Raw genomic sequence first — 228,665 nt, 5'->3', positions numbered from 1 at the left:
CCTTCGAATTTGTAGCGTTTTGGCTGGCTCTGGATCAGCTTGATCAGGGTCAGCGGGTCGACCGGCGTCTGCGCAGCGAACTCGACGCGACCGCCTTGCGGGCCGCCATCGACTTTCTTGATGCCCAGTTGCTCAGCCTGCAGCTTCAATGCAGTGATGCGGATCAGGTTCTTGGTCGGTTCCGGCAACAGGCCGAAACGATCGATCATCTCCACCTGCAAATCCTTGAGGCCGTCCTCATCGGTGGCCGAGGCAATGCGCTTGTAGAGGATCAGGCGGGCGTGGACATCCGGCAGGTAGTCTTCCGGAATCAGCGCCGGTACCCGCAGGTTGACTTCAGGACCACCGCCGAGCGGTTGATCGAGGTTCGGCTGCTCGCCCTTGCGGATCGACTTCACCGCGCGCTCGAGCATTTCCATGTACAGCGTGAAGCCGACCGCCTGGATCTGCCCGCTCTGACCGTCACCGAGCAGCTCGCCGGCACCACGGATTTCCAGGTCGTTGGTGGCGAGCACGAAGCCCGCGCCGAGGTCCTGGGTGTTGGCGATCGCTTCCAGGCGCTTTTCCGCGTCCGGCGTGATTTGCTGGCGCGGTGGCGTCAGCAGGTAGGCATAGGCCTGGTGGTGACTGCGTCCGACCCGGCCGCGCAGCTGGTGCAACTGGGCCAGGCCGAACTTGTCGGCACGCTCGATGATGATGGTGTTGGCGCTCGGTACGTCGATGCCGGTCTCGATGATGGTCGAGGCGATCAGCACGTTGAAGCGCTTGTGGTAGAAGTCGCTCATCACCTGTTCGAGTTCGCGCTCGCGCATCTGCCCGTGACCGATACCGATCCGTGCTTCCGGTACCAGCTCGGCGAGGTCGGCGGCGCATTTCTCGATGGTCTTCACGTCGTTGTGCAGGTAATAGACCTGGCCGCCACGCAGCAACTCACGCAGCAAGGCCTCTTTGACCGTGCTCTTGTTCTGCTCCATGACGAAGGTGCGTACCGACAGGCGGCGGGCTGGCGGGGTGGCGATGATCGACAGGTCGCGCATGCCCGACACCGCCATGTTCAGCGTGCGCGGAATCGGCGTGGCGGTCAGGGTCAGGATGTCGACTTCGCTGCGCAGGGCCTTGAGCTGTTCTTTCTGGCGCACGCCGAAACGGTGTTCTTCGTCGATGATCACAAGGCCGAGGTTTTTGATCTTCACGTCGTCCTGCAGCAGCTTGTGCGTGCCGATGACGATGTCGATCTTGCCTTCGGCCAGATCGGCGACGGCGGCATTCACTTCCTTGGCCGACTTGAAGCGGCTCATCACTTCCACGGTCACCGGCCAGTCGGCGAAACGGTCGCGGAAGCTGTTGTAGTGCTGCTGGGCGAGCAGGGTGGTCGGCACCAGGATCGCCACCTGGCGACCTCCGTGCACCGCGATGAACGCGGCGCGCATCGCCACTTCGGTCTTGCCGAAGCCAACGTCGCCGCACACCAGGCGATCCATGGGCTTGGGCGCGAGCATGTCTTCGCGCACCGCCTCGATGGTGGTCTGCTGGTCCGGGGTTTCTTCGAACGGGAAACCGGCGCTGAAGGTGGCGTAGTCGGCTTTCGGATCGGCGAAAGCGTAGCCTTCGCGAGCGGCGCGGCGTGCATAGATGTCGAGCAACTCGGCGGCCACGTCGCGCACCTGTTCGGCGGCTTTGCGCTTGGCTTTCTGCCAGGTCTCGGAACCGAGGCGGTGCAGCGGGGTCAGGGCATCGTCGCTGCCGGTGTAGCGGGCGATCAGGTGCAGGTTGGCCACCGGTACGTAAAGCTTCGCGCCTTCGGCGTACTCCAGGGCAAGGAATTCGGCGGTCTGGTTGTCGATTTCCAGGGTTGCCAGGCCCAGGTAACGGCCGACACCGTGGTCGATGTGCACCACCGGCGCACCTTCGCGCAGCTCGGTGAGGTTCTTGATGACGGCATCGTTGTTGGCATCGGCGCGCTTTTCGCGGCGACGGCGCTGCATCACGCGCTGGCCGAACAACGGGCTTTCGGCTACCAGAGCCAGGGCTGGATCGTCCAGCACCAGGCCTTCATCCAGCGGCGCGATGGTGATCGCCAGGCGGTCTTTGCCAGCGACGAAATCCGGCCAGCTGTCGACGGTTTTCGGTCGCAGCTTCAGGCGTTCCAGCAGTTCCAGCAGCACCTCGCGACGGCCTGCGGATTCGGCGGTAAACAGCACGCGCCCGGGAAATTCGTCGAGGAAACCGGCCAACGCCGCCAGCGGCTGGGTGGCCTTGGCTTCGATGGCCAGGTTCGGCAGTTCCCGCGCGGGGAAGCGTTCGCGGCCGACGCCGGGCTCCACGTCCTGCTGGCTGGCGACCACCCGTGGCCAGCTTTTCAGGCGGGCAAAGCAATCCTCTACCGGCAGGAACAGTTCGGCGGGCGGCAATAAAGGACGGGACGGGTCGACGCGGCGTTCTTCATAGCGATTGCGCACGTCGTTCCAGAAGTTTTCTGCGGCTTGCTCGATGCCCGGCAGGGAAAACACTTGCGTGTCCTGGGGCAAATAATCGAACAGCGTCGAGGTTTCTTCGAAGAACAGCGGCAGGTAGTACTCGATGCCGGCCGGGGTAATCCCGCTGCTCAGGTCCTGGAAGATCGGGCAGCGGCGGAAGTCGACGTCAAAACGCTCACGGAAGCGCGCCTTGAAACGGGTGACCGCTTCTTTCTGTAGCGGGAACTCCTTGGCCGGCAACAGCTTGACCGAGTCGACTTTGTCGATGGAGCGCTGGTTCTCCGGGTCGAAGGTGCGCAGGGTTTCGATTTCGTCGTCGAACAGGTCGATGCGATACGGCAGCTTGCTGCCCATCGGGAACAGATCGATCAACGAGCCGCGAACGGTGAACTCGCCGTGTTCATACACCGTGTCGACGTAGCGATAACCCGTGGCCTCAAGCCGGGTGCGCATCTGCTCGACGTCGAGTTTCTGGCCGATGTCCAGCACCAGGCTGCTGCCGAGCAGGAATTTGGTCGGTGCCAGGCGATGCAGGGCGGTCGTGATCGGCACCACCAGTACGCCATGACTCAGCTCCGGCAACCGGTACAGGCTGGCGATGCGCTGGGAAATGATGTCCTGGTGCGGCGAGAACAGGTCGTAGGGCAGGGTTTCCCAGTCGGGAAAGTGCAGTACGGGCAAATCCGGGGCGAAGAAACCCAGCTCCTGCTCCAGCCGTTCGGCACTTTGGCTGTCGGCGGTCAGCAGCAGGGTAAAGCGCTTGGCAGCGCTGGCGGCCTCGGCGATGGCCAGGCTCAGGGCGGCACCGGGCAGATTGCCCCAGTGCTGTTTACCTGCCGCGGCAGGGAGAAGCGGTAGACGCAGAACGGGCACGGAAGGTTGAGCTCCAAGCGTTGCGACAAAGTCGGTAATTGTAGCGGCCTACGATGCCGCCTGTCAGTTGCTGACTGCGTCTAAAGCACGGGTTTGGTGAAATGTAGTGGTAAAGACAAAATTCGGCGTTTTTTTGCCGAAAATTATTGAATATGTAGTGGCAAATACAACGAGTGTTACGGAGGGTTACGGATAAGGTAGCGCGACCTCCAAAAAATTGACTGCGCTGAAAGCCCCGGTTTTATTGGGTTTGCGCGAGGCGCAATTTTTTTGAACGACGAATTGTTACGTAAAGCACGACGGGCGCGCATTGCTACGGCTGTCACTCGGCGGCATAATGTAGCCCCTTTTTTCTGCCCCTACATGTGGAAGGTTCCCGTGACTCAGAAGCCCGACCAGTGTCTTGGTGAATGGATCGACCGTGAAGCACTCGCAGAAGCGATGATTCCGCTTATCGGTCAGCTCTACCGCAATAACAACGTGGTGAGCTCGATCTATGGCCGCAGCCTGATCAATCGTTCAGTCATTGCGATTCTCAAAGCTCACCGCTTTGCTCGTCACCGTCAGTCCGACGAAAGCGAGCTGTCCGTCCACGAAACATTCCCGCTGATCAAGGCGATGAGCGAACTCAAGCTCGGCGCCGCCTCGGTGGACCTGGGCAAGCTGGCGGCCAAATTCAAGGCCGAAGGCAATGGCCGTACTGCCGAGCAGTTCGTCCGTGAAGAACTGGCCGACGTGGTTGGCCAGCAAAACGCATCGGCCCGCAAAGGCACCGACGTTGTCCTCTACGGCTTCGGTCGTATCGGCCGTCTGCTGGCGCGCATCCTGATCGAGAAAACCGGTGGCGGCGATGGCCTGCGCCTGCGTGCCATCGTTGTCCGCAAGGGCGCCGAGAACGACCTGGTCAAGCGCGCCAGCCTGCTGCGTCGTGACTCGGTGCATGGTCCGTTCGATGGCACCATCACCATCGATGAAGCCAACAACACCATCACCGCCAACGGCAACCTGATCCAGGTTATCTACGCCAAGAGCCCGACCGAAGTCGACTACACCCAGTACGGCATCGAAAACGCTCTGATCGTCGACAACACCGGTGTATGGCGTGACGCCGACGGTCTGGGCCAGCACCTGGCCTGCCCGGGCGCTGCCCGCGTGATCCTCACCGCACCTGGCAAGGGCGCGCTGAAGAACATCGTGCACGGCATCAACCACGGCGACATCACCCCTGACGACAAGATCATCTCGGCGGCTTCCTGCACCACCAACGCCATCGTGCCGGTGCTCAAGGCAGTCAACGACAAGTACGGCATCGTCAACGGCCACGTCGAAACCGTTCACTCGTTCACCAACGACCAGAACCTGATCGACAACTTCCACAAGGGCAGCCGTCGTGGCCGCGCCGCGCCGCTGAACATGGTGATCACCGAGACCGGTGCCGCCACCGCAGCCGCCAAGGCGCTGCCAGTGCTCAAGGGCAAGCTGACCGGCAACGCGATTCGCGTTCCTACGCCGAACGTGTCGATGGCCATCCTGAACCTGAACCTGGAAAAGGCCACCACTCGCGAAGAGATCAACGAGTACCTGCGCCAGATGGCCATGCACTCGGACCTGCACAAGCAGATCGACTACGTGAGCTCCCAGGAAGTGGTTTCCACCGACTTCGTTGGCTCGCGCCACGCAGGCGTAGTGGACGCTGAAGCGACCATCACCCAGGATAACCGCGTTGTTCTGTACGTCTGGTACGACAACGAGTTCGGTTACAGCTGCCAGGTGGTTCGCGTGATGGAAGACATGGCCGGTGTAAACCCGCCAGCATTCCCGCGCTAAGCCTTAGCCGCACATGAAAACGCCCCGACTCTGGTCGGGGCGTTTTTGTTTGTGTGAATCAACATCAAAAGATCGCAGCCTTCGGCAGCTCCTACAGGATTGAATATGAATGTACCTTTGTAGGAGCTGCCGAAGGCTGCGATCTTTTATCAGGACATCAAAAAAGGTGAGATTGTTCTTGAGCGGATGGAAGGTTTTCTTTCTGGCGCTGATGGGTATGTTGTCTGCCTGCGGCAGCGGCGACTCCCTGGAAAGCTTCAGCGGCCCGACCATGGGCAGCACTTATTCGATCAAGTACGTACGCCATGCCGGCCTTCCGGCGCCGGACGAAGTCCGTGTCCAGGTCGAGCAAATCCTCGCTGATGTGGACCTGCGCATGTCGACCTACCGCAGCGACTCGGACATCGAGCGCTTCAATGCATTACCGGCCAACCGCTGTCAGGCAATGCCGGCGTCGATCCTCGAGCTGGTCCGCGTGGGCGAGCAACTGTCCGTGCAAAGCGACGGTTCCTACGATCTGACGGTGGAGCCGTTGCTGAACCTCTGGGGATTTGGTCCGCAGGCCCGGGAGGAGAAGGTCCCGACCGCCGAGGCGCTCGCTGAAGCCCGCCAGCGCGTCGGTCACCAGCACTTGCGCATCGATGGCGACACGTTGTGCAAGGACGCCGCCGTCGAGGTCGATTTCAACAGCATCGCCGCCGGTTATACGGTGGACACGATTGCCTCAAGGCTCGAGGCGATGGGCATCCACGACTACCTCGCGGAGGCGACAGGCGAGCTCAAGGCGGCCGGCAAGAAACCCGACGGCTCGCCATGGCGCATTGCCCTGGAAGAGCCGCGGGATGATCGGCAGGTGGCCGAGCGCGTCATTGTGGTCGACGGTTATGGCCTTTCAACTTCCGGCGACTACCGGAATTATTTCGAGCAGGGCGGGCAACGTTTTTCCCACACCTTCGATGCCCGCACCGGTGCGCCGGTCTCACACGCCCTGGCGTCCGTCACGGTGATTCATCCTTCAGCGCTGATGGCCGATGGCTTATCGACGCTGTTGCTGATTCTCGGCCCGGAGCGCGGTTGGGACTTCGCGGAAAAACACGATATCGGCGCATTTTTTGTGATTCGTGCCGATACAGGTTTCGTCACACGCAGCAGTCACGCTTTTGAGCGCCTCAATGGCCAAAAAACCGAATGATTTCGGCGATTTGAGCATTGAAAACTGGCGTTGTAGCGCAGGCAAAAGTAGCCTACGACGCGACCAAGGGTTAATGTGCCCGGCGTTGACGCTTCTATAGACTGTGTCCGGGTTCTGCACTGGCCCCAAATTGTTCCTTCATGCCACAGATTGGCGTGATTTAGCCGCAGGTGCCGAGGGTGCCGCGGCCTGTTCTGAGGAGTACGCATGGCTGTCTACAACTACGACGTGGTGGTGTTGGGTTCCGGCCCGGCGGGGGAAGGCGCGGCAATGAACGCCGCCAAGGCAGGGCGCAAGGTGGCGATGGTCGATAGCCGTCGCCAGGTCGGCGGCAACTGCACTCACTTGGGCACCATCCCGTCCAAGGCACTGCGTCACTCGGTGCGGCAGATCATGCAGTTCAACACCAACCCGATGTTCCGGGCCATTGGTGAGCCGCGCTGGTTCTCGTTCCCGGACGTGCTGAAAAGCGCCGAGAAGGTCATCTCCAAGCAAGTCGCTTCGCGTACCGGCTACTACGCCCGCAACCGCGTCGACGTGTTCTTCGGCACCGGCAGCTTCGCCGACGAGCAAACCATCGAAGTGGTCTGCGCCAACGGCGTGGTCGAGAAACTGGTGGCCAAGCACATCATCATCGCCACCGGTTCGCGTCCGTATCGCCCGGCGGACATCGATTTCCACCACCCGCGTATCTACGATAGCGACACCATCCTCAGCCTCGGCCACACCCCGCGCAAACTCATCGTTTACGGCGCAGGCGTGATCGGTTGCGAATACGCCTCGATCTTCAGCGGCCTGGGTGTGCTGGTCGAGCTGGTGGACAACCGTGGCCAGTTGCTGAGCTTCCTGGACTCGGAAATCTCCCAGGCCCTGAGCTATCACTTCAGCAACAACAACATCACGGTTCGCCACAACGAAGAGTATGACCGCGTCGAAGGCGTGGACAACGGCGTGATCCTGCATCTCAAGTCCGGCAAGAAGATCAAGGCCGACGCCTTGCTCTGGTGCAACGGCCGTACCGGCAACACCGATCAGTTGGGTCTGGAAAACATTGGCGTGAAGGTCAACAGCCGTGGCCAGATCGAAGTCGACGAGGCGTATCGCACCTGCGTGCCGAATATCTATGGCGCCGGTGACGTGATCGGCTGGCCGAGCCTGGCCAGTGCCGCCCACGACCAGGGCCGTTCGGCCGCTGGCAGCATTGTCGACAACGGCAGCTGGCGTTTCGTGAATGACGTGCCGACCGGTATCTACACCATTCCGGAGATCAGCTCGATCGGCAAGAACGAGCAGGAGCTGACCCAGGCCAAGGTGCCGTACGAAGTCGGCAAGGCGTTCTTCAAGAGCATGGCGCGGGCGCAGATTGCCGGCGAGCCGCAAGGCATGCTGAAGATCCTGTTCCACCGTGAAACCCTGGAAGTGCTGGGCGTTCACTGCTTCGGTTATCAGGCGTCGGAGATCGTGCACATCGGTCAGGCGATCATGAACCAGCCGGGCGAACAGAACACCCTGAAGTATTTCGTCAACACCACGTTCAACTACCCGACCATGGCCGAAGCCTATCGGGTCGCGGCGTACGACGGCCTCAACCGGCTTTTTTGAGCGGCTCCGGCCGGTGGCCTGAGCCGGCCGGGGAGACCGATTTCAGCAATTCTCGAGCGTGGCGCTGGCCAAACCGGGAAAGTCTGTAATCAGGCTGTCAACGCCGAAGTCGGCGAGTCTGCGCATCAGCGCAGGCTCGTTGACGGTCCACACCGACACATGCAACCCCTGACGCTGCGCCTTTTGCAGGCGTTCCGGCGTACACAGGGTCCAGTTCAGCGCCAGAATCTCACAGCCATAACTGGCCGCGACCTTCAACGGGTCGAGCCAGGCGTACTCGGCCACCAGTCCGCGGGACACGTCCGGCACCAGCTCCAATGCAGCCTTGAGCACTTCACGGGAGCTCGAGGTGATGGTCACCTTGTCCATCAGGCCATGACGCTGGACCATTTCGCGAATCGCCAGCACGGTGGTCGCGGCACGCATCCGTGATGCGCTCTTGACTTCCAGCTGCCAGTGATCGAAGTCGCACTTCTCGAACAGTTCTTCCAGCGTCGGAATCGGGCACGGCTTGATCCAGCCCGGGCCACCCTTGCGTGCGTCATAGGTCACAAGCTCGGCCGCCGTGTGTTCGACGACCTTGCCGCGACGGTCCGTGGTGCGCTTGAGGGTCGGGTCGTGGATGACCATCAACTCGCCGTCCCTGGACAGGTGCAGGTCCAGTTCGCAGCGGCGCACGCCGTGCTTGAGACATTCCTGAAAGCTGGTCAGGGTGTTTTCCGGTGCTTCGCCCTTGGCGCCGCGATGGCCGTAGATGAGGGTCACGGTTCTTCCTTAAATTAATTGCCTGATTCGAGTTGTTCGCGGGCCAGGCGTCGTACCTGGGCCTGCTTCTGCAAGATGTGGCGGGCCAACAGTTGGCGCTGGGCGTCGGTCAGGTGTTCGAACTCGGTGCCGACGTCATAGCCATCGCCCTTGCGGTCGCAATGGGTAACGCGGGCGCGCAGCAGCAGGCCCAGGGCTTGTGGCATCAGCACCAGCTTGACCGACAGGTGGGCGCCGGCGGCGATGGGCGATGGGTGCTGAAAGTCGATACCGCCTTCGGAGATGATCACCGGCTGCGGTTCGCCGATCTGCCCGAGCACGGTGATGGCGATCACCTGGCTCAGCAGATCGATGCGTTTGTTCTGGGATTTCAAGAATGCCGCAATGTTGCGGTCGCGCTCATTGATCTGGCGCAACAGGTGCTGCGACTCGAATTCACTGAGGTGCAGTTCGCTGAGCAAGTTGAAGAGTGGGGAAGCATCCTGCAACACTTCCTGGCCTGTGGCTTCAGAAGCGGACAGGGGCCGAATTTCCAGTGCGATCGTATCCTCGATACGGTAGTATTCGCGGCGATCTTCTTCATCTAATGTCGACATGGCGAACCCATGGTAGCGGCGGTGGTCTGAGTGTAAAGCTGGTTATCGACCCCCGCCACAAGGACGTTCCTTTTCCCTCCGAACAAGCCCCGACATGTTCAGACCTCTCTTCGTATTTATCGGCACGCGTTACACCCGTGCAAAGCGTCGCAATCATTTTGTGTCATTCATTTCCCTGACTTCGATGATCGGGCTCGCCCTTGGCGTGGTCGTGATGATCGTGGTGCTGTCGGTGATGAACGGCTTCGATCATGAGATGCGCACCCGCGTGCTGGGCATGGTGCCCCACGCGACCATCGAGTCCGGCGAACCGATCAGCGATTGGCAAAGCCTGGCGGCCAAGGTCAGGCAGAACCCGCAAGTGACGGCCGTGGCGCCGTTTACGCAAATGCAGGGGTTGCTGACCAATAACGGCAAGGTCTCGAAGGTCCTGCTCAATGCCATCGACCCGGCGCAAGAGCGCCAGGTGTCGATCATCGATCACTTCATGACCCAGGGCAAACTCGACGACCTGGTGCCGGGCGAGTTCGGCATCGTCATCGGCGACAAGGCCGCGGCCAAGCTCGGTGCGGTCATCGGCGACAAGCTGACCTTCGTCGCGCCGGAGGTCACCGTGACCCCGGCCGGGATGTTCCCGCGCATGAAGCGCTTTACCGTGGTCGGCATTTTCCATGTCGGCGCCGGTGAGCTCGATGGCTACCTGGGCGTCACCAACCTGCAGGATCTGGCCCGGCTGCATCGCTGGAAACCGGATCAGGTCCAGGGTCTGCGCCTGAAGTTCGACGACCTGTTCCAGGCGCCGCGCACCGCATGGAGCATCGCCCGCGACCTCGGCGAAGACCGTTTCTACGCCCGCGACTGGACCCGCACCCACGGCAACCTGTACCAGGCGATCCGCATGGAAAAAGCCATGATCGGCCTGTTGCTGCTGCTGATCGTTGCCGTCGCGGCATTCAACATCATTTCCACGCTGGTGATGGTGGTGAACGACAAGAAGGGCGACATCGCGATCCTGCGCACACTGGGCGCCACGCCGGGCACGATCATGCGCACCTTCATGGTGCAGGGTACGGTCATTGGTGTGGTTGGCACGGCCATTGGCGCCGTGGTCGGGATCTTCGCGGCACTGAATGTCAGTGCCGCGATCTCGGCCCTCGAAGGCCTGATCGGCCACAAATTCCTCAACGCCGACGTGTACTTCATCGATTACCTGCCGTCGCAAGTGCAGAGCCAGGACGTTGTCATGGTCTGCGCCGCCGCGTTGATCCTGAGTTTCCTCGCCACCCTGTATCCAGCCTGGCGTGCCGCGCGCACCCAGCCTGCGGAGGCGCTACGTTATGAGTGAGTCGGGCATGAGTGATAAAGCAATCTTGAGCTGCCGCAACCTGGGCAAATCCTACGAGGAAGGTCCGGAGTCGGTAGAGGTCCTGGCCGGGCTGCAACTGGAAATGCATCCGGGCGAGCGTGTGGCGATTGTCGGCAAGTCGGGCTCGGGCAAAAGCACCTTGCTCAACCTGTTGGGCGGCCTCGATACGCCGACCAAGGGCAGCGTCTGGCTCGATGGCGAAGAACTGTCGGCGCTGAGCGAGAAGAAGCGCGGCCTGTTGCGTAACCGAGCCCTGGGTTTCGTGTACCAGTTCCACCACCTGCTGCCGGAATTCACCGCGCTGGAAAACGTCTGCATGCCGCTGCTGATCGGCAAGACCGCGATCCCGCAAGCGCGCCAGCGTGCCACGGCGCTGCTGGAGCGGGTAGGGCTGGGCCACCGGCTGGAACACAAACCGGCCGAATTGTCCGGTGGTGAGCGCCAGCGCGTGGCCATCGCCCGCGCCCTGGTCAACACACCGGGCCTGGTGATGCTCGACGAGCCGACCGGCAACCTCGACGCCCACACCGCCCAGGGCATTCAGGACTTGATGCTGGAACTCAGCACCTCGATGCGCACGGCGTTCCTGGTGGTGACCCACGACATGAACCTGGCCCGCCAGATGGACCGCGTCCTGCACCTGCAGGAAGGTTGCCTCACGCCCATCTGATTGGCTGCAACCCGATGCCCGGAAAGGCGTCGGGTCTTTAATTTTTATACGGTGCCCCAGCGAATGTTCAGACCGTTATCGATCTTTATCGGCACGCGCTATACCCGCGCCAAGCGTCGTAATCGCTTTGTTTCCTTCATCTCGATGACCTCGATGATCGGCCTCGCCCTGGGCGTGCTCGCCATGATCGTGGTGTTGTCGGTGATGAACGGCTTCCAGCGCGAGATGAGCTCGCGCATCCTCGGCATGGTGCCGCATGCCACCATCGTCGGCGTCAACCCGATTGATGACTGGAAGCCCGTGGCAGCGGCCGCGATGAAAAACCCGGAAGTGACGGCAGCGGTGCCGTTCACCGAGATGGAAGGCATGCTGTCCTACAAGGGCACGATGCAGCCCATCCAGGTCAGCGGTGTCGACCCGGCGCTGGAAGGCCAGGTGTCGATCGTCGCCAAGCACATCGTCCAGGGCAGTCTCGAGGCCCTGAAACCGGGCGAATTCGGCGTGGTGATCGGCGAGATCACGGCGCGGCGCTTCCGCCTGAACGTCGGCGACAAGATCACCCTGATCGTGCCGGAAGTCAGCAATGCACCGGGCGGCATTACCCCGCGCATGCAACGGCTGAATGTGGTCGGCGTGTTCAAGGTCGGTGCCGAGCTGGACGGCACCATGGCCCTGATCCACATGGCCGATGCCGCGCAGATGCAGCACTGGGAGCCGGATCAGGTGCAGAGCGTGCGCCTGGCGGTGAAGGACCTGTATGCCGCGCCGCAAGTGTCGAGCGACATCGCCACGGGGTTGGGTGCCGCCTACAGGGCTGACGACTGGACCCACACCCAGGGCAGCCTGTTCAGTGCGATGAAGATGGAAAAAACCATGATCGGCCTGCTGTTGCTGATGATCGTCGCAGTGGCGGCGTTCAACATCATCGCGACCCTGATCATGGTGGTGAACGACAAGGGCGCGGACATCGCGATCCTGCGCACCATCGGTGCCACGCCGCGGCAGATCATGGCGATCTTCATGGTGCAGGGCACGGTGATCGGTATTGTCGGCACCCTGATTGGCGGTGTGCTGGGTGTGATTGCCGCGCTGAACGTCAGCCAGATCGTGGGCTGGATCGAGCGGGTCAGCGGGCAGCACATCTTCAGTTCCGACGTGTATTTCGTCAGCAACCTGCCGTCCGAGCTGCAAGGCGGGGATGTTGTGCTGATCTGTTCTGCAGGGTTTGTATTGAGCTTCCTCGCCACCGTTTACCCGGCGTGGCGTGCGGCGAAGATCGAACCGGCTCATGCATTGCGCTATTCGTAAGCCGTTACACCGCTTTCGCGAGCAAGCCCGCTCCCACATTGGAATGCGTTCCCCTGTGGGAGCGGGCTTGCTCGCGAAGAGGCCGGAACTGCTGGCCTCAAACCTCCCTTGGCAACTCGATCACAAACCGCGTCCACCCATTCTCCGATTCGCAACGAATCTGCCCGCCGTGGGCGCGAATGATTGACTGCGTAATCGCCAACCCCAACCCGGCATGTTCACTGCTGCCTTCGCGACGTGCAGGATCGGCCCGATAAAACCGGTCAAACAGGCGCGGCAATAGATCTTCGGAAATCTGTTGGCCCGTATTTTCAACGGTCAAGCGCAATTCTTTTGGCTGCTCGACAATCCGCAACCGAACCTCGCCATCAACCGGTGTAAACCGCAACGCATTGTCCAGCAGATTGGACAGCGCCCGACGCAACATACTGCGATCACCTTCCATGCACGCATTACCGTCACGGCTCAATGTCACCCGGGCGTCTTCTGCCAGCGGCGCAAAAAACTCCAGCAGCAGATCCGCTTCCTGACCCAGCTCCAATGGCTCGCGCTTGGGCATCAACAGCCCATGGTCCGCCTTGGCCAGATACAGCATGTCGTTGACCAGTTGCGCCATCCATTGCAGCTCCTCGAGGTTGCTGTGCAGGGCTTCGCGGTAGTCCTCGATGGGGCGGGGACGGGTGAGGGTGACCTGGGTGTGGGTCAGCAGGTTCGACAATGGGGTGCGCAATTCATGGGCAATGTCGGCAGAGAACGCGGACAGGCGCTGAAAAGAGTCGTCGAGGCGTCCGAGCATGGCGTTGAAGTTGTGGGCCATTTCCGCCAGTTCCGGTGGCATGTTTTCTTCAGGCAGCCGCATGTTCAGCGATTGCGCGGAAACCCCGCTGGCGACCGCGCTGATGCGCCGCAACGGGCGCAAGCCGCTGCGCGCCGCCCAGGCCCCCAGCAGTGCGGTGGCCAGGGCTGAGAGGCCGACGGTCAGCCAGATCAGATGCTGCATGCGTTGCAGAAAGTGCTGGTGGTGGGTGATGTCCAGCAGCAGGGTCAGTTGCGGTGAATCGGGTTTGTCCGCAACAAGCGGCGCATTCAGCACGCGGTAATCCATGCCTTCATGGCTCACCGTCGACAATCCGGGCTGGCGCGGCAATAGCTGCGGAATATTTGTCGAGCTGTCATACCAGCGCTGACCGTCGCTGCCGGTGATGCGCAGTGACAGATCAGCCTGCCGGCTCAGTTCCTCCGTCAGCTTCACTTCACGGTCACTCGATTGAAAGTCGTGCAGGGCCCGACGCAAGCCCGTCAGCTTGCTGTCCAGCAATTGCTGGTCGAGCTCGACAAAGTGCGCCTCACTGGCGCGGCTGAACAGCACGCCGGCGAACAACGACACCACGGCGGTGCAGGCGGCAAACAACAGCGCCAGGCGGCTGCTCAAGGAGAGACGGCGCATCAGGCAGGGCGCTCCTCAAGCACGTAACCCATGCCGCGCACGGTGTGGATCAGCTTGTTGGGGAATTCATCGTCGATCTTCAGGCGCAGGCGGCGGATCGCTACCTCGATGACATTGGTGTCGCTGTCGAAATTCATGTCCCAGACCTGGGACGCAATCAGCGACTTGGGCAGGACTTCGCCCTGGCGGCGCAGGAGCATTTCCAGCAGGGCGAATTCCTTGGCGGTCAGGTCGATCCGCTGGCCGCTGCGTTCGACCCGGCGACGGATCAGGTCCAGGCGCAAATCGGCCAGTTGCAGGCTGGTCTCCTGAGGCGTGGCGCTCCCGCGACGCAACAGGCTGCGGACCCGAGCCAGCAGTTCAGAGAAGGCAAACGGCTTGACCAGATAGTCGTCTGCGCCCAGTTCGAGGCCGTGAACCCTGTCCTCCACGGCGTCGCGCGCTGTCAGAAAAAGTACCGGCGTGTCCAGGCCGGCGCTGCGCACGGCTTGCAGAATCTGCCAGCCATCGCGGCCGGGCAGCATCACATCGAGAATCAGCAGGGCATACTCGCCGCTGAGGGCCAGTTGCTGGCCGGTGCTGCCGTCGGCCACCAGTTCCGTGTTGAATCCGGCCTCGGCCAGACCCTGACGCAGGTAGTGGCCGGTTTTCGGTTGGTCTTCGACAATCAGCAGTTTCATGGGCGACTCATGGCAAATGGAACGAACGCTTTATACCGTGGGCAGCGTTCATACAGGTCAACCTGACAAAGTTGTAATCTGGCTGTCAGGTTACGGGCAGTGGCAGCAGTTTAGAGTTTTCCTCACGCTGAGCCTTATCTTGTTGGAGTACGACGATGTTTTTACGCAAATCCCTGGCGCAAATCCTGTGTTTGCTGGCGCTGAGCTCATCGGTGTGGGCGGACGGCGGGCATGCCTACGATTTCGGCCAGCCGGCCCCGGCGGCCAAGGCGACCCGCAGTGTCGAAGTGGTCATGGGGGACATGTCCTTCACACCGCAGGCCATCGACATCAAGGCCGGGGAAACCGTGCGCTTCGTGCTGGTCAATAAAGGCCAGTTGCTGCATGAGTTCAACCTCGGGGACGCGGCGATGCACGCCAGGCACCAGCAGGAAATGTTGCAGATGCAACAGGGCGGCATGCTGACGCCAACCGGCATGAAGGCCATGGACCACGGCAACATGGCCGGCATGGATCACGGCAAAATGGATCACGGCATGAAGCATGACGACCCCAACAGCGTGCTGGTGGAGCCGGGCAAGACCGCCGAGCTGACCTGGACCTTCAGCAAGGCCACTAATCTGGAATTTGCCTGCAACATCCCTGGCCACTATCAGGCCGGCATGGTCGGCAAACTGACTGTCAGTCAGTAAGCACTCAAAGGCGGGAGCAAAGGCTGATAGAATCCGCTGATTCTTCAGTCAGGTTTCCGCCATGCATCCCGCAGCCGAACACTCGCCGCTGGGCAAGTCCAGCGAATACATCGCCACCTACACGCCGTCCCTGCTGTTCCCGATCCCGCGCACCGCGAAGTGGGCGGAACTGGGCCTGACGGCTGAAACCCTGCCGTACAAAGGCGTGGACTTCTGGAACTGCTTCGAACTGTCCTGGCTGCTGCCGTCGGGCAAGCCGGTGGTGGCGATCGGCGAATTCAGCATTCCGGCAGACTCGCCGAACATCATCGAGTCGAAATCGTTCAAGCTCTACCTCAACTCCCTGAACCAGACGCCGTTTGCCGACACCGCGAGCCTTGAAGCGACGCTGGCCAAGGACTTGTCGGCGGCTGCCGGCAAGCCGGTGGGCGTGCGCATTCGCAGTCTCAAGGATGTCGAGCGCGAAGGCGTCGTGGCCTTGCCGGGCGTGTGCATCGATGAACTGGATATCAGCGTCAGCAACTACGAGCATCCACGGCCGGAACTGCTGCGTTGCGATGATTCGCGCATTGTCGAGGAGAGCGTGCACAGCCATTTGCTCAAGTCCAACTGCCCGGTCACCAGCCAGCCGGACTGGGGCAGCGTGGCGGTGGAGTACCGTGGTGCGGCGCTGGATCACGCGAGTCTGCTCGAGTACATCGTCAGCTTCCGTCAGCATTCGGACTTCCATGAGCAGTGCGTAGAGCGGATCTTCCTCGACCTGCAGCGGTTGCTGAAACCGGAGAAACTGACGGTGTACGCGCGTTATGTGCGTCGTGGCGGCCTGGATATCAACCCGTATCGCAGCACTGAAGCGGTGCAACTGCCGAACCATCGCCTGGTCCGCCAATAACGTAACCCTGTGGGAGCGAGCCTGCTCGCGAAAGCGTTATGACATTCAACATCAATGATGACTGACACACCGCATTCGCGAGCAGGCTCGCTCCCACAAGGGCTGTATTGCCAGGCGCAGAAACGAAAAAACCCCGCCATCGCCAGCGGGGTTTTTGCATCAGGAGGGTTCAAATTCCCATGTTGGCCAAGGCCTGTCCGATGTTGCGCAGGGTGCCGGCAAGGGTCGGGTGTTCGAGTTCGAAGCGTTCGACGGCGAGGTTGACGTTGTCGGCGATACTGGAATCCTTGGTCTTGGTTTCGAGCTCAAGCTCAAGTTCGATCTGTTGCATCAACACGTGCAGATCTTCCCGTTCTACATCGGACAATGGAGGATTCTGTTCCAATTGCTCGCGCAGGGCATTGAGCTGTTCTTGCAGTTCGCGGGCAGGCATGGCGTTCTTCCTTCTCTCGATTGGCACTGGCATAGACCGCAGCGGTCCGCCAAAGGTCTATGGCTGACCTTTAGATTAATCCACTCCTGTCTAACCTGCATGATCTCGATCAGGGCTTTTCGCCTTTGAACCGGCGCAACTGGATGTCAGCCAGGCAGGTGTCGAGTTCACCGAGGTGATCGATCACCGAATGCACGCCCAGGCCGAACAGTTGCATCGTGGCCTTGCCGCGTTTGATGTCGCGCTCCTGCTGGGTCAAGGCTTGCCATTGCCGGGGCGACAACCCGCACAGCGAACCGCAGGACGCCAGGCCGATGGTCCACAGCCCGGCATTAAGCCCCGCTTGCAGCAGGCGCGGTTCACCGCTCACCAGTACACAGCCGTCGAGTCGGTCGACGTTCAGGCTCATCAGGGCTCGCCAGCAGGCATCCGGGGCGGGCCATGGGCTAATTGTTGCGGGATGTTGCGATGGTTTGATCCATTCCGGCAGCGCAGCCGCCAGGGACTGGCTGAGCTCCGGGGGCAGTTCATCGAGCCAGGCACAGGGGATTTGCTGGCGCTGCAAACTGAGCAGGCTGTCCAGTGCGCCGGGTGTGGACTCGGCGTGCTCGGCCGAGTGGCTGCCGTGGCGATGGGTGTGTGCGCCGAAATCCACCAGGCAGCCACTGAGGCCGAACAATACGGCGGTCAGGCGGGGTGCGGTTTGGGGCAAGGCTTCGGCGAGCGGCATATGGACGTCCCTGAAATAGCCCGAAGGCTAGCGGGCGACGGTGACAGTTGAGTGACATGGATGTGAATCGCTCACAGTTGGCACGATTCCTACGGCGGGATGCGTGCAAAGTGCCTTAAACGGCGTTTACGTCTTATACTTGCCCACTTATTGCCCGGGCCAGGCGCCCGAGCCGGTACAAACCAAGGAGTTTTTTTTCTATGCGCTGGAGCAATCATCTAGCCAGGATTTGTGTATGCGCCAGTGTGATGCTGGTTCCGTTCGTTGCCCAGGCAGCCTCGGAAGATGATCCTTGGGAAAGCGTCAACCGCCCGATCTACCAGTTCAACGACGTGGTCGACACCTATGCGCTGAAGCCCTTGGCCCAGGGCTACCAGTACATAACACCGCAGTTTGTCGAGGACGGCGTTCACAACTTCTTCCGGAACATCGGCGATGTGCGCAACCTCGCCAACGATATCCTGCAGGCCAAGCCTCATGCCGCGGGCGTTGATACCGCACGCATCATTTTCAACACCACCTTCGGCTTGCTGGGCGTGATTGATGTCGGCACCAAAATGGGCCTGCAACGCAATGACGAAGATTTCGGCCAGACGCTGGGTTACTGGGGTGTCGGCAGCGGCCCTTACGTGATGCTGCCACTGCTGGGCCCAAGTACCTTGCGCGATGCACCGTCCAAGTACGTCGACAGCTACACGGGCGCCTATCGCTACGTAAACGACGTTCCCGTGCGTAACTCGTTCTTCGCCCTGGACATCATCGATACGCGTGCCAACCTGCTGTCGAGCGAGAAGCTGATCACTGGCGACAAGTACACCTTCATCCGTAATGCGTACCTGCAGAACCGGGAATTCAAGGTGAAAGACGGTCAGGTCGAAGACGATTTCTGATTTCGACCGGTAAAGTGAAAAAAGGCGACCATCAAGGTCGCCTTTTTTGTTTGCGAAGACTCGAATGCGGATGAAATCGCGCTTTTCACTGTGGTCCCGAGCGGTTTGACGCGTGGGTTCGAACCTTCCATTGGGTTACGGATTTGACTGTTCTTATAACTCTCGGTGATTTGACAAACAAAGACGTCAAGCGACCATCGGCGTGAGCTTGAAACGCCCCGCGGATGGGAGTACCGTCTGCGCCTTAGAAGGGCACCTCTGGTGTACACGTGTGTAGGGCAAATGCCCGAAAGCGGTGCGACAGAGAGGCTAGAAAGCGAATCCAGTAGTGAGTGCCGGGTCAAATTCCCCGCCTGCTACGCCAACCTAATTCTGGCGCCGTTTGCCCACATGCCAAAAACCAGTGCCACGCTGCTGATAATCGATGATGACGAAGTAGTGCGCGCGAGCCTCGCCGCCTATTTGGAAGACAGTGGTTTCAGCGTCTTGCAGGCCAGCAATGGCCAGCAGGGCCTTCAGGTATTCGAGCAAGACAAGCCCGATTTGGTCATCTGCGATCTGCGCATGCCGCAGATGGGCGGACTCGAACTCATCCGCCAGGTCACCGAGCTGTCGCCGCAAACACCGGTGATCGTGGTGTCGGGTGCCGGCGTGATGAACGACGCGGTCGAGGCCCTGCGCCTGGGCGCGGCGGACTACCTGATCAAGCCTCTCGAAGATCTGGCCGTGCTCGAGCACTCTGTGCGCCGGGCCCTGGATCGCGCGCGCCTGCTGCTGGAGAACCAGCGCTACCGCGAGAAGCTGGAGAAGGCCAACCGCGAGCTCGAAGCCAGCCTGAACCTGCTCCAGGAAGACCAGAACGCCGGTCGCCAGGTGCAGATGAACATGCTGCCGGTCAGCCCGTGGACCATCAACGAGTTCAAATTTGCTCACCAGATCATCCCGTCGCTGTACCTGTCGGGTGATTTCGTCGACTACTTTCGCGTCGACGAGCGTCGGGTAGCGTTTTACCTGGCGGACGTTTCCGGGCATGGCGCCTCTTCAGCCTTCGTCACCGTGCTGTTGAAGTTCATGACCACGCGCTTGCTGTTCGAATCCAAGCGCAGCGGCACCTTGCCGGAATTCAAGCCTTCAGAGGTGCTTGGTCATATCAACCGGGGCCTGATCAGTTGTAAGCTGGGTAAACACGTCACAATGGTCGGTGGAGTCATCGACGAGGAGACCGGTTTGTTGACCTATAGCATCGGCGGTCATTTGCCGTTGCCAGTGTTGTACACGCCAGACAGTGTTCGTTATCTGGAAGGGCGTGGCCTGCCGGTGGGCCTCTTCAACGAAGCCACCTATGAAGACCACGTGCTGGAATTGCCACCGACGTTCAGCCTGACGCTGATGTCTGATGGCATTCTGGACCTTTTGCCAGAACCCACACTCAAAGAAAAAGAAGCGGCGTTGCCCCAAAGGGTCAAGGCGGCGGGCGGCACCCTGGATGGGCTGCGGCAGGTTTTTGGATTGGCCACGCTAGGGGAGATGCCGGATGATATCGCCCTGTTGGTGTTGAGCAGGAATCTTTGATGAGTACCGGTAGAATCCAGTTCGCCGAGCAGGACGGCACCTTCGTCCTGAAGTTCGTCGGTGAAGTTCGCCTGACCCTGTGTTCGGCGTTGGATGCGACTATTGAGCGGATCTTCAGCGCGTTGAATTTCAACGCAATCGTGATCGATCTGACCGAAACCCGCAGCATCGACAGCACCACGCTTGGCCTGCTGGCCAAGCTGTCGATCCTGTCGCGGCAGAAAGTCGGCCTGCTGCCGACCGTCGTCACCACCCACGAAGACATCACGCGTCTGTTGCAGTCCATGGGCTTCGAGCAGGTCTTCAACATCGTCGACAAGCCGGTGCCCTGCCCGGAATGCCTGGACGACCTGCCAGACCAGGATCAGTCCGAAGAAGTGGTGCGGATCAAGGTGCTTGAAGCGCACAAGATCCTCATGGGCCTGAACGACACCAATCGTGAAGCCTTCCATGACCTGGTGAATGCGCTGGAGCGGCACTGATCCCTTGAGGTGAAGCTGTCTGGTCTGGCTAAACACAGATTCGCCATTCACCACAATCCACTGTGGGAGCGGGCTTGCTCGCGAAGGCGGCCTCGCATTCGACATTGCAGTGAACGGACTGACGCCTTCGCGAGCAAGCCCGCTCCCACATTGGTTTTGCACTGAGTGCATGATTCGATTTCAACCCACAATCCCTGTGAGTGCGAGATCGCTGACAAAAAAGGGCGAACCCGTGAGGGTTCGCCCTTTTTGCATGACTCCCGCTCAAATCACAGCTTGGCCTGCAACAACGCCTCAAGCTTCTCCTGATCCCGCGCGAACTGACGAATACCTTCAGCCAGCTTCTCGGTCGCCATCGCATCCTCGTTGGACAACCAGCGGAACTGCGATTCGTTGAGGCTCAGGCGTGCTTCACCGGCATGGCCTGGCGCCAGTTTGCGCTCCAGCTTGCCGGTATCCGCTGCCAGCTTGTCGATCAGGTCCGGGCTGATGGTCAGGCGGTCGCAGCCGGCCAGTTGTTCGATCTGGCCCAGATTGCGGAAGCTCGCCCCCATGACCACGGTCTTGTAGTCATTGGCCTTGTAGTAGTTGTAGATGCGCGTCACCGACTGCACGCCCGGATCATCCGCGCCGGTGTAATCGTTGCCGTTGGCTTTCTTGTACCAGTCGTAGATACGGCCCACGAACGGCGAAATCAGGAACACCCCGGCATCGGCACAGGCGGCTGCCTGGGCGAAGGAGAACAGCAGGGTCAGGTTGGTCTGGATGCCTTCCTTTTCCAGGATCTCGGCGGCACGGATGCCTTCCCAGGTGGAGGCGATCTTGATCAGTACGCGGTCGCGGCCAATGCCGGCCTTGTCGTACAGCTCGATCAGGCGATGGGCGCGCTTCAACATGGCATCGCTATCGAACGACAGGCGCGCATCCACTTCGGTGGAAATGCGGCCCGGGATCACTTTCAGGATTTCCTGACCCACGGCCACGCCAAAACGGTCGCTGGCCAGGCCCACATCGCCCTTGCAGTCGTTGACGCTGGCGTTCAGCAGCTCGGCATACGCAGGAATGGCCGCGGCCTTGAGCAGCAGGGAAGGGTTGGTGGTGGCGTCCACCGGTTTAACGCGAGCGATCGCTTCGAAGTCGCCGGTGTCGGCAACCACGGTGGTCATTTGTTTGAGTTGTTCCAGCTTGGAAGTCATGAGCGTGCTCTGTCCTATGGGTCTGATGACATTACCCGAGCGCTGACAGCCACTCAAGGGCGTGTACGTGTATAGACGGCCCCTGCGGCAACAACCTGAAAACGATTGTTTGAAAGGCGGGGCGTGGTATCGATGAATACGATGCCGAAACGCGGCACAGGTTCAAAGCAACTGACCGTCAGCGCCCCGTGGAGGTACGTCCTACTGCGGATTCAACTGGGTAGAGACGGCCATTTTCGCCGGTTTTGCCTGACCGTCGGAGGTCAGGAAGCCGAAATTCCGCTCCCGGTCGTTGCTGCCTGTTTCACTGTTTTTCCACTCGTAAATCGATGTCAGCGGGATGTCGAGCTTCTTGACGTCGGCGATGAAGGTGCTGATTTTGCTGGCCTGGGCTTCAATCCCGCCGTTTGAGCTGAGGGAGGGCACGCCCCATTCAGTGATGACGCCCGGCAGATGGTAGTTCTGCTGAATAAACGCCTGGGCCTTGCTGATCTGCTCGCCGGACATGCCATAGGGGTGATAGGAGATCGCACTCAGGCATCGGGGGTATTCACCGACGATTTTTTTCAGCGCCAAGGCTGACGTCGTGCCGGCACTCGGTGGCCGGGCGAAGCCAAAGCCGATCAGCGGCGTCGATGGCGGTTGGTCCTGCATCGACTTGCACAGGGCGCTCATGAACGGCACAAAAGTCGTGTCGAGCTTTCGGGTTGGCCAGTACTTCGCCAGGTCTGGTTCGTTCCATATTTCAATCGCGACGAGCTGCGCGCCGTATGATTTTTCCAGCCCCTTCACCGAACTGGCGAACGATTCGCCCGCCGCAACGAGTTCGCTGGTGTTGTCGGGCGCGGAGGTCAGCGCCTTGGTCGAGCGTACGGTCATCAGTACCGGCAGATCGGCGGACCTGGCTGCGGCAAAGGCGTCGCTGATCTGCTTTTGATACGCCGGGCCGCCCAGGCTGTTGGTCCACACGCCAAAACGCACGAATCCGAAGCCGGCGGCCTTGATCTGCTCGGCGTCGGTGGGGGAGAAGGTCTGGATCTTCACCTGGACACCGATGGTCTTGTTGGCGGCCAGTACGGGGAACAAGTCACTGGCGTAAACCTGACTGGCTGCACCCAGCATTAACAGGGTTGAGGCGGTGAGCCGTTTGAAACCTACTGCTTTCATGCCTGCACTCCTGGCGGGTAATGACATTTTCCAATCGTTGACGCGTTACTTTCATTTCGATACTTGCGAGGGTGCGAAGTGCGCGAATGTTATTTTTTGTCAGGCAATAAGTTTCGGAAAATCACAGTTATTTTTGGTCCGGTAATTCTGGTTGGGTGGCTTTTGGGGGCTGTGGTACTTAATGCACTTGTATTAACAGGGCGAATCTATTTCTCAGTGCCGCGAGGTCTTGTGGGTTCACTAAAGCCCACTGGCATATTGGCCTATTGATATTACACGGGAAAGTAACCTTGTTCAGAAAGATCCTTGTCGTTTGCGTGGGCAATATCTGCCGAAGTCCGACCGCAGAAACTTTGCTGCGTAACGCGCTGGCCCCTTCAACGATCACTGTCACCTCGGCGGGCCTTGCCGCACGGGTGGGCGAGGCCATGGAACCGTCGGCCCTCCAGGTTCTGGAAGACCATGGACACAGTGCCCAGGGGTTTAAGGCGCGGCAAATTACACCGGACATCGTTAATGAATCAGACCTGATTCTGGTGATGGAAAAAGAGCATGTAAAACAAGTACTGAAGATTGCCTCTCATGCCAGGGGTAAAGTGTTTCTGCTCGGAAAGTGGCAGAGCGAGCGAGAAATACAGGATCCGTATCGTCAAGGAAAGGCCGCTTTTATTCATGCCCATGCATTGATTGAAGATGCTGTTAGCTCATGGGCGCAGCGCCTCGGACATTGATGAATATTCTTCAGATCAGTGAATGGTAAGAACAGACTTATGCAGTTACCGTCAGTAATCGGCACCCGTGACAACGATCAAGACAGCATTGATCTTCTCGGCATATTTGGCTCCCTGGTTGACCAGAAATGGTTGATCGGCGCGCTCACCGGTGCCTTCATGGCGACCGGCGTTGCCTATGCGGTTTTGGCAACGCCCGTGTACCTGGCGAACGCGCTGGTGCAGGTCGAGCCGAAGAAGAACGACATGCTCGGGTTTTCCGATCTCAACAGCATGCTCGGCGGGCAATCGCCGTCGGTGACCGAAATCGGCATCATCAAGTCCCGTGCGGTGATCGGCAAAACGGTCGATGATCTGCGCCTTGATATCGACGTCACCCCCAACACCTTCCCGGTCATCGGCGGTTTTCTCGCCCGACGTTATCGCGGCGAGACCGAGTCCAGTGTCGCGGCGCCGCGTTTCGGCCTGAACAGCTACGCCTGGGGCGGGGAGCGCCTGGAGATCAACCGGCTCAATCTGCCGAAAGAACGGCTGGGCAAGAAACTCACGCTGATTGCCGGTGAACAGCATCGATTCCAGCTGTTCGATGAAAACGACAATCTGCTGGTCGAAGGCGTCGCCGGCGAGGCGTTCAAACAGAACGAAGTAGAGGGGCAGATCGCTCAGCTGTCGGCGAACCCTGGCACCCGCTTCGAAGTGGTGCGCAATCCACGGATCGTGACCATCCAGAGCTACCAGGATGCGCTGGATATTGCCGAGCAAGGCAAGGAGTCGGGGATTATTCGTCTGGCCCTGGCCAGCACCGACGCCGCCGAGGCGGTGAAAATCCTCAACAAGATCGCTTCGTTGTATGTGCAGCAGAACGTCCAACGCACGTCGGCGGAAGCGGCGCAGAGCCTGGCGTTCCTGCAAGGCCAGCTGCCGCAGGTCAAACGCGACCTGGCCAAGGCCAGCGATGCGCTCAACGGTTATCAGACCCGCGGCAAGACGGTCAACATTTCCCTCGAAACCCAATCGGTGCTGGAACAGGTCGTCAGTCTGGACACCCGTATCTCCGAACTGAAAATGCAACAGGCGGAGATGGATCGCAAGTTCACCCGGCAGCATCCGGCGTATCGCGCGCTGATGACCCAGATCGGCGAATTGACCCAGCAGCAGAAGGCGCTGGAGAGCAAGGCCCAGGACCTGCCGGCGACGCAACAGGAACTGCTGAACCTGACCCGCGATGTGGAAGTGGCGTCGCAGATCTACACGCAACTGCTGAACAAATCCCAGGAGCTGGACATCGTCCGCGCAGGGGCGGTGGGCAATGTGCGCTTGATCGACTCCGCGGATGTCGACCTGACCAGCCCGGTCAAACCGAAAAAAGCCTTGATCGTTCTGATTGCAACCTTCCTCGGTGCCTTTTTCGGGGTCGCGCTGGTGTTGCTGCGCAAGTCCCTGAGCCGAGGCCTGGAAGGTCCGGAGGCCATCGAGCAACTCGGCTTGCCGGTGTACGCGTCGATTCCATACAGCGCACTGCAACAGGAAGAAGACAGTAAAAAGGTTCGTGCCAAGGACGGAGCGGACAAGCCGGCGTACCTGTTGGCCCTGCGTAACCCGACGGACCTGTCCATCGAGTCGATCCGCAGTTTGCGCACCTGCCTGCACTTTGCCGGGCTGGACTCGACCAACAACCGGATCATGATTTCCGGCCCGAGCCCACAGGTCGGCAAGACTTTCGTCTCCTCCAACCTGGCGGCGGTCATGGCGCAGAGCGGGCAGCGGGTGGTGCTGATCGATGCCGACATGCGCAAGGGCCATCTGCACAAGACCCTGAACACACCGATCGCCAACGGCTTGTCGGACCTGTTGGTCAAGCGCTGCAGCCTCGAGCAGGCGATCAATAAAGTCGAAGTCGACAACCTGCATTTCATCAGCCGCGGGCAGGTTCCGCCCAATCCTTCCGAGCTGTTGATGCACGCCAACTTTCGTGAGCTGCTGGCGCAACTCAGCGAGCTGTATGACGTGGTGATCATCGACACGCCACCGCTGCTGGCGGTGACGGATGCGGCGATTGTCGGTCGCGAAGCGGGGATCAGCCTGATTGTCACACGCTTCGGGGTGAACCCGGCCAAAGAGATCGAACTGACGATTCGGCGCTTTGCCCAGAACGGCATCGAGTTGAAGGGCGCCGTGTTCAATGGCGTCGAGAAGCGCGCGGCCAGCTACTACGGCAACGGCGGCTACGGCTATTACAACTACGAATACGCGTCCGACAAATCCTGAGTGTCAGCGGTTGTCCTTTCATGTTTGAAGTGGGTGAGTTGTGAAAAAAATACTGCACGTGGCAGAGACGATCAAAGGTGGCGTCGCGACGGTGATCCGCACGATTTCGGCTTCCCCCGAAGGCGACGCGGCCAGCTATGAGCTGGTCTATCTGGTCCCGCAGGATCAGGAAAAGGAACTGCACGGGATTGCCGGGCAACAGATCCGCACCTTCGCCCGGACCGGACGCAATGTGCCGTCGTTGCTGCGCTTCGCCTGGCGACTGACCCAGGTGATGCTCAAGGAAAAACCCGATGTCGTGCATTTGCACAGCACCTTTTCCGGGGTTATCGGGCGTTGCGTGTGCGTGCTGTTGCGACCCTGGCGCAAGCCGAAAGTCGTCTACTGCCCCCATGCCTTTTCGTTCCTGATGGAAAGCTCGCCGACCAAGCAGAAAGCCTACGCGTGGATCGAGCGGGTATTGCAGAAGGTCACCGACGTGATCATCTGCGTCAGCCAGTACGAGCTCGACAAAGCCGCGCGGTTCGGTATTGAGCGCAAGCGCATGAAGCTGATCTACAACGGCATACATCACAAGGATGACGCGCCGAAAGCCAGCAGTCCCGAGCCGATTCATCTGCTCTTCGTCGGCCGTCTCGACTATCAGAAAGGCTTCGACGTGTTGCTCAAGGCTTTCGCCAACGTCCAGCGCAGCGACCTGAAACTGACGGTGGTTGGCAGCGCGGTGAACGAGGATTCGGTCGAGTGCCCGCCAATGGAAGGGGTTGAATACCTGCCGTGGGTGACGCCGAGCGAAGTCCAGGCGCTGTACCGCAAAGCCGATGCGCTGATCGTCCCGAGTCGCTGGGAAGGCTTTGCCATGGTGCCGCTCGAAGGCATGGCCATGGGCTTGCCGGTGATTGCCAGCAACTGCACGTCGCTGCCCGAACTGGTCACCAACGAGGTGTCCGGCTACGTCTTCCCCAGCGGCGACCACCAGGCGCTGGCCGATGTGCTGACGAAAATCCAGAAACCGCGATTGCTCGACCTTGGCAGCGAAGGGCGCAGCATCGTCCGCGAGCGCTTCAGCGCCGCGTTGATGATCCGCCAGACCTATGACCTGTATCGCGCCCCCACTTTTTAAGTAGAACTCAAGCATATGAACGTAACGATTTTGCATGGCTACAGTGCGTCCAACTCCGGTGACGGTCTGCTCGTGGATCTGGCCATTGCCCTGGTGCAGCGAAACTTTGGTGACGACACCTCGATCAGTGTCGTGGCCTCCGATCCAGAGTCCTTCAGTTACTTGCCGCACCCGCGTTTTGATGCGCCGGTCATGGCGGCCAAGGGGCTGGGGCGGGTCAAGCAAGCGGTGTTCCTCAACCAGTCCTACGCTGGTCTCGCGGATCTGTTGAAGAAAACCGATTTGATCGTTGGCGTCGGTGGCGGCTACATGCGCTCCAAAAGCGCCTTCGAACACATCAAGTTGAAACTGGGCCACGCCAAGCAACTGGAAACGGCGATCCTCAGCAAAGTGCCGTCGGTGTACCTACCGCAAAGCATCGGACCGTTCCACGGCGAGAGCAGCAAGATCGTCGAGCATTACGCCAGTGCCGATGCGGTGTTCGTGCGCGACAATCGCTCATCGGCGATTTTCGATGCCTGTGAAAATGTCTACCGCGCACCGGATCTGGCGGTCCAGTCATTGGCCAGCAAAATCCTCATGCAGCCCAAGTTCACCCGTTGCGCCTCATCGCCGGCCACGGTGTGTGTGGTGCTGCGCAAGCCGCCGGAGTGGAGCAAGGAGAAGAAGGTCGCCTACGTGGCCAATCTGAAGGTGCTGCTGCAGCGCTTGAAGAACAAAAGCAAAGTGGTTTGCGCGGTGCAGAGCGCCGTGCGCGGCAACGATGACGGTGCGTTCTATCGCGAACTGGGCATTACCGAAGACCTGCTGCCATTGAAAGCGACCTTGGCCAAATATCAGCCGGACCTGGTGATTTCCGTGCGTCTGCACGGCGCCATCGAGTCGCTGCTGTCCGGCGTCCCGGCCTACCACATCAGCTATGAGCGCAAAGGTTTCGGCGCCTATCAGGACATGGGTGTGGAAGACTGGGTGATCAACGGCGGCGACATTGACGTCGACACCATCATCGACACGGTCTACGCGCCGAATGCGCTGTCGATTTTCGGCAAGCGCCTGACCGATACCTGCCGCGAGATCGAGGCGAAAACCGTGGCCATGGACGACATCATCAAAGGTATCGTTCGATGATATTTCGGCTACTGCTTCGCGGCGGGGCATTGGGCGCGAAGTTTTTGCTGGTGCTGGCGATCACCCATTTCCTCGGTTATGAGGCACTGGGTTTTTATGGCGTGGTGGTCGCTGCCTCGTTGATTGCGTCGAAGTTCTACAGCGTCGGTTTCAGTTCCGAAATCAATCGGCTGATCAGCGTCGGCGGCAGTTCGCGACGGGTCGTCGACAAGGTCCTGCTGCTGTACCTGGCCGTGGGGCTGCTGTTGTCGGTAGCGACGGTGCTGGTCTATTCGCTGTTCCAGACAGTCGAGGCGACGACCGCGCTGATCCTCTGCGTGACCCTGGTTTTGCTCACCGAACACCTGTCGTTCGAAATCAACTCCTTCGTGTTCTCCGCGCAGAAAGCCACGGCCGGCGCGCTGCTGTTTTTCATCAAGACCGGCCTCTGGGCGCTGTTGGCCGTTGGCGGGATGATGCTCGGCTGGGTGTCCGGGATCGCCAGTGTGCTGTGGTTGTGGGTGGCGGCCAACGTGCTGGTGATCGTGGCCGGCTACCTGATCGTGGTGAAGGTGCACGAAGGCCGGGTGAGCGGGACGCTGGCCACGGCAACCGTGTGGAAGGCCGGGCTGCCGTTCTATCTCGGCACAGGCTTGATCGCGTTGAGTCAGTACGCCGAACGCTTTCTGATCGTCGATCTGGAACCCTACGCCAGCCTCGGTAAATACGTGTACGCCTGGTCGGCGGCCAATACCTTGCAGGCGCTGTCCTATGCGGTGGTGGCGGTGGTCGGCATTCCGGTGCTCGCCAAACGTTTTCAGGCTGATCAACAGCCGTTCACGGTCCGGCAACTGTTCGTGAACAAATGGGTCATGCGCTCGCTGCTGGTGTCCGCTGCGGTGGCGGTGCTGATTTATCTGTTCTTCAACGTTGTGCTCGATTACGTCGCCACGAGTGTTCCGCGTCCGGACAATGCGATTCTTGGCGTGCTGATTTTTTCCTTTGCCTTGCGCGCGATTGGCGACATCGTCTGGGGTGGTTTGATTGCCTCGAAGAACAGCCGGGTGTCACTGGCCAGTGCGGCGATCTGCTTGTTGGTTTCGGTGCCGGTCAGCTACGTGCTGATCAAGCACTACTCGATCTACGGCGCTGCCTGGGGCAATGTCTTTGCGATCATCGTGCAGCTCGGCGTGATTGCCGTGTTGACCCGTGTGACCCGGCCGAAAGGGGCTTTGGCATGGGGTTGAAGCTGCCGTGCATCGAGTTTCGCGGCAAGAGACTCGATTCCTCGATTTCGTTCCTGATCCTCTTCACCGGGTTGTTTCTGTCGGTGGCCATGCCGCTGTTGGTCCCCCGTGATCCTGGCCCGGATGCCATGACCTTGTGGTCGTCCTACGCCCGTGCCGACAACTGCAATTTCTGGAACCCGTTCTCGCCGGATCGCTCTTCCTATGAGTGTTCGGCGTTTCTGCTGCGGCCCACCGGGATCAATCTGACCAATGCCTGGGCCTACGGCATGTTCTGCAATTTTTTCCTCACGGCGATTCCCGTGGTGGTCTTCCGGCGCATGCCCCTGACGATTTTCGGCACGCTGTGCCTGTGGGGCATCGTTCGCTCGTTTTTCCTGGAAAACCTGACCAAGGAAATCATCGTGTCGGTGGCGGTGTTGAGCATTTTGCTCAGCTCGTTGACGCGCAAGTATCGCGGCGGATTTTTCTTCTCGGCGGTGATTTACGGCGTGCTGATCCGACCCTACTGGATTCTGTTTTCACTGTCCTGGGTCGGCGTCTGCGTGATGAAGAAGTATGTCTCGCGCTTCACCTTCTTCCTGATGCTGTTCCTGTTCTACCTGGCGGTCGCCATGGCGATCCAGGTGGCACTCGGGTTTCCGGTGTCGTCGATTCGCGCCAGTAACAACGAACTGCGCACGGCGGGTGAGGAGGGCTCCAAGTCGTTGATCGTCTCGTGGCTCAGCGGCAGCGACTTTGTCTCGCAGGCGCTGGACTCGATGATCATCTTCTTCCGGTTGTCGTTCCCGGTGGAGCTGATTCTGCTGTCGGGGCCGGGGCAGGTGATCTTTGTGGCGTTGATGATCATGACCGCGCTGCTGCTGTTCAAAGTCATCACCTCGACCGATTACAAAGGCGCGCCGATCCAGACCAAGCCTAAGGAACTGATCGCGATTCCGCTGGCATTTTTGCTGGTTCAAGGGTTGTTCGAGCCGGACTTCGGCTCCTTTGCCCGGCACTTCTCGATGGTGGTACCGGTGTTGTTCGTGGGCCTGGGCTTGATGTTGCGGGCGAACAAGCCGGTGCAGGTTGAATCAAGAATTCTGAATTGAGGCAGGTGCTTTATGTCGAGCAAGAAAAAGTCCCTGGAGATCGAAACCCTGCGCGGCCTGGCGTGCCTGCTGCTGGTGCTCTATCACGTCATCGGCCCGTTGGGCGGCGGCTTGAAAATAGACCTGGGCTCGCCGTTCCGGGTGATCGCCGACTCCATGGTGTACGTGCGCATGCCGCTGTTCACCTTCATTTCCGGCTACATCTATTCCATCTACAAAATCCGTGGGAATGACTTTTCGGCGTTTTTCTCCGGCAAGGTGCGGCGGCTGATCGTGCCGCTGTTCTGCGTCGGCGTGCCGTTCTCCGTATTGCAGGCGGTGGGCCCGGGCGTGAACAAGGACGTCGGCGTGATCGATGCGTTGTTGTCGTTCTGGGTGCCGATCAACCACTTCTGGTTCTTGCAGGCGGTGTTCATCATTTTCATGTTCGTCGGCCTGCTGGAATGGCGTGGTTTGCTGCGTTCGGCGACGCGCCTGTATCTGCTGTTTGCCTTTGCGGCGGCGCTGTTTTTGTTACCGCCGTTCAAGTTCGATGCGTTCGGCATCAACGGCGCGATCTACCTGCTACCGTTTTTTGTGGCGGGGATGATTGGCCAGGAAAATGTCGATGGGTTGAAGCAACGGTTCAAGGTGATCGGGCCGTTGGTGTTTGTGTTGATCTCGCTGACGCTGCTGTACGTGGCGGCGGTGGATCGTGAGTTGATCGTCGACCGCCGCAGCCTGATCGGTCTGACCGTGGGTTGCGTGTCCTGCATTGCGTTGCTGTCGAGTGACATGCGCTCGAAATGGCTGACCTGGCTCGGCGGGTACTCCTACGCGATCTTCTTGTTCCATGTGTTGTTTGCCGCCACTTCGCGGTTTGTCCTGGGGCGCTTGGGCGTGAAGGACGAAAGCCTTCTGGTGTTCGGTGGCCTGACGTGTGGCTTGCTGGGGCCGGTGGTGCTATCGATGGTGTTCAGTCGATTCAACTTCACCTCCGTGCTGTTCCTGGGGGAGCGTGCGGCGGCGAAAAAACCGCCGGCAAACGTCGCCCCGGTGCCGCAGACCTGATGAGTGTCCGAGTGAAGGAAACGATGCATGTTGGCAGTTGATGACGTCCAGCCAGTTGCGGCGTATGTGGTCGAGGTCGGCGACGCTCGCGAACGGTTCGGCCAGTGGCGCGAAGGGAAGGGTGGGAAGGTCCTGTCCATCTCGGTGATCGGCGACAGCTACAGCGCCGGGCAGGATTTCTATCTGAACAAACTGGTGCAGCGGCTGGCCGGGAAGGCAGGTTTCGCCGGTCCCGCTTATGTCGGCTTCAACCACGGCGCGGCACTGGGCGGCACGCACTTCAAATACACCCGCAGCAGTGAGAAGTACTTCGGCGGTGACTGGCAAGTGTCCGCCCTTGGCCAGGCCAGCCCCGACAGTCGCACCCTTACCGGTCGGCCCGGCGCCTGGCTGGAGATCGATGCCGATCCGACACCGGCCATCAACACGTCTGTCACCCAGGCGAAATTGCTCTACCTCGGCAATGGCGAACCCAATGAGGTTCGCTACCGTTGGGCATCGTCGCAATCCTGGCAGCCATTGACGCTCGCAGGTTCAGGGGTTCAGGAAGTGCCACTGCCAGGTACATCGGCAGCGAAAGACTGGGCGTTTCGGCTGGAAGTGGTGAAAGGCGCGCCAACGCTCTTCGGCCTGTGGATGAGCAACCAACAGGACGGTGTGAGGGTGTCCAAACTGGCGGCGTCCGGCGCGGCGTCCGCTGACTTCTACCACAGCGATGGCCGCTGGCAGGCGCAGTGGAAGACGGTGGTATCGAAGATTCCCGCCGACATCTACCTGATCATGCTGGGCGGTAACGACCAGGGTTTTGGCGTGAAACCCGAGCAGTACCTGAAGAACATTCAGGGCTTGGTGGGGATGGTTCGCGAGATTCAACCGGCGGCGAGCATCAACCTGATCCTGCGTCAGGACACCACACGTTCCAGTGCTTACCCGATGTCGGCCTATGCGCAAGTCCTGGAACCCTGGGCACGCAAGGAACACCTCGGTTACGCCAATCTGCAGTGCGCGTTCGGCGCCGACTTCAAGCGCTATGCCGCCACCATGATCGGCCCGGACAAGATTCATCCGGTTCCGGCTACGGGTGGGCGGGTGATTGCCGATTACTTCTATCGCTGGATTGCTGGCGGACAGGACAGCTGCGATGCGGGCGTGATGTAGGAGCTGCCGCAGGCTGCGATCTTTTGATTTTGTTTTTCAAGATCAAGATCAAAAGATCGCAGCCTGCGGCAGCTCCTACAGGGGGCTGCGGCTATTTTCGAATGTTTCCAGGTGACTCAGCAGCTCTGCGGTTTTAAGCGGCATCAGTTGCGTAGCACAACGGGTCTCCACGTTGATGATGATGGCCGGGTCGTTGCAGCAAATGCGCACCCGGAATCGCCAGTCGCTGAATATCACTTTCAGCCCATCGCGGTCGTCGATTTCCAGCGCCTGCCCGCGGTAAAGCCTTTTCAGGTGAGCGAGGAGGGGATCGGGGTCGAGCATCGGCCGGCGGATGTCTCCGGAAGAGGGAAACATGCCGATTCGTTCCACCAGCAGCGTGGGGCCGAGCCAGGATTCGTTGGCGCTCGGCAACCGCTGATGGCGCGATAACGAGGACATCACGCCGAGGTTGCCCACCTCCATTTCAATGTATGCCGAGAGTTGTGCAATGTTCATGGTTGGCCTGCCTGAATGAAGAGTGGGCGTCGGGGGTTTGAGCCGTCTTAGCGGCCCTTCAAATACACGTTTTCGTAGCAGAAGTTGGTCGCCTGCAGGTAACCCTCGGCGTCGCCGCAATCGAAGCGCAAACCCTTGAACTTGTAGGCCAGCACACAACCGTTCTGCGCCTGTTTCATCAGCGCGTCGGTGATCTGGATTTCCCCGCCTTTCCCCGGCTCGGTGTCGGCGATCAGGTCGAAGATATCCGGCGTCAGAATGTAGCGGCCGATGATCGCCAGGTTCGACGGGGCGTCTTGCGGGGCCGGTTTTTCCACCATGTTGTTGACTCGGTAGATCCCGTCGGAGATCGGCTCGCCGGCAATCACGCCGTACTTGTGGGTCTGGTCGCGGGGGACTTCCTGGATGGCCACGATCGAGCAGCGGAATTTCTTGTACAGCTCGATCATTTGCGTGAGCACGCCATCACCTTCCAGGTTCAGGCACAGGTCATCGGCCAGTACCACGGCGAAGGGTTCGTCGCCGATCAACGGACGGCCACTGAGAATCGCGTGGCCCAGGCCCTTCATTTCCACCTGGCGGGTGTAGGAGAAGGTGCAGGTGTCGATCAGCTCGCGGGTTCCGGCCAGGAACTTCTCTTTCTCGGTGCCGCGAATCTGGTGCTCCAGCTCATAGCTGATGTCGAAGTGGTCTTCCAGCGCGCGCTTGCCCCGCCCGGTGACGATCGCCATGTGTTGCAGGCCGGCGTCCCGTGCTTCTTCGACGGCGTACTCGATCAATGGCTTGTTGACGATCGGCAGCATTTCCTTGGGCATGGCTTTGGTCGCCGGCAAGAAACGAGTGCCGTAGCCGGCAGCGGGGAACAAACATTTACGAATCATAAAAGTATCCTGGACAGTCATGGAACACAGCCAACGGGTGCGCGCAATAACGAGTGATTGCAAGTTTCAATGATTATTGAAGGCTTACTTTAATACCTGAGTCTGGCCACTAGTGGCAAATAGCAATGTGCGGATAACGCGACAATGTTATGAGATGTCGGGTTGATAGTTGTTAGTTATTTTTAGTCGGTATCTGTTGATAGTGGTGAGTGCGTCGGAATGCTAATAAGTAGTCCGCAATACAGTTTGGCCTGAAAAAATATTTATTGCCAGTCGTTGAACTAATTTTGTTTTGGGTTGTTGTCGCTCTTATTTGTGTGGTTCAGCACACAGCTTTAACAAGAGGGGCTTGACACGCAACTTCGCACTTTTCCCACTATGGACCGCGCTATGAAAATTCTGGTAACGGGTGGAGCTGGATATATCGGTTCGCACACCACGCTCGCGCTGCTTGAGGCAGGCTATGAAGTCGTTGTGCTGGATAATCTTTGCAACAGCAGCGACGCGGCATTGCACGCGGTGGAAGCCATTTGCGGCAAGAGTGCGCTGATGATTCGCGGTGATGTGTGCGACCGGGCCTTGCTGGACCGGATTTTCCAGCAGCATGCCATCGATGCCGTCCTGCATTTTGCCGGTCTCAAGGCCGTGGGCGAGAGCGTGCGCAAGCCGCTTGAGTATTACGAGACCAACGTCAGCGGCAGCATAACGCTGTGTCAGGCGATGGCCGCAGCCGGGGTGTTTCGCCTGGTGTTCAGTTCATCGGCCACGGTATACGGTGAGCCGGAGCAGATGCCGATCCGCGAGGATTTCCCCACGGGCAACCCCACCAATCCCTACGGTCAATCCAAGCTGATCGTCGAAAATGTACTGCGCGACCTGAGCCTGGCCGAGCCGCGCTGGAGCATCGCGCTGTTGCGTTACTTCAACCCGATCGGCGCGCATGACAGCGGTCATCTGGGCGAAGACCCCAGTGGCATACCGAACAACCTGGTGCCCTACATCAGCCAGGTGGCGGTGGGCAGCCTGCAGGAGTTGTCGATCTTCGGCAACGATTACCCCACGGTCGACGGTACCGGGGTACGCGACTACATCCACGTCGTGGACCTGGCGGACGGGCATCTCAAGGCCTTGCAATCCATCGCCGGACGCACCGGCATCCATACCTGGAACCTGGGCACGGGCGATGGCTACAGCGTGTTGCAAGTCCTGCGGGCGTTCGAGCAGGCGTGCGGGCAGCCGGTGCCCTATCGGATGATGCCGCGTCGCTCGGGTGATATCGCCGAGAGCTGGGCCGACCCTTCCAAGGCGCAAAAGGAGTTGGGCTGGAAGGCTACGCGCAACTTGCAGGACATGGTCGTTGATACCTGGCGCTGGCAATCGAATCACCCCAAGGGCTACCTGGGATGATGGCGTTTTAGCTCAATGTTATTTCCGGTCAGGTTGTTAGATATCGTCGGGAAAATACACTGGCCATGCCTTTTGCAAGTCCGTAGATATAAACCTGCCGTTCGACTTTTATCAGTTGGGTAAGACTGTGAAAGAACAACGGATCTTGTTCGCACTTTTCGCGGACTTGAACTCTACCACCTCTAACGTAATGCCCGATTTCTATCAGGTTGAATGTTAGAAAGGAGTTGATATGAAGAAAGCGATGGCAATTGCCCTGTTGACGATGTTGAGCAACTGGGCGTCCGCGGTAGAAGCGCCGCTTACAACTGCGACCAATGTATTGGGTAACGTGGCGGCGACTCAAGCCACTGCAGCCAGTACTGCAATGGTCGCCAGTGCTGTAGCGGCGTCCAACAGTGGTGGAAGTGCAAACGGCGGTACCACGGGTACGACAGGTACCACGGGTACAACCGGCACGCACAACTAACTGATACACCTGTTGGTGCAGTACAAGGTCGCCCGATGCAAATCGGGTGACTTTGTTTTTAGATTCGCCCTTGAATAGCGTAGTGCCATTATGACTCGTAGTTTTTCTCTTTTAATGTTGGCAAGCATCGCTTTACAAGGTTGCATGTTTTCCCCCGGCCAATACCTGAGCACCAGTGATATCACACGCCAGGGCGCCAGTGAGAGCAGCCGGGTCGAGCTCATTCCGATCACACCCAAGCTCATCTCCATGAACAGGGCCACGCAAAAGCGTGAGTCCGTGCCGGCGGAATTGCTGGCGGCCCCGGCCGAGTACCGTATCGGCAGCAACGATGTGCTGTACATCACGGTCTGGGATCACCCGGAGCTGACGGCACCCTCCGGCGCGCAACAGCAGATTGACGCCAACGGTCGCTTGGTGCGTGCCGATGGCACGCTCTACTACCCGTTTATCAAAGAGGTCCAGGCGGCGGGTAAAACCGTCCAGCAACTGCGGGCGGACATCGAAGCCAGGCTGTCGGCCTTCATCGCCGAGCCGCAAGTGGATGTCGCCGTGTTGCGTTTTTCCAGCCAGAAAGTCGTGGTGACGGGCGCCGTTTCGAAGGCCGGTCCACAACCGATTTCCACCAACCCGCTCAGTGTGGTCGAGGCCCTCGGTTCCGCCGGTATCGATACGGCGAGCGCCGACTTGTCCGGTCTGTTGCTGACGCGAAACGGGCGGGTCTATACGCTCAATCTCGACACGCTCAATCAATCGGATTCCGAGTTGCAGAACGTCTACCTCAAGGGTGGCGACCAGTTGTATCTGCCGTACAACGACAAAAAGCGCATCTACGTCATGGGTGAGGTCAACCAGCCGCGCGCACTGAGTTTCAAGACCGCCACCATGAACCTGTCCGATGTGCTGGGCTCGGTCGGCGGATTGAGTCAGACCACCTCCAACGGTAATGCCGTGTACGTGATCAGGGGTGTTGAAAACCTCGATGTGGAACCGGCGAAGGTCTACCAGTTGCAAGCCGAATCACCGACCGCCATGGCGCTGGCCACGCACTTTGAAGTACGTCCCCAGGACGTCGTCTACGTAGGTCCTGCCAACGTGACTCGCTGGAATCGCTTCATCAGCCAGTTGGTGCCGTCGGCATCGATTGTCGGTACGGGCGCTTCCGCGGCGAAGAACATGAGTGAAGTCAGCAGCAACAGCAATTAAGGCCGGGTCCGATCGTGAGAACGTTGAAAGTTGGCGTCTGCTTGATAGCGGCCTTGATGTTGTGTGGCTGTAACCCGCTGATGGTCGCTTCGCTGACCAACTTCAAATCGGCGGTGTCAGGGCCGGATGAACTGGACGTGACGGCGGCCCAGGTGGCGGATGTCCGCTATCCCCAGCTCAAGCTGACCACACCGTCCGGTTCCGGCGTGCTGGCGCTGGTGCGTGAGCGCGACGACCTGCAGTTCTGGGTCGCGTCCGGCAAACAGGTTCTGCTCATGCGCGATGGCCTGGCGGTGCGCAGCATCGGCCTTGGCCTGGACGGCGATCTGGACGGGACGCGCCTTGCCGACATCTCGCCCTTCAAGCAAGGCCTCCACAAAGTGCCCGATGGCTTCACCAGCCAGCGCTGGATCGATCTCTACCAGGGCCAGGAAGTCGGGGTGACGCTGAACAGTCGCTTCTCGCGCAAATCCATGGAAACCCTGGAAATCCTCAACAAGGAATACGCCGTGCTGCGTGTCGATGAGCAGATTGACGCGCCGGCCATCGGCCTGCGTGCGACCAATCGTTACTGGGTCGACCCCGTTGACGGTTTCATTGTGCAGAGTGAGCAGCAACTGACCTCGCAACTGCGGGTCAAGATCGTGCAACTGACCCCTGACCGCAGGCATACCCGGTGATGCGGGTCAGGGCTCTATCGGCGTGCCTGCTGTTGCTCACCAGCGTCAGCCATGCGGCGGTCACCGTCACCGGTGACGTGGCCCACCCGGGGCCGGTCGACCTGCCGGCGGGCGGGCGGTTGCTGGACGTGATCAACGTGGCCCAGCCCAATGCCGAGAGTTACTGGTTGGCGGGCGTATTGCTGCGTCAGTCCCTGGTCGAGCAACAGGCCCGGCTCAAGGCCGGGGTGCTGTTCGATCTGGATGTGTTGCAGCGCATGGCCGTGCTTTTCGACAGGCCGAGCCGGGCTGCCCTGGCGGCGCGCTTGGCCGAGCAAGTCCGGCGCATGCCGGTCACCGGGCGCCAGGTGGCGGTTCTGGACCCGGTCGCCGTGGAAGTCGGGTTTGCCCGCAACATCCGACTGAACGACGGCGACCGCCTCATCTACCCGTTGCGGGTCGACGAAGTCGAGGTGCTCGGCGCTGTCGCCGAGTCGTGCCGGTTGACCTATCAGCCACTGCAAGAGGCCCGCGATTACCTGCAGGGTTGCACGCCGCTGGTCGATGCGGACGTCGATTACCTGTGGTTGATCCAGCCCAACGGCGTCACCCGGCGCGTCGGCATTGCGCACTGGAATCGCGAGAGCGGGCAGATACCTGTCGCCGGCAGCAGGATTCTGGTCCCGGTCAAAACCGATGACCTTGATCCGCCTGTCCCTGAACTGAATCAGCAGTTGGCCGAATTGATTGCCACGCAGCTGGCTGAGGTGGTTCGTTGAATTTACGTTTTGCAGCTGTATTGTTATTGCCGTGTGGTCTGGCTTACGCAGAACCACGCATTACCCAGAATGATTTCGGTGGCGCGGGCTTGTTGCAGACGCCGACGGCGCGCATGGCGCCGGCCGGTGAGTTGAGCCTGAATGCCAACCGCACCGACCCCTATAGTCGCTACAGCGTTTCACTTCAACCACTGGAGTGGCTGGAAGGTTCGTTTCGCTACACCGCGATCACCAACCGCCCTTACGGCCCCGAATCGTTGAGCGGCAACCAGAGCTACAAGGACAAGGCGGTCGACCTCAAGGTCCGCCTGTGGGAAGAAACCCATTGGGCGCCCGAGGTGGCCTTGGGCTTCCGGGACATCGGTGGTACAGGCCTGTTCTCCAGTGAGTTCGTGGTGGCCAACAAGCGCTACGACAATTTTGATTTCAGCGCCGGCATTGCCTGGGGTTACCTGGGCAACCGTGGCGACTTCGAAAACCCGCTGGGCTATATCGATGATCGCTTCAAGACCCGGCCCGACAGCGAAGGCACCGGTGATGTCAACACCGGGGCGTATTTTCGCGGCGAGCCTTCATTGTTCGGCGGCGTGAGTTACCAGACGCCCTGGGATCGACTCAGCCTGAAACTCGAATACGAAGGCAACGATTACAAGCACGAGCCGAAGGACAACGTGATCAAGCAGGACTCGCCGATCAACCTTGGCGCGGTGTTCAAGCTGACTGACTCGATCGACGTCAGCGCGGCCTGGGAGCGCGGCAACACGGCGATGTTCGGCGTCACTTTCCACACCAACTTCGCCAGCCGCAAGGCGCCGGCCAAGACGTTCGACCCGCCGGCTGAACCCTTGCCGGCGAAGGCGCCGAGCACCGGGATGGATCAGGTCGACTGGGCCGATGTGTCCCGGCGCCTGCAGCAAAATGCCGGGTACAAGGTCGAGCGCATCAGCCAGCGCGATTCCGAATTGTTCGTGTACGGCGAGCAGCAGCGTTACTTCCATTCGGCCAAGGCCGTAGGCCGCGCGAGCCGGATTCTGGACAACAGCGTCAACGACGATATCGACTGGTTCACCGTGGTGAACAAGCGCTACGGCCTGCCGCTTGAAGAAACCAGCGTGCCTCGGCAAACCTTCCGCGAAGTGATCAACAACGAGGAGCCGCTGCAATCGCTGCATCGCACCACCGAGATCAATCCGGCGATGCCGCACAACGAGAAAACCCTCTACACCGAAGCGATGCAGCCATTCGCTTATGGCGTCGGGCTGGGCTTCAAGCAGAACGTGGGCGGCCCCGATGGCTTGCTCTATCAGTTCAGCGCCGACGCGGACGCCGAGTACCGCTTCAACCGAAACACCTGGTGGAGCGGCTTGCTCAGTGCCAACCTGATCAACAACTTCGACAAGTTCACCTATGACGCACCCAGTGGCTTGCCCCGCGTGCGCACGGACTTGCGCCAGTACATGACCACGTCCGATGTCACCATGCCGTTGTTCCAGGTCAGCCATGCGGAGCAGTTGGACAAGGACCTGTATGGCATGGTGTACGGTGGCTACCTGGAGTCGATGTTTGCCGGCGTCGGGGGCGAGGTGCTGTTCCGTCCGACCGGCGAGCGCTGGTCGGTGGGCGCGGACCTGAACTACGTCCGCCAGCGGGAGTTCGACCAGGGGTTTGGCTTGCGTGATTATTCAGTGGTGACCGGCCACATCACCGGCTACACCGACTTGCCCTACGATACGCTGGCAGCCGTCAGCGTCGGGCGGTACCTGGCGGGTGACTGGGGCGGCACTCTGGATATCTCGCGGGAGTTTTCCAACGGCGTACGGTTTGGCGCCTGGGCAACGATCACCACCGCCACCGGCGCTGAATACGGCGAAGGTAGTTTCGACAAGGGCATCTACCTGTCCATCCCGTTCGATGAACTGATGAGCATGTCGACCATGCGCCGCGCCAACCTCGTCTGGTCGCCACTGACCCGGGATGGCGGTGCACGGCTCAATCGCAGCTTCCAACTGCACTCCATGACCGACAGCCGCGACGACGACATGTTCTATCGCAACTTCGAGAAGATCACTGAGTAACCTGTGGGAGCGAGCTTGCTCGCGAAGGCGTCGGCACATCCAGCATCCATGTTGCCTGACCCGACGCTTTCGCGAGCAGGCTCGCTCCCACAGTGGGTCTATTGGTGACTCGGAAATCTGGCTACACACCCGATTCCTGTGGGAGCGAGCTTGCTCGCGATGGCGTCGGTACATCCAGCATCCATGATGGCTGACCCGACGCTTTCGCGGGCAAGCCACGCTCCCACAGTGGTTACTTGGCGACCCGTAGATCCAGGCACACCGCCAATCCCCTGTGGGAGCGAGCTTGCTCGCGATGGCGTTGGCATATCCAGCATTGATGTTGGCTGACCCGACGCTTTCGCGGGCAAGCCACGCTCCCACAGTGGTTACTTGGCGACCCGTAGATCCAGGCAAACCGCCAATCCCCTGTGGGAGCGAGCTTGCTCGCGAAGGCGTCGGCACATCCAGCATCCATGTTGCCTGACCCGACGCCATCGCGGGCAAGCCATGCTCCCACAGTGGTTACTTGGCACCCCGTAGATCCAGGCACACCGCCAATCCCCTGTGGGAGCGAGCTTGCTCGCGATGGCGTCTGCACATCCAGCATTGATGTTGGCTGACACGACGCCTTCGCGAGCAGGCTCGCTCCCACACGGGGCCTCTGGTGAACCGGAAATCCGGTAGATACCCCAACCCCTGTGGGAGCGAGCTTGCTCGCGATGGCGTCGGCACATCCAGCATTGATGTTGGCTGACCTGACGCTTTCGCGAGCAGGCTCGCTCCCACAAGGGGCTTTTGGTGAACCGGAGGTCCGGGCAACCGCCCAACTCCCGAATCACAGCCACAAAAAAGGGGACTTGCGTCCCCTTGCGGTGTTGCCTTGTGCAGCCCTAGACCATCAGTAGATGTCTTTCGACAACAAGGTGAACGGCGTCTTCACCAGAATCTTCAGGTCCAGCCACAACGACCAGTTGTTGATGTACTTGAGGTCGATCTCGACACGCTTCTGCATCTTGTCGATGGTATCCGTCTCGCCACGGCAACCATTGATTTGCGCCAGGCCGGTAATGCCCGGTTTGATTCGATGACGCGCCATGTAGGCGAGAATTTTCCCGGAGTAATAGTTGTTGTGCGCGATGGCGTGAGGGCGCGGGCCGACCAGTGCCATGTGTCCTTGCAGCACGTTGAACAGTTGCGGCAACTCGTCCAGCGAAGTGCGACGGATAAAGCGTCCGACGGCGGTGATACGCGAGTCGTTACGGCTGGCCTGCTTGACCTCATGATCATCGTGCACCCGCATGGAGCGGAACTTCCACACCTGGATCACCTTGCCGTTCCAGCCATGACGGTCCTGCTTGAAGAACACCGGGCCGGGCGAATTGAGTTTTACGGCCAGTGCAATGAGCAGCAACACCGGGCTCAACAGGATAATGGCCAGCAGGGCCACGCTTTTTTCCGCCAGGCTTTTACTCAGCGCGGCAGTAGGCCGGCTGGTCAGCGGACTTTCATTCAGGTAGATCGCCGGCAAACCGTCCACGACTTTTACCGAGTGATTGAGCAGCGTCAGGCTGTTCAAGTCCGGCACCCAGACCACGTCAACGTTGGCATCCAGCAAATCGACGTACATGGCTTCGATTTGTGCCGCTTCCGACAGGGGCAGCGTGATGTACAAACGACGGATGTCATGGGTCTTGATCAGATCCAGCAGATCTTCCTGGGCGCCGACGATGCGGGGTGCGCCGGGTTCCAGGGAGGGAAGGGTGCCGTTGCTGACCAGGCCCACCAATGGCAGGTTTTCGAGGTCACTCAGCTTGTTCGCCAATCCCAGTGCCAGTTCGCCGGTGCCGACGATCAGGGTTTTATGCTCGCTTTTACGTGACCGCTGGTAGAACTTCGAAAACGCATGCAGCGGCGCATACAGCAACGCCTGTCCGAGGAAACCGTACACCGCCCAACCCAGGATGACTTGTCGAGAAAACAACTCATCGGCCTTGCAGATAAACGCGATGCAGGCCAGCGCCGCCATGGTCATGGACCAGCCCATGAACAGGCGCCCGAGCCCTGACAGATAGTTGTCTCTTTTGCGGTACACACCGCTGAACGTATAAGCCGGAACCGAGGCCAGGACGGCGAGCGTTGCGCACATCCGGTAATAGAACTCGACCGATCCGGTGTGCCTTTCAGCCAGTATGAACAACAGAGAAACTACAAAGCCCTGTGCCAGCGCCCATTGTCCCCAAAAGGTAAGTCCCTTGAGGCCAGTGTTTCGATTGATACCAAAAGTAAGATCCATACCATATCCCCAAAAGACGTCCATTCAGGTTTCGACAGTTGAAATCCGAGTTGTTAAGCAGACTTGTTATTGTTGTTAGAGCGAGTGTCCTGAGGTAACAACGTCGATATGCCGAACTGTCGTCAGTCAATAGACTAAGTTATTGGCGAAGATACTGTCTGACGAGTTCTAACAAGATGGCAAAGTGCCAACTAGCGAAATTTTAGAAAAGATCGAGCGTTAGAAAAGGTCGAATGGAAGAGGGTGAATAATTAGAGTGGTCTTTGGTATTGTAGGAGGGGTGGGGATAAGAGGATTTTGCCAGCGCGGAGGTTGAAACCAAACAGAGTGCTTTTTTTATTGTTGTAGTCGCACTGTTTCTGTTTGTTTTAATTGCTAAAGGTTGAGGTGTTTACGCCACGACTTCCTGGATCAGGCAATAGCCACGATTTCTGACTGCGCGAAACAGTCGTTCACCGTTACTGGCCAATTTGAATTTGTCTTGCAATCGGCTCAGGCACATTTCCAGGCCGCGATACTGCTCCGGCTCCCTACCGATGCTGAGGATCAATTCGTCGCGACTGACGACGCGCTCTTCATGGTGCAGCATCTTCTTTACCAGCGCGGCTTCCAATCCGGTCAGGCTGATCTCGACGCCCTCTTTTGCCAGTACGCTTTGATCCTTGTCGAGTTGCCAGGCTTCGCTGTAAGGAGTGTCGCTCTCGATTGTTCGCGAGATATCGTTGGCTGCCCCGGCAGTTGCCGGCATGCTGTGGAATGGATTCGTCGATTGCGCTGCCAGCCATTCGGATTCCAGAGTGGCCAATAGTCGCTGTGTATCGTGTTCGATACTGCGCGCAACGTTTTTCCTTGAAACGTTGGGGTAGCTGAACTCCATCAGCACGGGAGCGGAAGAGGGCGAAGCAACACCTTCAACAAACATTTGTGCCTGGGAGGTGCCAAACGAGTTGAAACGCTCACTGGACAGGATGGTCTCAAGTTCACGCTGCGACGTAGTGCTGTGGGTCACGACGACAAAGTATTTCCTTGGGAGGGTTGTACTAGTTTCCATGTCTCTCTCCTGAAGTACACACCAAATTTGGCGAAAAAAGATGATCGGCAGGGGAGTAAAGACTCCCTTGGAAGTAATCGAAAGGCAGGGTCTGGGCCCAAAATTGGCCCTCGATAGGTTCCACTCGATCTACAGCTGCAGAATAAACTCTTATTGTTATGGTCCGATGTTGCCTCGGTGATTGAATCGATAAGTGCCGTCAGTATGAAATACAAAAAAAACGATGAAGTCGAGACCTTTGTATCCTTGAGGAGAATCGCCTGTTGAATTGATATTAAAGCGCCATCCCTGCTGTTCGTCAGGGGGTCGAGATCAGCCCCCTCATCAACCGGTACCCATGCCCCCGGATGCTCTGGATGGCGTTTGTGCCGTACATGTCCTTGATTTTTCCACGAAGGCGACTGATCGATTTTTCCAGCGCCCTTGGGTCATAAAAGTTGGTGTTGAGCCCCATGATGTTGGCGATTTGATCGTGGCTTAGTATGTGGTTACTGGTTTGTGCAAAGGCTTCCAGAATCTTCATTTCTGCAAAGGAAATGTCCAGCTTCTTGCTGGTGCCCAGTAGACAAATACGGGTGGGGTCCAATATCAAATTGATATCTCTTTGCCATTCTTCACTGTTGAAGAACTCGCCGAGCAACTCAGAGCTTTCATCGGATAGGGTATTGAACTTGATACAGTAGTCGGCCCCCGCAAGATAGTACTTGATCTTGTTGTAGCTGCCTCGACCCGTGATGACTGCGCAAATGATGGGTTTCAAGTTGCCGGTGCGCAGGTTTTCCACTAGCGCGAGGCTTTCCTCGAGGGCCTGGGGGCTGTCGATGATGATGAAGATGGCGCGGTACGAACCAGAGCGTTCATTGTTCTTGAATGAACTAGTGTAGGCGTTGGCCTCTAGTGCCATATCGGTCCGCACATGCCTTGCGACTAGCGCTCTAAAATGTTCAGCCACGCCACGGGTACGACCCAGAGTGAGAACTCCGGGTTCATCGTTAGTCTGGCGCGGGCTTCTAGTCGCTAAGTTCCCTGTAAGCATCATGCATTGACTCGAATAGGTGCTGACATCGGGATGTTAAAGCACCGGTTCTCATCTGTGACTGACAATTGGTAACATTTACGCCAATTTTAGACGTGGCTCCCGAGTTTTCTAACAATAGTTAAGCTTTTCAAGCTTTTAGTTGATTTTCTCGGCAGGCTGAACTAGTGAAATAGCGTCCTTAGATGGTGGCAATATGGAATTGTGCCACTATTTTGAAACGATGGCGATTTGTTTTTATGTCCTTTTGCCACTGTTTGGCCCACTACGTGCCATCATTCAGGCCAAGGTGCTCAATCCAGTAAGAACACAAATACTGTGAGAGCGATCACACTTTATTGAGTGGCGAGACTTTTTTCTACTAATAGCCTAAATATTTTCCGCGCTGTTCGTACCCGGACGATTATTAACATGGCTTGAGTGTGTCTTTTGATAAGACATATTCTCCCTCGCTACATCAGGTAATGGGTGTGGATGTCTCGATTGTTTTGCTTGAGCTACTCAATATCTGAGTGCAGTTGACGGATCGTTCCCAAAGAACGGTCTGACGGAGGATTGATGGATTTCTGGACCCTTTTCAAAGTGTTGGTACTGGGCGCGGTAGAGGGCCTGACTGAGTTCTTGCCCATCTCCAGTACGGGCCACCAGATCATTGTTGCGGACTTGCTGGAGTTTGGCGGTGAACGCGCCATGGCGTTCAATATCATAATTCAGCTGGGCGCCATTCTTGCCGTAGTCTGGGAGTTTCGCCGCAAGATTACTGAGATCGTCAAAGGACTGCCGACCCAGCGCAATGCACAGCGCTTCACCCTGAACTTGCTGATCGGCTTTCTTCCAGCCGTCGTTCTGGGAGTCTTGTTCGCCGACCAGATTCATCACTACCTGTTCAACCCGATCACCGTGGCCGTCGCATTGGTCGTGGGCGGCATTGTCATGTTGTGGGCGGAGCAGAGGGACCACGTGGTGCACATCGACCATGTCGACGACATGCGCTGGCCGGATGCGCTGAAGGTAGGCTTCGCGCAGTGCCTGGCGATGATACCGGGCACTTCCCGCTCTGGATCGACCATTATCGGCGGGTTGCTGTTTGGCCTGTCGCGCAAGGCCGCCACCGAATACTCGTTCTTCCTGGCGATGCCCACCATGGTCGGTGCGGCGGTGTATTCAGGCTACAAGTACCGGGAGCTGTTCCAGGCCGGCGACCTGGCGGTTTTCGCCCTGGGCTTCGTCACAGCGTTCTTTTTCGCCATGATCGCCGTGCGCGGCTTGCTCAAGTTCATTGCGAACCACAGCTATGCCGCCTTCGCCTGGTACCGGATTGTTTTCGGATTGTTGATCCTGGCGACCTGGGTATTCGGATGGGTGAACTGGACGGCGGCGGCCGCCAGCTGACCGGCGAGCCAGGCGGATCAAACCGCCTGGCTTAATGGCGAGAACAACCGGGCATCAACGCCCTTCAAGCAACCCGGCCGCTTGATCCAGCAAGGCCAGGGGCTCCTTGGCCTTGTGGATATCCACCGACAACAACTGCCGAAACTTGCGCGCCCCCGGGAACCCGGTGCCGAGCCCCAACACATGGCGCGTGATGTGGTGCATTGAACCGCCGGCATCGATGTGTGCCGCGATATACGGCCGCAACTGCGCCAGCGCTTCGGCACGGGTGATCACCGGCGCCGTACTGCCGAACAACTGCTGATCCACCTCGGCCATCACATAAGGGTTGTGATACGCCTCGCGGCCCAGCATCACGCCATCGAACGTCTGCAAATGCTCGTGGCAGGCCTCCAGCGACTTGATGCCGCCGTTGAGAATGATCTCCAGCTCCGGAAAATCCGCCTTCAACCGCGCCGCCACGTCATAACGCAGGGGCGGAATGTCACGATTCTCCTTCGGCGACAAGCCCTCCAGAATCGCAATCCGCGCATGCACGGTAAAACTGGTGCACCCGGCATCCCGCACCGTGCCGACGAAATCACACAACTCCTCGTAACTGTCCCGGCCATTGATCCCGATACGGTGCTTGACCGTCACCGGAATCGACACCGCATCCCGCATCGCCTTCACACAATCGGCCACCAACTGCGGATGCCCCATCAGGCACGCGCCGATCATATTGTTCTGCACCCGATCGCTCGGGCAGCCGACATTCAGGTTCACCTCATCGTAACCATGCTCCTGCGCCATGCGCGCACACGCCGCCAGGTCCAGCGGCACACTGCCGCCAAGCTGCAGGGCCAGCGGATGCTCGGCCTCGTTGTGACGCAGGAACCGCTCGTGATCACCGTTGAGCAAGGCACCGGTGGTGACCATTTCGGTGTAGAGCAGGGCGTTTTTCGACAGCAGGCGCAGGAAGAAGCGGCAGTGGCGGTCGGTCCAGTCCATCATAGGTGCAACGCTGAATCGCCGCGACAGCACGGGGCTTGTGTTTGTTGGGCTGGAGTGGGTGTTCTGTACCATTTTGCTCTACATGTTTTTAGCGTGTTTTTGGGCGTTTTCGGGCGATTTTTGACTCTCGGTGGTACGATGTACCACTTCAAAACTGACGCGTACCACTTTCGATATGGCGACTATCAGGGCAAGAAAACTGGCGGATGGGACCGTGAGCTACACGGCTCAGATCCGCATCAAGCGCGACGGAGTGCAAGTCTATCAAGAGAGCCAGACATTCGCCCGGAAACAGGCTGCTCAAGCCTGGGTGCGGCGACGTGAGGCAGACCTGGATCAACCAGGTGCTATCGAGCGCGCGAACCGCAAGGGAGTCACCGTCGAGGACATGGTCAAGCAGTACTTGGCCGAAATGGAGAAAGTCCGGGCGCTGGGCAAAACCAAGGAAGCTACCCTTAATGCCATTGCTGCGTCGGACTTTGGTAAGACCATTGATTCCGACATCAACAGCCAACGGTTGGTGGGTTTTGCGCTCTGGCGAATGAGCAAGGAGGGCGGTGGCGTCCAGCCTCAGACAGCAGGGAATGATCTCGCGCATCTCGGTGCTGTCCTGTCTATTGCGCGGCCTGCTTGGGGGTATGAGGTCGATCCGCATGCGATGGCGGATGCTCGAAAAGTGTTGAGGAAGTTGGGTTACAACATGAAGAGCCGAGAGCGCGACCGACGACCGACCAAGGGGGAGCTGGACAAGCTGCTGGAACACTTCGTCGACATGCAACGGCGTCGCCCCAGTTCGATCAACATGCTTAAGGTTATTGGCTTCGCGGTGTTTTCCACACGTCGGCAGGATGAGATCAGCCGAATCCTGTGGGCGGACGTCGATGAAGCGAATCAGCGGGTGCTGGTGAGAGATATGAAGAACCCCGGGCAGAAGATTGGCAATGATGTTTGGTGTCACCTTCCCGACGAAGCCTGGCGAATTCTGCAGAGCATGCCAAAAGAACGTAGGGAGGTTTTCCCGTACAACTCGTCGTCGATCTCCACTGCTTGGGCGAAGGCGTGCAAGTTTTTGGAGATTGAAGATCTCCACTTCCACGATCTGCGGCACGACGGCGTGAGCCGGTTATTTGAGATGGATTGGGATATTCCACGAGTGGCTAGTGTGTCCGGACATCGGGACTGGAACTCGTTGCGTAGATATACCCATCTACGCGGGAAAGGTGACCATTATGCCGAGTGGCCGTGGTTGGAGAAGATCATTCAGGCGCCCGTTAAGCTGGGCGCCTGGGGCAAGCAGTGAATTAGCGGGCTCGGCGGTATCCGTTGAGCTGGTTGAATTCCTTCACTGCGGCCTCCCGTTGCAGATCAAGATAAGCTGCCAGATCAGTGATGTGAATACCCTTGGCGCTTTTCTGGCTCGACTCCATCCGGGTGATGGGGATTTTGATCTGTCCGGCCATGACCTTACGCTGGAACATGTCGGTAGTCAGGTGTGTGAAGTAGTCCTTGCAGACCTGTTCCAGTGGCACGATGGCCCGGCCGTTGTACTGAGCCATCAGGATAAAAGCAGTGTTCATGCTGCCTCCTGAACCACAGTTAGATTTTTATGCCAGTCGCAAAGTCCATACGAGCGGCAGCAGGCCGTCGCATCCGTGGTGGTGATTATGTCGTACTGAGTTCCACATTTGATGCTGGCTAGGAGTCGAGAAGAGTAATGGGGCTGAAAATTCCGGAACAATTGGTTACTCGTACCCTTTGGGCTGTTTGGTGGTTGTCCATCGGTGGTGCAGGTCTGTGGCTTCTCGTCGGATCTGTTTCTTACTGGGTTAAAAATGGAATGTTGCCGCCGGATGCCGCTGGATGGGTACAAGCAGTCGGTTCTGTTGTAGGTATTGCAATTGCCATTGCGGTGCCTTGGGGGCAAAAACGCCATGAGATGGCTGTCAGAGATGATGAAAGGCGCACTCTTGAAATTGCGCAATTTGAGCGACTTCTTTGCTTGTGCACTGAGGTGCGCAAAGTAGTTGTGCTTCAAACTCCCGCTAGAGGAAAGCACGAGCCTCACTTCGCTCGGGAGTACTGCAAGGGTATTTATGCCGATCAGTTGTTCAGGCTCACAGAAATTCAAAGGGGCGAGCTCAATGCTCAGAGAATGAGCATAGGGCTCAGTCTTAGATTTGAGCTTCATGGTTGGGTGAGTTGTTTCGACGGGGCGGAACCTGCGACGACTGAGGATGTGTTTAGACGAGTTTTGACCAGTTTGCCTGTTCTTGAAAGTATCGAACGTCAAGCTGGAGATGAAGTCCGTAAGCATGGAGGGCGGGCGTTCATTGGATTCTTTTGAGCGGCTAAGTTTGTTTGATGACGATAGTCCCGTATACCCCATGACGGGCTGCGCGAGCGGGCGACTCTGAGCGAACAGCGTTGCATCAGTAGTGGCAGCCTCGTGCAGCTTTTCGTCGGCTAGACGTGCTTCGGCAGTGGCGATGAGAGAGGAAATAATGCCTGCTGCTGCACCGCAGAGACTGTTTGTTTCTGATGCGTCGACGCTCCTGGCATTGCGGAGCAAAGCGGTCGATGTCAGGGGGGTGTTCTGTTCCATCTTCATGCCGCTTTCCTCCGGTTTTCGATAAAGAGGTGATCCATCAGGCGCTGGTTAAGCGTGAGCCGTGCTTCGGTGGCATTCTGGCTCATGTGGCCTCCTTGATCGGGTCGGTAAGCAGCAATGCGTTGCGGGTATCCTTGTGCAGTTTTTCGCAGGGCGTCTTGGCCAATCAGCGTGGTCAGTTGTCGATCGAACTCTTTTCGAAAACGGGTCACTTCCCGAAGTCCGGTCACGGCCTTCGTCAGCTGTTGTTGCAGCTCCCCCGCCACTTGGGGCGTGAGGCGTAGGAGGGCGCGTTTCATGCTGCGGCCTCCTTTGCGGGCTCCAGCAGGATGGTCATCTCTAGTGCTTTTTCGCGGAGGATGATGGATTCACGCTCGAGCTTTTTGCCGGTGCGGAACGCGGCGAATGTCTCGGCGGCGATCCTGAGTTTTTCGGCGATGGCCAGTAGGGTTTGGCGTTCTGGCTCTCCCAGTTTCGAAGCAGCCAGTGCGCGCTCGTAGTGCGAGTACAGTCGCTTGTGTTGATCACGTGCCTGGTCAAGCGAAAGCTTTAGGTTGTGGATCTCCTCCGAGTTGGCGGCGTGTTGAAAGGCTTTGCCTTCGTCGATGCCCTCGACGCTGCCGTCGATGAGCCCGCCGCGATAGCCGGCCCAATAGGTGAGGCCGGCGAGCAAGATGAGGACGATCAGCGCGCAGATCTGTATTGCGGTCATGTGGTGTGCTCCTGGTTGTTCTACCTGGCCGGTGGTGGCGGCCGTTTGGGATTACTGGGCCTGCTGGATTGAATCGATCTGTTTCTTTGCTTGCTCCTCGTCGGCCGAATAGGCCCTTATGTCAATCCACGACGCCAGGTGGCGGATGTGGACGTACTTGAAGGACTTGCGGCTGTCTTTGAGCGTGGTCACGGGCAACGGGATGCGGCCATTGTCGAGATCGGACGCGAACGTCTGTTCGTTGAGATTGCGGAAGTAATGCAGGCGAAGTTTTTCCAAAGGAATAAGTACGTCACCGAAGGTGCGATAGAGCAGTTCAACGGTTACGGTTTCCGGTGCCGGCATTAGTCGGAGTAGGTTCTGATTTGTGTTGCTCATGGGCTTGCGTGGCCTCCTTGCGATTGAACCTTGACGGATGATTCCAGGCGTTTAGGCAGTGGCGCTTGGTCAACTCCCGCAGATGGTCGGGCACTTCGAGGAGCGCGGCATTGCGCTCCTCACGAGTACGCATGGCGATGATCTGGCGGGCGTATTCCCTAGGCCACGTCACGGTTGTCTACCGGGATGGCAGGAAGCACCAATCCCAATTGTTCGGCCAACCAACGAATGCCGGGTTGTTTGACCCGGGTCGATTGGCTGTACTGCATGCCAAGCTGGTCGTGATACCAGTGGCTGTCCTTGGTCCGCAGATACTCGCCATCACGGGTGGGGTAGGCCGGAAGGTTACGTTCGTTGAGCAGACCCTTTTCACGCATAGCGATGATGAGCTTTGGCCGGGTTAGACCGAGTTGGCTTGCGGCTTGGGCGAGTGTGCGTTCCATGGCATCCGCCTCATACGGCGTGTGCGGCAGGTGTTGCCGCAGCAGCCAGGTGATTGATTGACTCGACGATCTTGCTGTAGATCTCGGCATCGGAACCGCACACGGTGAAGCACTTTGTACGTGGGCTTTTGATGCCGATGCTCAAGATGGTGGTGACGCCCGGGCGGGTGTGAGTGCGGTGGATCGCAACGTGGAGGGGCAGTTCAAAGCCCATGTCGAGGCTTAAGACGCCACCGGTGATCACCCGTTCGAACACACGTTGCTTGTCCCGAATATCAAACCGACCGTATATGCGGCTTGCGTGAGGCAGGTACTCTTGGTCGTCGGTGTTGCTCGGGCCTGACGGGCCGTTGGCGATTTCCTCTATGAAGTCGGCCAGCTTGAGGTGCATCTTCTTTTCGTTGTTCAAGGTCAGTGTGTGGCGTTCGCTGTCCAGCTCAACGACGAAAACGGTCTCGGTTATGCCCCGTTCAACCCTAAGGAGAAATGCCAAGGCTTCACGCCTGGGTACCGATCGCAGTACGTGGTTGAAGGTTTCGGTCAAATTGACCTGGGCGTTAAGCAACTGCAGGGTGCGGTTGTCGAGTTTGAATTTGCTCATGCCGCTCGTCCTCCGCCGTTCGGGTTGAATGGTGTGGACGGGGTACGGGTTTTCTGCTTCGGTTTGGTGGTGACAAACGTGCAGCCGCATTCGCGAGCCAGGCGGCGAATTTCGAAGATTCGGAAGGGCTCAGCAGCAGCTGGGTGGACGTGCAGGGTTGCTGTGGTGTGCATGGTGTTGTCTCGCTCTGTGGTGGAAGAGTGAGATAAAAATAACCTCAAAGGTTATTTTGTCAACAAAAAACAATCTCAAAGGGTGTTTTCTCTTCGGCGTATTTCAGAGCGACGCTATTGTAAGGCCATCATGTTGTGAATTATTCTTCACTACCGGTGGCGCAGAATTAATAGGATGGATTGTATTTCAATGGAAAAGTTAATAATTGAAGATTTTTTATCAATAAAAAAAGCTGAGGTTGATCTAAAACGAATAAATATTTTCATAGGGCCTCAAGCCAAAGGTAAGAGCCTGATTTCTAAATTGATTAGCTTCTTTAAAGAAATTCCAATGACTCTGCAGGAGGCTGGGGTTGATGAAAAATCAAAGCGCCAATTTGACTCTGATTTGAAGGCTAAGTTTGAAAGTATTTTTCCAAAGTATGGTTGGGAAAAGTCGAAGTTCAAGATTGGCTATAGTTGTGATTATTATTCTATTCAGATTTCGCACGATAAAACCAATGCTCAATACAAATGGTGTATAAAATATTCTGATAGTGTGCTGAAAACGCTGACTTCTGCTCGTAAAGTATACAAGAAGGCAATGATAGAGGGGGCTGATGGTAAGTATAACTATAAAATTCGCTCTGAAGCTATGCGTGAGTTGCGTGAGGTTATTATTCAGGGGTTGTATGGTGAATCGGCTGATATGAGGTTGGAGCAGGTCTTTTATATACCTGCAGGGCGTTCGTTTTTTGCAAATCTACAGAAAAATGTATTCTCTTTTATTTCTTCAAGTATTCCAATTGATCATTTTTTGAAAGAGTTTGGGGCTATATATGAGCGTACAAGGGAGAGAGGTTTTATAGAGTTTGCTCATACGAGGCGGCCAAAGTCAGTTGAAAGAATTGTTAACGATCTGATTTGTGGAAGTTATCTCTCGGAAAAAGGGCAGGACTGGATTATTAGTTCGCAAGGGCGAGTCAATCTTTCAAATTCTAGTTCTGGTCAGCAAGAAGTTTTGCCGATGGCAATGGTTCTTTCAACATGGCCATATGCTTCTTCAGTTAATTTTACAAGAAGCTTTATTGTGGAAGAGCCCGAGGCCCATTTGTTTCCTATTGCGCAGGGGCAGATAGTTTCTCTCATAGCGTCTGCATATAATGCTCGTGATAAGATCAGTAGTTATACGATTACGACGCATAGCCCCTATATTTTAACGGCATTTAATAATTTGATTCAGGCAGGGAACGTGCTTGAAAAGACTAGAAGTTCAAGTGAGCGTGCTCAACTAGCCAGCACAGTTCCATTGGAGCAGATAGTTCGCTTTGAAGACGTAACGGCGTACTTTGTTGATAGAGGAGTTGTTAAAGAGATAATGGATCATGGGATGAACCTTATTGATGCGAGTGCAATTGATAACGTGTCCGAACATTTTGCGCAGAAATTTGAAAAGCTTATAGATATGGAGTTGGAGTTTGTAGAGTCTGGGACGGAGCTAAGTGAATGACTGCTCATTGTATCGTGCCTACAAAAAATCCAATTTTAACATTTGAAGAGCAAAAGTCGGTATTGCAAGTTGTTAATAAAGCTAGGCGGCAACTTGAGCGCCATCAGGTTGATGGGTGCTTGATAGTAAATGGGATAAAGTGCGACTGGTTGTTGGTTGATTCTGTTAGTGGAAGGGAAATATATATTGAATTGAAAGGTTCTGATATCAAGCACGCAGTAGATCAGATATGTGCAACTGTTGCTGCTCTTACAAAAAATGTAAAGGATATCAAACTTGGATATGTGATATGTACCAAGTGCCCTCTTGACTCAACCGCTGTACAACGGCTGAAAAAGTCAGTTTTAATGAGTCATAAGATTAAATTGAAAGTTCAGAAGACTGTCCATCGTGAAGATATCGAGGCGATGATTGCGTGATTTGAAGGGAGGGCGTCGCCCTCCTTGCTTATAAGTCTGAAATTTTCCATCTTGCTCTACCGCATATAACCCACTCTTCAGTCATTCGGATTATACGTTCAGGCCAGTCTGGGTTTAGAGCATATAGATACTGTTCGTTTCCCTCCTGTTTCAATTGCTTGAGCGTTGCAGCTTGATCCCTGGTGCGTTTTGCAGCCACAAAATGCCCTGGAAAAGCCTCTAACGAAGGGTCAATGACGATTTTGTCTCCCTCAACGAATTTTGGCTCCATGCTAATACCTTCAACGCGAAGGATGAATGCTCGTGGACCAACAGGCCCAGGCGCATCAATCCATTCCTCAGCATCCATGTGGTCGAAAAGCCCATGAGACTCGCACCAAGCACCTGCTGCGATTGATCCAATGACCGGTAATTTACGACCTGTATGACTAAGCACCGTAGCATTTCCGAATTCACCCAGTCCGTAGGGCATGTCGAGGAAGCCATTGTGTAATCCTAGTGCGGTCTCAATTTCGCGAGCAATCTGATCGCCAATTCCTTTCGTAGGATTTTTACCTCCGAACGCGCTCACTTGCGCAGGCGCTTTGCCTAGAAGGTCCGCGACGTCAGTCAGGCGGAGCTTCCTTTCGGCCAAGATTCGTCGGAAGTTCTGTAAGCGGGTGTCTGATATTTTCATTCGCCGATTCTGGAGGGATTAACCTTTTAGGTGAATGTCCGATGAGGTGTTGCATAAAACAACCTCATAGGTTAATTTCTAGCTCTGGAGGTATATCCCATGATGCTACGTGAATACATCAACAGTCTGGACTCAATGGAGCTTGCAGCCTACGCAGTTCGTTGCCGCATTGCTGTGAGCTACCTGAGGTTGCACATTAAATATGCCAGCAAAGACCCAAGTGTCTCATTGATCAAATCATTGGCTATTGAGAGTGAAGGCTCGGTTTCGCTAGCCGAGGTACTGGAGCATTTCGGAATCACCGAGTCTGCCATTACGAGTAAAGCAGCTTAGAAAGAAAAAAGGCGACCAAAAGGCCGCCCAGTTCCTCCCGGCAAGCGCCACCACAGCGCTGTCGGGTCGCAGTTAAGGTCGGTGGGCACACCACATGCTAACCACCTTCTTTGACCGCGCTTTCCAAGGCACGGAATGCCTTGGTGTTGCTGCCTTTTCCACCACAGATTGGGCAGCGGTTGCGCCAGGGGGGAACAACGGATTGTTCGCCCCGGCACGGTGCCGGTGTCGATCCTGAAGATCTAGCCGGCGTTTGGGCCCTTTCAAGCCACGCGGCAATGTATCACCACTACAAGTCGTGTGGCACTGGCAACTTTTAAGGATTAATGCCATGAGCCGAATTGCTCTGAGTTCTGTTGAGCGGGCGCAGCGTGAAGTTCTGCCGCTCGACCTCGCGCTTTACCATGCCGCTCGAGACTACCCGGGCGGTGCCTCGGCCATCGCCGCCACCACCGGCAGGAATGCCACCACACTGCAGCACAAGCTTTCCCCAACCCATCCCAGTCACACGGTGAACATTCAGGAATTCGGCGAGATCCTGGAGCTGACCAAGGATCGCCGCATTCTGGATGCGGTGCATGCGTTGGTCGGTGACACGACTTGGCAGGAATTGACCGAGGCGTACACCAACGACATGCCTGAAACGTTGACCACAGGCATTGCTGAGTACTTCCGGCAGGTGGCGGATTTGGCTGACACCTGGGCCAAGAGCATCGGCGATGGAGTGGTGACCGACGATGAACTCGCCGCGATTCGTCTGCAGGTGTTTCGGGGGATTCAAGGGCTGCTGGGTATGTTCAACCGCGCCACGTACGTTAACAAGACGACGCGGAGTGCTGACCGTGGCTGATATTGCTGATTTCGCTAACGATTTGGTGCAGGAGCGGATCGATCAGGCGCTGGCGGCGCGTAATTCCGCCAAGTCTACATCGGTGGTTCATTCGTTTTTGTTCTGCGAAGGGTGTGATGAACCAATCCCTGAAGGTCGCCGAGCCGCGTCACCGGGTTGCACACAGTGCGTGCAGTGCCAGTCTGTGGATGAACAGCGGGAGGCCCGTCATGCTCGATGAGATGTTGGGGCAATTCGCAGACTATGGCCTAGAGCCTGGGCAACCGTTGATTTTCGGCAAGCTGACCCGCTGTAAAACGGCGCAGGACAAGGGCAAGGAAAAGAACGGTTGGTATGTTGTCCATGAGTACCGAACGGAGAAAGGCGAGACGCTGATTTTCGGCAGCTTCGGTGATTGGCGTTCGGGTGAGACACAGAAGATCAAAGTCAAAGCCGGGCGGATGTCGCCAGAAGAGCGTGAGGTGATGCGTGCTCGGCAAGAGGATGCCAGGCGGGGCTGCACCAGTCAGACCTCGACGCCATCAACAATGCTGCCGCCACCGCGCAACGGACCGAGCAGGACAAACGTCTCGCTCTCGAGCAGCGTCTGTCGGCCAGCGAGCAAACCCATTACAAGGAACTGAGCGATGCTCAAACGAAACAGGCTCGCCTGCGTGATCGCCTTGCCACTGCTGATTTGCGGCTGTCAGTCCTCCTCGACAGCACGGATTCAGCCAGTGGCTGTTCAGTGCCTGCCAGCTCCGGCGCCGGCGGCGTGGTTCATGGAGGAACGCGCGCCCGACTTGACCCAGCGCATGCTCAACGAATTATCGGCATCACCAATGCCGGTGACCAAGGACTGATTGCACTCGCGGCCTGTCAGTCCTATGTACGGGCGCTGATGCCGGATTTATCTGTCGCCCGGTAACCCAAGCGGCTGAGCTTTCAGGTGAAGGTGCGCAACTTCGCAGTGAGCTCGCTGATGTGCTTGTCCTTGGCCATCAACTGCCAGTTGCTTCGAGTCTCGATCTCAGTCGCGAGCCTGTTCGCATCTGCCGTTTCAGCTTTGGCGGTGGTCAATTGAGAGCGGAGGGCATCGCGCTCGTTGGCAGCTTTGCTGTGCATCTCAACCAGATTGAAGATCTTTTCCCGAGCCTGGCGCAATTGCAGGGTCAGTTCCTCGACTTCATTTTCATAGATTCGGAGCTGATGCCGGCAGGTTTCAAGCGGTGTCGGGCAGCCGAGCCAATCGCTGGTGTCTTCGATTTCGTACTGTTCCACGGTCACACCTTACGATTACTGGTGTTATATACAGTAGTTGGGGTGTCGCGATCAGGCGAGAGGAAGGCGACGAACTGCTGAGTCGGCATTTCGGCTTCGTATTTTCATCCACGTAAAAAGAGCGACCGGATTGGATGCGTCAACATCCAGCCCGGCCGCCGTCCCCGCAGATGGTCCCTGCAAGCCCGGCCTAGGCTCTTGCTCCGTGCACAAAGCGCGGCGAGCCTAGCACCTGTTTATATATACAGTAAAGGTCTTGCTCCCTATGTCTACTCCCATCATTCCTTGGATGGGCGGCAAACGCCGCCTGGCCGACCGCCTCATTCCACTTTTCCCACCGCATGAATGCTACGTTGAAGTCTTTGCCGGTGGTGCCGCGCTGTACTTCATGCGGCCCCAGGCCGCGCCCGTTGAAGTCCTCAACGACATCAATGGCGACCTGGTGACGCTGTACCGCGTCGTGCAGAACCATCTCGAAGAGTTCGTGCGCCAGTTCAAATGGGCGCTCAGCTCGCGCCAGGTGTTTGAGTGGCAAAAGATGACCCGCCCCGAAACCCTCACCGACATCCAGCGCGCCGCCCGATTCTTCTACCTGCAGCACCATGCCTTCGCCGGCAAGGTCACTGGGCAGACTTTCGGTACCGCGACCACCGGCCCGGCCATCAACCTGCTGCGGATCGAGGAGAACCTCTCGGCCGCCTGGCAACGGTTGTCTGGCACCTACGTCGAAAACTTACCCTGGCTCGAATGCGCTGAACGCTACGACCGGGCCCACACCTTCCACTACATGGACCCTCCTTATTGGCAGACCGCCGGCTATGGCGTGGACTTTCCATTCGAGAACTACGAGCGGATGGCCGACTTCATGCGCCGTTGCAAAGGCAAGGTGATGGTCAGCATCAATGACCACCCGGACATCCGGCGCGTGTTCGAAGGTTTTCATTTCGAGACGCTGGGCATCCGCTACTGCAACACCAACCAGCGGCAAGGGAAGGCCGAAGTCAGCAGCGAGCTGGTGTTCATGAACTGGGAGCCAGCAGCTTTGGGAGGTTTGTTCTGATTAACACAGAGGGAATCCCAGCCAACCAATTCCCCATAGCTGCAGCAGTTCTGTGAGTTTTATTAGGAACTGAATAGTTGCTGTTAACAGTATCAAGATATTCATTTTTTTCTCGATAGAGTACGGCGCCGCTTAAAGTGCGCCGCTGGGATTTTAGGAGGTTGATATCTTGGCGATAAGGTAAAGCAAAATAAGTGTGTGCGTCAATGTGGGAGCGGATTTTTAATATTTTGGCGTGGAGATATGTTTGGTGTCACTAAATCACTAAATCGCTAAATCGCTAAATCGCTAAATCGCTAAAGCGTTAAAGCGTTAAAGCGTTAAAGCGTTAAAGCGTTAAATTAAATTAAATTAAATTAAATTAAATTAAATTAAATTAAATTAAATTAAATTAAATTTTAGATGATTGTGTAAGTTCATAAATACAAAGATGGATAGATCGTAAGTAAAAAATGACGAATGTGTGCAGCGTGGTTCAGTGTCGACGTGGCGAAGTAATATGGGAGCCAAGATTCGCGAATGAAGAGCGTGCAGACGTCCGCTTGTTGACCAAGGTAACTGTTGATGCGCTTGATCGTGTATTCCGCCGGAGGATTCAACTACAGCAAAGCAGCGGTGATGCTGCTGCTTTGAGGTCGGCCAGGAGATTACGGCGGCCCAAGCCACGGACGCGACTCGGGTGATGGCGGTGCTAGACCAGATCAACGGGCGTTGGGGGAAGGCTATTCTTCGAGCCGCCAGTGTACGGACGAATCTCGATTGGGGGATGCGACGGGAAATGATGAGCCAGAGTTACACCATCAGAGTGGATCAACTATGGAAGATTTACTGCGCATAAAGCCTCACTGGCGACAATGACCATTGGTCATTTCTACTCTTACGGAAATAGATGTATTCAAGTATTAAGTACTTTCAAATAATTGTGCCAATGCGCTCGCGGTCCCATTCTGATACATCTTCTTCACTGAATGCCCCTGTCCAAGGCTCTTTGAATAGCGTTTCGCTTCTAGCATCCGCTAGCCAGTCAAAACAATCGCCAAACTCATAATTAGCTACTAAGTATTCGGCTATTTCCCATTGTCCAAGAAAAAACAAACTTTTTATTATTTGCTCTGGAGCTCTGACCATCCCTAGCATGGTGTCGGATATGCCATCTATGCCTCGTTTGTCGAGTTCCGCATGCGTCTTATATAGATTATATAAAAATGGGTATCGCTCTCCGTAGTGAGAGTCGTTGGTTAATCGATAAAGAGTCTCGATGTCAATCATTTGCTGGATGTTGAGGCTTTTTCTTATTGCCTCCATGGCTTCTTTTTCTTTTGTGTTATAGTTAAGGATGTCTTGTAAAAAGTCTATGGATTCTAGCTCGATCGCTGCAATATCAAATTCTTTGTCAGAAAAAGAAGTTCGATATTCTGCAATGTCGTTTGTGATGCACCAGGCATCAAAGAATACAATAAAGGTTTCTAAGGTTGCCTGTAGTAATGGTAAGGGAGCTCCTATTATGTGGGAAAGTTGATGGCTTTGTTGGATGCGTGTTAGTGCGCGACTAAAGTCATTTGAGCTTAGTTTAAATTTTTCTTGTATTTTTGCTTTGGTTTGGATGAATTCTTCTGTCCCCCAGTAAGAGCGTTTTGGGAGAACCTTGGCAATCAAATATAGATCGTGCCTAGATAGCTTTGATGTTCTATCGCCATAGCGCAACTCTTCATCCATCGCTTCATTTAGCAGGTTAAGGTCTGATAGATGGTTTTCTAATTTCGAGAATTTGTCGCGAAGTACCTTTACATTTATGAGATAGGTTTCCACAAGGTGTTTCTTGCTTTCTTTATCAAATGCGTATCTGAAAGTCTGTCCAGTAGGATCTATTTTAGCAATGTCAGAGATGGTTTGATCCATTTTTTGTATTATTATTGAGTAGCGAGGATCAATCCTTATAGAGTTTGTCTTGATGAAATTCCAAATTATGCCAATGTCGTGAGAGCTTGCGAGATTAAACTCAATTATTGGGGGGAGCAATGATGAGAAGTTTATTAAATAGTTGGCTGTACCTTTGAGATGCAACTCAACCGCATGGCGCATGTTGAAACAAATTGGATACACAAGTAGGTCAGGGGAGAATTTTACTCCGCGTGTTGCTAGTACGTTGTAAATAAGACTGTTGGCGGCAGTTGAAAAGCCTTTGGCATATTCAACGTAGCTGGGCTGCCCATTGTCTCCGACACAAGCATTTGCCCAAGTAGGTTCGCCTCCTTTAAAACTGGAATTTTGGCCTTTCAAGATAGTGGCTCCTGTCTGGTGCAATCTCAAAGAATGTCCTTTGGCCACATTCGCCCCATATCGCCCTCTCTAGCTGCCTATGGAAACGCATGCGATTCATTCGTTGTTGTCGGCTTTATAATCATACTGTTCGTGTTTGTTGACGCTAGCTTTTAAGGCGACTTGCCCGAGGCATCACCAACATCTTATCTGAATGCAGGATATAAACCTACGGGGGCAAGGAGCCGATTTTGGCTGGAAGCAGTTTGTCAATCTACTTTAGATTAATCTTCGTTAGGGGTGCTGAAACTCAGCTTGAATTCACCACGGACGGGGCGCCAGGCGGTTGCTTTGACCCAATATTGGCACGACCCTCAATCTGGAAGGTTGATGACGTCCAGATACCAACCATAGTGGTTTGGAGTGAGCTTGAGGCCGACGGTCGCCGCTTCTGAGTGCTTAGCTTTGCCAATGAAGATTTGTCCGTACCAACAAATCTCAACTACTGGATCTTGAAGCATTGGCTCGTTAGCCACAGAAACTCGATGAGCTAACTCTAACGTTCGATTGTCGGCATTCAACCTAGCCATTGTGTAGTACACGCGATCAGGCTTCCCCTTGCCCGAATCGTTGTATAGAACGCTACTGGGATAAATACGTATTGATATCATCTCCAAGTCATCTCCCCTTACGTTCTCGTGGCGTATCTTGGAAAGCCGCTGCATGTAGGCATTGTCTTGGTGATCCGAGTACCCAGTATTTCTGTGCACCTCGAAGCCCATGCTTACCCAGAATTCCACAGAGCTTTTTGGTTCACATTGAACTACGAGAACGGCATTGCTCCGGGCCTCCTCTCTGCGTATGGCATCCACCACAAGCGCTCGCCCAATGCCTTGTCTCTTAAGGTCGCTTCTTACCTGCAGAATGGAGCTGGGTGAAATCCCGTATGTTAGAAAACCAACAGATCCTCTAGCATCAGTGAAAACCGTCATCTCTCCCTCGTCCAACGCCTTTTCGATCAAGTGCCAATTGTGGATAAAGCCCTGTCCATCTCGAGCTTCAAGCACTAGCCAATCATGGATGAATGGCAGATCAGCCTTCACTGCTGCGCGAATACGTCCTATCACAGTCATGCTTAATCCTTTTAGTAAGTCATAGCCTCTCAGACTTAATATTGGCAGTCATTTGGCTTGCTCAGGGCGTGAAGAGGCAGGCTAGGGTGTCTATGAAACTAGGGGCGATTCATGGCCCCATTGCGGAAAGTCAGATGAATAGCTGCTTTTTGGCTTCCTCAATCGAAATCCATTGTTTCTTCTTTGCGATTGCACGATGAAGCAAGCGATGACAACTTGCACACAGTAGCGCCATGTCCTTCACCTTGGTTTTTGTTTCACCAATCATGCTTAGAGGAATAATGTGGTGACACTCAAACATCGAGTCTCTGATGGCTGGCTCAACGTTGCCTCCTGCTTCGCCACAAACATCGCATTCCAGGTCGCCTAACTTTAGGCGCTTGGCTATTACCTCTTTTCGTAACTTTGACCTTCGTTCTCGCTCAACATGAACCCTGGTCGCTGACTTGCCTTCGGCGAACTCTTCTTCAACGTCATCAGACAGAAGACCAACAACAGCTTCTGTGCTGTAGCGAATAATTTCAGCCAACTCATGAGTGCGTATTGGATCGGTGCCAAGCTCTGCCCATATTTCGCGGTCAATCTTTGCGGTATTTGAAAGACCTCTACCTGTTGAAACGCTGCGAAGATTTTGCAGCTTAAAAGCAACACCAGCTGGATTTCTAAAAGTCTCATCGCGAGCAGCATGGCTGTGATGCGGGAACCCTCTTAGAGTTTTAGAAAGCTCACAAACTCTCTCGTCATCAGATCCTGGAATTTTTCCATCGAAAGCATGGTAAAGATTAAGTGCAAGTATCACTTCCTCACGCGACCAGTCAGGATTTCCTTGCCCCTTAGTAACCGCCATTCATCGTGCCCCCAGCGTTGGATTATTTGCAATTGAAGCTCAATTCCCAGTAAAAACGTAGCCCTTCTGAACGTTGACACTAGACCATTTGCCATCTATTACCAACGACTGCAACCGACCCAAAGCAGCCCTTCGTGAAGGGCAGATATCGGCCTTTAGTGGTCATTAAGATGTGCCTACAAAATTAGCGCCAATTCAGAGCATGGGTTGCCCTACGTTGAGCTCGTAAATTTTCAAGGAGGATCTATTGCCTCATACGCGCCAAATGCGTTTCGAGAACAGTCGCATAACGCTCCAGTAACACACCTAAAATCCTGTCAACAGAGCTAGTAACCACCTCCTGGAGCGTGTCGGCGTCAGCTAATGGCCCAACATAGTGGTTGGTCCACATTGCTTCGCCAACAACGCAGTAAGAGGCTTCAAAGTGACCGTTCTCAAATGAGATTTGGTGCACAAAGCCCACCCTCGGTTCTGCCGATCCAATCTTACTAAGAAACAGCGTAGTTCTTACCGCGCGTGACCATTCCGCTACAACAGGACCTTGGCCGCCAGCCTCAAATCCGAATTCCTGGATGCGAGCCATGAAATTATTAAAAAATCCTCCTAGCGCACGGAGGCAATCACGCTGGGATTGTTCTAATAGAGCGCCGTCAGATGACTCCGTGAGCTCCCGGATTCGTTGCAGGTGCTGGTCGATAGGGTTGGTCATTGTTATATCCGTCGAAGCCGAAACAGAAGCAAGTGCATTTGCCAATTCGTGTGTATCTTGAAAGCGCATATCAATTCGCTGCTGAAAACCAACCTTAAAAATTCGGCGTAAGCGTTCCCAGCGTGGATCAGTAGTTGTGCTTTCAGAAAACCGGGCTAGCATCGCCTCATGCGGCATTTTGCCAGTCGGATCCACCAAGACTCTTGGTGCTGCACCGGTTAACACATAGAACAATATTGCAACAAGCATGGTCACGTCCGACCGCGTATCCCGCACGTGATGGCTTGGTGCGTACTCCGGAAGGCGTAAAAACCGATTCCCAAGCTCCTGGCCTGGACCGGTTAGTAAATCCCCGAATTTATTCTCATCGGGAGCAGCCCATCCCATTCCGAAGTCAATGAGAACTGGAACAGAGGCATTACCATTACATAGGATGATGTTGTCCGGTTTGATATCGCGATGAAGCACTCCAGCAATATGGCATTGCCCCACAATATTGATAAGGCCGTTCATTACCCGCAGCGCAGTATCGATGTTCTGAGGTTGACCGCTGCAAAAATCAGCCAAGGTCGGGCCTTCGACCCATTCCACGATAGCGTACAGTGGCTTACCGACGGACCTCCATTCGTCCACGTTATTGAGGAGGACACGGGGCACGCCGCTCGCATCGAGTAGATTCAGTAGGTGTACCTCCTGCTGCATTCGGTAACGGCGCTCCTTCGAGTTCAAGTGCTCAGGGTGCAGCGTCTTTAGTGCTCCGATGCGGCCATCGTAACGGTGGCGCACTTGGGCGACTTTTCCTTGGCCGCCACTGGCTGTTTTTTGTCCTTGAGTGTGCTCCCAGTCGACCAGTACTCCATTACTCGCACCATCAGCAGTATCTCTATCCATGTTTTTGTCAGTCATCGCTTTGTTTGTCGGTCGAATTTTGCCATCTGCCAATTGGCGATCGTCAGGCTTGCTTGAGACGACCATGAAGTCGTTTCGAGTAGGTTGAAGTCTAGCGGAGATCCATGCCCTTAAGCCGAGCTAGGCCCTGTTTGATATGGCCTGCATTTTCCCCCATCGCTTCCAGAGCACCTCGAACATTACCACCGACGTCTGCGGAGCCCCTATGCTCCACCCACAGCGTAAGTTCCATTACTGCGGCCTCCAGCGCCAGCTGGTTGTGGTAAATCCGTTCTAATACATCCGGCAGCGAATATTCACCTGACATGGACCGACTCCTTTCGAGAATGCTCCAAGCATAGCAGCGACAGTGCCCGTAACAGGAACTACAAAGTGATCGCTTAGATTTTGCTACGGAGACGGCAGGATGGTCGTCGAATTAAATGCGATCGGAGCAGGTGCGGGCCACTAGCATCAAATGGCGGACACGGATGAAAGCGTGCAAGGGGGGGGCGAGGAGATTTTCTTATGAGGGCGGAAGTTTACGGCGGATGAGGGAATGGTGATGGTACAAAACTGGTACGAGTAAAAAGGTTGTTGGCTGCTGGCCTTATAAATTGCGGATGTTGGCGTTAGTTGGTCCAATCCATCATCGGCGCGACGGAGAAACGGCGGGAAAGCGGGGCGGGTGTAGCGTTGGCTGCGGACATTGGCAATCTGGAATCGGTGAGGCTGGGAGGTGGGGGAGTTTATCAGGAATGGGATGACGGGGCTCAGGAGTCCGAATACCGGCAATCAGGTCTGTTTAATTCAGCACGAAAATGTCGGAGATTTCCCGCAACACACGTCCCCATCGCCCACATTGCACTGCCTCAGCCACCCGGATAGCCTTTTTGTGTCGCTGCACATTCAGCGACAAGGGTGTGGAAGCCCTTCACAAGATCTAGGCGCACAGGCGCCACCTGAATTTAGGCAGGCGCTTTTTTCATGTCTGCTGTTAAATTATGGCGGCTGTGCGCGGGGCACCTTCGGGTGCGCCGGGTTCCTAGATCCCCGGTCTTCCACACCTGCGCACAGCTGCCACCCATCATGTGGAAGTGATGCTGGCAGTTCCTTCATTCAATTCTAGGAACGACAACAATGAAAAAAATCACGCCTGATCCTCCGGTTGCTTCAGCAGCTTGCGACTCACTTGATCTCGACCAGCTATCCGAAGCCAGCCATCGCATCGTCAGTAAACGCCTGCGCAACCCCAATCACGCTGACCCCATCTGTCACGTCTTTACCATCCTTCCCGACGTCGACACCGAAACCTTGCTGTGCCACGCCTGCGAAACCCTCGCTTCGCTGAATGTCCTCACGACCGATCTGGCCTGCAAGCTCGAAGGCTCGCCGCGCAGTCTGGCGCTGTCGATTCAGCAGTTGGCGGTGGTGGGGGAGTTGTTGGTGAATCGGGCGTTGGATAATGTTGATCCGGCTGGTGGGGTGTAAAGAGTTGTCGAGCAGGAGCGTTGGTGGGGGATTTTGGATTCTACGGTGTTAGCTAGCGATATCGAGGCACGGTAGTTCATGTCTTCACAAATGCCCAATTTTCCGGGGGTATGCTCGGCGAATTATCGACATTACCGATGCTGGCAACCAAGGATTGAGTCTTGGTGGTCTGTCAGGCCTATGCCAAAAAAGTTTCAGTACCGAAGTGAAAAAGAGCGACTGGTCTGGATGCGTCAACATTCAAACCGGTCGCCGTCCCTGCAGATGATCCCTGCAAGTCCAGCCAAGGCTCTTGCTTCGTGCACAAAGCGCGGCGAGGCTGGCACCTGTTTGTATATGTCCACACCCCATTCCTTGGATGGACGGCAAACCGTCGCATCCACTTTTCCCGCCACACGAATGACACGTCGAAGTAATTGCCGGTGGTACCGCGCTGTACTTCATGCAGCCTCAGGCTGCACCCGTTGAAGTCCTCAACGACATCAATGGCGACCTGGTGACGCTGTACCGTGCCGTGCAGAACTACCTCGAAGAGTTCGTACGCCAGTTCAAATGGGCGCTCAGCTCGCGCCAGGTGTTCGAGTGGCAGAAAATGACCCGCCCTGAAACCCTCACCGACATCCAGCGCGCCGCACGATTCTTCTACCTGCAGCACCATGCCTTCGCCGGCAAGGTCACTGGGCAGACTTTCGGTACCGCGACCACTGGCCCGGCCATCAACCTGCTGCGGATCGAGGAAAACCTCTCGGCCGCCTGGCAACGGTTGTCTGGCACTTACGTAGAAAACTTACCCTGGCTCGAATGCGCGGAACGCTACGACCGTGCCCATACCTTCCACTACATGGATCCGCCGTACTGGCAGACCGCCGGTTATGGTGTGGACTTTCCGTTCGAGAACTACGAGCGGATGGCCGACTTTATGCGGCGCTGCAAAGGCAAGGTGATGGTGAGCATCAATGACCACCCGGACATCCGGCAGGTGTTTGAGGGCTTCCATTTTGAGACAGTGAACATCCGTTACAGCACAACGAATCAGCGGCAGGGGAAGGCCGATGTCAGTGGCGAACTGGTGATCATGAACTGGGTCCCGACATCTTTGGGGGGGGCTGTTTTAGTCACCAAAGCTGGGCGAGCTGAACCAGGAAGGCCTCGACGCCATGCCAGCCGGTACCAGCGCCGGCGGCATGGTTCATAGAAGAGCGCGCACCCGACTTCACCCAGCGCATGCTCAACGAATTATCAGCATCAAATACGTCGGCGACCAAGGATTGATCGCGTTAAGTGCCTGTCAAGCTTACGTGCGAGAGCGAACTGAAAGCGGCAATAGGAGTTCCCAAGTGTTAAAAATTGAACATAGTTCCATTTACTGGACCAGAGAACACTAAGATAGAGCCATCCCCGTCGCCTACGATGGGAACAGGATGATGTGGAAGCGGCCTTCGAAAGTCGCTTGCGTGACATACATGAATAGCTTCCTTGGTAACTACCAGCGCGCCGTTACCTTTCGGCCAGAATCCTTGGACACGTACCTGGCCAGCTTTCATAACTTCGAGTTCAAGTGCGATGATTGAATCATCTTGCCCATAGTCAGGTTTTACTTGTCTCATTTGGTATAGGGCGTGTGCGGGTAGGTAGAGTTTTCTGGTTGGAACAGTAACTTTGAATATGCCGGGTCGTTGCTCTAGATTCGCATCTTTGTCCAGGTGAACTTTAATGTTGTTGTCTGTAACTTCAAGAATTGTATGTCCGGCTTCGTCGGTAAGTTTTGCGCTTACTCTCAAATAGCCATTTTTTTCAGAAAACTGAAGTTGGTTTTGGTTTGATATATTGAAGACGAAAATGTCTCCTTTATTGTCCTTCTGCAAAGTGATCGTCCCCATGCTCAATTTTGTTACATGAGCGGACGGGACAAAGATATTCCCTTCAGCATAATCTCTTTCTATAGGTAATCCTTTCCACAGGTACAGTACATCGTCTGATATCTTAAGGTTTCCACTGTGGCAAGCGTCATGACATGTTGGGCAAACAGCAATCATGTGACTGCTATCATGAGACTTGTAGATAGCCCATTGCTGAATATGATGTATCTCGACACGAGAATTTCCACAGCCAGGGTTAGCGCAAATCCCTCCAGCCTCATAAAGGAGCCGCTCTCTTGTTTTTCTAGGTATACTTCTGGCTTCACTTGCCATTCTATTCCCCTAAATAATTTCGGGTTGTTTGACGTTCTGTCATCGAGCTACAGTAAAAAATCAACTTAGTTTGTAATGTTGTGAACAGCTCAGGGGGATCTATAAACTTAGATTTCTACTCGCGTTTTTGTGATATCTATCGAGAGCCTATACCTGCTTGGTAATGTTGAAATTACTTCGTTGCTAGGCACCTCTATAATGTAGTAGGGGAGTTTTTTCGATATCCTATGCATCAAAAGATGGATAAACATGGCTTCTGCAGTATCTCGGATAAACTCTACTATTCGAGTAGCTTCTTCTTTGATTGGGCGCGGGGTGGATGTTTCTTGCCCTTCTAAGTGCCAAGCAGGTGTTTGTATTTGTCCATTAGGTAGGACGCGAAAGTTCTCAATCACGGTTCTTGTTTTTTTTTTTTTTTTGGGGGGGGGGTGCTCGTGGAAGTTGCGCAATTCGATCAAGTAACGCACCCCATCTGAGTTTTCGCGCACAAAAGAGGAGGCAGGCGATGCCTCTCCAAGTACATCCGACAATCGTTTAGAGAGGTGGTCAAAGTTGCTGTCTGTCTTGCCTAGCTTAATAAATAGTGCTGGCAATTCACAGACTAGCTTGATTACTCTATTTGCTTGAATTAAGAATGCCCCACAATCCAAGTCCAAGTCTTGAACCTGAGGGAAAGGGTTCAGGCCGCGCCCCCGGTTGTCTTTGGCGATTCCTTGTTCGGTGATTTGTTTGATGATTTCGTCAATACGTTCAGCGAGTCTCGTCGCCAGCCTTTCGCATGCAAGTAGCGTTTCCTTGCAGCTATGCAGATGCAAAATCACCGCTTCTCTGTCGAGTTCTTCGTCGAAAATCGCGGCTTCAAGCATCTCGCGGGCCTGTAGCAGCACACGGGCAACCGTTAGGTTGCTCGACCCAACATCGGCCACAGGGGAAGCCACCCAGGGTGCGTCGGGATTGGTCTCATCTGGATCAATTGATTCGGGCGCCTGTATTCGAAAGGTCTTGTCTTGCTTATAGATCTCCAAGAAAGAGCCACAAGAACACATTGTTGTGATTGGCCCGGTGCCTCCTTGAAGCTCCATCGAGCCTGGACCGTGTCGGGGCAAATTTTTGTTAGTGCGCGGTGTTTCGCTCATTGATTTTCCCCATAAATAACCATCCCCTGAAGGATAACTGAAGCGCAACATAGGTTCTGGGTACGACCGGTGGGGTGATTCTTGGCTGATTGAACCCTATTTTCAGCAACCGTTTCTGACCGATACCTGTCACTCTGGCGTCACCATCACCGCAAGCGTCATCTTGAAGAAATCCTCATTCTTGTCTAAGACTTCAAGAGCTCCGTGCACGTTATCGGCTACCTCAGCATAGCCGTTCTGCCCGACCCAGTTCGGAGGCTCCATGACGGCGGCCTCGAGGGCAAGTTGATTTTCGTTGAGTTTGAACATCAGGGAAGGGAGTAGATCTGAGTTTGGCGTGGTGTTTCCTCTATGAAGGGGAAAGGGTAGCAGGCCCTTGACTCAGCGAAAGTGGCCTATTGAACATAGCTATATTGGTAATCGTTAAGCTTGCCTGATCTGAGCGTCATTTGGCAGTCGCCGCGCACATCGGGAAGGGCCGATTTCAACGCATTGCGAACGGTCAATTCGTAATAAAGAATAACCTCTCCATTTGCAGCGCAGCCGAAGCCGTTGGCGCGTCTGTACTCCAGCCTGAGGCGCCCCATGCAAGACATTACGAAAACGCTAGCCGATTGGAAAAACTCTCTCTGCCGAGAGGTCGATGTTGGTGGCTTATACACAAGGAGTAAAATCGCGCACAAATGGAAAGCCCCTTGGCGTGGGATACTGCTCCGTGAGTCTGTTGCATGGCGTATGCAGGATCTGCTTGAGCAGTCGCATACACTGTATGCGGCATCTCAACTGCTTGGCGCCCGCATTCTCCTGCGTAGTGCATTCGAAACTGTCGCGGTCCTAATTCATTTGAATCAAGCCACACGCCAAGTGGTCGCCGGCACTAAAGACTTTCATGAGTTCACCGAACGAACAGAAATGCTTTTGCTAGGGTCGCGCGATAAAAGCACACCATACGAGACCATTAGCATCCTCACGGTTCTCGGTAAAGCGGACAAACGCTACCCAGGGCTGGAGCGATGGTACGCAGATCTTTCGGAAGCCGCGCACCCAAATTTTGAGGGAATGTTGTTTGGATACTCTGAGTCAGACTGGCAGAGTCGCACCACCAGTTTCCAAAATCGTTGGGAAACGCTCTACGGTATTAGCCACCTAGAAGCCATAAGCGCGTGCATGGTGATTTTTGATGCAGAGTACAACCATGAATGGCCCGATGCATTTGAGGCTTTGGAGCGTTGGATTGAGCAGAACGATGCCATGTTGGAGGCAACCAAGTGATCGCCCAAGCGTTGCGAATGCGAGGATAGTTTAGGGCAAACTCAAGGCCGCCACAGGCCGCAGCATGCCTCAGACAGATTTATAAAACGCCGTTTTTTTGCGGCCTAGGGCGGACCAGCGGGAGACTTTAAGGGGGGGCGAATCCCTATCCACAAGGACAACCCAGCAGCTGCTTTCGGATCCCCTAGCAGGCGGTCGACCTCGTCATAGGTTAGCCATTTTCAGGCTTTGCAAACTGTTCACTTGGGATCGAGAGCTGTATACCACGTAGGGCTTCCCAGTCTAAAAGCGAGTTCGAGATGCAGAGGTTCGCCTGCTAAAAAAAGCTATCTTGAGGGCGAATTCAGCATCTCGCCGAAAACTCTCAGTCGTTGGCAGATTTACCAAAGGCCGTGCCGTGAGCCGCTGGATGGCTTTTTGACATATTCTCTGATAGAAACTAGTTTATTGCCCATGTGCATGGGATCTCCATAGTTTTGCGTGCTACAGCAGCTATGGGGAGTGCAAATGGTAGAACTAAGGGAAGAGCAAAAGTGCTCGTTATTGTTTCGTTTAAGCGTAAGTTTTTTTCAGTCATTCTGTAGTAGTTAAATTTCAGTTGGTTGCGAAGCAGAAATAATATTCTTCATTAATGATAAATGGCGCACAGCTTAAAATGGCCGACTTACTAATCAAGCACTTGAAGCAAAAAACCGAAGAGCACTCTGCGCTTCGATCTCTATATAGTCAGTGGGATTTCGACGAAAAGCTTATCCCTAAGGCGTTGCAAACAGTTGGCGTGTTGTTTTCACATTATAGCCGTCATGATGAGTCACACTCCAAGCAGATCTTGGTTAACATAGAGCGGATACTAGGCGCTAATATCTCCTTATTGTCTGCTACTGATACTTGGTTGATACTGGAAGCCGCATATTGGCACGACATTGGAATGGTTGTACCTCAGGCAGACATGAGCGAAGCCTTGAAAGATCCAGGCTTTGATATGTTCCTGCATAGTTACTGCAGTCAGCCCCATCACGAACTGCATCTTGTGGCTGTAGCGGTTAGAAAAAGGCGTGGAACGAATGCGGTGTTCGACGAGGCCAATCCAATTGAAATGGTTACTAGGTTCAAGGAGTTGATGGCGGAGTGGTTCAGACAGAAACATCCTGCTCGGGCAGATCAGATTGTAAAAACCCCAATGCAAAGTATCGGTGTTAACTCGCCGAGAACAGAACTCATTCCATCGCGTCTTTTTCGAGTACTTGGCAAAATTTGTCTAATGCATGGCGTGACATTTGATGCATTGATGAATGACGATAATGGATTGCCTTATAGAGAGGCGGGGTTAGCTCAAGATGACTGCCACCCTCGCTTCGTTGCTTGTATGCTCCGGATGGGCGATTTATTGGATATGGACGACAACCGATTCTGTCCAGTAATGCAGCGCATTGCAGGAGATGATCGTCCGAGTCTGAGTATGGCTCATGAAGATAAACATTCGTCCATACGACATCTCAGAATCGATCAGGAAAAAATTGAGGTTAGCGCCGAATGCGAGACAGTTGAGGGCTATCTAGAGGCATTTAAGTGGTTTGAATGGCTTAAAAAAGAGATGCACGATCAGATGGCAAACTGGCGTGATATTGTCCCTGATAGAGCTCTCGGGCTTTTACCGACCCTCGGTAAAATATCTTTGAGTATTGGTGGAAATCTTCAGATTCTACGCGATGGGGAGCGCCCAGCATTTGGCCTTGATATCCACAACGCAATTGAGCTTCTACAAGGAAATAATCTCTATGATTCAAAATTTGCCTGCATTAGAGAAGCACTACAAAATGCAGTCGACGCCACGCACCTAAGAATTTGGCTAGAAAATCAAAATGATCAAAGTTTAGATTGGCGAACTCCATTTAGTTCTGGTGTTGCATCTATTTTCAAATCTCTTCCAATTAGGTTTGAGCTTGCAGAGCTCGAAACTATTTCGGAGTCTGATCATGATTTAACAAGTTGGCAGGTTACAATAACTGATGCTGGGACTGGTATTAGTAAGATTGACCTTGAATATATGCTTAAAATCGGCGGTTCAAAACGTAATTTTCACCGTCAAGCTAAAATAGAATCGATGCCTGAATGGTTGAAGCCTTCCGGAATGTTCGGGATTGGGCTGCAAAGCTTGTTTATGCTCACTGATAAAATTCATATAGAAACAAAAAGCATTTTAACAAATGAAGCATTTCAAATTACGATGCACAGCCCAACAGGTAATAAGCAGGGGTTAGTAACGCTAAGCTCTGCAGATAATGGTTTTTCTGTGCCCTTTGGGACGAAGCTGAGATTTGTAATTGAGCTTCAGAAGTTCACCAGATCATATGATCCGTCTTTAATAGGGACGGAGTCATTAGCCGCAAAGTTTATTCAAAAACTTGACCCTATATTGGATGATGCTTTTCCGTATGAAGCGGCAAAAGTTTATGATGCTGCGTTGATGTTCAACGAAAACTCTCTTTTACCCATTAATGGGGAGTTTAAAACAAAAATAACAGAATATTCTTCAGAGCTCGCAATTGCTGAGGATCAGTCGTGCGAAGATAAATGGCGCTTCATCGCGACTGATGAGTTTGAATGTAGGTTCTGGTATAAACCAGTTTTGAACTCTCATCCTGGCCATGCACTAAATACTTTCTATAGGGGTCAAGAGTTTGAAACAAAGGGATTATTTTTTCCAAATGTTCAGATAGCAGTTGATATTCTATCCGGGAGCGCTAGCAGTTGGCTGAAATTCAGTCGCGATAAAGTTTCACGAAAAGCTCTTGAGCGGCTAAATCAAATGATACTCGATGCGCTTAAAATTTGTATTAAAGAGGATTTGTTGGCTTGCCAAAGTGTAACTGCCCCCATTCATCATGTTGATGCTGCAACATATTCAATCTTCCTGAAAAGTATGGGGCTGAATTTTGGCGGTGACTGGGTCACGCTTGGAGAAGGTCGAGGGGACTCATGGCTTGATGTTCCTGTGATAAATAGTAATAAAAAGCTTAGAGATTATTTTGAGCGTGAAGAGTGGTCTGTTCAACTAACGCATGAGAGTAACGTTACTCAGGGTGAGGGTAATCACTTAAAGCTTGAGGGGCCAAACGCAGATTTAACGGTTATGACTATGATTCGTGAATGGGAGTCTGATTCGCAACGTACCATTTCTGTTCAAGGAAGTCGAAGAATCTATGATCCTGAAGACGCTCGCCCGGATGAAACCGTCCATGAACGTGCGATACGCAGACTTAAGGAAGAGGATGCGCTGCGAAACATAATAGTTTTTCGGCGTGAGGTGCAGACCCCTTGGGATAAGCCAGCACTAGCCAATGCGTTAGCACGCTCGGCAAGTTCCACCTGGGGAAACCAACGAAAATATTTGACAGCGAAGGGAGTTGCTAACGGAAGTGTAGATTTTCAAGCTTTAGCCTTAAGGAACGATGTTAGGCTTAGGGCTGAGCCTCTATTTCCACTCAGCCTCGCCGATAGTGATCGGGTGGTGCTACCGTTCTTATTTCTTCATGCCAGAACAAATGATGGAGAAACAGCCTCAGTAGATTCTCTTGATGAGTTGTGCAGATGGGTTCAACCAAATCTCATAAAATATTCTGATCTTGCCAGTATCCGCAAGCATTATTTGGATCTGATAAACTACATTGATAATGATGTAATGCGTGACACTATTTATTGGGACTCCTGGAGGGAGTGCCGAAAAATCTGATTGGGTGCGGCGGGTAGTATAATTTCTCGACGTTCTAGAGTCAGTCGACTCTAGAACGTCGATAAGGAAGCTAGCAGTTTTGTTTTAATCGCTCTGCATCACTTCAAATAACTCTGTCAGTAATTAATACGGTCGTTCCTAACTATACTGAGAATGCTCAGATGGATTCGTTAGGTAGGATTAGTTTTCGATGCCAGACCCGAACGGCTAATATGCCTGTTTTGAATCAAGATCGATTTGGGCAGCGCTTGATCTTGATCAGAAGATGAAAAGTGACGAATTTACTCTTCCTATCTCGATATCCGCCTGTGGCAGGTAACCACCCCTATGCTTAGTGTCGGCTTTTGTCGAAAGCGTTCACTCCGGCGTCATCATCACCGCGAGTGGCAACTTGATGAACTCATCGTTGCGGTCGATCGCCTCCAGAGCACCGCGCACGTTGTCGGCGGCATTCGCGCCTCCCCGCTGCTCGACCCAATTCGTGAGCTCCAGAATGGCGGTTTCCAAGGCGAGTTGATTTTCATTGATCTTCATTAGCAAGGATGGGAGCAGGTCAGTGTGTGGCATCGCGAATCCTCCGTGGAGCATTCAGCGTAGCAGTCGAAGGGTAAGTGGGTGGCGTATTGCTACTTCTTCCTAAGCGGGGGGGGGGGGGCTCCCCAAGAAACCGGTAGTGCCTGGACAGGCCTGTCTTACAGATTGCTTAAAAATTGCTACAGGGAGCAGCAATAAAACGCGATGGGCTAGGCGGGCCGAGGCTGCTGTGGATGGCTACATCCAATTCATCATGGGTGCAACGCTGAAGCGTCTGGACAGCGCAGGGCGTGAGTTTTCTGGGCTGGAGTGGGTGTTTTGTACCATTTTACTCTGGCGAATGAGCAAGGAGGGCGGCGGCGTCCTGCCGCAGACTGCCGGCCATGATCTCGCGCATCTCGGCGCTGTTCTTTCGATTGCACGGCCAGCTTGGGGGTATGAGGTCGATACCCATGCGATGGCGGACGCTCGGAAAGTATTGAGTACGCTGGGTTACAACATGAAAGCCGTGAGCGCGACCGGCGGCCTATAAAGGACGAGCTTGAAAAGTTATTGGCGCATTTCACTGGCATTCTGCAGCGCCGCCCCAGTTCGATAAATATGCTCAAAGTGACCGGCTTTGCCTTGTTCTCGACAGGTCGACAAGATGAAATCTGTCGTATTCTATGGGCTGATGTCGATAAAGCAGGTCAGCGAGTGATGGTACGGGACATGAAGAATCCGGGGCAAAAAATCGGCAACGATGTTTGGTGTCACATTCCCGATGAGGCCTGGCTCATTTTGAAGAGCATGCCAAAGATGTGCGTCGAGGTATTCCCTTGCAACTCGGCTTCAATTTCTACGTCCTGGGCGAAGGCTTGCAAGTTCTTGGAGATAAAAAATCTGCACTTTCACGATCTGCGACACGATGGGGTGAGCCGGTTGTTTGAGATGGATTGGGATGTCCCAAGAGTAGCCAATCTATCTGGCCATAGGGGCTGGGAATTCTCTTCGGCGTTATACCCACCTACGCGGAAGAGGTAATCCTTACAGTGGGTGGACATGGGTAAAGAAAATTCAGCAGGTACCCCTGACGCTGGACAAAAGATCGTTATTGAGGTAGTTGGTTCGCTACGGGTTGTTAATTTTATTGAATTGCTAACGACCATTGATGTCATCCAACTTGATAAATGGCCAGTGACTTACCAATATCTAGAAGGATTGACTGAGATTTGAATCTACATCGTTGGCGATCGCAAGAAAACATACAGATTTCACCGGCATCGCCATGCGTAGGGAACACCCCCACCTGTGCAAGTTCCTGGGCATGAAACAGCCTCCATCATACCACTAATACAGTGCGGATCTTGAACCATAAATGGCGAGGATATCGACCCCCAACATCCGCAAAGCTTCAATATAGAGCCAGGCGGTAATAAGCCTGGCTGCGTGCTCGGTAATTGTTTTGAAGAGAGCTGGATGGGTGGGGTATTTGAACTCGGCGAGGTAGACACCAATTTCGCTGTAATAAACATATCAAGCCATCCGCGCCAACGATCATTGTGGGGGCCACTCTCTAAAGAGTACGACAAAAGCAATGATTTACCGTCCTTCGCAATCTCGATTTTTGCGCCTTTTGATGGTGATTTGTTTAAGCTTTGGTAGTCGATCTTTAGTACTTCTTTGAAGGTGTAATCATCTGGTGCCTGAATACTTTCTTGAAAAGATTGTCTGGTGATATTTGATTCGTGGATGTCGAGCGTCTTACTGTAGGAGAAAGTTCGTATTTGTGAGTGAGGTGCGAGTGTTGGTACGGATTCGAGAGGTTCAACTACCACGTTGACTGCACTGGGCACCCATCCAGAATCTCTCCCATAGAAAACCCCAGTTTCAATTTGCACCTCTCTACCTTCGTCCATAATTTGTGCAGAGAAAGGCGTCGGTAGACCAACCAAAGTTGCATTATTGATCTGCACGATCTTATAACCGTCTGGAGCCTGAATGCGGCTTGAGACACGTACTGGTGGTTTTGAATTCATAGATTGCTGGTCAAAAACAGGGGTGTCCATTTGAACTCCTGGCAAGGTGGAGGGGGGGGCAGAGTCATCTCCACTATAGGAAGGTTCTGACTGATATTTACCACCGTCTGAGGCAGCAGGTTTATGTTGCAGTCTGGGTTATAGCTTACTCCTTTAATACCGCTAGCCTCATCACCTAGCGTCGCCATTGCCTTGGCCATGGGAACTGCAAGAGCGGTTGCATTCATGCGTTGGCCTGCCGCGGTTCTTTCTCCGATCGCTATCCCAAACACCTTCCCCTGTTCATTAAAAAGAGGTCCACCGCTATTTCCGCCATTCAAAGGTATCTGCAAGACAATATTCGTTGCAGCACCAGCTCCGGCCATTATGGGCCCCCAATTTGATGTCAGAAGTCTGTCGCCACCTTGGTAGCCCAAAATGGCAAAATCAATTTTTTCTCCTTTTTTATATGCATCGCAAAGGCTCAGGAATGGCTTTAAAATCTTGTAATCAATAATGCGTAATAATGCTACGTCGTATGGTTCTGTCTTCGCTTTAATAACTTTTAGGGTGACTGGGGGGTCTACTGCTGCAAATGAGTCATCATCCCGCACTGGAAAGTAGCCCTCAATGTGAAATCCGAGATCATCGAACAATGATTCAGCGGGGATAAGGTGACCAGCGGACAACACTAAGCCGTCAGGTGAAACGAGGAAGCCAGTTCCCCTCGAATGGAAGTCAATCGTATCTGTATCAGGTAGTGGCTTCTTCAATGTCCCAAATACATGTAGCTGAATAACTGAAGCTCCTGAGTCGTCATATGGCAACCCAACTGCTGGGAGCGCTGAAGTCAAAAGTATGGTGAAAAACCCAGCTTTAAGCATGTAGTTGCTCTTCTGTTCGATAGGTCAGCAGTTTCAATGCCGGTCCATCTTTGGCCAGGATCTTTCGATTAATAGTGTGTCGTCTCGGTGTCCCTTCGAACTGATTGCCACCTAGCACTAGAACGGAATCACCTTGATCGGCCAGGAAAAAACCAACATGTCCATTGCCCGGCGATGACTTGTTCTGAAATACAACTATATCCCCTGGTAGAGGGTTTTCAGTTTTCGTGCCCCAGTTGCGAAACGAGAGTGCAGCTGCACTCTTCGTGCCAAGGCTCGCACTTGCCGATAGTGCTTTTCCTTGGGAAGATCTTTTCAAACAATAATTCATGAAGGCTGCGCACCACGCAGTCGTATCACCACTCGGTTGTAGTCCCGTAGATTTGAAAAATTCAACAATCACAGGATTCCATCGCACCGGCCAGGCTGTGGTGTAGGGCTTACGGTCTTCCCCAAATTTTCCTTGGCCAACAGCCAGGTAGTAAAGAGCCACCTCAATCACGGTACAGTTGGTTGGTGCTTTATTGAGAATCACGCCAGCCAGTTCTACTTCTGCATTTGAGGGTCTCTCGGTGCCCATAGGTTGGTAGCCGGTTATCACCCCACCATTCAGAGATGGCTGGTCATCGAACATCGCCATTTCAGAAGGAATCGAAGGTGCTTCGGTGTCTTCATAGGAAAGCGAAGCCCAATCAATTTCCCTAGCGAAAGTAAGTCTTGGTGCGATTAGAGCAATGGTACCGGCGACGAGCAGGTCGCGACGAGTGAGCGCCATAGCAGAACCCTCCAAGCGTTTGGCGTTTCGTCTGTCCCAGGAACTGCAGGTGGCGGACGTTTTAATTGGTATAGCAGATGGATAAAGCAATGCACTCTCTACCAAGTTCCAGTGAGATCGCGTGCGTAATTCGGCGGCAAGAAACCTGTATTGCATGATCGAACGAGCCGGCAGGTGTGGGTCACCCTTGAGAATAGACATCGACTCATTCGGATTGGGTCAGTTGCTTTCCTTCGGAACTTGGTAGACACGCTCCGTCTGAGTATTCCCCGCGGACACCCCAGAGCTACAAACAACCGGTCAACTCGGTGGGCGTGCCTGCGCGTGCTGTCATAGACCGTTGAGGCCATTGGGAAGAGGCAAAAACATGGTGTTTACAGGGCAGAAGCGACCTACAGGCTCGCTGGAAGGGGTTCGAATCCCTATCCACAGTTTGGCTTCTAAAAGGCAACCCGGATGCTGCTTTTGACCCCAATGCTGACCACCGGGATGTATAACAGGCTCAGATTACATAGCCGCGATGTGATTTGTCTGGTCATCGCGGCATCTCTAGGTGTTGGCCAAGGCTGTGATGCAGATTACGATCAGGTGTCAGCGGCATGAGCGGCTCGGGCGCAGGCATATCATTTCGCAGCTTCTTTCATCAAAAATTCGTATGGCTCGATGGTTTTTATGATCGTGCTTGTTGACCAGTATGAATAACCGAGAACACGAGTGTCGCTTGCCATAATCTCAGTCGTAGCATTCAACGCCAGTCCCATTGCCTCATCTAAAGTATGCCCTGGCCAAGTTTGACTATAGGCTGCTAAGCCTAGAACAATTGGGCCTTTCAAGTTTTTCATCTTGCTGATGCTGTATATCTGAAATTTACCGGGTCCGGTATAATCGTCGAACGCCTTGCAATTGGATGCTGGGCATTTACTGTATGCCTGCAATGAAACAAAGTCTGCCGCAGCAAGTGGAATCTCAATGTCGTCGATATGGCTAGTGTGAGTAGTGATGCCCACCGGCATGTCCTGCTTGATGGATTTGACCCGATCCTTGAAGTCCTGGAACGCGGCGATGTGACTGGCGTACCCGCAAGGCGGGTGACGCTTCCAGTTACCTTCAAGATCCAATTCAACAGCATCTATGCCCTTGACAATCAAGGCAGGCACGGGACCAGAGTCAGGATCTAGTAGCGCATCAACTGCAGCCTTCGTTGGCGGTAGATAAACTGTCGCAATGACGTACATATTCTTCTCTTGAAGAGTACGCATTAGAATCTTGAGTTGGTTAACAGTTGGAGTGGAATCGGGAAGCTTGGCAAGAGAGCACTTCGACACTACGGTGGGCTCCTCGGTCAACATGATGTGAACTCGACGCATACCCATATCTTGAAGCTTTTTGATCAACGAACTCTGGACTTCGGCAGGATTCTTCCACCATATGCCGCGTCCCTTCAGTACCTCATTTAAATCAGCAGCGGAAACTCCAAGCGAGAGCCCCATGAGACAAATCAGTAATTTTGACATTGCATCACCTCATACGGGAATCACCGAGTTAGCGTAGTTCACCTTTGGATAGGGCAATTTTTGTATTGTAGCTACACGATATTTTCAGTGACTAAATACGCCCGTCATGACATGAGGGGGGCACCCTTACCGTTGGGCGGCCACAGCTTCTGGAAAGCTTAGCTCGCATTGAGCCGCTGCGACTTCGGCTCCATAGCTAATCTTCTCCATCGCTCTGTCCATCGACAGCTTTGGGACGACTGTTGCCAGTCGCGAAAGGTAGCTAACGACCTAGGGGCGGCGCTCAGCAGGCACAATATCCCGGTCTGTCTTCGATTTTTTTGGCCTCCTCCAGATTGGTGGCAAAAAGTGGGCAATCTGCTATTAGGTATGTACCCACCATCTCAGTGGTTCGCGGATCAACTTGACCATACAGGTGCACCAAGATGCGAAATTCACTCCTCCTTTTACCGCTTCTTCTTCAAGTATCAGGCTGCACAACCTTCAGCGGTCCAGGCTCAGATATCGGATGGACAGACGCAGTTCCACCTGTTGGTAACGGTGTTGGACGCTTGGTAGAAAAAAATCATGGTTTTAAGTCGCTTGGTCTCGCAGCATTTCAAGTTACGCCTGACCAAGTGGAAATTCTTCCCACATATAATGCTGTAAGTACAGAAGAAAACGCTAAGTACTCAGCTGGCGCTAACGCCGTGTTCAGCCAGATAACCGCACAGGCCGGAATCGAAAGATCTACATCTAACCTTAGCCAATCGAGCGATTGGAAAATTGTTCAGCTCAAAGATTTTTCTACGGCTGTGACTGATAAAGAGTTTGCATATAGATGTTTGACAGCCAAAGAATACAGCTATGAGGTATTTAAGAAGACTTCAGGAAACATTAAGCTTGATGCTTCAAAAATTGCACAAGCATTTGGGGTAACCACCGCAGCGGTAGAGGTAAGCGCTAGCCCCGACAAACCCAATCACACAAAGATCACCATTGCTGAGCCCAATGTGTGTCTATCGTTTATTTCTGCAACCCTTGAGCGAGCTCGATGGTGGACCAGATATGATGGTACTAGAAGCTTGCGTCTTGACGGTGAAAAAAAATTCACTTTAAGTATCAATGAGCCCGGTTCCACCGTGGAACCGGATTTTGGAAAAAAAGCGGTCCAGACAAAACCTAGATATCAACTTTATGCTGGTGAAGTTGGAGGCAAAGCAACTCTCAATGTAATGATTGAAGATAGGGAGACACACCAAGAAATCCCTTCAAAAATTTTAAAAGAAACATATCCAGGAGTGTGGAAACAAAGCTATAAGGTTCATACCTATAATTTGGAGGAGGATGTTTACGCAATAATGTCTATTGATATTGAAGCGAAGCGAACCGCCGATAATAAAATTATAGTGTCGTTTGCCGAGCTGTCTTCGCCAGAGTACAAACTAATACGCGACTAGATCACTGTATAGCTGCCAAACTATTGCTGCGCAGTGATGAGAATGGTCATAGCCAACTCACTGCAGTCACTCGGGTGTCATCAGCACTGCGAGCGTCATCTTGATGAATTCTTCATTTTTTTCGATGGCATCCAGGGCACTGCGCACGTTGTCGGCAGATATCGTCTGCTCCCCCGCTGCTCGACCCAACTCGTGAGCTCCAGAATGGCGGCTTCCAGGGCGAGTTGGTTTTCATTGATCTTTAACAGCAGGGAAGGGAGCAGGTCAGAGTTTGGCATCGCGAATCCTCCATGAAGCATTCAGCGTAGCCGTCGAATGTTGAGTGGGTGACATTCTGCGACCCCTTCCTAAGCAAGGGTCGACTTCCCCCAGACGACACACCAAGAACCGGTAGTGCCCGTGACAGGCCTGTCTTACAACCTGCTTAAAAATTGCTACAAGGAGACACAATAAAAAGGGAAGGGCTAGGCTGGCTGGGGTTGAAGTGGATGGTTACATCCAATCCATCATCTGCGCGCTTTCATCCAGAGCAGTAATCATGAATGCAAAGGGACGCCCCCGAAAGGCGCCCCTTTTTTGCGTCAGGACAACTCAGCATCCATCCGCCGCGCAATCACATCCAACACATCACAACCATCGCGCAACGGCACGCAGCACAACAACGCAAAGTCGCTGAGTACCACCGTATCGCTGGTGATGTCACCACGCATCACCAGATTTTCAAGAATCTGCGTTACAGCTCGGATTCTGTAACTGGCCGTGCTGAGCAGTGAATGCAGAGGTTGTGTGGTGTTGACGAACAGCGAGGGCAGGTCGTCGCCATTGCTGGTTAAAGCCATGTACTCATTCATAGGTGAAGCTCCATTAGTTCATGAGAGCTATCACTCAATCGTCGCCAAACGAGGGGGTGGTAGCCGTACGCGGGTTGGCGAACCGGGCAATGGAGAAACCGGCAGACCCTGAGGTCTCCCGCGCACAGCCACCATAAAACAGGCAGCGAGATGCGTTCCGAAGCGCTCCGAAATGGTCGAAGGCTTCAGTTCAATTGCAATCGAGTCGCCAAACCCGAGACGCCTTGAGGGCGTGGGCCGGACTATAGGACTCGTGGCAAAGGCGCAGCAATGGCGGAGTGTACGGACAATTCCTGATGTCGTGTAGGACGCTGCTCTTTTTGAAACCCTGCTTCCCCCCAACCCCCCATAAATCGGATCCATACCCGACAGACGAGCTAGCGTTTTGATGGCACCCATCTATCCTCAAACTCTCAAATCTCCGCGACTCGCCTCGTCATCCCGCAGAAGGTGTATGCCATGCCAAATTTTGGTGAAACTCTGATCAACACCACGACTCTAGGCGATCAGGAAGATCCGAATATCTACGGGTTGATCGACGGTGGTTTTGTCATCGCCTGGCAAGGCAATGGTGTGGGTGACGCCACCGGCCTCTTTACCCAGCGCTATAACGCCAGCGGTGCCAAGGTGGGGGGCGAGACGCTGGTCAACACCACGCTGGCGGGCGAGCAGAGTCAGCCTTCGGTGGTCGGGTTGCTTAACGGCGGTTACGTGGTGACCTGGTCCGGCCTCAATGCCGGTGGGTTGCAGTGCATCTTTACCCAGCAGTACAGCGCCAGCGGGGCCAAGGTCGGCGGCGAGACTGTGGTCAATACAACCACGGCAGGCTTTCGTGATTCCCCTGAAATTACCGCCCTGGCCGACGGTGGTTATGTGGTGACTTGGGGGGCAGAGGAAACCGCTGGCGACTTCGGGTCTTTTCTGCAGCGCTTCAATGCCAGCGGGGTCAAGGTCGGTGGGGAAGTTCACATCAACACCACCACTGCGGGGGCTCAGGATTTTCCACAGATTTTTGGTGTTCCCGACGGTGGTTACCTGGCGGTGTGGGAGGGGAGTGGCCCGGGAGATAACTACGGCATCTTCACCCAGCGCTTCAACTCGGCTGGGGCCAAGGTCGGTGTGGAAACCCTGGTCAACATACCCTCTGTGGATATCCAGTCCGAGCATATGGTCGCTGTGCAGGCCAACGGCAATTACCTGCTCGTCTGGGAGTCTTACCCTGACACTGTTACCGGAGTGGAACAAAGAGACGTATTTTCCCAGCTCTATAACTCCGCCGGCGGCAAGATTGGCCCGCAGACCCGGGTCAACACCACGACCCCTGGTGCTCAGGGAGAGGCTCACGTCTCGGTAATGTTCGATGGTGGCTACCTGGTCACTTGGGTGGGCAATGGCCCGGGTGATGTCGATGGCGTTTTCACCCAGCGTATCAATGCCAGTGGCGCTCTGGTCGGTGCGGAAACCCGTGTCAACACGACGGTAGCGGGCGATCAGATCATCACACGGGTGACCACGCTGATTGATGGTGGTTATGTGGTTGTCTGGGAGTCGATCGGCCAGGACGGCGCAGGTTCAGGCACTTACTTCCAGCGTTTCGATGCCAGCGGCAACAAACTGACCGGCCTGGCGGGCGATGCCGCGGCCAACGTGCTGACCTGGGCGGGTGTCGGCAGCGTGGTCATCGATGCCGGGGCGGGTAACGACACCCTCACGGGCGGCAGTGCAAACGACCATCTCAACGGCGATGCGGGCAACGACACGCTCAACGGTGGTGCCGGCATCGACAGGATGACCGGCGGCGACGGCTCCGACACCTACTTCGTCGATAACCTGTTCGATGTCGTCGTTGAAACCAATGCCGTTGCGGCGACCGGTGGTATCGATACGGTCAACACTACCCTGGCGAACCACGTCCTCGGCGCCAACGTGGAAAACCTGCGCCTGCTGGCAACCACGGCCGCCAACGGTACCGGCAATGCCTTGAACAACACGCTGTTTGCCGGTGCCGGTAACAACGTTCTCAATGGCGGCGATGGTGTGGATACCGCGTCCTATGCCTTTGCCGCCAGTGCGGTGACGGTCAGCCTGGCCCTGACGACCGCGCAGGCTACCGGTGGCTCGGGCAGCGATACGCTGCTGGCCTTCGAAAACCTGACCGGCAGTAACTTCAACGACACCCTGACCGGCAATGCCGGTGCCAACACCCTCAGTGGCGGCGCGGGCAATGACACCCTCAATGGCGGTGCCGGTGCAGACACTCTGCTGGGTGGCGACGGTTCGGACTCTTACGTTGTCGATAACGTCGGTGATGTGGTCAGTGAAACCAATGCCGTCGCGGCGACTGGTGGCACGGATACGGTCAGCAGCACCCTGGCCGCCTATACCCTGGGCGCCAACGTGGAAAACCTGCGCCTGCTGGCAACCACGGCTGCCAACGGTACCGGCAATGCATTGAACAACACGCTCTTCGCCGGGGCCGGTAACAACATTCTCAACGGTGGCGACGGGATCGATATCGCGTCCTATGCCTTTGCCGCCAGTGCCGTGATTGCCAGTCTGGCTGTCACCACCGCCCAGGCCACGGGCGGCTCAGGCAGCGATACGCTACTGGCCTTCGAAAACCTGGCGGGCAGTAATTTCAATGACACCCTGACCGGCAATGCCGGTGCCAACACCCTCAGTGGCGGCGCGGGCAATGATGGGCTCAATGGCGGCGCCGGCAATGACACCCTCGATGGAGGGGCCGGCGTCGACACGCTGGTGGGTGGCGACGGCTCGGACACTTACATTGTCGATAACGTCGGCGATGTGGTCAGTGAAACCAATGCGGTCGCCGCCACTGGCGGCACGGATACTGTCTACAGCTCTCTGGCGGGTTATACCCTGGGCGCCAACGTGGAAAACCTGCGCCTGCTGGCAACCACGGCTGCCAACGGTACCGGCAATGCGTTGAACAACACGCTGTTTGCCGGGGCCGGCAACAACATCCTCAATGGCGGCGACGGGGTTGATACCGCGTCCTTTGCCTTTGCCGCCAGTGCGGTGATCGCCAGTCTGGCTGTCACCACCGCCCAGGCCACGGGCGGCTCAGGCAGCGATACGCTGCTGGCCTTCGAAAACCTGGCGGGCAGTAACTTCAACGACACCCTGACCGGCAATGCGGCGGCCAACACCCTCAGTGGCGGCGTGGGCAATGATGGGCTCAATGGCGGCGCCGGCAATGACACCCTCGATGGGGGGGCCGGCGTCGACACACTGGTGGGGGGTGACGGTTCGGACATCTACTTTGTCGATAACGTCGGCGATGTGGTCAGTGAAACCAATGCGGTCGCCGCCACTGGTGGCACGGATTCTGTCTACAGCTCCCTGGCGGGTTATACCCTGGGCGCCAACGTGGAAAACCTGCGCCTGCTGGCAACCACGGCCGCCAACGGTACCGGCAATGCATTGAACAACACGCTGTTTGCCGGTGCCGGCAACAACATCCTCAATGGCGGCGATGGTGTCGATACCGCGTCCTTTGCCTTTGCCGCCAGTGCGGTGACGGTCAACCTGGCCCTGACTACTGCTCAGGCCACCGGTGGTTCAGGCAGCGATACGCTGCTGGCCTTCGAAAACCTGACGGGCAGTAATTTCAACGACACCCTGACCGGCAATGCGGCGGCCAACACCCTCAACGGGGGCGTGGGCAATGATGTGCTCAATGGCGGCGCCGGTAACGACCTGCTGACAGGCGGGGCGGGTGTTGACCAGCTCAATGGCAATCTCGGCGCCGATCGCTTCGACTTCGATGCCTTGAGCGAAATGGGCCTGGGCGCCTTGCGCGATGTGATTGGGGATTTCAAAACCAGTGAAGGCGACAAAATCGACCTGTCGACCCTGGACGCCAATGTGGCCACCGCGGTCAATGATGCCTTCAGTTTTATCGGGGCGAACGCCTTCAGCAGTAACGCGACCGGGCAGGTGCGCTTCGCTGGTGGCATCCTGTTCGGCAGCACCGATGCCGACACGGCTGCCGAGTTCGAGATTTCCCTGATTGGTGTTGCGACACTCGCTAGCGCAGACATCATTGCCTGATGGTGCGTCGCTGGGGCTCTATACCTGTGCACTTGGCAAGATATCGCCCGGTGCACAGGGTTCCTGAACCGATGCTGTCGCCGCGCATTGTTTCATGATGCCCGGCACAGACGAGGCATAGGATGACCGCCAAAGGTCATGTCCCCACGCCCCAACCCACAGGAATAAAAAAATGATCGCCAACCTGATCAAGGTCTCGCTAATCGCAGGTGCCGTGCTGTTGAGCGCCTGTTCGGGTGTGAGTGCCCATCGTGATTATTCTGCCGACTCGGTGCAGCCGGCCGGCTTTGGCCCGGGACCCACCCACAGCAACGCCAACCCGATGAGTTTCCATGGCAGTGCGCTGGGCAATAGTTTTGGCGAGTATGGTGCGGGGTTGTTGCACGACGATTGACCAGTGACGCAAAACGGTGGAGTGATTCCACCGTTCTGCTATCCGGGCGAGACTCAGGCCAGCCTTAAGCCTTCAAAAGGATTCCAGCCTTGCGAGCCTTTTACCTGTTTCAGGTAGTAGGCGTAGTTGGCGCTCAATCCGTACATCAGTGCAAAGGCGACGTTCATACCGGTGTCGAAGGCTTTGGGGGCTTGTTCATAACCCAGCAGGGTGAAAATCAATGCCAGGGCAAAGGACAGGGCAACGATGATCGCGATGATCGCCAGGTTCTTTTTCCACAGCCCAAGCACGAAGAAATAGATCGGCCCGAAAAAAAATGCGATGAAGTTCAGGTTGATCAGGATGCGCTTGCGCGCTGGCAGCTGTTTGAAGCCCCGTTTGAAATCGGGGCTTTTTGGGGCGCCGTATTGATCAAAAAAAGTGAAACGTTCCTGCCATTTCGGGCTGACATTGTAGGTTTGCAATTCATCCGTGCTGCTCATTATCTGTCCTTATTTGAGGGTTCTGCTCGGTCGAGGCATCGACCGGATTATCGTTCGGTGTGCTTGTCAACGCGTCTTGCCTGTGACCGGCCTGCTACCGGTGCGAGAGTAGTTTCAAGGATGTAACGAGATTTAACAAGTCATGACCAAGCGCCTTGGCATGCCGTTATTTGCCCTCAGGCACCGCCAGCCACTGCCGCAGAATCTTCTGATATTTGCCCGTTGCCTTGGCCAGGTGCAGCCACTGATCGACGTACAGCTTCCAGGTGATGTCGTCACGGGGCAGCAAGTAGGCTTTTTCGCCGTATTGCAGGTAGTGCGTCGGGTTGACGGCGCACAGGCCCGGTTTGAGCTTCTGTTGGTACAGCGCCTCCGACGCATCGGTGATCATCACGTCAGCCTTTTTATCCAGCAGTTCCTGGAAGATGCTCAGGTTATCGCGCAGCTGCAATTGCGCCTGGGGCAGGTAGGCGTGGACGAACGCTTCGTTGGTGCCGCCGGCGGGTTCGACCAGGCGAACCGAGGGCCGGTTGATCTGTTCGACAGTCTGGTACAGCGCCTGGTCTTCGCAACGCACCAGCGGGATTTTGCCGTCGACGTCCAGGATGTTGCTGAAGAAGGCTTTTTTCTGCCGTTCCAGAGTGACCGAGATGCCGCCCATGGCGATGTCGCACTTGCCGGCGAGCATGTCGGGCATCAGGGTTTTCCAGGTGGTGGGCACCCACTCGACCTTGACGCCCAAGCTGTCGGCCAGGGCGTGGGCCATGGCGATGTCGATGCCGGAATACGCGCCGTCCTCGGCCTTGAGGGTGTAGGGCTTGTAGTCGCCGGTGGTGCAAACGCGCAGTTGTCCCTGTTGCATGACGCTGTCCAGATGCGAAGGTTCTGCCTGGGCGCCAAGGGAGAGTGCGAGCAAGCCGCCGAGCATCATTGCTCTGTTGATTTTCGTCATTGATATCGGGCTTTTGTGCTGGAGTGGTTTTGAAAGGGGGAGTGTAGTGAAACTTTCACCGGTGTGAAAAATCAATGCCCCTTGAAGATGCCTCATTCCACTTCCGGACTCAACGTCCCCAACCACGCCACCAACCCCACAATCAAAACCGCCGCGGCCATTTCCACCACCACGCTGCGTCGAAGTGCATGGGCTGCCACGCGATACTGGCCCTCGCGCAATGACCGCTCCAGCAAGGGGCCAAGATGAAAGCGGTTCAGCGCCGCCAACACCAGCATCCCGGCAAACAGCAGCACTTTGATCGTCAGCAGGATTCCGTAGTGACTGAGTAAAACCTCATCGAGTCTCGGCCCGACGATGAACAGGTAGTTCACTACGCCCGTCACGGTGATGATCACGACGACCAGTGCACCGACAAATTCAAATCGCCTGACGGCGTGAGCCAGCAAGCGTATGTGTGCTTCGGTTTGCAGGGCCCGGGGTTGCGCCATCAACGCAAACGCCAGCAACGCGCCGAGCCAGGCGCCCGCTACCAGCAGGTGCAGGATGTCTGTGGTGAAGTGCCAGTAACGACGGCTGCCTTCGTCCATGGCGCCATGCCCGCTCCAGGCCAGGCTGGCGAGGGCGATGCCGCCAGCGGTGCTGGCGATCACCAGGCTGAGGCCGGGGGCGCGTGGGTTGAGCATTACCGCCAGGCCTGCGACCGCCAACGCAATCATCCGCACGGCCCAGGCCATCCCGACGTCTGTCTCGAACAGCATCATCTCGAGGTGAGGGCCTAGCTCGGCTATGTCTGATTCGCCGCTCATGGCGCGGACCATCAGCACCATGCCGGCGATGGACAGCAGTGCACCGAACCCGGCAGTTCCCGTCAACAACCGGCGAAAGGGCAGCACCGTTCCGGATAGGCGTTCCTGTCCTTTAAAGCTGTAGAGCCCGAACAGCGCCACGCCAAACAACAGCATCAAATCCACATACAACACAAACCGCAGAACGACGTTGGCCGAGTCGCTCATCGATCATTTCACTTTGAAGGTGACGTTGCCGGTGATCGGGTGGGTGTCCGACGACACCGCACGCCATTCGACCTTGTAGGTACCGGCAGTCAAAGGTGTTGTCGGGGTAATGAGCATGGTTTTCGGATCGCTGCCGCCGCTGACCTTGGCCTTGACCGGCATCGGGGCGTGGGCCATGCCGGCCATTTCGGTCATCAGCAGTTTCGCGCCGGAAAACTGGGTGACGAGGTTTTCGGAGAAGTGCAGTTCGATCTTGTCGGGCGGCGCACCTTCTGCGCCTTCCACTGGGGTGGAGGCGAGCAGTTTGGGGTGGGCTTGAGCGAGGGTGCTCATGAGCAGACCGCTGAGTAACGCGATAACGACGGCGGTGGGTTTGATGAGGCGCATGCAAGGTCCTTTACCGCTTGAAGCGGCTGTTGTTGGTTATGGGTGAGTCTGTTCAGAACCACATCCGAACACCGAGCACGAGGCGGGCTTCGCTGCGGTCCTCGCCTTCGTCGTTGGCGTAGTCGGCGGTGTTGCCGTAGGTGCGGTTCCAGGTCACGCCGAGGTAAGGCGCGAATTCCCGGCGGATTTCGTAGCGCAGGCGCAAGCCCGCCTCGGTGTTGGACAGCCCCGCGCCGATGCCCCGTTGCGGATCGTTTTTGCTGTAGGCGTTGAGTTCGACGGTCGGCTGCAGGATCAGCCGGTTGGTCAGCAGGATGTCGTAGTCGCCCTCCAGCCGCACGGCGCTCTGGCCGCCTTCGCCGATGAAGGCCGTGGCTTGGGCCTCGAAGTTGTACAGCGCCATGCCTTGCACGCCGAAGGCGGCCCAGGTTTGCGGGGCGCCGGGTTTGAAATCCTGGCGCACGCCGCTGACCACGTCCCACCACGGGGAAATCGCGTGGCCCCACAGGGCCTGGATTTCCGCGTCCTCGGTCACGCCGTTGGTGCGCTCGCCTTCGGAGCGCAGCCACAGGCGATCGATATCGCCGCCGACCCAGCCGGATAAGTCCCAGGCCAGGGTGCTGCCGTCATCGGCGTCCTGCCACTCGAGTTTGTCGGCGAGGAAAAACGAATTGAGTGTGTTGTCGTGCACATGGTGGCCGGCGGGATCGACATACACCGCCGCGCGATCGGCATCGGTCAGCACCGGGATCGGCGTACGGCTTTCGCTGGGGGCAGCGGGCTGCATCTGGCCCTCGTCCATGCTCTGCATCTGGCTGTGGTCCATCTGGCTGTGATCCATGCCTTGCATCTGGCCATGATCCATCTGGCTGTGATCCATGCCTTGCATGCCGTCGCTGGCGGCCATCGCCGTCGAGGTCACGAGTGCGAAAAAAATCGGGGTGAATCGAATCATGGGGTGCGCCTCATTCTTCCACGCGAACTTCACGGAACATGCCCATTTCCATGTGGTACAGGAGATGGCAGTGATAGGCCCAGCGGCCGAGCGCATCGGCCGTGACCCGATAGCTGCGTCGGGAGCCCGGTGGCATGTCGATGGTGTGTTTGCGCACCATGAACTCGCCGTTCTCGTCTTCGAGGTCGCTCCACATGCCGTGCAGGTGGATGGGGTGCATCATCATCGTGTCGTTGACCAGCACGATCCGCAGCCGCTCGCCGTACTTGAGGCGCAGGGGCTCTGCATCAGAGAACTTCACACCGTTGAACGACCAGGCGAATTTTTCCATGTGCCCGGTCAGGTGTAGCTCGAGGGTACGGCCGGGCTCACGGCCGTCCGGGTCTTCGAAGGTACTGCGCAGGTCGGAGTAGGTGAGCACGCGGCGCCCATTGTTGCGCAGGCCCATGCCGGGGTCGTCGAGTTTTGCTGAGGTGGACATGGCTTGCATGTCCACCAGCGGGTTGTCGGTTTCCGAGGCCGGGTGGGACTGCATGCCGGGCATGTCGCCCATGGCCATGTTGCTGTGATCCATGCCCGCCATGCTGCCGTGGTCCATGCTGGCCATGCCCATGTCATCCATGGTCACCAGGGGGCGTGGGTCCAGTGCCGGCAGCGGCGCTACCCGTCCCGCCTGCACCGCCAGGGTGCCGCGTGCGTAGCCGGTGCGATCCATCGCCTGGGCGAACAGGGTGTAGGCCGCTTCGGTCGGTTCGACGATAACGTCGAAGGTTTCCGCCACGGCAATGCGAAATTCGTCGACGCTCACCGGTTTGACATAGAGGCCATCGGCGGCGACCACGGTCATTTTCAGGCCGGGAATGCGCACGTCGAAGTAACTCATGGCCGAGCCGTTGATGAAGCGCAGCCGCAGCTTTTCCCCCGGGCGGAACACCCCGGTCCAGTTCATGTCCGGCGCCTGGCCGTTCAACAGGTAGGTGTAAGTGGCGCCGCCGACGTCTGCCAGGTCGGTGGGGTTCATCTTCATCTCGGCCCACATTTTGCGATCGGCGACGGTCGCCCCCCAGCCTTTTTTACTGACGTCGTGGATGAAGTCGCCCACGGTGCGTTTGTTGAAATTGTAGTAATCGGACTGTTTTTTCAGCGTCTTCATCAGGCCGACCGGGTCTTCGTCGGTCCAGTCGCTGAGCATCACCACGTAGTCGCGGTCGTACTGGAACGGCTCCGGGTCCTTGGCGTCGATCACCAGCGGACCGTAGACGCCGGATTGCTCCTGGAACCCCGAATGGCTGTGATACCAGTAGGTGCCGTTCTGCCGCACGGTGAACTGGTAGACGTACAGGCCGCCCGGCTCGATGCCCTTGAAACTCAGGCCCGGCACGCCGTCCATGTTGGCCGGCAGCAAGATGCCGTGCCAGTGAATGGAGGTGCTGTCCTTGAGTCTGTTGCGTACCCGCAGCGTCACCGTATCGCCTTCACGCCAGCGCAGCAGCGGGCCGGGAATGCCACCGTTGATGGTCAGTGCGGTGCGCGGGGTGCCGGTGAAGTTGACCGGGGACTCGCCGATGAACAGGTCGAACTCATTGCCGGCCAACACCTGCGGTTCGCCGGGACTGCTGATCGCCCAGACCGGCGTGCGCCATAACCCGAGGCCGCCGAAGAGCCCGCCGATGGCCAGGCCTTTGACGAAGGTGCGTCTTGAAGTGTGGGAGTGCATGCCGTGTGTTCCGCCCGTCAGCCTGTTGAACTTGTCGACGAGGCTAGCGGGCGGTGCCTTTCAGCAGGCTGAGGCGAAGATTACAGTTTTGACAGGTTGGATGACGCTTTCTGGCTTGAAGTGGACTTTTCCCTTGAGGCCACGGTGTCGCCGCAGTTGATGTAGGAGGACGACTTCAACCAGCGCTGGTCCGGGTAGTAGGAAAACAACAACTGGCCGTCCTTCATCGAATCAATCAGCCGATGGGCAATCGCCGGCCTGACGGCCGGGCAACCCAGGCTGCGGCCGATGCGGCCATTGGCGCGGGCCAGCACCGGGCTGACGTAGGGCGCTCCGTGAATGACGATGGCCCGGTCAAAGGCGTTGTCGTTGAAGCCGGGCTCCAGGCCTTCCATGCGCAGCGAGTAACCGTTCTGGCCGAGATAGCTTTGCTGGGTCCGGAACAGGCCGAGGCTGGTGGCGTGGCTTTCGTTGCGGTTGGAGAACAGCGTCGCCATGTTCTCGCCGCTGTTGCGACCATGGGCGACCAGTTCGTGAAACAGCAACTTGCGCCGTTTAAGGTCGAAGACCCACAGGCGTTGTTCAGTCGAAGGCAGGGAGTAATCGATCACCGCCAGTCTTTGGGCTGGGGCGACGCCTTGGGCACGGCTGCATTGGGTGGCGCGAACGGCCAGGGCAATCACTTTGGCGTCGGCGCCTGGTGCTGCTTTGACCAGCGCGTTTTCAAGCGAATCGGCGTAGGCTGACGTTACTGAAAGGCACGTCAGTAATATGGCAAATAAAAGGCCAGAGCGGTTTAGCGCCATAGTCGGGTCTCATCATGATAATTTCGAGTCTAGCAGCGCGCGCAAAGCTGGCGCCGTTGAATCGGGGGATTAAGGATTATCCATGGTGCAATTAACAAGGTCATTCGTCATAAGCCGCATGTTTTTTATGGGCTTTCTGATCAGCGGTGCAGCCTTTGCGCAAACTTCGCCGATTGAGCCGGTATCTGCCGCGAGCAGCCTAAGCGATGCCGCGGCGCCCCACGATGCGGTCGGCCAGGCGATTCAGGCAACGCTGGAACCGCTGCGTTCGGCCTTTCCGCCGTTACTCACGGCAAAGCGCAACCAGCGTGTGGACGTCAGCCGGGTGGTGCTGGATTTCTATATGCATCGCAACTATCGCGCCGCATGGACAGACGATCATGATGTGGTGCAGTTACTCAAGAGCCTTGAAGACACCCGGATCGACGGCCTGAACCCGGCGGATTTCCGCATCACCGAACTGGCCCAGGCCCATGAGTCGCTGGTGGCCGCCATGCCTTCCACGGCACAACGGGCGATGTTCGACATGGCGGCCACCCGCACCTTCATCACCGCGCTGTTGCAACTGCGCCGGGGTAAGGTCGATCCGTCGCGGCTGGACATTCACTGGAATTTCGATCCTGCCGGCGGCAATGCCCGCGAGGACATGAACAACCTGTTCGCCGCCCTCGATGCCCATGACGTGGCACGTGCATTCGCCGATGCGCCTCCTCAGGAAGAGATTTACCGCAATTTACGTGAAGGCCTGGCCCGGTTGCGCCAGGTGCGTGATGCGGGTGGCTGGCCGAAAGTCACCGAAGGTCAATCGCTCAAGCCCGGCATGGACGGGGTGGCGGTCACTCAATTGCGTGCGCGCCTGGTGGCGGGCGGGTACCTGGACCCGCACCTGGCGAAAAAAGCCGTGTACGACGACAAGGTCATCGCTGCGGTGAAGAAGTATCAGACCGAGCAATACCTGGGGTCCGATGGCGTGGCGGGGGCGGCGACGCTGGCGGCGCTGAATGTGCCGGTCGAGGCGCGGATCGATCAGGTGCGGGTCAACATGGAGCGCGCCCGCTGGCTGTTGTACAAACTTCAGGGCACGTTCGTGATCGTCGATATCGCCGGCTACAAGGTGGCGATGTACCGCGACGGTCTGCCGATCTGGCGTTCGCGGGTGCAGGTCGGCAAGCCGGTGCGCAGTACGCCGGTGTTCCAGGCCGAAATCACCTACATCACGTTCAACCCGACCTGGACCGTGCCGCCGACCATCCTCAAGCAGGACGTGATTCCGAAAGTCCAGAACGATCCGGGCTATCTGGCGGCCAACCGAATTCGTGTGCTCGATCGCGAAGGCAATGTGCTCGATCCCTCGGACGTTGACTGGAGCAACCCGCGAGGCATCCGCCTGCGTCAGGATGCCGGCCCCGACAGTTCGTTGGGGCAGGTGGTGATCCGCTTCCCCAATGACTATGCGATCTACCTGCATGACACGCCGCACCGCGAGCTGTTTGCCAAGACGGTCCGGGCCACCAGTTCGGGCTGCATCCGCGTGGAAAACCCGCTGCAACTGGTCGAGTTGTTGTTCAACGACCCGGTGCGCTGGAACAGTGCCGGGATTCAAAAGCAGTTGGCCAATGGCAGGACCGAGAATATCCAGCTGCCGGTGAAGGTGCCGGTGCTGCTGGCCTACTGGACCGTGGACCTGAGCACTGACGGGCGGGTGACGTTCAAGCCGGACATTTATGATTACGATGCCCGGGTGTTGCAGGGCTTGAGTCAGCCGACGAAATTGCCTCCGCTGGACTTGCGTCAGGCAGAGATCCCGCTGGTGGTGACGGGGCGGAACCAACAGTAACCAAAGCTGGCTCCTACAGTTTCGGCGTGGGCATGGCCCCTTGTAGGAGCTGGCCTGCCAGCGATGGACGTTAACGATAACGCGGGTGATCCGGATAAACGCGGTCCCCTGTAGGAGCTGGCCTGCCAGCGATGGTCGTTAACGATAACGCGGGTGATCCGGATAAACGCGGTCCCCTGTAGGAGCTGGCCTGCCAGCGATGGACGTTAACGATAACGCGGGTGATCCGGATAAACGCGGCGCATTCGAGCCCATCGCCAGCAAGCTGGCTCCTACAGTTTCAGCGTGGGCACGGTCCTTTGTGGAAGCTGGCTTGCCAGCGATGGACGTTAACGATACCGCGGGTGAGCTGGATAAACGCGGCGCATTCGAGCCCATCGCCAGCAAGCTGGCTCCTACAGTTTCCCCAGCCCTGTGGCACCCACCTAAAGCGCCAACCCTTGTTGCACCACGACAAGCAGATCGCTTTCTGTCAGCGCCACCGCATCCAGTTGCGCTGTGGCTTGCTCGATCGTTTGTAGCCACCAGTGTGTTTCGCCGTGTTCGTCCACGGTGCGCAACAGGGCGAACTCGTTGCCTTGGGAGTGAATCTCGACGCGCCCCTCGCCATCGGCGGTGAAGCGTGCAACCGGGTCAAAGGTCATGCTGTGCCCGTTGCCGGAGATCACCAACTGCTCGATGGCGTAATCGTAAGCGTCACCATCGGCATGACTTTCGTGCACATGGGTGGCGTTGCGCCGCAGGACCAGGCCCGCTTCGGTCAAGGGCAGCAGCCAGTGCTCTATCCGTTGATACAATTCGTAGACCTGGCCCGGCCAGCCATCGATCGCCTGATCCGCGCTGGTCAGCCCTGTCTGTTTCAATTTTTCGGCGAGTTCGTCTGCCTTGCTCATGTCGATTCCCTGTATGGAGGTCAGTCTAATCGTAGCTCGTTGACGCACAGGCAGTGCTGCCCTGGGTCATGTTTGCAGCACCACCGGGCAGGGGGGAGACCGCCGGGCAAGTGGTTGCCCCTTTGTCGTGGATAACCCCGTAAACTACGGCCCACAAAAACTGAGGGCTTTGGGCCGTTGCCCATGCCTTGCCCCCGACAGGATGAACTTTTGCCCACGCGCTTTGACAACCCGGACCACGCCCCTGGCGTTGCATTGAAACGCATACCGCTGCGCAAGGCCGCGGTGTTGTTCATTGCCACGGTGTGTCTGTGCCTGTGCGGTTTGCTCTACCTGCAACTGGAGCAGTCCCGTCGCCATGACCTGAGCCTGGCGCAAGTGGCGTCTTCGAACCTGACGCGGGCCATGGCGCAGCAAGCCGAAGACACCTTCATGAAGGCTGACCTGGTGCTGACCAGCCTGGTGGACTGGATTCAGGTCGACGGTTTCGGCCAGGACATGCGACCCCGCTTGCAGCAGACCTTTGCCCGGCGGGTGCTGGCACTGGATCAATTGCACGGCATCCTGTTGTTCGACCAGAAGGGCCAGTGGGTGGTGACCTCGTTTGAAAACCTGCCCCGGGGTACCGGGGTCGCGGATCGCGAGTACTTCAAGTATCACCAGCAGAACGTATCGTCGGTGGCGCATATCGGCCCGGCCATCCGCAGCCGGGAAAACGGCGAGTGGATCATCCCTGTTTCCAAACGAGTCAACGACAGGAACGGGTATTTCCAGGGCGTATTGCTGGCCGGCATCAAGATGTCGTACTTCGACCAGTTCTTCAAAAGCTTCAGTCTCGACGACAACGGCTCGATGTTTCTCGGCTTGACCGATGGCACGCTATTGGCGCGTCGACCTTTTGTGGAGGCGCAGATCGGCGCATCCCTGGCCCAGAGCGAGATTTTCCAGAAGTCCCTGCCACAGGCCACTTCCGGCAATGCGATGTTCACGTCCGTCATCGACGGTGTGACGCGCCTGTACGGTTACCGACAACTGGAGGCGTATCCACTGGTGGTCACCGCGGCGTCGTCCACGGAATCCATTCTCGCGGGCTGGTACGACACGGCATTCCGCTCCAGCCTCATCGTTGCCCTGGTGTTGCTGGGCGTGGGGTTGTTCGGTTGGGTGTTCATTCATCAGGTGCGCGTGGGTGAGCGGGTCGAGTCGGATTTGCGCAGGGCCCAGCAAGCACTGGAGCTGATCGCCACGCATGACAGCCTGACCGGCCTGGCCAACCGCCGGTTGTTCGAGCGGGCGATGGACATCGAGTTCGGGCGCGGTGCCCGGCAGGCAAGCCCCTTGAGCCTGATCATGCTCGATATCGATTACTTCAAACGCTACAACGACACCTACGGCCACGTAGTGGGGGATCACTGCCTGGCCGAAGTGGCACGCGCGCTGAAGAGTTGCTGCCACCGCAAGGCCGATCTGGCGGTGCGCTACGGCGGTGAAGAGTTTGCTGTTCTGCTGCCCGACACCGACATCCACGGCGCCATGACGATTGCCGAGCAGATCCGTCGCAGAGTCATCGACAAGAACATCACTCACACCGGCTCACCCAATGGCTACGTGACGGTCAGCCTGGGTTGCTATTCGTTCGTGCCCTCGGGGCGGGACAGCATGGACGTGTTTGTCCAGCGGGCGGATGCGGCGTTGTATCAAGCCAAGCATTCGGGACGGAACCGCGTGGCTACGTTGTCGATGGCCGGTGGTGGCGAGGCATTGATGCGCTCCGATCGTTGAAGTGCTTTTGCTGCCGGTAGTGTCATTGGCCGCTTTTGCCTGTCCAGCTACCGGTCCCGCCGCCAGCACCGCCGGTTCCGCCGCCGGGCGCACCGGTGCCACCGCCCGCGCCACTGCCCGGACCATTGACGCCGGTGCTGCCCATTGTCGAGCCGGGGCTCTTTGCGCGCCCGTTATTACTTGAGGAATCGCTGGGCCTGTTGCTGTCTGGCAGCATGGTTGAACTGCGGGTGGCGCCGGGTGCCGTACCGGTCGCCCCAGGACCCTCGCCGGACGCCGCAAAGGTGGCCACGGACGTAGCCGACAACCATGCGGCCATGAGCAGCGAAGTGATTTTTATGTTCATCATGGTCGTCTCCAGGATGAGTCGTTACCTGGTATTAGTGTGACAGGGCACGAGGTGGGGGCCGATCCGGTTGACGAGTGGCGCGGGGCCCTGGTGGGCCACCGATCCATGGCCAGCGAGAACCTTGTGGGAGCGGGCTTGCTCGCGAAAGCGGTGGCACATTTGGCATCAATGTCACAGACAGATTGCCTTCGCGAGCAAGCTCGCTCCCACAGTTGATCTGTGCCGGGCGGGAAATTGCGTACACCCTCGAACCCCGTGGGAGCGGGCTTGCTCGCGAAGACGTCGACCCATTCAGTATTGATGTTGGCTGACACTGCGCATTCGCGAGCAAGCCCGCTCCCACAGTTGATCTGTGTCGGGTGGGAAGTTTGCGGACACCCTCGAATCAACCAGCTTGCGCTCAATGTGCTGCCGCCCCGGGACCACGGATGCAACCACCGAAAAGGGCAGGTGTCACACGTCAGGCACCTCGTCCTCAGGAGTGTCCATTCATGAAGAAGCTGCGGATCGCCACGTTCAACGTCAATGGCCTGCGCGCCCGGCTGCCCAACCTGCTGGCCTGGCTTGAGCGGGAAAAACCGGACATCGCCTGCTTGCAGGAATTGAAGGCTGTGGACAGCGCATTCCCGGCTGCCGAGCTTGAGGCGCTCGGCTACGGCGCTATCTGGCAGGGTCAGGCGTCATGGAACGGCGTGGCAATCCTGGCGCGGGATGCGCAGCCGCTGGAGAGCCGACGCGGGTTGCCCGGCGATGACAGCGACAACCACAGTCGTTATCTGGAAGCCGCGGTCCACGGGGTTCTGGTGGGTTGCCTGTATCTGCCCAACGGCAACCCGCAGCCGGGGCCGAAATTCGAGTACAAGCTGGCATGGTTCGAGCGACTGATCCGTCATGCGCAGACACTTCAAGGCAGTGAACATCCGGTGGTGCTGGCGGGCGACTACAACGTGGTGCCCACCGACCTGGACATCTACAACCCGCGCTCATGGCTCAAGGACGCCTTGCTGCAACCGCAGAGCCGCGAGTGCTACCAGCGGTTGCTGGACCAGGGCTGGACCGATTCATTGCGGCATTTGCATCCGCAGGATCGGCTCTACACATTCTGGGATTACTTCCGCCAGCACTGGCAGAAAAACTCCGGTCTGCGCATTGATCATCTGCTGCTCAACCCGGTCCTGAGCCCGTATCTGCAAGACGCCGGGGTGGATGCCTGGGTGCGCAATGAGCCCCACGCCAGCGACCATGCGCCGACCTGGATTCAATTAGGGGCGCGCAAGCGGCGTTGAGTTTTTCATGACGGGTGATTGGCTAAATCAATTGTCGGTGGCCGTGCCTGATCCCGTATACATAGCGACCATTGGCGGAGCAATCCGCCGCTTGCGTGCAAAAGGATTGAACGATGAGCGAGCCACGCCTGACTGACCGTGCTTTGTATCTGCAACGCCTGGGCTTCGATGCACCCCCGGCACCGACCCTGGAAACCTTGCGCCAACTGCAGCTGCGTCATACCGGGGTTTTCCCGTTTGAGAACCTCACCACGTTATCCGGCGAACCGGTGCTGATCGACCTGCCGTCCATCGAGCAGAAGGTCTTGCACGCGGGTCGTGGCGGTTACTGCTACGAACTCAACAAGTTGTTTCTGGCCTTGCTTCAGGAATTGGGTTTCGACGCCCGCGCCATCAGCGGTCGGGTGGTGATGGGGCAGCTGGAGGGTGCCTGGACGGCCCGGACCCATCGCCTGAGCCTGGTCATCATTGATGACGTACGCTACATCACCGACGTCGGCTTTGGCGGCATGGTGCCGACCGCGCCACTGCTGCTCGATTCCCGCGCCGAACAGCTCACCCCGCACGAGCCGTATCGCATCGACCTGCACGTCGACGGTTTTACCCTGCGCGCCAATGTGGCCGGTGAATGGCGAGCGATGTACATCTTCGACCTGCAACGCCAGGAAGATATCGATTTTGCTGTGGGCAACTGGTACGTCTCGACCCACCCCGAGTCGACCTTCGCCAGGCAGTTGATGGTGGCGCGCACCGGGGAGGGCTGGCGCCGTACGCTCAACAACGGTAGCTTCGCCATTCACCGGATCGGCCATGACAGCGAGCGGCGGGAGGTGACGGATGTGCAGCAACTGGTTGGGTTGCTGGACAGCGAGTTCGGCATCCGCGTACCGGAGCAGGCGCATTTGGCGAGGACGCTGGAGCGATTGATCGCAGCGCCGCAATAATGGGCTGATCGCAGACATCACAAAGGGCGGGTCAGATAGATCGGTCCTTTGTGTTTCAGGGCCGAACACCCGGCGCCATCACCCGTTGAATTTCGCGCAAGGCCTCTGCCAGTTTCTGCTCCAGGCCCTTGAGTTCGGCAGGCGTGAGGGTTTGTTTCAGTTTTGCCGTCTTGCCTTCGTTGAGCAGGGCCCGGCGCAACGTATTGTTGATCGCCGTCTGGTAGCCATACCCCTCGTGTTCTGCAAGGGCCCGGGCCGCTTCGATAACAGCGTCATCGAGCATGATGGTAATGCGGGTCTTGCCTTTGGCGGGCGCCACGGCCCCGCGCCTGGCGTCACTGAAGTCGTATTCGTCTTTCATCGGTCATGTCTCCAGATACTGACGGCGCTCGTTTTTGGTGGCGATGCGCGCGGAAATGATTCGAACGAAATTCGGATCGCGGTAGGTGTACGCGACGACCAGCAAACGGCCTTTGGCATCCAGCCCCAGGGTGATCCAGCGTTGTTCGTCGTGGTGGTCCTCGATGGTCAGCGCTCGTTCGTCATGGAACACCGGTTCAGTCTCTGCGAGGCTGATGCCTTGGTGCTTGAGTTTGTTGGCTGCGTTCTTTGCCTTGTGGAACTGAATGTCGAATGACTTCATTATGCATACTTTATATGTATATGAAAGAGGCGAGTCTTACCGATGGTCGCCAGGAATTCAAAAGACTAGTCAGCACTCGGGGGGAGGCAGCGAGGGATGTATTTCAAGGTTTTTTGCGGAGCCGGGAGGGGGCCTATCAGGCGGAAATGGACAAGTATCCATTTTGTGACTGATAAGTTGTATACAACTCTATAGACATTTGTCCTATGTCTTGCATACAGTGTGCGCATAACAAAAACCAGGGAACCCCCTACCATGAAAACGCCCCATGTTTCACACCAACGGCCCGAGGACGAAAACCTAGGGATCGGCGCGAATATGGCTTATGGCCTGCAACATGTTCTGACCATGTATGGCGGTATCGTCGCTGTGCCATTGATCATCGGCCAGGCGGCCGGGCTCTCGCCAGCGGACATCGGTTTGTTGATTGCTGCTTCATTGTTTGCGGGGGGACTGGCAACGCTGCTGCAAACCCTGGGTCTACCGTTTTTTGGTTGTCAGTTGCCGCTGGTGCAGGGCGTATCCTTCTCCGGTGTCGCGACCATGGTGGCGATTGTCAGCAGTGGCGGGGAGGGCGGGTTCCAGTCGGTGTTGGGGGCGGTTATAGCGGCGTCCCTGATCGGATTGCTGATAACCCCGGTGTTCTCGCGTATCACCAAGTTCTTCCCGCCGCTGGTGACCGGTATCGTGATTACCACCATCGGCCTGACGCTGATGCCGGTAGCCGCGCGCTGGGCCATGGGCGGCAACAGCCACGCACCGGATTTCGGCAGCATGGCGAATATCGGTCTGGCGGCGGTGACGCTGGTGCTGGTGCTGCTGCTGAGCAAAATCGGCAGTGCGACCATCTCCCGCCTGTCGATCCTGCTGGCCATGGTCGTCGGTACGGTGATCGCGGTGTTCCTCGGCATGGCGGATTTCTCGTCCGTGACCCAGGGCCCGATGTTCGGCTTCCCGACGCCGTTCCACTTCGGCATGCCGACCTTCCACTTCGCTGCGATCCTGTCGATGTGCATCGTGGTGATGGTGACGCTGGTGGAGACCTCGGCCGACATTCTGGCCGTCGGTGAGATCATCGGCACCAAGGTCGACTCCAAGCGCCTGGGCAACGGCCTGCGCGCCGACATGCTGTCGAGCATGTTCGCGCCGATCTTCGGTTCCTTCACCCAGAGCGCCTTTGCCCAGAACGTCGGGCTGGTGGCGGTTACCGGCATCAAGAGCCGCTATGTGGTCGCCACTGGCGGTCTGTTCCTGGTGCTCCTCGGCCTGCTGCCCTTCATGGGCCGGGTCATCGCCGCCGTGCCGACCTCCGTACTGGGCGGCGCCGGCATCGTACTGTTCGGCACCGTCGCGGCCAGCGGCATTCGGACCCTGTCCAAGGTCGACTACCGCAATAACGTCAACCTGATCATCGTTGCCACCTCGATCGGCTTCGGCATGATCCCGATCGCGGCACCGAGCTTCTACGATCACTTCCCAAGCTGGTTCGCGACCATTTTCCATTCGGGCATCAGTTCGTCGGCGATCATGGCCATCGTGTTGAACCTGACCTTCAACCACCTCACTGCCGGTAACTCCGACCAGCAATCGGTGTTTGCGGCCGGTACCGAGCGGGTGCTGCGTTATCAGGATCTGGCGGCGTTGCGCGAAGGGGACTACTTCAGCGACGGCAAGCTGCACGATTGCGACGGCAAGGAGATTCCGGTGGTTGAGGTGGACCACGGGCATGGCGAGCCACACGCGGTGCATGCGAAAAGCAGTGAGCATGTCTGACGTTCGCAGCGACTGAAAAAGGGGCCGATCTGTTGAATGGACAGATCGGCTTTTTTTATGGATCAAAAGATCGCAGCCTGTGTAGGAGCTGCCGCAGGCTGCGATCTTTTGATATTTGTATCGGCCACAAAAAAGCCCCTGGATCTTTCGATTCAGGGGCTTTTCGGTGTTGCTGTCTGGCTCCACGACCTGGACTCGAACCAGGGACCCAGTGATTAACAGTCACTTGCTCTACCAACTGAGCTATCGCGGAATGGCGCGTATCTTACTGATTCAAAAAGAGAAGTCAAGCATCGAATAACGATTGGAGCGAATTATCGGGACGGGCGGTGGTTTAGCGGCGATTGGCGGTTACCAGGATCGCCCCAGAGGTCTACCATGGCCGCCCGGAAGTGGTGACACGCGCTGCCGGCCATTCGCCGAAAAGGTACGCACCATGAATCATTTGCCCCTCCCGCCTCGACACCATGGGGTGCACCCATGAGCATCTCTCAGATCGGCCTGCCCAAGGGGGTCGGTCCCCATGCCGAAAAGTTGTTCGACGCCATCACTCAGGCCGGCACCGCTGAAGCATTGAACCGCGCGGGTGGCAAGGCCGAAGGTTTCGTCCTGGGGCTGGAAAGCACCAAGGCGATCAAGAGCCAGGTCGCCGAATCGCTGTATGTCGCCTACGACGACGCTGCCAGTCAGCGTGCGACCGAACTGGCTTAACCGCCGAAGGTAATGGTGGCAACCATCAGTTTGGCGTAGAGCGCTGTGGCACCCAATTGCACCAGCCACAGGGCCAGGCCGCCGAGGAATACACCCGCAGCGACTTGCATTACCAGGTTGTTGCCGCGTTTGGCCGGGGCGCGGGGGATGAAGTGATCCAGGTCATCCAGGTCATCGCGGTCGGCGCGCAGGTCATCGTTTTTCATGTGGGATCTCGTAGGTCATTCAGGTGTACGCAAACCTGTGGGAGCGGGCTTGCTCGCGAATGCGATCTGACTGAGACATCGGTGTTGGAGCTGCTGGCCCTTTCGCGAGCAAGCCCGCTCCCACACGTTGATCTGATTCAGTCTAGGGGAATATCGATGGTCCATAAAAAACGGGAAGCCCGAAGGCTTCCCGTTTTTCATTTCAAGGCTGAATCAGATGACCTGGACAATCGCGTCCGTCACCACCTCGATGTTGCTCTGGTTCAGCGCGGCCACGCAGATGCGGCCGGTGTCCAGGGCGTAGATGCCGAACTCGTTGCGCAGGCGATGAACTTGCTCAACGCTCAAGCCGGAGTAGGAGAACATGCCGCACTGGCGACCGACGAAGCTGAAATCGCGCTGAGGCGCTTTTTTTGCCAGCAGGTCGACCATCTGGGTGCGCATGCCACGAATGCGCAGGCGCATTTCGGCCAGTTCGGCTTCCCACTGGGCGCGCAGTTCCGGGCTGTTCAGCACGGCAGCGACAACGCTGGCACCGTGGGTCGGCGGGTTGGAGTAGTTGGTACGGATCACGCGTTTGACTTGCGACAGCACGCGCGCGCTTTCTTCTTTCGATTCGCTGACGATCGACAGGGCACCGACGCGCTCGCCATACAGCGAGAACGACTTGGAGAACGAGCTGGATGCGAAGAAAGTCAGGCCCGACTCGGCGAACAGGCGCACGGCAGCGGCGTCTTCGTCGATGCCATCGCCGAAACCTTGATACGCCATGTCGAGGAACGGCACGTGGCCTTTGGCTTTAACGACTTCCAGGACGTTTTTCCAGTCGGCCGGGCTCAGGTCCACGCCGGTCGGGTTGTGGCAGCAGGCGTGCAGCACAATGATCGAGCCGTTCGGCAGCGCGTTCAGGTCTTCCAGCATGCCGGTACGGTTCACGTCGTGGGTCGCGGCGTCGTAGTAGCGGTAGTTCTGCACCGGGAAACCGGCGGTTTCGAACAGGGCGCGGTGGTTTTCCCAGCTCGGGTCGCTGATCGCCACGACAGCGTTCGGCAGCAGTTGCTTGAGGAAATCGGCACCGATTTTCAGAGCGCCAGTACCGCCAACGGCCTGGGTGGTGATGACGCGGCCAGCGGCGAGCAGTGGCGAATCATTGCCGAACAGCAGCTTTTGCACGGCCTGGTCGTAGGCGGCGATACCGTCGATTGGCAGGTAGCCACGGGAAACGTGTTGAGCGGCGCGAATCGTTTCGGCTTCGACAACGGCGCGCAGGAGTGGAATTCGCCCCTCCTCGTTGCAGTAAACACCGACCCCCAGGTTGACCTTGTTGGTACGGGTATCGGCGTTGAATGCTTCGTTGAGGCCCAGGATTGGATCGCGTGGTGCCATTTCGACAGCGGAGAACAGGCTCATTATTGCGGCGGCTCTGAATGGAGAGTGGAGGGACGTGTCGCGCTCCAGCCGAATGCACTAGAGCGGTGCACAAACGGGGAGCTAGTATAGAGGCCATCGGCGATGGCTGGCGACAGGCGATTGACCTTTTAAGGCAAGTTTTTCCGATTATTTATCGACCGTCAGTCGATTGGTCTCGGCAAAGGTTTTGCGTGATGCAGGACGTTTGCCTTGAAAGCGCTGGCAATCGGCTCCACATTGAGCACAATCCAGTTTTTTCCTCGGGCGACATCGGTCGTTTGCGGTCTTTCTCGTTCGTGCCGGTTTGTCCGGCAAGAGTGATCCAGAGGTATTTCATGTCTGAATTCCAGCTAGTCACCCGTTTTGAGCCCGCCGGCGATCAGCCGGAAGCCATCCGCCTGATGGTCGAGGGCATCGAGGCCGGGCTGGCGCACCAGACGCTGCTCGGTGTGACCGGCTCGGGCAAGACCTTCAGCATCGCCAACGTGATTGCCCAGGTGCAGCGCCCGACGCTGGTGCTGGCGCCGAACAAGACCCTGGCGGCGCAGTTGTACGGGGAGTTCAAGGCGTTTTTCCCGAACAACGCGGTGGAGTATTTCGTTTCCTACTACGACTACTACCAGCCCGAAGCCTACGTGCCGTCCTCGGACACCTTCATCGAGAAAGATGCCTCGATCAACGACCACATCGAACAGATGCGGCTGTCGGCGACCAAGGCATTGCTCGAGCGCAAGGACGCGATCATCGTCACCACGGTGTCGTGCATCTACGGCCTGGGTAGCCCGGAAACCTATCTGAAGATGGTGTTGCACGTGGATCGCGGCGACAAGCTCGACCAGCGTGAATTGCTGCGGCGCCTGGCCGACCTGCAATACACCCGCAACGACATGGAATTCGCCCGTGCGACCTTCCGTGTGCGCGGCGACGTGATCGATATCCACCCGGCGGAATCGGATTTCGAAGCGATCCGCATCGAACTGTTCGACGATGAAGTGGAAAGCCTGTCGGCCTTCGATCCGCTGACCGGCGAAGTCATCCGCAAGCTGCCGCGCTTCACTTTCTACCCGAAGAGCCACTACGTCACGCCCCGGGAAACCCTGATGGGCGCGGTCGAAGGCATCAAGGTCGAGTTGCAGGAGCGCCTGGAATATCTGCGCTCCAACAACAAGCTGGTGGAAGCCCAGCGCCTGGAGCAGCGCACCCGTTTCGATCTGGAGATGATCCTCGAGCTGGGTTACTGCAACGGCATCGAAAACTATTCGCGCTATCTGTCCGGTCGCGAAGCCGGCGCGGCGCCACCAACCCTTTACGATTACCTGCCGGCCGATGCCTTGCTGGTGATCGACGAATCCCACGTCAGCGTTCCGCAGGTGGGCGCCATGTACAAGGGCGACCGCTCGCGCAAGGAAACCCTGGTCGAATACGGTTTCCGCCTGCCCTCGGCCCTGGACAACCGGCCGATGCGTTTCGATGAATGGGAAAGCATCAGCCCGCAGACGATTTTCGTCTCGGCGACGCCGGGCAACTATGAAGCCGAGCACGCCGGGCGCGTGATTGACATGGTGGTGCGCCCGACCGGGCTGGTGGATCCGCAAATCGAGATCCGCCCGGCACTGACCCAGGTCGACGACTTGCTGTCGGAAATCACCAAGCGTGTCGCTCTGGAAGAGCGGGTGCTGGTCACGACGCTGACCAAGCGCATGGCCGAAGACTTGACCGACTATCTGGCCGACCACGGGGTGCGCGTGCGCTACCTGCACTCGGACATCGACACCGTGGAGCGGGTCGAAATCATCCGCGACCTGCGCCTGGGCACCTTCGATGTGCTGGTGGGCATCAACCTGTTGCGCGAAGGCCTGGACATGCCGGAAGTGTCGCTGGTGGCGATCCTCGATGCCGACAAGGAAGGCTTCCTGCGCTCCGAGCGCTCGCTGATCCAGACCATCGGGCGGGCGGCGCGTAACCTCAACGGCCGGGCGATTCTGTATGCCGACCGCATCACGGGCTCCATGGAGCGGGCCATCGGCGAAACCGAGCGTCGTCGCGACAAGCAGATTGCCTTTAACCTGGCCAATGGCATCACGCCCAAAGGCGTGTTCAAGGACGTCGCCGACATCATGGAAGGCGCCACGGTGCCCGGCTCGCGCAGCAAGAAGCGCAAAGGCATGGCCAAGGCCGCCGAAGAGAACGCCAGGTACGAAGCCGAATTGCGCTCGCCGGGTGAGATTGCCAAGCGCATCAAGGGGCTGGAAGAGAAGATGTACCAGTTGGCACGTGACCTGGAATTCGAAGCCGCGGCGCAGATGCGCGACGAAATTACCAAGTTGCGCGAGCGGTTGATCACTGTTTGAGATTTGCAGTGCCTGTCAGGCCGCCATCGCGAGCAAGCTCGCTCCCACAAGGTTCAAGGTGATCCCTGTGGGAGCGAGCTTGCTCGCGATGAGGTCGGTCAGGGCACTGCAAGTATCAATTAGTGTGCTTCCCCAGCCTTCAACCCCGCCGGCAATTTCCGGGTCAGCAACACCGCCAGCATGCTGATCCCCAGCGCGATCCCGACAAAATGAAATGCATCGTTGTAGGCCATGATCGACGCCTGTTGATGCGCGATCTCGCTGAGCTTGCCCAGTGCCGCCGTTTCACTGCCCAACCGGTCGGTCAGCGAGGCAATGCGCTCGGCCACCTGTGGATTGCTCGGCACGATGGACTCACGCAGGTAATCGAAATAAACCTTGGTCCGCGCATCCAGCAGCGTGGCGAGCAGGGCGATGCCGATGGCCCCGCCGAGGTTGCGCAGGATGTTGAACAGGCTCGATGCCGACCCTGCATCCTGGGGCAGGATGTAGGACGTCGCGATCAGCGAGATGGTGACCATGATCAGCGGCTGGCCCAGGGCGCGGATGATCTGGATCTGATTGAACTGCGGCCCGGCAAAGTCCGGGTTCAGCACGCCCGAAGAGAAGCTCGCCAACCCGAATAGCCCGAAGCCCAATGTGCACAGCCATTTCGGCGAGATGAACTTCATCAGTTTGGGCACCAGCGGGATCAGAAACAGCTGCGGCACCCCCATCCACATGATCACTTCACCGATCTGCAGGGCGTTGTAGTTCTGGATCTGCGCCAGGTACAGCGGCAGCAGGTAGATCGAGCCGTACAACCCGACCCCCATGCCGACGCTGGAAATGCTGGACAAGCCGAAGTTGCGGTTGCCGAGGATGCCGAGGTTGATCAGCGGATTGGGTTTGGAAAACTGCACGATGACGAAGGTGATCAGGCTGACCAGCGCGATGCTGCCCAGGGTCACGATCAGGCTGGATTCCAGCCAGTCCTTGCGATGGCCTTCCTCCAGGAATACCTGCAAGCAACCGAGCCCGACGCCGAGGGTGAGAATCCCGGCGTAGTCGGTGCTTTTCAGCAATTCCCAGTGCGCTTCTTTCTTCTCCAGGCCGTACATCAGGCCGGCGATCATGATCAGGCCGGGCGGGATGTTGATGTAGAAAATGTATTCCCAGCCCCAGTTCTCCGTCAGCCAGCCGCCGAGGGTCGGGCCGATGGAGGGCGCGAAGGTGGCGGTCATGGCGAACATGGCCATGCCTTTGGCGCGGTGGTGTTCCGGGAGCTTGATCAGGGTCAGGGTGAACGCCAGCGGAATCAGCGCGCCGCCGGTAAACCCCTGCAGGGCGCGGAACACGATCATGCTCTCCAGGCTCCAGGCCATGGAGCAGAGCAGGGAGGCCGCGAGAAACCCGAGGGACACCCATACCGCCAGGCGTCGCGCCGATAGCAACTGTACGAGCCAGGCGGTGAGCGGGATCATGATGATCTCCGCCACCAGGTAGGAGGTGGAAATCCACGAGCCTTCCTCCAGGGTCGCCGACAGCGCGCCCTGGATATCCTTGAGCGAGGAATTGGTGATCTGGATGTCCAGCACCGCCATGAAGGCGCCGAGCATCACGCTCATCACCGCGATCCAGTCCCGCCGGGTCGGCTCGCCGACCGGGCGGATCAGTTGATCACCGGCCATCGTCGGCGGCGTCTTTGCTGCTCACTTTGGGGGTGACGTCTGCAGGGGCATCCTTGATGTTCACCTTGGCGGTCACCGACATGCCCGGACGAATCTTGCCGCGCAATGGATTGTCGGCGGCGAAGGTCAGTTTTACCGGAATCCGTTGCACGACTTTGGTGAAGTTGCCCGTGGCATTGTCCGGCGGCAGCAGGCTGAACTGCGCGCCCGAGGCGGCGAACAGGCTGTCGACACGGGCTTTGATCGGCGTGTCGCTGTAGGCGTCGAAGGTCAGTTCGGCTTCCTGGCCGGGTTGCATGTGGCCGATCTGGGTTTCCTTGAAGTTGGCCTGAATCCAGATGTCTTCGTCCGGCACGATCGACAGCAGGTAGGCACCGGCCTGCACGTATTGGCCTTCGCGGGCGGCACGCTGGCCGATCAGGCCGCTGATGGGGGCGTGGATTTCGCTGCGGGTCAGGTTCAGTTCGGCCTGGGCCAGGTCGGTTTTTGCGTTGGCGATCTGCGCGTCCAGGCGTTTGATCTCGGCGGTCAGCGCGTTGACTTGCTGGCGCTGACTTTGTGCGTCGGCCTGGGCCTTGGCCACTTGCGAGCGGGCAATGTGGGATTCGGCAGAGAGGGTGGTCACCCGTTCTTCCGAGACATAACCGGGTTTGCGCAAGGTCTCGGCGCGGGTCAGGTCGATCTGCGAGCGGCCCAGGCTGGCCTGGCTGGACGCGACTTGCGCTTCGCTGGCGGCAATCAGGCTGGCCTGCTGGGTCAGCTTGCTCTGGGCTTGCAGGCGCTCGGCCTGGCGGGTGGCCAGGGCGGCATTGGCGCGGTCGACAGCGAGACGGAAGTCGTCGCCTTCGAGTTTGATCAGCAACTGGCCTTTCTCGACATGCTGGTTGTCCTGCACCAGCACCTGATCGATGCGTGCGCCCAGTTGGCTCGACACACGGGTGATCTCGCCCTGGACATAAGCGTTGTCGGTGCTTTCATAAAAGCGCCCCTTGAAGAACCACTGGGCAAACAGGCCCCCGGCAATCAACAGGACCATCAGCAGGAATGTAAAGAGGCGACGCTTGAGTTGGGCAGGCATGAGGCAAACTGTAGTCGAGAAATTGTAAGGGAAGTTATCAGCAGGCAAATCTGGCATACAGCCGATAAGTGGTAAATGCCATGGGCGGATATTCGGCCATTCACCGCGTCATAGGGGCGTTACAGACGCAACCTTGGCTTAAATGCCCTGTTCGCTGGAGCCGGGCGGCTGTCGCCTGTTACCATTCGCGCCTAGTTTGAACTTCGCTTTTTTTTCTTTTCGAGACATGCCATGACCACCGTCCGCACTCGCATCGCGCCATCGCCTACCGGGGATCCCCACGTAGGTACCGCCTACATCGCCTTGTTCAACTACTGCTTTGCCAAGCAGCACGGCGGTGAGTTCATCCTGCGGATCGAAGACACCGACCAATTGCGCTCGACCCGTGAGTCCGAGCAGCAGATTTTCGACGCCTTGCGCTGGCTGGGGATCGACTGGAGCGAAGGCCCGGACGTCGGCGGCCCGCACGGTCCGTACCGGCAAAGCGAGCGCGGCGATATTTATCAGAAGTATTGCCAGCAACTGGTCGACATGGGGCATGCCTTCCCGTGCTTCTGCACCGCCGAAGAGCTGGACCAGATGCGCGCCGAGCAGATGGCTCGCGGTGAAACCCCGCGTTACGACGGCCGCGCGTTGCTGCTGTCCAAGGAAGAAGTCGCCCGTCGCCTGGCCGCTGGCGAACCCCATGTGATCCGCATGAAGGTGCCGAGTGAAGGCGTCTGCGTGGTGCCGGACATGTTGCGTGGCGACGTTGAAATCCCGTGGGACCGCATGGACATGCAAGTCCTGATGAAGACCGACGGCCTGCCGACGTACTTCCTGGCCAACGTGGTCGACGATCACCTGATGGGCATCACCCATGTATTGCGCGGCGAAGAGTGGCTGCCATCGGCACCGAAGCTGATCCTGCTATACGAGTACTTCGGCTGGGAACAGCCGGAGCTGTGCTACATGCCGCTGCTGCGTAACCCGGACAAGAGCAAGCTGTCCAAGCGCAAGAACCCGACCTCGGTGACGTTCTACGAGCGCATGGGCTTCATGCCGGAAGCGATGCTCAACTACCTGGGCCGCATGGGCTGGTCGATGCCGGACGAGCGCGAGAAGTTCTCGTTGCAGGAAATGGTCGACCACTTCGATCTGAAGCGTGTGTCCCTCGGCGGGCCGATCTTCGACATCGAGAAGCTGTCCTGGCTCAACGGCCAATGGCTGCGTGACCTGCCGGTGGAAGAGTTCGCCGCGCGCGTGCAGAAGTGGGCGTTCAACGCCGAATACATGATGAAGATCGCGCCGCACGTGCAGGGCCGGGTCGAAACCTTCAGCCAGGTGGCACCGCTGGCCGGGTTCTTCTTTGCCGGTGGCGTGAATCCGGATGCCAAGCTGTTCGAATCCAAGAAGCTGTCGGGTGATCAGGTCCGTCAGTTGATGCAGTTGATCCTGTGGAAGCTCGAAAGCCTGCGTCAGTGGGAGAAGGACAGCATCACCGCGACGATCCAGGCCGTAGTCGAATCCCTGGAGTTGAAGCTGCGTGATGCCATGCCGCTGATGTTTGCCGCGATCACCGGCCAGGCGAGCTCGGTGTCGGTGCTTGATGCGATGGAAATCCTTGGTCCGGACCTGACCCGGTTCCGTCTGCGCCAGGCCATCGACCTGCTGGGCGGTGTGTCGAAGAAAGAAAACAAAGAGTGGGAAAAGCTGTTGGCCGCTATCGCCTAAACGCTCTTGATACCCTGTAGGAGCTGCCGCAGGCTGCGATCTTTTGATCTTGCTTCCAAAAGCCAACGTCAAAAGATCGCAGCCTTCGGCAGCTCCTACAGGTCTGCGTTGGGTGTAAACCTCCCGAATTTCCGGGGGGAGGGCGGTAAGTGGTTGTTATGCCGACAAAAAATTTTGAAAAATTTCAAAAATAAGTTTGACAGGCTTTCGATACGCCCTTAAGATTCGCCCCGTCCTCAGCGATGACATCAACGATGAGGGGCTATAGCTCAGCTGGGAGAGCGCTTGCATGGCATGCAAGAGGTCGACGGTTCGATCCCGTCTAGCTCCACCAATTTACACTTCAAGGCCTGGCCACACCGGCCTTGAAGCGATCAACACTCAGCGTTGATCAGTTGTATGGAAGGGTTTGCGTCCCCTTCGTCTAGTGGCCTAGGACACCGCCCTTTCACGGCGGTAACAGGGGTTCGAGTCCCCTAGGGGACGCCAGTTTTACAGAAGCGATGTTGCAAGATGTCGCTCCGCCGCGAGGCGAAAAATCCGGGGCTATAGCTCAGCTGGGAGAGCGCCTGCATGGCATGCAGGAGGTCAGCGGTTCGATCCCGCTTAGCTCCACCAATTTTACAGTTCAAGGTCTGGCCACACCGGCCTTGAATCGATCAGCTCTCAGCACTGATCAGTTGTATAGAAGGGTTTGTGTCCCCTTCGTCTAGTGGCCTAGGACACCGCCCTTTCACGGCGGTAACAGGGGTTCGAGTCCCCTAGGGGACGCCACGATTACCCGCTCTGCGGGATTTATAAGGGTCATTCAATTATTGAATGGCCCTTTTGTTTGTCTGGCGTTTGGCCAAATTCCTCCATTTCCAAAAAAACTGTTCTTCAGACCAGCGGTCACACCCAAGACTTGCTAAAATTTATTATGAGAATAATATTTCAATCGTAATATTCGGAGGCGACGATGAACGATAAAAAAGCTCAAACCCGCGAGCGCATCCTCAAGGCTGCCAGCGCAGCGCTGATTCAGCGCGGTCCGGCCGAGCCAAGCGTGGGCGAAGTGATGGGTGCGGCGGGCCTGACGGTCGGCGGCTTCTACGCACACTTCGAAAGCAAGGACGCGATGATGCTCGAGGCGTTCAAGCAATTGCTCGGTCACCGCCGCGACCTGATTGCCGACATGGACGCGGAGTTGACCGGTGAAGAGCGTCGCGCGCTGGTGGCCGCGTTCTATCTGTCGCGCAAGCACCGTGACTCCTCCGAGTCGGCCTGTCCGATCCCGGCATCGGTCGGCGAACTGGGGCGGCTGCCGGAAGCGTTTCGTGTCGCCCTGAATGAGCATATGGAATTGATGGTCGCTCAGTTGGCGGCCAGTCCAGAAGAAACCGAAAAAGCCCTGGCCGATATGGCCTTGATGGTGGGTGGGCTGGCTCTGGCGCGGGCGCTGGGGCCGGGAGAGTTGTCCGATCGATTACTGCGCGCCGCCAAATCGGCAGTGCGTTGACCCTGAAGGCTGCGGCCTGAGGAGAATGCGATGAGCGCGTTAAAGTGGGTTCGTGGCGTTAATGGCACCTTGGGCTGGTTTGCCCCGAAACTGGTCGCTAGCAAAATGCGACTGGCCTTCATGACTCCGCGGGACCTGCCGCCCCGTGACTGGGAACTTCCGCTGCTGGCGCGATCCGAGCGCATAACCCTGCGGTTTGGCCTGTCGGCGCTGCGTTGGGGGCAGGGGCCAGCCGTACTGCTGATGCACGGCTGGGAAGGTCGGCCGACGCAGTTTGCCAGCCTCATCACCGCGCTGGTCGATGCCGGTTACTCGGTCGTCGCCCTGGATGGTCCGGCCCACGGCCGCTCACCGGGCAGGGAGGCGAATGTGGTGCTGTTTGCTCGCGCCATGCTTGAAGCCGCTTCCGAACTGCCGCCGCTGCAAGCGGTCATCGGCCACTCCATGGGTGGCGCCAGTGCCATGCTCGCGGTCCAGTTGGGTTTGCGCACCGAAACCCTGGTGAGCATTGCCGCCCCGGCGCGGATTCTCGGCGTGCTGCGTGGTTTCGCCCGTTATGTGGGGCTGCCACCGAAGGCTCGCTCGGCGTTCATTCGCCAAGTCGAGAATGATGTCGGCATGCGCGCTGCGATGCTGGATGTCGCGCACTATCAACTCGATATGCCAGGCCTGATCGTTCACGCCGAAGATGATGACTTCGTCCCGGTCAGCGAGTCGGAATTGATCCACGAAGCGTGGTTCGACAGTCGCTTGCTGCGCTTGAAGGAGGGTGGTCATCAGCGCGTATTGGCCGACCCCCGAGTGATTGATGGCGTGTTATCACTGCTGGCCGGTCGCAGTCTGCAATCACGCCAATCCGCTTGAGCTTCCGTTACACTGCCCCGGTCGAAATCATCTGACCGGGAGTGGGGCATGGGCTGGGATCGGGAAACGCCATTTATCATTGATCTGCAAGTGGACGCCGAGGACATCGACGGGCTGGGACACGCGAACAACGCAGTCTACGTAACCTGGCTCGAACGCTGCGCCTGGCGCCACTCCCAACGCCTTGGCCTGGATCTGGTCGAATACCGGCGGCTGGACCGGGCGATGGCGGTGGTGCGACACGAGATCGATTACCTGGCAGCGGCCTATGAAGGCGACGAGTTGCAATTGGCGACCTGGATCGTCGATTGGGACCAGCGCCTGAAAATGACCCGGCACTTCCAGCTGATCCGCCCCAGCGACAATACAACGTTGCTGCGCGCGCAAACCACGTTCGTCTGCATCGAGCTGTCCACCGGCAAACCCAAGCGCATGCCGACGGAGTTCATCGAAGGCTATGGCCCGGCGCTACTCACCCCAGCCTGACACAATCTCTGTGTAGGAGCTGCCGCAGGCTGCGATCTTTTGATCTTGATTTTTTAAGATCAAAAGATCGCAGCCTGCGGCAGCTCCTACACAGGGGGTTTACCTTTTCATTGCTGAAACCCAGTAAACTGCCGCACGATTTTCCTCGAGTGTGTTTTTCATGCAAATTGCTTTGGCGCCCATGGAGGGGTTGGTCGACGACATCCTGCGCGATGTGCTGACCCGCGTGGGTGGTATTGACTGGTGCGTGACCGAGTTCATTCGGGTCAACGACCAGTTGCTGACGCCTGCCTATTTCCACAAGTTCGGCCCGGAGCTGCTCAACGGTGCCCGGACGGCCTCCGGTGTGCCGCTGCGTGTGCAACTGCTCGGTTCCGACCCGGTGTGCCTGGCGGAAAATGCCGCGCTGGCTTGCGAGCTGGGTTCCGAAGTGATTGACCTGAACTTTGGCTGCCCGGCCAAGACCGTCAACAAATCCCGTGGTGGCGCGGTCCTGCTCAAGGAACCCGAGCTGCTCAACCAGATCGTCGAGCACGTCCGTCGTGCCGTCCCCGCGCACATTCCGGTCACCGCCAAGATGCGTCTGGGCTTCGACAGCCCGGACGGTTCGCTGGTGTGTGCCACGGCCCTGGCCGAAGGCGGAGCGGAACATATCGTGGTGCACGCGCGGACCAAGGTCGATGGCTACAAGCCGCCGGCGCACTGGGAGTGGATTCCGCGGGTGCAGGACGTGGTCAAGGTGCCGGTGTTCGCCAATGGTGATATCTGGAGCGTCGAAGACTGGCGCCGTTGCCGCGAGATCAGTGGCGTGGAAGACATCATGCTCGGTCGCGGCCTGGTTTCGCGCCCCGATCTGGCGAAGCAGATCGCTGCTGCCCGGGCTGGTGAAGAGGTCGTGGAGATGACCTGGAACGAGCTGTTGCCGCTGATCCAGGACTTCTGGCTGCAAGCCAAGGCGCAGATGACGCCGCGCCAATCGCCGGGTCGCCTGAAGCAATGGCTGGCGATGCTGACCCGCAATTATCCCGAGGCGGTAGAGCTGTTCACCGTCCTGCGTCGTGAAACCGAACTGGATAACGTCTCGCGCTTGTTGGGGCTGCCGGTGGCTGAAGCCGCCTGAAGCTCTTTTAAAAAAAAGCAGAAAATAAGCTCTTGAAATGCAATCAGCGGTCCCTATCTAAGGGTTACGCGATGCCGAATTCGGGTCGCGGAGACAAAAAACCTTGCTGATTGTTTTCAGGAGATTTGAACCATGAGTACTGCATTTTCCCTGGCACCACTGTTCCGTTCCTCGGTAGGTTTCGACCGTTTCAACGACCTGTTCGAAACCGCCCTGCGCAATGAGCCAGGCAGCACCTACCCACCCTACAACGTGGAAAAACACGGTGACGATCAATACCGTATCGTCGTAGCCGCCGCCGGTTTCCAGGAAGATGACCTGGAGCTGCAGGTCGAAAAGGGTGTGCTGACCATCAGTGGTGGCAAACGTGACGCCAACGAAGGCGTGACCTTCCTGCACCAGGGCATTGCCCAGCGTGCATTCAAGCTGTCCTTCCGTCTGGCGGACCACATCGAGATCAAGGCTGCCGGCCTGAGCAACGGGCTGTTGAGCATCGACCTGCTGCGGGTGATTCCGGAAGAGGCGAAAGCCAAGCGCATCCCGATCAACGGGGCGCAGAAGCCGGCTTTGCAACACTGAGTCGAGCTTGATGCCGGGTGTCGTGATTGATCAAGCAACCGGCCAGAACAAAAAGACCCCGACTTGTCGGGGTCTTTTTTTTTGCCGTTCAGGTCCAGCCGTAGCGCACCAGATGAAAGAAGATCGGCGCCGCAAAACACACCGAGTCCAATCGGTCGAGCATGCCTCCATGGCCTTCGATCATGTGCCCCCAGTCCTTTACGCCACGGTCGCGCTTGATCGCCGACATCACGATGCCACCGGCGAACCCCAGCAAGTTGATCAGTAAGGCGATGAGCAGTGACTGCCAGGCAGTGAAAGGTGTGATCCACCACAAGGCGCAGCCGATCAGCGAGGCCAGCAAAATACCGCCGACAAAGCCTTCCACTGTTTTCGACGGCGATAGCTTCGGCGCGATCTTGCGTTTGCCGAACAACTTGCCGCACACGTATTGCAGCACGTCCGACATCTGCACCACGATCACCAGATAGGCGATCAACAGCAGGTTTCGACCTTCATAGCCGGCGATGTCCAGGGTCAGCAGGGCGGGCACGTGGGACACGCAGAACACCGCGATCATCAGGCCCCACTGGACCTTCGAGGCTCGCTCGAGAAAGTGCGTGCTGTCGCCGCCCAGGGACGCCAGGATTGGCAGCAGCAAAAACACGTAGACCGGGATGAAGATCGAAAACAGCCCGTACCAATCGTAGTAAATCAGCAGGTACTGCAGTGGCAGCGCCAGGTAGAACGCCGCTACCAGAGCCGGGTAGTCGCTGCGGCGGGTCGGCGTGAGGGTCATGAATTCGCGCAGGGCGTAGAAGGACACGGTGTAGAACAGCAGGATCACCGCTGTGGTGCCGAGCCAGAAGGCAACACCGATCACCAGCACCATCACCCACCAGGCATTTATCCGGGCGTTGAGGTTGTCGATCACCGGGTTGGCGGTGCCTTGGGTGCGTCGTTTGAGTACGAAACCGATGAACGAGGCCAACAATAGAAATGCACCGATGCCGGCAAATAACATCAAGGTTTGTCTGTCCATGTCAGGCATGCTCCCCAGCCAGGTTCAGCAGCGCTTCTCGACTGCGCTCGAGAAACTGCGCCTTGCTTTCCTCTTCGTCCAGGGTCAGCGCGGCGCCAAAGCTGATGGTGCATAAAAGCGGTAGTGGCAGCACGCGCCCCTTGGGCATGACTCGGTTGAGATTGGCGATCCACACCGGGATCAATTGCGCGTCGGGGTACTGTTTCGCCAGGTGATACAGCCCGCTTTTGAACGGCAGCAGGCCGTCTTCGGGGTTGCGTGTGCCTTCGGGGAAGATGATCAGCGAATCGCCGTTTGCCAGGGCATCGAGCATCGGCTGCAACGGATTCTCGGCATTATCCTTGCGCTCCCGGTCAATCAGCACGCCATTGAACACCCGGTTGATGATGTACCGGCGCAGTGGGCTTTTGAGCCAGTAATCGGCGCCAGCGACCGGTCGGGTGATATCGCGCAAGGTCGGCGGCAACGACGCCCACAGCAGCACGAAATCGCCATGGCTGCTGTGGTTGGCGAAATAGATGCGCTGCACTGCTTGCGGTGCGCAACCGAGCCAAAGGCTACGGGCGCCAGTGAGTAGACGCGCGGCAGAGGTGATGAGTGTGGCAACCACGGGTTCCAGCATGAGAACTCCTTATCCCGCTACGGCCAGCCAAGGGGCCGCCAAGATGAAAACCAGGGTCAACAGAACTTGTGCCGCCACCAGCAATGCCTGGCGACGCAACAGCTTCAGGGCGCCGGCAATGCGTTGGTCCCAGGTACGGCCGGAGCGTTCGGCGGGCTGTAGATTCAGCGCTGTCAGGGCTTGATCCAGGGCTTGGGTGCGCTCGCCGAGATCTGCGGCGCTCTCGGCAAGGCGCCGGAACAGATCGGCATCGAAAGCGACCCGCACTGCCCAGTATTTCTGCCACAGACCGAGCACCAGCAGCCCGCTGCTGCAGGTCACGCCCCAGAATCCCGGGCTGGTCAGGACGTACTGACTGAGGCCCAGCAAGGCGCCCAACAGGGTGAACCCGGTGGACAGTCGATCCAGCAAGTCGCCACGTCGCAACAGACTGGCTGTCACCTGCAGTTGCATATCAATGGACAATGCTGCTCTCCATGCGGGTCGCTACCTGCTCCAGGGCTTTTCGTTGAAGGGGACCCAAAACAATCCCTGGACGCGCGCACTGGATCAGCCAAATAGCTTCATCGATGTTGGCAGCCCGCCCGCTGTGTAGCAGCCACGCGGCCACCGCCGTGGCGCTACGCGAATAGCCCAGGGCGCAGCAGACCAGCAGCGGACCTTGCTGACGCAAGCTTTCGATGGACAGCGCCGCCTCCTGACATTGCGCGGCGGTGGGGGCGGTCAGGTCCAATACAGGCAGCGATCGGTAAGCGACGGAGCCCGGGTTCAGCGACAGTTCGGCACACAGGTCGAATACGGCAGTAAAGGCACAGTCCTCGAGTTCTTGGCGAGTCGGTATGCGCCCAAGCCAGACGTTGTCGAGTACCTGATCGGGATCTGGACTCTTGCGGGTCCACAGGCGCGAGTTGAGCCAGGCGGCGGCCAGATAGGGGGCCAGTAGCCAGCGGGCGGCGGCTGACAGGCGTCCATCGGCGCGCTTCTGAAAGCCGCCAGCCCCCAGCACGGCGTAATTGAACGCCACCAGCAGCAGTGCCAGCGCCGGCCAGAGCAGCCACAGCCAGATTCCCCCCAAGGCAAAAGCCGGGACAGTGAACGCTGCCACCCCCAGCAGGTAATACAGCGCCAGTTTCCAGCGTTTCCCCCGGGGTGCCAGATGCGCGGTTTGCGGGACAGAAGGCCCCTCCAGCGGCCATAGCCATACACACAGCCAACCGAGCATCGCTCCGGTGGGCAGATCGATGAAGTGGTGCTGGTAAGTGGTCAGCACCGAGACCCCGATCAGGGCGAACCAACCATGCATCACCGTGCGCCAGATGCCCTGCAAGTGCCGCTGATAGCAGGCCCAGAGGATCACCAGCAAGGCGATGTGCAGCGAGGGTGCCTGGTTGAACGGCTTGTCAAAGCCGGCGAGGACGTCGAACAGCCAGCCAAATACGCCATCCAGTTCCGGTCGGGCAAACGTGAAGCGCAGCGGCCAGATCAGAAAGCAACTGACGGCAATCACCTGTGCTGTCAGCAGGCGCAAGGCGTGGCGTTTCAGTTCCTCGCGGCTGCGCGGTAGCAGCAGGGACAAGCCGTAAAGCAGGTCGATGGACCAGTAAGGGACAATCGTCCAGGCCCAGAAGGGCATGTGGTTTTCCCACTCGAACACCAGGCTGCCGACATCGCCGCGCTGGGTAGTGACCCAGGTGGCGAAACCGTAGGTGCCGAAAAACATCGGCGCCAACAGCAAAAGCCAGAGCACCGCCGATTTGAGCAAGCCAGGCTCGCGTACCGCCGTTGCCGTGAGCTGCATCACGACACCCGTTGCGCGAGGGCCACGCTGAAGATGCCCCACTCATCGACGCGCAGGTCGATTCGACGAAAGCCGGCGGCCTCCACCAGTTGGTCCATTTCCGCCTGGGTGCGCCGGCGCATGACCCACGCCTGGCCTTCACGGTGGCTGGTGAGGGCGCGGGCGATCAGTTCCAGCTGCGGGTGCCAGGGTTGACCGGTATAGATCAGATAGCCACCGGGTTCGACGGCTTCGGCCAGCCCGGCGAGGGACGCGCTGACCATTTGATTGTCGGCGAACAGCTCGTACAAACCGGATACCACCGCCAGGGTCGGCTTGGGGGCCAGTGCGGCCAGATCGGCACGGTCGAAGGCATCGCCCTTGACGAATCGAGCGATCCCTTCCAGGCCTTTTTCGCGGATCAGCGCACTGCCGTCGCGCACATTGATGTCGCTGTAGTCGCGCAGCAGAATCGACTCGGGCAGCGGGCTGACGCCCTGCAAGGCTTCGAGAATGTAGCGCCCGTGTCCGGCGGCGATGTCGACGATGCGCACTTCGTGTCCTTGGTCGCGCAATTGCTGCATCGCCAGGCGCAGCAGATCCTCGACGTGCAGTTTGCGTTGGCGAATGCCGCGCCAGCCGATGGAGTCCAGGTAGTTGCGGTCGATCATGCGACCGAGACCGGATGTGCCGGTGGGTGTGTTGCGGTAGACGTAGTCAAGGGTGCTGCCGGAGTCGAACCCTGTGTCGAACCCCAGCTTGATCCCCGCCGATAGCTGGCTGCCCAGGCGCATGCTGGCGCGGGTCATGCGCCAATACAGGTCGCGCAGGGAGTTGTGCGGTAGCGGTGCGGCCAGCGATTCGGACTCGGCGCAGGTCAGACCCAGGCGATCGGCGGCCAACAGGGAAGGGCGGGCGCTCGGTTGGTCGAAGTTCTGCAGGATGAAGCGGCGTGCACTGGCGAGGGCCGGGCTGCGATTCTTTTCGCCCAGGGTGTCGTGGAAGAACCCCGGCAGTACATGTTTTTCCTTGTGCAGACTGCCCAGGCGATCGAAGAACTGTTCCTGGGGTTGGCGATGCACGACGAAATCGGCACCGGAGATCAACAGCTGGGTGGGGATCTGAATGGCCTGGGCATCGGCCACGACCCGTTCGGCTGCTTCGTAGAGGCCGAGCAAGACGTTGACCGAAATGGCCTTGGTGATCAGCGGGTCGTTGTCATAGCTGACGACGCGTTGCTGATCATGACTGAGAAAGCGTGCCTTGACGTAGCTGTTGACGAAAAAGTTGCCGCGCCACTTGCGCAGCAGTGCCAGCCCTTGGCGGGCGAAGGGCACATAGAGCTTGACCTTGAACGCCGGCGACGCCAGCACCAGCGAGCGTATGCGTGGCGCGTAATCGTGAGCCCAGGTGGCGACGATCACTGCGCCAACGCTCTGGGCGATCACCGCGAGATTTTCCTCGTCAATCCGGTAAGTCGCCTTCAGGTGGTCGCAGAAGGTCTGCACGTCGCGCACGCTGGTGGCAAAGCCAGGGCTGTCGCCACGGGCGCCTGGCGAGAGGCCATGACCCCGGGCATCCCAGGCAAAGAAGTCGTAGTCGGGCAGGTCCAGCTCATCCACCAAGTGGGCAATGCGCCCCGAGTGCTCATGGCCGCGATGAAACAACAGCACGGCCTTGCGCGCCTCGGCCAGGGCAAGGGTGCCAGGCCAGGATCGGTAAAACAGTTCCACGCCGTCATGGGTGGTGAATGTCTGCTGGCGAGCTTCGCGCATTGCCAATTCCTTAGGCTGAAGAGCCGTCTTGTTGTACTTCCCTGAGGCCCTGGCGGACCCGATTTATCAATGTGCAGAGCAACAGCACCGCGATGATCGCGAACACCCCATTGATCCACAGGGCATTGATCCAACCCAAGGCGATACCGGCGGCCACGACCCCCAGCACGAAAGCCCGGTCACTTTTGCCCATGGGCCCGTCGTAGCGCCGCGAGGCGCCGATCATCGGCCCCAGCACGCCGCTGTACTCGCTGAACAAGGCGAGCAGGGTCGCCAGCAGCACCAGCCACTGGCTGACGTCCGGCAACAGGGCAAAAGGCAGGATCAGGGCACAGTCGGCGGCGATATCGCATAGCTCATTGAGGTAGGCGCCCAGGCGCGACTGTTGGCCGAATTCCCGAGCCAGCATGCCGTCGATGGCGTTGAGCGCCATGCGCACGATCATCCACACCGGCACCAGCGCGAACACCCAGGGGTGATGCACGAAAGCGGCGATAATCGCGCCCACCAGCACCGAGCCGATGCCGGCCATCAGGGTAATCCGGTTAGCTGTGGTGCCCTTGTTGAACAGACGTTGGACCAGCGGCCGCAGGAGGTTTTGAAACGCAGGTTTGATCTGGTAGATGCTGGGCACGTCGATAGGGTCTCAGCCGGAGGAATGTGTGGAGCGAGCGTCGATCGATACGATTTTTCAGTGTAGATGGGTTCTTGCGGCACGCGTCCAGTTGCCCGTCCGTGATGCGAGAGCGCCTCATGCCTGCCCCGCCTTTGTGTTGTCTGCAGGGGCGGGCACGTTAGGCAAGTAGAAGGCAGGTATAAATCAGGCGTTTCTTTATCCGGTGTAGGATTGTTCTTTATCAGGTTGTCTGATGATCGGTGCGTGAAAATGATCCCCCCAACGTCTATTTGAGCAACAACTGAAACTCTTCCACCGGCAACGGCGGGCTGTGCAAATACCCTTGGTAGAAGTGGCACTCCAGCCCCTGCAGGAACTCAAGCTGCTCCGCTGTTTCCACCCCTTCGGCAATCACTTTCAAATCCAGGCTGCGGGCCATGGCGACGATGGCGCGGATGATCTCGGCGTCGTTCGGGTCGCTGGTGGCGTCGCGGATGAACGACTGGTCGATTTTCAGGGTGTCGACCGGCAGGCGCTTGAGGTAGGTCAGCGAGGAATAGCCTGTGCCGAAGTCGTCCATGGCGAAGCTCACGCCGAGTTTTTTCAGGCGGCGCATTTTGCCGATGGTGTCTTCCAGGTTCTGGATCACGATGCCTTCGGTGATTTCCAGCTTCAGCAACGTGCAGGGCAGCCCATAGGTGGCGAGGCTGTTTTCAACGCGTTCAACGAAATCGTTCTGGCGGAACTGGCGCGGGCTGATGTTCACGCACAGGCTGAATTTGTACGGGTTCACCAGGCCTCGGTCGATCAATTGCTTGAAGGCCTGGCAGGCTTCGTCGAGGATCCAGGTGCCGACCTCCAGGATCAGTCCGCTGTCCTCCAGCACCTTGATGAACTCGGTGGGTGACTGCGCGCCGAGTTCCGGGTGATTCCAGCGCACCAGGGCCTCGGCGCCGACGATGCGGTCGCCCCGGGCGTCGACCTGGGGTTGGTAATGCACGCGGAACTCGCCCCGGGACAGGGCCAGGCGCAGGTCGGTTTCCATGCGCAGGCGTTCGCTCGCGGCCTTCTGCATGGTGTTGTGGTACATCTGCGCGGTATTGCGTCCCGAGTCCTTGGCGCGATAGAGCGCGATGTCGGCGCGTTTGAGCAGGTCGGTCGGGGTCGAGCCGTGATCGGGGATCAGCGCAATGCCGATACTGGGCGTCACTTGCAGGCGCTGGCCGTCGAGGAACATCGGTTCGGACAGCAGCTCGCGGAGGGTGTCGGCCAGTTCGCGAACCTGATCGCTGACTTCGCTGCGCGAGCCTTCGAGGCCGCTGAGCAGCACCACGAATTCGTCGCCACCCAGGCGCGCAACGGTGTCCTCCATGCGCACGCTGGCCTCCAGGCGCGCGGTGATGATTTTCAGCACGGTATCGCCCACCGGGTGCCCGAGGGAGTCGTTGATGTGCTTGAAATGGTCGAGGTCGAGGAACATCAGCGCGCCACGCAGGTTATGCCGTTTGAGCAGGGCGATCTGCTGGCTCAGGCGGTCCATCAGCAAGGCACGGTTGGGCAGGTTGGTCAGTGGGTCGTGGTAGGCCAGGTGGCGAATCTGCGCTTCGGCGTTTTTCAGCAGGCTCACGTCCCGCGCGGTCAACAGCAGGCAGGCGGTTTCGTTGAGGGTGATCGGCTCCACCGAGACTTCGACGGTGAGCAGTTCGCCGCGCTTGTTGCGCCCGAGCATTTCCTGGTGATGAACCCGACCCTTGATCTGCAATTCGGCCAGCAGCGCCGAGCGTTGTTTTTCTTCCGCCCAGATCCCGACCTGGTACACCGTGCGGCCGACCACTTCTTCGGCGCGGTAGCCGGTCAGGCGGCAGAAACCGTCGTTGACCTCCAGATAGCGGCCGGTGTCGCGCTCGGTGATGGTGATGGCGTCGGGGCTGGAGTGGAAGGCCTTGGCAAATTTCTCTTCACTGGCCTTGAGCGCCGCTTCCGAGCGTTGTTGCTGGGTGATGTCGCGTAGCGTGGTGACGATGCAGGGCTGGTCGCCGACGCTGATCTGGCGGCTGGAAATCACGCAGGTCAGGGCCTGTCCGTCCTTGTGCTGGACGAGAATGGCGACGTTATTCAGGCCTTGTTCGCGGATCACTTGTTCGATCCGTCGCAGGCTTTTCGCCGAGGCGTCCCACAGGCCGATTTCGTCGGCGCTGCGGCCGATCACATCGGCGGTGCTCCAGCCGAAGGTCTGGGTGAAGCTGGAGTTGATTTCGATGAACTGGCCGCTGTCCTGGTGGGTGACGCAGATCGGATCGGGGCTGACCTGGAACAGCGTGGCGAATTTTTCTTCGGAAGCCACCAGCCTTTGTTCGCGCTCCACCTGGTCGGTGATGTCGAGCAAGGTGCCGGCCATGCGCACCGGCACGCCGTTGTCATCGCGGTAGAGGCGGGCGCGGCTTTCCAGGTAGCGTGAGCTGCCGTCGGGCAATTGCACGCGGTAGGTCAATTGATAGTTGCCGGCCGGGCCTTCGCGCAGGCTGCGGTAGGCGTCGCGCATGGTGTCGCGCTCTTCGCCGGGCACGCCTTCGAAGAACTCGTCGAAGGATTCGTGGAAGGGTTTGGCTTCCAGGCCATGCAGTTGGGCGGCCCGTGCCGATCCGTAGAGCATGCCGCTGGGAATGTGCCAGTCCCAGGTGCCGAGTTGCGCCGAATCCAGGGCCAGGTCGAGGCGTTCCTGGCTGTCCTTGAGGGCGTGTTCGGCGACTTTGCGTTCGGTGGTGTCGAGGAAGGTGCTCAGTAGATAGGGCTGGCCTTCGAGCTCGACTTTTTGCGCACTGAGGATGCCGTCATGGATCTGGCCGTTGCTGGCGCGGAACTGCACTTCCATGCTGACCACATCGCCCTTGGCTTTAGTGGCCTTGACCAGATCGGCCCGTTGCTCGGGGTGCACCCACAGCCCCAGTTCCAGGGTGGTGCGGCCGATCGCGTTTTGCACCGGCCAACCGAACAGGCTTTCGAAATACTGGTTGGCTTCGGTAATCAGGCCGTCTTCCTGGCGGGTCAGCAGAACCATGTTCGGGCACAGGTGAAACAGGGTAGCAAAGCGTTTTTCCGAGCTGCTCAACGCCTGCTCGCGCTGGCGCTGGTGAGTGATCTCGCGGATTACGCCGATCATCCGCGGCCGGCCATGCTTGTCCGGCAACAGGCTGCCGCTGATTTCCAGCCAGTGCAGGCTGCCGTCGGGCCAGCGGATGCGGTGGTGCATGGCCTGCTCCAGTGGCGCACCGCCAATGACCGCGTGAAACGCACGAACGGTTTTGGCGCGATCCTCTGGCGGCAGCAGGTCGAGGTATTCCAGGTCATGGGGCAGCGGTTGCCGTGGATCGAAGCCGAACAGCGCCTGCGTACCCCGGGACCAGCTGATCTGCCCGCGCTCGATGTCCCAATACCAGGCGCCCAGGCGCGCTCCGTTGAGCGCGGCGAGCAATTGCGAGGCGCTTTCCCAGCTCTGTTCGGAGCTTTTCGGATCAATTGCCTGGATACGCGGCATCGGCGGAATACGGTCTACAGATTTCGGCATTGGCAAGCCTTGGGCTGGTGTTGGGCGTTTGTTCCAGGTATTCGCGGCTCTATAGGAGTAGCACAACTTAGCCTTGAGTCCCTGGCAGATCGAGTTGAGCGTCCAGCAAGGCCATGAAGGCCCGCGCAGCATTCGACAGCGTCCTTTCCGTGTGCAGGATATAGCCTAGCTGGCGAGTGAGCTGTATGCCCGGCAAAGGTATGCGCGCCACCTGGTCATCGAGCATGGTGCGCGGCAAGACACTCCAGGCCAGGCCGATCGAGACCATCATCTTGATGGTTTCCAGGTAGTTGGTACTCATGGCGATGTTGGGTGTCAGGCCCTGGGCTTCGAACAGCCGTTGCACGATGTGGTGGGTAAAGGTGTTGCCGCCGGGGAATACCGCCGGGTGTCGGGCGATGTCCGCCAGGCTGACCTTGCCGTTGTTGAGCAGTGAATGCTCCGGGGCGACCACGAAATCCAGCGGGTCGTCCCACACAGGCGTCGCCTTGACCAGTGTGTGGGGCTCCGGTGCCAGGGTGATGACCGCCAGTTCGGCGCGGCCATGGAGAATTTCCTCGTAGGCCACTTCCGAATCGAGGAACTGAATATCCAGCGCCACTTGCGGGTAGCGTCGGGTGAATTCCCTTAATAAAGGCGGCAAACGGTGCAGGCCGATGTGGTGACTGGTGGCCAGGGTCAGACGGCCGGTCACTTCGCCAGTGAGGTTGGTCAGGGCGCGGCGCGTATCATCCAGCACATTGAGAATCTGATAAGCCCGCGGCAGCAGGGCGCGCCCGGCCTCGGTCAGGCCCACTTCACGGCCCAGGCGATCGAACAGCCGCACCTTCAATTGCTGCTCCAGTCCGGCGATGCGCTTGCTGATGGCCGGCTGGGTCAGGTGCAGCCGTTCACCTGCACCGGAGAAACTTCCGGTCTCGGCAATGGCAATAAAAGCATTGAGGTTGGCCAGGTCCATGTTCGCATTCCAGTTGGTTATCCAAAGCATAAAAAATATGAATTTGAGTTATTTAATGTAACCCCATAGGATCGACCTCACAAGCCAAGGGGTTATTGAATCGCTCAAGACCCAGGGCATAGAAACAAGCTGATGAGGAAACCGTCTGATGGCCGGCAAAACGCTCTACGACAAGCTCTGGGATTCGCATTTGGTCAAGCAGCGCGACGATGGCTCTGCGCTGATCTACATCGACCGTCACATCATCCACGAAGTGACTTCGCCGCAAGCTTTTGAAGGCCTGCGTCTGGCCGGGCGCAAGCCATGGCGCATCGATGCCAACATCGCGACCCCGGACCACAACGTACCGACCACGCCGGAGCGCAAGGGCGGCATCGACGCCATCGTTGACCAGGTCTCGCGCCTGCAAGTCCAGACCCTCGATGACAACTGCGATGAATACGGCATTGTCGAATTCAAGATGAACGACGTTCGCCAGGGCATCGTCCACGTCATCGGCCCGGAGCAGGGCGCCACCTTGCCGGGCATGACCGTGGTCTGCGGCGACTCCCACACCTCGACCCACGGCGCATTCGGCGCATTGGCCCACGGTATCGGCACCTCCGAGGTCGAGCACGTGCTCGCCACCCAGTGCCTGGTCGCCAAGAAAATGAAGAACATGCTGGTGCGCGTCGAAGGCCAATTGCCGTTCGGCGTGACCGCCAAGGACATCGTGCTCGCCGTGATCGGCAAGATCGGCACCGCCGGCGGTAACGGCCACGCCATCGAGTTCGCCGGCAGTGCGATTCGCGACCTGTCCGTGGAAGGCCGCATGACCATCTGCAACATGGCCATCGAAGCCGGCGCTCGCGTAGGCCTGGTGGCTGCAGACGAAAAGACTGTGGAATACGTCAAGGGTCGTCCGTTCGCTCCGAAAGGCGCGGAGTGGGACCTGGCCGTCGAAGCCTGGAAAGACCTGGTGTCTGACGCCGATGCGAAGTTCGACACCATCGTTGAGCTCGACGCGACCCAGATCAAGCCGCAAGTCAGCTGGGGCACCTCGCCGGAAATGGTGTTGGCGGTCGACCAGAACGTGCCGGATCCTGCGAAGGAAATGGACCTGGTCAAGCGTGATTCCATCGTCCGTGCCTTGAAGTACATGGGTTTGACCGCCAACCAGGCGATCACCGACATTCAGCTCGACCGCGTATTCATCGGTTCCTGCACCAACTCGCGGATCGAAGACCTGCGCGCCGCCGCGGTGATCGCCAAGGGCCGCAAAGTGGCCTCGACCATCAAGCAGGCCATCGTCGTGCCGGGTTCTGGTCTGGTGAAGGCGCAGGCCGAATCGGAAGGCCTGGACAAGATTTTCATCGAGGCCGGTTTCGAATGGCGTGAGCCGGGTTGCTCGATGTGCCTGGCGATGAACCCGGACCGTTTGGAGTCCGGCGAGCATTGCGCTTCGACTTCCAACCGTAACTTCGAAGGCCGTCAGGGCGCCGGTGGCCGTACCCACCTCGTCAGCCCGGCCATGGCCGCGGCCGCCGCTGTGAACGGTCGTTTCGTCGACGTCCGTGAATTGATTTAAGGAGCGCAGCATGAAAGCTTTTACCCAGCACACTGGACTTGTCGCGCCTTTGGATCGTGCCAACGTCGACACCGACCAGATCATCCCGAAGCAGTTCTTGAAGTCGATCAAGCGCACCGGTTTTGGCCCGAACCTGTTCGATGAATGGCGCTACCTGGATGTGGGCCAGCCTTACCAGGACAACTCCAAGCGTCCGCTGAACAAGGACTTCGTCCTCAATGCCGAGCGTTACCAGGGCGCCAGCGTGTTGCTGGCCCGTGAGAACTTCGGTTGCGGCTCCAGTCGTGAACACGCGCCGTGGGCGCTGGAAGAGTACGGTTTCCGCAGCATCATCGCGCCGAGCTATGCCGACATCTTCTTCAACAACAGCTTCAAGAACGGCTTGCTGCCGATCATCTTGAGCGATGCCGAAGTCGACGAACTGTTCCAGCAGGTCGAGGCCAATCCGGGTTATCAGTTGCAGGTCGATCTGCAAGCCCAGACCGTGACCCGCCCTGACGGCAAGGTGTTGAGCTTTGAAATCGATGCGTTCCGCAAGCATTGCCTGCTCAACGGCCTGGACGATATCGGCCTGACCTTGCAGGACGGCGATGCGATTGCAGCGTTTGAGGCCAAGCACCGTGCGAGCCAGCCTTGGTTGTTTCGCGACGCTTGATTGATCAGAGATTGATGTAGGCAGGGCCGGCCTCTTCGCGAGCAGGCTCGCTCCCACAGGGATTTTGTAAACACTGAAAATCCAATGTGGGAGCGAGCCTGCTCGCGAAGGCGGCAGCCCAAACACCCCAAGACTCACCCCCAAAAAGGAAGTCCCCATGACCAGCACCGCCCAGCACAGCCAGGTAGTCCAAAAGCAATTCGGTGAACAGGCAGCCGCCTACCTGAGCAGCGCCGTTCACGCTCAAGGCACCGAATTCGCTCTGCTACAGGCTGAACTGGCGGGGCAGGGCGATGCCCGGGTCCTGGACCTGGGTTGCGGCGCCGGTCACGTGAGTTTCCACGTGGCTTCGCTGGTCAAGGAAGTCGTGGCCTACGACCTGTCGCAGCAAATGCTGGATGTGGTCGCCGGTGCTGCCGTTGATCGTGGCTTGAGCAACGTATCGACGGTCCTCGGTGCCGCCGAGCGCCTGCCGTTCGCCGATGGCGAATTCGATTTCGTCTTCAGCCGCTATTCGGCGCACCATTGGAGCGATCTGGGTGTGGCCCTGCGGGAAGTGCGGCGGGTGTTGAAACCGGGTGGCGTGGCGGCATTTGTCGACGTGTTGTCACCGGGCAGTCCGTTGTTCGACACTTACCTGCAAAGCGTCGAAGTGCTGCGTGACACCAGCCATGTGCGCGATTATTCCGCCGGTGAGTGGCTGCGCCAGGTCAGTGAGGCGGGGTTGCACACCCGCAGTACCGCCCGTCAGCGCTTGCGCCTGGAGTACAACAGCTGGGTCGAGCGCATGCGCACCCCTGAAGTGATGCGCGCGGCGATCCGCCAGTTGCAGCAGTCGATGGGCAACGAAGTGCGCGAATATTTTGAGATTGAGGCAGACGGTTCGTTCAGTACCGATGTGTTGGTATTGATGGCCGAGCGATAGAATTTTTCCGGGAGCGCCCAAGGGTGCACCGACTGATGACATGAGGAAAGCATGAGCAAGCAGATTCTGATTCTCCCAGGTGACGGTATTGGCCCGGAAATCATGGCCGAAGCGGTCAAGGTGCTGGAACTGGCCAGTGACAAGTTCTCTCTGGGCTTCGAGCTGAGCCACGACGTGATCGGTGGCGCGGCCATCGACAAGCACGGCGTGCCTTTGGCCGATGAAACCTTGGAACGTGCCCGCGCGGCCGATGCCGTGTTGCTGGGTGCGGTCGGCGGCCCGAAATGGGACACCATCGAGCGTGACATCCGCCCTGAGCGCGGCCTGTTGAAAATCCGTGCGCAACTGGGCCTGTTCGGCAACCTGCGTCCGGCGATCCTGTACCCGCAACTGGCCGAGGCTTCGAGCCTGAAGCCGGAAATCGTCTCCGGGCTGGACATCCTGATCGTTCGCGAACTGACCGGCGGCATCTACTTCGGTGCGCCGCGCGGTACCCGTACCCTGGAAAACGGCGAGCGTCAGTCCTACGACACCCTGCCGTACAGCGAAAGCGAAATCCGCCGCATCGCCCGTGTCGGCTTCGACATGGCCATGGTTCGCGGCAAGAAACTGTGCTCGGTGGACAAGGCCAACGTACTGGCGTCCAGCCAGTTGTGGCGTGAAGTGGTCGAGCAAGTGGCCAAGGATTATCCTGAAGTCGAACTGAGCCACATGTACGTCGACAACGCCGCCATGCAACTGGTGCGTGCACCGAAGCAGTTCGACGTGATCGTCACCGACAACATGTTCGGCGACATCCTGTCCGACCAGGCTTCGATGCTCACCGGTTCCATCGGCATGCTGCCGTCGGCGTCCCTGGACACCAACAACAAAGGCATGTACGAGCCGTGCCACGGTTCGGCGCCGGACATCGCGGGCAAGGGCATTGCCAACCCGCTGGCGACCATTTTGTCGGTGTCGATGATGCTGCGTTACAGCTTCAATCAGCAGGCTGCCGCCGACGCCATCGAGAAAGCCGTGAGCCTGGTGCTCGACCAGGGCTTGCGCACGGGTGACATCTGGTCGGCCGGTTGCACTAAAGTCGGTACGCAGGAAATGGGTGACGCAGTAGTCGCCGCGCTGCGGAATCTGTAATCTCTCGGGCCCGCTGCCAAATTCAAGACAAGGCAGCGGCCCACATTTCAAGAAGGTGTAGTTGCGATGAAACGTGTAGGTCTGATCGGTTGGCGCGGTATGGTCGGTTCCGTGCTCATGCAGCGGATGCTGGAAGAGCAGGATTTCGATCTTATCGAGCCGGTGTTTTTCACCACTTCCAATGTCGGTGGCCAAGGCCCGTCCGTGGGCAAGGACATTGCTCCGCTCAAGGACGCTTACAGCATTGAAGAGCTGAAAACCCTCGACGTGATTCTGACCTGCCAGGGTGGCGACTACACCAGCGAAGTCTTCCCCAAGCTGCGCGAAGCTGGCTGGCAGGGTTACTGGATCGACGCCGCTTCCAGCCTGCGCATGCAGGATGACGCAGTGATCGTTCTGGACCCGGTGAACCGCAAGGTCATCGACCAGCAGCTCGATGCTGGCACCAAGAACTACATCGGCGGCAACTGCACCGTCAGCCTGATGCTGATGGGTCTCGGTGGCCTGTTCGAAGCGGGCCTGGTGGAATGGATGAGCGCCATGACTTATCAGGCGGCCTCCGGTGCCGGCGCGCAGAATATGCGTGAACTGATCAAGCAGATGGGCGCGACCCACGCTGCTGTCGCCGATCAACTGGCCGATCCGGCCAGCGCGATCCTCGACATCGACCGTCGTGTGGCCGAAGCCATGCGCAGCGACGCGTACCCGACCGAAAACTTCGGCGTACCGCTGGCCGGCAGCCTGATCCCGTGGATCGACAAGGAACTGCCGAACGGCCAGAGCCGCGAAGAGTGGAAGGCCCAGGCCGAGACCAACAAGATCCTCGGTCGCTTCAAGAGCCCGATCCCGGTCGATGGCATCTGCGTGCGCATCGGCGCCATGCGCTGCCACAGCCAGGCGCTGACCATCAAGCTGAACAAAGACGTGCCGATCGCCGATATCGAAGGGCTGATCAGCCAGCACAACCCTTGGGTCAAGCTGGTGCCGAACAGCCGTGAGACCAGCATTCAGGAGCTGAGCCCGAACAAGGTCACCGGCACCCTGAACATCCCGGTTGGCCGTCTGCGCAAGCTGAACATGGGCTCGCAGTTCGTCGGCGCGTTCACCGTCGGCGACCAGTTGCTGTGGGGCGCGGCCGAACCGCTGCGTCGCATGCTGCGGATCCTGCTCGAGCGTTGATCGACTGATGCAATGAAAGAACCCGCGCCTTGAAAGAGGTGCGGGTTTTTTTATGGGCGAAATGTTGTCAGGTCCGACGCCTTCGCGAGCTGGCTCGCTCCCACAGGGAAATGCGATCAACTGTGGGAGCGAGCCTGCTCGCGAAGGGGCCATCACAGGCACCACAAGGCCCGGCAGAATTGCCTGCATGTCAGTCACCCGGTAAAGTGCCGCTCCCCCAGTTTCGCCAGAGGTAAAACCATGAGCCAGACCATTGATATTGCCGTGATCGGCGCCACCGGTACTGTCGGCGAAACGCTCGTGCAGATTCTCGAAGAGCGCGATTTCCCGATCGGCACCCTTCACCTGTTGGCCAGCAGCGAGTCGGCCGGCAGTTCCGTACCCTATCGCGGCAAGAACGTGCGGGTGCGGGAAGTCGATGAGTTCGACTTCAGCAAGGTGCAGTTGGCATTTTTTGCCGCCGGCCCGGCGGTTTCCTTGAGTTTTGCTTCCCGTGCGACTGACGCCGGTTGCTCGGTGATCGATCTGTCCGGTGCCTTGCCCGCGGATAAGGCGCCGCAGGTCGTGCCTGAAGCCAACGCTCAGGTGCTGGCGGGCTTGAAAAAGCCGTTTCTGGTCAGCGCTCCAAGTCCGTCGGCTACCACGCTGGCGGTGGTGCTCGCGCCGCTGATGGGTGTGCTCGATTTGCAGCGCGTCAGCCTGACCGCCAGCCTGGCGGTATCGGCCCAGGGCCGTGAAGCCGTGAGCGAGCTCGCCCGGCAAACCGCCGAACTGCTGAATGTGCGGCCGCTGGAACCGAAATTCTTTGACCGGCAAATGGCCTTCAACCTGTTGGCCCAGGTTGGCAAGCCGGACGAACAAGGTCATACGCTGCTGGAAAAACGCCTGGTGCGGGAGCTGCGTCAGGTCATGGCGCTGCCTGCATTGAAAGTTTCCGTCACTTGCATTCAAGCCCCGGTGTTTTTTGGCGATAGCTATAGCGTGACCCTGCAGTGCGCAAAGGACATTGATTTGGCCAAAGTCAATGCTGCGTTGGAAGATGCGCCCGGTATCGAGCTGGTCGAGGCAGGCGATTACCCGACGCCGGTAGGTGACGCGGTAGGGCAGGATGTGGTCTACGTGGGGCGGGTTCGCCACGGTATCGACGACCTGTCGGAACTTAATTTGTGGCTGACGTCAGATAACGTACGCAAAGGCGCCGCGCTCAACGCTGTGCAGCTGGCTGAGTTGTTGATTAAAGACCTGCTGTAAAAGATACTTTGCAACAATTTGTCGAATGATTCCGGGCGAGCCTATGCTTGCCGGAGTGCTGAAGGCGAGCCACTCTGCGGGGCTTTGCGGGGCATCAATCAAATGATCGCGCGCGACGTCCTTCGTCGTTGCACGCAATGCCGTACGGCGGCGGCTATCAATATCTTCTCGCTGGCCGAGGAATGTTCAAACTAAGGATGAGCTAATGGTTCAAGTTCGCAAACTGGTGTTAGCAATAGCGGCCGCCTCGGCGCTGTCCTCCGGTATGGCGCATGCCCTCGGGCTCGGGGAACTGACCCTGAAATCGACGCTCAACCAGCCGCTGGTGGCGGAAATCGAGCTGCTCGATGTCAAGGACCTCACCGCTGCCGAATTGGTGCCGAGCCTGGCTTCGCCGGAAGATTTCGCCAAGGCCGGTGTCGACCGCCAGGCGTTTCTGAATGACTTGACCTTCACCCCGGTGCTTAACGCCAACGGCAAAAGCATCCTGCGCGTGACCTCCAGCAAGCCGCTCTCCGAGCCGATGGTGAAGTTCCTGGTTCAGGTGATGTGGCCGAACGGCCGTTTGCTGCGCGACTACAGTGTGCTGCTCGATCCATCGAAATTCTCGCCGCAAGCCGCCGAGGCGGCTGCGCAGCCCGCACCGACTTCAACCGTCGCTGCGCCGGTCACCGGTGCGACCAAGCCGTCGCAATACACCACCACGCCGCGCGATACCCTGTGGGAGATCGCCGCGAAGGCGCGTAATGGCGGTTCGATCCAGCAAACCATGCTGGCCATTCAGGCGCTGAACCCGGACGCCTTCATTGACGGCAACATCAACCGCTTGAAAACCGGCCAGGTGCTGCGTCTGCCGGATCAGGCGCAGAGCACCAACCTGCCGCAACCCAAGGCCATCGCCGAAGTGGCCGCGCAGAACAAGGCCTGGCGTCAGGGTCGCCGTTATGTCGCCAAGCCCGGGGCAGGGCAGCAGCAACTGGACGCCACCAATCGCGCTCGCAGCGATGTTGCTCCGGCGCAAGCGGCCAGCGACAAGCTGAGCCTGGTGTCTGCCGAGTCCGGCAAGAATCGTGGCAAAGGACCTGCCGGCGATGCCGTGGCCCTCAGCAACAAGCTGGCGGTGACTCAGGAAAGCCTAGACACCAGTCGTCGTGATAACGCCGAGCTGAAGAGCCGCGTGGCCGACCTGCAAAGTCAGATGGACAAGCTGCAGCGCCTGCTCGAGTTGAAGAACAATCAACTGGCCAAGTTGCAGGCCGAGGGCGCGACTGACGCACCAGGCACCGCAACGGCTCCGGCAATGTCGGCCGAGCTGGCGCCCAATCCGGCTGCACCTGCTCCGGCAGACACTGCGCCTGTGGCCGCGGCGCCCGAGGCAGCTGCGACTCCGGTCGGGCAACCTGTCGAGGCGACGCCGGCCGCATCCGACGATCAGAAATTCAATGAGTTGCTGAGCAATCCGGTGCTGCTGGGCCTGGTGGGTGGCGGTGCTGTCGTTCTGCTGCTCTTGCTGCTGTTGCTGGCGCGCCGCCGCAAAGCCCAGCAAGCTGCCGAGAAGCATCAGCGCATGGCGCGTGCCCTGGCCGAAGAGCAGCCGTTCTCGGCCGATCTCGACTTGCCGGAAAGCAGCTTCGAAGGCCTCGAAGTTCCGTCGCCGAGCGTGAAGCTGGCGACTGCACCGACACCAGCTCCCGCGCCTGCGCCGGTCATTGCCCCCGTCGTGATGACCACGCCGATCGCCGCGCCATTGGTGGCGCCGGCTGCCGAGCGTTCCGACGATGTACTGGGCCAGGCTCAGTCGCACATCAGTGCCGGTCGCCTGAACCAGGCTGCCGCATTGCTGGAGGACGGCGTCAAGCGAGAGCCTCAGCGCAGCGATTTGCGCTTGAAGCTGATGGAAGTCTACGGCCAGCAAGGCGACCGCGATGCGTTCGTCAGCCAGGAGCGCAAGCTGGTGGCCAATGGCGACAACTTCGCCCAGGTGGAAAAGCTCAAAAGCCGCTTCCCGGCCATGGCGCTGGTCGCTGCCGGTGGCATCGCCGCAGCCGCCGTTGCTGCCGAGCTGGACGCGCAGTACGTCAAGGACCTGTTGCTCGATGAGCCGCAAGCACCCACGCCGGAACCGACGCCGCTCGAGGATGACCTCGACAGCGCCTTCGACCTGAGCCTGGATGATCTGGACACGATCCAGCCTGTGGCGCCTGCACCTGTAGCGGAGCCTGAAGTGGAGGCTTTGGCGGATCTGGACGAATTCCCGCTGGATGACGATCTGAGTTTTGAGTCGGTGTTGCAGCAACAGACCGAAATCAAGGAAAACCTCGATGACCTGTCGGACTTCGACCTTGACCTGGATCTCGGTGCGCAACCGTCGCCGGCGATGCTGGCTGAGGACGATTTCCTGCTGGATCTGGATGAAGGCGTGAAGGATTTTCCAGTCGCCGAAACCCCGGCTGCTCCTGACGTTGCGCTGGATGATCTGGATTTGCCTGCCGACTTCGACCTGTCGCTGGCCGACGAAATGAGCACGCCGGATGCGTTCGCCGCCGAGCTGGATGATGTCAACGCCGAGCTGGAAAGCCTGTCCAACAGCATCGGTGAGCCGACCTTTACCGAAGCCGACGCCGCACTGGATGGTGATGACGAGTTCGACTTCCTCTCGGGTACCGATGAAGCCGCTACCAAGCTCGATCTGGCCCAGGCCTATATCGACATGGGAGACAGCGACGGTGCCCGCGACATCCTCAATGAGGTCGTGAGCGAAGGCAGTGACGAGCAGAAGAGCGAAGCCAGGGAGATGCTTTCGCGTCTGGCTTGAGTGATCGGTACGTTGTAAACAGAACGGCAGCCCGGTGAGGCTGCCGTTTTTGTTTGGGCGATGAATTGATGTCGTCTGCTGTGGCCTCTTCGCGGGCAAGCCCGCTCCCACAGGATCACACTGTACCTGTGGGAGCGGGCTTGCCCGCGAAGGGGCCGGAACAGTCAATGGAGATCTCTCTGGTATCCCCGCCCGGTGGCCTTATAATGCCCGCCTTTGGTACATCATCAGGCTGTCCCTCCTTGGCAAATATAGATAACCCGGCCGCCGAAATGGCAGCCGACGGCTTTTTCCGGATCGCGCTGGGCGTTGAATATAAAGGCTCGCGCTACCGTGGCTGGCAGCGCCAGGCGTCCGGGGTGCTCACCGTGCAGGAAACCCTCGAAAACGCCCTGTCCAAAGTCGCCGATTCACCCGTCTCGCTGATGTGCGCCGGGCGTACCGACGCCGGGGTGCATGCCTGCGGACAGGTGGTGCATTTCGATACCCAGGTCGAGCGTTCGATGAAGGCCTGGACCATGGGCGCCAACATCAACTTGCCCCACGACGTCAGTGTCAGTTGGGCCAAGGTCATGCCGGCGCATTTCCATGCGCGGTTCAAGGCCATCGCCCGGCGTTATCGCTACGTGATCTACAACGATCAGATCCGCCCCGCGCACCTGAACGAAGAAGTGACCTGGAACCACCGTCCGCTGGACGTCGAGCGCATGGCCGAGGCCGCTCAATACCTGCTCGGCACCCATGATTTCAGCGCTTTCCGTGCCGGCCAGTGCCAGGCCAAATCGCCGATCAAGGAGCTGCATCACCTGCGTGTCACCCGTCACGGCAAGATGATCGTGCTGGACATTCGTGCCAGCGCCTTCCTGCACCACATGGTGCGCAACATCGCCGGTGTGCTGATGACCATTGGCGCCGGTGAGCGTCCGGTGGAGTGGATGAAAGAGGTGCTGGAGAGCCGGATTCGCCGGACCGGTGGCGTGACCGCGCATCCATTCGGGTTGTATCTGGTGCAGGTCGAGTATCGTGACGAGTTCGAATTGCCAGAACGTTACATCGGTCCGCACTTCCTGACCGGCTTCTCCGAACTTGGCGGCTGACGCCCTCGAACGCTTTTGTTACCATCCGGGACTTTCCCGGATTTGTCTTGGAGTTGTGTCGACATGTCAGCCGTTCGCAGCAAGATCTGTGGGATTACCCGCATAGAAGATGCGTTGGCGGCCGTCGAGGCCGGGGCGGATGCCATCGGCTTCGTGTTCTATGCCAAAAGTCCCCGTGCGGTGACGTTCCAGCAGGCGCGCTCGATCATCCAGGCGCTGCCACCGTTCGTGACCACCGTGGGCCTGTTCGTCAATGCGAGCCGTTGCGAACTGGGTGAACTCCTCGACGCAGTGCCCCTGGACCTGCTGCAATTTCACGGCGATGAAAGCGCGGCGGATTGCGAAGGCTGGCACCGCCCGTACATCAAGGCGCTGCGGGTCAAGGCGGGGGATGATATCGCCGCGGCCTGTGATGCGTATGCCAGTGCCAGCGGTATCCTGCTCGATACCTATGTCGAAGGCGTTCCCGGAGGAACCGGTGAGGCGTTTGACTGGTCACTGATACCGCAAGGTTTGAGCAAGCCGATCATTCTGGCCGGCGGCCTGACGCCGGATAACGTCGCCGAAGCCATTGCCCGTGTCCGGCCTTATGCCGTGGATGTCAGTGGCGGGGTAGAGGCGAGCAAGGGCATCAAGGATCACGCAAAGGTCCAGGCATTTATCAAGGCGGTACGCGGTAGCACCTGTTGATGTGACGGCTGGCAGACTGCCGCCGTCCACTGCACTGTACAAAACGGCTGAGGGTCATGGGGTGGTACGCAGGTCACGTTTTGCTGATCCGGCCATTCACTGATCATCGCCGCACACATGAATTTAGCGCTAGGGCATACACGGGGCTGCGAACCAGAGCGTTCGGGCCGCCGGTACTGGAGAAAGAAAGCATGAGCAACTGGTTAGTAGACAAACTGATCCCTTCGATCATGCGTTCCGAGGTCAAGAAGAGCTCGGTGCCTGAAGGTCTTTGGCACAAATGCCCGTCTTGCGAGGCTGTGCTGTATCGTCCTGAGTTGGAAAAGACCCTGGACGTTTGCCCCAAGTGCAACCATCACATGCGTATCGGCGCCCGCGCCCGTATCGACATCTTCCTCGACGTTGAAGGCCGTACCGAGCTGGGTGCAGACCTGGAGCCGGTTGACCGTCTGAAATTCCGCGACGGCAAGAAGTACAAGGACCGCCTGACCGCTGCACAAAAGCAGACCGGCGAAAAAGACGCGCTGGTGTCGATGAGCGGCACTTTGCTGGGCATGCCGATCGTGGTTTCTGCGTTCGAGTTTTCCTTCATGGGCGGTTCGATGGGCGCCATCGTCGGTGAGCGTTTCGTTCGCGCCGCCAACTACGCCCTGGAAAAACGTTGCCCGATGGTCTGTTTCTCGGCTTCCGGCGGTGCGCGGATGCAGGAAGCGCTGATTTCCCTGATGCAGATGGCCAAGACCTCTGCGGTGCTGGCGCGTCTGCGTGAAGAAGGCATCCCGTTCATCTCCGTGCTGACCGATCCGGTCTACGGCGGCGTTTCCGCCAGCCTCGCGATGCTGGGCGACGTGATTGTCGGCGAGCCGAAGGCGCTGATCGGTTTTGCCGGTCCGCGAGTGATCGAGCAGACCGTGCGTGAAAAACTGCCGGAAGGCTTCCAGCGCAGCGAGTTCCTGCTGGAGCACGGTGCCATCGACATGATCATCGACCGTCAGGAACTGCGTCCGCGCCTGGGCAACCTGCTGGCGCAAATGATGGGCCTGCCGACGCCGAAGTTCGTGGCTGCACCCATCGTTCCAATCGTGGTTCCACCGGTACCTGCCAGCCTATGACCCAACGTACCCTTGGCGAATGGCTCGCCTACCTCGAACAGTTGCACCCTTCGGCCATCGACATGGGGTTGGAGCGGTCGCAGCAGGTAGCGTCCCGCATGGGACTGGGCAAGCCGGCGCCTCGGGTGATTACGGTCACCGGGACCAACGGCAAGGGTTCCACCTGTGCGTTCGTGGCGTCCTTGCTGCGGGCCCAGGGCTTGAAGGTGGGGGTTTACAACTCCCCGCACCTGCTGCGCTACAACGAGCGGGTAACGGTCAACGGCGTCGAAGCCACTGACGCCGAGCTGTGCCAGGCCTTTGCAGCGGTAGAGGCCGGGCGTGGCGACACGTCGCTCACCTACTTCGAAATGGGCACCCTGGCGGCGTTCTGGCTGTTCCAGCACTCCGGGCTCGATGCAGTGGTGCTGGAGGTCGGCCTGGGCGGTCGTCTGGACACGGTCAACGTGGTGGATGCCGACATGGCGCTGGTCACCAGTATTGGCGTCGATCATGCCGACTACCTGGGTGATACCCGAGAGTCCGTGGCCTTCGAGAAGGCCGGTATTTTCCGCCAGGGCGCGCCTGCGCTCTGTGGCGATCTGAATCCTCCACAACCCCTGCTGGACAAGGCGCGCGAGCTCAATTGCCCGTTTTTCCTGCGTGGGCGCGATTTTGATCTCGGCGTGACCGATCACAACTGGCAGTGGCGCGGTGTCGATGCGCAAGGGCGTGCGGTCGAGCTGCGCGACCTGCCGCTGCTCGATCTGCCGATGGAAAACGCCGCGCTGGCGTTGCAGGCTTACTTGCTGCTTGGCTTGCCTTGGGTGGATGTGCAGATTATCGAAGCGCTGCGGGCTACGAAGGTGGTCGGTCGTCTGGATCGCCGCGCGTTCGAGTGGCAGGGCAAGCGTTTGAATTTATTGCTGGATGTGGGGCATAACCCGCATGCGGCGGAGTACCTGGCCCGTCGTCTGGCCAGCCGTCCACCGGTCGGCAAGCGCCTGGCGGTGTTCGGGCTGCTGGCGGACAAGGATCTGGGTGGTGTTGTCGGCGAATTGAATGCTAGTGTCCAGCACTGGGCTGTTGCACCGCTGGATTCGCCTCGGGCGCGTCCGGTTGCGGATCTGCACGATGCATTGCAGGGTCTTGGTGCCTCGGTCACGTCATACGGCAGTGTAGCGGCCGCCCTGGAAGGGCAGTGCGCGCAGGCCACGAGCGACGACGAAATCCTGTTGTTCGGATCATTTTATTGTGTCGCCGAGGCCCTTGAATGGCTGGCCCGGCGCTCCACGGAGGAAGCGGCAAATGGCATTGCTGGATAAGGCATACAAGCAGCGAATGGTTGGCGCCCTGGTGTTGGTCGCGCTGGCGGTGATTTTTCTGCCGATGCTGTTTTCCCGCCAGGACGAACAGCGTCAGGTGACGGTCGAAGCGCCGGCGGCCCCGCAGGCGCCTGCGCTGCCCCAGGTGCAGGTCGAACCCGTGGCGGTGCCTGAGCCGCAAGCCTTGCCCCAGGAACCCGTGCCGAGCGATGACGAAATCGCCCAGCAGGAATCGGCGGTGCCGGCTGCACCGGTGGCTCCGGCACCTGCTGTCAAACCGGTTACGCCGCCGCCTGCGCCTGCGCCGGTTCCGGCGCTGGCCGCCAAGCCTGCGCCTGCGCCGGTTCCGGCGCTGGCCGCCAAGCCTGCGACCGCGCCTGCCCAGCCCATCACGGCGTCACCGGGCAAGCCGGACACCACGCAAAGCCGTGTCGATGCCAATGGTTTGTCGGTCAGCTGGTCGGTGCAACTGGCCAGTCTGGCGAACCGTGAAAGCGCGGAAAAGCTGCAGAAAACCTTGCGCAGCCAGGGTTACAACGCCTACATCCGGACCGCCGACGGCAAAAACCGGGTGTTTGTCGGGCCGCTGATCGAGCGCGCAGAAGCCGACCGGCTGCGGGATTTGCTGAACCGCCAGCAGAACCTGAAGGGGTTTGTCGTGCGCTTTCAGCCGGAACGTGGCTAAAACTATCGCCCCGATATGAAATGCACTGACAATCGCAGCTTACCGATAAGCATGGGCTCTGCTAAAATGCGCCGCCTTATCCGTCTGTAGGCTGCACTGTGCCATTTACCTGGGTTGACTGGGCGATCGTAGCAATCGTCGCCATCTCCGCATTGATCAGTCTGAGCCGCGGCTTCGTCAAAGAAGCACTGTCGCTGCTGACCTGGATCATCGCAGGAGTCGTTGCCTGGATGTTCGGTGGCTCACTGTCCGAGTACCTCGGCGGGTACATTCAAACGCCATCGGCCCGTATAATCACGGGCTGTGCCATCATGTTTGTCGCCACTTTAATCGTAGGCGCAATGATCAATTATCTTATCGGCGAACTGGTTCGCGTCACCGGGCTCTCCGGGACCGACCGATTCCTCGGCATGGCCTTCGGCGCCGCGCGTGGCGGGTTGCTGGTGGTCATCGCCGTCGGGCTGTTGAGCCTGGGGCCGGTACAGCAGGACGGGTGGTGGAAAGAGTCACAGCTCGTGCCAAAATTTCTATTGGTCGCCGACTGGTCCAAAAACCTGATCCTCGGGTGGAGCAGTCAGTGGCTTGCCAGCGGAATCAGCGTACCCGCTGATATTCCGTTCAAGGAGCAACTCTTGCCGATGGCCAAAACGCCTCAGTGAGTAGTGCTCAGTTCAGATCCATTAAGTAGGGGTTGCGTCGCATGTGTGGCATCGTCGGTATCGTCGGTAAGTCGAACGTCAATCAGGCGCTGTATGACGCGCTAACCGTGCTCCAGCACCGCGGCCAGGACGCTGCCGGTATCGTGACCAGCCATGATGGCCGGTTGTTCCTGCGCAAGGATAACGGCCTGGTGCGTGACGTGTTCCAGCAGCGTCACATGCAGCGCCTGGTCGGTCACATGGGCATTGGCCATGTGCGTTATCCGACCGCGGGCAGCTCGACGTCGGCTGAAGCTCAACCGTTTTACGTCAACTCGCCTTACGGCATCACCCTGGCGCACAACGGTAACCTGACCAACGTTGAACAACTGGCCAAGGAGATTTACGAATCTGACCTGCGCCACGTCAACACCAGCTCCGATTCGGAAGTGCTGCTCAACGTGTTCGCGCACGAACTGGCCCAGCGCGGCAAGTTGCAGCCGACCGAAGAAGACGTGTTTGCCGCCGTCACCGACGTGCACAACCGTTGCGTCGGTGGTTATGCCGTCGTGGCCATGATCACCGGCTACGGCATCGTCGGCTTCCGCGATCCGCACGGCATCCGCCCGATCGTTTTCGGCCAGCGTCACACCGACGAAGGCGTCGAGTACATGATCGCCTCGGAAAGCGTTTCCCTGGACGTGCTGGGCTTCACCCTGATTCGCGACCTGGCGCCAGGCGAAGCGGTCTACATCACTGAAGAGGGCAAGCTGTACACCCGTCAGTGCGCGACCAACCCGTCCCTGACCCCGTGCATCTTCGAACACGTCTACCTGGCGCGTCCGGATTCGATCATCGACGGCGTGTCGGTCTACAAGGCCCGCCTGCGCATGGGTGAGAAGCTGGCCGAGAAGATCCTGCGCGAGCGTCCGGATCACGACATCGACGTGGTCATCCCGATTCCGGACACCAGCCGCACCGCCGCGCTGGAGCTGGCGAACCACCTGGGCGTGAAGTTCCGCGAAGGCTTCGTGAAGAACCGCTACATCGGCCGGACCTTCATCATGCCGGGCCAGGCCGCGCGGAAAAAATCCGTACGCCAGAAGCTCAACGCCATCGAACTGGAGTTCCGCGGCAAGAACGTGATGCTGGTGGATGACTCCATCGTGCGCGGTACCACGTGCAAGCAGATCATCCAGATGGCCCGCGAAGCCGGCGCCAAGAACGTCTACTTCTGCTCCGCGGCGCCAGCGGTTCGCTACCCGAACGTCTACGGCATCGACATGCCGAGCGCTCACGAGCTGATCGCGCACAACCGTTCGACCCAGGACGTGGCTGACCTGATCGGCGCCGACTGGCTGATCTATCAGGATCTGCCTGACTTGATCGAAGCGGTCGGTGGCGGCAAGATCAAGATCGACAAGTTCGATTGCGCGGTGTTCGATGGCCAGTACGTCACTGGCGACGTCGACGAGGCTTACCTGAACAAGATCGAACAGGCACGCAACGATGCCTCCAAGGTCAAGACGCAGGCAGTCAGCGCGATCATCGACCTGTACAACAACTGAGTTTCTACCGGCCCTGAGGGGCCGGTTTTGTATCCGGCTTTTAATTTAAGAGAATAGGGAAAGGAGTGACAGCATGAGTCAGGATTGGGATGCCGGTCGGCTGGACAGCGACCTCGAAGGCGTAGCGTTCGATACCCTGGCCGTACGTGCCGGTCAGCACCGTACGCCGGAAGGCGAGCACGGTGATCCGATGTTCTTCACTTCCAGCTATGTATTCCGCACCGCTGCCGACGCAGCCGCGCGGTTTGCCGGGGAAGTACCGGGCAACGTTTACTCGCGCTACACCAACCCGACCGTGCGCGCCTTCGAAGAGCGCATCGCCGCTCTGGAAAGCGCCGAGCAAGCTGTGGCCACCGCCACCGGCATGGCTGCGATCATGGCCGTGGTGATGAGCCTGTGCAGCGCCGGCGATCACGTATTGGTGTCGCGCAGCGTGTTCGGCTCGACCATCAGCCTGTTCGAAAAGTACTTCAAGCGTTTCGGCATCGAAGTCGATTACGTGGCCCTGGCGGATCTGTCCGGCTGGGATGCGGCGATCAAGTCCAATACCAAGCTGCTGTTCGTCGAGTCGCCGTCCAACCCGCTGGCCGAGTTGGTCGACATTGCCGAACTGGCGAAAATCGCCCACGCCAAAGGCGCGATGCTGGTGGTCGATAACTGCTTCTGCACCCCGGCCTTGCAGCAGCCGCTGAAAATGGGCGCGGACATCGTCGTGCACTCGGCCACCAAGTTCATCGATGGCCAGGGCCGTTGCATGGGCGGCGTGGTCGCCGGTCGCAGCGAGCAGATGAAAGAAGTGGTTGGCTTCCTGCGTACCGCCGGGCCGACCCTGAGCCCGTTCAACGCCTGGATCTTCCTCAAGGGCCTGGAAACCCTGAACCTGCGGATGAAGGCCCATTGTGCCAATGCCCAGCAACTGGCCGAGTGGCTGGAACAGCAGGAAGGCATCGAGAAAGTCCATTACGCCGGCCTCAAGAGCCATCCGCAGCACGAGCTGGCGCTGCGCCAGCAGAAGGGTTTCGGTGCGGTCGTCAGTTTTGAGGTGAAGGGCGGCAAAGAGGGTGCCTGGCGCTTTATCGATGCCACGCGCCTGATTTCGATCACCGCCAACCTGGGCGACAGCAAAACCACCATCACCCATCCGAGCACCACCTCCCATGGTCGCCTGGCGCCGCAGGAGCGTGAAGCGGCGGGCATTCGTGACAGCCTGATCCGCATTGCGGTCGGCCTGGAAGACGTGGCGGACCTGCAAGCCGATCTGGCGCGCGGCCTGGCTGCGTTGTGATCGAGTTGTCTGCGCCAAACACCGGCTCCAATGGCCGCGTAGCGCTGGTGACCGGTGCTGCGCGGGGCATAGGCCTGGGGATTTCGGCCTGGCTGATCAGCGAAGGCTGGCAAGTCGTGCTGACGGATCTGGACCGGGAGCGCGGGTCGAAAGTGGCGAAAGTGCTGGGTGACAACGCCTGGTTCATCCCCATGGATGTCGCCAACGAGGGACAAGTCGCGCTGGGCGTGGCCGAGGTGCTCGGCCAGTTCGGGCGCCTGGATGCGCTGGTCTGCAATGCGGCGGTGGCCGATCCGCACAACATCACCCTCGAAAGCCTCGACCTGGCCCACTGGAATCGGGTGTTGGCGGTGAACCTCAGCGGGCCGATGCTGCTGGCCAAGCACTGTGCGCCGTACCTGCGCGCTCACAGCGGCGCCATCGTCAATCTGGCCTCGACCCGCGCCGGGCAGTCGGAACCCGACACAGAGGCCTATGCGGCGAGCAAGGGCGGCTTGTTGGCCCTGACTCATGCGTTGGCCATCAGCCTTGGCCCGGAGATCCGGGTCAATGCCGTCAGCCCTGGCTGGATCGATGCGCGCGACCCTTCGGTGCGGCGCGCCGAACCCTTGACCGAGGCCGATCATGCCCAGCATCCGGCGGGCAGGGTGGGGACGGTCGAGGATGTGGCGGCGATGGTGGCCTGGCTGCTGTCGAGGAATGCCGGTTTTGTCACCGGTCAGGAATTCGTGGTCGATGGCGGCATGACCAAGAAGATGATCTATGAGCAGTGAAAGGCAGCTTCAAGCTGCAAGTTAAAGCGTGACGGTGGTGTGCCTGCTATATGCGTGCTTGCTTTTACTTGCAGCTCGAAGCTTGCCGCTAAAAGCTGTTTTTGAAAAAAACTTCAATCCTGCTATTGACTTAGGTTCGCTACCTGCGTAAATTTCGCGGCCTCGGAGATGCAAACGGGTGATTAGCTCAGCTGGGAGAGCGTCTGCCTTACAAGCAGAATGTCGGCGGTTCGATCCCGTCATCACCCACCACTCCCGAGATACTTGCGAAAGCAAGAGGTAGGCTGAAATGCCTCCACCGACGCGCAGCGGTAGTTCAGTCGGTTAGAATACCGGCCTGTCACGCCGGGGGTCGCGGGTTCGAGTCCCGTCCGCTGCGCCATATTTACCGAATCAGGCATGCTCTGATTCGAGATTGAAAAGCTACTGAGTTTTCAATCAGACGAGTTACTTGAGCATCTGCTCAAAGCGATACGCAGCGGTAGTTCAGTCGGTTAGAATACCGGCCTGTCACGCCGGGGGTCGCGGGTTCGAGTCCCGTCCGCTGCGCCATATCTGCCCCGAGGCCCACTGAACGCCTTGGAGCTACGAAGAAACCACTGGTTACTTCGAGTCGATAGCAAAAACCCTGGTCGAAAGACCGGGGTTTTTTGTGTCTGCGATTTGGCTTTTTCTCCTGCCTCGCGACCCTCAGGGTTTCACATATGCCGGCCTGGCGCAGATGCCCGGTAAATCCCGATGACTCTCGAAAATCCCCCTCAATAACCCGCAGCCTTGTTAACCGGCGCCTGCGCGGCCGAAATGCCTGCCTGTCATCAAATAATTCAAGCATTTACCGGGTGCAATTCGCACAAAGGACTTGGATTGCCCGCGCAACACTAATTAGAATGAGTCGCATTTAAATTATTTCTTCGCCCAGGGTTCCTTCAGATGAGTGATGCCGCGATGCCGCCGGAGCAAGCCTTCCACGACCTGTACCGCGACCATCGGGGCTGGCTCGAGGGCTGGTTGAGGCGACGCATGAGCAATGGCAGCGATGCAGCGGACCTGAGTCAGGATACCTTCGTTCGTGTACTGGCCAGCTCTCAGCGCATCGCCGACTTGCAAGAGCCTCGCGCCTACCTGGCGACCGTCGGCAAACGACTGCTGAGCAACTTCTACAAGCGTCGCAGCCTGGAGCAAGCCTATCTCGATGCATTGGCGTTGCTGCCCGAGGACTGTGTGCCGTCCCCGGAGCAACGCTGGATTCTGCTGGAGACCCTGCAAGCCCTGGACGAATTGCTCGATGGATTGCCGGGCCCGGTACGCCGCGCGTTTCTCTTGAGTCAACTCGAAGGCCTGAGCTATCAGGAGATTGCCGAGCGCCTGCAAGTCTCGGAACGCACGATCAAGCGCTACATGGCTCAAGCCTACGAACATTGCCTGCTGGTGGACATGTGAACGGTTCGGCACCTTCGGCCCAGACCCGACAAGTCGTGCGGGCCGCCGCGCAGTGGCTGGCCCTCATGGAATCCGGCTGTGCCAATGAGCGGGACCGGGAGCAGTTGCAGAGCTGGCGCGACAGCCATTCCAGCCATGAGCAGGCCTGGCAGAAAGCGCAGTGCTTGCGTCAACGTTTTGCCGACCTGCCATCGGGCCTGGCCATGGCCAGTCTGGACCGGCCGCAAGCCAGTCGACGCACGGTGCTCAAGCGCGCGGTCGGTGCAGTGGCGTTGCTGCCGACCGCCTGGTTGATCAGTCGGCAGTTGCCTCTGGATGCCTGGGGGGCCGACCTGCGCACCGCCACCGGGGAAAGCAAAAAAGTCCGGTTGGCCGATGGCAGCGCTGTGCAACTGAACACGGCCAGTGCCGTCGATATCGATCTGAAGAGCCGGCGCCTGACACTGGTGGAAGGCGAAATGGCGCTGAACGTGCCCGCGACTTCGCCGCTGACGATCCTCACGCGCTTCGGGCAAGTGACCGTCAGTCAGGGCGAAGTGTGTGTGCGTCAGGGGCAGACGGGCTGCAAGGTGTCAGTGCTTCGAGGCACGGTGCAGTTGCAGCCTCTGCACGGGCCGGTCTTTTCGTTGCGCGGCGGCCAGCAAGTCAGCCTGCAAGCGGCGGGTGCCGGCGCTGTGGAGCCATTCGATGTGCTGGCCCCTGGCTGGCGTGACGGAGTGCTGATGGCGCAGAACCAACCCTTGGGGGATTTCCTGCGCGAACTCAGCACCTATCGTCCGGGCGTGTTGCGTTGGGAGCCAGCGCTGGAATCGCTGCGCATCACCGGCAGTTTTCGCCTGGAAGACACCGATCGCATCCTCGCGCTTCTGGCGGTCAGCCTGCCGCTGGAGGTGCATTCGCGTACGCGTTATTGGGTAACGCTGGTGCCGCGCAAAAATAGTGTTTAACGCGTGTCCCCTTTTTTCGCGGCGCTTGTCATTCAAGGCAAGTGAAACGAAATCAGAGAGATTCTCAATGCCCGCAGTGATGCCTTGCAGTACGCGTCTGGCTCCATCCCGGTTGCGCCCGTTGATGCACTTGAGTCTGTTGTTGAGCCTGAGTGCCTGTCCGTTGTTCATCACTGCCGGTTGGGCAGAAGACGCGCCACGGCGCAGCTATCAGGTGCCAGCCGGTAGCCTCGGCGCGGCGCTGACCCGTTTCGCCGGCTTGGCCGGGGTCAATCTGTCCGTGGACCCGGCACTGGTGGGTGGGCGCACCAGCCCTGGCCTTTCCGGCGACTTCGCGGTGGAAGAGGGCTTTGCCCAACTGCTGCAGGGTTCCGGTCTGCAACTGCAACCGGTGGGCGAACAGGCGTACATGCTGACCCCGGCGCCAACAGGCAGCACCCTGCAATTGGGCGCGACCTCTATTTACGCGACGGCGGACACGGCGCACGGTGATCCGTATGCCGGCGGGCAGGTCGCACGCCGTGGGTCGCAAGGCTTGCTGGGCTCGAAAGACTTCATGGAGACGCCATTCAGCGAGACCACCTACACCAGTGAGTTGGTGAAAAACCTGCAGGCTCGTACCCTGGGCGACCTGGTTGCCAGCGATCCCTCGGTTCGCGCCACCAATCCGGCGGGTGGGCGGTATGAGCAGTTCACCATTCGCGGAATGAGCCTGTTCAACAGTGATGTCTCCTACAACGGTCTCTACGGCATTCTGCCGACGTACACCATCGACATGGAAATGGCCGATCGCGTCGATGTCCTCAAAGGCCCGAGTCAGCTGATCAATGGCATCTCGCCGCGGGGCAGCGTGGGCGGCGGGATCAACGTGGTGCCCAAGCGCGCCACCGACGTGCCCGTTACTTCGTTTACCGGCAACTACGCTTCCGACAGCCAGGTCGGCGGTGCGGTAGATATCGGTCGACGCTTTGGTGAGGGGGACATGTTCGGGGTTCGTTTCAACGGCGTGAAGCAGTCCGGCGACACCGAATGGGATCACCAGAGTGTTGACCGCGAGATGGCTGTGCTGGGCCTGGATTTTCGCGGTGAGCGCCTGCGGCTCTCGACGGACATCGGACACAACGAGCGTGACACCGACGCCCCGCAGGAGCGCGTACAGGTGGGTGCCAAGGCGCAGGTTCCGCACGCCAGCGATGTTCGCCACAACTATGCACAGCCATGGAGCAAGGCGCGGACCAAGGACACCTTCGGTACGGTGACCGGCGAGTACGATGTCAGCGATTCCGTCATGGTGTACGCCGGTGCGGGTGCGCGTAAAAGTAATCACGACTTCCTTCGGCACGCCGTAGCGGTCACCAACAATGCGGGCGATTTCAGTGTTCAGCCACGTGACTTCACCCGTGACGAAAATGTCCGCACAGCCAACGCCGGGGTCCGCAACTGGTTCCATACCGGTCCGGTGAGCCATGAAATCAACCTGGCTGCCAGCTACTTCTACATGGACTTCGAAAACGGTGGCGCCCGTTATGCCGCCGCCCCGAGTAACCTCTACAACCCTGTGGAAACACCTACACCCATCACGCCCACGCGACTCGATTCGCAGGTGTATACCGAGAACCGTTCCAGCAGCGTGGCGTTGTCCGACACATTGGGCTTCTTCGATGACCAGGTGCTGTTGACCCTCGGCGCACGCTGGCAGCGAGTGCAGGTTGACGACTGGACGGATAATGTCAAAGGCGACACGGGCTACGATGAAGAAAAGGTATCGCCCTCGGGCGGCATTCTGTTCAAGGCCACGGACAAGCTCTCGTTGTATGCCAACTACATGGAAGGCCTGAGCCAGGGCAAGATCGCCCCGTCGACCTCGGTGAACGAGGACGAGATCTTCCCGCCGTTCATCAGTCGGCAGGTCGAGGTCGGTGCCAAATATGATGCGGGTGCATTCGCCGTTACCACTGCGGTGTTCCGGATCAAGCAGCCGGCCTATGAAACCAACGCCACGACGCGGGTTTTCGGCCCGAACGGCAAACGCGAAAACAAGGGTGTGGAAGTCAACGTGTTCGGTGAGCCGCTCAAAGGTTTCCGCCTGCTCGGCGGCGTCATGTACATCGACAGCGAACTGACCGACACCACCAACGGCACCTTTGATGGCAACCGCGCGCCCGCCACGCCGGAATACAACGTCAGCCTGGGGGGCGAGTGGGACGTGCCGAATGTACAAGGCCTGACCCTCACCAGCCGCGGCATCTATTCCAGCTCGCAGTATCTGGACCAGTCCAATAACAAGGAAATCGATGCCTGGACGCGTGTCGACGTGGGCGCGCGCTACGCCTTCAAGGTTGAAGAAAAGAACATCACCCTGCGCGCCAATATCGAGAACGTGGCCGACAAGCGCTACTGGAGTTCGGCCGGGGCTTCGGATGACAGCGAGCCTGGATTGACGCTTGCGACTCCACGAACCTACCTGCTGTCGGCGACCGTCGACTTCTGAATCGATTCAACCGTGGAATGCGCCACAGGGATGGGCGCGACCGAGTTGTGTCATGAATCGATTGCAGAGGACCAGAGCATGCCCGGCCTGACTGACCCGCTCAAGAAAGAACAGCCCGACACGCCCTCCAGGCGCACGCTGCTGCGCCTGTCCCTGGGCCTGCTTGCGCTCAGGTTTGCCCCGTCGGCGTGGGCCCGGGCCGACGCTGCGCCGCTGCGGGTGATCACCCTGTTCCAGGGGGCCACGGACAGTGCCGTGGCGCTGGGCATCACACCCTGCGGCATCGTCGATTCCTGGAGTGAAAAGCCCACTTATCGCTATCTGCGCTCGGCACTGGAGCCGGTGCCCCATGTCGGGCTGGAAACCCAGCCCAGCCTTGAGGATATCGCGCTGCTCAAGCCGGACGTGATCATCGCCTCGCGCTTTCGCCATGAACGCATCGCGCCGTTGCTCAAGCAGATCGCCCCGGTGGTGATGCTCGAGGAAGTGTTCGAGTTCAAAAAGACCCTGGCGTTGATGGGCCTGGCCTTGCACCGCCAGCAGCGCGCCGACGAGGTGTTGGCCCGCTGGCAGTGGCGCACGGCACAACTGCGCGAGCAACTGCAGCAGGAATTTGCCGGGCGCTGGCCGCCGACGGTGTCGATTCTGGATGTCCGTGAGGACCATATCCGCAGTTATCTGCCGGCCAGTTTTCCGGGTTCGGTGATCACCGAGCTGGGGTTTGGCTGGAGTGAGGCCAGTCGCGCGGCGAGCGGGGTATCGATCAAACTCACCAGCAAGGAGAGTCTGGCGGTGGTCAATGCCGACATTTTCTTTGTCTTCTTGCGCGCGGAGAAACCGGCGGTGCAGCGAAACTATGAAAGCCTGGTGCAGCATCCGCTGTGGCAGCAAATGCGTGCGCCGCAACAGGGGCAGGTGTGGCGGGTCGACGGAGTGGCCTGGAGCCTGTCGGGCGGGATGCTCGGGGCGAACCTGATGCTCGATGACGTCGCACGGCTGGTCACGGCGGACCTGTCCTGATGAGCAATGGTTTGAAGTTGTGCTGTGCCGCCGTGGTGTTGCTGCTCAGCGGCGTGCTGAGCCTGGCGGTCGGAGCCACCTGGATTCCGTTGTCGCACATTGCCGCCGCGTTCGTGCATCCCGATCCGCTGAGCGTCAGCCATGTGCTGGTGACCACCACACGCCTGTCGCGCACCTTGATGGCGATGGCCGTGGGCGCGAGCCTGGCCGTGGCGGGGGCCTTGATGCAGGCGCTGACGCGCAATCCGCTGGCGTCCCCCGGGTTGTTCGGGATCAACGCCGGCGCGACGTTTTTTATCATCCTGTGCTCCTCGCTGTTTTCCCTGTCATCCCCGGATGCCTGGCTGTGGAGCGCGTTCATCGGCGCGGCCGTGGCCGGCAGTCTGGTGTGGCTGATCGGCAACATGGGGCAGGGCAGTCTCAGCCCGCTGCGCATTGTGCTGGCGGGTGCGGCGATGGCCGCTTTGTTCTCCGCGTTCAGCCAGGCGTTGCTGGTGGTCAATCAGGATGGGCTGGACACGGTGCTGTTCTGGCTGGCGGGCTCGTTGACCGAGCGCAGCCTGTCGGTCGCCGCGCCACTGCTCATCTGTGGCGTGCTCGGGTTGCTCGGCGCGATGTTGCTGGCGGGTCAGGTCAACGTGCTTGACGCAGGCGAGCAGATCGCCACCGGCCTGGGTCAGCGCACCGGTTTGATCCGGCTGCTGATGAGCGTGCTGGTGGTCTGTCTGGCGGGCAGTGCCGTGGCATTGGCCGGCAGCATCGGGTTTATCGGCCTGCTGGTGCCGCACATGGTGCGCAAGGGCCTGTCCATCGATCATCGCTGGTTGCTGCCGGGGTGTGCGCTACTCGGCGCGATTGTCCTGCTGCTGGCCGATACCTTGTCGCGGGTGTTGATCCTGCCGCAGGAGGTCCCGGTGGGCGTGATGACGGCGCTGTTCGGCGCACCCTTCTTCATTCTGCTGGCCCGGCGTGGAGGTCGTTATGGATAAGGTCCTGACCTGGCGCCGCAGCGGTTTTTCCCGGCGGATCAATGTCACTACGTTGTGGCGGTTACTGGCGGCGTCGATGGTGACGGCGCTGATCATGCTTGGCTCCCTGTCGCTGGGCAAAGTCATGCTGTCGCCGTTGGAGGTGCTGCGGATTGTGCTGTCGAACCAGGACGCCAGCCTGACGTTCATCGTCGAGCAACTGCGCTTGCCGCGCATGCTCCTGGCGGCGTTGGTCGGGGCGGCGTTGTCGGTGTCGGGGCTGATTCTGCAAAGCATCATCCGCAACCCGCTGGCTTCACCTGACCTGCTGGGTATCACCAGCGGTGCCAGTGCGGCGGCCGTGCTGTATCTGGCGTTTTTCTCCGTGGCGCTGGGCCAACAGTATCTGCCGCTGGCGGCGATGTGCGGTGCGGGGCTGGCGGCATTGGCGATCTATCTGCTGGCCTGGAAGCAGGGGGCCTCACCGCTGCGCCTGGTGTTGATCGGGGTCGGCATCAGCGCGATGTTGACCGCTGCGACCACCTTCATCCTGGTCTTCAGTCCGCTGACCACGACCCTGTCGGCTTATGTCTGGCTGACCGGCAGCGTGTACGGCGCCAGTTGGCCGGAACCGCTGGCGCTGGGGCGCTGGTTGTTGGGTATCTGCCCGCTGCTGGTGCTGCTGGCCCGGCAGGTGAGGGTGCAACAACTGGATGACGCTCTGGCCCAGGGCATTGGCGTTCGTGTGCAGTGGCTGCGCGCCGGTTTGTTGCTGGTGAGCGTGGCATTGGCCGGTGCAGCGATTGCCTGGGGCGGGGCGATCGCGTTTGTCGGGCTGATTGCGCCGCACATTGCCAAGTGCCTGGTAGCCCCGGGTTTTGGTGGCCAGGCGGTGATGGCCGCGTTGGTCGGGGCGAACCTCGTGGTGCTGGCCGACCTCGCCGGGCGTGTCCTGTTTTTGCCGCTGGATCTGCCGGCGGGGATTTTTGTCGCCGTGCTGGGCACACCCTTTTTTCTCTATTTGTTGATTAAACAGCGTCATTAAGGAATTCAACGCATGACGTCGATTGCAAGTCGCCGCCTGACCCTGAGTTACCAGCGCCAGGTCATTATTGACGCGCTGGACATGCAACTGCCCCAAGGCAAGATTTCGGTACTGATCGGCAGCAACGGCTGCGGCAAAAGCACCTTGCTCAAATCCTTCGCCCGACTGCTCAAACCGCAGCAGGGCTCGGTGATTCTCAACGGTGTGGATATCCAGCAAAAATCCACGGCCACTGTGGCCAGGGAGTTGGCCATTTTGCCTCAGACCCCCAGCGCGCCGGAGGGCATCACCGTGCGGCAGTTGGTGGCGCTGGGGCGTTATCCGTATCAGAGCTGGATGCAGCAGTGGTCGACTGAAGATGAGGCCATGGTCAACCGCGCGCTGACGCAAACCAGCCTGCAGGCCCTGGCGGACCGACCGGTGGACGCGTTGTCCGGTGGGCAGCGCCAGCGCGCGTGGATCGCCATGACCCTGGCCCAGGACACCGGCATCGTGCTGCTCGACGAACCCACCACGTTTCTCGACCTGGCGCACCAGATCGAAGTGCTGGACCTGCTGCGCGACCTCAACCGGCTCGAAAACAAGACCATCATCATGGTGCTGCACGACCTCAACCTGGCCTGTCGTTACGCCGACCACATGGTCGCGGTGCACAACCGGACGGCCTTTGCCCAGGGGCGACCCGACGAGGTGTTGACCGAACCCTTGGTCAAAACCGTATTCGACCTCAATTGCCGGATCATTGCCGATCCCTTCTTCGGCACGCCGTTGTGCATTCCGTTTGGCCGGGAATTGCCGCAATGAGTCTGGCACGTCATTTCACCGCCTCGCAGTGGACGATGTTGTCCGGCGGCTTGCGGCTCAAGGACGGCGACGAGCGCGACCCGTTGCGTTCGCTGATGGCCCGGGACTTGTTGCAGGAAGACGTGTGCGAGCAACTGCTGGACACCCTGGGCCCGGTGATCGGCTCGCCGACCCGGGCGATCACCGCCTCGCTGCTGGGCAAGCGCTTGTCGTTTCTGGCGACCGGCGCCTGTTTGTATGCGCTGTCGGTGTATGACAAGGGGCTGTTGTTGACGCTCGACAACACGCTGATCGAATACGGCCACGATGATGGGCAGTGGACGTCGTCAATGCCCCTGCATCACGGTCTGCCCCTGACCTATGGAGCCAATGAGCGCGAGGCCTGGCGGGAGGCCCTGGTGCGGGGACTGTTCGCGGGTCTGCTGCAACCGTTGTGGCACACCTTCAACCGTGTCACCGGTGTCTCCCGGCGCATCCTCTGGGAAAACACGGCCGTGCGCGTGTACTCGCTGTATGAAAAACGCATGGCGAAAATCGAAGACCCGTCAGTGCGCGAGCGTTGTGAAGCGGATTTCAATTGGCTGCTGACACAAGCCGAGCCTGCGTTGTTCGGTCTCGATTACAACCCGCTGAGCCATTTCCGCCGACCGCCGACGCAGGTGGACGACGGGCAGCGCAGCATTCGCTTTCGCCGAACCTGTTGCTTCTATTACCTGGCCACCGAACCCGCTGAATACTGCTCGACCTGCCCGTTGCTACGTCCGGGGAAATGCCGATGAGATGTGCATTTCAGGAGGGCGGGGCAGACGCCTGAGCGATGGCACAGGCGCCTTCCCTTCACAGAAAGTGCGTGACTCAGCCTTGCAGATACACCGCGTGGGTATGGGTGTATTCGTACAGCCCGTGCTTGCCATCCGCGCCGCCGATGCCGGACTTGCGCACACCGGCATGGAACCCCTGCATCGCTTCGAAGTTCTCGCGATTGACGTAGGTTTCGCCAAAATCCAACTCGCGCATCGCCTGCAGGGTTTTGCTCAGGTCACGGGTGTAGATCGACGAAGTCAGGCCATAGTCGCAGTCGTTGGCCAGGGCGATGGCTTCGTCCAGGTCGTCGATTATCTGGATCGGCAGCACTGGCCCGAAAATCTCTTCGCGCATGATCTCCATGTCGGCGCGACAACCGGCTAAAACAGTGGGCTGGAAGTGGAAGCCATTCGGCAGGTCGGCCACTTGCCCGCCGCTGATCAGGCTTGCGCCCTGGCTCAACGCGGTGCGGACTTTGCGGTTGACGCTGTCCAGCCCCTGGCGGTTGATCAGCGGGCCCATCTCCACGTCGGGCTGGGCAATCGGGTCGCCATAACGGGTCGCACTCATGGCCGCCGCGATGCGTTCGATGAACTGATCCGCCACCTTGCGCTCGACATAGACCCGCTCGGCGCAATTGCACACCTGGCCGCTGTTGATGATCCGCGAATCGCGGATCGCCCGGACCGCCAGGTCGAGGTCTGCATCCGCCAGCACAATGGCCGGCGCCTTGCCGCCCAGTTCCAGGTTGAGTTTGGTGATGTTCGGCGCGGCGGCGGCCATGATTCGTGAGCCGGTGTCGACGCTGCCGGTGAAGCTGATCATGTCCACGCCCTTGTGCGCGCTCAGTGCCGCGCCGACTCGGCCGTCACCGCAGACCACGTTGAACACGCCGGGCGGCAGGTCGGTCTCGGCGACCAGCCGGGCAAATTCGAAGCAGTTGTTCGGGGTTTCTTCGCTGGGCTTGATGACGATGGTGTTGCCGGTCAGCAGGGCCGGGGCCATTTTTCGGGCAATCAGGAAGAAGGGGAAATTCCACGGCAGGATCCCGGCCACCACGCCCAAGGGTTTGCGCAACAGGAGGATGTTTTCGTTCTGGCGGTCGCTGGTGATGATTTCGCCTTCGATACGCCGGGCCCATTCGGCCATGTAGTCGAGGTAGTCGGCGGTGAAATTGACTTCGACTTCCGCCAGCCCGCTGATCTTGCCTTGCTCCAGGGTGATGGTGCGCGCCAGGTGCGAGACGTTTTCCCGCAGTTTCGCGGCGATCCGGCGCAAGTAGCCGGCGCGGTCATTTGCCGGTTTGCGCGCCCAGTCTTTCTGCGCGGCACGGGCGGCAGCGAGGGCGCGGTCGACGTCCTCGGCGGTCGAGGCCGGGACTTTCGACAGCACGGCGCCGGTGGCCGGGTTGATCACATCGAGGTGGGCAGCGCTGGCCACGAATTGGCCGTCGATGAAGTTTTCGTAAACAGGCATGGATGACATGGTGCGACTCCTTGGCAGATCAGTAAGTGCGTGACGGCGCTTGAGGGGTGGCAGGTTCGCGATAGCGGGCGAGGGTGGCCATGGCGCCTTGGCGCAACAGGCTGATGTCGATGGCCACTGCAATGAACTGGCAGCCCCAGCGCTGGTAGCGGCGGGCGTCTTCTTCGTTGGGGGCGAGAATCCCGCAGGCCTTGCCGGCCGCCAGTGTGGCGTTCACGGCGTGTTGAATCCGCTCCTGGACTTCCGGGTGGCCGGGGTTGCCGGCATGACCCAGGCCGATCGACAAATCCGCCGGCCCGATAAACACCGCATCCACGCCCTCGACGGCGGCAATCGCGGCGACGTTTTCCACGCCGGTGCGCGATTCCACCTGCACGATCAGGCACAGTTGTTCGTGGGCGGTATTCAGGTAATCCGGCACGCCGTCCCAGCGCGTGGCCCGGGTCAGGCCGCCGCCGACCCCGCGGATGCCGTGGGGCGGGTAGCGCATGGCGCGCACCAGTGCCTGTGCCTGCTCAGCGGTTTCGACCATCGGGATCATCAGCGTCTGCGCGCCGATATCCAGCAGTTGCTTGATCAGGTTGGCATCGCCGTTCACCGCGCGCACCACTGGCGCGGTCGGGTAAGGCGCCACGGCCTGCAACTGGGCGAGTACGCCGGGCACGGTGTTGGGCGCGTGCTCGCCATCGATCAGCATCCAGTCGTAACCGGTGGTGGCGACGATCTCGGCGGCGTAGCCGGTGGCGAACCCGGCCCAGATGCCGTACCGGGTTTCGCTGTTGTTCAGTGCGGCCTTGAACGCGTTGTGCGGCATGTTCATCACGAACTCCTTTCTCAGCGGTTGTACGGCCGATGCAGTTGGCATTCCGGGTTGAGGGTCACGCCGAATCCTGGCTGGTCGAGCGCGGACAGGCGCATGCGGCCATTGACCGGCACCGGTTCGCCGAGCAATTGCGGGTGGAACATCGGCACCACTTCGTCAGCCTTCGGCGCCATCATCAGGAACTCGGCGAACGGGCTGTTATGCCGGGTGGCGACGAAGTGGTAGCTGTACACCGAAGAGCCGTGAGGGATGACCAGCGCGTTGTGGGCATCGGCCAGGGCCGAGATCTTCACCAGTTCAGTGATCCCGCCGCACCAGCCGACATCCGGCTGGATGATGTCGCAGCAGCCCATCTCCAGCAGCATGCGGAAGCCCCAGCGCGTGGCTTCGTGTTCGCCGGTGGTCACCAGCATGCCCTTGGGTACGTTGTTGCGCAGGGCGGCATAGCCCCAGTAATCGTCCGGCGGCAGGGCTTCTTCGATCCATTTCAAGCCATGTTCGTGGGCGCCGACCGCCAGTCTGGTGGCGTAGTTGAGGTCCAGGCTCATCCAGCAATCGAGCATCAGCCAGAAGTCCGGGCCGACACGCTCGCGCATGGTCGCCAGTTCGTCGAGGTTCTTGCGCAGGCCTTCTTCGCCTTCGGCCGGGCCGTGGTGCAGCGGCATCTTGCCGCCGATGAAGCCCATTTTCTGCGCCAGGTCCGGGCGGGCGCCGGTGGCGTAGAACTGCAATTCGTCGCGCACCGCACCGCCGAGCAACTGGTGCACGGGCTCCTGGCGGATCTTGCCGAGCAAGTCCCACAGCGCCAGGTCGACGCCGGAGATCGTATTGATGACGATGCCCTTGCGCCCGTAATACAGGGTCGACTGGTACATCTGGTCCCAGATTTTTTCGATGTCGGTGACCCGGGCGCCTTCGAGGAAGCGCGCCAGGTGCTTCTCGACAATGTAGGCGGCAGGCTCGCCGCCAGTGGTCACGGCAAAACCGACGGTGCCGTCGCTCGCCTCGATCTCCACCACCAGGGTGCCGAGTACGTTGATGCCGAAGGTGCGGCGGCTCTGGCGGTACTCGGGGTATTTGCTCATCGGCGTGGCAATGTGATCGTCGATCCAGTGGCCGTCGGCCTGGTCGTGATAATCCGCACCGCCGCCTCGCAGCGTGAAAGCGCGGACGTGTTTGATGGTTGGAATGCCCATGGTGTGATTCCTTTTGTTAAACGGCGGTCAGGTTTAAACGGTGGCCGGTTTGTTCGAGGCTTCATGGCCGGGCGCGCGTACGCCCAGCACCAGCAACGCGGCGATGACGGTGGTAACGGCGAGCACGTACAAGCCTGCTGCCGGTGAATGGAAAGCGCCTTCGGCCCAGTTCTTCAGGATGGGGGCGATGAAGCCGCCGAGGGCGCCGAACGAGTTGATCAGGGCGATCCCGGCCGCGGCGGCGCTGCCGGCGAGGTAGCTGGAGGGGAAGGTCCAGAACACCGGTTGCACGGCGATGAAGCCGGAGGCGGCAAAACACAGGGCGATAATCCCCAGCAGCGGATTGCTGAAGGTCACCGAGCAGGCGATCCCGGCGGCGGCCATCAGCAAGGTCAGGCACGCGGTGCGGCGGCGTTCGCCGGTGCGGTCGCTGTAGCCGGGGATCAGGTAGGCGGCGATCAAGGCGCAAATCCATGGAATCGCCGTGACCAGGCCGACCATCAGCCCGACCTTGGTCCCGAGCAGTCCGCCGACCTGGCTTGGCAAGTAGAACACCACGCCGTAGACGCTGGCCTGGATCAACAGGTAGATCAGGCACAGGTACAGCACCGAGGGTTGGCAAATGACGTTGAGCAGACTGCGGCCGTGATTCTGTTTATGGCTGTCTTCCTGATCGAGCAGGGTCTGCACTTGCTGGCGTTCCTCGACGGTCAGCCACTTGGCGTCGGCCGGCCGGTTGTCCAGGTACCAGTAGGCCCAGATGCCCACCGCCGTTGCCATCAGGCCTTCAACGGCAAACAGCCACTGCCAGCCGTGGAAGCCGGCGAAGCCGTCCAGTTCCAGCAGCAGGCCGGACAACGGGCTGCCGAAGATGAATGCCAGCGGCGCACCGAAATAGAAGAAACCCATGGCCTTGCCGCGCACGGCGCTGGGGAACCAGTAGGTGAGGTAGAGGATCACGCCGGGGAAGAAGCCGGCTTCGGCCACGCCCAGCAGGAAGCGCAGGATGTAGAAGCTGGTTTCTGTGTGGGCGAAGACCATGGCGGCGGAGACCAGGCCCCAGGTGACCATGATCCGGCACATCCACAGGCGGGCGCCGACGCGGTGCAGGATCAGGTTGCTCGGCACTTCAAGCAACGCGTAGCCCACGAAGAACACCCCGGCGCCGAAGGCGAAGGCGGCATCGCTGATGTTGGTGTCGGCTTGAAAGGCTTGCTTGGCGAACCCGACGTTGGCGCGGTCGAGGAAGGCCATGATGTACATCAGCAGGAGAAACGGGAGTAGCCGCCAGGAAATTTTGGCGAGCAGAGGCGCGGGTAGAGTCTTCATCGCAGTTTTCCTTTGGTAGGGCATTTGTTCTTATGGGGAAGACTGTACGGCCGCTGATCGATGCGTTACAAATCGAATCTAGCTCACAACTGATACCTTTAGGGTATCGATAAAAAGGCCCGCCATGACCACACCGATCATCTCCCGCAGCCTGCTCAATCGCCTGCGCTACAAGCATCTGCACATGCTGGTGACGCTCAGCAGCAGCCAGAACCTGCACCGCGCTTCGCAAAGCCTGAACATGTCGCAACCGGCGGCAACCCGCATGCTCCATGAGATTGAAGACATGTTCGGCTGCGATCTGTTCGAGCGCCTGCCGCGGGGGATGCGCCCGACAGCGCTGGGCCAGGAGCTGATTCGCTTTGCCGAGTCGGCCATCAGTGGTCTGGACCGTTGTGCCGAGGACCTGATGGCACGGCAGCAGGGCGGCTACGGCTATCTGTCGATCGGTACCATCATGGGCGCGGCGCCAGGCCTGGTCATGGACTCGATTGCCGAGATCAAGGCGCTCAATCCGCAGCTGCGGATTCGCATCATGGGCGACACCAGCGACCAGGTGATCCAGTTGCTGGAACAGGGCCGCATTGACCTTGCCATCGCCCGGCGCAATGCCGCCACCGACAGTGAGCATTACGTCTTCGAGCAATTGGGTAACGAACGCTTACTGGTGGTGGTGCACGCCGGCCACCCGCTGGCCCGGCGCAAAAAACTGGACATGGCCGAGCTGGTCAGCGGTTGGCCGTGGATCCTGCAACCGGAAACCAGTCCGGCGCGCATCGGCCTGGATCAGGCCTTGCAGCGGTTAGCCTTGCCGCTACCGGCGGACATCATCGAATGCAGTTCGGTGTACTCCATGCAGCAACTGATTCAGCTGACCGACGCGATCATGGTCCTGTCGGAAACCGCATTGCGCGACTATCTTAAAATGGGCCTGGTGGTGGCGTTACCGGTGGAACTGGATGTGCAGATGGCGCCATTCGGGTTGTTGTTGCGCAAGGGCGAGCACATCAGCCGGGAGTTGGGGTTGTTCATCGAACTGCTGCGTCGAAAAGTCGCGGTTTTTTGATTCCTTGGTCAGTTTTTAGTTTTCCGCGAAGGCATAAGCCTATAAACTTAACCTTTCGGTCAGCTTTGCACTGTCAACAACAGCCCTTTGCATCGTCGAAAAGGGCTTCTGCAAGACTCGAGATTTCCAGTACATAACCAGAAGGGCGGACCCATAACCGCCCAGAGGATGATCCATGTCCAACCGTGATATATCCCGGCGCTCGTTCCTTCAGGGCGGGCTGGTAGCGGGTGTGAGCGTGACGCTCACACCATTGAGCAGCCAGGCGCTGGCCGCCTTGATGGAAAACAGCGTGACCGTGCCGTCCGAGCAGTGGCTCGGCAACAATGGCAAGGCGCGCGCCCGTAACGATGCCTTGTCCAAGGTCTGCGGCAGCAAGGTCTTTGCCCGCGACATCCGCGCCAAGGACATGCCGGGCTGGCCGCAGCAACAAGGCCACGCCATGCTGCTCAAAACCATCAAGGCCGACCACATCTTCGCAGGCATCGACCTGTCGTGGCTGGGCGCCGAGTTGCAGCCGGACCGCATCGTCACCGCCGAAGACCTGGTCAAGGACGGTATCGTGTTCCCTGAGGAGCACGCCCCGGATCCATTGTTGCCGGCCGGCAAGGTGCCGATGTTCATCGGGCACCCGGTGGCGATCCTGATCTGGAACGACTTCGAGCGTTTCCGTCAGGCCAAGAACCAGCTCAAGTTCAATGACAAGGCGATCCGCTACGGCGATAAAGTGCCGTTCTTTGAAGGCGATCCTTACGGCAGCTTCCGCTACGTGCGCGTCGGCGGTGCGACCTCGGCGGATGAAGACGAGTTCGCCAGCCTCAAGGATTCGATCCTGTTCCCGATGCTGAAAAACCGTCGCCCGGTGTGGAACTCCCAGCCGAACCTGCACGGCAACCTGACCGAGCGCGGGTTGTTCTACGCCGACCGCATGAAGCAGCAGATCGATACGCCGCCGGACAACTGGCTGGTGTTCGACGAGCGCTACAAGACCCCGTCGATCGAACCGGCCGCCCTGGAACCGGACAACGGCAACGGCTGGTACGACCCGGCGACCAAGACCCTGCATTTCGTCGTCGCCACCCAGTGCCCGCTGGAAGCGGCGACCGAGACCGCGAAGATGATCGCGCCGTCGCGTTTCGGCCTGGCCAACCTGAACATGCACCCGGGTTACACCGTCGGTTATGGCTCCAAAGACCACAACATTTTCGTCTACTACGCAGCGCTGGCCGCGTTGTACGGCGCCGGTGTGCCGGTGCGCCTGGCCAACGACCGCTACGAGCAGTTCCAGAGCGGCATCAAGCGTCACCCGTTCGACATTCGCTACCAGTTGGCGGTGGACAAGAACGACCACAGCTTCAAGATCTTCCGCGCTGAAATGAGCGTCGACGGTGGCGGGCGAATCAACTACAGCCCGTCGGTGGCGGCGGTGGGCGCCACGGCCGCGCAATCGATCTATTACATGCCGCAGAACGACCTGCAGGTCACGGCTTACCATTCCCGTGCGGTAGAAGCCGGGTCGATGCGTGGCTACGGCACCCTGCAGAGCATGGCGTCGACCGAAATGATGGTCGACGAAATCGCCGATCGCCTGGGTATCGATGCCATTGAACTGCGCCGCAAGAACGCGCTGCGCTCGGGCATGAAAAACACCCAGGGCGCGATCCCGGCCGGTGCCCTGCGCCTGCACGAGATTCTCGACAAGGCGGCGGTCCACGAGGTCTGGAAAAACCGCGACGCGATCAAGAAACAACGCGAAGCCGCCGATCCGGATAACTGGTACGGGGTGGGTTTCGCCATCTGCCAGAAAGACTTCGGCACCGGTTCCGAAGCGCCGATGGCCAGTATTGAGTTCACCGCCGAAGGTCGCATCAGCCTGCGCCACATCGGTATCGAGATCGGCACCGGCATGTCGACCTCGCAGGCCATGGTCGTGGCCGATTTCCTCGGTATCCCGGCGCACGAAGTGAAGACCGGTGAAACCGAATGGAAGGAGTTGCAGCTGATCAGCAGCGGCAACCCGTACATCATGAGCCAGGCCGAACAGGATAATGTCCTGCGCAACCCGCGTTGGGTCGGCAAGGTGGCTTCGGCATCGTCGGCCACCAACTCGGCGTACTACTTCAGCCACGCCACCCGTGAAGCGGCGCGCGTGCTGTTCAACCACGGCCTGTGGCCGGCGGCGATGGAGATCTGGCGCCAAGGCCCTTACGGCGGCCAGGCCAACCCTTACGTGGTGCGCCGCGAAGACGCCCATTGGGTCGACGGCAAGCTCACCGCCAACGGCATGGAACCCCTGCCGTTCGCCATGCTGGCCAAGCGTGTTCACGAGCGCGGCCTGGTGAGCGGCGCCACGGTGCACGGTTTTAACCGCTGGAGCTGGGCCGAGGCCGAGTTCAGCATCGACGGCGTGCGTGAGCGCTTGCCGCTCGACGGCCTGGCCGTGAAGTACGGTGACGGTGCACCGAAAGCGAAGAAGGCGCAGATGAACAGCGCCGGTTTCCATTTGCTGGACCGGCAGAACATCGCCTACCCGGCAACCCAGTTGAACAACGCGGCGGTGACGTACTACAGCCCGGTGGCCACGCTGGTGGAAGTGAAGGTCAACAAGGGTTCGAACGAAGTGTCGGTACTCAACCATCACTCGTGGGTCGAGTGCGGTCGCGTGCTGGTGCCGGAACTGGTCAAGGGCCAGCTCGAAGGTGGCATCGCCATGGGCATCGGCCATGCGCTGATGGAAGAAATGCCGCTGTACGAAGGCGGGCCGGGGGAGGGTGACTGGAACTTCAACCGTTACCGCCTGCCAATGGCGCGGCATGTTGCGGTGTGGAAGCAGACGGCGGAGATCCTGCCGCCACTGTCGCCAAGCGACCCGTCCAAGGGCATCGCCGAAGTGGTGATGATTCCGGTGGTCGGTGCCATCGGCAATGCCGTGGCCCATGCCATCGGTAAACGTGTCCGCGACCTGCCTATCACTTCTGCACGCATCAAGGAGGCCCTCAATGGCTAACCGTCCGCTTCAACTGACCCTCAACGGTCAATCCGTCGGCCCGGTGGACATCCCTGATGACCTGCCGATGATCGACTACCTGCACGAATACAAGAACCTCACCGGTTCGCGCCTGGGCTGCGGCCAGGGCATCTGCCACGCCTGCGTGGTGATCGTCGACAACCCTGACGGCACCAGCGAAGAAGTGCGCACCTGCATCACCGGCGCGCACTATTTCGAAGGCAAGAAAGTACGGACCATCGAAGGCCATGCTTCCTGCGACGAGCAGGGCAAGGTCACCGAGCTGAACCCGATCCAGCAGCGCTTCGTGGATGAGTTCGCCTTCCAGTGCAGCTACTGCGCGCCGGGCTTCGTCAATGCCGCGACCGTGCTGGTGGAAAAGCTGCAGCGTCAGCCGATCGTCAAAAGCCAGCTGGAAAAAGTCATCGAGGACAGCCTCGGTCATCACATCTGCCGTTGCACCGGGTACGTGCGCTACTACAGCGCCACCCGCAACGTGCTGACTGATCTCGGCCTGGTCAAGGAGGGTTAAGCATGAAGCCACTATTGTCCCGCCTGGCGCTGGCGGTCGGCCTGGCTGCGCCTGTGTTGCTGGCCCACGCCGATGAGGCGCAGGTCAAGCAAGGCGCGTACCTTGCCCGCGCGGCCGATTGCATGGCCTGCCACACCGCGCCGGGTGGCGCGCCCTATGCGGGCGGTCTGCCGATCGTGTCGCCGTTCGGCACGATCTACGGCACCAACATCACCCCGAGCAAAGAGCACGGCATCGGCCTGTACAGCGATGACGAGTTCTTCGCCGCGCTGACCGAAGGCAAGCGCCGCGATGGTGCGAACCTGTATCCGGCGATGCCGTACACCTCGTATCACCTGATGCCGCGCGCCGATTCCGACGCGATTCATGCCTACCTGAAAACCGTCGAGCCGATCGAGCGCGCCGCGCCGGTCACTAGCCTGAGCTTTCCGTTCAACGTGCGCCTGGGCCTGATGGGCTGGAACATGATGTACGGCAAGGACGTGAAGCTGGAGTCTGCCGAAGGCAAAAGCGAAGCCTGGAAGCGCGGCCAGTACATGGTCGACGTGCTGGGTCACTGCGGCGAGTGCCACACCCCACGCGGCTTGCCGGGTGCGATGCAGCAGGACAAACGCATGACCGGCGGCATTCTCAATGGTTATCTCGCACCAAGCCTGCTGGCCACTGACCTGGCGGCCCGTGGCTGGAATCATCAGGACCTGAGCTCGTTCCTCAAGCACGGCATGAGCGCCCAAGGCACGATGTTCAACGAGATGTTCCCGGTGTTCCACAACAGCACCCAGGGCCTCAGCGATCCGGATCTGGCGGCGATGGCGACCTTCCTGCTCGGCGATCAGCCGCCAGCGGCGAAAGTGCTCACCGAAGTGCCGGTGGACAAACTGAGCCCGAGTGCCCAGCGTGGCCGTCAGGAATATTTGAACGTCTGCGCCGGTTGCCATGCGCCAGGCGGCGAGGGCAAGCCGCACATCGCCGTCGCCATGCGCGGCAACACCACGCTGCGCCTGGAAGATCCGCGCAACCTGGTGCGGGTGATCGACGACGGTATCGGTGAGCAGAAGTTCTCCGGGTTCGAGCACATGCAGCCGATGCCGGGCTTCGCCGACAAGTTGAGCGACGGGCAACTCACGGATCTGCTGAACTACCTGCGTCAGGGTTGGGGCGGTCAGCCCAATGACCTGGCGGTGAACGACGTGCAGACGTTGCGGGCCGATGCGCCGCCGCTCGAGCACAAGGCCCACTGATATGCAGCATCTCGATCTGCAAGTGGTGCGCCGGGCGTTGGAGTGGTCGACGGCCGGTCAGCGCATCTGGCTGTGTACGGTGCTGGCCACGTACGGCTCGGCACCGCGCGCACCGGGTTCGCTGCTGGCGGTGAACGCTGACGGGCAATGGATTGGTTCGCTGTCGGGTGGCTGTGTCGAGGAAGACTTTCTCGAGCGAGTCGCCGAGGGCGCGTTTCTGCAGCCGGTCAGCGTCGTTCGTTACGGCGAAGGCGACGACCCACGCTCGCGCGTCAGCCTGCCCTGTGGCGGGGTGCTGGACGTGCTGGTCGAGAAGCTTGACGCCGAATGTGACGTGCAGGCGCATTTGCGCGAGCTGGAGTCGGCACTGTTGGGCCGACGTCGGCTGATCCGAGAAGTCGATCTGCAAAGCGGTGCGCGCAGCCTGTTCGATGATCGTGAGCAGGGTGTGCGCATCGAGCGTGAAATCGATCGGGTGCGTGTACGCGTCGGCGCGGCCCAGCGCTTGTTGCTGGCCGGGTACTCCAGTGTGGCTCAGGCCTGCGCGGAGTTTGCCGTGGGCTTGGGTTTCGAGGTGATTCTGTGCGATCCGCGGGACGAAGTGCTGGAAGGCGTCGTGCTGGAGAACGTGGAGATTCGCCGCCAACTGCCGTCGGTGTTCATCGCCGACGGCGGCTGCCACAGCGACACGGCGGTGGTGGCGTTGACCCACGATCCGCGTATCGATGACCTGGCGATGATGGAGGCGGTTCGCACCGAGGCGTTCTATATCGGTGTGATGGGCTCCATGCAGACCTCACGGAAGCGTTTCGAGCGGTTGCGGCGTATTGGTGGCTTGGGCGATGCCGAACTGGCGCGGATTCATGCGCCAATCGGGCTGAACCTGGGCAGCAAGACGCCGGCGGAGATTGCTTTGGCGGTGCTGGCGGATATCCTGCGGATTCGCAGCGGTATCCCACGAGATCGTCTCTAACCCCCAAAACCTGTGGGAGCGAGCTTGCTCGCGATGAGGTCGTAACATCCAACACATCCGTTGGCTGCCAGACCGATATCGCGAGCAGGCTCGCTCCTACAATGTATTGCGTGTCGCTTAGTACCCGAACTTGTCCCGCAATCCGTAATACCACGCACCCAATGCCGCAAACGGCGTACGCAGCAACTGTCCGCCAGGGAACGGGTAGTGGGGCAGGTCGGCAAACGCGTCAAAACGCTCGGCCTGGCCGCGCAACGCTTCGGCCAGCACCTTGCCCGCCAGGTGCGTGTAGGTCACGCCATGGCCGCTGCAGCCCTGGGAGTAGTAGATGTTGTCGCCCAGGCGTCCGACCTGAGGCAGGCGCGACAGGGTCAGCAGGAAGTTACCGGTCCACGCGTAATCGATCTTCACGTCCTTGAGCTGCGGGAAGGCCTTGAGCATCTTCGGTCGAATGATCGCTTCGATGTTCGCCGGATCCCGCGCGCCGTACACCACGCCGCCGCCGAAAATCAGGCGCTTGTCACCGCTGAGTCGGTAGTAGTCGAGCAGGTAATTGCAGTCTTCGACACAGTAGTCCTGAGGCAGCAGGGTCCTGGCAAGTTCATCGCCCAGTGGCTCGGTAGTAATCACCTGCGTTCCGCAAGGCATCGACTTGGCGGCCAGTTCCGGCACCAGATTACCCAGATAAGCGTTGCCGGCGACGATGATGAATTTAGCCCGGACCTTACCCTGCGGCGTGTGCACCACCGGATTCGCACCGCGCTCGATACGCACTGCCGGCGACTGCTCGTAGATCGTCCCGCCCAGGGATTCAACCGCCGCCGCTTCACCCAGCGCCAGGTTGAGCGGATGAATGTGGCCGCCACTCATGTCCAGCATCCCGCCGACGTACTGATCACACGCCACCACTTCGCGGATGCGCCGTTGATCCATCAACTCGAGCTGGGTGTGGCCGAATCGCTCCCACAGACGCTTCTGCGACTCCAGATGACCCATCTGCTTGGCGGTCATCGCGGCGAACACACCACCGTCCTTCAGATCGCACTGGATGTTGTACTTGGCGACCCGCTCACGAATGATCCGGCCACCTTCAAACGCCATCTGCCCCAGCAACTGAGCCTGCTTGGGACCGACCGTGCGCTCGATGACATCGATGTCGCGGCTATAGCTGTTAACGATCTGCCCGCCATTACGCCCGGACGCCCCGAAACCCACCTTGGCAGCCTCAAGCACCTTGACCTTGAAACCGTTCTCCAGCAGAAACAGGGCAGAGGACAGCCCCGTGTAACCGGCGCCAATCACACAGACATCGGTCTCGACGTCATCCTGCAACGCCGGGCGCGGCGGAACCGCATTGGCCGATGCGGCGTAGTAGGACTCTGGGTAGGGAGTGTTAGCCATCCGGCAGCCTCTGTTTAATATATTTTACGAGTGCGTTGATCCTACCCGAGTTGAAAATCGCCCGCCAGCCACCCGGAAAATCTTCTTTGTACCGGCAAAATTAAATATTTTGCATATTCATAGGGTTAGCGCGAAAAAAGGTGTTGACACCCCTCCGGAATTCCGTAGAATGCCGCCTCACAGCAGGCACGTAGCTCAGTTGGTTAGAGCACCACCTTGACATGGTGGGGGTCGTTGGTTCGAGTCCAATCGCGCCTACCAAACAAAATCCGCTCTGCTGGGCGGTCTGGAAGGGCTCACCGAAAGGTGGGCCCTTTTTTGTTGTCTTGGATTTCTTCAGAACGTTCACAAAATATAGGCTTCGTTCACACTGGGCAATGTGAACGCCGTGAACGTCAGTTCCTAGGTGGTAAAAAGCTAGCCCATGATGTTGGGGTGATTCACTTGCCACCAGTTCCAGGGGGGCGATCCCTGCCATAAATCTTTTCATAATTACTCCTTGTATTGTGGTTGGGGTGGGTCTGCCCGTACATTCTGATGTCGAACTACAATCTACGGATTAATCCATGGTCGAGCGCCAAGGAAGCCCGTATGAAATTTAGCCTTATCGTCTTGAGTGGCGCTGTCGCTATGGCTCTTGGTGGCTGTGCCATGGCATCCAAAACCTATACCTCTGATGGGCGTGAGGGTTTCAGTATTGATTGCTCTGGAAGTGCACTGAGTTGGGGGAAGTGCTACGAGAAAGCTGGGGAATTATGCGGGGCTCGGGGCTATGACTTGCTCGAAAAGTCAGGCGATCAAGGCAGCACTGTCGCAGCTAATCAGTTTGGACTCTACGGTGGATCAGTCATGAGCAGGAGCATTGTGATTGCGTGCAAGTAGCACCTGAGAAGCCGGCGGTAAGTCGTATGAAGTCGTTTCGCGGGCTTGGCGATGCACAGCGAGGTTCACCATGAAGACGTTATTTGTAATGGCGCTGCTGGTATCGGTGCTGGGTAGTACGACGGCTACTGCTGCTACGTTCGACGGCTACCAATGTAAGGGTGATTGCTCAGGGCACCAGGCAGGGTATGACTGGGCAGAGCAGAACGACGTAGACGATGAGTCGTCTTGCAGCACTCCATCTGCATCGTTTAATGAAGGTTGCCAGTCGTACGTAGATGAGGGCAGCGAATCTAGCTCAGGGGCCAGCTCATTAAATGACGACGACGATTATGAAGAAGATGAATAAGATCGAGGTCAGGTTCAAGGGAAAGAAGTATGAGTCCAGCTATAAGGTCGCCCATGGGATGTCTACTGTCCAGTCAATCTGCGGTGAGGAGTCCGTACAGATCGGTGGGATGACTGAGGAGTGGGCAGCGAAGGAAGCCCTCACGGCGCTTCTGTCGAAAGCCGAAGCCAGCGGCTGTCTGGATATGTGGCCTGCGAGAGAATCCTGATGAAGGTATGGATAGGAGTGGTCGCACTGGTAACGGCAACGAATTCGTGGGCAACGGACGACTATCGCTGCACGATTGAAAACACGTTTGCTGCAAAAGAAAAACCGATAAACCGAATCTACATTGGCAAACAATTCACTGTTGAAAGGCGGACTGGATTGATGGCGGGCGCCCTGAAGAATTCTTACGTCACTGACCCACAGGTCATTGACTACGGATCGATTGAGAATAGCTACAAGGCCGTAGCGACCATGCGGAAAGATCAGGGGGCGGGAGTCGGCTCAAGCATCTATGCATTGACGATCAATGAGTACGACGAGGGCGATAGAAAGCCCTTCATCTTCCTGCAAAACGACGAAGCGTTTCTCGGTTGGTGCGAGCATTTCTGATTTGAGGTGGATCGCAAAGCGTGCCTATCCTCCCTTCTGTCTTACCATGGGCTACTGATGATTCTGACGCAGCTTTTCTATGGCTGTGGTGATGGCGTCTGCGTTCATATCAAGTCGTTTCAGTGCGGTGCTGACATTGTGTGCCGGGGTGTGGCTGGCAGGGTTATCACCTATCTCTAATCCCTTGATTTTAAAGGATTTATCAGTCAAAAAACTCGAAGTGGACCAGCGTTTAGTGACACCTAAGTGGTGTACTGTGCTGTGATCTTACCTTCTCATATTTCCCTATCCAATCGTTTTGCTTCGATGGCCGATTTCTGGTTCAAGTTTCGGGTGCAGACGTCTTGCAGTCATTACCATTGCCTCGCTTATCGCTCGGCCAAACTGTGGAAGGTTATTGGCATTCCGAGGCGATGAGGTATAGTGGCAATACGAAGGCATAGAGGCATTTCACTTCCGAATTGCACCTTCAAAAATGACAGTGTCTCGGCAGGGTTAGTAGAAGAATAGTGGCTGGACGCAAGGGGTGCTGGAGGATGGTGTTTTGAGCGTTTTTATTGATGTGGTCTCTTTTCTATCTAACCTATTAACCGTTATCGCCTCTTCTATAGCTATTTATTTGTTCTTGGCGAAGCGCAAAGAGATATCCTCAGTTTTTTCTCTGCTGGTTAATTACACATTTCAGATGTCTCTTGCTGAGATAAAGGAAAAGCTTGAGCGCTTAAATGATTATAATGCCAAGGACCCAGAGAGCATAGAAATTATCGAGAATATCTTCCATGAAATAATTGGGCAAATTCGTGGTAATGATAAGTTGTCTGGGCATTTCGCTGAGTTGATAGAAAGGATGGAAGATCTTACTACTAATAAAAAGAAGCTTACAGAGCCAAAGAAGCGTGCAGTAGTAAGCGAGCTGCGCGAAAGGCTCAGAAATCTCAATGTCGAAAGCATAGATGGTTTGGTTGGGAGTGAAAATACGTGAGTAAGATTGTTGAAGCGGTTAATGTGATGGCTTCTAATAAAGACAAGATTGACACGGTTTTGCAGGGCGAGTTTGAGTCTGAGATCTTTTTTCGCTATGCAAAAAAACATAAATGGTCGATCATCAAGAATGACTCGGGTGAGTACTACCTTCACTACTATCCTGGCAAAGCTAGTCTTGAGGAAATGGCATCCTGGCACCCCGAAGAGTGGCATGAATTCAATGGTATGGTTTCTTACAACTCTAAAGATTTAGGAACCAAGGAAGCCCGAGAATCCCTTGGGGAGCTATATACCATAGTTAAGGAAAAGGTGTATGGGATGGATAGTGTTTTACAAGATATCATTAGTAGCGATGATACTTGGTGATATTGTTGTCACTGGCATGCCTCTACGATTAGTGAGCTTCTCGCCTACATTTACTTTATAGGCTGGCTCACTATATACATGTTGCATTGCCAGTGCGACCATCTGGGTCCCCAGCGCTCATATAGAAATAAGCATTTGATTAAACGAATCCTTGAACACAGCATGATCTATAGCATTTCTCTGCCACCATGTATTTACAAATAAAATTATGGCGAGCAACGCATAGAGCACGGGGAGAATGTAATCTGTAAACCAAGAAGTAGTGAAAGAGCCTTTTGTAAGCGCATAGAGTTGACAAATGCGAACTAGAAAAATATTTGGGACTACCAGCTCATTTCTGATAATTTGCGTATGTTCTTGTTCGGCGGCAATGAATGAGAACGAAATATCAAAAGACAATTCCGTTCGTTTGGCAAGTTCAGGGTTTCGATACTGAATAAATTTCAAAATAGACGAATAATCATCTGACAGCTGATGCCCCATTGTGACCTGCTTATAGATCTTCACCAATTTAACATCATCTTTAGCTTGGCCAGCAGACTTATACATAGCCAAGGCTAATCTTCTAATGTAAGCATAAGGTGCTATCGTCTTTAAAACGGATTCAAAGACGGAAATCATGTCTTCATTTAGTTTGAAGCAACCCCTGGGCGACTTCTGAAAGAAGCGAATCAGAAGGTATAGATTTCCTAATGCTGCTACTAAATGTACATTCTGGATATTGTCTCTAATGCCGATAGACACTCCTAGAAAACTAAAAGCTCTCAAATCCACAGAAAAATACCACAGAAGTAAAAGCAATGTAGAGTACGTTAACAGAAAAGCCCTAGACTTTTTGAAGTCACTTTCCACATCTATAGCATCCATAGCAACCTCTTTCGTGATGACAAATTTCGTTTTGCTAGTGTAGCGAGCACTATTTAACAATATTCTGTTTTTTGCATTCTACTACTAATTTCTACTACCCAGCCCCTCTGATTTGAAGAACCGATTTCAAGGTCGAATCCGTACCATTCAGGTAAAGTCCGTGGTGGTCTTGACTGTTCATGATCACAGCGGGTATGTAGGTTGATGCTTGTTGTAACACCCGATCGATGTTTTGCCTATCCTCGATAAATACCCTTGCAAAAGATAAACCTTGCCTTGCCAGCTAGTAAAATTTATCCTAATCTGAAGTAATTTTAGTACACATATCGCGAAAGTAATATGGTGACTCATGAAATTCTTAAACATGATGCGAAACTTCTTGTTAGCAGTTTTTCGCCGGTTATTTTATGGTGATGATGATGGTCGCAATCGTATGAGTGGCCAGGAGACGAAAGAGTTCTATGGCGGGTTATTTCACGAATTCCTCGACTTGGTATGGCGCAACCCATCTGACACCCATAAAACATTGAGAAGAACATTTGTTCTTGGCTTTGTCGTGTTTGTTGTTTTTGGTGAGTCCCGGGGTTTGTCGCACTTCACATCAATAGGTGTTGCGCTGATAGGCTCCTTTATCAATTTATTAATAGGTTTTTTTGTTTTAAGCTACCTGTGCTCCCATATTGCAAAAGGCCGAGGAGTTACGGATTATGATGGGTATTTGGAAGAATCCCTAAAATACTCCAATCGGACCTCTGTGCGAAAAATAACAACGACCGTTATTGTTGGGCTAATGGGCTTGATTCCTTTAGTGGCTTTAGTCTGGCTCGATAGACTGCTCCAGGGGGGGTAGTTAGCAATAGGATTATATGATGTGATTTTGGTGAGTTTGAAATGTCGTGACATTTCCCAACTGCAATAGTCTCTCGAAAACTCCAACCTCATCCCCAGACACGTCAATTTGACCTTCTTGAATCTTACTCAGCAACGCTCTCAATACTTCAGTGCCATACACAGTCATTTGTAACTTCTCCGGAAAACCAAGATGCTTGGCGAACATGCATTGGATGTGTCGAGGCTCGCACTTGTCAACGCTCGTGCGAAAAACCTGTGATTACGGGCGTGATTTGCCAATTACGTGCAGAAAACCCAGGTCTGGTGCTGTTAACGCACCCTGCTTGTCAAGCTTTAACCCATAGTCCTTACAGAATGCGGGCTGTAACCATGGGCACCTTCTTCGCTCTAGGTTGATCGCGTGATTGGCGTAGGGGTTTCAGCAGGGTTACTCGGCAGTTGTTCAGGGGTTTTCATGTTGCTGAGTGGATACCACCGGAAAACACAGTGCCGTCCCAATATCGATTGGCTTGTGCTTGAGTACATCAGCAATACCGATACGCTTGAACTCCTCCAGCACCATCGTGGCAGCGGTATCACAGAGACGAATCATGTTGTTTGCATACGTTGCTGATTTGTCGCTGGAGGCGTACAAAAACTTCAAGCTAGGCGGCAGGTAGCTTTGACCATAATACGGTTCCCTGCCAGAGTTAATGTCAAGGTGCTTGCCCAGCTCGCTATCTACGATCATTCCGATTTTACAGCTTTGCAAGAACAGCGGATCGAGACTCCGAGTGATCGCTAGGTGCCATCCAATGGGCTCACTCTTGGCTTCATGGTCTGTATTCAAGATGATGTAGCTTGCATGGTGGTCGTAACGGATGTCGGCTCCTAGCGAACGTAGTGGCTCCTTCACCACGTAGACGCTACAAACGCTCACCCGATAACCCTGATGAGTTTCGATAAGCGTATTGGTGTCAACGGCCATCAGATAGTCGAAGCGCGTCTTCAGCTCAGCAAAATCGCCCAGAGACAACGAGAAGTCATTGGCTGGGGCGGAATAGAGGACCTTGTCGTCTTTACCCTCTCGCTTATGCGTGATCTGGCGACGAATACTGCTTGGATCAATCTCAGGAATATGCAGCTGCTGGGTCGTTGGGTCATATTCCAACGTAAGCGATGAGACGTTTTTTTTCACTTGCCCATACACGTAGTGGTCCCGTGGAACTTTCTGCTGACCTTGCTTACGTTTTTTCTTGTCCTTCTTTGCCATGGGGGCAGCGTCCTTGATGGTGAAGTGACGACATTGTAGCTGCACTGACTGGGCTGATCGCCCCTAGATGGCTTGACCCTCTCTGATGTGAACCGTTTACAGCGCCGCTGTAAGGGTAATCAACGCTGATGCACAGTTGGTCTTTCCAGTAGCACTGGTAAGCGGAGCTTACGACAGTTCCTGCTCGAGCATCGCTCGCCGCCATTGCACTAGCAAGCGTCAGCTTGAAGCTCGACCATTCCAGTTAGCTGGCGGATATATTGATATATATCAATCTGCTTACACCCATGAACTGCCGTTCATTGCAGGAAACACCTTAGATCTTGAAGCTTGGTCATCACGTATTTTTCAAGGATGTGCCGTGACAGCCTTCAGCCGATTTTCGAGTGTGCTGGCCAAATTCGAAGCGCTTTCAGTTGAGTGCATTGTGGTGCTGCGCCGCGCCGCCTGCGCGGTTGAAAGCGACCCGCTAAAAAACGAGGTCGAGTATGACGCGATGATCAACGATACGGAGCCTGACTGTGCTGCATGGCTCGCTGCCGTGGCTGCGATCAAAGAGCGCTACCCACTGCCTGACTGATAGCCGCTTGCCCAAAAAGCTCAGCGGTCAGACTGCCCGGCCGTTATAAACTGGCCGGGAAGTCCGTGAATTATTTTATTGTGCGCTGGAAGATTCGTAAAAGCAGTCGCTGCTAGAGCGCTAGTTTTGATCGGTGTTTGAATGCTCGTTCGTTATAAGGTCTACGAGTAATTTTCTTGCCAGGTATTCAGACGCTATTGGCGTAAGGTGTCCATAATCCCAGCTTGTGATGCCTGCTTTAATGTCATTTCCCAAGTAGGTCATGCAGCCATCTTTGTTGCAGAATGCGCTTATTATATCGGCATAAATTGCTCCCGAGTTGGCCAGGCTTTTTTTCAACTCGGTGTTTTGATTCATCACTATCATGTTTAGCCCTAAAAGAGTGCGCCTTGGCGTGTTAATCCACAGGGTTTTCATGATCGTTTTAGGAAGATCAACTGTCCAGTGTGGTGTGGGCCCTGTAAAAATAACGCGCTTGACTCCAGCGTCTTTCAATGCCAGGTAAATACGGCGAAGAGCCGCCGGGTCGTGGTTTTCATTTTGGCCAACAATTACTACGTCTGGATTTAGTTGCTTTATTTGCTTGAGAGCAAACCAGTTTGACTGCGTACAGAAATCTGTAGTTGAAGGGTCCTTGACGTCGGGAGATGCCACACATCCTGAACTGGCGACTTGTAGGACATCCCAGTTTTCAGGCATTTCTTTTCTTAACCCTGAGAAAAGTTGTTGGGCGTGAGAGTCTCCCCAAATAAATAGTGTCTTGCCATTTGGGAATTGCTTTGTGTAGCAACTGCTGTCTATTTCGGCGACCGGTACATTTGTTGAGTTTCCTTTGACGTACTGGGCTGTATTTTGAAAATTGCACTCGCCACGATAATTCTTGAATAACTCAAGTTTTGCGAAGTATTTTCGTTCTGGTAAAGAGTTTTCAAAATACTCCGCGAATTCCTCTCTGTCTTTTAAGCGAGATTTGAAGCCGCCATTTACGTATGTGGTGTATCCAGTGATCCCGAAAAACAGCAAAAGAACGATCAGTGCTGTTGTTTTCGTTTTGTTGTAACCGCCAAGGCGCAATGGCCGCTCGACAAATTTATATGTCAGCCAAGACAGGAGTACGGAAGTCACAACAGCCAAGCTCAATGTTGTTGGTGAGACTGTGCTCCCTTCCAGGATGTGAGCGAATGATAGAAGAGGCCAATGCCAAAGATACAATGGGAAACTGATAAGTCCGAACCAAACGAATATTCGATTAGATAGTACTGTTCTGTTGAACCATGCATGAGGACCTCCCGCGATAATGAGAGATGCGCCCACAGTTGGCAGTAGCGCCCACCAGCCGGGAAACTGGTTATTCTTGGTGGTTAGAGAAAACGCCACTACAAGGCATGTAAACCCAACAAAGGATTGAGTGTTTCGAATAACTGGGCCGCCGACCCCTCGCCATTTCGGGAATGTCTGGCTTTTATACAGGGTCACATAGGCCAGATATGATCCAATTAGAAGCTCCCAAAATCTGGTTTGCGGGGAGTAGAAAGTGCCAACTGGATCTGACTGCACGCTCATTACGTTTAAGGCGAACGATGTGCCGCCAATCAAGGCGAGTAGTATCAGAGTATTCAGTCTTATTTTAAATGCGGCCCAGAGTATCAATGGCCAAGCCAGATAAAATTGCTCTTCTATACCCAGGGACCATAAATGCAGGAGCGGTTTTGTGTCTGCGCTATTGTCGAAGTAACCGGATTCTGCGCGGAGCACGAAATTTGATATGAAAGCAGAGCCTCCGGCAATGTGTTTTCCAAGTTGCATGTATTCATCAGCAAGGAGAACAAACCAGCCGAATGCCCAAGTGGCGGCAAGCATGAGCAAGAGCGCGGGAAAAATCCGCCTTACCCGACGACTGTAGAATTCCACGAAACTAAAACTGTTTTTCTCGAGGCTTCCTAAAATGATGCTGGAAATCAGGAAGCCGGAAATAACGAAAAAGACATCGACACCAACGAACCCACCCGGAATCAGGGATGGAAAGGCATGGAACGCGACGACAGACAGGACTGCAATCGCGCGCAGCCCATCAATATCTGGCCGATATTTAGGGTGACTCAGGTGCTTATCGACCGCTGATTGCGGCGATTCGGATAAGGAAGTCATTGTTTTTAGTAGATCCGATTTAATTGAACGCCATACTTTGGCGCCGAGCAGCATACCAGCACCACAAACCTTTCCCGCCATCGAGCGGTTTTTTTCGCCTGGAGAAAGCCATGGGCATCAGCGCGCAGCAGCTGCTGCAGATCCTCCGGAGCGCCCGCCGCCAAGCGGGCGTTTTTGCACCTGCGCGCTCAACGCGGCCAGGTATCGCGGCCGTGGCCTGATCCAGATCACTGGCCCGGCGAATTACGCGGCGTGTGGCGAAGCATTGGGAGACCTCATCAATCATCCGGAGCTGCTGGAGCAGCCGCAGTCGCCTGCCTCATAAAAACTCAGAGCGCGAAACCCGTCGCATGAACCAGATGCACCTCCTGCGCTCCAGCGATCAGGTGCATGGGGACGTTCTGTTGTACATCAATGGACGGTACCTCGAAGCTCCCTACAATCTGGAGGTGTCGCTCGCTCAGTTCGGTCGACTCTGCTGCCTTTTCCTTAGCCATTCTCGCGTGGTTCATTGCGATTTCGTTGAGCGTTGACACGTTACATCTCCCGGTGACTGACCAAGCGTATCGCTGGAGTCCTTAAGCATTGATTGAATGGCTGCTGCGTCAGAATTATGTCGTTCCCGCGCTGCTGTGCGCGATCTGTGCAATCCTCAAGCCACGGATGCGGTTGAACTCATCGTCGTGTTTTGGCAGGCGACGAATGGCGGGCAACGGTGGATGATGATCCGGATTCTTTGCCATTCAGGCGTAAACTAGTGGGGCTGCCTCATTCAAAGGAGCCGCCATGAACGTCGATCAAATCAGCAAACAGGCACCCGTAGACAAAGCCGTTTGGGATCAATATTTCTGCGCTGCATTGATTGCCGAAAGCAATCTGACAGCCCCGGTAGTGGGTGGGGCTACGCACGAAGACAGGCAGAACCTGTTGATCGAGAGGGCTAAAACCCTGGCCGACAAAATGATGGAAAACCGGAAGTAACCAGAGCCCAGCCATCGCGCTGGGCTCTTTGCATGCGGCGCTCTTTGTATGTGGGGCGCCGATGCTGGCGAGGTGCACGTAGTGGGTCAGGCGATCAACTCTACCTTGCCGCTCGCCAGGCGATAGATGCCTCCCACGATCTTCAGCATGCCTTTGCTCTGTGCATCGGTCAGCAAGGGCGAAGCCTGTTTCAGGCTGTTGACCGAATTTTTGACGTTCTGCGCGGTGGCGTTTTCCATCAGGCTCCCGGGTTGCTTGAGCACGGCCTCGATGGCCGACTTGAGTGCGTCGGTCAGTTTCGGGATGTGGCCGGGGAAAACCGTCTGGTCCTTGACGGCCTTGATACCGGCCTCGATGGCGCCGCAGCTCTCATGGCCGAGTACCAGAATCAGCGGGGCGCCCAGCACGGCAACCCCGTATTCAAGACTGGCCAGGCCTTCCGGGGTGACAAAGTTGCCCGCGACGCGGATGGAGAAAAGATCGCCGCGCGCAGTGTCAAACGCATACTCCGGGGCGATGCGCGAGTCAGAGCAGCTCAGCACGGCCACGAACGGATTTTGACCCGACACCAGGGCCTCTCGCTCAGCCTTGAAATCATGAGTCTTGGATGTACCGCTTACATATCGTTCATTGCCCTCCATCAGTCTTTTCAGCGCCATGTCGGGACTGATCACGTTTTGTGGTTTGGGTGGGGCTGACGCTGTTTCGGCTGCCTGGATGATCCTGCCGGGCAGTGTGCCGGTCAGCAGCAGGGCGCCTGCGCTCAATCCGGCAAATTGAAGAAAACGACGACGGCCTGTTGTGTTTGAAGCAGAGCTTGAATCACATGATTCACACATGATTTTGTTTACTCAGTTCAATGCGGTGAGAGTGAGTTGCTGTTGGGGCTGGGACTGCCACGGTAGCTCAATGCCAGCGCAGTGGAGTCTAGTTGGTCTGTCATTTTGTGTTCCGGGCAATGTCCAGGGATGCCGTGCAAGCAGCCATTTCATGGGCTACTACTGTCAGGCTCATACAACTTCGACCTGGCAGGAGTTTCTCGATGCTGACTCATTGGTTTCTGGCGGCGGTTCACCTTTTGGCGGTTGCCTTGGGATTCTGGGCGGTGCTGGTTCGAGGCACGGCTTTTCGGCGCTTGGCCGACGGGGCAGGAGAGGTGCGCAGTGTCCTGATAGCGGACAATATCTGGGGTATTTCGGCTGTCGTGTTACTGATCAGCGGGGGGATGCGCGCCTTTGGCGGGTACGAGAAAGGCACGGACTATTACCTGCATCAGCCGCTGTTTCATCTGAAGATGACGCTGTTCGTGCTGATCTTGCTGCTGGAGATTGCGCCCATGGTGACGTTGATCAAATGGCGGATAGCGCTGGGCCGTAAAGCCGCCTTCGATACTGGCCGTGCGAAGCTGTTTGCACGGATCAGTCATGTCGAGGCACTGCTGGTGCTGTTGATGGTGGTGGCGGCGACTGGCATGGCGCGCGGGGTGATGTTTGGTTGATCACGCAGTGAATGCGTCCTTCCCCAGGGTAAACAAGAAAAGTCTGACAGCCAGGACGTTGAGCTTGTCGCTAGTATCGAAAGCTTGCGTGGGAAAGCAGGCGGAAGCGATGCGATGCTGAATCTTTAGCCAGCCGTGGTTGCGCATTCAACGGGCTGGCTACTGACTGCAACAGAATTCAGGATTGCGGCTTTTCCGGGGCGGTCAGGCCGGCCTGAATGCGCTGATAAATTTCTTCACGGTGCACTGCAACGTCCTTGGGAGCGTTGATGCCGATCCTGACTTGCTGGCCGCTTACGCCCAGGATGGTGATCGTAATGTCATCACCGATATTAATGCTTTCACCGACTTTGCGGGTGAGTATCAGCATGGTCTTCTCCTTGATTGCTTCGTGGGGCACCTGATTCGGACAGTGCAGAGGTCGGTGGTATGTATAGATTAGTGCGAAGTCTCACAGTTTGGGTGCCTCTTTCTGACGCGCAGATGTGGCATTAATTCCCAAGGCGTAACTATACAGAGGCCGCCACCATGATTCTCGTTGTTTTGAGCCCATTTTACGGCACTCGTGAAGTATTCATGGATGTTAAAATCTGCGCTTTAAGCATTTAGAGGGAAACGCCGTGCACAAAATGGTCTTGGTATTCGCGATGTTGGCACTGGCGGGATGTGGTGAGGGCGGCAGTGTGGATGCGCCGAAGCCTAAGCCGGCCATGGCTGCCGTACCCGCGGCAGTGTCCGGCCCGCAATGGGATCTTGAAGTGCGAGGTGAAACCCCTCAGGCGGTCAGCGATTTGAGTGGCTGGCTGATAGAGCACAGCTTCATGTCCAGCGTCGTCAAGGAAAATGGCAATACGCGAGTCCTGATGGGGCCGTTCAGTTCGAAAGCCGAGGCCGAAGCCAAGCAGGATGAAGTCCGTGCGGCGCTCACTCGCGCCAAGAAACAGAACATCGAATTGCTGGTGCTTGAGCGTCCGGCCGCTCAATAACGTTCGGCAGCGAAGGTGTTGGGCAAACAAAAAGGTTCTTCTGTAGGAGCAGCCGGTCGACGCTCGATTGCTCTCGATGGACGTTAACGATGACGCGCAAACGGGAGAACCGTGGCGCACTTGAGCCCATCGCCAGCAAGCTGGCTCCTACAGTTTCCTGGGATTGCGAACCAATAAAAAGGCCTCGGGGTTTAGCCTCGAGGCCTTTTTTGTTTCAGATGTCGCCTGGATTCAGCCGCAGGCCTTCATGTCCACCGGGCCGACGAACTCGTTGCCGCGTCCCATGACGCACCCCACGCTCTGGTTGCGTTGACGCTCCCAGGCCTGTACGGGATAGGTTTTGTCCCAGGCTTCGTACAGTTGCCGATCCTGTTTCGACAGGCGCAAGCCATACTGCTTGCTCATGTAGAAGTAGGTCCGGGCGATCATGCCGCGAATGGAAGGGCGGGGCATGACTTTCTTGGCCTTGAAGTCGACTTGGGTCAGGCACGAACCATACTGTCCCGACTGTTCGGGCAGCCAACCGAAACTGAAGTTGCTGCGATCGCCATTGACCTCGCCAATGCTGGGTACCAGGTTGTGCAAGTCAGCTTCGGCCTTCTGGTAAACCGGATCGTAGCGGGTGCAGTTCTTGCGACCGCCTTCTTGCCAACACTGGCGTTGATGGCCGATCTGCCAGGCTGGAACGATGTGCTCCCACTCGATGCGGGATGCGCGCTTGGCATTTTTACGCGGCACATAACCGCAGGCGGCAAGGTTCACCCGGTTGCCGGTGTACTTGCAGCCACAGTAAAACTCGGTGGATTGGGGCGCGTAGAGTTTCCACGCGACCTTTTTCGCTTCGGTGAAGGTACGTGGAGCGTCGGCTTGCGCAGCCATGGCAAAAAACACAAAAAACAAAGCGAACCAGCGGGCACTCATCAACTCAATCTTCCTTCGGCACAACCCAGAAAATCTGCACGCCGCCATCGTCGCGATAAGCGAGGGTGACGTTGTCGTTCTCGTCGATTTCTTCCAGCAAGCGTTCCCATTCATCCACCGGCTCGTCAGGCAGGCGGAAGATCAGTGCTGCCCTGGCCTTTTGTGCAGTGGGGGAGTTGATGATTTTCTGAACGCGCAGGCCCATGCGTACATAGGTGTCAGGAGAGGCAGAGGTAGTGTCCACGGGATTATCCTTATTAAGCTGTACGTGCATACAGTATTTAACTGTAGGCAATTTCGCAACTGCTTAAAAATCAAGAAAATCCTCTGACAGCGGTTTGTTCCATTTGGTGTAAGGCGCAGGGAGTTTTTTTATCAGAACGAGTGGCGCCAATCGCCAGGACTGGAGAATGGCGCACAGGGTGCCCGACCGGATCGGTCGGGCGAGGGCGAATCAGTATTCCCAGAACATCCGCTGCAGCTCTTTGCTGTCATTGGTCTTGGTCAGCGCGACCATCGCCAGGATCCGGGCCTTTTGCGGGTTCAGGTCGTGGGCCACGACCCAGTCGTATTTATCGTCAGGCTGTTCGGCGTTGCGCAATACGAAGCCGCCGGCGTTGACATGGGAGGAGCGAATGATCTGCACGCCGTCCTTGCGCAGGGCTTGCAGGGTCGGGACCACACGAGACGATACCGAGCCATTGCCGGTGCCGGCGTGGATGATGGCTTTGGCGCCTGATTGAGCGAGGGCCTTGTAGGCGGTGTCGCTGACATTGCCGTAGGAATAGGCGATCTCGACGTCAGGCAGGCTCTTGATGGTCTTGATGTCGAATTCGGAATCCATGGTGTGGCGCTTGGCTGGCAAACGGAACCAATAGGATTTGCCTTCTACCACCATGCCCAGAGGACCCCAGGGGCTTTTGAACGCTTCGGTCTTGATGTTGATCATTTTGCTGACGTCGCGACCCGACTGGATTTCATCGTTCATGGTCACCAGCACGCCTTTGCCTCGCGCATCCTTGCTGCTGGCCACGGCCACTGCGTTGTACAGGTTGAGCATGCCATCGGCGGACATCGCGGTGCCCGGGCGCATGGAGCCCACGACAATGATCGGCTTATCGGTTTTTTCCACCAGGTTCAGGAAATACGCGGTTTCTTCCAGGGTGTCGGTGCCGTGGGTGATCACGATGCCATCGACGTCTTTGCTGTCGGCCAGTTCGGCTACGCGGCGGCCCAGTTGCAGCAGGTTTTCGTTGGTGATGCTTTCGGAAGCGATTTGCATGACCTGTTCGCCACGAACGTTGGCCACCTGGCTCAGTTCTGGAACGCCGGCGATCAATTGTTCAATGCCGACTTTCGCCGCTTGGTAGGTCGCGCTGTTGGCGGCGCTGGCGCCGGCACCGGCAATGGTGCCACCGGTGGCCAGGATCACCACGTTGGCCAGTTTCTGTTGGGTTTCGGCTTCTTTGGCCTGAAGGGCGGTCGGCAGAAGCAGCAGCAGGGCCAAGGCGCCCGGAACAAAGGTCTTGAGTGCAGATGTCATTATTTTTCTCTTCTAGTTGTGAGACGGTGCAGATGCAGGTTCATCTAGATACGCCCCGGGCGAATCTGAGCGCCGGAGGTGCGAGGAGGAGAGCAGGATCTGTACCAGTAATACCTTGAATCGAAAAACACGCGTAACTTAATGATTTGTAACGGTATTGCAGTTTATGTCCGGAGGCGGTTCCGGGGGCGGGCGTCCGGATTGCCGAACATGTTTAACTTTTGCGTTCGGCTCTCCGATACGGATGGCCGTCCTGTTTAAGATTCCTGTTTAAAATTTAAGGGCGTCAAATCGTCGTTAACGACTAAAGAAAAGCGCGCGTCGGTCGATGCTCCTTCAAGGGATCTATTTCTGCAGGAGTTCACATGTCGTTATCTATTGGTTTCCCGAATGCCGCGGGCATCACCATCGGGGGAAAGTCTGCGGCGACTGTTCGTGCCTTGGGCGATGCAACAGAGGATGCGGCTGCCAAAGCGCTGGGAGTGAAGGAAGGCGACGGCACCCAGGTTAAAACCGGTCCGGTAGGCCTGGGTGAAAGTGCCGACGCAAAGGCCGAATCGGAAACCAGCGATAACACCAGTATTGCGGTGAAGGTCCTGCTCAAGCGCCTGAAGGAGTTGCAGCAGCAATTGCGTGAGCAACAGCAGCAATTGGCCCAGGCCCAGGCGGCGTCCTATCCGACCCCGGAAGCCAAGACCACCGCGGTAACGGCCATTCAGGGGCAGGTGGCCCAAACCAACGGCGCCATCCTGCAGGTGAGCGCGAGTCTGATCAAAGAGATGGCCAAAGGTTCCGGCACGGGATCGGTGATCAACACCACGGCATGAACGGAATGCCGTTTTTCGCCAATCCTCTCTGGAAGCACTTTTCAGGACGTTGACAAATACCGGCAGGATTCGCATAGTCTGGGTCACGCAAACGTTTGCGCGACCCGCGGTAATGGCTTTCCATCACAGTGGGTCGTGAAGCTTACGCCGGCGCAAGCGTTGCTCACAATAATCATAAGATCGGAGTGAACCCATGAAGCTGCCATTTGCTGGACGTCTTCTCGCTGTCGCTGTGCTGGCTGCCGCATCCACTGCATTGCCTGTCTCCTCTGCCTTCGCTGAAACCACAGAAAAACCGAAAGTCGCACTGGTCATGAAATCCCTGGCCAACGAGTTTTTCCTGACCATGGAAGACGGCGCCAAGGCCTATCAGAAAGATCACTCCGGCGAATTCGAGCTGATCTCCAACGGCATCAAGGATGAAACCGACACTGCCGGCCAGACGCGGATCGTCGAGCAGATGATCCTGGCCAAGGTCAATGCGCTGGTGATCGCGCCCGCAGATTCCAAGGCCATGGTGCCGGTGATCAAGAAAGCCATCGATGCCGGTATCACCGTGATCAACATCGACAACCAGCTGGACCCCGCCGTCGTCAAAAGCAAAAACATCAGTGTTCCGTTCGTAGGCCCGGACAACCGCAAGGGCGCACGCCTGGTCGGCGATTACCTGGCCAAACAACTGAAGGCCGGTGACGAAGTCGGCATCATCGAAGGTGTGTCCACCACTACCAATGCCCAGCAGCGCACGGCAGGTTTCAAGGATGCGATGGAGGCGGCGCAGATCAAGGTCGTGTCGTTGCAATCCGGTGATTGGGAAATCGACAAAGGCAACAAGGTGGCCGCCTCGATCCTCAGCGAATATCCGCAAACCAAGGCCCTGCTGGCCGGCAACGACAGCATGGCGGTCGGCGCGGTGTCTGCCGTGCGCGCCGCGGGCAAGGCCGGCAAGGTACAAGTGGTCGGCTACGACAACATCAACGCCATCCAGCCGATGCTCAAGGATGGTCGGGTGCTCGCCACTGCCGACCAGTTCGCAGCCAGGCAGGCGGTGTTCGGCATCGAGACGGCATTGAAGATGCTCAAGGGCGAGAAGGTCGACGGCGGCGCCAATGGCGTGATCGAAACGCCGGTAGAGTTGGTCACCAAAGAGTCGGTCACACAGTAACCTTCTGGCGACGCAACGGCGCTCGTCCAGCCGGACGGGCGCGTGGAGATTTTTTATGTCCGCTTGCGCTACGAACGCTGTCCTCTCGGTCAGCGGAATCGGCAAGACCTACGCCCAACCGGTTCTGGCCGGCATTGACCTGACGCTCATGCGCGGTGAAGTGCTGGCGCTGACCGGCGAGAACGGCGCAGGCAAAAGCACGCTGTCGAAAATCATTGGCGGGCTGGTCACGCCGACCACCGGCCAGATGCAGTTTCAAGGGCAGGCCTATCGCCCCGGCAGCCGGAGCCAGGCAGAAGACCTCGGCATCCGCATGGTCATGCAGGAACTCAATCTGCTGCCGACCCTGTCGGTGGCGGAAAATCTGTTCCTTCACAATCTGCCCAACAACGGTGGCTGGATCAGTCGCAAGCAGTTGCGCAAGGCTGCCCTCGAGGCCATGGCTCAGGTCGGACTCGACGCCATTGACCCGGATACCCTGGTCGGCGAACTGGGCATCGGTCATCAGCAAATGGTAGAGATCGCCCGCAACCTGATCGGCGATTGTCATGTGCTGATTCTCGATGAGCCCACCGCGATGCTCACGGCACGCGAAGTCGAAATGCTGTTCGAGCAGATCACCCGCCTGCAGGCTCGCGGTGTATCGATCATCTATATCTCCCATCGCCTCGAAGAGCTGGCGCGGGTCGCGCAGCGCATTGCCGTGCTGCGCGATGGCAATCTGGTCTGTGTCGCGCCGATGGCCAATTACAACAGCGAGCAACTGGTCACCCTGATGGTGGGTCGCGAGCTCGGCGAACACATCGATATGGGCGCGCGCAAGATCGGCGCCCCGGTGTTGACGGTCAAGGGCCTGACCCGTGCCGACAAGGTTCGCGACGTGTCGTTCGAAGTGCGTGCCGGCGAGATTTTCGGCATTTCCGGTTTGATCGGCGCGGGGCGCACCGAGTTGCTGCGCCTGATCTTCGGTGCCGATATCGCTGACAGCGGCACGATTGCCCTGGGCTCGCCGGCGCAGGTCATCACTGTGCGTTCGCCGGTGGATGCGGTCGGGCATGGCATCGCGCTGATCACTGAAGATCGCAAGGGCGAAGGCCTTTTGTTGACGCAGTCGATCGGTGCCAATATCGCCTTGGGCAACATGCCCGGCATCTCCCGCGCCGGCTTTGTCGACAACGATGGCGAAAGCGCCCTGGCCCAGCGGCAGATCGATGCCATGCGCATTCGCAGCTCCGGTCCGGCACAGTTGGTGTCCGAGCTGTCCGGCGGTAACCAGCAGAAAGTCGTCATCGGTCGCTGGCTGGAGCGCGATTGCTCGGTGCTGCTGTTCGACGAGCCGACCCGGGGCATCGACGTCGGCGCCAAGTTCGATATCTACAACCTGCTCGGTGAATTGACCCGCAAGGGCAAGGCACTGGTGGTGGTTTCCAGCGACCTGCGCGAGCTGATGCTGATCTGCGACCGGATCGGTGTGCTGTCGGCAGGAAGCCTGATCGATACGTTCGAACGCGACAGCTGGACCCAGGATGAGTTGCTCGCCGCTGCTTTTGCCGGCTACCAAAAACGTGATGCGCAGCGCTTCGACGCCGCGCCTAGGGATCTTCCATGAAAACCGCTTCTTTCGCCGGCACACGCAGTGGCAACTTCTATGGCCTGGGCACCTATCTGGGCCTGGCGGGTGCCTTGTTGGCGATGATCGTGCTGTTCTCGGTGCTCAGCAGTCACTTCCTGTCCTACGATACGTTCAGCACCCTGGCCAACCAGATTCCGGACCTGATGGTGCTGGCGGTCGGCATGACCTTTGTGTTGATCATCGGGGGCATCGACCTGTCGGTGGGTTCGGTGCTGGCACTGGCGGCCTCGACCGTCAGCGTGGCGATACTCGGCTGGGGCTGGAGCGTCCTGCCCGCAGCGTTGCTCGGCATGGCCGTCGCGGCGCTCGCAGGCACCATCACCGGTTCGATCACGGTGGCGTGGCGGATACCGTCGTTCATCGTGTCCCTGGGCGTGCTGGAAATGGCACGTGGAGTGGCGTACCAGATGACCGGGTCGCGGACGGCCTACATCGGCGATGCATTCGCCTGGTTGTCCAACCCGATCGCCTTTGGCATTTCACCTTCGTTCATCATTGCGTTGTTGATCATATTCATTGCCCAGGCCGTGTTGACCCGCACGGTGTTCGGTCGCTACCTGATCGGTATCGGCACCAACGAAGAGGCTGTGCGGCTGGCGGGGATCAATCCGAAGCCCTACGAAATCCTGGTGTTCAGCCTGATGGGATTGCTGGCCGGCATTGCCGCGCTGTTCCAGATTTCTCGCCTGGAAGCCGCCGACCCGAATGCCGGCTCCGGTCTTGAGTTGCAGGTGATCGCCGCCGTGGTGATCGGCGGGACCAGCCTGATGGGCGGGCGCGGCTCGGTGATCAGCACGTTTTTTGGCGTCCTGATCATTTCCGTGCTGGCCGCGGGGCTGGCGCAGATCGGGGCAACCGAGCCGACCAAACGCATCATTACCGGCGCCGTGATTGTGGTGGCGGTGGTGCTGGACACTTATCGCAGTCAACGCGCAAGCCGGCGGACCTGAGTCATGGCGACTATCAAAGATGTGGCAGCCCTTGCCGGCATTTCCTACACCACGGTTTCCCATGTGGTGAACAAGACCCGTCCGGTCAGTGAAGAAGTCCGGATCAAGGTCGAGGCCGCGATCAAGACCCTCGACTACGTCCCCAGCGCCGTGGCCCGTTCACTCAAGGCCAAGACCACGGCGACCATCGGCCTGTTGGTCCCCAACAGCCTCAACCCGTACTTCGCCGAGCTGGCCAGGGGGATCGAGGATTACTGCGAGCGAAACGGTTACTGCGTGATCCTGTGCAACTCCGACGACAATCCGGACAAGCAGCGCAGCTACCTGCGCGTGCTGCTGGAAAAACGCATCGACGGCCTGATCGTCGCCTCGGCCGGCGGCGACAGTGGCCTGGTACAGGGTCTGAAAGGCGTGCGCACGCCCATGGTGATCGTCGACCGCGGACTGGACGGTGTCGATGCCGACCTGGTGCGCATCGACCATGAATACGGCGCGTACCTGGCGACCCGGCACCTGTTGGAGTTGGGCCACCGGGATATCGCCACGATCAGCGGACCGGAAAACACCAGTGTGGCGCAGATGCGTCTGGCGGGTTATCGCAGGGCCTTGAAAGAGGCGGGCGTCGAAGTCTCTCCCGAGCGCATGCTGGCAAGCGATTTCACCAGCACCGGCGGTTACAGTGCTGCCGCGATTTTGCTGGAAAGCCATCCGCCCAGCGCCATTTTTGCCGCCAACGACATGATCGGCATCGGTGTGCTGCGGGCCGCCGCCGAGCGCAATATTCGTGTACCGAGCGAGTTGTCGGTGATCGGCTTCGACGATATCCAGATGAGTCGGTATGTCTATCCGTCTTTGACCACGGTGGGGCAGTCGATCCTGCAACTCGGTGAAATGGCTGCCGAAGTGCTGTTACGGCGAATCGCCACGCCGGGTCTGGCGACCGATCAGCGGATCGTGACGCCGAGTATTGTCATCCGTGAATCGACGGCGCCACTGGCCGGCGTGTTTGCCCAGTGCCGTTGAAAACAGAGCGCCGTTGAAAGCAGAGAGCCGTTGAAACAGAAAGCCGTTGAAAACAGAAAGCCGCTGAACCGACAGCGCCGCCGAAACAGAATCGATGAGTAGCAATGTATGTCAGCAAAAGTAGTGGTAATTGGCAGTTTGAACATGGACCTGGTGACCCGGGCGCCGCGTTTGCCCAAGGGCGGTGAAACGCTGATCGGTCAGTCGTTTGCCACCGTCTCCGGCGGCAAGGGCGCCAACCAGGCCGTGGCAGCGGCGCGGCTCGGAGCCCGGGTGTCGATGATCGGCTGCGTGGGCAATGACGCCTATGGTGAGGCACTGCGCGGGGCGCTGTTGGCCGAGCAGATCGATTGCCAGGCGGTGAGCACCATTGACGGTTCCAGCGGTGTGGCGTTGATCGTGGTCGACGACAGCAGTCAGAACACCATCGTGATCGTCCCCGGTGCCAACGGTGCATTGACCGCTGAAGCCATTGACCGTTTTGATTCGGTGATACAAGCGGCGGACGTGCTCATCTGTCAGCTGGAAGTGCCCGATGCCTCCGTTGGCCATGCGCTCAAGCGCGGCCGCGAGCTGGGCAAAACGGTCATCCTCAACCCGGCGCCGGCCAGCCGTCCGTTGCCATCGCACTGGTACGGGTCCATCGATTACCTGATTCCCAACGAGAGCGAAGCGTCGGCCTTGAGCGGAGTGTCGGTGGACTCCCTGGAGACCGCGCAAGCCGCGGCGACCCGGCTGATTGCCCTGGGTGCCGGCAAGGTGATCATCACCCTCGGCGCGCAAGGTTCACTGTTTGCCGATGGCCAGCGCTTCGAGCATTTCCCCGCGCCCGTCGTAAAGGCTGTCGACACCACGGCGGCGGGGGATACGTTCGTCGGTGGTTTCGCTGCAGCGTTGGCTGCGGGTCAGGATGAGGTGCAGGCAATCCGCTTCGGGCAGGTGGCTGCGGCGCTGTCGGTCACCCGTGCCGGCGCGCAACCGTCGATTCCCGCCTTGAGCGATGTGCAGGCGTTTAAAACTCCATGAAAAAGACACCCTTGCTCAACATCGCGTTGTCGCGGCTGATCGCCTCATTGGGGCACGGCGACATGGTCGTCATCGGCGACGCCGGTCTGCCGGTTCCTCCGGGCGTTGAATTGATCGACCTGGCCTTGACCCAGGGCATTCCGGATTTTGTCAGCACCTTGAAGGTGGTGCTCAGTGAGATGCAGGTCGAAAGCCATGTGCTGGCTCAGGAGATTTTCGATAAGAAGCCGTCGGCCCTGATCGCGCTGGATGAACTGAACGGCGAAGGCGCACTGGGGCGCCGTGAGGTGCTCAGCCATGAACAATTCAAGGTCCTGAGCCGACAGGCCAGGGCGATTGTTCGTACCGGCGAGTGCCAGCCGTACTGCAACATCGTGTTGTTCGCCGGGGTTACGTTTTGATGGACTGCCTGCGTTTTGATTTCCCATGCACAAGGAGTGCGCCATGTATCGCTATGCCAAGAAACTGCACCAACTGCTCCGGAGTCTGCTGCTTTTGTCCCTGATTACCGCAACGAACGCCCAGGCGGCGCAAAAAATCGACTTGATCATCGACACCGATCCGGGGGCTGACGATGTCGTTGCCCTGTTGTTCGCCCTGGCGTCGCCGGACGAGCTGAATGTTCGGGCGCTGACCACGGTTGCGGGCAACGTTCGCCTCGACAAGACCTCGCGCAATGCGCGACTGGCCCGGGAGTGGGCGGGGCGTGAAGAAGTGCCGGTCTATGCGGGCGCGCCGAAGCCCCTGATGCGCACACCCATCTATGCCGAGGACATTCATGGCAAGGAAGGGTTGTCCGGCATTGCCGTGCATGAACCCAAGCAAGGCCTGGCCAAGGGCAGTGCCATCGCTTATCTGATCGACACCCTGAAATCCGCCGAGCCCCACAGCATTACCATCGCCATGCTTGGCCCGCAGACCAACCTGGCCCTGGCGCTGATCCAGGAACCGGGTATCGTCCAGGGCATCAAGGAAGTGGTGGTCATGGGCGGTGCGCACTTCAACGGCGGCAACATCACGCCGGTGGCCGAATTCAACCTGTTCGCCGATCCGCAAGCCGCCGAAGTGGTGCTCAAGAGTGGCGTGAAGCTGACCTACCTGCCGCTGGATGTGACCCACAAGATCCTGACCAGCGAAGCGCGTCTGCAACAGATTGCGGCGCTGAACAACAATGCCAGCCGTTTGGTGGGCGACATTCTCAATGAATACATCAAAGGCGACATGGAACACTACGGCATGACGGGTGGCCCGGTGCATGACGCCACGGTGGTCGCTTACCTGCTCAAACCGCAATTGTTCAGCGGCCGCTCGGTCAACGTAGTGGTCGACAGCCGCGAGGGACCGACTTTCGGGCAAACCATCGTTGACTGGTATGACGGCCTCAAAGCGCCGAAGAATGCGTTCTGGGTTGAAAGCGGCGATGCCCAGGGCTTCTTCGATCTGCTGACCGAGCGCCTGGCCCGTCTGAAGTAAGTGCCATGCCCCGCAGGTGCCTGCTGCGGGGTTCACTCCCGTCCACTGTCAGTTTCGGGCTTCTGGTCCGACAGATGCTTCTCGAAAATCTGCTCGATGAACGATTGGGCGGCTTCGGTTCCCAGGTCCCTGACCAGCAGGTCGATACCGATAATGGCAAGCTCTTCCGTGCTGCTTGGACTGTAGGAGCTGTGGCCGTCCTGCCACTTGGCCTTGATGTCGGCGTCGATGCTTACGGTGGTCATGATGGCACTCGTGAAGTCGGGGGGAAGTCTGAGTGCCGAGTTAACCATTTTGCGGGGCTTTTGACACGTCGACTTAGGCATGAAAGAAGGGCTATGCGACACTTGGTCTCTGTCGAATTTTCAAGGAGCACGCTGTGCAGATCGATTTGAACTCCCCGGATGGCTTGACCCTCGAGTCGGTGCGTCAGTTGCTGGCCGGCGCCAGTGACGATGAGCACACCCAGTTGCGGGTCACCAAGGGAGGCATTGCCTATATCTCCTCGGGTGTCGTGGGCGGTACCGATATCGACGGTTTGTTGTTCCGGCTCGAAACCTGGGCCAAGGGCTCCGGTTATGTCGGACGGGTCGCGGCCAGCGATGAAGTCTGGGTCATGCAGATCTTCAATGCCTTGAAAGAGAACTGGCCCAATCCGCCTTACGACTACATCGACGTCTATTGAGCGTTGTTCATATTCAGTCACGATTCAGTGATTAATGGGAGGGCGGCGCTCAGGCAGAATCGCGGCTCGTCCGGATTGCGGGCAGGGTGCTGGCACTGCCTGTGAAACCAAACGCCAGTCTGGTTGTCGCACGATCTCAGCTTAATCATTGAATAAGGAGGCTTCATGCCTTGGAAGCTCGCGTCATTGGGTACTTTGCTGGCCGTTGCCACGCTGGCCGGTTGCAGCACTGCCTCTACGGAGTCGGCAAACGCGGATGTTACGACGACTGACACGGGTCACAGCCGCTGTGAAGCGAAGGCTGCCGAGTTCACCATCGGCAAACAGGCATCGCCGCAACTGCTTGAGCAGGCACGTACCCGCGCAGGGGCGCAAAGCGCGCGGTTCCTGCTGCCAACCGATATGGTGACGCTGGAGTACCGTTCCGATCGCCTGAACCTGAACACCGATGCCGGCAGGGTGGTCACCCGGGTCAACTGCGGCTGATCCCCAGGCTTTTGTTTCACCCATAAAAAACCCCGTCACATGGACGGGGTTTTTTTAGTGCGCCTGGAAATTACTCTGGGCGAACTTGAGCAGCTTGCATACCCTTTTGGCCTTTCTCAGCCACGAAGGAAACAGTCTGGCCTTCTTTCAGGCTTTTGAAACCGTCGCTTTCGATAGCTTTGAAGTGTACGAACAGGTCGTCACCGCCACCTTGAGGAGTGATGAAGCCGAAGCCTTTTTCATCGTTGAACCATTTAACGGTGCCGGTTTGGCGATTAGACATGGTGTATCTCCAAGAAACATATATTTTCAGTAGTACTGTGCTGCTCAGGCCAACTGGGCACACCCGAGTATCATAGTCGAAATGTTCGGTTTGGGACCCCCCCGGACGCGCTGTTTGCCAGCCAGTCGTATTTTCTTTGTGTCCTTTAGCGGCTGAAAGCCCCGTACTATAAGGCTTTCAGCCGAAACTCAAGGCGATAAAAAAAGCTGAAAAACCTGAATAAATTGTACGAAAGGACCTGTTTCAACCGCTTTTTAACAGTATTTCAGGGGCTGGAAGCGCGGGGGCGGGCTTATTTCTGCTCTTTTTTGGTGGCCTTGCAGGCTGCAATTTTGTTCAGTGCCTGTTGCTTCAATGTGTCGCTGGCCGTGTTGTTCATCAGGGCCTGAATATCGGCGGCAGGGTACGATTTGATGGCATCGGCACCGCAGGCGCAGTGGGACTTCGCTGCTGGCGTACCAATCTTCTCGGCAGCGGCAGGAACGCACTGAGCCATGTATTTCTCTCGTTCGCCTTTCGGCCATTCTGCATGGGCGGCCAGTGGCAGCAGGAGAACGACGGGGGCGACTACGGCGAACAAACGATTCAGACGCATGCTGAGATACTCCTTGTGGGTCAGATATCTTGATATCTGAGGGCGATAGTGCACTTCAAGTTCAGCACTCTGGCATAAAAACAGCCAATTTACCCTGCAGCAAAACCTGTGCACGGTGGCAACCGTTCATCTGTGCTAGCATGCCCCGCTCGGGCGTTTGCAGGCTCCGACGGACCTTCAGTCCCGGTGGCGGCAGATGCACGATTAACCCTGATTTGAATCCCAGTCACTCTGGTTCGGTTTTCCGGTTGGCCGCAAGGCTCCTGCCGCTGTAAGGCAGGCGTTCGTCATTGAATGGCCTGGACCGGATCTTGTACTGGCTCATCCCAACCCACGTGACCTTTGGTAGGGGTCACCACTAGGAGAGGAGGCGCCATGCCAACTATTACTCTTCCCGACGGCAGTCAACGTTCATTCGATCACCCGGTTTCCGTAGCCGAGGTCGCCGCATCCATCGGTGCTGGCCTGGCCAAGGCCACCGTTGCGGGCAAGGTCGATGGCAAGCTGGTCGACGCCAGCGACATCATCGACAGCGACGCGTCGCTGCAAATCATCACGCCAAAGGATGAAGAGGGGCTGGAGATCATTCGCCACTCTTGCGCCCACCTGGTTGGCCATGCGGTCAAGCAGTTGTACCCGACCGCCAAAATGGTCATCGGTCCGGTCATCGACGAAGGTTTCTATTACGACATCGCCTTCGAGCGTCCTTTTACTCCGGACGACCTGGCGGCGATCGAACAGCGCATGCAGCAGCTGATCGAGAAAGATTACGACGTGATCAAGAAAGTCACTCCGCGCGCCGAAGTGATCGAAGTGTTCAAGGCCCGTGGCGAAGACTACAAGTTGCGCCTGGTCGAGGACATGCCGAACGAACAGGCCATGGGCCTGTACTATCACGAAGAATACGTCGACATGTGCCGCGGTCCGCACGTGCCGAACACCCGCTTCCTGAAATCCTTCAAGCTGACCAAGCTGTCCGGCGCCTACTGGCGTGGCGATGCCAAGAACGAGCAATTGCAGCGCGTCTACGGCACCGCATGGGCAGACAAGAAGCAACTGGCGGCTTACATCCAGCGCATCGAAGAAGCCGAAAAACGCGACCACCGCAAGATCGGCAAGCGCCTGGGCCTGTTCCACACCCAGGAAGAATCGCCGGGCATGGTGTTCTGGCACCCGAACGGCTGGACTTTGTACCAGGTGCTCGAGCAGTACATGCGCAAGGTTCAGCGCGACAACGGCTATCTCGAAATCAAGACGCCGCAAGTCGTTGACCGCAGCCTGTGGGAGAAATCCGGGCACTGGGCCAACTATGCCGACAACATGTTCACCACCCAGTCGGAAAACCGCGACTACGCGATCAAGCCAATGAACTGCCCTTGCCACGTGCAGGTGTTCAACCAGGGCCTGAAGAGCTACCGCGAGCTGCCGATGCGCCTGGCCGAATTCGGTGCCTGCCACCGTAACGAGCCATCGGGTGCCTTGCACGGCATCATGCGTGTGCGCGCGTTCACCCAGGACGACGCCCACATCTTCTGCACCGAAGAGCAGATGCAGGCCGAGTCCGCCGCGTTCATCAAGCTGACCATGGACGTCTACGCCGATTTCGGCTTTAAAGATGTCGAGATGAAGCTGTCCACTCGTCCGGAAAAACGCGTCGGTTCCGACGAGCTTTGGGATCGCGCCGAAGCGGCACTGGCCGCAGCCCTTGATAGCGCGGGCCTGCCGTACGATCTGCAGCCGGGCGAGGGTGCGTTCTACGGTCCGAAGATCGAGTTCTCGTTGAAAGATTGCCTCGGTCGCGTCTGGCAATGTGGTACTCTGCAGCTCGATTTTAACCTGCCTGTGCGTCTGGGAGCCGAATACGTCTCCGAAGACAACAGTCGCAAGCACCCGGTGATGTTGCACCGGGCGATCCTGGGGTCCTTCGAGCGGTTCGTCGGAATCCTGATCGAGCACTACGAGGGCGCGTTCCCTGCGTGGCTGGCTCCGACCCAGGCAGTGGTGATGAATATCACTGATAAACAGGCTGATTTTGCCGCCGAAGTGGAAAAAACTCTCAACGAAAGCGGGTTTCGTGCCAAGTCTGACTTGAGAAATGAAAAGATCGGCTTTAAAATCCGCGAGCATACTTTGCTCAAGGTTCCTTATCTCTTGGTTATCGGAGATCGGGAAGTCGAGATGCAGACTGTCGCTGTGCGTACTCGTGAAGGTGCTGACCTGGGCTCGATGCCCGTCGCCCAGTTCGCTGAGTTCCTCGCCCAAGCGGTTTCCCGGCGTGGTCGCCAAGATTCGGAGTAATTATTATTAAGCGTGAAATGAGACAAGATAAACGAACTGCACCGAAAGCCCCGATCAACGAGAATATCTCGGCACGCGAGGTTCGGTTAATTGGGGCTGAAGGTGAACAGCTCGGGATTGTGTCAATCGAAGACGCGCTTCTTAAGGCTGAAGAGGCCAAGCTGGATCTGGTGGAGATTTCCGCCGATGCAGTACCACCTGTTTGCAAACTGATGGACTACGGCAAATCGATCTTCGAAAAGAAGAAACAGATTGCTGCGGCCAAGAAAAACCAGAAGCAGATTCAGGTTAAAGAAATCAAGTTTCGTCCAGGGACGGAGGAAGGGGATTACCAGGTAAAACTGCGCAACCTGGTACGTTTCCTGAGTGACGGGGACAGGGCCAAGGTATCCTTGCGATTCCGCGGCCGTGAGATGGCCCACCAGGAGCTGGGGATGGAACTCCTCAAGCGAGTTGAAGGTGACTTGCTCGAGTACGGTTCGGTCGAACAGCATCCTAAGATGGAAGGACGCCAGCTGATCATGGTCATCGCCCCGAAAAAGAAGAAGTAATCAACAGGGCACGGCAGGCCTTCTGATTATGTTTATCAACTGAATGCGGAGTATCCGAACATGCCAAAAATGAAGACCAAAAGTGGTGCTGCTAAGCGGTTTCTGAAAACTGCTAACGGTATCAAGCACAAGCACGCTTTCAAGAGCCACATCCTGACCAAAATGTCGACCAAGCGTAAGCGTCAACTGCGCGGTAGCAGCTTGCTGCATCCGTCTGACGTGGCAAAAGTCGAGCGCATGCTGCGCCTTCGTTAATTTTAGTCAAGAATAGAGGAAGTAACTCATGGCTCGTGTAAAGCGTGGCGTCATTGCCCGTAAGCGTCACAAAAAAATTCTGAAACTTGCTAAAGGCTACTACGGCGCACGCTCCCGCGTATTCCGTGTTGCCAAGCAAGCGGTAATCAAGGCAGGCCAATACGCCTACCGTGACCGTCGTCAGAAAAAACGTCAGTTCCGCGCTCTGTGGATCGCTCGTATCAACGCTGGTGCTCGTATCAACGGTCTGTCCTACAGCCGTTTCATCGCCGGCCTGAAAAAAGCGTCCATCGAGATCGACCGTAAGGTTCTGGCTGATCTGGCAGTGAACGAAAAAGCGGCGTTTGCTGCGATTGTCGAGAAAGCTAAAGCCACCTTGGCTTAAGTACCCCCGACAGTCACCCGGCCTCGCATCTGTGGGGCCAGGTGTTAAACGTCATAAATAGGGGAAGAGCCTTCAAGCTCTTCCCCTATTTTGTATCTGGAGTCTGTACATGGAAAACCTGGATGCGCTCGTCTCTCAAGCACTAGAGGCTGTGCAAAGCGCTGAAGATATCAATGCCCTGGAGCAAATCCGGGTTCACTACCTTGGCAAGAAGGGTGAATTGACTCAGGTGATGAAGACCCTGGGGAATTTGCCGGCAGAAGAGCGTCCGCAGGTCGGTGCGCTGATCAACGTTGCCAAGGAGCGTGTCACAGAGGTCCTTAATGCGCGCAAGGCATTGTTTGAAGAAGCCGATCTGGCTGCCAAACTCTCCGCCGAGTCCATTGACGTGACCCTGCCTGGCCGTGGTCAGACCTCCGGTGGTCTGCATCCGGTTACCCGCACTCTGGAACGCGTCGAACAGTTCTTCACCCGTATCGGCTACGGCATCGCCGAAGGCCCTGAGGTCGAAGACGACTATCACAACTTCGAAGCGCTCAACATCCCAGGCCATCACCCGGCCCGGTCGATGCATGACACCTTCTATTTCAATGCGAACATGCTGTTGCGCACCCATACCTCGCCGGTACAGGTCCGCACCATGGAGTCCAAGCAGCCGCCGATCCGTATCGTCTGCCCAGGCCGCGTCTACCGCAGCGACTCCGATATCACCCACTCGCCGATGTTCCACCAGGTCGAAGGCCTGCTGATCGATCGCGACATCAATTTCGCCGACCTCAAAGGCACCATCGAAGAGTTCCTGCGGGTGTTCTTCGAAAAGGAACTGGCGGTGCGTTTCCGTCCTTCGTACTTCCCGTTCACCGAGCCCTCCGCTGAAGTCGACATGGAATGCGTGATGTGCAGCGGTAAAGGCTGCCGCGTCTGCAAGCAGACCGGCTGGCTGGAAGTGATGGGCTGCGGCATGGTTCACCCGAACGTGCTGCGCATGTCCGGTATCGACCCGGAAGAGTTCTCGGGCTTTGCCTTCGGCATGGGCGTTGAGCGTCTGGCCATGCTGCGTTACGGCGTGAACGACTTGCGTCTGTTCTTCGACAACGACTTGCGGTTCCTCGCGCAATTTCGCTAGTCGTAACGAATTCTTAGGAGAGCAGGATGAAATTCAGTGAACAATGGCTGCGTGGCTGGGTTAGCCCGCAGGTAAGTCGCGACGAGCTGGTTGCTCGTCTGTCGATGGCCGGTCTTGAGGTCGATAGCGTTACGCCGGCCGCCGGTGTTTTCAGTGGCGTGGTGGTTGGCGAGGTGCTGAGCACCGAGCAGCACCCGGACGCCGACAAGCTGCGCGTGTGCCAGGTCAGCAACGGTTCGGAAACCTTCCAGGTGGTTTGCGGTGCGCCCAACGTGCGCCCGGGCCTGAAGATTCCTTTCGCCATGATCGGCGCCGAGTTGCCAGGTGACTTCAAGATCAAGAAGGCCAAGCTGCGTGGCGTTGAATCCAACGGCATGCTGTGCTCGCAATCCGAGCTGCAGGTCGGTGAAGGTGACGACGGTCTGATGGAACTGCCGGCCGATGCGCCGGTGGGCAAGGATTTCCGCGTTTACCTGGACCTGGAAGATGCCAGCATCGAGGTCGACCTGACCCCGAACCGTGGCGACTGCCTGTCCCTGGCCGGTCTGGCTCGTGAAGTCGGCGCGCTGTATGCCGCTCCAGTCACCCGTCCGGTAGTGGCTTCGGTGCCTGCCGCCCACGACGAAGTGCGTTCGGTAGAAGTGCTGGCGCCGGCCGCGTGCCCGCGTTATCTGGGTCGTGTGATCCGTAACGTCGACCTGTCCAAGCCTACGCCGCTGTGGATGGTAGAGCGTCTGCGTCGCGCCGACGTGCGCAGCATCGATGCTGCCGTCGACATCACCAACTACGTGATGCTGGAGCTGGGTCAGCCACTGCACGCCTTCGATCTCGCCGAAATCAACGGCGGCATCCGTGTGCGCATGGCCGAAGACGGCGAGAAGCTGGTGCTGCTCGACGGTCAGGAAGTCAGCCTGCGCAGCGATACGCTGGTGATTGCCGACCACTCCCGCGCACTGGCAATCGCCGGCGTCATGGGTGGCGAGCACAGCGGTGTGTCCGCGACCACCCGTGATGTGTTCCTGGAAAGTGCCTTCTTCGACCAGATCGCCGTGGCAGGCAAGGCCCGTTCCTATGGCCTGCACACCGATGCATCCCATCGCTATGAGCGTGGCGTGGACTGGCAACTGGCCCGCGAGGCCATGGAGCGCGCGACTGGCTTGCTGCTGGAAATCACCGGTGGTGAAGCGGGTCCGATCATCGAGACCGTCAGCGAACAGCACCTGCCGAACATTGCTCCGGTCACCCTGCGTGCCCAGCGCATTACCCAGATGCTGGGTATGGAAATGGATTCGGCTGAAGTGGAGCGCCTGCTCAATGCCTTGGGCCTGACCATTACTGCCGACGGGGCAGGGCAGTGGCGTGTAGAAGTGCCAAGCCATCGCTTCGATATCAGCCTGGAAGTCGACCTGATCGAAGAGCTGGCACGCCTGTACGGCTACAACCGTCTGCCGGTTCGCTATCCGCAAGCGCGTCTGGCGCCGCAAGCCAAGGCCGAAGCCCGTAGCGACCTGCCTGAACTGCGCCGCCTGCTGGTTGCCCGTGGGTATCAGGAAGCAATTACCTACAGCTTCATCGATCCGAAACAGTTCGAACTGTTTAATCCGGGTGTTGAGCCGTTGCTGCTCGCCAATCCGATCTCCAATGACATGGCCGCCATGCGTTCGTCCTTGTGGCCGGGTCTGGTCAAGGCGCTTCAGCACAACCTGAACCGCCAGCAGGATCGCGTACGCCTGTTCGAAAGCGGCCTGCGTTTCGTTGGTCAGCTCGAAGGTTTGAAGCAAGAGCCGATGCTGGCCGGTGTGGTTTGCGGCAGCCGCTTGCCGGAAGGCTGGGCGCAGGGTCGCGATACCGTCGACTTCTTTGACGTCAAGGCTGACGTGGAAGCGGTACTGGGCTTCGCCGGTGCCCTGGATGCGTTCACTTTCGTGCCAGGCAAGCACCCGGCATTGCACCCGGGCCAAACCGCACGCATCGAACGCGATGGTCGTCTGGTCGGCTTCATTGGTGCGATCCACCCCGAATTGTCGAAAACCCTCGGTCTCGACCGTCCGGTCTTCGTCTTCGAGCTGGTTCTGGCGGAAGTCGCGTCGGGCAAAATGCCGAAATTCCACGAGTTATCGCGCTTTCCTGAAGTGCGTCGTGACCTTGCACTGATTGCGCACAAAGACGTTGCAGCCACGGCTGTACTGGACGTAATCCGTGAAAATGCAGGCGAATGGCTGACAGACCTCAGGCTATTTGACGTGTATCAGGGTAAAGGCATTGATCCTGATAGAAAAAGCCTTGCAGTCGGCTTGACCTGGCAGCATCCATCGCGCACTCTTAATGACGATGAGGTGAATACCGCAACGCAAAACATCCTCACCTCGCTCGAACAAAGGTTGAACGCCACGTTAAGGAAGTGACGTATGGGGGCTCTGACGAAAGCTGAGATGGCGGAACGTCTGTATGAAGAGCTGGGCCTGAATAAACGGGAGGCCAAGGAATTGGTCGAACTGTTTTTTGAAGAAATCAGGCACGCTCTCGAAGACAACGAACAAGTCAAATTGTCCGGTTTCGGCAATTTCGACCTTCGGGACAAACGCCAGCGGCCTGGCCGCAATCCGAAAACGGGGGAAGAAATCCCGATCACGGCTCGCCGTGTGGTCACCTTTCGTCCAGGGCAGAAGTTGAAGGCCCGAGTTGAGGCTTATGCTGGAACCAAGTCATAACGACGAGCTCCCCGTCATCCCGGGCAAACGCTACTTCACCATTGGTGAAGTCAGCGAGCTGTGTGCGGTAAAACCACACGTGCTGCGCTACTGGGAGCAGGAGTTTCCTCAGCTCAACCCGGTCAAACGCCGCGGAAACCGCCGGTATTATCAGCGCCAGGACGTGCTGATGATCCGGCAGATCCGCGCGCTTCTTTATGATCAGGGGTTCACCATCGGCGGCGCGCGTTTGCGTTTGTCCGGTGACGAAGCCAAAGACGACACCACCCAATACAAGCAAATGATCCGCCAGATGATCGCCGAGCTCGAAGATGTTCTGGTGGTACTCAAGAAATAAATTCCTGCTTTTAAATACTTCCAGTTTTCAAAAGCTTGCGATATATTCTTGAGCGTTCCTCGAGGTGAGGGATGAGTAACACGCCTAGTCGGGGCGTAGCGCAGTCCGGTAGCGCACTAGCATGGGGTGCTAGGGGTCGAGTGTTCGAATCACTCCGTCCCGACCATATTATTTAATGACTTAGCCCAATCTGAGAAGGTTGGGCTTTTTCATGTCTGCGATTTTTACGCTCTACTAGTTAAATGGTAGTGAACTGAGACTTGCTAGCGTCTTGTCGGTTACCGGATAGCTATCAGTGCCAACGTAATTTGCCTCATCCTCCTGGTTCAGTTGACCCGTTCGGATGTGCCGTGGCTTTACGAACAATGCCATCCATAGAACGCGACTGGTTCTGCTCACGACTTGCTTTCGATGTAGGCGTCAGTGAAATAGAGCGGCCTGATCGGTTGCGTCAAATCCAGGCTGACCACCATCCCCCCAGCCTGTCCCTCCAAGTCCCGCCAAGCCTCCTATAGACACATTTTTGATGATTATTGATTTTCTAATCCCCCCTTCAGCCGCTTTAAATGCGCCTTGAGGAAGGTAAGCAAAGACATGTCCTGCCGTTCGCTTTGACGCAAGCTTCAAACGCCGCCAAATCCGCATCTGCAGAGTCTGCGCCTCCTCACCTTGTGTACTGTTTTCCCCGCGCCTTCAACCGGGACACGCAGACGAAGGTTCACACGCCGCATTTCGGTTTTTTCCAGGTTCGAGACTGGGTTAAACCGTAAAAAGGGAGGGATGCCAGGATGCTGATAAAAATCGAAAAAGCGCGGACACCGCAAGATTGGAATGTCTGGATGAACGCGTGGTGCGTCAGGTTTCGCAGCTATGCCGAAGCCCTGGCGTTTGTGAACAGACTGGAAGGCAGGATAAACGCACCACACCCGTTGCCTGTCAGCGAAGACAGGCTTGTATTGGAACGGTAAACCCCCGACAAATGCCGGGGGGCTGCGCGATCTGGCGCGGGTTCTATTTCGATACCACGAGGCCTGCTGGCTTCCAGGTGCCTTCGCCGGCCGGCAGGACTGAAGGTGGCGTCTCCTTGGGCCAATAGAGGCGCATCACCAGGTAAATCGGGCCGTCGGGGGCGGGCAGCCAGTTGCCTTCCAGTGCCTTGCCGGGCGAGGTGCGTTGGATGTAGAGGGTCAGCGATCCGTCGGCATTCTTCTTCATACCGGGCAGCATGGGCGAGTTCAGTAGATAGCGGTCGATCGGGTTCTTGATAAGGAGCTGTGTTTTGCCGTCGTACATCGTCACCGACCAGAACGCATTCACTGGAGGCAGTTGCCCCGCCGGGAAGGTGAGTGTGTAGTTATGCTTGCTGCCATCGAGTGGTTCGCCGGTCGCGGTTGTGCGGGTGATGGGGTAAGTGGCTTCCACGGCATCGTTGCCGTAAATACCGCCTTTGGCCCCGCCCGCGCGCTTCAACCAGTCGCCATTGTAGAAATGGCGGTCGCCAAAGTACGAACCTATGCCCCAGCCATTGACGTTCTTGAGCCCGCCGGACAACCACTTGTCCACCTTCTCGTCACCTTCCTTCATGCCCAGCAGGACAGCGGCCTTGTGTTCGAGCGAGAGGTCCTGGAGCTTGAAGCTCTTGCCCGGTCCAATGCCGATTTTCGCGATTCGAGCCCGAATTTCCCGGTCTTCCGGTGTTGGCGGTACATACTGGAGTGCGGCATCAAGATATTCGAAGAAGTTCTCCTTGATCCCCTTTGTGGTGCTTGGAGGGAAATGGATAACCGGCGATGCAGGCGGCGCCGGTTGCTTCAAGAACGCCGACAGCGGCTGGGCTTTGTAGCCGGACTGCACCTTGACCACATTCGGCATGTCCTTGGGATTGAAGAGCTGGGTTCGGTAGCCCGCGACCGTGAAGGGCGTTGTCGAATAGAAGACTTTGCTGATGCCGGGTGGCATGGAGCCCTTCCAGTCAGGCCCGACCACCATATAGTTACCCGGGCCGTTCCCCGTGGTACGGCTGCCGATGTAGCCGTAGTTGTAAGTGTTGCCGTCGATCAGTTGCACCGAGTAATAACGCTTCTTTTCCACGGCGGGGACCGTGAGCACCATGGGCTCGGCGCGCAGATCCAGCCAGAGGAACGAATAGGGCGTATCGCTGTTGGGCGTGACGATGGCCGTATCCTGGTAAGTGAAGACACGGGGTTCGTTCTTGATCTGGTTGAAGGGGGCCTTGAACTGCGGGCCGCTTTTGTCCACGGCGTACTCATACATGATCGCGTAGTTCATTACGATCGGCAGTCCGTAGATGAAGGCTTCTTCGGCGATGGCTTTCGTTTCCGTGAGGCTGGGTGCGGCGATGCCCTTGGCTGCATCGGCTTTCTCGGCCTGGGCCACGGGGTCGTTCTTGCTGGCACAGCCTGATACAAGCGCCACCGAAACGGCAGCGATGGTGATCCATTTCATGCATGAATATTCCGGTTTCATCCTTTGTCGCTCCTGACCAAGATCCTCTCTGCCCTGGATGTCTTGATCAGCGTTTGAACACGCCGAGACTCCAGCTGGTTTACTGCCGAATCTGAGCGTAGGCCATTAAACAAACCTCCGCTATTGACTGGGGGGCAGCCAATATCGGAGGCAAACTTCTTCGATGGGGGCAAGCAGACAACTGAAGCGAAGTAGCGACTAATGAGGGGCGTCAGCGGGTTTCTTTTCCGGAACGATGAAACGCACTGTCGTACTGGTAAGGACTTTGTGAGTCGGGTCGGCCACTTCAAGAAGAACCTGGTGAGTGCCGGGGGGGAGTCCCACCAGGATAATCGGGTCTTCACTGGTGTGCGCCCATGTACCTTTCCAGTCGTCGACGGTCACGTGCAGGTGCCCGAGGCGGGGTGATACATCAGCCGCCGTTTTACCAAAGACCGGCATGATCCTCGCGTGCTCCGTGCGGTACTGGATAATGACGACTCCGCGGGCAAGGGGCTCGGCAAGCGGCGGCTCGGCAATGAGTCTTGGCGCCGTCTCGGATTCCAGGGGAAGTATTGCCGGTGGGTGGTAGGCGTCTGCGGCTCCTTCACCGCGCGCGGCTGTGCAAAAGATGACCGCCAAAGCAAAGGCCAATGGATTTCTGAGAGACAGGGACATGGGGTTTTTCTCCCGGGTGATCTCATTCAAGCCTAGATCAAACCGAGCCCCAGTCATTGGGTGTTTCAGCCCAAAATGTAGGGTAAGCGAACCCCTAGTTGGGGAATTTTTCACGACTCGAGCAGACCGTTTCAGCGCAATCGCCGGGCCCGGGCTTGACCTGTGCCAAATGGCTTGGATTTTGCTCAGGTACTCATACTGAAGCATTCATTGAATGCGGTATCCGGAGATTCGAGCCATGTGGGCAAAAACTCTGCTTCTCGGCGTCATGTTTGGAATCGGGATCGTTACCAGCGGCTGGGCTACGAGCATGGTCCTGTTTTGGTGCGAGTTGTGTTAACTACCATCCCCTCTGCTTGAGTGGGCTGAGTAGGGCGGGGCAAGCCCCGCTTCTTCATGGTCCCTGGTGGCGGTGTTTGCGATGGCCTATGCCTGAATTCCCATTTCACCCTGTACGGCTTGTAACGCTCGCTCTTCGGTCAGCGGCATTAAAGTTGGCTGCGCGTTACTGGCGTGCGAGTAAAGAAAGTAGTGCCCTGAATCGTCCAACACTATCCGGTGCAGTTCTGATGGCCGAAAGTTGTTACCGATATGAATGCTTTCCTTGATGATCTCGAAAGACTTGATCCCATGCTGTCGCATTGCAGTTTCAAAGGCCTCGTAAAGACCTTCTCTGCGGCCTCGATTGTTTCGAGCATTGAGCTTGAAAAAAACCACCATCAGCACGGCATAGCTGATAAGGAGTATCACAAGGGCGCTAGGGCGCATGCGTGGAGCTCCATGTCCTCTCGATCGCTGTACCTTTCAGTGTAGGCGCGTTCCGGGTGAAATCTTCAGCTCATCCCAAGGTCATGGAGCGTGTTGCCGTTGAGTCAGGTCGCGCGCGCCAGGATCGCCTGTGCACGGCCTATGACAGGCGCATCGACCATTTGCCCATCGAGCACGAACACACCTTCACCCGAACGGGCGGCGTCCATGATGCGTTGTGCCCAGAGCAGTTCCTCCAGACCGGGTTTCAGCGCTTGATGGATAATCGCCACTTGGCTCGGATGGATACATAACGCGCCACCAAACCCCATGTCGCGGGCAAACTGAACGGTGCTGTGCAGGCCGACGGTGTCCTGTATTGACGGAAATACCCCATCCAGCGCCGGAGCGAGACCGGCCACCCGAGTCGCGAGCAGTACTGCGTATCGAGCGTGACTCAGAAACTCTTTGGCGGCAGGGCTGCCGGTGGTCAAATTCAGGTCCAGGCCCAGGTCAAGACTTCCGAATGACAAGCGCTCAACGCCCTGGGCCCGGGCAATCGCTTGGAGTTCGGCCAGGCCCTTGGCGCTTTCGATGATGGGCCAGATCGGCTTTTGGGTATTGGCAGCCGTGAGGACGTGCTCCGCGCTTTCCGCTTTGGGCAGCAAAATACCGATCACGCCAGCGTGTCCTCGACAAAGCTTCAGATCCGCCGCGTGGGCCCAGTGGTCCGGAGCATTGACTCGTACCAGAATCCGGGCTTGCGGATGGTCACTCAAGAAGCGCTCCAGGTTATCCCTCGCCTGTTCCTTGAGGTTCTCCTGCACCGCATCTTCCAGATCGACAATGACCCGGTCCGCACCGGTAGCAATGGCTTTGGGTATGCGCTCCGGACGCGTGGCCGGGACAAACAGGGCGGAGCGAACAATGGAGGTATTCATGGTGTTTCCCCCAAGCTGAACTCGACTTCGCCGATCTGTGCCGTACCGTCCTGATTGCCTGCCCACAGCTGTGCCTTGCCGCTATCGATCAGGCGTCCGCCGACCTCGAAAGGCTGAGGCGAAATCAAGGGGCGGACGCCTCGGAAGGTGAAGCGCTTCAAGCGCGCGTTCGGGTGCGCTTTGGAAAACGCGCGCAAATTCAGCGTGGCGATCAGGGGACCATGCACCACCAATCCCGGGTAACCCTCGGTATCCGTGACGTATGGCCAGTCGTAGTGAATCCGGTGGCCATTGAAGGTGACGGCCGAGTAACGGAACAGCAAGGTCGGGGAGGGGACGACCGGGTCCCGCCATTGGCCTTGCGGGATCGCTTCGGTGCCGCTCAGTTTGGGTGGAGTGGGTTCGCGATAGACGATGTCCTGCTCATCCTGCAGGGCGCGTTTGCCGTCCTGAAAATACTCATGGCGCACCGTGACGAACAACAAGGAACCCGTGCGCCCGTGCTTCTCTTCGACGTTGAGAATGGTTGACACGCAGGTCACGTCAGCCTCCACCGTCAACGGCTGGTAAAACTCGAGTCGACTGCCCGCCCACATGCGGTTGCGATTGTGGGCGGGGGGCAGGAATCCCCCGAGCGCCGGATGACCGTCCGGACCCAGTTCATCGGCGGTAACCGGTTCCTGAAAAAACGCCCAGTGCCACAAAGGCGGCAACGATTCACCCGACCGGGGTGCCGGCTCGCCCAAGGTCGCGGCAATACGTTTGACCAAGGTAAAACTGATCCGGTCCTGGCTTTCCTGACGACGTCCAATCCAGGCTGAAAAATCGGAACTGCTCATATTTATCGCTCCTGTCGGTCGGTAATCAGGCCAGGGCGGCCATTTCTGGAATCGCTTCAAACAGGTCCGCCACCAGGCCGTAGTCGGCCACCTGGAAGATCGGCGCTTCTTCGTCCTTGTTGATCGCAACGATCACTTTGGAGTCTTTCATGCCGGCCAGGTGCTGGATCGCGCCGGAGATACCGACGGCGATGTACAGCTGTGGAGCAACGATCTTGCCGGTCTGACCGACCTGCATGTCGTTCGGAACAAAACCTGCGTCGACCGCGGCGCGCGAAGCACCCACGGCAGCGCCCAGCTTGTCGGCCAGGGCGTACAGGTGTTTGAAGTTGTCGCCGTTCTGCATGCCGCGCCCGCCGGAAACGACGATCTTGGCAGCGGTCAGTTCCGGACGATCGGACTTGGCCAGCTCTTCGCCGACGAAGCTGGAGATGCCAGCGTCGTGGGCAGCAGCAACCGCTTCAACAGCAGCCGAACCACCGTCAGCGGCAACCGGGTCGAAACCGGTGGCACGCACGGTGATCACTTTCACTGCAGCGTTCGATTGAACGGTAGCGATGGCGTTACCGGCGTAGATCGGGCGCTTGAAGGTGTCAGCGCTTTCTACCGAGATGATCTCGGAGATCTGGTCAACGTCCAGTGCAGCGGCAACGCGCGGCAGGATGTTTTTACCGTTGGAAGTGGCGGCAGCCAGGATGTGGCTGTAGCCCGCAGCCCCTGCTTCTTGAACGAGAGCAGCGACCAGCGGCGCAACGTTTTCCGGCAGCTGGTGAGCGTAGGCGGCGTTGTCGGCCACCAGCACTTTAGCCACGCCAGCGACTTTCGCCGCGGCTTCAGCCACACCACCAACGGATATGCCGGCCACCAGCACGTGGATCTCACCACCGATTTTGGCGGCGGCAGCAACGGTGTTCAGCGTGGCCGGGGCCAGCACTTTGTTGTCGTGTTCGGCGATTACCAAGATAGTCATGATTAGATCACCTTCGCTTCGTTTTTCAGTTTCTCGACCAGTTCAGCCACCGACTTGACCTTGATACCCGCGCTGCGTGCAGCCGGCGCTTCGACTTTCAGGGTCTTGTTGGTGGAGGCGGTGGAAATGCCCAAAGCGTCCGCAGTCACTACTTCGAGAGGCTTCTTCTTGGCTTTCATGATGTTTGGCAGAGACGCGTAGCGCGGCTCGTTCAAACGCAGGTCGGTGGTGACGATGGCCGGCAGTTTCAGGGAAACTGTCTGCGCGCCGCCGTCGATTTCGCGAGTCACGGCAACGCTGTCGCCGCTGATTTCGACTTTCGAAGCGAACGTGCCCTGACCGTAACCGCTCAATGCAGCAAGCATCTGGCCAGTCTGGTTGTTGTCGCTGTCGATGGCTTGCTTGCCAAGGATCACCAGCCGGGGCTGCTCCTTGTCGACTACGGCCTTCAGCAGCTTGGCAATGGCCAGGGAAGTCAGGTCTTCGGCGATTTCTACGAGGATGGCGCGGTCGGCACCCAGAGCCAGCGCGGTGCGCAGTTGCTCTTGAGCGGTGGACGGGCCGACGGAGACGACGATGATTTCACTCGCTATACCCTTCTCCTTCAGGCGTACGGCTTCTTCCACGGCGATCTCGCAGAACGGGTTCATCGCCATCTTGACGTTGGCAAGGTCGACGCCGGAATTGTCCGCTTTCACGCGAACTTTCACGTTGTAATCGATCACTCGTTTCACAGCTACCAGGATCTTCATTGGGCAGTGTTCTCTCGAAAAACTTTGATCGTTGCAGTCAGATGGCACCGGCGGCACGCATTTGTTCAATGCGCTCGGCCCCCAGTCCCAGCTCCTTGAGCAACTGTTCGGTGTGTTGGCCAAGGCCCGGCACGGCCTCCATACGAGGTTCGAACGCACTATTACTGCCGGGCGGGACCAGGCTCGGTATGGGGCCGGCAGAGGTTTCGACTACTCGCCAACGGTCACGGGCCTGAAGCTGCGGGTGGTCCCAGACGCCTTGCATGTCGTTCACCCGGGCGTTAGCGATTTGCGCATGGTCCAGGCGATCGATCACCGCATCGAAGTTGAGCGTGGAGAACGATTCAATGATCAGTTCCCGTAGCGCGCTGCGGTTCTCGACACGTTTGAAGTTGGCCGAAAAACGCGAGTCTTGGGCCAACTCGGGCGCAAGCAACACCTTCTCGCAAAACAGCTGCCATTCACGCTCGTTCTGCAATCCCAGCATCACCGTGGTGCCGTCACCGACAGGGAAGGGGCCGTAGGGGTAAATGGTGGCGTGTGCAGCGCCAGCACGAGGGGGCGGCGGCGCTCCGTCGTAGGCGTAGTACATCGGGTAGTTCATCCACTCGACCAGGCTTTCGAGCATCGAAACATCGAGGTGGCTACCTTCACCGGTGCGTTCACGCAACAACAGCGCAGACAGGATGCCGGTGTAGGCGTACATGCCGGCCGCGATATCGGCAATTGAACAACCGGCCTTGGCCATTTCTTCCTCGCCCTGGCCGCCGGTGACCGACAGGAATCCGCCTTCACTCTGGATCAGCAGGTCGTAGGCTTTCTTTTTCTCATAGGGGCCACCGGCGCCATAGCCTGAAATGTCGCAGACGATCAGGCGTGGAAAACGCCGGTGCAGCACCTCAAATGACAGCCCCATACGCGCGGCCGCACCGGGCGCCAGGTTCTGCACGAGCACATCGGCGGTGGCCAGTAAACGGTCCAGCACCTCAGTGGCCGAATCTTGCTTCAGGTCCAGGGTCAGGCTTTCTTTCGAACGATTGGTCCAGACAAAATGCGAGGCCAGACCGTTGACACGTTGATCGTAGCCCCGGGCGAAATCGCCTGTTCCCGGACGTTCGACCTTGATCACCCGGGCGCCGAGATCGGCCAGTTGTCGGGTACAGAAGGGCGCTGCAATAGCATGCTCGAGGCTGACGACGGTCATGCCATCGAGCGGACGGAGGCCTTTGGGCTGGCTCATGAAGGTATCTCTCTTGTTATTAGAAAGAGCGCGGCAGCTCGAGCAGGTGTTCGGCAACGTAGGACAGGATCAGGTTGGTGGAGATGGGCGCTACCTGATACAGCCGGGTTTCGCGGAATTTGCGCTCGACGTCGTATTCGCAGGCAAAGCCGAATCCGCCGTGCGTCTGCAAGCAGGCATTAGCCGCTTCCCAGGAGGCTTTCGCTGCCAGGTACTTGGCCATGTTGGCGCTGGCCCCGGCGTTGATGCCGCTGTCGTATTCTTCGCAGGCACGCCAGCGCATCAGGTCAGCCGCCTCGATTTCGATGTGGGCTTCGGCGATGGGGAATTGCACACCCTGGTTCTGCCCGATCGGGCGCCCGAACACCACGCGATCCCGGGCGTAGGCACTGGCCTTTTCGATAAACCAGCGACCGTCGCCAATGCATTCGGCAGCGATCAGGGTGCGTTCGGCATTCAGTCCATCGAGGATGTAGCGGAAGCCTTTGCCTTCCTCGCCAATCAGGCTGTCAGCGGGGATTTCCAGGTTGTCGAAGAACAGTTCGTTGGTTTCGTGATTGACCATGTTGGCGATCGGCTGCACGGTCATGCCGTTGCCGATGGCTTCACGCAGATCCACGAGGAAGATCGACATGCCTTCGGATTTCTTCTTCACTTCGGCCAAGGGCGTAGTGCGCGCCAGCAGGATCATCAGGTCGGAATGCTGGATTCGCGAGATCCACACCTTCTGCCCGTTGATCACGTACTTGTCGCCTTTGCGTACGGCGGTGGTCTTGATCCTGGTGGTATCGGTGCCGGTGGTGGGCTCGGTCACACCCATCGATTGCAAGCGCAGTTCACCGTTGGCCAGTTTCGGCAGGTAATAGCTTTTCTGCGCTTCGCTGCCGTGTCGCAGCAGGGTAAACATGTTGTACATCTGCCCGTGAACGGTGCCGGAGTTACCGCCACAGCGGTTCACTTCTTCGAGGATCACCGAGGCCTCGGCCAGCCCGAGGCCGGAGCCGCCATATTCGACAGGAATCATCGCCGCCAACCATCCGGCGTCGGTCAGGGCCTTGACGAAGGTTTCCGGAAAGCCTTTTTCTTCGTCGACTTTGCGCCAGTAAGCGGCATCGAATTCGGCGCACAGGGCGCGTACGCCCTCGCGGATGGCATTGAGTTCTTCAGAGTTGCGGTCGGTCATTATTATTCTCCTCAACGCGTCACGCATGGCGTGTGCCCTGCGTGACCGGGTCCGGGCAGGGCGCAATCAGATCGGGTTGAAACCCAGCGCGGCACGAAAGCGATTCTTGATGTAGTGACCATCACGTGGCGGCAGTACACGCGGCGGGTTTTCCGCTTTGATCTTGATCGTTGCGAGCTTGACGCCGTCGCGGGTAGCGAAGCGTTCGCGCAGGTTGTGTACGCCTTCCATGTCGCGAATTTCGTCGGTCCAGCTGAAGCCGCAGGTCTTCGCCACCTGGTCCAGGGAAATACCGAAACCGGCGTGGCTGACTTGCATGCCGGTTTCGCCAAAGTGCCCGTTATCGAGTACGGCGATGGTCAGGTTCGCGGGTTTTTGCAGCGCGACCGTGGCCAGTGCACCGAAGCCCATGAGCAACTCACCGTCACCGGTGACCACCACCACAGACTTGTCCGGCTGGGCGTTGGCCAGGCCCAGCCCGACCGTGATGGCGCTGCCCATGGCGGCCCAGAGGTAGTAATTCAGATCATTGTCGCCGGCCGCCATGACGTCATAGGACGCCGAGCCGAGACCTGTCACGACCAGCACGTCTTTACGGTCAGCCAGCAAGGCCTTGACCACTTCGCGGCGGCACAGGGTGTGGTTTGCGCTTACTTGACCCATTTCTTTTCTCCAATCAGGCGCTGGCCGAGCAGCAGGGCAGTGGCGGAATCACCGTTGAACGCCATGGTCGCGGCACCGTGCAGCAGCGGGGCGACATCTGTAGGCACGTCCGCACGCCAGGTCATGACCTTCATCAGGTTCAAAGAGGCTTCGGTGGCCTGGCCCATCGGGTTCTGCCACGCGTTGAATTCGGCCCAGTCGCCGCGCATGGTGACCACCATCAACAGCGGGAAACCGGCACATACCTGAAGTGCCAGGGTATTGATGCAGTTACCGACACCGCTGGATTGCATCAGGAGGGCGCCACGCTCACCGCCGAGCCAGGCGCCGGCGAGGTAGCCGATGCCTTCTTCTTCGGTGGTGAGGACAACGGCCTTGATGTCCGGGTCGGCATACGACATGCGGATGGCCGCCGAGTGACCCGCATCCGGTACGAAGACCACGTGTTTGACGTCGTGGGCCTTGAGCACGCGGAATACGTCCTCCTGCCAATCCTGTCCCGCGGTTTGTTCAGCTTCTGTTGACATGCCCATCTCCCAAGCAGTGCTGCTTTTGTGTTTTCACACATTCTGGGAGGGATGGAGGCCGGCGACGACTACCGTTTTTGTCTTTGAGATATGCCCGTTTGGTATGGCTGGAGCCATGAATGCCCGGATTGCCACGATGTTTCGATACCGACGGTTTATGGGAGCAGGTCGATAAAATTGACCCGCACCCAACCCGTTCACGACCGGGCCGGGTGTTGGTCAGTCGCTTATCGCAGGTGGCTACAGAAGGTTTTTATTGCGTCGCAGGCTTTATGCAGCGACGCATCATCCAGCGCATAGGCAATACGAATATAAGGGCCCAGTCCGAACGCGCTGCCATGCACAACGGCCACATCCGCTTCATCGAGCAGCGCGTGGGCGACATCTTCATCCGTGTGCAGTACTCGTCCACCCGGTGATGTACGGCCAATCAAGCCGGAGCACGAGGCGAACGCGTAAAATGCACCCGCCGGGCTGACGCACTCGAGGCCCGGTGTGCTGTTCAGAAGCTCCACCATCAAATCCCGTCGACTCTGGAACACTGCACGGCTTTCGTGGATGAAGTCCTTTGGCCCCTCCAGGGCGGCGAGTGCGGCCTGCTGTGAGATTGAGCTGGCCCCCGAGGTTTGCTGGCCTTGCAGCTTCTCCATCGCTTCGAGCAACCAGCGCGGTCCTGTCGCAAAACCGATGCGCCAGCCGGTCATGGCATAGGCCTTGGACACACCATTCATGGTCAGGGTGCGTGCTGCCAGTCCTGGTTCAACCTGGGCCAGGGTAAAAAACGTCTGATCATCAAAGATCAGGTGTTCGTAGATGTCATCCGCCAGGATCAGCACGTGAGGATTGGCCAATAACACTTCAGCCAGGGCTTGAAGTTCCTCTCGGCTGTACACCGCACCGGTCGGATTGGACGGCGAGTTGAGGATCAGCCAGCGCGTCCGGGGTGTGATCGCCTCGGCCAGCGCCGCGGCCGTCAATTTGAAGCCGGTATTGGCCTCGCAGGTCACGATCCGGGCTTCGCCACCGCACAGCTGAACCATCTCCGGATAACTGACCCAGTAGGGTGCCGGGATGATGACTTGATCCCCCTCGTTGAGGGTCGCGGCCAGGGCGTTGTAGATCACCTGCTTGCCACCGTTGCAGACGAGGGTGTCTTGCCAGGTGACGTCCAGGCCGTTTTCGCGACGGAACTTGGCGGCCACCGCTTCTCGCAGTGAGCGTACACCGGCGACCTGGGTGTAGCGCGTGTGCCCGTTCTCGATGGCCTCAATGGCCGCTTCACGTACATGTCCGGGCGTATCGAAGTCTGGCTCGCCGGCGCACAGCGAAATGATCTTCGCACCTTGCGCCCGGCGCTCAGCCACCCGATCGATTATCCGATAGGTCGCCGACGGCTGTGCACTGGCCAGGCGTTGATTGAGTCGTTGGATATCGGTGCTCATGCCTGGGTCCTCCACGCTGTCAGGTTCATCAGTTCGAGCGTCGAACGACCTTCGGTCAGCGCCTGCATCATCTGCGCTTCCTTGCTTGCGCGGGCTTCGCCTTCAGCGAGAGTACGGGCCGCATCCTCCTTGGGAATGATGATCACACCGTCATCGTCCGCCACTACCAGATCACCTGGCGAGACATGTGCACCGTTGAAATTGAATGCCTGTCCGACCGAGGGCGCGCTGACCTTTACGGTGCCTTTGACCGAGATGCCGCGCGCGAACACCGGAAACTGGCGTTTTTTCAGGGCTGCAATATCGCGTACGCCACCATCTATGACCAAACCGACAACACCCGCTGCTTCGGCCGCTACAGTGAGTACTTCGCCCCAGTAACCGGCGATGAAACTTCCGGTACCCACCACCAGCACGCTACCGCGAGGCACGCGTTCCATGGCCAGGTGCAACGCCAGGTTGTCACCCGGCGAGCATTCCAGCGGGTAGGCCGGCGCGGCAATGAAAGCACCGTCCCAGACGGGACGGATCGCGCTGTCGACTGCACAGGGCAGATGGGATGCTTCATACAGCGTCGAACTGCCCAGGACTTTTGCTCGTTCGTGGAAATTCAACGGGAGGGGGAGCGTGGTCATCAGACTTTCCTCTGCAGGCTGTGGTAACCCAGTGCGGTCCGGGCTTCCTTGAGGGTTTTTCCTTGAGCGATCAGGGCCCGGATATCGGCTTCGACCGACTCGATCTGGCGGGCGCACGCGGCCACTTCAGCTGCCCGGGCGCGAGGCACAATCACCACGCCGTTGGCGTCGGCTACCACGATGTCACGGGCACACACCCGGGCCGTGCCGACGGACACTGGCTGATTGACGGATTGAACCTGCACGCGGTCCTTGCCGGTGCGCATGAACCGGCCCTTACTGAAGATCGGATAGCCGTCACCCAGCGCCTTGTTCACGTCACGGCATACACCGTCGATGACCGTTGCGGCGATCTGCCGGCTGCCGGCGTACTGGGTCATGATGTCGCCCCATACCGTGCAGTCGGTGCGGCCACCGTTGTCGATCACCACGACGTCACCGGGCAGCACGTCTTCGATGAAATCGCCTACGGTTCCAGGCGGCACGCTGGCCGAAACGTACTGCACGGTGAACGCCGGTCCGACGATGACCTTGCTGTAGTTGTCCAGCGGTGCCAAGCCCAGGCATTGGCCGGGCAGGCCGAGTTTGTCCAGGGCATCGGAGACGCCAGGGGTGTCCAGGCCTTCAAACAGGGCCACAAGTGCTTGGTCTTCAAGATTCATCAGGAACGCTCCACCTGGATAGCTTCGAACTGGGTGTCATGCATCACTTCGGCCACTGAGCGGCCGCTGCGAACAGCTTCCACCATGCCGTCCTGGCGACGGGTAATGCGCTCGCCTAGATCGACGACCTTCTCGATGTACGCCTGGGGTACGAACACCGTTCCGCAGCGATCGGCGATGACATAGTCGTCTTCGCTGACGTCGACGCCCGCCACATTGATCGTCACGGCGGCATCGATCTGCACCACCCGATTGCGCGCGCTGATCATGGTGACGCCACGGCCATAGACCGGATAGCCAATCGACGCGCTGCCATCGATATCGCGGCTGAAGCCGTCGATGACGGTGCCGCGCACCTGTTTGCCGGCCGCGGCGTTGGCAAGAATGTCGCCCCAGCAGGAAATGCCCTCGATACCACCGGCGATCACCAGCACGCGGTCGTCGCTGTCGATCTGCTCCACCACCGGGGTGATCAGGTGCACGGTGGGTACGCTGTCGGTTTTTGGCGCAAGCAATACGGTGCTGGCGCGACCGACGATCTTCGGGCAGTTCCACAGCGGGCGTAGCCCCACGGTGGCACCGGCCAGGCCGAGGAAGTCGAGGGCGTCGGATACCGTGTTGGTATCCAGCGCCGCTAAGCGATCGAGCACACTCTTTTTGTTCATGGGGTAGCCCCTGCGATGACGGAGGCGACCAGTGTCGACGAGGCGATTTGATAGGTATATTACTAATCACAGAAGCGTTAGATACGCTAAACCTATGGAACAATCATGATCAATTTCCGCCTGATCCGTCACCTCTGGCTGTTCCTGGCCGTCGCCGAAGAGCAGAATTTCGGCCGTGCAGCCAAGCGGCTTGGCATGTCTCAGCCTCCCCTGAGCGAACAGATTCAGGTGCTGGAGCAGGCACTCAAGGTCCAACTGTTCGAGCGCTCGCGGCGCGGGGCGAAACTGACCCCCGTGGGGGCGGCGATCCTGCCGGCGGTGCGTAAATTCGCCGAGCAACTCGAGCGCCTGGAACTGGCGGTTGAGGAGGCGGTAGCGGGACAGTCGGGGATGTTGACCATCGGCGCCATCTCCACGGCCATGTTCGACGTACTGCCCGGTCTGATCGAACAGATGAAGGTCGATTACCCGAACCTGACCGTATCCGTGCGGGAAATCGACAGCGTAGAGGCTGTTCCGGCGCTGGAAGCTGGTGATATCGACCTGGCCTTCGCCCGTCTGGACGGTGATCTGGGCGCCTCGATCCAGTCACTGCCACTGCTGGAAGATCGCCTGGTGGTGGCGTTGCCCAGTGACCACCCATTGGCGGCGCGCACGCGTATCAGTTTGTCCAGCCTGGCCAACGAACCTTTGGTGATGTTTTCGCGAAAGGTCAGCCCGGTGTATTTCGACAACTTGATTGCAACCTGCCGAGCCAGCGGATTTTCCCCTCGCGTGCTGCACGAAGTGCGTTCTGTCGCTTCGCAAATCGCCTTTGTCAGCTATGGGCAGGGCATCGCCCTGGTACCGGCATCCTTGAAAAAAATGGCACCGGATAACGTGGTCTTTCGATCATTGAGTCAGAAGCTCAACGTGGTGACGACGGCGGTGGCCTGGAATGCGGATCGGCCCAATCCGCTCATAGCCGAAGTCATTGCCCGACTGCGGAAAAAGGCCTGAGACGGGCAAGGGCTCCGAGTGGGGGATCAACGATAGGTTTGGCGTATGGAAACGTTCCACAATTAGGAATTTACATAAGACTCCAACCGGCTGAAATTGGGCCTGTCGCCGATGACCTGTTTCGGCGGCAGTCTTATCGTCCAAGGAGTCCTTTACGTGACCGCATCCGAAACGTTCACTCATACGCAGCTCCCGTTGACCGTCGAGGGCGTCCAGCTGAACGTCGCCGCCATTCATCGAAACGGCAACCTGACGCCGATCGTGTTCCTGCATGGTTTCGGTTCCACCAAAGAGGACTACGCCGACCTCGTGCAGCACGCGGAATTCGCCGGACATCCCTTCCTCGCCTACGACGCACCGGGCTGCGGTGAGAGCCAGTGCAGCGACCTTTCCAGTATTTCGATTCCTTTTCTGCTGCAGACCGCATTGCAGATGCTGGAGCATTTCGGTATCGAGCGCTTCCATCTGGTCGGCCACTCCATGGGCGGATTGACTGCGCTGATGCTGGCCCATCAGTTCCCGGAACGGGTAATCAGTTTCGTCGATATAGAGGGCAATATTGCCCCGGAAGACTGTTTTCTCAGCCGACAGATCGTCGATTATCCAAGCGATGATCCAGAGAAATTCTTCACGGCTTTCATCGAGCGTGCCCGGCAGGCCCCGGCATACGCCAGCGCACTCTATTCGGCGAGCCTCAGGCACAAGGTGCGTGCCGGGGCCGTGCGGGGGATTTTCCAGTCGATGGTCGACCTTTCCGATAACGCCGACCTGATGAGCAAGTTTCTCGGCTTGAAGTGCCCGCGAATGTTCATGTACGGCGAGCAGAACGCCTCACTGTCCTACCTTTCGCACATCGAGGCCCGAGGCGTGCGTTTGGCGCCAATTCCGGCCTGCGGCCACTTCCCCATGTACTCCAACCCCATTGCGATGTGGAAACAGATCGCCGATTTCCAGACCGGCAGTCGAACCGGGTAAGTCCGATCGCCCCGTGCGCTCCCCGATGTAGGGCGCGAGCCTGACAAGGGGCTCGCGGTTGCTATTCAACGCGCTTCATCCCACATGCCTGCCACGGCGATGTGTGAGGGCGCGTGCATGCCTGTAATCCATAACAACAAGAGGTTCAAATCATGCTCGAAGTCATAAACGACTTTCTTTCCGGAAAGCTCCTGATCGTGCTCATCGTAGGCCTGGGTGGCTATTTCACGATTCGCTCACGCTTTGTCCAGTTTCGCCATTTCCTGCATATGTTCGGAGCCTTTCGCGATAGTGTGCAGAAGAGCGCCGGTCAGATCAGCTCGTTCCAAGCCTTGATGCTCAGCCTGGCGGGTCGCGTAGGGGCGGGCAATATCGCCGGGGTCGGGTTGGCTGTGACGTTGGGCGGGCCCGGTGCGGTGTTCTGGATGTGGGTGACCGCGCTGGTGGGCATGTCCACCAGCTTCTTTGAGTGCAGCCTGGGACAGTTGTACAAACGATGCGACGCCAAGGGACAGTTCCGGGGTGGGCCGTCGTACTACATCCAGTACGGACTGAAACAGGCGTGGCTGGGCAAGGTCATGGCCGTGTTGCTCCTGGTCACTTTCGGTTTTGCCTTCAACGGGCTGCAATCCCATGCCGTGACTCACTCGCTGAACAATGCGTTCGGCTTCTCTACGACTTACTCCGGCATTGCGATTGCCGTATTGCTCGGCCTGGTATTCATGGGGGGCATCAAGCGCATCGCTGCCGTCTCGGACCTGTTGGTACCGGTCAAGACGCTGGCTTACATTGGCGTGACCGTTTATGTGATCGTGCTTCAGTTTGATCATGTGCCCGGCATGCTGATGACCATTTTCAAAAGTGCCTTTGGCCTGGACCAGGCGTTCGCCGGCCTGGTTGGCAGTGCCATCGTCATGGGCGTCAAGCGCGGGGTGTTTGCCAATGAGGCGGGCCTGGGCAGTGCGCCCAACGTAGCCGCGGTGGCGAAAGTCGATCACCCGGCGGCTCAAGGGGTGGTTCAAGCGTTCAGCGTCTTCCTGGATACCTTTGTGATCTGTACCTGCACGGCGCTGCTGATCCTGTTGTCGGGTTTTTACACGCCAGGCTTCGAAGGCGATGGCCTGGTACTGACACAGAACGCACTGGCGGCAGTGGTCGGGGACTGGGGGCGCACGTTCATCAGCGTGGCGTTGGCGCTGTTTGTCTTCACGTCGATCCTCTACAACTACTATCTGGGCGAAAACAACCTGCGCTTTCTACTGGGTGATAAACGCGCGGCGGTGATGGCCTATCGGGGCCTGGTGTTGCTGTTGATCCTTTGGGGCGCCGTGCAAAACCTGGGTACGGTCTTCGCCTTTGCCGATATCACCATGACGCTGTTGGCCTTCGTCAATCTGATCGCCCTGGCGCTGTTGTTCAACGTCGGCATGCGCCTGCTGCGTGACTATGACCGGCAGCGCAAGGCCGGCATCAAGACGCCGATCTTCGACTCCAGCCAGTTCACGGATCTTGATCTTGATTTGCAGGCATGGCCCCATCGAGAAAAGGTCGACAACAGCATCCCCGCATCTATACCGCAGGTAGCACCTGCCTCTGCCCTGCGATGATGAAAAAAGGGCCCATGACAAATCATGGGCCCTTGAAAGTCGTCTGGGGATGCTCCGTCAATCAGACTCGCGCAGCATGCGGTTTTACACATCCCTTCAGGCCGGTACGTTCTTCAATCTCGCCTGAACCACTGATATAGCCGTAACGCGACAGGTTTGGCATCAGCATCGCGGCGATGAAGGTGATGCTCACGACGGCTGCTACGTAGAAGAAGAAATACGCCTCGATGCCCTGTGAGCGAAGCGACAAGGCGACGTATTCGGCGGTGCCGCCAAATGCCGCGTTGCCCACCGCATAGGGAAATCCAACCCCCAATGCACGTACGGCAGGCGGAAACAGTTCGGCTTTGACGATCCCGGCAATCGGCGTATAGAGCGACGCAATGGCCAGGCCGCCAAACACCAGCACGAATGCCATGAACGGGTTGCTGACCGACTGTAGCGAGTAGAGCAGGGGGATCACCAGCAACATGGCCAGCCCGGAAAACATCAGCATGTGCGCCTTGATACCGATGCGGTCGGCGAGCAGGCCGAACAGCGGTTGGCAAAGCATGAAGCCGATCAGGGCCGCCGTCATGATGAAGCTGACCGTTTCCGGACTGAAACCGGCGGAGATCACCAGGAACTTCTGCATGTAGGTAGTGAAGGTATAGAAATACAGCGAACCGCCGATGGTGAACGCCACCACCAGGGCAACTGCGCGTTTGTGTTTGAACATGCCGCGCAGAGAGCCGGCATCCTTGCGGCTCATGTCTTTCTTGTTGGCGGTTTCATGCATGGCGCGACGCAGATACACCACCACGATCGAGCTCAACGCGCCGATGAAGAACGGAATCCTCCAGCCCCACTCGCGCAACTCTTCGCCGGTCAGGGTTTGTTGAAGAATGACTACGGTCATCAAGGCCAGCAACTGACCGGCAATGATGGTGAAGTACTGAAACGAGCCATAGAAACAGCGACGGCCCGGTGTCGCGATTTCGCTGATGTAGGTGGCGCCGGTGCCGTATTCCGCACCGACCGACAGGCCCTGAATCAGCCTGGCAACCACCAGCAGGATCGGCGCCGCGACGCCGATGGTTGCGTAGGTCGGCATGACGGCGATCAAAAGCGAGCCGGCGCACATCATGAACACCGAAATAATCATCGAGACCTTGCGACCACGAGTGTCAGCGATCCAGCCGAAAATCCAGCCACCGAGCGGGCGCATGAAAAAACCGACGGCGAAGACGCCCGCGGTCGCCAGTAGCTGACTGGTGGTGTCGCCTTTGGGGAAAAACGAAGCGGCAAAGTAGATGGCGGTATAGGCGTAAATGAAAAAGTCGTACCACTCCACCAGATTGCCCGAGCAGGCACCCATGATGGCTTTGACGCGGTTCGGCGCTTTCATCGCAGCGGCTTCGGCTGAGTGGTCTTTGGCGTCTGGGATTGATGCGGACATGTGATTCACCCTTTTTTCAAGGCGAGGGGAGACGAGGAGCGCGCTGATGCGCGTCCGAGACTGACTCGTTGGGTTTTGGGGTTAACGAAAAGGCGTGAACCCGCTCACGGCCGGTTTTCCGTAGAGAGGGGGAAGGGTGGATGCACAAGCGTGGCGAACAGTAGTGGCCCGGAGAAATCGGACGGGTGAGGCGAAGCATTGAACATCATGGCGCGAGCCCTCGAATCTTATTCTTGTAGTGAGTCGAGCGCTCTCTGGCGTCGACGTTGATTGCACGCTACCGCAGAGTCGGGAGGGTAATAAGCCGTCAGGCAGGCCTAACTGATATACCTGAATTATATAGCTTGGCGTGCAGCCCCGGCGGGCCGGGGGTTACAGCCGGCTTGGAAGTCCCGGGGCCGCACGACACGGGGGTTGCCGGCCGTTCCAAGGTGCACAAATGCGATTACACTCACAGCACTTTCGCCGCATAACGCGTCGAGCCCGATGCTGACTGGCCTGGTAATGGATGTCGTTCAACTCAAAACCCTGATTCATGTTGCCGAACTGGGCAGTCTCAGCAAGGCCTCGGATCGTCTTCACATCGCGCAACCGGCACTTAGCCGGCAAATTCGATTGTTGGAAAAGGAGCTTGGCACCTACCTGTTTGATCGACATGGGCGAGGCATGGAGATCACCGATGCCGGCCGTGAAGTGTTGGCACATGCCACCCGAATCATGGAGGAAATGGAGTCCATTCGAAGTTCTGTCGTGGGCGCAAAGTCGTCTTTTCGGGGAACGGTCGTCATCGGCACGACGCCGACGGTCGCGGAAATTATCACCGTTCCATTGGTACGCAAGATCAAGGAGGCGCATCCGAATCTCGCCGTCAGGTTTTCCTCGGCCTTCAGCGGCTATCTGCTCGATTGGGTTCAGCGTGGCGAACTGGAGCTGGCGATTTCTTACGATCCCCAACCCCTGCATACGCTGCGTATCGTGCCGGTGATGATGGAAAACCTGCTGCTGGTCGGTCCCGCCAGCGCCAACCTGCGTCTTGATACGCCGGTGTCGTTCGAGTCATTGGCTGAGCAGCAATTGGTACTGCCAAGCGCTCGACATAGCCTTCGCGTGATTCTGGATGATTGTGCGCGTCAAGTCGGGATCAAGCTCAAGACCAGCGTTGAAGCCGACTCCTTCGGCGCCATGATCGATCTGGTCCGCAATGGCTTCGGTTTGACCGCTTTGCCTCTGGCATCGATTTACGCGCAAATCGAAGCAGGCGTGCTCAGTGCGGCCCCCTTGGTCGACCCCGTTCCCATGCGCAAGCTTGTTCAGGTTTTTCCGGCCGACAGGCGTGTCAGTCCGGCCGCCAAATTTGTCGGGGATGCCTTCATCGAGATTGCCGCCGATCTGGTCAATCGCAAAATCTGGGCTGGACACATGCTTTGAATCAACGGCGAATCTGTTAGCTCCGAGTGTCCCGTCCCCGTGCAAATCGCCCAGATATCCGCAGTTGCGCGGCTGCTCACGACTTCCGTTTTTTCTGACCACTGATGACATTGTCTTGAACCAACAAACGCGACTGCCTGGCGTATTCGGCATCTTCATTTTGGGGATGCTGCAAGTTCTGGTCTGGGGAGGTTCGTTCTTCCTGATGGCCGTCATGGCCGATCCGATCATGAAAGAGACCGGCTGGGCCAGCCAATGGGTGTATGGCGCACTGTCCCTGAGCATCCTGGTTTCCGCGATGCTGGCACCGTTGACCAGCCGGCTTATCGCCCGCTACGGCGGCCGCCCCATCCTGGCCAGTAGTGGCCTGGGCGTCGCCATCGGCTTGTTTCTGATGGCCAGTTCGACCTCGTTGCCGATGTTTCTTTTGTCTTGGGCAGTGATTGGCGTCGGTATGGCGCTGGGGTTGTATGAAGCGCTGTTCGCCGCTTTAGGTTCTCTCTATGGAGAGCGGGCGAGCAGTGCGATTACCGGGATCACGCTCATTTCAGGGTTTGCGACAACGCTGTCATGGCCCGCGGTTGCGCTGGTCATCGAGCATGTTGGCTGGCGCGCGACGTGCGTGGCTTATGGGGTGTTATTGGTCGTTGCCGTGGCACCGCTATATCTCTGGGTGCTGGCGCGGGGCGCGGGAGCACTCACAAAAAGCCAGGCTGTGAGTGATGAAAACCTTTCAATCGACCGGCGGATCTACCTGTTGCTCACGCTGATTCTCGCGTTGGGTGCAGTGATCATGACGGCGATGTCGGTCCAGCTGATTTCATTGTTGCAGGGGCAGGGCTACTCGCTTGCAGCCGCCATCGGGCTGAGCGCTTTACTGGGGCCGAGCCAGGTCGGTTCACGTGTTCTACAAGTGTTTTCGCGAAAGCGACACCCGATCTGGACGACATTGATCTCCGTGGTGTTCGTGGCAATCGGTCTGCTGTTTGTGACTATCGCGCCGGCAATGACCGCTCTGGGGCTGGTGATCTACGGCGCGGGTAATGGTTTGCGGGCAATCGTTCGAGGCCTGCTGCCACTGGCCCTGATGTCGCCTACCCATTATGTGTTGCTGATGGGGCGCATGGCGCGGCCTTCGCTCATTGGGCAAGCCTTGACCCCGCTCGCGGGCGGTTACCTGTTGCAGGCCTGGGGCGCTGACGGTGTGCTTGCGGGCCTGAGCTTGCTGGCCGTATTGAATGTGCTGTTGGTCTTGCTGCTCATTCGGCTGGTGTGTAAAGAACAGCGCTGACCCGCGACAGGAGCTGGAAACACACGCAGCGGGCATGCACTTCAGGCGTAAACTGAACAGGGTGCCGCATGCATTGAAAAGCGTTGCACCCGGAGGTGATGCCATGCGCTCAATAACCCTTTGCACCTCGATCGCACTGCTGGCGCTGTTTAGGGTGCCACTTGCCACCGCAGCGCCTTCGGTCGAAGTCGTCTTCAATAACCCCGAAAAATACAGCGATGCCAGCCTGGACAGTCCGGGCTATGAACGTGGGGCCGATCCTTATGTCATGAAAGAACTGCGCAGCTACCTCCAGAAGCTTGGCGAGCGGTACCTGCCAGCCGACCAGCAGCTGCAAATTGAAATACGCAACATCGACCTGGCCGGTCGTTACGAACCCTGGAGGATAAATGCCTATGAGGTGCGCTTCATGCGCGACATTACCTGGCCGAGCATCGATCTACATTACGTACTCAAGCAAAATGGCCAGGTCGTGAACCAGGCCGATGCCAGAGTCATGGATCAGCTCTACCTCCAGCGTCCGGGGCGTGCGAACAGGAGTGACAGGCTCTACTCCGAGAAGGCGATGCTCTCGGACTGGTTCCAGAGACAATTCGCCGGGCAACATCAGAGCGGGTTGAAATGAACCACCCTGTACTCTGAATAAGTCGTCGGGCTTGGGGAACACGGACCAGAAAGTAAAAAGCCCGGCGTCGGGCCGGGCTTTCTGTAGAGGGGCCAAATCCCTTTGGCTGACCGTATTGTGCTAGTTAGGTGTGACGAAAGTGTGACATCTGAATACGAAATGCCGTGGCGTAACCGTTGGGCAAAGTGCTACTGGAGTACGACACGGCATCAAAACTTTCGATACTCTCTGCTCAGTACTCCACAATGGTTTTGGGGCAATCGAATGGCGGTCAGTGACGCGCCACTGAATGACTTGAGCATTCGCCCAGGTGGGATTTGTCTTTAATCCGGTCCGAGGTTTGATCGAGATGGCTCATTCACTTAAGTACCAAATAGGCGAATCCGTCCGCACTATCGAGGCCGAGGTGGGGAAGCTGCTCGATCTGGCTGCAACGCTCAGAGAAACAGGGGATGAAGAAATGGCTGCAGCTGTCTCGACCCAGGCGAACAAGCTGCTTGAAGCAGCAGTGGCGCTGAGGATCGCGATGTCAGCCTGACTGCTTGCGCTGCGTTGCAGGTTGAACCAGATCATGGCTGAGTCAGCTCGAAGCACTGCATTGCCCTTAACGTCGATCCAGCCAAACCGTCTGGGCATTGCAGAATTCGCGCACTCCGAAATGCGAGAGTTCCCGGCCAAAGCCACTCTTCTTCACGCCACCAAAACTGACGCGCGGATCGCTGGCGCTATAGCCGTTGATGAACACGCCGCCGGTTTCAAGTTGGCCAGCCATCTGCCGGGCGAGTTCGTCATTGCGCGTATAAATAGTGGCGGTGAGGCCGAACTCGCTGTCATTGGCCAGCGCCAGCGCATGGGCGGCGTCTCGGGCCGTGATGATTGAAGCCACGGGACCAAACAGTTCCTGTCTGAAGGATGTCATCTGATCGGTCACGTCGCCCAGTACAGTGGGTTCGTAGTAGTTGCCGGTGCCTTCGACCTTCTTTCCACCCAGCAGCAAGGTCGCGCCTTCTTCCAGTGTGTCGCGCACCTGTTGGTCCAGTTCGTCGCGCAGATCGAAGCGCGCCATCGGGCCGATGTAAGTGGTGGAGGCGAGTGGATCACCGACGACCAGTCGTTGGGTGGCCTCGACGAACTTGCGGGTAAATTCCTCGGCAATGCCCTGCTCGACAATCAGGCGTTTGGCAGCTGCGCAGACTTGTCCGGTGTTTTGATAGCGCCCGATCACGGCGGCTTTGACCGCCTCATCGAGGTCCGCGTCGTCGAGCACGATAAACGGGTCGGAGCCGCCCAGTTCCAATACGCATTTCTTCAGCGCGGCTCCGGCCTGAGCACCGATGGCCATGCCCGCACGCACGCTGCCGGTGAGGGTGACAGCCGCGATGCGTGGATCGGCGATCGCCTTGGATACACCGTCCGGGGTGACGTTGATGACCTCGAAGACACCTTCAGGAAAATCCGCCTGCTTGAAGGCTTCCAGCAGCAGGTAGGCGCTGCCCATGACGTTTGGCGCGTGCTTGAGCACGAAGGTATTGCCGGCGAGCAGGGTAGGGACCGCGCCGCGCAGCACTTGCCAGATGGGGAAGTTCCACGGCATCACGGCGAGTATCGGGCCGAGCGGGCGATATTCAATGCGTGCCTTGCCGCCTTCGACCAGGGTCGGTTCTGCGCTGAGCATGGCGGGACCCTGTTCGGCGTACCACTCGCAGAGCTGCGCGCATTTTTCAATTTCGCCACGGGCCTGACTAATCGGCTTGCCCATTTCCAGGGTGATCATGTTGGCCATGGCCTCTGCATTGTTGCGCAAGGCCTGGCCGAGGCTGATCAAAAGCTGCGCGCGTTGCTCTACCGGTTTGCCGCGCCAGGCTCGAAACCCGGTAGTGGCCCGCGCCAGCGCGGCCTGTAGTGCCGAATCGGATTCGAAAGGGTACTGGCCGATCTGCTCGCCCGTGGTCGGGTTGATCGAAATGGCATGGGTAAGGCTGGATACGTGGGTCATGGCACCGTCCTGCTAGGTAGGAATGTGCTCAGGTTATGGGGGTATATGTTTTATGGAAACTGAATAATAATGAGCATAACGTTCACGTTTGGAGAATGACTTGGATCTGGTCCAGCTCGAAATTTTCAAGGCTGTCGCAGAGCACGGCAGCATCAGCGTGGCCGCCCAGCATATCCACCGGGTGCCATCGAACCTCACGACCCGAATCAAGCAGCTTGAGCAGGATCTGGGTGTGGATCTGTTTATCCGCGAGAAGAGTCGCCTGCGCTTGTCGCCAGCCGGCTGGAGTTTCCTGGATTACGCTCGACGCATTCTCGACCTGGTTCAGGAGGCGCGGGCCACCGTAGCGGGAGAGGAACCGCAAGGCGCCTTCGCCCTGGGTTCGCTGGAAAGCACGGCAGCGGTACGAATTCCAGAGCTATTGGCTGCCTATAACCAGAAACACGCGAAGGTCGAACTGGACCTGTCCACCGGTCCCTCCGGGACCATGATCGACGGGGTGCTGTCGGGACGGCTGGCCGCGGCATTTGTCGATGGGCCGGTGTTGCATCCGGCGCTGGAAGGCGTACCGGCATTCGAGGAGGAGATGGTCCTGATCGCGCCGCTCAATCATGAGCCGATTCATCGGGCCAAGGATGTGAATGGCGAAAACATCTATGCCTTCCGCTCCAACTGCTCCTATCGCCATCATTTCGAAAGCTGGTTTGCCAATGGCGCGGCGGTGCCCGGCAAGATATTCGAAATGGAGTCCTATCACGGCATGCTGGCCTGCGTCAGCGCCGGGGCCGGCCTGGCGCTGATGCCACGCAGCATGCTCGAAAGCATGCCTGGGTGTACGACGGTCAGCGTCTGGCCGTTGTCGGAGTCGTTCCGCTATCTGCGTACCTGGTTGGTGTGGCGCCGGGGGACGGTGTCGCAGAGCCTCACGATGTTTGTGCGCCTGCTGGAGGAGCGGGGTGTCGCGTTGATCGATAAATAGTGGAAAGTTAACGGTCTGCGCTGAAAAACCGGATAATGGCGGCCAAATCGTTTAGCTCGTTATTCTGGTAATCGCACATGGAAATCAAGGTCAACTTTCTCGACAACCTTCGACTTGAGGCCAAGTTCGACGACTTCACGGTGATCGCCGATCAACCCATTCGCTACAAGGGTGATGGCTCGGCGCCGGGGCCGTTCGATTATTTCCTGGCTTCGTCGGCGTTGTGTGCGGCGTACTTCGTGAAGTTGTATTGCGAGACTCGCAATATCCCCACCGAAAATATCCGCCTGTCGCAGAACAACATCGTTGACCCGGAAAACCGCTACAACCAGATTTTCAAGATTCAGGTCGAATTGCCGGCGGACATCTCCGCCAAGGACCGCCAGGGGATCTTGCGCTCCATTGACCGTTGCACGGTAAAGAAGGTGGTGCAAACCGGGCCTGAGTTCGTGATTGAAGAGGTCGAAAACCTCGACGCCGATGCCCAGGCGCTGCTGATGCCGCATTCGACTTCCGAAGCGGGCACCTACATTGCAGGCAAGGACCTGCCGCTGGAGCAAACCATCGCCAACATGTCGGGCATCCTGGCCGACCTGGGAATGAAGATTGAAATCGCCTCCTGGCGCAATATCGTTCCCAATGTGTGGTCGCTGCACATCCGCGATGCGCACTCGCCGATGTGTTTTACCAATGGCAAAGGCGCGACCAAGGAAGGCGCGCTGGCATCGGCGCTGGGCGAGTTTATCGAGCGGCTCAACTGCAACTTCTTCTATAACGATCAGTTCTGGGGGGAGGACATCGCCAATGCGGCGTTTGTGCATTACCCGGACGAGCGCTGGTTCAAGCCGGGCCCGACGGACGAGCTGCCGAGCGAAATCCTCGACGAGTATTGCCTGAAGGTCTACGACCGGGATGGCGAGTTGCGTGGCTCGCATCTGTACGACACCAACTCCGGCAACACCCAGCGCGGTATTTGTTCGCTACCGTTCGTGCGCCAGTCGGACAATGAGGTGGTGTACTTCCCGTCCAACCTGATCGAAAACCTGTTCCTGAGCAATGGCATGAGCGCCGGCAACACGCTGGCCGAAGCCCAGGTGCAGTGCCTGTCGGAAATCTTCGAACGCGCGGTCAAGCGCGAAATCCTCGAAGGCGAAATGGCCCTGCCGGATGTGCCGCAGCAAGTGCTGGCGAAATACCCGGGCATCCTGGCCGGTATCCAGGCCCTGGAAGAGCAGGGCTTCCCGGTGCTGGTCAAGGATGCGTCGCTGGGCGGGGAGTTCCCGGTGATGTGCGTCACCTTGATGAACCCGCGTACCGGTGGCGTGTTTGCCTCGTTCGGCGCGCACCCAAGCCTGGAAGTGGCGCTGGAGCGCAGCCTGACGGAGCTGCTGCAAGGCCGCAGTTTCGAAGGCCTGAACGATCTGCCGCAGCCGACCTTCGAAGGTCAGGCGGTGACTGAACCGAATAACTTCGTCGAGCACTTCATCGACTCCAGCGGTGTGGTCTCGTGGCGCTTCTTCAGTGCCAAGCCGGACTTCGAATTCGTTGAGTGGGATTTCTCCGGTCAAGGCGAAAACTCCAATGCCGAAGAGGCCGCGACCTTGTTCGGCATTCTCGAAGACATGGGCAAAGAAGTGTACATGGCGGTCTATGAGCATATCGGCGCCAAGGCCTGCCGCATTCTGGTGCCGGATTACTCGGAAATTTATCCGGTCGAAGATTTGATCTGGGATAACACCAACAAGGCACTGCAGTTCCGCGCCGACATCTTGAATCTGCACAGCCTGAGCAAAGTCGGCCTGCGATCGCTGGCCCAGGGGCTGGAAAGCAGTGAGCTGGATGATTACACCGACATCACCACTTTGATCGGCATCGAGTTCGACGACAACACGCCTTGGGGCAAGTTGACGATCCTGGAGCTGAGGCTGCTGATTTATCTCGCCTTGCAGAAGTTTGATCAGGCCAAGGATCTGGTGGAAGCCTTCTTGCAATACAACGACAACACCGTCGAGCGCGGCCTGTTTTATCAAGCGGTGAACGTCGTGCTGGAAATGCAGCTGGACGATGATCTGGAACTGAGCGACTACGAGGTCAACTTCCGCCGGATGTTCGGTGACGAGCGGATGGACGCGGCGATAGGGTCGGTCAATGGCAGCGTACGTTTCTATGGTCTGACACCGACGAGCATGAAACTGGAAGGCCTCGACAGGCACCTTCGTCTGATCGATAGCTATAAGAAGCTACATACGGCGCGGGCCGGGGTGGCGGCGTTATTCAGCTGAAAGCGCTAACAAAAGAGCACCTTGGGTGCTTTTTTGTTTTTTGGCAGCCAGCTAATCGTTCGTACGCGGTGGTCCCGCTTTTTGGCTATGACATGGGCTGTGACTGCCTATGGGGAAGCTCTTCTATATAGAAGGGCGTTCTGACTCTTCTATAGAGGCGTCCTTTGGGGCGTTTTACTGCTTTCTGCAGGTTGTTGATAGAAAACCCGAATCAGTGCTTGACGGCAGATTATAGATGTCTATAATTCGCCCCACTTCCGGCGCAGTCGAAACGGAAAACTCCTTGATAAACAAAGAGTTACGCAGTTTTCGGCAGCAGGTTGCTTCAGGTCATCGAAGCCGAAAGGAAGTTGAAAAAGAGGTGTTGACAGCAGCGAGTAACGCTGTAGAATTCGCCTCCCGCTGACGAGAGATCGAAAGCGCAAGTGGTTGAAGTTGTTAAGGA

General features: G+C 58.0%; 214 protein-coding genes, 10 tRNA genes and 9 pseudogenes (1 of these 233 running past the window's edge). 136 read left to right on the top strand and 97 right to left on the bottom strand.

All coding sequences use genetic code 11. From position 1 onward, the window contains the following. A protein-coding gene (mfd, locus tag KW838_RS22370) for a transcription-repair coupling factor (protein ID WP_218503627.1) crosses the window boundary here: on the bottom strand, positions 1–3,350 show its 5' portion. It extends 100 nt beyond the left edge of the window; the window shows 3,350 of its 3,450 coding nt (coding positions 1–3,350); the start codon lies at positions 3,348–3,350; its stop codon lies beyond the left edge, outside the window. Between the two features lie 363 nt (positions 3,351–3,713). Here mfd and KW838_RS22365 point away from each other — a divergent pair, with 363 nt between their 5' ends. The 3 genes from KW838_RS22365 to sthA all read left to right on the top strand — a co-directional run bounded on the left by KW838_RS22365 (position 3,714) and on the right by sthA (position 7,971). After that, entirely contained in the window at positions 3,714–5,177 is a 1,464-nt protein-coding gene (locus KW838_RS22365) for a glyceraldehyde-3-phosphate dehydrogenase (protein WP_015095946.1), read from the top strand. Between the two features lie 211 nt (positions 5,178–5,388). Continuing rightward, a complete protein-coding gene (locus KW838_RS22360; RefSeq protein WP_218503634.1) occupies positions 5,389–6,369 on the top strand; it encodes an FAD:protein FMN transferase in 981 nt (326 codons plus the stop codon). 207 nt (positions 6,370–6,576) lie between these two features. Then, the gene (gene sthA / locus KW838_RS22355; RefSeq protein ID WP_007972111.1) at positions 6,577–7,971 is read left to right on the top strand and encodes a Si-specific NAD(P)(+) transhydrogenase; all 1,395 of its coding nucleotides are present in this window, start codon (positions 6,577–6,579) and stop codon (positions 7,969–7,971) included. A 42-nt stretch (positions 7,972–8,013) separates the two neighbouring features. Here the strand turns inward: sthA and KW838_RS22350 are convergent, their stop codons facing one another. Together KW838_RS22350 and KW838_RS22345 are read right to left on the bottom strand one after the other, a co-directional pair. Next, positions 8,014–8,736, bottom strand: coding sequence for a glycerophosphodiester phosphodiesterase (locus KW838_RS22350; RefSeq protein ID WP_015095944.1), 723 nt, complete (start codon positions 8,734–8,736; stop codon positions 8,014–8,016). Between the two features lie 14 nt (positions 8,737–8,750). Then, the gene (locus KW838_RS22345; RefSeq protein WP_218503626.1) at positions 8,751–9,332 is read right to left on the bottom strand and encodes a PilZ domain-containing protein; all 582 of its coding nucleotides are present in this window, start codon (positions 9,330–9,332) and stop codon (positions 8,751–8,753) included. Between the two features lie 94 nt (positions 9,333–9,426). On the opposite strand from KW838_RS22345, the gene KW838_RS22340 reads away from it, so the two are divergent. From KW838_RS22340 to KW838_RS22330, 3 genes are all read left to right on the top strand, one after another. After that, entirely contained in the window at positions 9,427–10,677 is a 1,251-nt protein-coding gene (locus KW838_RS22340) for a lipoprotein-releasing ABC transporter permease subunit (protein ID WP_007972108.1), read from the top strand. A gap of 7 nt (positions 10,678–10,684) precedes the next feature. Then, positions 10,685–11,368, top strand: a complete 684-nt coding sequence (gene lolD, locus KW838_RS22335) for a lipoprotein-releasing ABC transporter ATP-binding protein LolD (protein WP_167399534.1) — start codon at positions 10,685–10,687, stop codon at positions 11,366–11,368. 63 nt (positions 11,369–11,431) lie between these two features. Then, positions 11,432–12,676, top strand: a complete 1,245-nt coding sequence (locus tag KW838_RS22330) for a lipoprotein-releasing ABC transporter permease subunit (protein WP_102698729.1) — start codon at positions 11,432–11,434, stop codon at positions 12,674–12,676. Between the two features lie 97 nt (positions 12,677–12,773). Here the strand turns inward: KW838_RS22330 and KW838_RS22325 are convergent, their stop codons facing one another. Further along, on the bottom strand, positions 12,774–14,123 hold the full coding sequence (locus KW838_RS22325) for a heavy metal sensor histidine kinase (protein ID WP_218503625.1): 1,350 nt from the start codon (positions 14,121–14,123) through the stop codon (positions 12,774–12,776). Beyond that, complete coding sequence (locus KW838_RS22320; RefSeq protein ID WP_085716743.1) at positions 14,123–14,803, bottom strand: heavy metal response regulator transcription factor; 681 nt, start codon at positions 14,801–14,803, stop codon at positions 14,123–14,125. Before KW838_RS22320 ends, KW838_RS22325 begins: the two co-directional genes overlap by 1 nt. A gap of 155 nt (positions 14,804–14,958) precedes the next feature. On the opposite strand from KW838_RS22320, the gene KW838_RS22315 reads away from it, so the two are divergent. Then, on the top strand, positions 14,959–15,495 hold the full coding sequence (locus tag KW838_RS22315) for a plastocyanin/azurin family copper-binding protein (RefSeq protein WP_102698727.1): 537 nt from the start codon (positions 14,959–14,961) through the stop codon (positions 15,493–15,495). A gap of 61 nt (positions 15,496–15,556) precedes the next feature. After that, positions 15,557–16,387: an NADPH-dependent 7-cyano-7-deazaguanine reductase QueF gene (gene queF, locus KW838_RS22310; protein ID WP_102698726.1), complete on the top strand. Its 831-nt coding sequence runs from the start codon at positions 15,557–15,559 to the stop codon at positions 16,385–16,387. Positions 16,388–16,556: 169 nt separating this feature from the next. Here queF and KW838_RS22305 read toward each other — a convergent pair whose 3' ends face one another. Together KW838_RS22305 and KW838_RS22300 are read right to left on the bottom strand one after the other, a co-directional pair. Further along, complete coding sequence (locus tag KW838_RS22305; RefSeq protein WP_218503624.1) at positions 16,557–16,820, bottom strand: DUF4404 family protein; 264 nt, start codon at positions 16,818–16,820, stop codon at positions 16,557–16,559. Between the two features lie 109 nt (positions 16,821–16,929). Further along, positions 16,930–17,550: an HAD family phosphatase gene (locus tag KW838_RS22300; RefSeq protein WP_218503623.1), complete on the bottom strand. Its 621-nt coding sequence runs from the start codon at positions 17,548–17,550 to the stop codon at positions 16,930–16,932. Positions 17,551–17,750: 200 nt separating this feature from the next. Between KW838_RS22300 and KW838_RS22295 the strand changes: the two genes are divergently transcribed. The 3 genes from KW838_RS22295 to rssC all read left to right on the top strand — a co-directional run bounded on the left by KW838_RS22295 (position 17,751) and on the right by rssC (position 20,494). Continuing rightward, positions 17,751–18,440 carry a VacJ family lipoprotein gene (locus KW838_RS22295; RefSeq protein ID WP_217837696.1) on the top strand — a complete coding sequence of 230 codons (690 nt, stop codon included), beginning with the start codon at positions 17,751–17,753 and terminating at the stop codon, positions 18,438–18,440. Between the two features lie 390 nt (positions 18,441–18,830). Continuing rightward, positions 18,831–20,012: a two-component system response regulator RssB gene (gene rssB / locus KW838_RS22290; RefSeq protein ID WP_033048238.1), complete on the top strand. Its 1,182-nt coding sequence runs from the start codon at positions 18,831–18,833 to the stop codon at positions 20,010–20,012. Further along, on the top strand, positions 20,012–20,494 hold the full coding sequence (rssC, locus tag KW838_RS22285; RefSeq protein ID WP_007978612.1) for an anti-sigma factor antagonist RssC: 483 nt from the start codon (positions 20,012–20,014) through the stop codon (positions 20,492–20,494). The genes rssB and rssC overlap by 1 nt, the downstream gene beginning before the upstream one ends. A 269-nt stretch (positions 20,495–20,763) precedes the next feature. On the opposite strand, the gene tal is transcribed toward rssC, so the two are convergent. Then, positions 20,764–21,690 (bottom strand): transaldolase, encoded by a 927-nt coding sequence (tal, locus tag KW838_RS22280; RefSeq protein ID WP_102698722.1) that lies wholly within the window; start codon positions 21,688–21,690, stop codon positions 20,764–20,766. Positions 21,691–21,891: 201 nt separating this feature from the next. Continuing rightward, positions 21,892–22,857: a glycosyl hydrolase family 5 gene (locus tag KW838_RS22275; RefSeq protein WP_218503622.1), complete on the bottom strand. Its 966-nt coding sequence runs from the start codon at positions 22,855–22,857 to the stop codon at positions 21,892–21,894. Between the two features lie 290 nt (positions 22,858–23,147). On the opposite strand from KW838_RS22275, the gene KW838_RS22270 reads away from it, so the two are divergent. From KW838_RS22270 to KW838_RS22235, 8 genes are read left to right on the top strand one after another with little or no spacing between them, the layout of a single operon-like run. Then, complete coding sequence (locus KW838_RS22270) at positions 23,148–23,588, top strand: low molecular weight protein-tyrosine-phosphatase (RefSeq protein ID WP_102698720.1); 441 nt, start codon at positions 23,148–23,150, stop codon at positions 23,586–23,588. A 39-nt stretch (positions 23,589–23,627) separates the two neighbouring features. Then, complete coding sequence (locus tag KW838_RS22265) at positions 23,628–25,856, top strand: polysaccharide biosynthesis tyrosine autokinase (protein ID WP_218503621.1); 2,229 nt, start codon at positions 23,628–23,630, stop codon at positions 25,854–25,856. A 40-nt stretch (positions 25,857–25,896) separates the two neighbouring features. Next, positions 25,897–26,979 carry a glycosyltransferase gene (locus KW838_RS22260; RefSeq protein WP_102698718.1) on the top strand — a complete coding sequence of 361 codons (1,083 nt, stop codon included), beginning with the start codon at positions 25,897–25,899 and terminating at the stop codon, positions 26,977–26,979. A gap of 15 nt (positions 26,980–26,994) precedes the next feature. Next, positions 26,995–28,107 carry a polysaccharide pyruvyl transferase family protein gene (locus KW838_RS22255; RefSeq protein WP_218503620.1) on the top strand — a complete coding sequence of 371 codons (1,113 nt, stop codon included), beginning with the start codon at positions 26,995–26,997 and terminating at the stop codon, positions 28,105–28,107. Further along, positions 28,104–29,333, top strand: coding sequence for a polysaccharide biosynthesis C-terminal domain-containing protein (locus tag KW838_RS22250; protein WP_218503619.1), 1,230 nt, complete (start codon positions 28,104–28,106; stop codon positions 29,331–29,333). Before KW838_RS22255 ends, KW838_RS22250 begins: the two co-directional genes overlap by 4 nt. Continuing rightward, entirely contained in the window at positions 29,324–30,427 is a 1,104-nt protein-coding gene (locus KW838_RS22245) for a hypothetical protein (protein WP_218481457.1), read from the top strand. The genes KW838_RS22250 and KW838_RS22245 overlap by 10 nt, the downstream gene beginning before the upstream one ends. Positions 30,428–30,439: 12 nt before the next feature. Continuing rightward, positions 30,440–31,477 (top strand): acyltransferase family protein, encoded by a 1,038-nt coding sequence (locus tag KW838_RS22240; protein ID WP_218503618.1) that lies wholly within the window; start codon positions 30,440–30,442, stop codon positions 31,475–31,477. Positions 31,478–31,504: 27 nt separating this feature from the next. Continuing rightward, the gene (locus KW838_RS22235) at positions 31,505–32,635 is read left to right on the top strand and encodes an SGNH/GDSL hydrolase family protein (protein ID WP_218503617.1); all 1,131 of its coding nucleotides are present in this window, start codon (positions 31,505–31,507) and stop codon (positions 32,633–32,635) included. Between the two features lie 75 nt (positions 32,636–32,710). Here the strand turns inward: KW838_RS22235 and KW838_RS22230 are convergent, their stop codons facing one another. Beyond that, positions 32,711–33,133: a mannose-1-phosphate guanylyltransferase gene (locus KW838_RS22230; protein ID WP_218503616.1), complete on the bottom strand. Its 423-nt coding sequence runs from the start codon at positions 33,131–33,133 to the stop codon at positions 32,711–32,713. Positions 33,134–33,180: 47 nt separating this feature from the next. Then, positions 33,181–34,014, bottom strand: a complete 834-nt coding sequence (galU, locus tag KW838_RS22225) for a UTP--glucose-1-phosphate uridylyltransferase GalU (RefSeq protein ID WP_102698711.1) — start codon at positions 34,012–34,014, stop codon at positions 33,181–33,183. A 390-nt stretch (positions 34,015–34,404) separates the two neighbouring features. On the opposite strand from galU, the gene galE reads away from it, so the two are divergent. The 6 genes from galE to KW838_RS22195 all read left to right on the top strand — a co-directional run bounded on the left by galE (position 34,405) and on the right by KW838_RS22195 (position 40,609). Continuing rightward, positions 34,405–35,421, top strand: a complete 1,017-nt coding sequence (gene galE, locus KW838_RS22220) for a UDP-glucose 4-epimerase GalE (RefSeq protein ID WP_217837708.1) — start codon at positions 34,405–34,407, stop codon at positions 35,419–35,421. A 232-nt stretch (positions 35,422–35,653) separates the two neighbouring features. Beyond that, a complete protein-coding gene (locus KW838_RS22215; protein ID WP_102698709.1) occupies positions 35,654–35,890 on the top strand; it encodes a hypothetical protein in 237 nt (78 codons plus the stop codon). 144 nt (positions 35,891–36,034) lie between these two features. Then, the gene (locus tag KW838_RS22210) at positions 36,035–37,096 is read left to right on the top strand and encodes a polysaccharide biosynthesis/export family protein (protein ID WP_218503615.1); all 1,062 of its coding nucleotides are present in this window, start codon (positions 36,035–36,037) and stop codon (positions 37,094–37,096) included. Between the two features lie 14 nt (positions 37,097–37,110). Beyond that, on the top strand, positions 37,111–37,776 hold the full coding sequence (locus tag KW838_RS22205; protein WP_218503614.1) for a YjbF family lipoprotein: 666 nt from the start codon (positions 37,111–37,113) through the stop codon (positions 37,774–37,776). Further along, complete coding sequence (locus tag KW838_RS22200) at positions 37,776–38,534, top strand: capsule biosynthesis GfcC family protein (RefSeq protein WP_218503613.1); 759 nt, start codon at positions 37,776–37,778, stop codon at positions 38,532–38,534. The genes KW838_RS22205 and KW838_RS22200 overlap by 1 nt, the downstream gene beginning before the upstream one ends. After that, positions 38,531–40,609, top strand: coding sequence for a YjbH domain-containing protein (locus KW838_RS22195; RefSeq protein ID WP_218503612.1), 2,079 nt, complete (start codon positions 38,531–38,533; stop codon positions 40,607–40,609). The genes KW838_RS22200 and KW838_RS22195 overlap by 4 nt, the downstream gene beginning before the upstream one ends. An 880-nt stretch (positions 40,610–41,489) precedes the next feature. Here KW838_RS22195 and KW838_RS22190 read toward each other — a convergent pair. The 3 genes from KW838_RS22190 to KW838_RS22180 all read right to left on the bottom strand — a co-directional run bounded on the left by KW838_RS22190 (position 41,490) and on the right by KW838_RS22180 (position 44,974). Then, positions 41,490–42,884 carry an undecaprenyl-phosphate glucose phosphotransferase gene (locus tag KW838_RS22190; RefSeq protein ID WP_218503611.1) on the bottom strand — a complete coding sequence of 465 codons (1,395 nt, stop codon included), beginning with the start codon at positions 42,882–42,884 and terminating at the stop codon, positions 41,490–41,492. Between the two features lie 391 nt (positions 42,885–43,275). Continuing rightward, on the bottom strand, positions 43,276–43,935 hold the full coding sequence (locus KW838_RS22185; RefSeq protein WP_102698702.1) for a winged helix-turn-helix domain-containing protein: 660 nt from the start codon (positions 43,933–43,935) through the stop codon (positions 43,276–43,278). A gap of 298 nt (positions 43,936–44,233) precedes the next feature. Next, positions 44,234–44,974, bottom strand: a complete 741-nt coding sequence (locus tag KW838_RS22180; protein WP_102698701.1) for a winged helix-turn-helix domain-containing protein — start codon at positions 44,972–44,974, stop codon at positions 44,234–44,236. 555 nt (positions 44,975–45,529) lie between these two features. Here KW838_RS22180 and KW838_RS22175 point away from each other — a divergent pair. After that, a complete protein-coding gene (locus KW838_RS22175; protein ID WP_218503610.1) occupies positions 45,530–46,363 on the top strand; it encodes an undecaprenyl-diphosphate phosphatase in 834 nt (277 codons plus the stop codon). A gap of 54 nt (positions 46,364–46,417) precedes the next feature. Here KW838_RS22175 and dusA read toward each other — a convergent pair whose 3' ends face one another. After that, complete coding sequence (dusA, locus tag KW838_RS22170) at positions 46,418–47,428, bottom strand: tRNA dihydrouridine(20/20a) synthase DusA (RefSeq protein WP_218503609.1); 1,011 nt, start codon at positions 47,426–47,428, stop codon at positions 46,418–46,420. Between the two features lie 103 nt (positions 47,429–47,531). On the opposite strand from dusA, the gene KW838_RS22165 reads away from it, so the two are divergent. Beyond that, positions 47,532–48,656 (top strand): site-specific integrase, encoded by a 1,125-nt coding sequence (locus KW838_RS22165; RefSeq protein WP_218503608.1) that lies wholly within the window; start codon positions 47,532–47,534, stop codon positions 48,654–48,656. A gap of 1 nt (position 48,657) precedes the next feature. On the opposite strand, the gene KW838_RS22160 is transcribed toward KW838_RS22165, so the two are convergent. The 7 genes from KW838_RS22160 to KW838_RS22130 all read right to left on the bottom strand — a co-directional run bounded on the left by KW838_RS22160 (position 48,658) and on the right by KW838_RS22130 (position 52,098). After that, positions 48,658–48,933 (bottom strand): pyocin activator PrtN family protein, encoded by a 276-nt coding sequence (locus tag KW838_RS22160; protein ID WP_218503607.1) that lies wholly within the window; start codon positions 48,931–48,933, stop codon positions 48,658–48,660. Beyond that, complete coding sequence (locus tag KW838_RS22155; RefSeq protein WP_218503606.1) at positions 48,930–49,964, bottom strand: hypothetical protein; 1,035 nt, start codon at positions 49,962–49,964, stop codon at positions 48,930–48,932. The genes KW838_RS22160 and KW838_RS22155 overlap by 4 nt, the downstream gene beginning before the upstream one ends. Next, entirely contained in the window at positions 49,961–50,263 is a 303-nt protein-coding gene (locus KW838_RS22150; protein WP_256358934.1) for a hypothetical protein, read from the bottom strand. Before KW838_RS22150 ends, KW838_RS22155 begins: the two co-directional genes overlap by 4 nt. Then, positions 50,260–50,676, bottom strand: a complete 417-nt coding sequence (locus KW838_RS22145) for a hypothetical protein (protein ID WP_218503605.1) — start codon at positions 50,674–50,676, stop codon at positions 50,260–50,262. Before KW838_RS22145 ends, KW838_RS22150 begins: the two co-directional genes overlap by 4 nt. Positions 50,677–50,727: 51 nt before the next feature. Beyond that, positions 50,728–51,054 (bottom strand): pyocin activator PrtN family protein, encoded by a 327-nt coding sequence (locus tag KW838_RS22140; RefSeq protein WP_218503604.1) that lies wholly within the window; start codon positions 51,052–51,054, stop codon positions 50,728–50,730. Between the two features lie 158 nt (positions 51,055–51,212). Further along, entirely contained in the window at positions 51,213–51,497 is a 285-nt protein-coding gene (locus tag KW838_RS22135) for a phage antirepressor KilAC domain-containing protein (RefSeq protein WP_218503603.1), read from the bottom strand. Positions 51,498–51,507: 10 nt separating this feature from the next. Next, positions 51,508–52,098, bottom strand: coding sequence for a hypothetical protein (locus KW838_RS22130; RefSeq protein WP_218503602.1), 591 nt, complete (start codon positions 52,096–52,098; stop codon positions 51,508–51,510). 363 nt (positions 52,099–52,461) lie between these two features. Between KW838_RS22130 and KW838_RS22125 the strand changes: the two genes are divergently transcribed. Continuing rightward, positions 52,462–53,760 (top strand): AAA family ATPase, encoded by a 1,299-nt coding sequence (locus tag KW838_RS22125; RefSeq protein ID WP_218503601.1) that lies wholly within the window; start codon positions 52,462–52,464, stop codon positions 53,758–53,760. Then, positions 53,757–54,179, top strand: a complete 423-nt coding sequence (locus tag KW838_RS22120) for a hypothetical protein (protein WP_218503600.1) — start codon at positions 53,757–53,759, stop codon at positions 54,177–54,179. The genes KW838_RS22125 and KW838_RS22120 overlap by 4 nt, the downstream gene beginning before the upstream one ends. Before the next feature lie 28 nt (positions 54,180–54,207). Here the strand turns inward: KW838_RS22120 and KW838_RS22115 are convergent, their stop codons facing one another. Continuing rightward, positions 54,208–54,855, bottom strand: coding sequence for a LexA family transcriptional regulator (locus KW838_RS22115; RefSeq protein ID WP_218503599.1), 648 nt, complete (start codon positions 54,853–54,855; stop codon positions 54,208–54,210). 99 nt (positions 54,856–54,954) lie between these two features. Between KW838_RS22115 and KW838_RS22110 the strand changes: the two genes are divergently transcribed. The 5 genes and pseudogenes from KW838_RS22110 to KW838_RS22090 all read left to right on the top strand — a co-directional run. After that, the gene (locus tag KW838_RS22110) at positions 54,955–55,188 is read left to right on the top strand and encodes a hypothetical protein (RefSeq protein ID WP_218503598.1); all 234 of its coding nucleotides are present in this window, start codon (positions 54,955–54,957) and stop codon (positions 55,186–55,188) included. Between the two features lie 331 nt (positions 55,189–55,519). Continuing rightward, entirely contained in the window at positions 55,520–56,038 is a 519-nt protein-coding gene (locus tag KW838_RS22105) for a phage regulatory CII family protein (protein WP_218503597.1), read from the top strand. Next, positions 56,031–56,258 (top strand): TraR/DksA family transcriptional regulator, encoded by a 228-nt coding sequence (locus tag KW838_RS22100; RefSeq protein ID WP_218503596.1) that lies wholly within the window; start codon positions 56,031–56,033, stop codon positions 56,256–56,258. The genes KW838_RS22105 and KW838_RS22100 overlap by 8 nt, the downstream gene beginning before the upstream one ends. Beyond that, positions 56,248–56,532, top strand: a pseudogene (locus KW838_RS22095) (conjugal transfer protein TraC); the annotation flags it as partial. The gene KW838_RS22100 and the pseudogene KW838_RS22095, both read left to right, overlap by 11 nt. Beyond that, positions 56,526–56,945: pseudogene (locus KW838_RS22090) on the top strand (lysis system i-spanin subunit Rz); the annotation flags it as partial. The pseudogenes KW838_RS22095 and KW838_RS22090, both read left to right, overlap by 7 nt. A 17-nt stretch (positions 56,946–56,962) precedes the next feature. Here KW838_RS22090 and KW838_RS22085 read toward each other — a convergent pair. Further along, positions 56,963–57,304 (bottom strand): hypothetical protein, encoded by a 342-nt coding sequence (locus tag KW838_RS22085; RefSeq protein ID WP_218503595.1) that lies wholly within the window; start codon positions 57,302–57,304, stop codon positions 56,963–56,965. A 259-nt stretch (positions 57,305–57,563) separates the two neighbouring features. Between KW838_RS22085 and KW838_RS22080 the strand changes: the two genes are divergently transcribed. Beyond that, positions 57,564–58,358, top strand: a complete 795-nt coding sequence (locus KW838_RS22080) for a DNA adenine methylase (protein WP_218503594.1) — start codon at positions 57,564–57,566, stop codon at positions 58,356–58,358. 682 nt (positions 58,359–59,040) lie between these two features. Next, positions 59,041–59,196: a DUF4113 domain-containing protein gene (locus tag KW838_RS29975; RefSeq protein ID WP_371317884.1), complete on the top strand. Its 156-nt coding sequence runs from the start codon at positions 59,041–59,043 to the stop codon at positions 59,194–59,196. A gap of 74 nt (positions 59,197–59,270) precedes the next feature. On the opposite strand, the gene KW838_RS22070 is transcribed toward KW838_RS29975, so the two are convergent. From KW838_RS22070 to KW838_RS22050, 5 genes are all read right to left on the bottom strand, one after another. Then, a complete protein-coding gene (locus KW838_RS22070; protein ID WP_218503593.1) occupies positions 59,271–60,638 on the bottom strand; it encodes a hypothetical protein in 1,368 nt (455 codons plus the stop codon). A 353-nt stretch (positions 60,639–60,991) separates the two neighbouring features. Further along, positions 60,992–61,750, bottom strand: coding sequence for a GNAT family N-acetyltransferase (locus KW838_RS22065; protein WP_218503592.1), 759 nt, complete (start codon positions 61,748–61,750; stop codon positions 60,992–60,994). A gap of 130 nt (positions 61,751–61,880) precedes the next feature. Next, positions 61,881–62,597: an HNH endonuclease gene (locus KW838_RS22060; protein ID WP_218503591.1), complete on the bottom strand. Its 717-nt coding sequence runs from the start codon at positions 62,595–62,597 to the stop codon at positions 61,881–61,883. Between the two features lie 244 nt (positions 62,598–62,841). Further along, positions 62,842–64,248, bottom strand: a complete 1,407-nt coding sequence (locus KW838_RS22055) for a hypothetical protein (RefSeq protein ID WP_218503590.1) — start codon at positions 64,246–64,248, stop codon at positions 62,842–62,844. Positions 64,249–64,306: 58 nt separating this feature from the next. Beyond that, positions 64,307–64,522 (bottom strand): hypothetical protein, encoded by a 216-nt coding sequence (locus KW838_RS22050; protein WP_218503589.1) that lies wholly within the window; start codon positions 64,520–64,522, stop codon positions 64,307–64,309. 812 nt (positions 64,523–65,334) lie between these two features. Here KW838_RS22050 and KW838_RS22045 point away from each other — a divergent pair. The 3 genes and pseudogenes from KW838_RS22045 to KW838_RS29615 form a co-directional block, all read left to right on the top strand. Continuing rightward, positions 65,335–65,685 (top strand): DUF6124 family protein, encoded by a 351-nt coding sequence (locus tag KW838_RS22045; protein WP_218503588.1) that lies wholly within the window; start codon positions 65,335–65,337, stop codon positions 65,683–65,685. A 336-nt stretch (positions 65,686–66,021) separates the two neighbouring features. After that, positions 66,022–66,796 (top strand): annotated as a pseudogene (locus KW838_RS22040) (DNA adenine methylase); the annotation flags it as partial. A gap of 43 nt (positions 66,797–66,839) precedes the next feature. Then, positions 66,840–66,989: pseudogene (locus KW838_RS29615) on the top strand (lysis protein); the annotation flags it as partial. Between the two features lie 36 nt (positions 66,990–67,025). Here KW838_RS29615 and KW838_RS22035 read toward each other — a convergent pair. From KW838_RS22035 to KW838_RS22025, 3 genes are all read right to left on the bottom strand, one after another. Further along, entirely contained in the window at positions 67,026–67,877 is an 852-nt protein-coding gene (locus KW838_RS22035; protein ID WP_218503587.1) for an HNH endonuclease, read from the bottom strand. 107 nt (positions 67,878–67,984) lie between these two features. After that, positions 67,985–69,013, bottom strand: coding sequence for a hypothetical protein (locus KW838_RS22030; RefSeq protein ID WP_218503586.1), 1,029 nt, complete (start codon positions 69,011–69,013; stop codon positions 67,985–67,987). A 129-nt stretch (positions 69,014–69,142) separates the two neighbouring features. After that, entirely contained in the window at positions 69,143–69,322 is a 180-nt protein-coding gene (locus tag KW838_RS22025; RefSeq protein ID WP_218503585.1) for a hypothetical protein, read from the bottom strand. Positions 69,323–69,598: 276 nt separating this feature from the next. Between KW838_RS22025 and KW838_RS22020 the strand changes: the two genes are divergently transcribed. After that, positions 69,599–70,285, top strand: coding sequence for a hypothetical protein (locus tag KW838_RS22020; RefSeq protein WP_218503584.1), 687 nt, complete (start codon positions 69,599–69,601; stop codon positions 70,283–70,285). Positions 70,286–70,940: 655 nt separating this feature from the next. Continuing rightward, positions 70,941–74,018, top strand: coding sequence for a hypothetical protein (locus KW838_RS22015; RefSeq protein WP_218503583.1), 3,078 nt, complete (start codon positions 70,941–70,943; stop codon positions 74,016–74,018). A 357-nt stretch (positions 74,019–74,375) separates the two neighbouring features. On the opposite strand, the gene KW838_RS22010 is transcribed toward KW838_RS22015, so the two are convergent. Then, a complete protein-coding gene (locus KW838_RS22010) occupies positions 74,376–74,585 on the bottom strand; it encodes a hypothetical protein (protein ID WP_218503582.1) in 210 nt (69 codons plus the stop codon). A gap of 298 nt (positions 74,586–74,883) precedes the next feature. On the opposite strand from KW838_RS22010, the pseudogene KW838_RS22005 reads away from it, so the two are divergent. Together KW838_RS22005 and KW838_RS22000 are read left to right on the top strand one after the other, a co-directional pair. Beyond that, a pseudogene (locus tag KW838_RS22005) lies at positions 74,884–75,654 on the top strand (tyrosine-type recombinase/integrase); the annotation flags it as partial. Next, complete coding sequence (locus tag KW838_RS22000; protein WP_218503636.1) at positions 75,594–75,767, top strand: hypothetical protein; 174 nt, start codon at positions 75,594–75,596, stop codon at positions 75,765–75,767. The pseudogene KW838_RS22005 and the gene KW838_RS22000, both read left to right, overlap by 61 nt. 38 nt (positions 75,768–75,805) lie before the next feature. Here KW838_RS22000 and KW838_RS21995 read toward each other — a convergent pair whose 3' ends face one another. The 4 genes from KW838_RS21995 to KW838_RS21980 all read right to left on the bottom strand — a co-directional run bounded on the left by KW838_RS21995 (position 75,806) and on the right by KW838_RS21980 (position 79,722). Next, a complete protein-coding gene (locus KW838_RS21995) occupies positions 75,806–76,600 on the bottom strand; it encodes a hypothetical protein (protein ID WP_218503581.1) in 795 nt (264 codons plus the stop codon). Further along, the gene (locus KW838_RS21990; RefSeq protein WP_218503580.1) at positions 76,567–77,433 is read right to left on the bottom strand and encodes a serine protease; all 867 of its coding nucleotides are present in this window, start codon (positions 77,431–77,433) and stop codon (positions 76,567–76,569) included. Before KW838_RS21990 ends, KW838_RS21995 begins: the two co-directional genes overlap by 34 nt. Then, on the bottom strand, positions 77,426–78,409 hold the full coding sequence (locus KW838_RS21985) for a CHAP domain-containing protein (RefSeq protein WP_218503579.1): 984 nt from the start codon (positions 78,407–78,409) through the stop codon (positions 77,426–77,428). The genes KW838_RS21990 and KW838_RS21985 overlap by 8 nt, the downstream gene beginning before the upstream one ends. Before the next feature lie 422 nt (positions 78,410–78,831). Beyond that, on the bottom strand, positions 78,832–79,722 hold the full coding sequence (locus KW838_RS21980; protein ID WP_218503578.1) for a hypothetical protein: 891 nt from the start codon (positions 79,720–79,722) through the stop codon (positions 78,832–78,834). A 425-nt stretch (positions 79,723–80,147) separates the two neighbouring features. Here KW838_RS21980 and KW838_RS21975 point away from each other — a divergent pair, with 425 nt between their 5' ends. After that, positions 80,148–81,161: a hypothetical protein gene (locus KW838_RS21975; RefSeq protein WP_218503577.1), complete on the top strand. Its 1,014-nt coding sequence runs from the start codon at positions 80,148–80,150 to the stop codon at positions 81,159–81,161. A 66-nt stretch (positions 81,162–81,227) separates the two neighbouring features. Here KW838_RS21975 and KW838_RS29610 read toward each other — a convergent pair. Then, positions 81,228–81,439: pseudogene (locus KW838_RS29610) on the bottom strand (hypothetical protein). A 303-nt stretch (positions 81,440–81,742) separates the two neighbouring features. Further along, entirely contained in the window at positions 81,743–82,012 is a 270-nt protein-coding gene (locus tag KW838_RS21970; protein WP_218503576.1) for a short-chain dehydrogenase, read from the bottom strand. Positions 82,013–82,471: 459 nt separating this feature from the next. On the opposite strand from KW838_RS21970, the pseudogene KW838_RS29970 reads away from it, so the two are divergent. The 3 genes and pseudogenes from KW838_RS29970 to KW838_RS21960 all read left to right on the top strand — a co-directional run. After that, positions 82,472–84,703, top strand: a pseudogene (locus tag KW838_RS29970) (beta strand repeat-containing protein); the annotation flags it as partial. Positions 84,704–84,727: 24 nt separating this feature from the next. Then, a pseudogene (locus KW838_RS29965) lies at positions 84,728–86,089 on the top strand (beta strand repeat-containing protein); the annotation flags it as partial. 172 nt (positions 86,090–86,261) lie between these two features. After that, positions 86,262–86,483 (top strand): hypothetical protein, encoded by a 222-nt coding sequence (locus KW838_RS21960; protein WP_102701185.1) that lies wholly within the window; start codon positions 86,262–86,264, stop codon positions 86,481–86,483. Between the two features lie 53 nt (positions 86,484–86,536). Here the strand turns inward: KW838_RS21960 and KW838_RS21955 are convergent, their stop codons facing one another. The 7 genes from KW838_RS21955 to KW838_RS21925 form a co-directional block, all read right to left on the bottom strand. Next, the gene (locus tag KW838_RS21955) at positions 86,537–86,965 is read right to left on the bottom strand and encodes a DUF2628 domain-containing protein (RefSeq protein ID WP_218503574.1); all 429 of its coding nucleotides are present in this window, start codon (positions 86,963–86,965) and stop codon (positions 86,537–86,539) included. 166 nt (positions 86,966–87,131) lie between these two features. Next, positions 87,132–87,893: a transporter substrate-binding domain-containing protein gene (locus KW838_RS21950; protein WP_102701183.1), complete on the bottom strand. Its 762-nt coding sequence runs from the start codon at positions 87,891–87,893 to the stop codon at positions 87,132–87,134. A 116-nt stretch (positions 87,894–88,009) separates the two neighbouring features. Continuing rightward, positions 88,010–88,933 carry a copper homeostasis membrane protein CopD gene (gene copD / locus KW838_RS21945; protein ID WP_218503573.1) on the bottom strand — a complete coding sequence of 308 codons (924 nt, stop codon included), beginning with the start codon at positions 88,931–88,933 and terminating at the stop codon, positions 88,010–88,012. A gap of 3 nt (positions 88,934–88,936) precedes the next feature. Beyond that, positions 88,937–89,320 carry a copper homeostasis periplasmic binding protein CopC gene (gene copC / locus KW838_RS21940; protein WP_218503572.1) on the bottom strand — a complete coding sequence of 128 codons (384 nt, stop codon included), beginning with the start codon at positions 89,318–89,320 and terminating at the stop codon, positions 88,937–88,939. Positions 89,321–89,372: 52 nt separating this feature from the next. Further along, positions 89,373–90,275 carry a copper resistance protein B gene (locus KW838_RS21935; protein ID WP_218503571.1) on the bottom strand — a complete coding sequence of 301 codons (903 nt, stop codon included), beginning with the start codon at positions 90,273–90,275 and terminating at the stop codon, positions 89,373–89,375. A gap of 10 nt (positions 90,276–90,285) precedes the next feature. Beyond that, positions 90,286–91,992, bottom strand: a complete 1,707-nt coding sequence (locus KW838_RS21930) for a copper resistance system multicopper oxidase (protein WP_218503570.1) — start codon at positions 91,990–91,992, stop codon at positions 90,286–90,288. A gap of 80 nt (positions 91,993–92,072) precedes the next feature. Next, positions 92,073–92,798 (bottom strand): murein L,D-transpeptidase catalytic domain family protein, encoded by a 726-nt coding sequence (locus KW838_RS21925; RefSeq protein WP_218503569.1) that lies wholly within the window; start codon positions 92,796–92,798, stop codon positions 92,073–92,075. Positions 92,799–92,880: 82 nt separating this feature from the next. Between KW838_RS21925 and KW838_RS21920 the strand changes: the two genes are divergently transcribed. Further along, positions 92,881–94,635 carry a murein L,D-transpeptidase gene (locus tag KW838_RS21920; RefSeq protein WP_218503568.1) on the top strand — a complete coding sequence of 585 codons (1,755 nt, stop codon included), beginning with the start codon at positions 92,881–92,883 and terminating at the stop codon, positions 94,633–94,635. A gap of 425 nt (positions 94,636–95,060) precedes the next feature. Here the strand turns inward: KW838_RS21920 and KW838_RS21915 are convergent, their stop codons facing one another. Continuing rightward, positions 95,061–95,528: a hypothetical protein gene (locus KW838_RS21915; protein ID WP_218503567.1), complete on the bottom strand. Its 468-nt coding sequence runs from the start codon at positions 95,526–95,528 to the stop codon at positions 95,061–95,063. Positions 95,529–95,738: 210 nt separating this feature from the next. Here KW838_RS21915 and KW838_RS21910 point away from each other — a divergent pair, with 210 nt between their 5' ends. Next, the gene (locus KW838_RS21910; RefSeq protein WP_256358933.1) at positions 95,739–97,310 is read left to right on the top strand and encodes a GGDEF domain-containing protein; all 1,572 of its coding nucleotides are present in this window, start codon (positions 95,739–95,741) and stop codon (positions 97,308–97,310) included. 22 nt (positions 97,311–97,332) lie between these two features. Here KW838_RS21910 and KW838_RS21905 read toward each other — a convergent pair whose 3' ends face one another. Continuing rightward, positions 97,333–97,659: a hypothetical protein gene (locus KW838_RS21905; RefSeq protein ID WP_173900834.1), complete on the bottom strand. Its 327-nt coding sequence runs from the start codon at positions 97,657–97,659 to the stop codon at positions 97,333–97,335. A gap of 491 nt (positions 97,660–98,150) precedes the next feature. Here KW838_RS21905 and KW838_RS21900 point away from each other — a divergent pair, with 491 nt between their 5' ends. Together KW838_RS21900 and KW838_RS21895 are read left to right on the top strand one after the other, a co-directional pair. Further along, positions 98,151–98,945 carry an exodeoxyribonuclease III gene (locus tag KW838_RS21900; RefSeq protein ID WP_102701174.1) on the top strand — a complete coding sequence of 265 codons (795 nt, stop codon included), beginning with the start codon at positions 98,151–98,153 and terminating at the stop codon, positions 98,943–98,945. 113 nt (positions 98,946–99,058) lie between these two features. Beyond that, on the top strand, positions 99,059–99,889 hold the full coding sequence (locus KW838_RS21895) for an arylamine N-acetyltransferase (protein ID WP_218503565.1): 831 nt from the start codon (positions 99,059–99,061) through the stop codon (positions 99,887–99,889). A 55-nt stretch (positions 99,890–99,944) separates the two neighbouring features. Here KW838_RS21895 and KW838_RS21890 read toward each other — a convergent pair whose 3' ends face one another. After that, a complete protein-coding gene (locus KW838_RS21890) occupies positions 99,945–100,250 on the bottom strand; it encodes a BrnA antitoxin family protein (protein ID WP_007978654.1) in 306 nt (101 codons plus the stop codon). Positions 100,251–100,253: 3 nt separating this feature from the next. Beyond that, a complete protein-coding gene (locus tag KW838_RS21885; RefSeq protein ID WP_218503564.1) occupies positions 100,254–100,532 on the bottom strand; it encodes a BrnT family toxin in 279 nt (92 codons plus the stop codon). A gap of 255 nt (positions 100,533–100,787) precedes the next feature. Between KW838_RS21885 and KW838_RS21880 the strand changes: the two genes are divergently transcribed. Further along, entirely contained in the window at positions 100,788–102,305 is a 1,518-nt protein-coding gene (locus tag KW838_RS21880; protein ID WP_218503563.1) for a nucleobase:cation symporter-2 family protein, read from the top strand. 177 nt (positions 102,306–102,482) lie between these two features. Here the strand turns inward: KW838_RS21880 and KW838_RS21875 are convergent. Continuing rightward, positions 102,483–102,558 (bottom strand) — tRNA-Asn (locus KW838_RS21875). Positions 102,559–102,785: 227 nt separating this feature from the next. On the opposite strand from KW838_RS21875, the gene KW838_RS21870 reads away from it, so the two are divergent. Then, positions 102,786–103,016, top strand: coding sequence for a hypothetical protein (locus KW838_RS21870; protein WP_218503562.1), 231 nt, complete (start codon positions 102,786–102,788; stop codon positions 103,014–103,016). Here the strand turns inward: KW838_RS21870 and KW838_RS21865 are convergent. Then, positions 103,013–103,222, bottom strand: a complete 210-nt coding sequence (locus KW838_RS21865) for a hypothetical protein (RefSeq protein ID WP_007986927.1) — start codon at positions 103,220–103,222, stop codon at positions 103,013–103,015. The genes KW838_RS21870 and KW838_RS21865 overlap by 4 nt on opposite strands. 213 nt (positions 103,223–103,435) lie before the next feature. Then, complete coding sequence (locus KW838_RS21860; RefSeq protein ID WP_007978664.1) at positions 103,436–104,632, bottom strand: amino acid aminotransferase; 1,197 nt, start codon at positions 104,630–104,632, stop codon at positions 103,436–103,438. Positions 104,633–104,967: 335 nt separating this feature from the next. Between KW838_RS21860 and uvrB the strand changes: the two genes are divergently transcribed. Continuing rightward, complete coding sequence (uvrB, locus tag KW838_RS21855) at positions 104,968–106,983, top strand: excinuclease ABC subunit UvrB (protein WP_218503561.1); 2,016 nt, start codon at positions 104,968–104,970, stop codon at positions 106,981–106,983. 119 nt (positions 106,984–107,102) lie between these two features. Here the strand turns inward: uvrB and KW838_RS21850 are convergent, their stop codons facing one another. Together KW838_RS21850 and KW838_RS21845 are read right to left on the bottom strand one after the other, a co-directional pair. Beyond that, entirely contained in the window at positions 107,103–108,593 is a 1,491-nt protein-coding gene (locus tag KW838_RS21850) for an MDR family MFS transporter (protein ID WP_173862144.1), read from the bottom strand. Positions 108,594–108,642: 49 nt separating this feature from the next. Next, the gene (locus KW838_RS21845; protein ID WP_218503560.1) at positions 108,643–109,731 is read right to left on the bottom strand and encodes an HlyD family secretion protein; all 1,089 of its coding nucleotides are present in this window, start codon (positions 109,729–109,731) and stop codon (positions 108,643–108,645) included. A 231-nt stretch (positions 109,732–109,962) separates the two neighbouring features. On the opposite strand from KW838_RS21845, the gene gltX reads away from it, so the two are divergent. From gltX to KW838_RS21795, 10 genes are all read left to right on the top strand, one after another. After that, positions 109,963–111,444: a glutamate--tRNA ligase gene (gene gltX / locus KW838_RS21840; protein WP_218503559.1), complete on the top strand. Its 1,482-nt coding sequence runs from the start codon at positions 109,963–109,965 to the stop codon at positions 111,442–111,444. 258 nt (positions 111,445–111,702) lie between these two features. Next, positions 111,703–111,778 (top strand) — tRNA-Ala (locus KW838_RS21835). 79 nt (positions 111,779–111,857) lie between these two features. Beyond that, a tRNA-Glu gene (locus tag KW838_RS21830) sits at positions 111,858–111,933 on the top strand. Between the two features lie 53 nt (positions 111,934–111,986). Next, positions 111,987–112,062 (top strand) — tRNA-Ala (locus KW838_RS21825). An 80-nt stretch (positions 112,063–112,142) separates the two neighbouring features. Then, a tRNA-Glu gene (locus tag KW838_RS21820) sits at positions 112,143–112,218 on the top strand. A 184-nt stretch (positions 112,219–112,402) separates the two neighbouring features. Continuing rightward, positions 112,403–112,942, top strand: a complete 540-nt coding sequence (locus KW838_RS21815; protein ID WP_218503558.1) for a TetR/AcrR family transcriptional regulator — start codon at positions 112,403–112,405, stop codon at positions 112,940–112,942. Positions 112,943–112,972: 30 nt separating this feature from the next. Continuing rightward, the gene (locus KW838_RS21810) at positions 112,973–113,806 is read left to right on the top strand and encodes an alpha/beta fold hydrolase (protein WP_218503557.1); all 834 of its coding nucleotides are present in this window, start codon (positions 112,973–112,975) and stop codon (positions 113,804–113,806) included. 48 nt (positions 113,807–113,854) lie between these two features. Then, positions 113,855–114,292 carry a thioesterase family protein gene (locus KW838_RS21805; protein ID WP_218503556.1) on the top strand — a complete coding sequence of 146 codons (438 nt, stop codon included), beginning with the start codon at positions 113,855–113,857 and terminating at the stop codon, positions 114,290–114,292. 160 nt (positions 114,293–114,452) lie between these two features. Continuing rightward, positions 114,453–115,412 (top strand): tRNA-dihydrouridine synthase, encoded by a 960-nt coding sequence (locus KW838_RS21800; RefSeq protein ID WP_102701162.1) that lies wholly within the window; start codon positions 114,453–114,455, stop codon positions 115,410–115,412. A 132-nt stretch (positions 115,413–115,544) separates the two neighbouring features. After that, positions 115,545–115,991 (top strand): Hsp20 family protein, encoded by a 447-nt coding sequence (locus KW838_RS21795; RefSeq protein WP_085722999.1) that lies wholly within the window; start codon positions 115,545–115,547, stop codon positions 115,989–115,991. A gap of 88 nt (positions 115,992–116,079) precedes the next feature. Here KW838_RS21795 and KW838_RS21790 read toward each other — a convergent pair whose 3' ends face one another. The 8 genes from KW838_RS21790 to KW838_RS21755 all read right to left on the bottom strand — a co-directional run bounded on the left by KW838_RS21790 (position 116,080) and on the right by KW838_RS21755 (position 126,325). Then, positions 116,080–117,012 carry a phosphatidate cytidylyltransferase gene (locus KW838_RS21790; protein ID WP_218503555.1) on the bottom strand — a complete coding sequence of 311 codons (933 nt, stop codon included), beginning with the start codon at positions 117,010–117,012 and terminating at the stop codon, positions 116,080–116,082. A gap of 1 nt (position 117,013) precedes the next feature. Then, a complete protein-coding gene (locus KW838_RS21785) occupies positions 117,014–117,634 on the bottom strand; it encodes a 1-acyl-sn-glycerol-3-phosphate acyltransferase (protein ID WP_218503554.1) in 621 nt (206 codons plus the stop codon). A 9-nt stretch (positions 117,635–117,643) separates the two neighbouring features. Continuing rightward, positions 117,644–118,099: a hypothetical protein gene (locus tag KW838_RS21780; RefSeq protein WP_218503553.1), complete on the bottom strand. Its 456-nt coding sequence runs from the start codon at positions 118,097–118,099 to the stop codon at positions 117,644–117,646. Then, the gene (locus KW838_RS21775; RefSeq protein ID WP_218503552.1) at positions 118,089–119,432 is read right to left on the bottom strand and encodes a phosphatase PAP2/dual specificity phosphatase family protein; all 1,344 of its coding nucleotides are present in this window, start codon (positions 119,430–119,432) and stop codon (positions 118,089–118,091) included. Before KW838_RS21775 ends, KW838_RS21780 begins: the two co-directional genes overlap by 11 nt. Then, positions 119,432–121,186: a bifunctional alpha/beta hydrolase/class I SAM-dependent methyltransferase gene (locus tag KW838_RS21770; protein WP_218503551.1), complete on the bottom strand. Its 1,755-nt coding sequence runs from the start codon at positions 121,184–121,186 to the stop codon at positions 119,432–119,434. Before KW838_RS21770 ends, KW838_RS21775 begins: the two co-directional genes overlap by 1 nt. Positions 121,187–121,196: 10 nt before the next feature. Then, positions 121,197–121,820 carry a CDP-alcohol phosphatidyltransferase family protein gene (locus KW838_RS21765; protein ID WP_218503550.1) on the bottom strand — a complete coding sequence of 208 codons (624 nt, stop codon included), beginning with the start codon at positions 121,818–121,820 and terminating at the stop codon, positions 121,197–121,199. 268 nt (positions 121,821–122,088) lie between these two features. After that, complete coding sequence (locus tag KW838_RS21760) at positions 122,089–125,367, bottom strand: PAS domain S-box protein (protein WP_218503549.1); 3,279 nt, start codon at positions 125,365–125,367, stop codon at positions 122,089–122,091. A gap of 67 nt (positions 125,368–125,434) precedes the next feature. Then, entirely contained in the window at positions 125,435–126,325 is an 891-nt protein-coding gene (locus KW838_RS21755; RefSeq protein ID WP_007975654.1) for a LysR family transcriptional regulator, read from the bottom strand. Positions 126,326–126,473: 148 nt separating this feature from the next. On the opposite strand from KW838_RS21755, the gene leuC reads away from it, so the two are divergent. From leuC to KW838_RS21620, 27 genes are all read left to right on the top strand, one after another. After that, positions 126,474–127,892 (top strand): 3-isopropylmalate dehydratase large subunit, encoded by a 1,419-nt coding sequence (gene leuC / locus KW838_RS21750; RefSeq protein ID WP_218503548.1) that lies wholly within the window; start codon positions 126,474–126,476, stop codon positions 127,890–127,892. A 10-nt stretch (positions 127,893–127,902) separates the two neighbouring features. Then, entirely contained in the window at positions 127,903–128,547 is a 645-nt protein-coding gene (gene leuD, locus KW838_RS21745; protein WP_015095895.1) for a 3-isopropylmalate dehydratase small subunit, read from the top strand. Positions 128,548–128,704: 157 nt separating this feature from the next. Next, positions 128,705–129,472 (top strand): class I SAM-dependent methyltransferase, encoded by a 768-nt coding sequence (locus tag KW838_RS21740; RefSeq protein ID WP_102699270.1) that lies wholly within the window; start codon positions 128,705–128,707, stop codon positions 129,470–129,472. Between the two features lie 51 nt (positions 129,473–129,523). After that, complete coding sequence (gene leuB, locus KW838_RS21735; protein WP_007975659.1) at positions 129,524–130,606, top strand: 3-isopropylmalate dehydrogenase; 1,083 nt, start codon at positions 129,524–129,526, stop codon at positions 130,604–130,606. Between the two features lie 66 nt (positions 130,607–130,672). Beyond that, entirely contained in the window at positions 130,673–131,785 is a 1,113-nt protein-coding gene (gene asd / locus KW838_RS21730; RefSeq protein WP_007975660.1) for an aspartate-semialdehyde dehydrogenase, read from the top strand. A gap of 240 nt (positions 131,786–132,025) precedes the next feature. Then, positions 132,026–133,036 (top strand): aspartate-semialdehyde dehydrogenase, encoded by a 1,011-nt coding sequence (locus tag KW838_RS21725; protein WP_218503547.1) that lies wholly within the window; start codon positions 132,026–132,028, stop codon positions 133,034–133,036. Between the two features lie 205 nt (positions 133,037–133,241). Beyond that, positions 133,242–135,851, top strand: coding sequence for a FimV/HubP family polar landmark protein (locus tag KW838_RS21720; protein ID WP_218503546.1), 2,610 nt, complete (start codon positions 133,242–133,244; stop codon positions 135,849–135,851). Between the two features lie 272 nt (positions 135,852–136,123). After that, positions 136,124–136,948, top strand: a complete 825-nt coding sequence (gene truA, locus KW838_RS21715; RefSeq protein WP_032829430.1) for a tRNA pseudouridine(38-40) synthase TruA — start codon at positions 136,124–136,126, stop codon at positions 136,946–136,948. A gap of 63 nt (positions 136,949–137,011) precedes the next feature. Next, the gene (locus tag KW838_RS21710) at positions 137,012–137,638 is read left to right on the top strand and encodes a phosphoribosylanthranilate isomerase (RefSeq protein WP_095965299.1); all 627 of its coding nucleotides are present in this window, start codon (positions 137,012–137,014) and stop codon (positions 137,636–137,638) included. 191 nt (positions 137,639–137,829) lie between these two features. Beyond that, positions 137,830–138,750 (top strand): acetyl-CoA carboxylase, carboxyltransferase subunit beta, encoded by a 921-nt coding sequence (gene accD, locus KW838_RS21705; RefSeq protein WP_015095887.1) that lies wholly within the window; start codon positions 137,830–137,832, stop codon positions 138,748–138,750. Next, on the top strand, positions 138,747–140,054 hold the full coding sequence (folC, locus tag KW838_RS21700; protein WP_218503545.1) for a bifunctional tetrahydrofolate synthase/dihydrofolate synthase: 1,308 nt from the start codon (positions 138,747–138,749) through the stop codon (positions 140,052–140,054). Before accD ends, folC begins: the two co-directional genes overlap by 4 nt. Further along, positions 140,038–140,739, top strand: a complete 702-nt coding sequence (locus tag KW838_RS21695; RefSeq protein ID WP_218503544.1) for an SPOR domain-containing protein — start codon at positions 140,038–140,040, stop codon at positions 140,737–140,739. Before folC ends, KW838_RS21695 begins: the two co-directional genes overlap by 17 nt. 98 nt (positions 140,740–140,837) lie before the next feature. Next, the gene (locus KW838_RS21690) at positions 140,838–141,398 is read left to right on the top strand and encodes a CvpA family protein (RefSeq protein ID WP_007975669.1); all 561 of its coding nucleotides are present in this window, start codon (positions 140,838–140,840) and stop codon (positions 141,396–141,398) included. Between the two features lie 41 nt (positions 141,399–141,439). Continuing rightward, positions 141,440–142,945, top strand: a complete 1,506-nt coding sequence (gene purF / locus KW838_RS21685; protein ID WP_007975670.1) for an amidophosphoribosyltransferase — start codon at positions 141,440–141,442, stop codon at positions 142,943–142,945. A 73-nt stretch (positions 142,946–143,018) separates the two neighbouring features. Next, the gene (locus KW838_RS21680; RefSeq protein ID WP_015095883.1) at positions 143,019–144,230 is read left to right on the top strand and encodes an O-succinylhomoserine sulfhydrylase; all 1,212 of its coding nucleotides are present in this window, start codon (positions 143,019–143,021) and stop codon (positions 144,228–144,230) included. Beyond that, positions 144,227–145,003: an SDR family oxidoreductase gene (locus KW838_RS21675; protein WP_218503543.1), complete on the top strand. Its 777-nt coding sequence runs from the start codon at positions 144,227–144,229 to the stop codon at positions 145,001–145,003. Before KW838_RS21680 ends, KW838_RS21675 begins: the two co-directional genes overlap by 4 nt. A 176-nt stretch (positions 145,004–145,179) precedes the next feature. After that, positions 145,180–145,255, top strand: a tRNA-Val gene (locus tag KW838_RS21670). A gap of 53 nt (positions 145,256–145,308) precedes the next feature. After that, positions 145,309–145,385, top strand: a tRNA-Asp gene (locus KW838_RS21665). Between the two features lie 93 nt (positions 145,386–145,478). Further along, positions 145,479–145,555 (top strand) — tRNA-Asp (locus KW838_RS21660). A gap of 378 nt (positions 145,556–145,933) precedes the next feature. Continuing rightward, the gene (locus KW838_RS21655) at positions 145,934–146,443 is read left to right on the top strand and encodes a sigma-70 family RNA polymerase sigma factor (protein WP_218503542.1); all 510 of its coding nucleotides are present in this window, start codon (positions 145,934–145,936) and stop codon (positions 146,441–146,443) included. Beyond that, positions 146,440–147,390 carry a FecR family protein gene (locus tag KW838_RS21650; protein WP_218503541.1) on the top strand — a complete coding sequence of 317 codons (951 nt, stop codon included), beginning with the start codon at positions 146,440–146,442 and terminating at the stop codon, positions 147,388–147,390. The genes KW838_RS21655 and KW838_RS21650 overlap by 4 nt, the downstream gene beginning before the upstream one ends. A gap of 67 nt (positions 147,391–147,457) precedes the next feature. After that, positions 147,458–149,881 carry a TonB-dependent receptor gene (locus tag KW838_RS21645; RefSeq protein WP_218503540.1) on the top strand — a complete coding sequence of 808 codons (2,424 nt, stop codon included), beginning with the start codon at positions 147,458–147,460 and terminating at the stop codon, positions 149,879–149,881. Positions 149,882–149,959: 78 nt separating this feature from the next. Beyond that, entirely contained in the window at positions 149,960–150,901 is a 942-nt protein-coding gene (locus KW838_RS21640) for an ABC transporter substrate-binding protein (protein ID WP_218503539.1), read from the top strand. Next, positions 150,901–151,890: an iron ABC transporter permease gene (locus KW838_RS21635; RefSeq protein WP_102699280.1), complete on the top strand. Its 990-nt coding sequence runs from the start codon at positions 150,901–150,903 to the stop codon at positions 151,888–151,890. Before KW838_RS21640 ends, KW838_RS21635 begins: the two co-directional genes overlap by 1 nt. Beyond that, positions 151,883–152,914, top strand: a complete 1,032-nt coding sequence (locus tag KW838_RS21630) for an iron chelate uptake ABC transporter family permease subunit (RefSeq protein ID WP_218503538.1) — start codon at positions 151,883–151,885, stop codon at positions 152,912–152,914. Before KW838_RS21635 ends, KW838_RS21630 begins: the two co-directional genes overlap by 8 nt. Before the next feature lie 12 nt (positions 152,915–152,926). After that, on the top strand, positions 152,927–153,718 hold the full coding sequence (locus KW838_RS21625) for an ABC transporter ATP-binding protein (RefSeq protein ID WP_218503537.1): 792 nt from the start codon (positions 152,927–152,929) through the stop codon (positions 153,716–153,718). Continuing rightward, positions 153,715–154,497 (top strand): IucA/IucC family C-terminal-domain containing protein, encoded by a 783-nt coding sequence (locus KW838_RS21620; protein WP_218503536.1) that lies wholly within the window; start codon positions 153,715–153,717, stop codon positions 154,495–154,497. Before KW838_RS21625 ends, KW838_RS21620 begins: the two co-directional genes overlap by 4 nt. Positions 154,498–154,573: 76 nt before the next feature. Here the strand turns inward: KW838_RS21620 and aldA are convergent, their stop codons facing one another. Genes aldA through KW838_RS21600 form a run of 4 tightly spaced genes read right to left on the bottom strand, consistent with a single transcriptional unit; the run spans position 154,574 to position 159,355 of the window. Further along, positions 154,574–156,007 carry an aldehyde dehydrogenase gene (aldA, locus tag KW838_RS21615; protein WP_218503535.1) on the bottom strand — a complete coding sequence of 478 codons (1,434 nt, stop codon included), beginning with the start codon at positions 156,005–156,007 and terminating at the stop codon, positions 154,574–154,576. A 19-nt stretch (positions 156,008–156,026) separates the two neighbouring features. Then, on the bottom strand, positions 156,027–156,827 hold the full coding sequence (locus KW838_RS21610; RefSeq protein WP_102699285.1) for an aldolase/citrate lyase family protein: 801 nt from the start codon (positions 156,825–156,827) through the stop codon (positions 156,027–156,029). 14 nt (positions 156,828–156,841) lie between these two features. Continuing rightward, positions 156,842–158,026, bottom strand: coding sequence for an L-rhamnonate dehydratase (gene rhmD / locus KW838_RS21605; RefSeq protein ID WP_218503534.1), 1,185 nt, complete (start codon positions 158,024–158,026; stop codon positions 156,842–156,844). Positions 158,027–158,059: 33 nt separating this feature from the next. Beyond that, on the bottom strand, positions 158,060–159,355 hold the full coding sequence (locus KW838_RS21600; protein ID WP_102699286.1) for an MFS transporter: 1,296 nt from the start codon (positions 159,353–159,355) through the stop codon (positions 158,060–158,062). Between the two features lie 124 nt (positions 159,356–159,479). On the opposite strand from KW838_RS21600, the gene KW838_RS21595 reads away from it, so the two are divergent. From KW838_RS21595 to KW838_RS21575, 5 genes are all read left to right on the top strand, one after another. After that, complete coding sequence (locus KW838_RS21595; protein ID WP_015095870.1) at positions 159,480–160,421, top strand: LysR family transcriptional regulator; 942 nt, start codon at positions 159,480–159,482, stop codon at positions 160,419–160,421. Between the two features lie 175 nt (positions 160,422–160,596). Then, on the top strand, positions 160,597–163,428 hold the full coding sequence (locus KW838_RS21590; RefSeq protein WP_218503533.1) for a xanthine dehydrogenase family protein molybdopterin-binding subunit: 2,832 nt from the start codon (positions 160,597–160,599) through the stop codon (positions 163,426–163,428). Continuing rightward, entirely contained in the window at positions 163,421–163,960 is a 540-nt protein-coding gene (locus tag KW838_RS21585) for a (2Fe-2S)-binding protein (protein ID WP_218503532.1), read from the top strand. Before KW838_RS21590 ends, KW838_RS21585 begins: the two co-directional genes overlap by 8 nt. A gap of 2 nt (positions 163,961–163,962) precedes the next feature. After that, on the top strand, positions 163,963–165,201 hold the full coding sequence (locus tag KW838_RS21580; RefSeq protein WP_218503531.1) for a cytochrome c: 1,239 nt from the start codon (positions 163,963–163,965) through the stop codon (positions 165,199–165,201). A 1-nt stretch (position 165,202) separates the two neighbouring features. Further along, positions 165,203–166,174 (top strand): XdhC family protein, encoded by a 972-nt coding sequence (locus tag KW838_RS21575; protein ID WP_218503530.1) that lies wholly within the window; start codon positions 165,203–165,205, stop codon positions 166,172–166,174. 117 nt (positions 166,175–166,291) lie between these two features. Here KW838_RS21575 and KW838_RS21570 read toward each other — a convergent pair whose 3' ends face one another. Further along, positions 166,292–167,575, bottom strand: coding sequence for an FAD-binding oxidoreductase (locus KW838_RS21570; protein WP_218503529.1), 1,284 nt, complete (start codon positions 167,573–167,575; stop codon positions 166,292–166,294). A 184-nt stretch (positions 167,576–167,759) separates the two neighbouring features. Between KW838_RS21570 and KW838_RS21565 the strand changes: the two genes are divergently transcribed. From KW838_RS21565 to KW838_RS21540, 6 genes are all read left to right on the top strand, one after another. Then, positions 167,760–167,836, top strand: a tRNA-Val gene (locus KW838_RS21565). Positions 167,837–168,527: 691 nt separating this feature from the next. Further along, positions 168,528–168,806 carry a hypothetical protein gene (locus KW838_RS21560; protein WP_218503528.1) on the top strand — a complete coding sequence of 93 codons (279 nt, stop codon included), beginning with the start codon at positions 168,528–168,530 and terminating at the stop codon, positions 168,804–168,806. Continuing rightward, positions 168,790–169,014: a hypothetical protein gene (locus KW838_RS21555; protein ID WP_218503527.1), complete on the top strand. Its 225-nt coding sequence runs from the start codon at positions 168,790–168,792 to the stop codon at positions 169,012–169,014. Before KW838_RS21560 ends, KW838_RS21555 begins: the two co-directional genes overlap by 17 nt. Further along, on the top strand, positions 169,014–169,403 hold the full coding sequence (locus tag KW838_RS21550) for a hypothetical protein (RefSeq protein WP_218503526.1): 390 nt from the start codon (positions 169,014–169,016) through the stop codon (positions 169,401–169,403). Before KW838_RS21555 ends, KW838_RS21550 begins: the two co-directional genes overlap by 1 nt. A gap of 544 nt (positions 169,404–169,947) precedes the next feature. After that, a complete protein-coding gene (locus tag KW838_RS21545) occupies positions 169,948–170,385 on the top strand; it encodes a hypothetical protein (RefSeq protein WP_256358932.1) in 438 nt (145 codons plus the stop codon). Next, a complete protein-coding gene (locus KW838_RS21540; RefSeq protein WP_218503524.1) occupies positions 170,382–170,753 on the top strand; it encodes a hypothetical protein in 372 nt (123 codons plus the stop codon). Before KW838_RS21545 ends, KW838_RS21540 begins: the two co-directional genes overlap by 4 nt. A gap of 117 nt (positions 170,754–170,870) precedes the next feature. Here the strand turns inward: KW838_RS21540 and KW838_RS21535 are convergent, their stop codons facing one another. Further along, positions 170,871–171,620, bottom strand: coding sequence for a hypothetical protein (locus KW838_RS21535; RefSeq protein ID WP_218503523.1), 750 nt, complete (start codon positions 171,618–171,620; stop codon positions 170,871–170,873). Positions 171,621–171,969: 349 nt separating this feature from the next. Between KW838_RS21535 and KW838_RS21530 the strand changes: the two genes are divergently transcribed. Then, positions 171,970–172,470 carry a hypothetical protein gene (locus KW838_RS21530; RefSeq protein ID WP_218503522.1) on the top strand — a complete coding sequence of 167 codons (501 nt, stop codon included), beginning with the start codon at positions 171,970–171,972 and terminating at the stop codon, positions 172,468–172,470. A gap of 444 nt (positions 172,471–172,914) precedes the next feature. Here KW838_RS21530 and KW838_RS21525 read toward each other — a convergent pair whose 3' ends face one another. Next, complete coding sequence (locus KW838_RS21525; protein ID WP_218503521.1) at positions 172,915–173,724, bottom strand: hypothetical protein; 810 nt, start codon at positions 173,722–173,724, stop codon at positions 172,915–172,917. A gap of 136 nt (positions 173,725–173,860) precedes the next feature. Between KW838_RS21525 and KW838_RS21520 the strand changes: the two genes are divergently transcribed. Then, positions 173,861–174,304 (top strand): hypothetical protein, encoded by a 444-nt coding sequence (locus tag KW838_RS21520; protein WP_218503520.1) that lies wholly within the window; start codon positions 173,861–173,863, stop codon positions 174,302–174,304. 120 nt (positions 174,305–174,424) lie between these two features. Here the strand turns inward: KW838_RS21520 and KW838_RS21515 are convergent, their stop codons facing one another. Beyond that, a complete protein-coding gene (locus KW838_RS21515; protein WP_218503519.1) occupies positions 174,425–176,506 on the bottom strand; it encodes an acyltransferase family protein in 2,082 nt (693 codons plus the stop codon). Positions 176,507–176,654: 148 nt separating this feature from the next. Here KW838_RS21515 and KW838_RS29960 point away from each other — a divergent pair. Then, a pseudogene (locus KW838_RS29960) lies at positions 176,655–176,771 on the top strand (glycoside hydrolase family 19 protein); the annotation flags it as partial. Between the two features lie 10 nt (positions 176,772–176,781). On the opposite strand, the gene KW838_RS21505 reads toward KW838_RS29960, so the two are convergent. Continuing rightward, complete coding sequence (locus KW838_RS21505; protein WP_095965321.1) at positions 176,782–176,988, bottom strand: hypothetical protein; 207 nt, start codon at positions 176,986–176,988, stop codon at positions 176,782–176,784. Positions 176,989–177,238: 250 nt separating this feature from the next. On the opposite strand from KW838_RS21505, the gene KW838_RS21500 reads away from it, so the two are divergent. Continuing rightward, on the top strand, positions 177,239–177,433 hold the full coding sequence (locus KW838_RS21500) for a hypothetical protein (RefSeq protein ID WP_007975687.1): 195 nt from the start codon (positions 177,239–177,241) through the stop codon (positions 177,431–177,433). Positions 177,434–177,519: 86 nt separating this feature from the next. On the opposite strand, the gene KW838_RS21495 is transcribed toward KW838_RS21500, so the two are convergent. Next, complete coding sequence (locus KW838_RS21495) at positions 177,520–178,272, bottom strand: carbonic anhydrase (protein WP_102699293.1); 753 nt, start codon at positions 178,270–178,272, stop codon at positions 177,520–177,522. Positions 178,273–178,475: 203 nt separating this feature from the next. Here KW838_RS21495 and KW838_RS21490 point away from each other — a divergent pair, with 203 nt between their 5' ends. Further along, positions 178,476–178,931 (top strand): DUF2214 family protein, encoded by a 456-nt coding sequence (locus tag KW838_RS21490; RefSeq protein ID WP_218503518.1) that lies wholly within the window; start codon positions 178,476–178,478, stop codon positions 178,929–178,931. Between the two features lie 178 nt (positions 178,932–179,109). Here KW838_RS21490 and csrA read toward each other — a convergent pair whose 3' ends face one another. Beyond that, the gene (gene csrA, locus KW838_RS21485) at positions 179,110–179,301 is read right to left on the bottom strand and encodes a carbon storage regulator CsrA (RefSeq protein WP_007975691.1); all 192 of its coding nucleotides are present in this window, start codon (positions 179,299–179,301) and stop codon (positions 179,110–179,112) included. A gap of 250 nt (positions 179,302–179,551) precedes the next feature. Between csrA and KW838_RS21480 the strand changes: the two genes are divergently transcribed. Then, entirely contained in the window at positions 179,552–179,917 is a 366-nt protein-coding gene (locus tag KW838_RS21480) for an SPOR domain-containing protein (protein WP_218503517.1), read from the top strand. 231 nt (positions 179,918–180,148) lie between these two features. On the opposite strand, the gene KW838_RS21475 is transcribed toward KW838_RS21480, so the two are convergent. The 3 genes from KW838_RS21475 to KW838_RS21465 form a co-directional block, all read right to left on the bottom strand. Continuing rightward, positions 180,149–180,838, bottom strand: coding sequence for an endonuclease (locus KW838_RS21475; protein WP_102699296.1), 690 nt, complete (start codon positions 180,836–180,838; stop codon positions 180,149–180,151). A 4-nt stretch (positions 180,839–180,842) separates the two neighbouring features. After that, complete coding sequence (locus KW838_RS21470) at positions 180,843–181,112, bottom strand: DUF1654 domain-containing protein (protein WP_033047987.1); 270 nt, start codon at positions 181,110–181,112, stop codon at positions 180,843–180,845. A 180-nt stretch (positions 181,113–181,292) separates the two neighbouring features. Beyond that, the gene (locus KW838_RS21465) at positions 181,293–182,381 is read right to left on the bottom strand and encodes an asparaginase (RefSeq protein WP_102699298.1); all 1,089 of its coding nucleotides are present in this window, start codon (positions 182,379–182,381) and stop codon (positions 181,293–181,295) included. 365 nt (positions 182,382–182,746) lie between these two features. Here KW838_RS21465 and KW838_RS21460 point away from each other — a divergent pair, with 365 nt between their 5' ends. From KW838_RS21460 to KW838_RS21425, 8 genes are all read left to right on the top strand, one after another. After that, positions 182,747–183,208, top strand: a complete 462-nt coding sequence (locus tag KW838_RS21460; RefSeq protein WP_218503516.1) for a hypothetical protein — start codon at positions 182,747–182,749, stop codon at positions 183,206–183,208. Positions 183,209–183,401: 193 nt separating this feature from the next. Further along, on the top strand, positions 183,402–184,373 hold the full coding sequence (locus tag KW838_RS21455; protein WP_218503515.1) for a sugar ABC transporter substrate-binding protein: 972 nt from the start codon (positions 183,402–183,404) through the stop codon (positions 184,371–184,373). A gap of 55 nt (positions 184,374–184,428) precedes the next feature. Continuing rightward, positions 184,429–185,982, top strand: coding sequence for a sugar ABC transporter ATP-binding protein (locus tag KW838_RS21450; protein WP_218503514.1), 1,554 nt, complete (start codon positions 184,429–184,431; stop codon positions 185,980–185,982). Then, positions 185,979–186,956 carry an ABC transporter permease gene (locus KW838_RS21445; RefSeq protein WP_218503513.1) on the top strand — a complete coding sequence of 326 codons (978 nt, stop codon included), beginning with the start codon at positions 185,979–185,981 and terminating at the stop codon, positions 186,954–186,956. The genes KW838_RS21450 and KW838_RS21445 overlap by 4 nt, the downstream gene beginning before the upstream one ends. 3 nt (positions 186,957–186,959) lie before the next feature. Further along, positions 186,960–187,979, top strand: coding sequence for a LacI family DNA-binding transcriptional regulator (locus KW838_RS21440; protein WP_218503512.1), 1,020 nt, complete (start codon positions 186,960–186,962; stop codon positions 187,977–187,979). Between the two features lie 108 nt (positions 187,980–188,087). Further along, positions 188,088–189,005 carry a ribokinase gene (gene rbsK / locus KW838_RS21435; RefSeq protein ID WP_218503511.1) on the top strand — a complete coding sequence of 306 codons (918 nt, stop codon included), beginning with the start codon at positions 188,088–188,090 and terminating at the stop codon, positions 189,003–189,005. Next, positions 189,002–189,406, top strand: coding sequence for a D-ribose pyranase (gene rbsD / locus KW838_RS21430; protein ID WP_015095847.1), 405 nt, complete (start codon positions 189,002–189,004; stop codon positions 189,404–189,406). Before rbsK ends, rbsD begins: the two co-directional genes overlap by 4 nt. Before the next feature lie 43 nt (positions 189,407–189,449). After that, positions 189,450–190,478: a nucleoside hydrolase gene (locus tag KW838_RS21425; RefSeq protein ID WP_218503510.1), complete on the top strand. Its 1,029-nt coding sequence runs from the start codon at positions 189,450–189,452 to the stop codon at positions 190,476–190,478. Between the two features lie 32 nt (positions 190,479–190,510). Here KW838_RS21425 and KW838_RS21420 read toward each other — a convergent pair whose 3' ends face one another. After that, positions 190,511–190,723, bottom strand: a complete 213-nt coding sequence (locus tag KW838_RS21420) for a hypothetical protein (protein WP_218503509.1) — start codon at positions 190,721–190,723, stop codon at positions 190,511–190,513. A gap of 134 nt (positions 190,724–190,857) precedes the next feature. Here KW838_RS21420 and KW838_RS21415 point away from each other — a divergent pair, with 134 nt between their 5' ends. Both KW838_RS21415 and KW838_RS21410 read left to right on the top strand, forming a co-directional pair. Beyond that, complete coding sequence (locus tag KW838_RS21415) at positions 190,858–191,163, top strand: hypothetical protein (protein ID WP_102699307.1); 306 nt, start codon at positions 190,858–190,860, stop codon at positions 191,161–191,163. Positions 191,164–191,328: 165 nt separating this feature from the next. After that, positions 191,329–191,649, top strand: a complete 321-nt coding sequence (locus KW838_RS21410; protein WP_218503508.1) for an I78 family peptidase inhibitor — start codon at positions 191,329–191,331, stop codon at positions 191,647–191,649. Between the two features lie 70 nt (positions 191,650–191,719). On the opposite strand, the gene KW838_RS21405 is transcribed toward KW838_RS21410, so the two are convergent. Together KW838_RS21405 and KW838_RS21400 are read right to left on the bottom strand one after the other, a co-directional pair. After that, the gene (locus KW838_RS21405) at positions 191,720–191,932 is read right to left on the bottom strand and encodes a cold-shock protein (protein WP_003179963.1); all 213 of its coding nucleotides are present in this window, start codon (positions 191,930–191,932) and stop codon (positions 191,720–191,722) included. A 292-nt stretch (positions 191,933–192,224) separates the two neighbouring features. Beyond that, entirely contained in the window at positions 192,225–192,527 is a 303-nt protein-coding gene (locus tag KW838_RS21400) for a hypothetical protein (RefSeq protein ID WP_102699309.1), read from the bottom strand. 375 nt (positions 192,528–192,902) lie between these two features. On the opposite strand from KW838_RS21400, the gene thrS reads away from it, so the two are divergent. The 9 genes from thrS (at position 192,903) to KW838_RS21355 (ending at position 200,356) form a co-directional block, all read left to right on the top strand. Continuing rightward, positions 192,903–194,825, top strand: a complete 1,923-nt coding sequence (gene thrS / locus KW838_RS21395) for a threonine--tRNA ligase (protein ID WP_007975710.1) — start codon at positions 192,903–192,905, stop codon at positions 194,823–194,825. Beyond that, the gene (gene infC / locus KW838_RS21390; protein ID WP_172435703.1) at positions 194,825–195,376 is read left to right on the top strand and encodes a translation initiation factor IF-3; all 552 of its coding nucleotides are present in this window, start codon (positions 194,825–194,827) and stop codon (positions 195,374–195,376) included. Before thrS ends, infC begins: the two co-directional genes overlap by 1 nt. Positions 195,377–195,436: 60 nt before the next feature. Beyond that, positions 195,437–195,631 carry a 50S ribosomal protein L35 gene (gene rpmI / locus KW838_RS21385; RefSeq protein ID WP_002553160.1) on the top strand — a complete coding sequence of 65 codons (195 nt, stop codon included), beginning with the start codon at positions 195,437–195,439 and terminating at the stop codon, positions 195,629–195,631. A gap of 28 nt (positions 195,632–195,659) precedes the next feature. Continuing rightward, entirely contained in the window at positions 195,660–196,016 is a 357-nt protein-coding gene (gene rplT, locus KW838_RS21380) for a 50S ribosomal protein L20 (protein WP_007905879.1), read from the top strand. 109 nt (positions 196,017–196,125) lie between these two features. Beyond that, positions 196,126–197,142: a phenylalanine--tRNA ligase subunit alpha gene (pheS, locus tag KW838_RS21375; protein ID WP_007975711.1), complete on the top strand. Its 1,017-nt coding sequence runs from the start codon at positions 196,126–196,128 to the stop codon at positions 197,140–197,142. 26 nt (positions 197,143–197,168) lie between these two features. Continuing rightward, positions 197,169–199,547, top strand: a complete 2,379-nt coding sequence (gene pheT / locus KW838_RS21370; protein WP_218503507.1) for a phenylalanine--tRNA ligase subunit beta — start codon at positions 197,169–197,171, stop codon at positions 199,545–199,547. A gap of 3 nt (positions 199,548–199,550) precedes the next feature. Continuing rightward, positions 199,551–199,853: an integration host factor subunit alpha gene (gene ihfA / locus KW838_RS21365; protein WP_002553164.1), complete on the top strand. Its 303-nt coding sequence runs from the start codon at positions 199,551–199,553 to the stop codon at positions 199,851–199,853. After that, entirely contained in the window at positions 199,834–200,190 is a 357-nt protein-coding gene (locus KW838_RS21360; RefSeq protein WP_003179985.1) for a MerR family transcriptional regulator, read from the top strand. The genes ihfA and KW838_RS21360 overlap by 20 nt, the downstream gene beginning before the upstream one ends. Positions 200,191–200,279: 89 nt before the next feature. Continuing rightward, positions 200,280–200,356 (top strand) — tRNA-Pro (locus KW838_RS21355). A gap of 845 nt (positions 200,357–201,201) precedes the next feature. Here KW838_RS21355 and KW838_RS21350 read toward each other — a convergent pair. The 15 genes from KW838_RS21350 to KW838_RS21280 form a co-directional block, all read right to left on the bottom strand. Next, on the bottom strand, positions 201,202–202,677 hold the full coding sequence (locus tag KW838_RS21350) for a DUF1254 domain-containing protein (RefSeq protein ID WP_218503506.1): 1,476 nt from the start codon (positions 202,675–202,677) through the stop codon (positions 201,202–201,204). A 198-nt stretch (positions 202,678–202,875) separates the two neighbouring features. Then, a complete protein-coding gene (locus tag KW838_RS21345; protein ID WP_218503505.1) occupies positions 202,876–203,334 on the bottom strand; it encodes a DUF6130 family protein in 459 nt (152 codons plus the stop codon). A gap of 426 nt (positions 203,335–203,760) precedes the next feature. Continuing rightward, entirely contained in the window at positions 203,761–204,102 is a 342-nt protein-coding gene (locus KW838_RS21340) for a hypothetical protein (protein ID WP_218503504.1), read from the bottom strand. Between the two features lie 104 nt (positions 204,103–204,206). Continuing rightward, entirely contained in the window at positions 204,207–205,022 is an 816-nt protein-coding gene (locus tag KW838_RS21335; RefSeq protein ID WP_218503503.1) for a CoA ester lyase, read from the bottom strand. Beyond that, entirely contained in the window at positions 205,019–205,861 is an 843-nt protein-coding gene (locus KW838_RS21330) for a MaoC family dehydratase N-terminal domain-containing protein (RefSeq protein WP_218503502.1), read from the bottom strand. The genes KW838_RS21335 and KW838_RS21330 overlap by 4 nt, the downstream gene beginning before the upstream one ends. 25 nt (positions 205,862–205,886) lie before the next feature. Next, positions 205,887–206,831: an electron transfer flavoprotein subunit alpha/FixB family protein gene (locus tag KW838_RS21325; protein WP_218503501.1), complete on the bottom strand. Its 945-nt coding sequence runs from the start codon at positions 206,829–206,831 to the stop codon at positions 205,887–205,889. A 2-nt stretch (positions 206,832–206,833) separates the two neighbouring features. Then, positions 206,834–207,583, bottom strand: coding sequence for an electron transfer flavoprotein subunit beta/FixA family protein (locus KW838_RS21320; protein ID WP_218503500.1), 750 nt, complete (start codon positions 207,581–207,583; stop codon positions 206,834–206,836). A gap of 37 nt (positions 207,584–207,620) precedes the next feature. Beyond that, complete coding sequence (locus KW838_RS21315) at positions 207,621–208,823, bottom strand: CaiB/BaiF CoA-transferase family protein (RefSeq protein ID WP_218503499.1); 1,203 nt, start codon at positions 208,821–208,823, stop codon at positions 207,621–207,623. Positions 208,824–208,842: 19 nt separating this feature from the next. Continuing rightward, positions 208,843–210,006, bottom strand: coding sequence for an acyl-CoA dehydrogenase family protein (locus KW838_RS21310; RefSeq protein ID WP_218503498.1), 1,164 nt, complete (start codon positions 210,004–210,006; stop codon positions 208,843–208,845). Positions 210,007–210,072: 66 nt separating this feature from the next. Further along, positions 210,073–210,669, bottom strand: a complete 597-nt coding sequence (locus KW838_RS21305; RefSeq protein WP_007896341.1) for a thiamine pyrophosphate-dependent enzyme — start codon at positions 210,667–210,669, stop codon at positions 210,073–210,075. Then, positions 210,657–211,196 carry a thiamine pyrophosphate-binding protein gene (locus tag KW838_RS21300; RefSeq protein ID WP_007980859.1) on the bottom strand — a complete coding sequence of 180 codons (540 nt, stop codon included), beginning with the start codon at positions 211,194–211,196 and terminating at the stop codon, positions 210,657–210,659. The genes KW838_RS21305 and KW838_RS21300 overlap by 13 nt, the downstream gene beginning before the upstream one ends. A gap of 227 nt (positions 211,197–211,423) precedes the next feature. Further along, the gene (locus tag KW838_RS21295; RefSeq protein WP_218503497.1) at positions 211,424–212,638 is read right to left on the bottom strand and encodes a pyridoxal phosphate-dependent aminotransferase; all 1,215 of its coding nucleotides are present in this window, start codon (positions 212,636–212,638) and stop codon (positions 211,424–211,426) included. Further along, a complete protein-coding gene (locus KW838_RS21290) occupies positions 212,635–213,273 on the bottom strand; it encodes an RraA family protein (RefSeq protein ID WP_218503496.1) in 639 nt (212 codons plus the stop codon). Before KW838_RS21290 ends, KW838_RS21295 begins: the two co-directional genes overlap by 4 nt. Continuing rightward, positions 213,273–213,935, bottom strand: a complete 663-nt coding sequence (locus KW838_RS21285) for an RraA family protein (RefSeq protein WP_218503495.1) — start codon at positions 213,933–213,935, stop codon at positions 213,273–213,275. Before KW838_RS21285 ends, KW838_RS21290 begins: the two co-directional genes overlap by 1 nt. Further along, the gene (locus KW838_RS21280; protein ID WP_218474624.1) at positions 213,935–214,600 is read right to left on the bottom strand and encodes an RraA family protein; all 666 of its coding nucleotides are present in this window, start codon (positions 214,598–214,600) and stop codon (positions 213,935–213,937) included. Before KW838_RS21280 ends, KW838_RS21285 begins: the two co-directional genes overlap by 1 nt. Positions 214,601–214,705: 105 nt before the next feature. On the opposite strand from KW838_RS21280, the gene KW838_RS21275 reads away from it, so the two are divergent. The 3 genes from KW838_RS21275 to KW838_RS21265 all read left to right on the top strand — a co-directional run bounded on the left by KW838_RS21275 (position 214,706) and on the right by KW838_RS21265 (position 218,181). After that, positions 214,706–215,599 (top strand): LysR family transcriptional regulator, encoded by an 894-nt coding sequence (locus KW838_RS21275; RefSeq protein WP_007980868.1) that lies wholly within the window; start codon positions 214,706–214,708, stop codon positions 215,597–215,599. A 156-nt stretch (positions 215,600–215,755) separates the two neighbouring features. Further along, complete coding sequence (locus KW838_RS21270) at positions 215,756–216,574, top strand: alpha/beta fold hydrolase (protein ID WP_218503494.1); 819 nt, start codon at positions 215,756–215,758, stop codon at positions 216,572–216,574. A 152-nt stretch (positions 216,575–216,726) separates the two neighbouring features. Further along, positions 216,727–218,181, top strand: a complete 1,455-nt coding sequence (locus KW838_RS21265) for a sodium:alanine symporter family protein (RefSeq protein WP_218503493.1) — start codon at positions 216,727–216,729, stop codon at positions 218,179–218,181. A gap of 61 nt (positions 218,182–218,242) precedes the next feature. On the opposite strand, the gene KW838_RS21260 is transcribed toward KW838_RS21265, so the two are convergent. Continuing rightward, entirely contained in the window at positions 218,243–219,619 is a 1,377-nt protein-coding gene (locus KW838_RS21260; protein WP_218503492.1) for an MFS family transporter, read from the bottom strand. Between the two features lie 486 nt (positions 219,620–220,105). On the opposite strand from KW838_RS21260, the gene KW838_RS21255 reads away from it, so the two are divergent. The 4 genes from KW838_RS21255 (at position 220,106) to KW838_RS21240 (ending at position 223,501) form a co-directional block, all read left to right on the top strand. Then, complete coding sequence (locus KW838_RS21255) at positions 220,106–221,047, top strand: LysR substrate-binding domain-containing protein (RefSeq protein ID WP_193601735.1); 942 nt, start codon at positions 220,106–220,108, stop codon at positions 221,045–221,047. Positions 221,048–221,213: 166 nt separating this feature from the next. After that, positions 221,214–222,338, top strand: a complete 1,125-nt coding sequence (locus tag KW838_RS21250; protein WP_218503632.1) for an MFS transporter — start codon at positions 221,214–221,216, stop codon at positions 222,336–222,338. A gap of 103 nt (positions 222,339–222,441) precedes the next feature. Continuing rightward, a complete protein-coding gene (locus KW838_RS21245; RefSeq protein WP_218503491.1) occupies positions 222,442–222,963 on the top strand; it encodes a DUF3016 domain-containing protein in 522 nt (173 codons plus the stop codon). A gap of 349 nt (positions 222,964–223,312) precedes the next feature. Next, entirely contained in the window at positions 223,313–223,501 is a 189-nt protein-coding gene (locus KW838_RS21240) for a hypothetical protein (RefSeq protein WP_218503490.1), read from the top strand. 66 nt (positions 223,502–223,567) lie between these two features. Here the strand turns inward: KW838_RS21240 and KW838_RS21235 are convergent, their stop codons facing one another. Then, positions 223,568–224,959, bottom strand: a complete 1,392-nt coding sequence (locus KW838_RS21235) for an aldehyde dehydrogenase family protein (RefSeq protein ID WP_218503489.1) — start codon at positions 224,957–224,959, stop codon at positions 223,568–223,570. A gap of 100 nt (positions 224,960–225,059) precedes the next feature. Between KW838_RS21235 and KW838_RS21230 the strand changes: the two genes are divergently transcribed. Both KW838_RS21230 and KW838_RS21225 read left to right on the top strand, forming a co-directional pair. Continuing rightward, positions 225,060–225,938 (top strand): LysR family transcriptional regulator, encoded by an 879-nt coding sequence (locus KW838_RS21230; protein ID WP_007980886.1) that lies wholly within the window; start codon positions 225,060–225,062, stop codon positions 225,936–225,938. Positions 225,939–226,015: 77 nt separating this feature from the next. Beyond that, on the top strand, positions 226,016–228,220 hold the full coding sequence (locus KW838_RS21225; protein ID WP_218503488.1) for an OsmC domain/YcaO domain-containing protein: 2,205 nt from the start codon (positions 226,016–226,018) through the stop codon (positions 228,218–228,220). Positions 228,221–228,665: the final 445 nt, after the last annotated feature.

It is taken from the genome of Pseudomonas sp. PDM27 (assembly GCF_019219205.1).
GTDB classification, from domain to species: domain Bacteria; phylum Pseudomonadota; class Gammaproteobacteria; order Pseudomonadales; family Pseudomonadaceae; genus Aquipseudomonas; species Aquipseudomonas laurylsulfatiphila.
This window is presented reverse-complemented; position numbering and strand designations above follow the sequence as displayed.

Bases quoted from the DNA above. Each gene is read 5' to 3' on its own strand.
- KW838_RS21580 (WP_218503531.1), top strand. From the start codon at position 163,963: ATGAAGCCACTATTGTCCCGCCTGGCGCTGGCGGTCGGCCTGGCTGCG.
- KW838_RS21795 (WP_085722999.1), top strand. From the start codon at position 115,545: ATGAGTACTGCATTTTCCCTGGCACCACTGTTCCGTTCCTCGGTAGGT.
- KW838_RS21695 (WP_218503544.1), top strand. From the start codon at position 140,038: ATGGCATTGCTGGATAAGGCATACAAGCAGCGAATGGTTGGCGCCCTG.
- KW838_RS21655 (WP_218503542.1), top strand. From the start codon at position 145,934: ATGAGTGATGCCGCGATGCCGCCGGAGCAAGCCTTCCACGACCTGTAC.
- rpmI (WP_002553160.1), top strand. From the start codon at position 195,437: ATGCCAAAAATGAAGACCAAAAGTGGTGCTGCTAAGCGGTTTCTGAAA.
- KW838_RS22150 (WP_256358934.1), bottom strand. From the start codon at position 50,263: ATGAAACGCGCCCTCCTACGCCTCACGCCCCAAGTGGCGGGGGAGCTG.
- KW838_RS21450 (WP_218503514.1), top strand. From the start codon at position 184,429: ATGTCCGCTTGCGCTACGAACGCTGTCCTCTCGGTCAGCGGAATCGGC.
- KW838_RS22255 (WP_218503620.1), top strand. From the start codon at position 26,995: ATGAACGTAACGATTTTGCATGGCTACAGTGCGTCCAACTCCGGTGAC.
- rhmD (WP_218503534.1), bottom strand. From the start codon at position 158,026: ATGGGCATTCCAACCATCAAACACGTCCGCGCTTTCACGCTGCGAGGC.
- KW838_RS22265 (WP_218503621.1), top strand. From the start codon at position 23,628: ATGCAGTTACCGTCAGTAATCGGCACCCGTGACAACGATCAAGACAGC.
- KW838_RS21590 (WP_218503533.1), top strand. From the start codon at position 160,597: ATGTCCAACCGTGATATATCCCGGCGCTCGTTCCTTCAGGGCGGGCTG.
- KW838_RS22315 (WP_102698727.1), top strand. From the start codon at position 14,959: ATGTTTTTACGCAAATCCCTGGCGCAAATCCTGTGTTTGCTGGCGCTG.
- KW838_RS21870 (WP_218503562.1), top strand. From the start codon at position 102,786: ATGAGCATCTCTCAGATCGGCCTGCCCAAGGGGGTCGGTCCCCATGCC.
- thrS (WP_007975710.1), top strand. From the start codon at position 192,903: ATGCCAACTATTACTCTTCCCGACGGCAGTCAACGTTCATTCGATCAC.
- KW838_RS21495 (WP_102699293.1), bottom strand. From the start codon at position 178,272: ATGTGTGAATCATGTGATTCAAGCTCTGCTTCAAACACAACAGGCCGT.
- KW838_RS21225 (WP_218503488.1), top strand. From the start codon at position 226,016: ATGGAAATCAAGGTCAACTTTCTCGACAACCTTCGACTTGAGGCCAAG.
- KW838_RS21895 (WP_218503565.1), top strand. From the start codon at position 99,059: ATGAGCGAGCCACGCCTGACTGACCGTGCTTTGTATCTGCAACGCCTG.
- lolD (WP_167399534.1), top strand. From the start codon at position 10,685: ATGAGTGATAAAGCAATCTTGAGCTGCCGCAACCTGGGCAAATCCTAC.
- KW838_RS21360 (WP_003179985.1), top strand. From the start codon at position 199,834: ATGCTGGAACCAAGTCATAACGACGAGCTCCCCGTCATCCCGGGCAAA.
- KW838_RS21645 (WP_218503540.1), top strand. From the start codon at position 147,458: ATGCCCGCAGTGATGCCTTGCAGTACGCGTCTGGCTCCATCCCGGTTG.
- KW838_RS21880 (WP_218503563.1), top strand. From the start codon at position 100,788: ATGAAAACGCCCCATGTTTCACACCAACGGCCCGAGGACGAAAACCTA.
- KW838_RS22215 (WP_102698709.1), top strand. From the start codon at position 35,654: ATGAAGAAAGCGATGGCAATTGCCCTGTTGACGATGTTGAGCAACTGG.
- KW838_RS22165 (WP_218503608.1), top strand. From the start codon at position 47,532: ATGGCGACTATCAGGGCAAGAAAACTGGCGGATGGGACCGTGAGCTAC.
- KW838_RS22155 (WP_218503606.1), bottom strand. From the start codon at position 49,964: ATGAAGATGGAACAGAACACCCCCCTGACATCGACCGCTTTGCTCCGC.
- KW838_RS21460 (WP_218503516.1), top strand. From the start codon at position 182,747: ATGTCGTTATCTATTGGTTTCCCGAATGCCGCGGGCATCACCATCGGG.
- queF (WP_102698726.1), top strand. From the start codon at position 15,557: ATGCATCCCGCAGCCGAACACTCGCCGCTGGGCAAGTCCAGCGAATAC.
- KW838_RS21440 (WP_218503512.1), top strand. From the start codon at position 186,960: ATGGCGACTATCAAAGATGTGGCAGCCCTTGCCGGCATTTCCTACACC.
- KW838_RS22145 (WP_218503605.1), bottom strand. From the start codon at position 50,676: ATGACCGCAATACAGATCTGCGCGCTGATCGTCCTCATCTTGCTCGCC.
- KW838_RS22060 (WP_218503591.1), bottom strand. From the start codon at position 62,597: ATGGCGGTTACTAAGGGGCAAGGAAATCCTGACTGGTCGCGTGAGGAA.
- leuD (WP_015095895.1), top strand. From the start codon at position 127,903: ATGAAAGCTTTTACCCAGCACACTGGACTTGTCGCGCCTTTGGATCGT.
- leuB (WP_007975659.1), top strand. From the start codon at position 129,524: ATGAGCAAGCAGATTCTGATTCTCCCAGGTGACGGTATTGGCCCGGAA.
- galE (WP_217837708.1), top strand. From the start codon at position 34,405: ATGAAAATTCTGGTAACGGGTGGAGCTGGATATATCGGTTCGCACACC.
- KW838_RS21990 (WP_218503580.1), bottom strand. From the start codon at position 77,433: ATGCTTAAAGCTGGGTTTTTCACCATACTTTTGACTTCAGCGCTCCCA.
- rssB (WP_033048238.1), top strand. From the start codon at position 18,831: ATGCCAAAAACCAGTGCCACGCTGCTGATAATCGATGATGACGAAGTA.
- tal (WP_102698722.1), bottom strand. From the start codon at position 21,690: ATGACTTCCAAGCTGGAACAACTCAAACAAATGACCACCGTGGTTGCC.
- KW838_RS21330 (WP_218503502.1), bottom strand. From the start codon at position 205,861: ATGAGCAGTTCCGATTTTTCAGCCTGGATTGGACGTCGTCAGGAAAGC.
- KW838_RS22105 (WP_218503597.1), top strand. From the start codon at position 55,520: ATGAGCCGAATTGCTCTGAGTTCTGTTGAGCGGGCGCAGCGTGAAGTT.
- KW838_RS22210 (WP_218503615.1), top strand. From the start codon at position 36,035: ATGTTTTCCCCCGGCCAATACCTGAGCACCAGTGATATCACACGCCAG.
- KW838_RS21925 (WP_218503569.1), bottom strand. From the start codon at position 92,798: ATGGCGCTAAACCGCTCTGGCCTTTTATTTGCCATATTACTGACGTGC.
- uvrB (WP_218503561.1), top strand. From the start codon at position 104,968: ATGTCTGAATTCCAGCTAGTCACCCGTTTTGAGCCCGCCGGCGATCAG.
- KW838_RS21335 (WP_218503503.1), bottom strand. From the start codon at position 205,022: ATGAATACCTCCATTGTTCGCTCCGCCCTGTTTGTCCCGGCCACGCGT.
- KW838_RS21890 (WP_007978654.1), bottom strand. From the start codon at position 100,250: ATGAAAGACGAATACGACTTCAGTGACGCCAGGCGCGGGGCCGTGGCG.
- KW838_RS21680 (WP_015095883.1), top strand. From the start codon at position 143,019: ATGAGTCAGGATTGGGATGCCGGTCGGCTGGACAGCGACCTCGAAGGC.
- ihfA (WP_002553164.1), top strand. From the start codon at position 199,551: ATGGGGGCTCTGACGAAAGCTGAGATGGCGGAACGTCTGTATGAAGAG.
- dusA (WP_218503609.1), bottom strand. From the start codon at position 47,428: ATGGTACAGAACACCCACTCCAGCCCAACAAACACAAGCCCCGTGCTG.
- KW838_RS21235 (WP_218503489.1), bottom strand. From the start codon at position 224,959: ATGACCCACGTATCCAGCCTTACCCATGCCATTTCGATCAACCCGACC.
- KW838_RS21570 (WP_218503529.1), bottom strand. From the start codon at position 167,575: ATGGCTAACACTCCCTACCCAGAGTCCTACTACGCCGCATCGGCCAAT.
- KW838_RS21920 (WP_218503568.1), top strand. From the start codon at position 92,881: ATGGTGCAATTAACAAGGTCATTCGTCATAAGCCGCATGTTTTTTATG.
- KW838_RS22025 (WP_218503585.1), bottom strand. From the start codon at position 69,322: ATGTTCAAACTCAACGAAAATCAACTTGCCCTCGAGGCCGCCGTCATG.
- KW838_RS21585 (WP_218503532.1), top strand. From the start codon at position 163,421: ATGGCTAACCGTCCGCTTCAACTGACCCTCAACGGTCAATCCGTCGGC.
- KW838_RS22245 (WP_218481457.1), top strand. From the start codon at position 29,324: ATGGGGTTGAAGCTGCCGTGCATCGAGTTTCGCGGCAAGAGACTCGAT.
- KW838_RS22035 (WP_218503587.1), bottom strand. From the start codon at position 67,877: ATGGCAAGTGAAGCCAGAAGTATACCTAGAAAAACAAGAGAGCGGCTC.
- KW838_RS21630 (WP_218503538.1), top strand. From the start codon at position 151,883: ATGGATAAGGTCCTGACCTGGCGCCGCAGCGGTTTTTCCCGGCGGATC.
- KW838_RS22235 (WP_218503617.1), top strand. From the start codon at position 31,505: ATGTTGGCAGTTGATGACGTCCAGCCAGTTGCGGCGTATGTGGTCGAG.
- KW838_RS22295 (WP_217837696.1), top strand. From the start codon at position 17,751: ATGCGCTGGAGCAATCATCTAGCCAGGATTTGTGTATGCGCCAGTGTG.
- KW838_RS22000 (WP_218503636.1), top strand. From the start codon at position 75,594: ATGGGTAAAGAAAATTCAGCAGGTACCCCTGACGCTGGACAAAAGATC.
- KW838_RS22080 (WP_218503594.1), top strand. From the start codon at position 57,564: ATGTCTACTCCCATCATTCCTTGGATGGGCGGCAAACGCCGCCTGGCC.
- gltX (WP_218503559.1), top strand. From the start codon at position 109,963: ATGACCACCGTCCGCACTCGCATCGCGCCATCGCCTACCGGGGATCCC.
- rbsD (WP_015095847.1), top strand. From the start codon at position 189,002: ATGAAAAAGACACCCTTGCTCAACATCGCGTTGTCGCGGCTGATCGCC.
- galU (WP_102698711.1), bottom strand. From the start codon at position 34,014: ATGATTCGTAAATGTTTGTTCCCCGCTGCCGGCTACGGCACTCGTTTC.
- KW838_RS22135 (WP_218503603.1), bottom strand. From the start codon at position 51,497: ATGGAACGCACACTCGCCCAAGCCGCAAGCCAACTCGGTCTAACCCGG.
- KW838_RS21790 (WP_218503555.1), bottom strand. From the start codon at position 117,012: ATGGACAGACAAACCTTGATGTTATTTGCCGGCATCGGTGCATTTCTA.
- KW838_RS21575 (WP_218503530.1), top strand. From the start codon at position 165,203: ATGCAGCATCTCGATCTGCAAGTGGTGCGCCGGGCGTTGGAGTGGTCG.
- KW838_RS22050 (WP_218503589.1), bottom strand. From the start codon at position 64,522: ATGTCAGGTGAATATTCGCTGCCGGATGTATTAGAACGGATTTACCAC.
- KW838_RS21255 (WP_193601735.1), top strand. From the start codon at position 220,106: ATGCTGACTGGCCTGGTAATGGATGTCGTTCAACTCAAAACCCTGATT.
- KW838_RS21420 (WP_218503509.1), bottom strand. From the start codon at position 190,723: ATGACCACCGTAAGCATCGACGCCGACATCAAGGCCAAGTGGCAGGAC.
- KW838_RS21860 (WP_007978664.1), bottom strand. From the start codon at position 104,632: ATGAGCCTGTTCTCCGCTGTCGAAATGGCACCACGCGATCCAATCCTG.
- KW838_RS21500 (WP_007975687.1), top strand. From the start codon at position 177,239: ATGAACGTCGATCAAATCAGCAAACAGGCACCCGTAGACAAAGCCGTT.
- KW838_RS21720 (WP_218503546.1), top strand. From the start codon at position 133,242: ATGGTTCAAGTTCGCAAACTGGTGTTAGCAATAGCGGCCGCCTCGGCG.
- KW838_RS21760 (WP_218503549.1), bottom strand. From the start codon at position 125,367: ATGCCGAAATCTGTAGACCGTATTCCGCCGATGCCGCGTATCCAGGCA.
- KW838_RS21595 (WP_015095870.1), top strand. From the start codon at position 159,480: ATGACCACACCGATCATCTCCCGCAGCCTGCTCAATCGCCTGCGCTAC.
- KW838_RS22130 (WP_218503602.1), bottom strand. From the start codon at position 52,098: ATGAGCAAATTCAAACTCGACAACCGCACCCTGCAGTTGCTTAACGCC.
- KW838_RS21525 (WP_218503521.1), bottom strand. From the start codon at position 173,724: ATGGCAAAGAAGGACAAGAAAAAACGTAAGCAAGGTCAGCAGAAAGTT.
- KW838_RS22010 (WP_218503582.1), bottom strand. From the start codon at position 74,585: ATGCCACACACTGACCTGCTCCCATCCTTGCTAATGAAGATCAATGAA.
- KW838_RS21345 (WP_218503505.1), bottom strand. From the start codon at position 203,334: ATGTCCCTGTCTCTCAGAAATCCATTGGCCTTTGCTTTGGCGGTCATC.
- sthA (WP_007972111.1), top strand. From the start codon at position 6,577: ATGGCTGTCTACAACTACGACGTGGTGGTGTTGGGTTCCGGCCCGGCG.
- KW838_RS21710 (WP_095965299.1), top strand. From the start codon at position 137,012: ATGTCAGCCGTTCGCAGCAAGATCTGTGGGATTACCCGCATAGAAGAT.
- KW838_RS21350 (WP_218503506.1), bottom strand. From the start codon at position 202,677: ATGAAACCGGAATATTCATGCATGAAATGGATCACCATCGCTGCCGTT.
- KW838_RS21490 (WP_218503518.1), top strand. From the start codon at position 178,476: ATGCTGACTCATTGGTTTCTGGCGGCGGTTCACCTTTTGGCGGTTGCC.
- KW838_RS21470 (WP_033047987.1), bottom strand. From the start codon at position 181,112: ATGCACGTACAGCTTAATAAGGATAATCCCGTGGACACTACCTCTGCC.
- KW838_RS21320 (WP_218503500.1), bottom strand. From the start codon at position 207,583: ATGAAGATCCTGGTAGCTGTGAAACGAGTGATCGATTACAACGTGAAA.
- KW838_RS21905 (WP_173900834.1), bottom strand. From the start codon at position 97,659: ATGATGAACATAAAAATCACTTCGCTGCTCATGGCCGCATGGTTGTCG.
- KW838_RS22190 (WP_218503611.1), bottom strand. From the start codon at position 42,884: ATGGATCTTACTTTTGGTATCAATCGAAACACTGGCCTCAAGGGACTT.
- KW838_RS21785 (WP_218503554.1), bottom strand. From the start codon at position 117,634: ATGCTGGAACCCGTGGTTGCCACACTCATCACCTCTGCCGCGCGTCTA.
- KW838_RS22065 (WP_218503592.1), bottom strand. From the start codon at position 61,750: ATGACTGTGATAGGACGTATTCGCGCAGCAGTGAAGGCTGATCTGCCA.
- KW838_RS21400 (WP_102699309.1), bottom strand. From the start codon at position 192,527: ATGCGTCTGAATCGTTTGTTCGCCGTAGTCGCCCCCGTCGTTCTCCTG.
- KW838_RS21960 (WP_102701185.1), top strand. From the start codon at position 86,262: ATGATCGCCAACCTGATCAAGGTCTCGCTAATCGCAGGTGCCGTGCTG.
- KW838_RS21310 (WP_218503498.1), bottom strand. From the start codon at position 210,006: ATGACCGACCGCAACTCTGAAGAACTCAATGCCATCCGCGAGGGCGTA.
- KW838_RS22360 (WP_218503634.1), top strand. From the start codon at position 5,389: ATGGGTATGTTGTCTGCCTGCGGCAGCGGCGACTCCCTGGAAAGCTTC.
- KW838_RS22115 (WP_218503599.1), bottom strand. From the start codon at position 54,855: ATGAAAATATCAGACACCCGCTTACAGAACTTCCGACGAATCTTGGCC.
- KW838_RS21245 (WP_218503491.1), top strand. From the start codon at position 222,442: ATGCGCTCAATAACCCTTTGCACCTCGATCGCACTGCTGGCGCTGTTT.
- truA (WP_032829430.1), top strand. From the start codon at position 136,124: ATGGCAGCCGACGGCTTTTTCCGGATCGCGCTGGGCGTTGAATATAAA.
- csrA (WP_007975691.1), bottom strand. From the start codon at position 179,301: ATGCTGATACTCACCCGCAAAGTCGGTGAAAGCATTAATATCGGTGAT.
- KW838_RS21560 (WP_218503528.1), top strand. From the start codon at position 168,528: ATGAAGACGTTATTTGTAATGGCGCTGCTGGTATCGGTGCTGGGTAGT.
- KW838_RS22180 (WP_102698701.1), bottom strand. From the start codon at position 44,974: ATGATGCTTACAGGGAACTTAGCGACTAGAAGCCCGCGCCAGACTAAC.
- KW838_RS22175 (WP_218503610.1), top strand. From the start codon at position 45,530: ATGGATTTCTGGACCCTTTTCAAAGTGTTGGTACTGGGCGCGGTAGAG.
- copC (WP_218503572.1), bottom strand. From the start codon at position 89,320: ATGCGCCTCATCAAACCCACCGCCGTCGTTATCGCGTTACTCAGCGGT.
- KW838_RS21995 (WP_218503581.1), bottom strand. From the start codon at position 76,600: ATGGACACCCCTGTTTTTGACCAGCAATCTATGAATTCAAAACCACCA.
- KW838_RS21285 (WP_218503495.1), bottom strand. From the start codon at position 213,935: ATGAATCTTGAAGACCAAGCACTTGTGGCCCTGTTTGAAGGCCTGGAC.
- KW838_RS21755 (WP_007975654.1), bottom strand. From the start codon at position 126,325: ATGGACCTGGCCAACCTCAATGCTTTTATTGCCATTGCCGAGACCGGA.
- KW838_RS21915 (WP_218503567.1), bottom strand. From the start codon at position 95,528: ATGAGCAAGGCAGACGAACTCGCCGAAAAATTGAAACAGACAGGGCTG.
- KW838_RS21980 (WP_218503578.1), bottom strand. From the start codon at position 79,722: ATGTCAAAATTACTGATTTGTCTCATGGGGCTCTCGCTTGGAGTTTCC.
- KW838_RS21635 (WP_102699280.1), top strand. From the start codon at position 150,901: ATGAGCAATGGTTTGAAGTTGTGCTGTGCCGCCGTGGTGTTGCTGCTC.
- KW838_RS22325 (WP_218503625.1), bottom strand. From the start codon at position 14,123: ATGCGCCGTCTCTCCTTGAGCAGCCGCCTGGCGCTGTTGTTTGCCGCC.
- KW838_RS21950 (WP_102701183.1), bottom strand. From the start codon at position 87,893: ATGCTCGGCGGCTTGCTCGCACTCTCCCTTGGCGCCCAGGCAGAACCT.
- KW838_RS29975 (WP_371317884.1), top strand. From the start codon at position 59,041: ATGGCGGTGCTAGACCAGATCAACGGGCGTTGGGGGAAGGCTATTCTT.
- KW838_RS22045 (WP_218503588.1), top strand. From the start codon at position 65,335: ATGAAAAAAATCACGCCTGATCCTCCGGTTGCTTCAGCAGCTTGCGAC.
- KW838_RS21340 (WP_218503504.1), bottom strand. From the start codon at position 204,102: ATGCGCCCTAGCGCCCTTGTGATACTCCTTATCAGCTATGCCGTGCTG.
- KW838_RS21405 (WP_003179963.1), bottom strand. From the start codon at position 191,932: ATGTCTAATCGCCAAACCGGCACCGTTAAATGGTTCAACGATGAAAAA.
- KW838_RS21275 (WP_007980868.1), top strand. From the start codon at position 214,706: ATGATCAATTTCCGCCTGATCCGTCACCTCTGGCTGTTCCTGGCCGTC.
- KW838_RS21930 (WP_218503570.1), bottom strand. From the start codon at position 91,992: ATGCACTCCCACACTTCAAGACGCACCTTCGTCAAAGGCCTGGCCATC.
- KW838_RS21600 (WP_102699286.1), bottom strand. From the start codon at position 159,355: ATGAAGACTCTACCCGCGCCTCTGCTCGCCAAAATTTCCTGGCGGCTA.
- KW838_RS22110 (WP_218503598.1), top strand. From the start codon at position 54,955: ATGATGCTACGTGAATACATCAACAGTCTGGACTCAATGGAGCTTGCA.
- KW838_RS21465 (WP_102699298.1), bottom strand. From the start codon at position 182,381: ATGACATCTGCACTCAAGACCTTTGTTCCGGGCGCCTTGGCCCTGCTG.
- KW838_RS22140 (WP_218503604.1), bottom strand. From the start codon at position 51,054: ATGAGCAACACAAATCAGAACCTACTCCGACTAATGCCGGCACCGGAA.
- KW838_RS22240 (WP_218503618.1), top strand. From the start codon at position 30,440: ATGTCGAGCAAGAAAAAGTCCCTGGAGATCGAAACCCTGCGCGGCCTG.
- KW838_RS21555 (WP_218503527.1), top strand. From the start codon at position 168,790: ATGAAGAAGATGAATAAGATCGAGGTCAGGTTCAAGGGAAAGAAGTAT.
- KW838_RS21550 (WP_218503526.1), top strand. From the start codon at position 169,014: ATGAAGGTATGGATAGGAGTGGTCGCACTGGTAACGGCAACGAATTCG.
- rplT (WP_007905879.1), top strand. From the start codon at position 195,660: ATGGCTCGTGTAAAGCGTGGCGTCATTGCCCGTAAGCGTCACAAAAAA.
- rssC (WP_007978612.1), top strand. From the start codon at position 20,012: ATGAGTACCGGTAGAATCCAGTTCGCCGAGCAGGACGGCACCTTCGTC.
- KW838_RS21640 (WP_218503539.1), top strand. From the start codon at position 149,960: ATGCCCGGCCTGACTGACCCGCTCAAGAAAGAACAGCCCGACACGCCC.
- KW838_RS22275 (WP_218503622.1), bottom strand. From the start codon at position 22,857: ATGAAAGCAGTAGGTTTCAAACGGCTCACCGCCTCAACCCTGTTAATG.
- KW838_RS22160 (WP_218503607.1), bottom strand. From the start codon at position 48,933: ATGAACACTGCTTTTATCCTGATGGCTCAGTACAACGGCCGGGCCATC.
- folC (WP_218503545.1), top strand. From the start codon at position 138,747: ATGACCCAACGTACCCTTGGCGAATGGCTCGCCTACCTCGAACAGTTG.
- copD (WP_218503573.1), bottom strand. From the start codon at position 88,933: ATGAGCGACTCGGCCAACGTCGTTCTGCGGTTTGTGTTGTATGTGGAT.
- KW838_RS21770 (WP_218503551.1), bottom strand. From the start codon at position 121,186: ATGCGCGAAGCTCGCCAGCAGACATTCACCACCCATGACGGCGTGGAA.
- KW838_RS21935 (WP_218503571.1), bottom strand. From the start codon at position 90,275: ATGATTCGATTCACCCCGATTTTTTTCGCACTCGTGACCTCGACGGCG.
- pheT (WP_218503507.1), top strand. From the start codon at position 197,169: ATGAAATTCAGTGAACAATGGCTGCGTGGCTGGGTTAGCCCGCAGGTA.
- KW838_RS22320 (WP_085716743.1), bottom strand. From the start codon at position 14,803: ATGAAACTGCTGATTGTCGAAGACCAACCGAAAACCGGCCACTACCTG.
- purF (WP_007975670.1), top strand. From the start codon at position 141,440: ATGTGTGGCATCGTCGGTATCGTCGGTAAGTCGAACGTCAATCAGGCG.
- KW838_RS22020 (WP_218503584.1), top strand. From the start codon at position 69,599: ATGCAAGACATTACGAAAACGCTAGCCGATTGGAAAAACTCTCTCTGC.
- KW838_RS21865 (WP_007986927.1), bottom strand. From the start codon at position 103,222: ATGAAAAACGATGACCTGCGCGCCGACCGCGATGACCTGGATGACCTG.
- KW838_RS21250 (WP_218503632.1), top strand. From the start codon at position 221,214: ATGCTGCAAGTTCTGGTCTGGGGAGGTTCGTTCTTCCTGATGGCCGTC.
- KW838_RS21290 (WP_218503496.1), bottom strand. From the start codon at position 213,273: ATGACCACGCTCCCCCTCCCGTTGAATTTCCACGAACGAGCAAAAGTC.
- KW838_RS22015 (WP_218503583.1), top strand. From the start codon at position 70,941: ATGGCCGACTTACTAATCAAGCACTTGAAGCAAAAAACCGAAGAGCAC.
- KW838_RS21610 (WP_102699285.1), bottom strand. From the start codon at position 156,827: ATGAACATGCCGCACAACGCGTTCAAGGCCGCACTGAACAACAGCGAA.
- KW838_RS22185 (WP_102698702.1), bottom strand. From the start codon at position 43,935: ATGGAAACTAGTACAACCCTCCCAAGGAAATACTTTGTCGTCGTGACC.
- KW838_RS21445 (WP_218503513.1), top strand. From the start codon at position 185,979: ATGAAAACCGCTTCTTTCGCCGGCACACGCAGTGGCAACTTCTATGGC.
- KW838_RS21900 (WP_102701174.1), top strand. From the start codon at position 98,151: ATGAAGAAGCTGCGGATCGCCACGTTCAACGTCAATGGCCTGCGCGCC.
- KW838_RS21535 (WP_218503523.1), bottom strand. From the start codon at position 171,620: ATGGATGCTATAGATGTGGAAAGTGACTTCAAAAAGTCTAGGGCTTTT.
- KW838_RS21955 (WP_218503574.1), bottom strand. From the start codon at position 86,965: ATGAGCAGCACGGATGAATTGCAAACCTACAATGTCAGCCCGAAATGG.
- KW838_RS21970 (WP_218503576.1), bottom strand. From the start codon at position 82,012: ATGAATGAGTACATGGCTTTAACCAGCAATGGCGACGACCTGCCCTCG.
- KW838_RS21815 (WP_218503558.1), top strand. From the start codon at position 112,403: ATGAACGATAAAAAAGCTCAAACCCGCGAGCGCATCCTCAAGGCTGCC.
- KW838_RS21810 (WP_218503557.1), top strand. From the start codon at position 112,973: ATGAGCGCGTTAAAGTGGGTTCGTGGCGTTAATGGCACCTTGGGCTGG.
- KW838_RS21425 (WP_218503510.1), top strand. From the start codon at position 189,450: ATGTATCGCTATGCCAAGAAACTGCACCAACTGCTCCGGAGTCTGCTG.
- KW838_RS21740 (WP_102699270.1), top strand. From the start codon at position 128,705: ATGACCAGCACCGCCCAGCACAGCCAGGTAGTCCAAAAGCAATTCGGT.
- KW838_RS21455 (WP_218503515.1), top strand. From the start codon at position 183,402: ATGAAGCTGCCATTTGCTGGACGTCTTCTCGCTGTCGCTGTGCTGGCT.
- KW838_RS21315 (WP_218503499.1), bottom strand. From the start codon at position 208,823: ATGAGCCAGCCCAAAGGCCTCCGTCCGCTCGATGGCATGACCGTCGTC.
- aldA (WP_218503535.1), bottom strand. From the start codon at position 156,007: ATGTCATCCATGCCTGTTTACGAAAACTTCATCGACGGCCAATTCGTG.
- KW838_RS21260 (WP_218503492.1), bottom strand. From the start codon at position 219,619: ATGTCCGCATCAATCCCAGACGCCAAAGACCACTCAGCCGAAGCCGCT.
- KW838_RS21515 (WP_218503519.1), bottom strand. From the start codon at position 176,506: ATGCTGCTCGGCGCCAAAGTATGGCGTTCAATTAAATCGGATCTACTA.
- KW838_RS21305 (WP_007896341.1), bottom strand. From the start codon at position 210,669: ATGGGTCAAGTAAGCGCAAACCACACCCTGTGCCGCCGCGAAGTGGTC.
- KW838_RS22120 (WP_218503600.1), top strand. From the start codon at position 53,757: ATGACTGCTCATTGTATCGTGCCTACAAAAAATCCAATTTTAACATTT.
- KW838_RS22300 (WP_218503623.1), bottom strand. From the start codon at position 17,550: ATGCCGCTCGCCGAAGCCTTGCCCCAAACCGCACCCCGCCTGACCGCC.
- KW838_RS22125 (WP_218503601.1), top strand. From the start codon at position 52,462: ATGGAAAAGTTAATAATTGAAGATTTTTTATCAATAAAAAAAGCTGAG.
- KW838_RS21300 (WP_007980859.1), bottom strand. From the start codon at position 211,196: ATGTCAACAGAAGCTGAACAAACCGCGGGACAGGATTGGCAGGAGGAC.
- KW838_RS22230 (WP_218503616.1), bottom strand. From the start codon at position 33,133: ATGAACATTGCACAACTCTCGGCATACATTGAAATGGAGGTGGGCAAC.
- pheS (WP_007975711.1), top strand. From the start codon at position 196,126: ATGGAAAACCTGGATGCGCTCGTCTCTCAAGCACTAGAGGCTGTGCAA.
- KW838_RS21265 (WP_218503493.1), top strand. From the start codon at position 216,727: ATGCTCGAAGTCATAAACGACTTTCTTTCCGGAAAGCTCCTGATCGTG.
- KW838_RS21475 (WP_102699296.1), bottom strand. From the start codon at position 180,838: ATGAGTGCCCGCTGGTTCGCTTTGTTTTTTGTGTTTTTTGCCATGGCT.
- KW838_RS21620 (WP_218503536.1), top strand. From the start codon at position 153,715: ATGAGTCTGGCACGTCATTTCACCGCCTCGCAGTGGACGATGTTGTCC.
- KW838_RS21530 (WP_218503522.1), top strand. From the start codon at position 171,970: ATGAAATTCTTAAACATGATGCGAAACTTCTTGTTAGCAGTTTTTCGC.
- KW838_RS21775 (WP_218503552.1), bottom strand. From the start codon at position 119,432: ATGCAGCTCACGGCAACGGCGGTACGCGAGCCTGGCTTGCTCAAATCG.
- KW838_RS21240 (WP_218503490.1), top strand. From the start codon at position 223,313: ATGGCTCATTCACTTAAGTACCAAATAGGCGAATCCGTCCGCACTATC.
- KW838_RS22345 (WP_218503626.1), bottom strand. From the start codon at position 9,332: ATGTCGACATTAGATGAAGAAGATCGCCGCGAATACTACCGTATCGAG.
- KW838_RS21885 (WP_218503564.1), bottom strand. From the start codon at position 100,532: ATGAAGTCATTCGACATTCAGTTCCACAAGGCAAAGAACGCAGCCAAC.
- KW838_RS22340 (WP_007972108.1), top strand. From the start codon at position 9,427: ATGTTCAGACCTCTCTTCGTATTTATCGGCACGCGTTACACCCGTGCA.
- KW838_RS22250 (WP_218503619.1), top strand. From the start codon at position 28,104: ATGATATTTCGGCTACTGCTTCGCGGCGGGGCATTGGGCGCGAAGTTT.
- accD (WP_015095887.1), top strand. From the start codon at position 137,830: ATGAGCAACTGGTTAGTAGACAAACTGATCCCTTCGATCATGCGTTCC.
- KW838_RS22305 (WP_218503624.1), bottom strand. From the start codon at position 16,820: ATGCCTGCCCGCGAACTGCAAGAACAGCTCAATGCCCTGCGCGAGCAA.
- KW838_RS21410 (WP_218503508.1), top strand. From the start codon at position 191,329: ATGCCTTGGAAGCTCGCGTCATTGGGTACTTTGCTGGCCGTTGCCACG.
- KW838_RS22365 (WP_015095946.1), top strand. From the start codon at position 3,714: ATGTGGAAGGTTCCCGTGACTCAGAAGCCCGACCAGTGTCTTGGTGAA.
- rbsK (WP_218503511.1), top strand. From the start codon at position 188,088: ATGTCAGCAAAAGTAGTGGTAATTGGCAGTTTGAACATGGACCTGGTG.
- KW838_RS21725 (WP_218503547.1), top strand. From the start codon at position 132,026: ATGAGCCAGACCATTGATATTGCCGTGATCGGCGCCACCGGTACTGTC.
- leuC (WP_218503548.1), top strand. From the start codon at position 126,474: ATGGCCGGCAAAACGCTCTACGACAAGCTCTGGGATTCGCATTTGGTC.
- KW838_RS21845 (WP_218503560.1), bottom strand. From the start codon at position 109,731: ATGCCTGCCCAACTCAAGCGTCGCCTCTTTACATTCCTGCTGATGGTC.
- KW838_RS22330 (WP_102698729.1), top strand. From the start codon at position 11,432: ATGTTCAGACCGTTATCGATCTTTATCGGCACGCGCTATACCCGCGCC.
- KW838_RS21280 (WP_218474624.1), bottom strand. From the start codon at position 214,600: ATGAACAAAAAGAGTGTGCTCGATCGCTTAGCGGCGCTGGATACCAAC.
- KW838_RS21985 (WP_218503579.1), bottom strand. From the start codon at position 78,409: ATGTCTATTCTCAAGGGTGACCCACACCTGCCGGCTCGTTCGATCATG.
- asd (WP_007975660.1), top strand. From the start codon at position 130,673: ATGAAACGTGTAGGTCTGATCGGTTGGCGCGGTATGGTCGGTTCCGTG.
- KW838_RS21800 (WP_102701162.1), top strand. From the start codon at position 114,453: ATGCAAATTGCTTTGGCGCCCATGGAGGGGTTGGTCGACGACATCCTG.
- KW838_RS22030 (WP_218503586.1), bottom strand. From the start codon at position 69,013: ATGAGCGAAACACCGCGCACTAACAAAAATTTGCCCCGACACGGTCCA.
- KW838_RS22200 (WP_218503613.1), top strand. From the start codon at position 37,776: ATGCGGGTCAGGGCTCTATCGGCGTGCCTGCTGTTGCTCACCAGCGTC.
- KW838_RS21625 (WP_218503537.1), top strand. From the start codon at position 152,927: ATGACGTCGATTGCAAGTCGCCGCCTGACCCTGAGTTACCAGCGCCAG.
- KW838_RS21975 (WP_218503577.1), top strand. From the start codon at position 80,148: ATGCGAAATTCACTCCTCCTTTTACCGCTTCTTCTTCAAGTATCAGGC.
- KW838_RS21805 (WP_218503556.1), top strand. From the start codon at position 113,855: ATGGGCTGGGATCGGGAAACGCCATTTATCATTGATCTGCAAGTGGAC.
- KW838_RS21295 (WP_218503497.1), bottom strand. From the start codon at position 212,638: ATGAGCACCGATATCCAACGACTCAATCAACGCCTGGCCAGTGCACAG.
- KW838_RS21325 (WP_218503501.1), bottom strand. From the start codon at position 206,831: ATGACTATCTTGGTAATCGCCGAACACGACAACAAAGTGCTGGCCCCG.